Raw genomic sequence first — 223706 nt, forward strand, 5'->3', positions numbered from 1 at the left:
TACGGAAAGCCCACTCGGGAGAGATTCCTCTCCTGAGTGGGCTGTGATAGGTATGAATGGTGGCGGCGAACCGGATTTCCCAGAGGCTCGCGCACTCCAGTACTCCCCGGAACGCTGGTGGGCTTATCTTCCGTGTTCGGGATGGGTACGGGAGGCAACCCCACCGCTGTGGCCGCCTAACGTCGAGTCGTGGAATCGAACCACGAGGATACCAGTCTCGATCGGTCTCCACCGTGTGATTACGTGCGATCCAGTTTGCGCCTGGACTCGTTCAGCGACGAGTTAAATCGTCGGTGAATGAGTCACAGTGCGTATGAATGATGGCTTTGGTCTGTTAGTGCTCGTGGGCTTAACGTCTCGTTACCTCAACGCGCACACCCCGAGTCTATCGACCGCGTCTTGTACGCGGGACCTCAGCGGTGTCTCTTTTCCAAGTGGGTTTCGAGCTTAGATGCGTTCAGCTCTTACCCCGTGTGGCGTGGCTACCCGGCACGTGCTCTCTCGAACAACCGGTACACCAGTGGCCACCAACCGTAGTTCCTCTCGTACTATACGGTCGTTCTTGTCAGACACCATAACACACCCAGTAGATAGCAGCCGACCTGTCTCACGACGGTCTAAACCCAGCTCACGACCTCCTTTAATAGGCGAACAACCTCACCCTTGCCCGCTTCTGCACGGGCAGGATGGAGGGAACCGACATCGAGGTAGCAAGCCACTCGGTCGATATGTGCTCTTGCGAGTGACGACTCTGTTATCCCTAGGGTAGCTTTTCTGTCATCAATTGCCCGCATCAAGCAGGCTAATTGGTTCGCTAGACCACGCTTTCGCGTCAGCGTTCCTCGTTGGGAAGAACACTGTCAAGCTATCTTTTGCTCTTGCACTCTTCGCCGGGTCTCTGTCCCGGCTGAGATAGCCATAGGGCGCGCTCGATATCTTTTCGAGCGCGTACCGCCCCAGTCAAACTGCCCGGCTATCGGTGTCCTCCTCCCGGAGTGAGAGTCGCAGTCACCGACGGGTAGTATTTCACTGATGTCTGGGTGGCCCGCTAGCGCGGGTACCTCTGTAACGACTCCTACCTATGCTGCACATCGGCGACCACGTCTCAGCGACAGCCTGCAGTAAAGCTCCATAGGGTCTTCGCTTCCCCCTGGGTGTCTCCAGACTCCGCACTGGAATGTACAGTTCACCGGGCCCAACGTTGGGACAGTGAAGCTCTGGTTAATCCATTCATGCAAGCCGCTACTGATGCGGCAAGGTACTACGCTACCTTAAGAGGGTCATAGTTACCCCCGCCGTTGACAGGTCCTTCGTCCTCTTGTACGAGGTGTTCAGATACCTGCACTGGGCAGGATTCAGTGACTGTACGAGTCCTTGCGGATTTGCAGTCACCTATGTTGTTACTAGACAGTCCGAGCTTCCGAGTCACTGCGACCTGCTCCGTTCCGGAGCAGGCATCCCTTCTTCCGAAGGTACGGGACTAACTTGCCGAATTCCCTAACGTTGGTTGCTCCCGACAGGCCTTGGCTTTCGCCGCCATGGACACCTGTGTCGGTTCTCGGTACGGACACTATGCTCGTCTTTTCATGGGCCCCAGGTTGAATCACGTTTCCCTATACCGCCGTTCGTCCGCTTCGTGCCATTACGGCTTCCACGGAGTTGGACGGTTCGACCGGGCGAATGCCCGGCGTGATCGACCCCAGGGCGTCAACTTTCACTGCATAGTGGCACGGGAATATTAACCCGTTTCCCATTTCGTCTCAGTCGAGTTGCGGTGAGACTTAGGACCGGCTAACCCTCAGCTGATCAGCAGTGCTGAGGAACCCTTATCCATTAGGCCGTCGGGGTTCTCACCCGACTATCGCTGCTACTATGGCCAGGATTTTCGTCACTAATCGGTCCACAGGAGCTCTCGCCCCCGCTTCCATCCAATTAGAGCGCCAATCTACTCGATTACCAGTATAAGTGGTACGGACAGGTCTCGGTGGTGGATTTGAGTCCCGATCATTTTGGGCGCCTCAAACCTCGGCCGGTAAGCTGTTACGCTTTTCTTAGAGGGTAGCTGCTTCTAAGCTCACCTCCCGGCTGTCTAGGGCTCGAGACCACCTTCAGAGGATTACACTTAATCCACACTTGGGGACCTTAACCTATCTCTGGGTTGTTCCCCTCCTGGTACACAGGCTTACCCCGCGCACCGGAATCCCCGCGTCAAACAGCGTCTGTAAGTTTGGAGTTTGACAGGTGTGCCGACTCCTCTCGGAGGCGGACACACCAATCGGTCGCTCTACCTCACAGACTACCTCGGCGGAGGTCATGCTTCGACATGTTTCGATTGGAACCAGCTGTTGCCGGACTCGATGGGCCTTTCACCCCTACACATAGATCACGAGAGGGTATTGTAGGACACCAACTCTAACAGACTTCCACGTGCCTTTCGGCACGCTTCATCTTGTCCATGCGTAGATCGTCCGGATTCGGGTCGTGTCCGAATGGCTCCCCGCCCTTGAAGACGGCGGCCCTCGGGCAAAGCCCTGCGGCCATGTCGGTTTCCCTGTGCCTCCCCGGATACTCCGGTTAGACTTGCCATACAGACACACTCCCTGGCTCGTTTTTCAAAACGTACGACAGAACATCGGCTTCCCGTGAGTCTTACTAGAGACTCGCGTCTCGGTCATTCGTCATGGGACCTTGTATGCCCTGTCGCTCGATTGCCAACTGATTTCATGCTCTATTTCGCCTCCCTTCTGAGGGTACTTTGCAGCGTTCGTTCACACTACTTGTTCACTATCGGTCTCAGGTTGTGTTTAGCCTTCGCAGTCGATGCCTGCGTTATTCGCGAGGGATATCCAACCCCCGCTACTCTGGCACTACCGCACAGCGTACTGGTCTTCAGTACGGGGTTGTCACCCTGTATCACGCTCTATTCCAAGAGACTTCGTGAAGACGGTCGGCTGATGAGAGGTAGCCCTGACACCACATTGCCCGTGAGGGCTTCGGTTTGGGCTGTATCGCGTTCACTCGCGGTTACTAACGACATCACATTGCGTTTTCTGTTCCTCCCGATACTGAGATGTTTCAGTTCTCGGGGTTCCTCATTGCGCGAAGCAATTGTTAGAGAGATTCTCATTCGGAAATCTGTGGTTCTTCGCCTCCGTGCGGCTCCCCACAGCTTATCGCAGCTTGGCACGTCCTTCATCAGCGCCTGAGCCGAGCAATCCACCAGCTGGCATAGTAGCCAACGTCGTTGTGACTCGTTCAACTGAACGAGTCCAGTGGACGCCTGGATCGCACGTACACACGGTTTCATACTCGCCCCCAAGGTGGAGATGGTGGGCGAATCGACCCTTCCCAGGCGCGGTTTCACCCGGCCTGGTGCATCTGTCGTCGTATCATAGTCGAACGCCGTCCCACACTTAAGGGGACGGATTCGATTGCGATACGAAGTACGGACCCGTCGGGAGTTGCACCCGACATCCCCGAGAGGGGATATCCGCCTCGGATAGGTCTTGTGAGCCCAGCGGGCCCATGCAGTAGTCGGCGCTTGCCGACTCGCGGTGACTTGTGGTCACCAGTCAGTGTAGGTGGGTCAGGGCAGAGCCCTGATCCCGGTCAGTAGGAGGTGATCCAGCCGCAGATTCCTCTACGGCTACCTTGTTACGACTTAAGCCCCCTTGCGGAGCCCAGATTCGACCGTCGCATGACGGCCTCATCCGGACCCCACTCGGGTGCTTTGACGGGCGGTGTGTGCAAGGAGCAGGGACGTATTCACCGCGCGCTTCTGACACGCGATTACTACCGAATCCAGCTTCATGCGGGCGGGTTTCAGCCCGCAATCCGAACTACGACTACGTTTGGAGATTAGCTTCGCCTCTCGGCGTTGCATCCCACTGTCATAGCCATTGTAGCCCGCGTGTTGCCCGGTCCATTCGGGGCATACTGACCTACCGTTGCCCATTCCTTCCTCCATTTTAGCAATGGCAGTCCTCCTAGTGTACCCAACCACCGCAGGGGTGTTGCTGGCAACTAGAAGTGTGGGTCTCGCTCGTTGCCTGACTTAACAGGACGCCTCACGGTACGAGCTGACGGCGGCCATGCACCTCCTCTCAGTAGCGTCGAGTAAAGTCGTCAACCTGACTGTCATTACTACTGTCGGGACCGGTGAGATGTCCGGCGTTGAGTCCAATTAAACCGCAGGCTCCTCCGGTTGTGGTGCTCCCCCGCCAATTCCTTTAAGTTTCATCCTTGCGGACGTACTTCCCAGGCGGCTCGCTTATCGTCTTCACTACGGCACATCACGTGCTCATGGCGCGTGACATACCTAGCGAGCATTGTTTACGGCCAGGACTACCCGGGTATCTAATCCGGTTCGAGACCCTGGCTTTCGTCCCTCACTGTCGGGTCCGGTCTCTCAACGTGGTTTCCCCATTGGTGGTCCGTCCAGGATTATAGGATTTCACTCCTACCCCGGACGTACCCGTTGAGTCTCTCGGCCCCAAGCTGTGTAGTTTCCACCGGACGTCGACCAGTTGAGCTGGTCGATTTCCCAATGGACTTACACAGCAAGCTACGGACGCTTTAGGCCCAATAATATCGGCCATCACTTGGACTGCCGGTATTACCGCGGCGGCTGGCACCGGTCTTGCCCAGTCCTTATTCTTGTACCACCTTACGGTACAGAAAAGCGAGGGCTATATGCCCTCACACTCGGAGTCCCCCTATCGCACTGTCGTGCAGTGTAAAGGTTTCGCGCCTGCTGCGCCCCGTAGGGCCCGGTATCTTGTCTCAGATACCGTCTCCAGGCTCTTGCTCTCACAACCTGTACCGATTATCGGCATGGTGGGCCGTTACCCCACCATCTACCTAATCGGCCGCAGCCACATCCTACAGCGCCGGAACGTTTCTAACTCTCGGCACTCCAGCGTGAGAGTTATATCCGCTATTGGCCTCAGTTTCCCGAGGTTATTGCGGTCTGTAGGGTAGTTTGGCCACGTGTTACTGAGCTATATGCTACGAGTCTAAACTCGTGCAACTAGGCATGGCTAAATCGGACTCCGATAGCAATGGCCTCCGGCAGGATCAACCGGAATGTGCTGATATACATCAGCGGCGGAAGTGGTTGCACTCCGTCGGAAGCAAACACATTGGTTCCTACACCAATGTTGACTACTGCATGGGTCCGTGGGCTCACATCAGATTCCATCTTAACGGCGGACCGCAGGGGTGGAATCCTCATTGGGTGGATCTCGCCAGCCCCAGAAGGGGAAGACGAGATCCGTTCGTGGCTCGGACCGACCCAGGTGGCCGACCGAGCATGCCGACCCGGGCTCGCTGCCCGGTGCGACCTTCGCATTAATTCAGAAGACGGGGGAACATATAAATGAATCGTCTCAGGCTCGCCCTGTGCAGAACACACACGACGCATACGTAACGTGATGCCGTGACACGCATAACCGCAAGACTGCGACAGGATGTATATAATCCGACGTGTCCTTATATTTGAACTCTGACATAGAGGTCAGCGGCCGGAGGCCAGTAATCCATTATATATCAATCGGGAGGAGTACGAACCTGACGGTAGACAGTCGTAGTGTACCAGACGCTATGCCGAAACAAGCGTCGCGACACCCAGGAAGCTAGCAGTCAGAACAGAAACCAGCGCAGGTCGCGATAAAGAATTATCTCAAGGTCGTTGTGAACCAGGACGCGGGTACAGTGGTAAAATTAGGCGGTCAGCGAGTCAATGTGGCCTTCCGAACGGAGCTGGTCGGCGTCTTGCCCCTTGTAGCGCCATTCGATGTTGGCCTTCTCGTCTTGCCAGTCCCACGGTTCGGCGAGAACGATGTCATCCTCGTTAATCCAGGTCCGGAACTTCATCCGACCTGGAATCCGGCCAAGCCGGGTTTCGCCGTCCTCACAGCGAATGCGGACGTGGTTCCCGCCAAGGTGCTCTGTTACCACTGCAAACATCTCGTCGTTTGTAGGCATGCGGAGATTCCGCCGCCCTGAATCGTCGCTCACAACATAAATACGGTCGCCTCCCGTATAAGTTGTTTGAGAGGCGGGATAGCGTGTACCATGCGACCGACATAGTGGCCGTGTCACGGTAGGAACTGACCAATAGCTATCGGAAGTAGTGAAACGATAAGAACGACTGACGACAGTCCGTCGATTCAGTCGGCAGTCAACGCCTGCGGTTCGTCAGCTTCCTCGGCCATCGCATCTGTCAGCCCGGAAGCGAGCGCAAATACTGCTTCCTTGTGATCTGTCTTTGATTTGTGAATCGATGTCGGTTTGACACCAAGGTCAGCGTACAGATCGTGCTCAACACTTGTGTCCGCTTCGTGTTCGTAGTGGTGTTGTACCTGCGCGAGAAGACTGTGAAGGTGAATGAGTTCTTGCTTCTTCATTAGTATACAATCTTATGACGTGGAGGGTAATAGTACTACCTTGCCAACGACTCACACGTAGCTGTCGTTCGGATGCAAAGCCCATCGATCTTATGTATAGATATAAAGGCGGTTATCGGTGTGTAAGCGTCTGTACCCTGAGTTTTACCGTAGTCCATAATATTCTAATTTTTCGCACTAATATTAAACACGGTAGTGAATAGCAGTTGTGACTAGTTTTCATCATTATCGGCTAAAGAGTATTGATTGGGTTATCGACCTGTGAAAGGCTCTCAATCATAAAAGACCACGCAATATATTAGCTATCGAACACTTCATGCCTACTGAGTACGTACCTGTAGTCGTAATGAATTGGAAGCACCCACGAGACAAGACTGCGGCTATGGCGAAACAGGAAGAAGCAAACAGCGGGACGAAGTGGTCATTCATCGCGGCGCTGATGACTGCTGCATAAGGACTCTCTCATCGTTCGGGACTGGACTCCATAGCGACGGGTCTGTGCATCGCTGACAGGGACGGTTAGGAGACAGTGCGGATATCGACTGTCGTATTATGGAGGACAGCGCGGCTGATGCCTGTACACTGATACGTGTGTGGTTCCGAATGGTCCGACCAGTTTGATAGTTCCTGCTCAAATAGGCGGTGCCACGCATCTGGGTACGCAGTCTCCGAGACGTTGATCGAGACGGTTGTAGCAGATGGCGGCTTACCAGCCTGTGGCGAAACGAGCGTCTTGTTCTGGACGGTAGTCTCGATTGTGACGCGACTCGACGACGAGAAATCCGTCTGTCCGTCAAGCGAGAGGACGGAGAGGTATGCGCTGCCGCTATCGGGGGTACACCGAAAGCTAGGTTTCCGTGAGACGACCAGTCCCTCCTGCTGGACCCGGTACACTGCACCACTGGTGTAGACGATATCGGTCCCCGAATCAGTCTCCCGGATGAACGCTCCGGCTGAGATATTCGTTGACTGTCCATCAACAGTTACATTCAGCGTTGACGCCTGGATGGAGAGCCCGTGGCCCTGGAGTTTCATACTCGTGGTCCGCCGTGGGGCGCCGCCCTGAATGTGGTCGCCCGTAGTCTCCGCGAACCCGATCATCGACGTTTCGGCGACATCAGTTGTCGCCCCCTGTTGAATAGTATCGAATGCCCCGAGTCCACCGAGCGTCACCAGCGCAATGCCGGTGATGATGATACTGAACGTGAGTGTAAACGCCAGCAGATCAGACACACCACGGTCGTGACCGTCTTGTCTTGACAGTGGCGAGATCATCCACGTGTCACCTCCATGCAGTCGGCCGACGCATTGTACGAGACGGCCAGTGGCCCGCTGGAGACAACAGACGGACAGACATTAGTTTCATTCTCAAATCGGACGACAGCGTATCGATTCAGTCCTGATGCGTTTACGTACACGCGCGTTCGATATGTGTCTGCAGCAACCTCGACGTTGTACGACTGGTCAGCGATCCGCTCCGGATACGTCGCACGAAACGACACTGTCGAATTGAGAGACTCAGTGTCGAACGCATCCAAGCGAATCAGGTCGCGCGCGATACCATCGCCGACGTTCTCCAGCGCTTCCTCTGTCACGCGTTCACGCTGTGAATCGACCATCTGGCTCCCGCCGATGAGAAGGCCGGTCACCAGCAGCGACGTGATGCCGATAGTGAGCGCCTGCGTGACCGCGGGCGAGACGCCACGGCTGTCAGACAGGAGACGATCGAGGTTCATCCGTCGTCCACCTCCACGAGGACTGTTCGGTTGTAGCTCGCAGATGGTGTGTCATAGGTCGTGTCTATGGCAGGGACGACGGGATACGGCGCGGTATCTCCGGAATCATAGCTCGTGCTTGGGAAGGTCCCGATGGCCGCAAAGCGGTAAGTACCATCGGCTTTCTGACCTTTGCTTATATTAATGATGTAAGGTGGCTCGGTTACATCGCTGAATGTTTTGAACCCACTCCCTTGGTTACATGTTCCGGCAACAAGATTGACGCTCAGGTCTTTGGCACCAGGTCCGGAGTTCGGGACGGAACAGACAGGTGTATCCGACCCCGGAGTACTATCCCGAATAGTTACTGTCTTGTCTCTAATTGGTCCGGTTCCGGTAAGTGAAACTTCTAACGCCCACCAGTTACCGTTACTGCCTGTCACGGTAATGTTAAATGGAGTTCCCTTGTCATGTCCTTCAGTGAAATTAAAATTGAAGACAGCGATGCGACTGACATTCTTGGCCACAACCCACTCGTTCGGCTTTGAGCCTCCGTTCGGGTCGTCAATCTCACTGGCCGAAGTCTGACTCGTCTCATTGCCAAGCGACGCCGATTCGTTCAGCGTCGCGTTGAGATAGGTGCCGCCACTGCTTGCGACAACTCGGTTGTGTGTCTGCGTGTAGTTCTGGAGCGCGTTCTCGTATCGCTTCTCAAATCCATCAAGGTCATCGCCCCGCGTTTGGGCCGCAAGTCGTCCAAAATCCCGCTCAACAGAGGCTTCTCGGTCAGCTGACCGCTCGATAGTGTTTGCACTTCCAGTGGTCGTGATACCGTCGGTGACAGCGAGACTGTGGGCAAACAGTATCGTACTGAACACGACGATAGCGATGGCAATGCCACCGACCAACAGCAGTTGTCCGCGCTCGTTGGCTACCATACGACCAGACGCACCTCCACGACGTTGTAGACGATAGAGTCGGGCTCTGCATCGGGGGCGAAATACCCGCTGACGGTCGAGAGACGGGCCGGTGCCGCTGCAGTCGCCGATTCGGGTGGGCATATCGTCGGACAGCGTCACCGTTTCAGTTGCAACGGCTGCATCAGCCGGCCGCTCGGCGACGTTTTCGTCTGATTCCTGCGAGACGAGGGTCGTCTGGCGTGCACCTGAATCCGAGTAACTGAAGTAAAGATTGTACTGTTCTCCCTGACGGTCGAAAGTCCGGTTCAACATCAGCTCGAACTCGGTGGAGCTGCCCGTCTGGTTACCGTTGAGTGTCGGTGTTCCGACGCTGTAACACGCCGTCGCGTTGTGCAGCGCTCCGGTTTCTGCTGCCAGTGATAGCGTGTCGCTCGCGCGGGTTTCCAGTGACGCGGTCCGCTGCTGGGCGCCGGTCTGGAACGGACCGGTGTCGACTGCCGACAGGCCGTAGACGGTCGCTGTCACAACGACGATAGCCGCGAGAACACCTTCTAGCGTGTAGGCTTGGCCACGCATCGTTACCACACCCTCACGACGAGCCAGCAGACTGGATCGCACTGGCCGGTTGCGTTGGTCAGTTTCACCACGCGGGATGTCATCGCAACGTTGTCTCGACTGGCGACATCAGGCCCCCAAGCGAGTCGCTGGCCATGGTCATCGACTGCCGGGTCCCGTGTCCCTGCTTCGAGCGATGACGCATTGACGACGGTTACATTGAGTGATGCGTTTGTCCGGCGTTGTGTTGCGGTGTTGAGGCCGGCGTTCGATTTCAAGCTACTAAGCGTGCCGCCGTGGTTGGCGTTATCCTTGTTGAGGGACTCGTTGATCCCACCGCTCGTGTTGTAGCGAATGAAGTTCCGCGCCCCCTCAACCGAGTGGTTTTCGACAAGGTACGTTGCTGCCCTGTCCGCAATTGGTTGGTTACGCTGTACATCTGGGGATTCGTACACGCCGATCGCACTACCTTGTACGAAGGCCAAGACCCCGATTATCGTCACGAGCAGGACGCTCACCCCTACGGCGAAGTCCTGCGGTGTTTGTGCTCTTGTATCCATGTCCCACACACCCTGTTTGTTATCTTGTACGTCCGCCATCGAGCCGCGAAAGGGGCCGCTATCCCACGGCGATCCACACCACCAGTGCAATCGTCGACAGGACGACTGCGAACTTGACGCCTGCGACGAGCTTCACTTCCCGAATATAGCCGGCGATGAACGACGACAGCAACGCCTGCAGCGTCACTGCGTGGAAGAACAGCATCGACAGCAGTTCCGTGTCGACGCTGCCGCCGAATCCACCGCCTGGCGCGCTCGAACTACTTGACCCGGAGGCCTGCGTCGCCAGTCCCGACATCACATCGAGGAACTGTGTCTTCAGCAGCGCCATTACGCCGAGCAACGTCAGGTACGTCATCAGGATGATGACCGTCTGCATCCGCGTCCGGGACTTTCGCTCCCGTTCGATGTCGTCTTGATTCTCCGAGGCCTGGGCAGCCGTCGAGAGCACGTCCTGAATCTGGCTGGAGGCTTCCTGTGCCTCTGCGATGAGCTTGACTGTCCGTGCCAGTCGTGGGACGTTGTACTTGTGAGCCTGTCATAGAATCCATCTCATAGCTTGAGCTTCTCGCGGCCAGGGTTATCGCCCCGCTCAAAGCTGGTGATTGCAACGACGAGCCGGAGACACAGCGCAACGAATACTTCTGTTCGTGCGTGGACGCGGCCTCGGGCGCGGACGTGCCCGAGGCCGCAATCCTTGACTGCGTCGTTAGTTCGTTCGACTCCTGTCCGGCTGTTATACGTCTCGTCCAAGATAGATTGTTTCAGCTGAACGTCCTCGCTGTGTTCCTCGATTCGGTCTTCGACCCTGTACTCGATGTCCTTCGGGTCGTCAGTGTTTCGCGGATTGTATGGAGCGATTGGCACGACCCCTGCGGCCAGCAGGTGGTCGTGCCAATCGAGGATGTCGTAGGCGCTGTCTCCGAGCATCCAGACCGGTGTATCGACGGCGAGCGCGTCACGCGTGACGCGCATCGCCGTCTCTTGATCTGCTTGTTTAGCCTGTGTGAATTCCGCCGCAATTGGGATCTTCGCGCCGGTTGAGGCGATTGTACAGCCGAAGCCGTAGTAGTACTCTTCGGCTGTTGGATCGTAGTTCCACGATGCGGCGTCGTTGTGTTGGATCGCTTCGACGTGAGTCGAATCGATGGAGTACGTGGAGTCGAGCAGGCCGCGGGCGGCGGCCTGCTCGACGAGTCTGTTGAAGACATCGTCAACGACGTGTTCGAGATCAGTGAGAAACCGGTCAATGGTGTCTCTGGATGGCGGTTTGTCGAGACCGCAGTAGTACCAGACAAGGCTGTGTTGGAGTTCTCGTGTGACTGGACGAGTGCCGTAGACATCCTCGTAGTAGCAGTGTAGAAAGCCGCGAAAGAGGTCTGGTGGTTTGTGAACTCGTGTTCGCCCCCGCTTCGAGGGGGCGAACACGTCGTAATCCAGCAGAAACTCGAACTCAAGATGCTCGAACAGCGGTACCGTCTCGGTAGCCGCTGCATTCAAGAACTCGTTGACCGAAGCTACGTTTTGCAGGGCTTTGGAGCTGGTGGACACAGTTTCCAAACCCTGCTGCTTCGCACGTGACGCTTTCTATGACAGGCTCCTTGTTGTTAAATTCCCGGAGCGCGTCTTTCAGGCTCGTTCCGTAGTTGACCTTTGCGTGGATGGTCTCGAACTCCTCGGAGAGCTTTCCGGAGGACGTCTCGGAGACCACCTTGACCGACTCTAGCAACGTCATCCCGGTGTCGTTGGCTGATGCGAGCTTCCGGAGGTTTTCGGAAAGTTTCCCGATGATTGCCTTCCGAGAGCGCTGGTTCCACTCGTAGAAAATCATCAGCGGGATGAAGTTGAGGTACATCGGGACATACACCCAGAAGAACGTCGAGCGAACTGGGACAGCGATCATTCCGTCCAGCGATAACGGGGCCCAGCCGATGACGATAGCTGCGACGACGGCAAGGATTGACAGCGGCACCGTCAGCCACAGCACCAACAGCGGATGGTCACGGAAGAACAGGTCAGGCCGTGTGAGGATGGCGAGGAGTTCGTGGGTCCCCTCCCGGCTCTTGATCCGGTCGAAGACGCTGTAGGTTCCCGTGTAGCTCTCGATGAGCCCGAGGTTGAACACGCCGACACCTTCGTCGACAACGAGTTCCTTCTCGCCGGGGCTTGAACGCAGATAGCCGTCCCCGATTGAGTCTTGCGTGACAGTCGAAACGAGGACGAGAAAGCCCAGGCCGGTCAGTGGAATCAGCCCGTACACCGTACCGTAGATAAGCGACTGCTGTGCGTTCCCCATCATCGACATGATGACCAGAATGATGATGAGAAGCAGTGGGAACAGCGAGAGCGTCATGTACATCTCGCCGAACAGTTCCAGCGTCTCCAGCATCTTCTCCTGTTCCTGCCGGGCGGTTCGCATGTGTTTTTCCTTCTGGTCTTCGAGGAAGGAGGTCATGTCCCCGCCGGAGTTAATGATAGAGAGCATATCCGTCAGGAACTGGGACAGTTCGTCCGAGGGTGTCTGGAGCGCCTGGTTCCGGACAGCGGTCCGGTAGTCAGTATCAAAATACTCCGTCTCCAGCACAATAGACTGGAACTCTTTTGCAACCTCACCGTACGTGTCTTCGGCCTTCCCCATCGACTGCAGAATTTCAAGTTGGTTGAGCCCACCCACGGACAGCGCATACATGAACGAAATCGAGTCGGACAGTAGGACGTTGATTTCGCGCTCGCGCGCGCTCGCGCGGAAGTACGGAATCGAGACCAGCGACCCAAACCCAATACCGAATCCAATGGCGCCGAAGACGAAGCCGGTCACGATAACGAGAAATGGGAGTTTCAGCATGGCGAGAATCTCTGAGACGCCCTCGGACACCGGAATCCCGATGAGCGTCGGCGCTTCCCCACCGGCAAACAGCAACTGGACCAGCAGATACCCGAGGAACGTGCCGACGAGCCACAGCGCCAAGCCGGCGATGACACCGACCGCAAGTGCGCGTGCGAGGAACATCTCAACGTTGTCGGCCATCCGGGCCTCCGCGAGTTTGTTCTCGACGCTGTTTACGAAGTCGCCCTCGTCGTCGAACACCATCTGGTACGCCGGGTAGAACGTGTCACCGAGCGCACCGCCGCTGCCGACCTGTTGCTGACTCGGTGTATCGAGGCTCATTCGCTATCTGCCTCCGCACCAGCCTTCGGAACGAACTGGCCGAAGTCGATGCTGTCCTCGTCAGCGCTCTCATCGGAATCGTCCATCAACGCTGAGACAATATCCGGGGTTTCGCGGCTCTTGTAGGTGTTGAACAGTGGTTGGGCGTTGTCAAGCACCTGCTTTGTCTCCTCGACCATTTCCGGCGGCGCGTCCGGCCGGGGCACCATCTCCTCTTTTTCCGGGTCGATATCGATCTTGACAGATTCCATCTCCCGGAGGTCCTCAAGTGACAGTTCGAGCTGGTCGTTGGCGATGAGCGTGAGAATGGTGTCGGGGTCGTTGATGAACGCCTGGATGGTCGCCGCGACCTGCGTGTAGGTGTTCAGCCCCTTCTCGATGAGGTACGCGAGTACGACCTTGCGCTTGAACAGCTCCTCATCGAGTTTCTCCTGGGTCCACCCGCGGTCGAACTTGATCTCTTCAAGTGTGTTCGAGTTCCCCATCTGGATGTACTCATCCGTCTCGGCTCGCCACTCGTACACGTCCCGGACGTTGATCTCGTCGTTCTCGGCGGAGTATTCGTTGATTTCAGTCAGGGACTTGTTTCGGCGAACCTTGTTGCCGTCGACCCGGGTCTGGGTCTGAATCGACACCAGATCCAGCGCCGTAAACAGCGTCTTCGAGACGTTGATCGGTTCGGTGGTGAACCGCTTGATGACCTCGCCGACTGAGTCGGCGTGGAAGGTAGTGTAGGTGGTGTGCCCAGTCGACATGACCTGGAACAGCGTCCGGCCTTCCTCACCACGGATCTCACCCATGACGATGTAATCCGGACGCTGACGGAGCGCGGCCTCCAGCAGGTCGAACTCGTCGACATCACCCTTGTCGTCCTCACCGAAAGAGGGACGTGTGACGCTTGCCACCCAGTTCCGCTGTGGCAGTTCGACCTCACGTGTGTCCTCGATGGAGACAATCTTGGAGTTTGATGGGATGAACAGCGAGACAGCGTTCAGGCTGGTCGTCTTCCCCGAGGCGGTACCGCCAGCGAAGATGAGGCTCTTGTTGTTCTCAATACAGAGCCAGAGGAACGCCATCTCGTCCAGCGAAAACGTGTTCCAGTTGATGAGATCGATCGGCGTAAAGGGGACATCCTTGAACTGCCGGATAGTGTAGTTTGTCCCGTGGTCGGACACCTCCCGACCCAGTGTCAACTGGGCACGTGACCCGTCCGGGAGCGTCGCATCGACCTGTGGCTGACGCTTCGAGATACCCTTCCCGGACCGCTGTGCGAGCTTCACGACGAAGTCGTCGAGTTCCCCTTTGCCGTGTTCGACGTTCGAGATAATCTGCTCGTAGTCGGTGTGATAGACGAATACCCGAGAGTTATACCCGTCACAGGAGATATCCTCTACGTTGATGTCGTGTTTGACGCCATCAATGCGGGCGTAGCCAACGAAGTCCCGCTTGAGCATATACAGCAGCTTCTCGACCTGATACTCGTTTAGCTTCGGGTCGTCGTCTTGGAGGATAGCCGGTTCGGGACGTGTCGAAATGCCGGAGAGTTGTCCCGCGGTTTCACTTTGTGTTTCCTCGTCCAGTCCGAACAGCTCCTTGACCTGTCCGAGAACGCTCTCTTCGCCGCTACTGGATACTGAGCCGTTGTAGAGGTCGTACCGTGAGAGGAGTTGTTCGGCCTCCCGCTGGATAACCTGTGCCCGGTCAGCGTCAGTCCCCTGAACGATCACGTCGTCCTCAGAATACTTGATTGCGGTCTTGAGTTTGCCCGAGAGAAACTCCCGAAGGTCGATCTCGATATCTGTGAGATACGGCTCAATGACGTAGTATTTCTTCTCGTTCTCTTTCCGTGAATGGAAGATGATAACGCAGGCGTATGGCTTGTTGACCCAGTACCGCTCCAGTTCGTTGAAATGAGATTTCTTCGACTGGGGAACGGCTTTTTCCAGATCGTAGCGGTTGACGACGGTTGTGTGGCCATCCCGTGTCGAGAAGAACTCGTCTTCGTCCAGCTCCGGGTTCACGTCGACGGTGTTTTGATCGACGTACTCGTGCAGTTCACTGGCGATATCTTCGGCGGCAGACAGCTTGTTTTCCGTGTGTTCGGGGTCGAAGTTCAGGTACTCGCTTGCATCAAACGGGATGACTTCACCGTCACTGTCACGGGGGAGACTACCGTCCTTATAATAGTACTCCTGTTTGAAATGCTCCCACGTGTAGATGTCTTTCGCGACTGGTGTCGTGGTTGGGTCGAGATACGCTTCGAACGGCGCTTGCAGTGTTTTACCCGCACTCGCCGCGTCTTCGAGTCGCTGACTGAGTTCTCTCGGCTCGAATCCGAGGTACACACTTCGGTCGAACCGCCCCCCATCGTGTACCTCTCGCCGGAGATCGTCCCATGTGTATTCGCCGACCCGTACAGGCTCGTCAGTCAGGGCCCCCCCACTGTTGACCTGCTCTGACTCACCTCCCCCAGTATCATCGATAGCCATTGTTATTCATCTCCCGTTAGGCAGGAAAAAAGTTTATCCCCGCTAACTGTCGCTGAAAAAGAGTTTCCGGCTGTTCGTATCACGGTCTCCTTACGGTAGTAAGTGGACCATACTGAATGTTTCGCCGACCATAATTGTCAATCAAGGAACGACTCAATCCGGGCCATCGCCTCTTTGAGATCGTCGAGACCCGTGGCGTAGGACACTCGCAGGTGGCCTGACCCACCCTCACCGAATGCGGTTCCGGGGACTACCGCGACCCGTTTTTCCTGAAGCAAACTCTCGGCGAACTCACCGGCATCGTCCCAGGGGCATTCCGGGAACGCGTAGAACGCTCCGGCCGCTGGGAAGCAGTCAAGTCCCATCTCTTCGAAGCGCGTGAGGACGTACTTCCGTCGGCGGTCGTACTGCGCGGCCATCTCCGTGACCTCGTCGCGGCAGTTGTCGAGCGCCTCGATAGCGGCGTGCTGGGCTGTCGTCGGGGCCGAGAGCATCGAATACTGATGGATTCGGTTCATCGCCTCGATGGCCTTCGGCGGGGCCATCGCGTACCCCAGTCTGAACCCTGTCATCGCGAACGCCTTCGAGAAGCCATTGAACACGACGGTCCGCTCACGCATCCCAGGGAGGGTAGCGATAGACGTGTGATCGTGTTCGTACGTGAGGTCGGCGTAGATCTCGTCGGCGAACACGAGGAGATCGTTTTCGCGGCAAAAGGCCGCAACATCCGCCATCTCCTCGGCTGTCATCGTTGCTCCGGTCGGGTTGTTCGGGAAACAGTACACGAGCGCGTCAGCCTCCGCCGCACCGGACGATTCCAGCACTTCTCGGGTGAGCTTGAACTCGTCCTCTGCGCGTGTCGGAACGTCGATAACGTCGATGCCGGCGAACGTCGCACCAGGGACGTACGAGACGTAGCAGGGCTGGGCGATAGCGATTGAGTCGCCGGGATTTAACAGCGCCCGAAACGCGAGATCCAAACCCTCGCTCGCACCCGCCGTGACGAGGATTTCCTCATCAGGGTCGTACTGCAGGTTGTGCGTCGCCGCTTCGTAGTCCTCGATGCGTTCTCGGAGCTCCCGTTTCCCGCGGTTGGCGGTGTAGGAGGTCTGGCCGCGTTCGAGCGACGCGATAGCGGCTTCACGAGCCGACCATGGGGCCGAGAAATCCGGTTCGCCGACCCCGAGAGAGATGATGTCGTCCATCTCCTCGGCCAGTTCAAAGAACCGTCGGATGCCCGAGGGCGGCACGCTATCGACTCTGTCTGCTGGCTCGAACGTCATGGTGAGACAGACAGCCGGTCATCGTCGTCGTGATCGTCGAACTCCATCCCCTGCTCCTTGTACGACTCCATGATATAGTGGGTTACCGTCTGCGTAATCTCGGGGATCGGCGCGATTTTGTCGCTGATGAAATGCGACACTTCGCGCATCGAATCGCCCTCAACCTCTAGGTCGAAGTCGTAGTCACCGCTGACGAGGCGCAGCGAAGTCACTTCCGGGAACTTCGCGATCCGGTCAGAGATATCGTCGTAGCTGGTTTCACGATCCAGCGTGACGTTAAGTTCGACAGTTGCACGGACGCGTTCCTCGTCGCTCTCGACCGCGTTCCAGTCGACGACTGCTTGATAGCCGCGAATGATACCTGCCTCCTCGAATTCGTCGATGATCTCGGCTACCTCGCTCTCGGAGTAATCGGTCAACCGAGCGATGTCCTCGGTCGTGTAGCGAGCGTTCTCTCGTAGCAGGTCGAGTATCTCGCGGCGACTGCTCATACAGTGCCAGCGGAGTGACGCGGACAAAAGCCTTGCTCAATAGTGAGAGGAAGTCACATCATTCGGGTGGAAATGCACCAGACAGTTTTAGTATCTCTGCCGGTTAGGTGTCGATTAATGTTCGAAGAGGGTGGTCAACGGGCTGATTCTGACACAGGATGGGCGCATGTCGCGAACCACGACAAGGCGGCAACAGTTATCGACACGATACTCCGCCTCGATGTGGACGAGACGTATACGAAAACGGCCCTGAGCGAGGCTGCCGGCGTGCCGCTGAAGACGCTATATCTTGATGGGACGCTTGAAGAGCTGGTGACAGTGGGGCTGCTAGAAAAACACGAAGCAGAGGGAGAAGAGACGCTATTCTCCGTCGATGACGGGAGTACAGCGTTCGAGGCAGCGAAGGCCTTCGATACCGCGGCAGCGACATCCAGCGACGTGGACAGTTGAGCGAAAAGCGACGATCACAGAAGTCAGCATATAGTAACGATTGACACGATGTACGCACCAATCGCACTGCAATCGTGCGATCGGGTGTTCATTACCTCTCAATGGCTACTATAGTGTCCGTGGACTTTTAGCGGCGACAGTCGTAGCGGAAGGCGATGGTTTCACTCGATTCGGAGTCCGACGTGCTCGGACGTGGGGACGAAGCACCGACGTTCGAACTGCCAGGAGCGGATGGGGCAACATACTCACTGTCGGATTTCGTGGACAAGGACGCACTACTGGTCGTGTTTACGTGCAACCACTGTCCATACGCGAAAGCGAAGATTGGTGAGCTAAACCGCCTCGCGACGGAATACGACGACCTTGCTGTCGTCGGGATCAATGCTAACGACCCCGAGGAGTACCCCGACGACTCCTTCGAGCGGATGCAGGAACTCGTCGAACGCGGGGAAATACAGTATGACGCGTATCTATTCGATGAGTCTCAGGGCGTCGCAGCCGCGTACGGCGCCCGGTGTACCCCTGATCCGTTCCTGTTCCGGAACGACGGTGGGACGTTCAAACTGGCGTACCACGGTCGCCTCGACGACGCGCCAAATCCGGACGACGAACCAAGCGAGCGGGAGATGGCCACCCACGTCGAAACGTTGCTCGATGGCGACCAGATTACGGCGGCTGAGAAACCGTCCAGAGGGTGCTCGATAAAGTGGAAGTCCGGTAACGAACCGGCCTACTGGGATGTCTGATTGGGACGGCCCGGCGTGAGCAAGGGCACGAGACGAGTGCGTTGTCCAGAGTGAACGTGGCCATACGCAGACGTGTTCCGAATGGGGATGATCTATTTGCGAGTGCTTTCATAATAGTCAAACACTCGTCACCAGAGCCTGTAGAGAAGTCTAAAATGTAGTTGTTCTAGCGACGTATCGTAAAAACGGTTCCCGGCGAGCGGTCTACTGAAACCACGCTCTGACTATCCGGGCTGCTACACCCGATGTTAGATTTCGTCCAGCGATTCGAACCCGCTCCAGCATTCACAGTCGAGGTCGTCGATAGACGTGACTTCGTCCGGGAGCGAACTTATCGGCATTCCGTCGTCAAACTCATCACACTCCTCTATGTGAATAGAAAAGTCGCTACTCGACATGATTGGCATAGTCGATATTACGGCGTAGCATCGCAAAAATCCTCGGACTTGGGACGGTCTGGAATGTGCACTAGAGGCTATGTACGGAGAGAGCCGAGACAGGCACTGTCTCATGTTCAAGCAGTACTCATCAAAGGTTACCGTATGTCAAGGGAACGCTTATTTGTTGATGGCTTTATGGTTCCAGATACGATACAGTACGCAATGAACTCCGGGAGTGGGACAGTGGACCAGCCTCTGGAAGAGGCTACGTCCGTATTAGTGCTGGCACGCGATTCAAGCGACGCCGAACGAGAGGGGTGTGCCGGGTTCCTGGCTGAGCAGGAGGTCAGTAACTCGAAGGCAATCTGTGTCACGGTGTCTGAATCCCCAGATTCGCGCCTCTCGCTGTGGCAACAGCACCTCGACGACGAGATGCCCGAAGAGGCGATCATCGTCGACGCCGGCAGCGAGTTACCGGCGACCTCACAGGCAGCAGCGTCTGGCGCATTTCCCTCATTGACGCTTGATACCCTTCCTGCGACAGTGGCGCCGATAGACATCAGCACGACCGTCTCCCGCCATCTCGGTCGGCTAGAACAGGCAGATACGCCGCTGCTTCTGTGCTTGCATTCTCTTACTGGGCTGCTTGAGTCTTGGGAGCGTGACCGCGTCATCGCGCTGGTGACAGCGTTGAACCGGCAATGTGCCGAGATAGACGTCTCGAGCCACCACCATATGGACCCGGAGGCCCATACCGAAGAGACAGTCGAGATGTTTCGGCCGCTGTATGATGTCGTGTACGAGTATCTCCCGGACCACGGCTGGACCGTCACGGCGTCGCAAGACGCAGAGGAGACGCCGACGTTTCGGGATACCGTCACCCCACCCGGCGGCGTGAAGAAGGGCGACCCGGAGGAGCCAGAAACGATTCCGATACCGTACTCGTTTGATCAGGTCCTGGAACTGCTCTCCGCTCCGCGGCGACGAAGTCTCCTGTATCACCTGAAAGACCGGTCAGACGCCGAGGTCCCGCTGGACGACCTCGTCGACCGCGTCTACGAGCGTGAGAAGGCTATCCCAGCCAGAACGACGCCAAAGTCACGCGACGAGGTGGGCGTGTCGCTGGCACACAATCACCTTCCGCGTCTGGACGATCTGGGGATTCTCTCGTACGAGACAGCAGACAATAGTGTTGAGTACTACGCCAATCCTGCGCTGGAATCCGTAATTCAGTACGTCGAACGCCTCGAACTCGGCTAGTTCCCGGTCCGGACCCACTCGTTTATGTCGCCGCTACCGGCATAGCCTGATATGGACGAAACCCCGCTCCCGAGAGTGACAGAGCAGTTCGCCCGTACACTGGCGCCAGCCAGCGATGCAATCATCGATGAGATGGACGCCAAAGCCGACCGAGAAGGATTTCCGACAGTCGGTCCCGCAGTCGGCGGGTGGCTCCGCCTTGTCACCCGGATGGTCGACGCCGACCGCGTCTTCGAGTTCGGCTCCGGCTTCGGCTACTCTGCGTACTGGATGGCCCCTGCCGTCTCCGACGATGGACAGATTGTCCTGACCGAGATCGACGCCGACGAACTCGAAGAAGCCCGCGAGTTCCTCGACCGCGGCGGGTTCGCCGCACGGGCCACATTCGAGCACGGTGACGCAATCAAAACCGTCGAGAACTACGACGGCCCGTTCGACGTGGTGCTCATCGACAACGAGAAACACCGTTACGTGGAGGCCTTCGAGGCAGTCCGGGCGAAAGTACCGGTTGGTGGGGCCGTGGTCGCTGACAACATGATCGAGGCCGGGCCGCTGGAGTTCGAGGCAGTACAGGCGTTGCTGGCTGGCGAGGACATCGACGCCAACGAAACAAGTCGCGGTATCGCTGCGTATCTCGAACGCGTCGGCGACGACCCGGCGTTCGAGACAGGACTGTTACCGCTCGGTGAGGGCGTTGCTGTGAGCGTCCGTGTGGAGTGAGCAAGCGGTATCGACACGCTCCGATTCTCGCTGACGAAAATGCGGGTGCATAGCTTATGTATGAGGGCACACAACTCAGCGGCAACGCTGGTCCTAACGAATGAGTCTGATGATAGATATTCGGAAGCTCGGGTTGTTCAATCAGATGGCTAAAGAAGGCGGTAACACCGTTGCGAACCACCTTAGCCAGATGACTGGGATGGAGACAGAGATGGAGATCACGAAGATCAACTTCATCGATATCCCGGATATCAAAACACACGTCGGCGACGAGAAACAGATCGGTATCAGTATCGAAATGGTCGAAAAGCCCCACGGGCACATCCTGTTCCTGTTCAACGCCGCCAGTGCGAAGGACCTCGCCACCGGGATGATCGGCGACATGGGCGAGACAGACCCCAACGCGAGCGGCTTCACCGACATGGAACGCTCGGCGATTCAGGAGATCGGCAACATCATGACCAGCGGCTTCATCGACGGTTGGGCAAACGTCCTCGATACCACCATCGACATCTCAACGCCGAACTTCACGTTCGGCCCGGGGAGTGGGATGGTGGACCAGCTCGTCGGCGACCGAGAGAACGAGATGGCGCTGATGTTCGACTCCCGTGTCCACGCACTGGAATCCGACATCAACGTGAAGGTGTACACATTTCCGGAACTCGAAGAGCTGGTCGACCTGATGCAGGAAATCGAAGTGTAAACGGTCCGAAGTTATTCTAGCGGCGGGAACTGCGGATGAACTGCTTGTCCTTCATAAAAGATTTAGCAGTGTTTCTTGTACCGTGGGCCCTTCCATCATGATATGCCAGGAGGCAGCCCGCAAACTCTACGACCGTTCCTGTGGCGTGCAGAAACACTGTATCCGGACACAGAGGTCGTCTCTCGTACCCACGAGGGTATCGTCCGCCGCGACTACGCCGAATCTGTCGAACGGACGGCACAGTTAGCGAACGCGATCGAGGAAGCCGGCTATGGCGACGGCGAACGACTCGGGACGTTCTGTTGGAACCACAGCCGTCACTTCGAGACGTACTTCGGGGTACCCGGAACCGGTGCGCAGCTACACACTATCAATCCGCTCCTGCCCGACGAACACATTCAGTATATCGTCAGCGACGCACAGGATGAACTCATTTTCGTCGACGAGTCGCTCCTCCCGAAACTCGAGGGTGCCGCCACCGATGATCCCGAGTCCTTCGAGACGGTCGAGCAGTTCGTCGTCATGAGCGAGTCTGTTCCGGACACGGAGCTTGATGCCGTTGCCTACGAGTCGTTCATCGCCGACCAGCCGACGGAGTACGACTGGCCCGAACTGGAGGAGGACCGCCCCGCCGGTCTCTGTTACACGTCCGGCACGACTGGGCGGCCGAAAGGCGTCGAGTACACCCAGCAGATGCTGTGGAGCCACACAATGGCGATTCAATCACCACAGGGGATCCCACTCGACGACGACGACGTGATGATGCCTGTCGTCCCGATGTTCCACGTCAACGCGTGGGGACTCCCATTCTCAGCAACTGCCGGCGGGGCCAAGCACGTCTACCCCGGCCCACAGCCGGAGCCGGCGGACCTTGCGAAGCTCATCGAAGAGGAGGACGTCACCGTCACTGCCGGCGTCCCGACCGTCTGGCTGGGACTGATGGAGTACATCAAAGAGAACGATGTTGACCTCTCCTCGCTTGAGCGTCTCATCGTCGGCGGAAGCGCCGCACCGGAGGCGATGATCCGGTTCTTCGACGACCGCGACGTGGAACTTGTCCACGCCTGGGGGATGACCGAGACGGCCCCGGTGGGTGCGGTGGCGTCCCTGCGGAGCGACCTAGAGGACGCCGACTATCAGACGCAACTGGACAAGCGCTCGAAACAGGGACTCATCACGCCCGGGCTGGAGTTCCGTGTCATCGACGACAACGGCAACGAGGTCCCGCACAACGGCGAGGACTTCGGCGAACTCCACATCCGCGGGCCATGGGTAACGACAGAGTACTTCAAGCGACCGGAAGCAAACGAACAGGAGTTCGAGGACGGCTATCTGAAGACTGGCGACGTGGTGTCCGTCGACGAGGACGGCTACATTAAGATCGTCGACCGGGCAAAAGACGTTATCAAGAGCGGCGGGGAGTGGATCTCTTCGCTCGAACTGGAAAACGAACTGATAGCCCACGACGACGTGAACGAAGCGGCAGTCATCGGTGTCCCCCACGAGCGCTGGCAGGAGCGCCCGCTCGCCATGATCGTTCCGACGGCCGACGCCGACGAGGAGACGCTTGGCGATGAACTCCGGGAGTACATTCTCGACTCCTACCCCAAGTGGTGGGTCCCGGATAACTTCGTCACTATCGACGAGGTCCCGAAGACGGCAACTGGAAAGTTTGACAAAAAGTCGCTCCGCGACGAGTACGCCGACGAATCGCTCGTCGAGGGCCGCGTCCCTGACGACGCCGCGCCGGAATAGGGGGAGTGCGAGCGTCTCCAGCGAGCAGTATCGGTGACCGGACGCCAATAACGGTTACTGGACGCCAGTGACAAGATTCCGAACTTCGGTCCGGTAGGCATCGGGCTGGAGTCCGAGATCGACATCGACGGTGACCGTGATTCCATCACTCAGGTCGTTTTCAACGACCTGCTCGAAGTTCTGTGCCGGGTACGCGCCCCCAGATATGATGACGAAATCGCCGTGATGCCAGACGGCGAACATCGCCGAGATGTCGATATCGCTGGCTGGTATCTCGACGGCCTCGTCCTCGGTCACGTCGAAGGAAATCCCTTCGAATGGGTACACAGCGGACAGTTCCACCGTCTCAGCTGTCTCACCGGTGTCAACATTGATTCTCCCTTCACCGGATTTCTCGATGTCGGTCAGCCCCTGTGCTTCCATCTGCTGTTCGAAGCTGTCGCGGGCATTTGTTCTGACTTCCGCCAGCAGTTCCTCGCGGCCCACACCAGCTGGGAGATTATCGAGATTCGGACTGAAGTCCACTCGCGTGGCAAAAAACACGGAGAGCGCGGTCTGGACTTGGTCAAGGGTTCGGTTGGCGACACGCTCCTGTAGTTGTTCGTCGACATACTGGACCGTACTGGAGACAGCCTCAACCGAAACCGGGCCATAGCTTCGGTCGAACACTGTCTCCGAGGACTGGTCCGTTTGCGTCCAGCCACCATCGTTCAGTTGCGCTGTCGGAACATCCGGTGGCGGTGCCTCGGCTGCGGCCAGAAACGAACATCCCGCAAGCCCGGCGGTTCCAAGGGTTGCTCCGGCAAGCAGGTAGTCTCGACGATTCATGCCCGAGGAAGGCCATAGCCATGCAAAAGCGTGCTGGCCGATTATCAGCGGTTTTCGGGAAACAACTATGACGGTGTTTGGCAGAGTTCCACGGAGTATATGAGTACACAAACCATGATAATTCCCATGGATCTGCTATCCGAGAAACTCGTTCCGGAACACGCACACGAGGTCAAGGAAGAGGCTCGGGAGTTCGCCGCGGAGCACATCGAGCCAGTCGCGGGTGAGTACTACGCGTCCGGGGAGTACCCCTGGGATGTACTCGAAGCGGCAACGGAGGCTGGACTCGTCGCACAGGATATCGGCGAAGAGTGGGGCGGGAGCGGCTACGACCTCCAGCAGATGCTTGCGATGGCAGAGGAGTTGTACAAAGCCGACGCAGGGATCGCGCTGACAATCCAACTCGCCAGCTTCGGGGCGGAGATCGTCGAGGACCACGGCGCAGACTGGCAGAAAGAGGAGTTCCTTGAGCCCGTCGCCGCCGGCGATCAGCTTACCGGTCTCGCCGTCTCCGAACCGGAGACGGGGAGCGACCTCGCCGGGATGACGACGGCCGCCGAGAAAGACGGTGACGAGTGGGTGATTAACGGCGAAAAATACTGGATCGGCAACGGCGTCGAGGCGGACTGGGTGACGCTGTACGCCAAGACCGGTGACGACCCGAACGACCGCTACGGGAACTACTCGATGTTTATCGTTCCGACGGACGCCGACGGCTACCACGCCGAGCACATCCCTGAAAAGATGGGCTTCCGGGCGTCCAAGCAGGCCCACATTGTGCTCGATGACTGCCGGATTCCGGAAGAGAATCTGGTCGGCGTGGAAGGGGCCGGCTTCTATATGCTCGCTGAGTTCTTCAACCACGGCCGCGTCGTCGTCGGCGGACACGGCCTCGGTCTGGCCGCGGCAGCCATCGAGGAAGCATGGGAGTTCGTCCACGACCGCGAAGCCTTCGGCAAGACCGTCGACGAATTCCAGGCGGTCCAACACAAGCTGGCCGATATGCAACTCAGCCTCCAGTCCGCCCGGACCCTCACCTGGCACGCGGCTGAGCGCGTCGCCAATCAGGAGAACTCCGGCTACTGGGCCGCATTGGCAAAGACCAACGCGACCGAAGCCGCGATGGACTGTGCGGAGAAGGGGATGCAACTCCACGGTGGGCGATCCGTGCTGACAGAGAACCGCATTTCCCGCGTGTACCGCGACGTGCGGATTCCGGTCATCTACGAAGGAGCCAACGACATCCAGCGGAATCTCATCTACAACCAGGCACCGATGTAACGGCGAGAGGTCAGTCACTCACTGCCGATTGATTGCGTCGCAAACGACGTGTTTTTCTGGGGTACACCACCCTTCGAGTGTTCTTTGTGGAATTTGGCTGGCTAGCTATCACTACGACAGCAGTACACTACTGGACAGTCTGTACAGCCCGGAGAGACCAGACAGACAGGTCATTATGCTCCTGTACGAAGTCCATGCGAGTGATACCGAGTCGGTACACCACCCTACAAGTGTTCTGACATCACCGGACAGTCGACCTGACACCCTCATACAAGTGTTCTACCACCACCCTGCAAGTGTTTCCAGTTCGACTACAACTGGACCAGAACGGTGAACACGTGTTCACACACCACCCTGCAAGTGTTCGGACGGAAGGTGTGTGAGCATCTGAAATGTCCGAAAACACCATGCTGCAAGTGTTGTTGTGGCGTTGTTTGGAGTTCTGATGCGACCTTGCACACCACCGTGCAAGTGTTTCACGCACTGATTGAGGTAGGTGAGAATACGCCGAAACACCACCCTGCAAGTGTTCCAAAACGGCCGTTTTGGGCGGTTTTTCCGTCAGATCAGGGTTCACACCACCCTGCAAGTGTTTTCGAAACGGAATACCGTCGAGCTGTGGTAGGAACGGGTGAACACACCAGTCTGCAAGTGTTCTACACACTGCAGCGGGGGACAGATACCAGATAACCACCTGTATGTACTCCTCTTTCACTGTCTATTGTGGGGACACACACCACCCTGCAACTGTTCTGGACGCCACAATAGAGAGACCGCCGCTGGACACACACACACCACCGTGCAAGTGTTCTGGCGTGTGAGCCGACGGGGGTGGCTACGTGAACTGCCAGAGGTTCTGTTGCTCGTCGTCAGTAGTGTCCGGTGCCTCGAACTCAGTCGCCTCGTCTTCCAGGTAGTGTTCGAGAATCCCGTTGACGTTGCTCGGTACGGCATCGCTGTAGGAGGACTGGAGTGCAGCGTTGATGATGTCGGTCGGGTCATCGGTGACCTCGTAAATGTACTTGCGGCCGCCCTTACGACCGAGATTGCGTTCCGCAGAGCGGACCAGCCCCTGCATCGAAAGCTGGTCAAGGAACTCGTAGATCTTCCGCTCGGATTTCACGCGGCGACCGCTCGACTCCGCAATCGAAGAATAGAGATTGTAGATCCGCTTCGTTGACGCCTCGTGTTTCGGCTCGATAAGTGCGAGCGTCGTCGCGAGATAGGTCAGCGCCTGCTGTGAACTCAGATCGTGTTCGAAGTAGTCAAGCAGTTCGTCGGTTTCGATGGTGTCTGTTGCCCGTCGTGTATGCGCTTCCGTCACACCATCTGCACCCTCCATCCGCGCGTACTCCCCAGCCTTTTCGAGGATTCGGAGTCCCTGCCGAACGTCACCGCGTTCTTGTGCAGAGAAGGCCGCTGCTAGCGGGACGACGTCTTCGCCGAGCACGTCCTCCCGGAACGCAATGTCAGCGTAGTAGCCCAGAATGTCGCGAAGTTCGGTCGCGTCGTACGGGCCGAACTTGATCTCTCGCTCCCCCAGCGTTGATTTCACCTTGGGTTCCAACACGTCAACGAACTTGAGGTCGTTCGAGATACCGATGAGCCCAACCTTTGCATCGGTGATCGGCGTATTCTCGTTCGCTTCAGCTCGCGGCAGTTCGTAGAGAAAGTCGTTCCGTGCGTCCGCTGGAATGTTGTCAATCTCATCCAGAATTATCAGAACGTTCCCGCCCACAGCCTCTATCTCTTCGTAGAGGAACTCGAAGACGCTGTCAGTGCTGTAGCCACTCTCCGGGAGCTGGTTCTCAGGATCCCGGAACTCGTTGACGAGCGTATTTACCAGTGCATACGCCGACCGATAGTTCCGGCAGTTAATCGGACCGACAACGGTGAGCGGGATATCCTCAGCCTCGGCTTTCTCTTCGAGTTTGTCCCGTACCCACTTCGTGACGGCAGTCTTGCCGACCCCTGTTGGACCGTAGACGAAAACGTTGTTGGGGTCGTGGCCGACGATGACGTCCTGAAGCGCGTTGATGTAGAACTCGATCTCTTCGTCGCGGTGGAAGATCGTATCCGGCGTGAACGTATCTTTTTTCAGCGGTTGCTTTCGTTCGAAGATCGCATCAGTCCCATCGAACGGGTTCTCGTTCACGTCGACCATCGTATCCCATCTTTTGAGTGACTGTATATAAAACCAGTGACCACCGTTCAAGTGTTTCAAGTGTTTTCACGTCGGGAAGTCACACACCACCCTGCAAGTGTTTCTCCGATTCCACTCGAAAACAGCCACGAGCAGTCTGCTACACCGATATCTGACCTAGCGTACTTGACTCCTGCGATTCTTCATTCTCTGGCCATAGAACAGATCTAGAACTAGAATATAATCTTATATCTTATGGTATATGAAATTTTGTCTGGCTAATGTTGGACAGCAGATTCTATAGAACCTAGACTAAGGGCGCTCTATAGCGTCTAAATCTGTATATAACTGTCTTGACTCGATCACATAGTCTCGACGGGACAGAACAATCTTCCGTTTATTTAAGTATGGCCAAGTGGCTCCACCCCTCCCCACCCCCCACCCCTGCAAACTCCGAGAACACTTGCAGGGTGGTGTGTGTGGGTCCTGCTCTGCCACGAACATTTTAGTATAAAAGCACCTCGATGTCTATACGGCATGAAACCCCATTCCACAGCGTAACGCGGGTGATGCATCAGGCCAGCCCACTGCACATGGCACCGTCTTTACTTTGTGACAGTCCGTAGACATCGTATGGACGACCTCGCAGTGACATCCGTTGACCGGGGCCGCGTACAGGCTGACCGAAACTTCGTCGTCGACGGATACAGCGTCGCAACGGCCTCGCACCGCAACCCGGAGCACGAGTACGAAACGTACGTTGTGTGGAACCTCGTTATCGAAACACCGGAGCTAACGGTCCTCTGGGACACCGGCTCTCACCCGGAGGCCGGCGACGGGTACTGGCCGACCCCGCTGTACGAGGCGTTCGCACACGTCAATGCCGCCGAGCATCCTTTGCCAGCAGATCTCGAAGACGCAGGCTACAGGATCGACGAGATCGATGCAGTCGTGATGAGCCACCTGCATCTCGACCACGCCGGCGGCCTGCGCAACTTCGCGGGAACGGACGTGCCGATCTACGTCCACCGCAAGGAACTCCCATACGCGTACTACAGCGCCAACACGGACGACGGCTCTATCGCCTACCTCGCCAGTGATTTCGATCGCGACCTGAACTGGGAGATCGTCTACGGCGACAGCTATCACCTCACTGACGGTATCGAACTGCTTCACCTCCCCGGCCACACGCCCGGGCTCATGGGTGCATTCGTCGACCGTCCGGACCGGCCGCTCCTCGTCGTCGGCGACGAAGCCTACGTTGAGGCGAACTACGCAGGACAACCCATGGCGACGAGTCTCCTGTGGAACAACGGCGCATGGAAGGAGAGCCTCGAACGGTGTCGCGACCGCCAGCGTGCCACAGGGGCTGAAGTGCTGCTCGGACACGACCTTGCGGTGTTTGAGAATGTATCCGGCACGACGGACTGAGACGCGGCCCGCATCAGGTCAGTCCGAGACAGCGACGAGCGTCCGGCGCTCCCCGTCATCGGTCGCCACGATCCATTGGTCGTCGTGACGCTCGATAACGGCCCAGACGCCCAAAAGGAGGTGTAAATCCAGTTCGAGACCGTTGACGCGCTCCCCAGTCTCTTGGATACAGAATTCTTGGGACTCAGCAATGTTCGTCATGTCACAGGCGAGACGGGAGCCAACGGCGAGCCGTGATAATGGTCGTGTTGCCCGGTTCGAACGCAGCGTTCACTGTTCGAGATAGCCGTACGTCTCCTCCAGATAGTCGATGATCCAGTCGACCGTGGACTCGTCGTAGGTCCAGAAGCCGTAGAACTCGCGCGGTTCGCGCTCCTCGGCCAGCAGGGCGCACTTCTGGGTTGGGTCACCGCCGCCGTCGAACACGACGAACCACGAGTCGGCAATCTCGTCCGATCGTTCCAGATGCAGCGAGAACGTACTGTACTCGGGCGGCTCGATGTCGGGGACAGCATAGGCGTGAACGTCCACATCGGTCTCGCCAAGCCGTTCGTAAAGGTCGAGTTCGCCCTGAAGCGTAGACAGCGTCTGAAAGCCGGCATGTAACGTTCCCTGCCCCACTCGCCACGCGCGGTCCTCGATTTCGCGGGACGCGGCGGTCATCCGCTGGATTGACCATGAAGTGAACATGGTCTCGTCGAGGTGGTCGAGAATCGACACGTACGGGCTGTTATCGCGCGTGATGTACTGTCGACCTTCGTTGAGCGAGTCTGTGAACGAGTTGAGGCTCGCGGCCGCGATGACTTCTGTATCCTCGCTGAGGGTGATAAACTCGCCCGGTCGCCCGCTCTCAGTCTGCTCGGTCTGAACGTGGACATTACGGTCCGCGAAGCGCTCGCGAAGGTCTTCGGCCGCTGTCGGCCCAGCGTTAAAGATAGTCAGCGTCTTCTGATGGTCCTCGACGCCGGTGATGAGTTCCGTTAACGACATCCTCGACTGTACATCGGTATTCACCGTGTTAGTCGTTGCGGGAGGGAGTTACGCTACTTACTAGTAGTGGCTGACACGTGCGGCTCAGGCGGAGATATTGACCCTGTGAATATGTCCCAACAGTGACGAACCCCCATTTCGAAAACGGCAATCTGAGGTGCCTGAGACGAAAGATAACGATTAATGAGTGGTTACATAGTGGAAAATCTTTAGTCATGGCCCCCCAACGGAATGGTACGGCACCAGAGCTGGGGCCGAGGATTTCACAATGACAGACAACGAACTAATCTGGCGAATCGCCGGTGGTTCCGGTGACGGAATCGACTCGACAAGCCAGAACTTCGCGAAGGCCTTGATGTGGTCGGGGCTGAACGTGTTCACACATCGTCATTACCCGTCGCGTATCCGCGGCGGCCACACGTACGTAGAGGTACGTGCGAAGGACGAACCGGTACAGTCTCGCGGGGACGGCTACAACTTCCTGCTCGCACTGGGTGACTCGTTCGCCCGGAACCCGCAGGAAGAGGCCTACTACGGCAAAGAAGAGCTGAAACCGCTGTACGAGAACTTCGACGACCTCCGAGAGGGTGGCGTTCTCCTCTACGACGAGGGACTGCTCGACGACGAGGACGTCGACGAGATCGGTCTCGAAGAGGCCGCCGAGGAGAACAACTGGCACGTCGTCCCGATGGACCTCCGCGGCATCGCCAAGGAGCACGGCCGCGAGATCATGCGGAATACGGCCGGTATCGGCGCGACCGCAGCCATTCTCGACATCAGCACCGACGAGTTCGAGAAGCTCATCAAACAGAACATGAGCGGCGACATGCAGGAGGCGAATCTTAACGTCCTGCACGACGCCTACGACGCCGCCAGCGAACTCGATGTCGACCACGACATCGAGGTTCCTGAGGACTCCCACGACGAGGAGCAGGTCATTCTCTCGGGCTCGAACGCCATCTCCTATGGCGCAATCGACGAGGGCTGTCGCTTCATCTCGGGCTACCCCATGACTCCGTGGACCGACGTGTTCACGATCATGTCACAGCACCTGCCCGCGTTCGGCGGGATCTCCGAACAGGTCGAAGACGAGATCGCGGCCGCCGCACTGGCGCTCGGTGCGTCCCACGCTGGCGTGAAAGCCATGTCCGGGTCCTCCGGTGGTGGCTTCGCGCTGATGTCCGAACCGCTCGGACTGGCAGAGATGACCGAGACGCCGATCGTGCTGGTCGAAGCGATGCGAGCCGGCCCCTCGACGGGAATGCCGACCAAGCCCGAGCAGGCTGACCTTGAGCACGTCCTGTACACGTCACAGGGCGACTCCGCCCGCGTCGTGTTCGCACCGGCGAACATCCGCGAGTGTTACACGCAGACACGCTCGGCGTTCCGCATCGCCTACGAGTACCAGATCCCGGCTATCGTCATCTACGACCAGAAGATCCAAGGCGAACTCCGGAACCTCCCGGCCAGCCACTTCGACGAGGAACCGAACGCCGACCCCGGATCGGTCCTCACCGAAGAAGAGATTCAGGACGCAGCACACCACTCCTCCGGGAAGTTCCAGCGGTTCCTTCACGAACCCGAGGACGGCTCGAACGTCAGCCCGCGCTCCGTGCCGGGCCAGAAGGACGGCCGTTTCCTCGCGACGGGCAACGAGCACAACCCATCGGGCCACATCAGCGAGGACCCCGAGAACCGCATCGCCCAGATGAACCGTCGACTCAACAAGCTCGACGACATTCGTGCTGATCTGGACGAGAACACGTCTCACCAGACCTATCACGGACCCGAGGACGCCGACTACGGCATCCTCGTGTGGGGCAGCCAGCAGGGGACCGTCTTCGAGGCCGTCGACCGACTCAACGAGAACGGCCATTCCGTGAAGGCGCTTGGCGTCTCCGACATGGCCCCGTACCCGAAGGAGGAAGTCTCCGAGTGGCTCGAATCAGTCGACGAGGCGCTTGTCGTCGAGATGAACGCGACGGCCCAGTTCCGCGGTCTGACCCAGAAGGAACTCGGCAAGTACGGCGACAAGATGTCGAGCCTCCTGAAGTACAACGGCAATCCCTTCGAGCCCGCCGAGATCGTCGACGGGTTCGAATCCAGCATCGACGGCGAGGAACTCGCCGCGAGCAACATGAAGTACGTACCCGCGGCAGGTGACTAACCTATGAGTGCATTCTCAGCAATCAACGAAGAACGCGAAATCGAGCGCGACGAGTTTACACCCGGCATCGAACCCCAGGCGACCTGGTGTCCGGGCTGTGGCGACTTCGGCGTCCTCAAGGCGCTGAAGCAGGCCATGCCGGAAGTCGGCAAGAACCCCGACGAGGTCGCGCTGTTCACCGGTATCGGGTGTTCGGGGAAGCTCAACAGCTACTTCAACAGCTACGGCTTCCACACCATCCACGGCCGCTCGCTGCCCGTCGCCCGGGCCGCGAAGCTCGCCAACCCTAACCTCGAAGTCATCGCAGCCGGTGGGGATGGCGACGGCTACGGTATCGGTGGGAACCACACCATCCACACGGCTCGTGAGAACCACGATATGACGTATATCGTGTTCAACAACGAGATCTTCGGGCTGACAAAGGGCCAGACATCCCCGACATCGCCGAAGGGCCACAAGTCAAAGACACAGCCCCACGGCTCGGCGAAGTCGCCGATCCGCCCCCTGTCCCAGCAGCTCAACGCCGGCGCGACCTACATCGCCCGGACCGCGGCTGTCAACCCGAACCAGGCAAAGGAAATCATCGCGGAAGCCATCGAGCACGACGGCTTCGCACACATCGACTTCCTGACCCAGTGTCCGACCTGGAACAAGGACGCGAAACACTACGTCCCGTACACGGACGTCCAGCAGTCCGACGAGTTCGACTTCGACGTCTCGGACCGCGCGGAAGCCGCCGAGATGATGCGAAAGACCGAGGAGCGACTGTACGAGGGCGAAGTGCTCACCGGTCGGATGTATATCGAAGACGAGCGCCCGTCCTACGGCCAGGAGAAGCGCCAGATCGGTGAGATGCCAGAGGAACCGCTCGCAGAGCGGTACTTCGACGAGGACGCCGAGTGGGAGCGGACCTACGACAACCTCCTCGAACACCACAAATAACGCTCGCTGCCGGACTACGGATACCCCCCGAACGTGGGTTTCTGGTTCGGAAGATATTTTTTCATGCACCGAAAAGATTAGTCCATGAGTGCCGAGTCTACGGAGCGTCGAATCCTGTCGGTCCTTGAAGAGGACGCACAGGCCTCGTACGCAGAAATCGCGGAGCGAGCGGAGGTATCGAAGCCGACAGTCCGGAAATACATTCAGAAACTCGAAGAGGAGGGCGTCATCGTCGGCTACTCCGCCGATGTCGACCCGAAGAAGCTGGCGGGCCAGTCGATTGCACTGGTTGGGATCGACATCGCGAGCGACTGCTACGTTGAGGCCACGCGGAACCTCAAAGAGATTCCGGAGATGGAGGAGCTGTACACGTCTAGCGGCGACCATATGCTGATGGCAGAAGTTCGGGCGATGGATGGGGACTCGCTGGCGGACGTGATCGAAGACAAAATCCTCGCCCTTGACGGCGTTACCGCCGCGCATCCGTCGTTTCTGCAGGAACGGCTGAAGTAACGGGTTTTTAGACGCTCCAGTGCTGACTGCACGGTATGCTTTCTCGGCTGGTGCTCGGACTCGGGCCGACGGCCGCGGACCTTCTCGACGCGATTAGCGACGCCCGCGGCGAGCTGGCAGTCGTGACCCGGGATGAGCACCGTGCTGAAACGCTCCGGGCGGACGGTATCAACGTGCTCGAAGCCGACCCGGCCGACCCGTCTGTTCTCGCCAACCTCGACCTTCACCCCGAGAGCGTCATCGTCGCTAGCGAGGATCCCGAACAGAACGCCGACACGACAACGGCTGCCCGCGACTGCTTTCCCGACGCGTTCCTCCTCGCATACGCCGGCCGCGGCGCGACAGCCGACCAGCGCGACCGACTTGACAGCGTGGCGGACCGACTGGTCACACCGGAGGCCGTCGTCACCGGCTACGTTACCCAGTCGGTCGGTGACGAGGGAACGCGGGCCAGACAGCTCCATCAGGTTCTCCGGGACATTGACGACCATCTCGCTGTCGTCACGCACGACAATCCCGACCCTGACGCGATTGCCAGCGCTGTCGCCCTCGGCGCGCTCGCTGAACGAGCTGACTGCGAGGTGACGCTCTGTTACTACGGGGAGATTTCCCATCAGGAGAACCGGGCGTTTGTCAACCTCCTCGAATTCGACCTCCGGAACCTCGATGCCGATTCACCGGACGAACTGGAAGCGTTCGACGCGTTCGCACTAGTCGATCACTCCAGAGCCGGTGTCAACGACCAGCTCCCGCCGGAGACTCCCATCGATATCGTTATCGACCATCATCCGCCACGCGTTCCGATCGAAGCCCGCTTTGTCGATCTTCGGAGCGGCGTCGGGGCGACGAGCACACTGCTAGTCGACTACCTCCAGCGGTTCAACGTCGACATTCCAACACACATCGCAACGGGCCTGCTGTTTGGTATCCAAGTCGACACGAAAGACTTCCGGCGGGAAGTCGCTGCCGCGGACTTCGAGGCCGCCGCGCATCTTGTGACAAACGCCGACATGGCGACGCTCCAGCGCATCGAAGACCCGAGCGTGAGCCCGGAGACGCTGTCGGTCATCGGCCGCGCGATTGCGAACCGTGACCAGGAAGGGTCAGTGCTTCTGACCGGCGTCGGCGAGATCAGTGACCGGGACGCGCTCGCGCAGGCGGCTGACAGGTTACTCGACCTCGAAGGCGTCCAGGCGACGATGGTGTACGGCGTCGTCGATGGGACGATATACGCATCTGCTCGGGCACGTGGGGCGGATATCGACCTTGGCGAGGCGCTGCGGGATGCCTTCGGACAGATCGGGTCCGCCGGCGGTCACGCCGATATGGCGGGTGCACAGATTGATCTAGGGATGATCACCGTCGACGACCGCGAGGAATCGCTGGAAGAGATTGTCCGCTCTATCGTCTCAAATCGGTTTCTCGACGCGATCCAGTCGCGGTCCCACCGGCTGCTCGGACGTGTCTATGCCCGCGCTGACTACGACGTGGCCGCGTTCACGGAGTCGACGGCGCTTAGTCAGGACAGCGAAGACACCCCAGCGACGGCCGAAGGTGCATCTGGGGAGTCTGGCGACGACAGCACAGCGGACTGGAACAGCGATGTGATGTTCCTAGAGAACGGTGACGAGGGCAGTGGCGGCGAGTCAAAACAAGCGGATGACGCGGCTGATCCGACGGACGACGAGACAGAACAAGGAGAGGACAGCCCGGAAACACTCGTCGAACCCGACGACAGCGAACCGCTGTAGGCGAGCCTTTTTTGCTGTCGGTTGAGAACTCCGTGCCGATGGAGGACTCGAATCGGCCGACGGTCGGAGACTATATGACACGCGAGGTTGCCACCGTCGAACTCGATGACACCGTCGGGGAGGTCGCCCGACGAATCGCCGATAATGACCACTTCAGCGGGTTTCCGGTGACTGACGGTCGCCGTGTTGAGGGGTTCGTCAGCGCGCGCGACCTGCTGCTCGCAGAGGACCATGAGCCGATGTTCCGCGTGATGACCGACGACATCCTTGTCGCGCACCCGGACATGGCCGTGCAGGACGCAGCGCGCGTTATCCTGCGGTCGGGTATCCAGAAACTCCCGGTTGTCGACGACGCTGGCCACCTCGTCGGGATCATCTCAAACGCCGACGTGATCCGCTCGCAGATCGAGCGGGCGACACCGGGCAAAGTAGACAAGCTCGGCCGGACGCTCGAGAATATCCACGGGATCACGACACACGAAGGCCGCCGTGAGGTGGACCTCGATGACCTGACGCCAACACAGACAACTGTGTACGCCGACGAACTCGAAGGCCGGGTGTACGAACTGGAACGGGGACTGGCGGAACCACTCGTCGTCATCGACAACGGCGGAGACCTCCTGCTGGCGGATGGCCATCACCGCGTGAAAGCCGCTGCTAGACTCGACATCGACGAGATGGACGCCTACGTCATCGTCCTCGACGAGACGGTCGAACTGGGGATGGCCGAGACGGCCGCAGACTCCGACCTAGAGTCAATCGACGATATCGAGGTCGTCGACTACGCGCACCACCCGCTCGTCCAGACGACAGAACGACTCCAAGACTAGTCCCCAGCGGTGTGACTGACGGTAGCATCCCTCGTTGCCCGAACCTTCTTACTAAATCATGACATACACCGCAGTATGTTCGACGAGTCAGACCTCCAACGCATCCGCGAGCAGAAAGACGAGTGGGAAGCCGAGACGCTGGACCCCGTGCTGGACGCCTACGGCGAACGCAAAGAACAGTTCGCAACGGTATCAAACCTCGATGTAGACCGGCTGTACACGCCACGTGACGTGGATGACCTCGATTATGAGGAAGACATCGGCTTCCCCGGCGAGGAGCCGTTCACACGCGGTGTCTATCCGACAATGTACCGCGGCCGGCAGTGGACGATGCGACAGTTCGCGGGCTTCGGGACCGCTGACGAGACCAATGAGCGGTTCCACTACCTCATCGACGAAGGCCAGACCGGGCTCTCGACGGCCTTCGATATGCCGACGCTGATGGGGATTGACTCTGACGACGTGATGGCCGACGGCGAGGTGGGCAAGGAGGGTGTTGCCGTCGACACGCTTGCCGACATGGAGCGACTGTTCGACGGCATCGATCTCGGGGAGGTCTCGACATCGTTTACCATCAACCCCAGCGCTCCCGTCATCTATGCGATGTACATCGCGCTGGCCGACCAGCAGGGCGTCCCACGCGAGGAAATCCGTGGGACGCTCCAGAACGATATGTTCAAGGAGTTCATCGCACAGAAGGAGTGGGTAATTCCGCCGGAGCCGTCGCTGAAGCTCGTCACCGACACCATCGAGTTCGCCAGTCAGGAGACGCCGAAGTTCAAGCCCATCTCGGTGTCGGGGTATCACATCAGGGAGGCCGGCTCGACAGCCGTACAGGAACTCGCGTTCACCCTCGCGGACGGCTTCGCCTACGTCGAGGACTGCTTGAATCGCGGGCTTGAGGTCGACGAGTTCGCCCCACAGCTCTCCTTTTTCTTCAATTCGCACAACTCCATGTTCGAGGAGATCGCGAAGTTCCGCGCAGCCCGGCGTATCTACGCCCGCGTGATGGACGACTGGTACGACGCGGAGGCCGACGCGAGCAAGCAACTGAAGTTCCACACCCAGACCGCCGGACAGTCACTGACCGCCCAGCAACCGCTGAACAACATCGTCCGCGTGACGATTCAGGCCCTCGCTGGTGTGCTGGGCGGGACCCAGAGCCTGCACACCAACAGCTTCGACGAGGCGCTGGCGCTCCCGTCCGAGCAGGCCGTTCGCGTCGCGCTCCGGACACAGCAGATCATCGCGGAAGAGTCGGGGGCCGCCGACATTGTCGACCCGATGGGCGGCAGTTTCGCCATCGAGTCACTGACCGACGAGGTCGAAGAAAAGGCAATGGCCTACATCAATCATATCAGAGACGAACTCGGCGACGGGTCGGTCCGCGACGGCGTCATTCAGGGAATACAGGACGGCTATTTCCAGCGTGAAATTCAGGACGCCGCCTACGAGTACCAGCAGCGCGTCGAGAGCGAGGAAGAAGTCATGGTCGGCGTCAACAAGTACACCGTGGAAGAGGACACCGAACCCGAGATTCTCACCGTCGACGAGGACGTACAGGAACGCCAGCGAGACAAGCTCGCGACGGTCAAGGCAGAGCGAGACGACGCGGCCGTGGAAGCGGCCCTCGACGAACTGCAGCAAGTGATTACCGACGGCGGGAACGTCATGCCCGTCATCATCGACGCGGTGAAAGCCTATGCGACGATGGGCGAGATCATGGCTGTCTTCGAGGCAGAATACGGGAGCTATCAGGAGACGGCAAGCGTCGCGTGACTGTCAGATCACACGCTCCACTGTCGCTTTAACCACTGTTTCAAAGGATGAAGTGACCCTTCCATCATTCCCTTTCACGCACACTGATACGACCCGAGCTGTTCCCGGTCAACGGATTCGGGTCCGCTCAGGTTCGTCGACTCGGTCAGGAAGATCAACTCCACGCGTTCCATCGTGTCGTCGTGGCTTTGATTCCACCGGGAACACAGATACGTTGCGAGCGACCGTCGAAGACTGGGTTCGTGACGGGCTGTCCCGAGGAACTTCTTCCAGCGCTGGTTCGGGAACCGGTCGGACACCTCCGGCGGCCGAGAGAGATTGACTGTTTCCCCGGTAAGCGCATCGACCCGGTTCCCGGACTCCAGAGGTGCCGGGGCCGCGTACCACCACGTTTCCTGTGGTGGATCTGGCGCGAACATATTCCAGCTCCGGTCCTCGATTCTGTCCGGCGTCCCCGTCGGTGCGGCAACGAAGCCGACCGCGACAGCGTTGAGAAGGACAATCGCGACGATACCGAGCACCGCTAGCGACTGTGTCGTCGTAGGGAACCAGGCCTGCGGGGGACCTGTCGCGGACTCCGGCCACCGCGGGCGCAATGCTTCGATAGCGGTGGGCCAGCGATCCGCGAGCGCGTCCCAGAACGACGGCGGAAAAAACAGGACCAGTCCGAGAATCGAGACGAGCGGGAACACGCCAAGAAGGAACGAGAGTGCGATACAGATATGGGCGGTAACGAACGCCACGACCAAGCCTGTCCGATATCGCCCGGTCCAGATGAGCAACAGCGGGGACCCAACGAGCAAGCCGAGCCAGAGCCAGTTCCCCAGTACCAGCGCCGGGTCCCAGCCCGCGACCACGTCACCGGCGCGGACAGTGAGATGATCCAGTTGGAACACGTACCGTACCGCAGTGCCACGGTGCCAGTACGTACCGCGAAACTTTATCAGGCTGTTCGTCACGTACACGGCCAGCACTTGCAGGAGGATGCCTGCAGTGCCGGCGGTGGCGACCCGTGTCGCAGACTCTGGCAGCTCATCGTCCCAGCCACATCCGAGCGGAAGCAGGAGACTCCAGAACAGCAGCCGGCGAAACAGTGTATCGCCGGCATTAAGGACGACGGGGTTCCGAAGCTGTATTGAGACGAGCAAGATGAACGCGATGCCCGCGCTCAGGCGAGGGCGGTAGCCGACAACCAGCGCCACTCCTGCAAGCGCCGTCAGTCCGAGGGCCACCAGTGGGAGCCAAGCAGCCCCCGAGACAGCAAGCGGTGACATGTCTCCCAACACCGGATACAGTTCAGTCAGTGTTGAGCGTGGGAGCACGCCGCTATCGGTGTAAAACGCGCCGAGATCCGACCACCGCAGAGCGATGTCGGCGAGGAGACACAGCCCAAGCGCCACTCTGAACGCTGCGAGCGCACGTCGGTCGATAGCGATTCGGCGGGCTAGCCACTGGTGGAGGGCAAATTCGGGACGCATCTGTGGGGAGGGCGACGAGACACCGACTTGATGTCTCGTAGCTGACTAGGAGCCGATTATCAGTCGTATTAAATTAAAGTAACGGAACATAGGAATCAGGCAGCAGAAGGCCGGAAAAGGGTACTATCAGTCGCTTATACAGCAGCGTATGATGTCACACCGCCCCTCAGGAACTGGCTGCGTCGTCAATTCGCTCGGAGACGTACACGACGAGGCCAAGCAACACGCCAAGGACGATGCCGATAGTGACAAATCCGTAGATAGCGACGCCAAACGGCGTCGGTGGCAGTGCGATCACACCGAACAGTTCCGGTTCGAGGTCTTCCGGTCGGATACTACCGAGTACGAATCCCATCACACCGGCAAGAACAACAATCGCAACGTACAGGCGAAGGACAATTTGCTGCCCGGATCTGGCCTTGACTTGGTCGCTCATGTGAGAACAACGGTTCGGAGACGATTAGCCTTTTTCACTTCCACGCCGTAGCTATCCTATGTCACAGAAGGAGCTACTGTTTCTCGTCTTGACCGGAATCGCGCTCATGATGTTCGTGACGGCTATGGTGCTTGTTTCCGGGGCAAGCTAATAGGTACTGTCAGTTCGGTTGTGGCTACGAACGAAAAGAAGCAGGCGAAAACAGAATTTGGGACGCTTACGAGTCGTCTTGTTCTTCCTGGCCGCCGTCAGCAAGCAGCGACGGGTCCTTCTCCGGCTCCTCAGCTTTGAGCTGCTCGTCGAACCACTGGAACTCGCGGTCCAGCATGCCGTCGCGTTCGAGGTTCCACGGGTCGCCGTCCTCGACCTTCGGGCCCTCAAGCCAGGACTGGACGATGTTCCAGACAAAGAACAGCTGACCGATGAACAGGATGAGCGCACCGACGGTCGCCAGCTGATGGAACGTCGAAACCTGCGTCAGCGGTGCGATAGCACCGTCAAACTGGTAGGTGGCGTACCGCCGTGGCATTCCCAGGTAGCCCAGTGCGAGCATTGCGAAGAACGTGATGTTGGTTCCGACCATCGAGAACCAGAAGTGGGCCTTCCCGAGGGTACGCTGGTACATCCGACCAGTGAACACCGGGAACCAGTAGTAGATGCCAGCGAAGGCCGCGAATCCGATGGCACCCATCACGATGTAGTGGAAGTGACCCACGACGTAGTAGGTGTCGTGCAGGATCAGGTCGACAGGGATGGAGGCGAGGAAGACACCCGTCACACCGCCGAGGATGAAGTTCGAGACGAAGCCGATACAGAACAGCATCGGCGTCGTCAGGCGCAGGCGGCCGTTCCACATCGTTGTGATCCAGTTGAACGTCTTGACTGCACTCGGTATTGCGATAGCCAGCGAGACAGCCATGAACGACGCCCGGAGCCGCGGGTCCATGCCCGTCGAGAACATGTGGTGAGCCCAGACGCCGAAGGACAGCACGCCGATTGCGAGCGTCGAGTAGACGACGAACTTGAAGCCGAACAGCTTCCGGCCCGAGAACTTCGGCAGGATGAGGCTAACCAGTCCCATCGGCGGCAGGACGAGGATGTACACCTCTGGGTGGCCGAAGAACCAGAACAGGTGCTGCCACAGTAGCGGGCCGCCACCTTCGACGGCGAAGAACGTCGTCGCGAGGTTCCGGTCCAGTAGCAGCATCACGATTGCGCTCCCCAGTAGTGGGAAGGCGAACAGGATCAGGGCGGACTGGGTGAGAATCGTCCACGAGAAGATGTCGAGATTCGCCCAGTTGACCTCCTCGTCGCGCTCCGTGAAGATGGTCGCGATGAAGTTGATCGCCCCCATCGTCGCTGCAACACCCGAAAGGTGTAGCCCCAGAAGCATCAGGTCGACACCAGGGTTCGCCTGCTCAACGGACAGCGGCGCGTACATCGTCCAGGCCGTCCGGGCCGGTTCGATCATGTTGTCGGTTACCGGCGCGAGGAAGAACCCTGCCCAGATTAGGAGTGCGGCCGGCGGGAGAAGCCAGAACGCAATGGCGTTGATACGCGGGAACGCCATATCGTCAGCCCCGATGAGCAGCGGGATGAAGTAGTTCGCGAACGCCGCGATGATGGGCGTCCCGAACAGGAACAGCATCGTGATACCGTGACTCGTCAGGATGGAGTTGTAGGCATTGTTGCTGAGGATGGCCCCTCCGGGCGTAACGAGCTGGAGGCGGATGAGCATCGCCATGATGCCGCCCACGGCGAATGCGATGACCGCGTACACTCCGTACAACAGACCGATATCCTTGTGGTCGACAGTTGTTAGCCAGCGAATGATACCTGCGGGTTTCTCACGGTTGATGACTGCCGCCTCGTCACCCGTGACGGCCCCGCCACCCGCGAGCGGCGTATACGAACGCCAGTTCTCGACACGGGTGAGAAGCGCGGCGACGCCGACGAGGAGGACGGCCATCAGCCCCGTCAGCACAATATCTCCTGCTACCATAGTCGTTCTTCAGGACTGGGACATTATCAAAGGGTCGATTCCTGCAGCAACGACCATAAAATACGGCTCCCATCCAGCATTACAGCTTCAGAAATAAGGGACCACTCACACTGCCGTCTGGTGTCAATAGCGGTCGGTCTTCGAAACGGTCCGTCTGAACCTATCTGCTCAGTCTTCGTGACCCAGTTCGCCGCTCTCTTTCTCGGCGTTCTCGACCGCCTTCCCCGCGTAGTAGGTCAGGACAGCGAGCAGCAGGAACATCGAGATAATCAGTGCGAACTGCAGCCCGGAGAAGACGGGATCGGTTCCGAACGCCGGGAACGCGGCGAACGCGACGATGAAGAAGAAGAGGATCCCGAGCGGGATGACGTTCACGGTGAGGTCGAGCAGGGTATCTTTTTCGAACCCGAACAGTGCCATGCCTGCTCGTTAGAACAGGCCAGTAAATAGAGTGTTGGTTTCCGAATCGGGCTAGTGCCCGTCTCAGGCCGCGGTCTGTTCCATAACTGAGGCGACGCCGCCCATTGCGATCATCACAGCACCCGCCGCGGCGACAGCCACTAGCCGAGTGAAGAGTGGCCCGGTCCCAACGTTCGACAGCGCGATATCACCGACCGGAACCTGCCAGAGTGTAAACGCAACAGCGAGGACAATGAGAACGACGCCTACACCCAGCAGGGTTGGCCACGGCCGCCCCACATACCCAGACTCTGTGAGGATACCGGCGATACTACCGCCAAACAGTATCAGCCCGAAGACGGCCACTGGAAAGAGTCCGACGAACACGCCGATCTCTGACAGTGCTAATCCCAGTGCAACGAACAGCGGCCACGGACTTGCAGTCGGATACTGGTCGCTTAGTCCCGGCTCCTCTGCCATACCTATACTTCGGTTCGAATCATCATATGTCCATCGGACCGCGCCCGTGGGCACAAACTATTTGTCCACCATCCGGCTTGGTGGGAGTAATGAGTACACGCACGGTCGAACGGGTCGATGGCTGGGAGTCGGTTCCGTTCGACGGCGGGTTCGCGGGCCTACGGGACCTCGCCGGGCAGGAGTTCTCCGGCGCGGTCATCGCGGGTCCGACGCGCCTGTTCATGTTGAACGGGACCGTCGTCGGCGTCCTCGACGGCACCATCGATGATTTCGAGGACGCGTCGGGAACAGCCAAGCGGTCACCGCACGAGGCGTTGCCACTGCTTGCAGTGATGCAGGAACGCGCCGACGAGGTGAAAGCACAGTACTACACCGAAGACACGGCGCTTGCAGAAGTCGACCAGACGCTGTCGAGCGGTAACTTTACCGGCTTTATCGAACTCTCCGAGAACGTCCTCTCGGGCGACTACTACACCGTCTACCACCAAGGCCGCTCGATGAGCGTCGCGTGGGTCGGCAACTCCGACAACCTCATCACCGACGACGAGGCGTTCGACACGGCCAACGACGAGGTCGGCATCTACGAAGTCATGCCGGTCGACATTGAGCCGATCGAGATTCCGGAACCGCCGGAAGACGACACGGAGGAGCAGTCAGCGGACCCGGCGGCCACCGGCGTCGATCCGCTCGACGCTGGCGACGAGACGGCTGTCGCCGACGTACCAGCCGACGAAGGTGCGATAGACAGCACGCCGACAGATACGGCGGCACCAGACGAACCGACACCACAGGACGATGCCAGCGACGAACTGGCGGACCCCGTCGGAGATACCGAAACCGATGGAACCCACGCTGCTGGACAGACACAGGCCGCAGCAGAGTCGACACCGGACCGCGACCCTGCAAGCAGCGGACCGCCGGGATCGAAAGCCGCCGGTGCGAATCCGGGCCGGTCCCGCCGCAGTTCCGAACCGGACGAGCAGCCGAGTGTGGATGACCAGCCGAGTACGGACAGCCGGCCAGACAGCGGAGTGACCGACCAGGCGACGGTAGACACCGACACCGCGACACAGACGGAACCCGACCACGACGCCACTGAACGGGAAACCAGAGTGCGTGAGACTACCGGGGAGACCGAGCCGAAACCATCGGCGACTGAGCCATCACGGAAACAGGAATCCCAGCACGCCAGCGCTCGAAGCACCCCGGCACAGAGCGATCAGGCGCCTTCGGCAGACCGTCGCGCCGAACCGGAAGACCAGAAATCGACACAGAACCCCGAGCCACAGCCGTCCCAGACACAGTCCGGGACTGGAGTGGCAACGCCGACGCCAGAGACCGGTTCTGGCGGGTCAAGTGCGGATCTGGAGACGCGCTCGGTGCCGTCGCTGGACCCGAACAAGTCCGGCGGTGCGCAGGAAAGCACAGCCACCAGCGTGTCTCCCACGCAGACGCCGCCAACAGGTGGGAAACAGGCATCGACACCGCGACGTGACCAGCCGACTCAAGACGACTCGGCACCGTCGACGGAATCCAGCGTGCAGGGACCAGCACCGGCTCAGGAGAGCCATAGCGCACCTGCGAAAGACCCACAGCCGGGCGAGACGCCGCAGTCCCAGCCGTCGACAGGGGATCAGCGACAGCCGCCTACCGGCGAAGAACCGACACCGCGCGAGCGGGAGCGTGTGGCAGAGCTCGAATCCGAGCTCGAACAGCGAGCTGAGACGGTGTCGGAACTCGAATCCGAACTCACGGATCTGGAGGCAACGAACCAGGAGCTTCGGGACGAGCGCGACCGTCTGGAGTCGGAGCTAGCCGACGCACGGGCCGAAATCGACCGGCTGGAGGAGCAACTCGACGAGCAAAACGACGCCGCCGCAGGTAGCGCCCGGCTCAGCGCCGGCGAGGCGATAAACGGGACGAACCTCTTCGTCAGGTACGACTCGAAGGGCAAAGCGACGCTGGAGGAAGCCAAGGACGGCGAGGCGAGCCGCGAAGAGGTCGAGGCGAATCTCAGGCTGGAGTACCACACGCAGTTTGAGGCCGAGGGAGCCACGGTCAACGGGACGCCCTTCGAGGAGTTCCTCGAAGACAGCATCCAGTACCGCTTCGTCAACTGGCTCATCCGGAACCTCCTCTATGAGATTCGTGACACCGGACACGCGGGGGCGATGAAAGACCTCTATGAGGGCCTTCCAGCTATCGACCGCGCCGAACTGAACGGCAACGTCACGGTGACCTACACGGAGGACGGCCAGGAGAATCGCTCGCAGGAACGGTTCGACGTGGTCGTCCGCGACCGGATGGGGAACCCGCTGGTCGTCGCCAACATCAACGATTCGCGCGAACCGGCCTCCGAGGGACAGATGTCTGACCTCATCCGGAACGCAGAGCGGGTCGGCAACGCCTCTGGGTCGCTTGCGTCGGCGTTTCTCGTCACGAGCAGTTTCTTTGAGCCGGGCGCACTCGAAACCGCCGAAGAAGCCACCTCTAGCGGGCTGTTCAACCGCGATAAGCGGAAGAGCTTCGTGAACCTCTCGCGCAAAGAGGGCTTTCACCTCTGTCTGCTAGAAGCGAGAAACCAGGAGTTCCACCTGGCGGTCCCGGAACTCTGAGAGAGAAGCTTAACCTTCGATTTCGGCCGCGTCTTCGATCTTCATACCTTCGAGCTTATCGATGATTTCGTCGACCTTCTCGTCGAGGTCGTCAACGAACTCACCGGTCTGTTCGGTCGTGATTGCGCCCTGGCTGGAGGGCTCGATGAGGTTCTCCTCTTCGAGAACGCGCAGGGAGTACCGCACCTTGTGGTGCGGGTAGCCGGTTTCGTTGGACATCTTCACGATACCGATAGGCTCGTTCTCAATAACCATGCGAAGCACCTGCAAGTGGCGCTCCAGCATGTCAACTTCCTTTTCAAGCCTGTCTATCATGGCAATTGTTAACTTGTGTTTGCGGTATTTAAAGGTTCTCCCTCGGGTAATCGCTACAACGTTGATACGTTTGAACAGGGGTGTCTTAAAACCGTCGTAACGGTTCACATGGGTACTGCTCACGAGCGTAAATTCCGGACCGTAATCTGTTTATCACGGTGGCTGGAAGGTGCGTGCGATGACCGTAACCATCGTCGGCTCACAGCTCGGCGACGAAGGGAAGGGCGGCATCGTCGACCTGTACGGCGACGACGTAGATGTCGTCGCGCGCTATCAGGGCGGCGACAACGCCGGCCACACCGTCGTCCACGAGGGCGAGGAGTACAAGCTCTCGCTAGTTCCGAGCGGAGCCATCCGCGGCAAGGTCGGCGTCCTCGGCAACGGGTGCGTCGTCAATCCGCGAACGCTGTTCGACGAGATAGACACGCTCCAGGAACGCGGCCTCGACCCGGACGTTCGCATCGCCGAACGAGCACACGTCATTCTCCCGTTCCATCGCGTGCTCGACGGTATCGAGGAAGAACTAAAAAGCGAAACAGATGACGAAGTCGGGACGACGGGCCGGGGTATCGGCCCGACCTACGAGGACAAGGCCGGCCGCCGCGGCGTCCGCGTCGGCGACCTGCTCGACCCGGACGTACTCCGAGAGCGCCTCGAATACGTCGTCCCGCAGAAGCGGGCCGTCGTCGAGGACGTGTACGACCTCGACGTCGACGAGCTTGACGACCCGGCTGCCTTCGACGTGGACGCCATCTTCGAGGAGTTCCGCGAGTTCGGCCGTCGCTTCGAGGCCGAGGACATGACCGTCAACGCCGGGGCCTTCCTCAGCGCGACCATCGACGAGGGCCAGAACGTCATGCTGGAGGGTGCACAGGGGACCATCATCGACATCGACCACGGGAACTACCCCTACGTTACCTCCTCGAACCCGACGGCCGGCGGCGCGGCGACCGGGACCGGACTCAGTCCCGGCGTCGTTGGCGACGGCGAAGTTATCGGGATCGTGAAGGCGTACCTCACTCGCGTCGGCAGTGGCCCACTGCCGACCGAACTCGGCGGCGTCGTCGGCGACACGCCCGGCTACGACGAGCAGGGCGAGGGCGAAAACGAGGAGCTGGCGAACTACATCCGGGAAGAAGGCGGCGAGTACGGTACCGTTACCGGGCGGCCACGACGCGTCGGCTGGCTCGACCTGCCGATGCTGCGCCACTCTACGCGCGTCTCCGGCTTTACCGGCATCGCCATCAACCACCTCGACGTACTCGCCGGCCTCGATGAAGTGAAGGTCGGCCACACGTACACGCTCGATGGCGAGGAGCTGGCGTCGATGCCTGCGACCACCGAGCAGTGGGCCAAGTGCGAGGCGAACTTCCGGTCCTTCGACGGCTGGCCGGAGGTCGACTGGGCAGACGCCGCCGAAGAGGGGTACGACGCACTCCCCGAGAACGCGAAGGCCTACGTCGAATACATCGAATCCGAACTCGACACACCGGCCTACGCCATCGGTGTCGGTCCCGGCCGCGGCGAAACTATCGTCCGCGAACAGCCGTTCTGAGCGGCTCTTCTCTCGGATTCGGCGTTTAAATACTCACGTATCCCTATCCAGCGATGGGGCCATATTACTGGGAGAGCGGCAGACTTTTGCGACCGCCGGTCTTGGTCGAATGTATGAAAGAGGACCTGATGGAAATTATTTGCTGCCCTCTGGACAAGCACGACCTCGACCTCGAAGTGACGGAGCGCGACGACGGCGAGATTCTGTCGGGCGAACTCACCTGTACCGAGTGTAGCGAGACGTTCCCCATCGAAGACGGCATTCCGAACCTGCTTCCGCCGGACATGCGCGACGAGGCACCGGCCTGAACCTTTTTTTCCTCGCCCCGCGGAGTCACGTCCGTGCCTGACTCCCTGCCCGTGCACCTCAATCGGACGGACATCCACAGCCTGGAGGTTCCACACGAGTTCGACGCGACAGGGAGTTTCGACGTACAGCTAGTCAACCACGGCGAGGCGCTGCACGTCCATCTCCACCTCGACGACTCGCTCTCTTCGGTCGCGTCGCTCGATGCCACGAACCATCACGTGCGGGCCGAAACCGACCGATTGGCCAGAGTGACCGTCGACGGTGACGGACCAGTCCGTGGCAAGCTGAAGGTCGTGACTGGATACGGTGCCGAGACCCGATACATCGATATTTTCATTCCGGAAGGCGGGACGGAGAACGACCCGGTCATCGTCGACGAGGAACTGTCGAAGCCACAGCCGAAACCGGCCACGGAATCAGAACCCGGTCTCGAAGATCTGTCTTCGGGACCGATACTGGCGGCTGGCGGTTTCACGGCTCTGATTGCGGGACTCATCACGATAATACTCACTGAAAGCATGCTGCTGACCGTCGGTGCCGTACTCGCGGTCACAATCGTGCTTGGACTCCTGTTAGTCGCCCTTCGCTCGTCCTGAAGCCCCGTTACTACTCCGTCTCGACGCCGCCGAGGTTCCCCTCGTCGTCGAACAGCTTCGCCCGCAGGAACCGTGCACGGTACCGATTGGCTCCCTCGTAGATGTCTGCTTCACGGATATCGTCTGCCTCGCCGTCGGCGACGGCATCGATAATGGCTTCCAACTGTTCTTTCTCGCTAGGTGTGAGTTCGAACTCGTAGGTCTGGCTCGTCTCGCCCTCGAGTTTCGTCCACTGGCGTGCGCCGGCGATGACGAGCGAGCAGGGTTCACGGCAGGGGAATTTCCCCGAACCGCCGTCAACATCGAGTTCCGTCTCGTCGTCGTACTGCCACTCCCGGCGCTTGAGACACTGAGAGTCGTCACAGCAGGCTTCGGCGACCCAGTTGACGTGTTCATAGCCGTCGCCGCGGTCCCAGGTCTTGACGACGCCGTAAATCCCGGTCTGTCGGTCAACGGTGTCGCGCCAGTGGCTCACGTCCAACTCGCCCTCGCGCTCACGGTGCCAGTTCGAAATCGTGGCCGGATAGAAGAAGTCCACCGTCTGGACTAGTTCCGTCGGCTCGAGTTCGGGAAACACCCAGCCAGACTGGAGAGTGGGGGCTGTTTTCAGCGGGCGGTAGCGGTCACGGTCGTCGTGTTTGGCGAGGGTACGAGCGTCCAGTGGGTCGTCGTACGCGTCCAGCGAATCGGCGTCTGTCCCTGCGTCGTCGACGTGGCGGAGGTCGTATACCCGCTCGTCGTCCTCGTCCAGTGTCACGGTAATCGAGAGCTCACCCCACGTCGTCGTCAGCCCCGCTCGTAACTGGTCGTATCGGTCCGGAATCGGCGTCGACTCGGCATTTTCGAGCCACCGGAGATACGCCCAGCGAGGCTCCGCCTGTGGCGCTTTTGCGTGCCAGAAGTACCAGTTCGAGATGTACTCGGGGTACGACGCGGCCAGGCCATCGAGGTCCGCGATACTCGTAGCCTCTGACTCCGCTGTCGTCTCGACGGCGTAGCGTCCACCCTCGATCGCTGCCTCGATACCGTCGAACGCGATACCGTCCGACGCTGCCTCGGCGAACGCCTCGACATGGGTGTCGTCCATACCGCCGCCGTAGGTGTCGCACCGGGAAAAGTCGCCTGTTCCGGCAATCGGAGTGAAGATAGTTCCAGATTCGATAGGATTATATTTTACAAGAATAGTAAGTGATTTATGATGTCTTGGTGGGGGCAGCCTGTGCCCGGAGGTGGACGCTATGGACTGGCCAACTGACCGAGGGTTACAGGTCCGAATGGCGACTGCTGTCGTCCTTGTGGCTCTCCTCCCGGTGGGGTTCGTCTACGCGGGCCTTGCAGTCGTGAACACCGCTGGAATATGGCTGGCGAAGCTGGCCACCGACTGGGTGCTGGCCGGCAAGTTCTACATCAAGCCGTGGCTGGTCGCTGGTGCCGTCGTGCTTGGATTCGCCACGCAGTTGGCCGTTGGCGACACCATCGCCCTACAGGCGCTGGATGCTCGCCCTGTGGGTCCCGACGACGAACCCGGTCTGGTTGAAAACGTGGCACGGCTGGCGCAATCAGTGGACCTTCCGGCACCGGCAGTCGCCATCGCGGACAGCGACGCGCCGAACGCATTCACCGTCGGCCGGAGTCCCGACAGCGCCACGCTGGTGCTCACGACTGGACTGCTTGACGCACTCGACGCCGACGAGCGCGACGCCGTCATCGCCCACGAACTCGCTCACATCAAGAACCGCGACGCGACTGTGATGTCGCTTTCCTACGTGCTCCCGACGCTAACCTACAGCCTCGCAGCCAGCACCCTCGGCCTCCTTCAGGCCATCCCCGGTGCCTTCACTGGCTTCCGACATACCGACAGCGACAGCGCCCGTGGCCTCTTACTCGGTATCTTTATTTTGACAGTCAGTGCCTTATTGACGCTCGCTGTCTCAGCCGTGTTCTGGCTCGCCAGTTTCACGCTGTTTCGCGTGCTCTCGCGGTACCGCGAGTACGCCGCAGACCGCGGGGCCGTCGCTATCACCGGCGACCCCGCGGCGCTCGCCAGCGCGCTGGCGACCATCGATGACGAGATGGCGGCGGCCCCGGACCACGACCTCCGGGCGCAAGACGGTGGTCTCGACGCGCTCTACATCGCGCCAATCGACGAGACACAGTTCGCAGACGCGCCTAATTTCGTTGCCAACGACGTGCTCCCCGAGACCCATCCACCGACCGAGGCGCGCATCGAACGACTGGAGGCGATGGCCACGGGGGACCGACGTGACGGAGTACAGCCGCCGAACGGTTCTTACGGGCCTGACCGGCGTTGTCGGGTCGCTCGCCGGGTGTGGCTATCGCCCCGGCCCGGGCGACAAGAAGTGGGAGACGGCTGATGACGGCGGCCGGCTGGTCACGCTGGTGGATGAGACGCTGTTCGAAGTGACGTTCGATGCGACGCGCTTCCTTGACGACTACCCGGTAGGCGCTGTTGCTCGATACACACTCGCTGATGGGGCCAGATTGGGTCGCTTCGAGTTCAAGGGCGTAGCTACGGACTGGGCCAGCGACGGAGCCCACCTATACGTGGGAACGGAAGCCAGCCGCGTCGTCGCGGTGGCCGGCGACGGACGAGCCTGGACCGAAACCGTCGACCACCCAGTAGCCAGTGTCGCCGCCGCTGACGGCCACGTATACGTCGGGACCGACGGCGGCGACCTCATCGCCTTCGACGGCGAGAGCGGCGCCGAGCGGTGGTCGAAGTCGCTTCCTGTCCCCGCCGACCCATCCAAGAGCGACCTGCCGACAGTCGGTGCGGGACACGGCGGACTCGCCGTCGACTGGGGGACCAGCGAGGAGTACCGACTCAACGTGTACGCCCCAGACGGTTCGGTTCTGTGGGACCAGACTCTCCAGCGGAGCCTCAACGGCCGGCCGCACGTGCGCGGCGACACGGTTTACGCCCGCTCGGAATACCTCCAGGCGTTCAACCGCGACTCGGGGACGCGCCGCTGGGTCACCGAAGACATTACCACCCCGGATGGACCGTTGTGGTTCAGCCGTGACGGCGAAATCGTCTACATTCCCGATCGCAACGCCCTGATAGCGATTGCCACCGCCGACGGCGAAGAACTGTGGCGGTTCAATGATGAGCGGTTGGCGGCCATGGAGCGAGGGCGAAGCGAATTCGACATAGATCTTGGGGCAACGGGCGCGGTCCCGGCCCCGGACGGCGGGTCAGTGTTTCTCAACACGAAGCACCACGGGCTGTTTCAGTTTGGGACCGACGGCACTCTCCGCTGGCACGAACCTCGTCTCGACTTCAGTTTTCTCTATGCAGTTACCGAGGACACCATAGTCCACTCGGGGACCGAAGCACTCGTCGCTCGCTACCGCTAGTCCCCAGCGGCAGTAGTGCCCCCGCCGGTCTCCTCACGCACCTGCTCGATGGCGCTGCTCACATCTGCGCCCGCGTCGGCGGCCCGTTCGAGCACCACATCAGCCATTAGCGGCTCCGTCCCGACCGCGCCGGCGTACCAGATATCGTGGCCTTCGACGGTGGTCGGCACGTCGTAGCCCGTCCGGTAGTCGTCGGTCAGGCCCATGTCCTCGGGGATGTCCTCCTGCGTGTGGAAGCCGTCGGCGATGAACAGCGGGACGACGACGATGTCGTCGCTCTCGAAGTAGTCCGCGACGTCGTCGACCTCGGGGTCCTCGTCCATGAACAGCGACTGCACCTCGTCAAAGCGGTCCCGGTCGCGGATGCGGTCAGCGTGGTACTGGATCGCCTTCGCGGAGTTCTCGTTTCGCTCGGTGCCATGGCCGACGACCGCGAGGCCGAATCCCTCGCCGACACCGGGGTCACCGGTGACGGACTCGGCCCGCTGGACGATGACATCGCTCATCGAATCGTGCGTTCCGACCGGGCCGCAGTAGTGGACCGTCTGGTCCGTGTCCTCGGCGGCCAGCGTCGCGTTGGTCGCGCTCGTCCCGTCGGAGTTCCACAGCTCGGGGTCCCAGTCTTCCAGTCGGAACTCCCGGGGGATGACCTGCTCGGTGAAATAGCCCTCCGAGATGAACAGCGGGATCAGATACACCTCGTCGGCGTCAACGGTCCGCAGCGCCTCCCGGAACGACGGTTCCTCCTTCCAGAAGGACTCACGGACCTCAGCGAACGCGTCGGTCGCCCGAATCGTGTCCGCGTGGTCGTAGGTGGGCGTACTCGACTCGGCGTTCAGATGGGAGCCGTGAGCCGCGATAACGAGTGCTTCGTCCATACTTACCGGTTGGTGCGAGCCGTCCTTAGGGCCTTCGTTGGTCTGTCCGGCTAGCCGGCAGGCTGTGTAATGGGAAGCCGCGAAAGTATGTCGTTGCCGACCGATTCCACCTAGTCACAGCCCGAACAGGAGGACGTAGAACAACAGTCCGGCGGCTGCCAGCAGTGCGGCGTGTCCCAGCGCGCCGGCGACCACGACGAGGCCACCAATAACTCGTTCCGCCGTTTCTAGGGGCTGTCCGAACACTTGCCGTTCACGTTGTGCAATAGCCATTGTCCTTCCCTCACGTAGAGAGTGAGCGTCCAGAGGGACAATCCCCCTGACTGTTCTCACTTGCTGGGAGCAGTCCACAATTCTGCGGGTTCAGCACGTCCGTAGAGTGGGTATCACGGGGCGATGTGAGGCTTGCAGCTAACTGTCCAGTGGCACCGCGTTCCCTCGTGCCTGATAGAACCGCTTTTGCCCGCGCCGGTCGTGCCTGCCGCCAATGTCACTCGCAGCCGCGACCAGAGACGCCGTCCGCGAGCGCCCGTTCCTCTACGACGCACTTCGGGCCGGCGTCGTCAACTACACGGCCGCCGCACGCACGCTCGACATCGAGGGTGAGGAAGAAGCGATCGCGACTGCGCTCCGTCGGTTCGCCGAGGAATTGCCTGCCGGCTCGCCACACGACAGCGACGCCAGAGTCTCGATGCAGAGCGGGCTTGGGCGGGTCGAATCATCCGACGCGGAGTCAGCTATTGTCCTCGAAGTCGCGGACACCGCCTTCGCCGAGGACGCTGGCTCGCTGACAGCCGTCATCGCCACGGGTGACCTTGCTCCGGCGGCACTCAGCGAGGTGCTGGGACGGCTACGAGCAGCGGATGTCTCCGTCGACGCTGCCGGTGTCACCGACGACGCACTCGTCGTGGTGGTGAGCCGCCGTGCGGGGCCTGACGCGCTCCGAACAGTCGAAGCTGCAGTTCAAAAGTGAGCCGGCTTCCGACGGCTTAAAGCGGGCGGACACAGTTCTCCCGGGTAATGACGCTTCGTGTGACGAACACGTTGACCGGTGAGAAAGAGCCCTTCGAGCCGCGCGACCCAGACTCCGTGTTGCTGTACTACTGTGGGCTGACGACCTCCGACCCGCCCCACCTCGGCCACGCGCGCGGCTGGATCCACGTCGATGTGATGGCCCGCTGGCTCGACTATCTGGGCTATGATGTCCACCACGTCGAGAACCTCACCGACGTCAACGAGAAGATCGTCGCTCGGGTCGGCGAGGACGGCGACAGCGAGGCCGACGTGGCCCGCCACTACGTCCAGCAGGCCATCGACGATATGCGCTCGCTCAACCTCGGCCGCGCGGAGGTGTACCCCCGCGTCTCGGAGCACGTCCCGGAAATTATCGACCTTGTCGAGCGACTCGTTGAGCAGGGCCACGCCTACGAGCAGAACGGCTCCGTCTACTTCGACGTGACAAGCTTCGAGGACTACGGGAAGCTCTCGAATCAGTCCGTCGACGATATCGAATCACAGGGCGCAGACACCGAAGGAGAGAAGCGACACCCTGCAGACTTCGCGCTCTGGAAGGCCGGCGGCGTCGACCCGGCAGACATCGCCGAACATCAACATCCCGAGGCCGCACCCGCCGAAGAAGCCTGCCAGACCGCTCAGACATGGGACTCGCCGTGGGGCGAGGGGCGACCCGGCTGGCACATCGAGTGTTCGGCCATGTCGATGGCTCACCTCGACGAATCCATCGACATCCACGTCGGCGGGCAAGACCTTGTTTTTCCCCACCACGAAAACGAGGTGGCCCAGAGCGAGGCCGCGACCGGCCAGCAGTTCGCGAAGTACTGGCTCCACGTCCGCCTGCTGGAAACCGAGGAGGAGAAGATGTCCTCCTCGCTTGGAAACTACTTCACCGTCGCCGATACCGTTGAGGAGTTTGGCTCCGACGTACTCCGAACCTTCCTGCTGTCGACGGCCTACACCTCGCGGGCGACCTACAGCGACGAGACCATCGCGGAGGCCGAAGAGCGCTGGGACCGCCTTTCCCGTGGCTATGAGCGCGCGGTCGAGGCCTGCGATGACGTGGATGCCTACGCGAAGGTGGCCGACGAGACGCTCCGCGACGCTGTTGAGGACGCCCGCTCGGCGTTCGAAGCGGCAATGAACGACGACTTCAATACACGGGAAGCGATGACCGCACTGCTAGACCTGACGGCCGCAGTGAACTCCCACCTGGATGCCCACGAGCAACGGGACTACCAGGGGCTCCGCCACACCGTCGAAGTGTTCGAGGAACTCGGCGGCGGCATCCTCGGACTGGCGTTTGGCGACGACAGCAGCGGTGACGTATCGCTGGCGGGTGATGTTGTCGACCTGGTCCTAGCCATCCGAGAGCAGGAACGGGACGCTGGAAACTACGAGCGCGCTGACGAACTCCGGGACGAACTCGAAGCGCTCGGTGTCGAGGTGCAGGACACCGACGATGGGCCAACTTATCGGCTCTGAAGCGGAAATAGATCGCTTCTGAACGCGTACCGACTGCCTTCTGTAGTTCGGCTAACACCTTGAACGGCCATGTATTTTATATATTGGACACAGTGTAGGGACAACAATGCGAAAGGGGATACTCATGTTTCTTGTCGGGATACTCGTCGTCTCGTCGGGCTGTACCGGCCTGATAACCGGAGAGACGGTAGAGTTCGACTCCGCACCGGCAACAGTCAGCGACAGTGCGCTCGATGAAACCGGCTACGAGCAGTCAATGGCAGACGAACAGACAATTGAGCGGACGGTCACCGTCGCTGGTCAGGAGCGGACTATCCGCGTCACGAACCACATCCGACAGTACCGGCGCGGCCTTGACCTCGGGCCGGTCGGTGAGGTCAACGCTGGCCGGTTCATCGTCTTCTCGACGCCCAGCGCCAGTGTGGCCGGACAGACACTGAACCCCGCCGCAAGTTGGTCCAACGAACGCCTCGTCGAGGAAGTCGCCAGCCGAAACGACCAGATCAATGACGTTCAGTCCGAGCGTAACCGCACGGTGGAAGCGCTGGGCGAGTCCCGTGAGGTGGCTGTGTTTTCCGGCACGACGGCTATCGAAGGCCAGAATGTCGATGTCCTGATCCACCTCACGAGCTTCGAACACGAGGGCGACGTGGTCGTCGCCGTTGCCGTCTACCCTGAGCGACTTGACGACAGCGAAGGGCCGCGCGTCGATACGCTGCTCGGCGGCCTCTCGCACTCGGGCAACTGACTGCGGGGACACTGTTTTCTTTCGGGCCAGTGATGACGGAGGCATGAATCGGCTGTTTGTCGCCGGAGTGGTGCTCACGCTTGCCGGCATCGTCGGCTACGCCGTCGGGACGAGCGTCGCCTATCCCGGCCGGTCTGTGTCAGTGACGGCGGTGATGGTTGGGTTGACTGTGGTTGCCGTCGGCCACGCCGCGCCGACGGAGGGCACGACGTGATTTCCGCAGTGGTGTACGCCGACGGCCAGGCGATAGAGCACGAGGACCTAGCAGCCGCCCGAACGGCTGACGGAACGACGTGGGTTCACGCCACCGACGTGACCGCCGATGAGGTCGAGGCCGTCAGTTCCGCCTTCGACCTCCACTCACTGGCTATCGAGGACATCAAGAACGATGTCCGGGCGAACGTCCAGGAGTTCAACGCTTACACGTTCGTACTCGTCAAATCTGCGTCGCTTACGCCCGGCGATACGACGTTCGATAAGGAAGTGAAAACAACGTCGCTTGGCCTGTTTGTCGGCTCCGACTGGGTCGTAACGCTGTCGACAGGCGCCGTCCCGTCCGTCCAGCGCGTGATGGACGCTGTCGGCCGCGGGGATGAACGACTCCTCCATCGTGGCCCGGATTTTACTGCCTACCGGGTCATCGATGTCATCGTTGACGCGTATTTCGATCTGCTGGACGAGATCGAGACTGATATCGAACAGATCGAGGAAGAAGTGACCACTTCCACCGATATCGAGACACTCGAACGGATCAACGACGTCCGGCGCGACCTGCTGTCATTTCGCAAGCAGGTCTGGCCGGCACGGGAGGCGATTGGCGTGCTCGCCCGTGGCGACCCCACACAGATTCAGCCACAGACGGAGAAATACTTCCGGGACGTGTACGACCATCTGGTCCAGATTGTCGACCTGACCGAGACCTACCGCGACTTGGTGGCGGGGGCGCGGGACATATACTTGAACACAGTGTCCCAGTCGACAAACGAGGTGATGAAAGTGCTGACCGTCGTCGCGACGATTTTTATCCCGCTGACCTTCGTCGTCGGCGTCTACGGGATGAACTTCGCCGACAGCCCGTACAATATGCCGGAACTGGGCTGGGCGTTCGGCTATCCCGCGGTGATGATCGGGATGGCGATTGTCGTCGGTATCTTGCTCGCTCATTTCCGCCAGCGAGACTACCTATAACGCCAGCGGGACGAGTAACACCCCCATCAGGGTCGCCCGGCGGGACCCGAACCGCGGCGGGAGATGTCCGACCAGTGTGGCGGCTCCGAACGCTCCGATACCAACGAGGCCGGCGAAGAGTGCGGAGAGACAGACGAGGACTGCAATCACCGACAACGAGAGGTATGTCGGGTCCAGTCGGCCGACAATTCGGAGGTACCGGTCGCCCAGTGTCGGGACGAGTATCGCGCCAGCGACGGCAGCGATGGCGACCGCGGCGAGCAGCGCTGGAAGGATCAGCGGGACTTCGGCCCGGTCGAGCGCGACAAGGACACCGGTTCGGGGCGTCCCGAGCGAGATGAGCGCGAACAGTGCAAAGACTGCCGTCGCCGTATTGACGCCACTCGTCGTCACGATGAACGCCCGTGGCCCACGCTCGGCGACAAGCCCCAGTGCCAGTGTGGCCGCGATGGCGCTGGAGACGCCCGGAATGTAGCCGACAGCGCCGCCACAGAGGGTCCCGACACCCGCGAGAACGCCGACTGTTCGCCGCGGCGTCGTCACAGTCGCGTCGGCTTGTGGCGGGACGCCCTCTCCCCCGATAGCCGCCAGAAGCACCGGTGCGCCGAACAGCCCCGAAAACAGTGGGACCAGTACGTCCGACACAGGCAACGCGCCGGTTACCGGCGCATTTAGCAGACCGATGCCGAGCAGCCCGCTGGCGGTGAGTGAACACGCAGCGCCGACCTGCTGGCGGCGGCCACGTTCCGTGATCACGAGCAGGATGGCGACCCCAGCGAGTAGCACCGACAGCCACGGCCGGAGTAGCGGGTACACACGCTTCATTACGAGCGTGAGCGGAACCGCGAGCGGGGCGGCAAACGCCACGGCCAGCCCACTCCCCAGCGCCGATAGGCGAAGCGCCTCCCGACCGCGGCCCTCGATGACCAGCTGGTGGCTCGGCAGCGCACTGGCGGCCATCGCCGGGTCGGGCACACCCAGTGCCAGCGCCGGAATCACGTCGAGAAAGGTGTGTGTCACGCCGGCCGCCAGCATTGCGACGCCGACGTAGAGCCGCGGCCCGGGCAAACTGCTCGCCACCGCGGCGAGCAAGAGCGCAAATGTGTTGGCGTGTAACCCCGGAACGAGCCCGCTGAGCGTTCCCAGTCCGACCCCTGCCCCGATCGCTGTGAGGAGGGCGAGCGTCGCTGTCGGGTCAGCGGCAGGAAGTCCCGGAAGCACACTGAGGCGTGGTCCCGTTCCCGTACTTGAACTTCCGCGACGCGCGGCCCGGCTAATCTTCTACAGCGTGGTGTGGCCCTACTGGGCCGTGTTCGGGGCAGGTCCCAGCGATAGGAGTGGCGTTGAGACAGCAGTGCCGGCTGTCGGTCGCAACCAGTCCTGTCGAGAGTTCGCTCCCGCAGAGGCGACAGCGCAGGTCCGACTCAGCCATACGTTCGCTTCCGACCGAAGCCCCCTGAATCTGGCGAGCTTTTTGGTGTGCCGGCCATTCGTACACATATGAGCAACGAGTCCCGGAAGTCGGCCGGGTTCAAGGACCGAACCCCGGTAACGACGGCCAGGGAGACGCTGCTGGACGCAGTGTCCCCACACGGACGGACGGAGCGTGTCCCGCTGCGCGATGCCGACGAGCGCGTCGTCGCGGGTGAAATCACTGCCGAGCGAGCGGTGCCCCACTACCGGCGGGCGGCGATGGATGGCTTCGCTGTCAGAGCCGAAGACACGTTCAGCGCGAGCCAGCGGTCCCCGGCATCACTTCGGGTCGATGAGGCGGTGACAACGGGCACAGCGGCCCGCGTGCACACGGGCAGCGAACTCCCGGCGGGTGCCGATGCTGTCGTGATTGTTGAGGAGACCGAGGTGACCGGCGACAGTGTCACGGTGTTCGATGCGGTCGCTGGCGGGGAGAACGTCGCCCCTGTCGGCGAGGATGTGGAGCAAGGGCAGACGCTGTACGAGGACGGCCACAGGCTCCGTCCGTCGGACCTCGGATTGCTGAAATCTGTCGGGAACGACACTGTCGAGGTGTACGAGCGACCGACTGTCAGCGTGATTCCGACCGGGGAAGAGCTGGTGCAGGACAACCCTGACCCGGGGGAGGTCATCGAGACGAACGGCCAAACCGTCACGCAGTACGTCGAGCGCTGGGGTGGCGACGCGACGTACCGCGACATCGTCACTGATGACATCGATGCGCTTCGGGCCGCCATCACGGACGATCTGGACCATGACCTCGTCGTGACGACCGGCGGGTCCTCCGTCGGCGAGCGCGATCTGCTGCCGGAGGTCGTCGACGGAATCGGCGAGGTGCTGGTCCACGGCGTCGCGCTGAAGCCGGGCCACCCGGTGGCGCTCGGCGTAGCCGAGGGGACGCCGATTCTGATGCTTCCGGGCTATCCGGTCGCCTGCATCGTCAACGCAGTCCAGTTCCTCCGACTGGCGCTCCGGCGGGCCGGCCACCTCCCGCCGACCGACCCACCCACGACCGAAGCCGAACTGACGCGGAAAATCGCCAGCGAGCCGGGGACCCGAACATACGCGCGGGTGGAACTACACGACGAGGGCGAGCAGACGACCGCGACGCCGACGCGGGCCAGCGGGTCGGGCGTCCTCTCAAGCGTCGCGCTCGCCGACGGCTGGGTCGTCGTGCCGGAATCTGTGGAGGGGTACGACGCCGGTAACACCGTGGCCGTCGAGGACTGGGAGTGGTCACAGTGAGTGACCGCCGCGAGTTCCGCGATCTGGCCTCGCCCGAGGAGGCACACGAGGTCGTTGCGGGCCTCGACGTCGACCCCGAACCTGAGAGCGTTCCCCTTGCGGACGCCCGCGACCGCGTGCTCGCGGAGCGGATCGACGCCGGCATCGACGTGCCGGGGTTCGACCGCGCGAGCATGGACGGCTATGCCGTCCACGCCAGAGACACCTTCGGGGCTGACGAGGCTGACCCGGTAACGCTGTCAGTCGCCGGGGAGGTCCACGCGGGCGAGGAGCCCGACGTAACCGTTGAGCCGGGTTCACTCGCCGAAATCTCGACCGGCGCGGTGATGCCCCCCGGCGCGGACGCCGTCGTGATGGTCGAGCGAACGACCGAGACTGACGACGGGGTCGAGATACGCACGTCCGTCGCACCCGGAGACAACGTGATGCTCGCCGGCGCGGACATCGCGGCTGGGGCGCGCGCGCTCGGTCCCGGAACGCGCATCACACCGCGCGAAATTGGACTCCTGTCGGCGCTGGGCGTCGACGAGGTCCCGGTGCGTGGCCGGCCACAGGTCGGCATCCTCTCGACCGGTGATGAACTCGTCCGTCCCGGAGACCCGCTCGACAGCGCCGCCGGCCAGATTTACGACGTGAACAGCTACACGCTGGCGGGCGCGGTCGCGGAGGCCGGCGGTGACCCGGTGATGTATCCACACGCTGGCGACGACTACGAGGAGATGGAGCGGCTGCTCCACGAAGCAGCCGACGAGTGCGACCTCGTCCTCTCGTCAGGGTCGACCAGCGCCAGCGCGGTCGACGTCATATATCGCGTCATCGAGGAGCGGGGCGAACTCAGGCTCCATGGCGTCGCTGTCAAACCCGGCAAGCCGATGCTCGTGGGCACTATCGGTGACTCGGCGTACGTTGGTCTGCCGGGGTATCCAGTGTCGGCACTGACCATCTTCCAGACCTTCGTCGCCCCGGCAGTTCGGGACGCCGCTGGTCGGGACCCGCCACAGACAGCAACGGTATCTGGCACGATGGCAGTTCAGGAACGCTACGGCGAGGGGCGCAGGCGCCTCATGCCGGCCGGGCTGGTCGAGGACGAGACGGGGTCGCTGCTGGTCTACCCCGTCGACAAGGGCAGCGGCGCGACGACGAGCCTCGTCGACGCCGACGGCTTTGTCGACGTACCGCCGGGGACGGACTACCTTGCCGAAGGGGAGACGGTCGACGTGACGCTGTTCTCTCCGGCAGTCAGGCCGCCGACGCTCTTGGGAATGGGTGAGGACGACCCGCTCCTCTCGCGCCTGCTCGACACGATCGGCCGTCCGCGGTATCTCCCGCTCGGGTCTACCGAGGGACTCCGCCGTCTCGGCAACGGCGTGCCCGATGTCGCCGTCGTCGCAGGGCCGGCCGCAAATGACCACGACGCGGCCGACATCGGCGGCTGGCGGCGCGAGTGGGGGCTGGTCGTCGATGCCGATGCTGACGTAGCCGGCCTGAGCGACCTCATCGACGGTGACTACCGCTTCGTCAACCGCGACACCGCCTCCGGACTGCGCCGGAGCTTCGACGACGCGCTTGATGCCCTCGGCGAGGACCGGGGCGTCAGCCGCACCGAAGTTATCGATGCTATCGATGGGTACGAACTCACGACAAAAGCCCACGAGAGCCCCGCTCGGAAGGTCCTAGCAGCTGATGCGGACGTGGGTCTCGGCCTTCGCGCCACGGCAGCGAAACTCGACCTCGGGTTCGTCCCGCTCGGGACCCAGCCGGTTCGGGTGCTCGCGAACCCGGATCGACAGGAGAAAGACAGCGTCGGTGCGCTCGCCGAGGCGCTCAAGGACCTCGACCCACTACTTAGCGGGATGGCTGGGATGGAACCGCAGTGACGGAATCGGCTTGAACGCGCAGACTTCCGTCAAGAATACGCTACCGTCCTGCAATGGACTGCCACGTGCCCGCGCTTGCAGGTGACACCGAAAGCGCAAGTCGTGGCGATTGGCGGCTCTGGCAACCTGAAGGGCTAAAGACGAGCAAGGCTGAATAGGTCACAGCGATGGCTGACACACCGGTTGCCAACGACCCTGAGGCCCCGTTTCGGTTCGAGTACGACCCCGCGACGCTCCGATACGCCCCTGACGCCGTGCGGTCGCTGGGTGCGGAATTGGACGAGCAGGGCTACGACCGCGCGCTGGTCGTCTGTGGCACTACCGTCGGTGAGACGCCGGCCGTGATGGACCCTGTTCGGGACGGACTCGGTGACCGACTTGCCGGTATCTTCGCCGAAACAACGCCAGCCAAGCGGCTCGGCACTGCTTACGACGGGCTCGAACGTTTCCGCGAGGCTGACGCCGATTGCCTCGTGGCCGTTGGCGGCGGGAGCAGCCTCGACGTGGCAAAGATCATCAGCGTCCTCGCGGCGACTGACCGCGACTCGGCCGCTGTCGGCCAGGCGTTTGTCGACTCCGGAACGATAGCTGTCCCCGAAGCAGAGCTGCCGCCAATTATCGCCGTCCCAACAACGCTGGCCGGCGCTGACCTCTCTATTGTCGCCGGGGTCACGGCCGCACCTGACACCTGCACTGTGAACGAGCCTGTCAGTGGTGGTGTTGGCGATCCGAAGCTGATGCCTGCTGCCGCCTGTTACGACCCCGAACTGATTGCGACGACGCCGCGGTCGGTCCTCGCAGCGTCGGCGATGAACGGCTTCGACAAAGGCACCGAGACGCTGTACGCGGCCAACGCAACCCCGATAACTGACGCCACAGCGTCGCGCGGCCTCGGTCTTCTCACAGAAGGCCTGCTCGCGTTCGGTAACGATGACGACGACCCGTGGGTGTATCAGTCGATCACGCAGGGAATCATGCTCGTCCAGTACGGCATCTCACGGGCCGACGGGACGACACTCTCGCTGATCCACGCCCTTGGCCACGGACTAACCCGGACATACGAGGTCCAGCAGGGCGCGGCCCACGGAGTCATTGCTCCGCACGCGCTCTCGTACCTCTTCGAGCAGGTCGACGGTCGGCGGTCGCTCCTGGCTGACGCACTCGGCGTCGGTGATACTGACGACCCCGGTGCTGCAGTCGTTGACCGAGTCAGTGAGGTGGTGACGACGCTCGGACTGCCGACACAACTCCGGGACGTAGCCGGCCCCGACCGGGAGGAATTTCCCGAAGTCGCCGACGCCGTCCTTGAAGACGACTTCATGGCGAACGTCCCGCCGGGGCTGGAGCCAACCAGAGGGGATATTGTCGGTGTGTTAGAGTCTGCTTGGTAGCGACCTGCAGAGGGCAGCATATGCCAGTGGCTATGGAGAGAGCGGCAGACACAGCATACCGCGCGAGCAGAGCGAGCGCGGTTTCACTTCTCGCGACCAGCGGGAGCGAGAAGGTCGTTCTTAGCGTAGATTTTTGCGAGCCGAGCGGGACCCATGGTCCCGCTGGCCGTGCGAACGGGCCATCCGGCCCGTGAGAAGAGAGCCCTCCCGCAGCGCCGGCGGCGCGAGGAAGGGCGACGAGGTAAAAAGGTCCTTTCTACATGTCAGGCCAGGCCTTGGCGGCCCGACCGACGCCAGTAACATCGTTGATCCAGCGGGCGGCGATAGCCTTTTTCAGCAGTTTCGCGGGCATCCCGCCGAAGGTTTCGATCGGCATGTTCACCACGTCGTGGGCGACGGCCTTCTCGCCAACCGAAACGACCGTACCCTTGTCCTTGTGGGTCCACGTCTTCAGCGGCTGGCCGCGCACGGCGCGAGCGAGGTTCTCGCCCGCGACTTCGGCGGCTTGCCAGGCGGCCTGAGCGGTCGGCGGAGCGGGCTGGTCGCCCGGCTGGTCGATCAGTGCCGAGTCGCCGATCGCGAAGACGTGTTCGTCCTCGGTCTGGAAGTTCCCTTCCGCGTGGACGCGGTGGTTGCGCTCGTCCTTGTCCAGATCGACCTCTTGCATGCAATCGCGCCCGGTGATGCCGCCCGTCCAGACCAGCACGTCGTAGTCCAGTTCGTCCTCGTCGCCGATATAGACTGTCTCCTCGTCGACTTCGCCGATGAACTCCCCGCATTTGATGTTCACGTCGGCGGCTTCCAGACGCTTGCGAAGGGCGCCCTGGAGTTCCGGGTCGCTGTTTGGCAGGACCTGGTCGAGACCTTCGACAAGGTGAATATCGATTGGCGCGTTGTGTTCGTCACGGAATTCGGCAACCTCGCCGGCGGTCTGGATGCCGGAGAGACCGGCGCCACCGATGACGATCTGCGCCGGGTCGTTTGTGGAGGCTTCACGAGCGGCTTGCTGGATCTTGTCGTGGATTTTGAGGGCGTCGTCGAGGCTCTTGAGCGTCAGCGCGTGCTCTTCGAGGCCGTTGATGCCGAAGAAGGCCGTCTGGGAGCCCAGCCCAACGAGCAGGTAGTCGTACTCGACAGCATCGGAGTCGGCGAGGTCCACTTCCTGGGTGTCGGTGTCGATACCAACGACCTCGTCCTGAATGAATGCGGTCGAGGGCTGTTTGATTTCGTGGACGGGGATGGCGATATTCTCCTGCACGCTCGGGTCCCGGATGCAACGGTGGGACTCGTGTAGGACCAGATGATAGTCCGTCTCAGAAATCCACGTAACATCAACGTCCATCTGACCGTCTAGCTCGTCCTCGAAACTCTTTATTGCCCCCGCGCCGGCATACCCCGAACCGAGCACGACCACGTTCTCTGTCATAGGGCACTCTCCGAAGTCATTAGATACAAACCCTTTGGAATCGGTCTACGGCTCCGCTGTTGTCCTCGCATACTGACTCACGGTCGTGACTCAGGCTCCTAAGTTTGCAGTCGCCTTCGCTCACCCTGACAGGCGAAAACAGTTCCTACTGTTCCTGAAAACCCCTCCTAATCGTCTATGCACTGATTCAGGCCGTCGCTTCCAGTAGGTCAATTGAACAGGGGACAGGGCAGCCGGGGCCAATATGCACTACGACGGTTGTACTGCTCGTCAGGGCTGTCCGGCGCAGGGGCGGCCGGGCTCATTTGGTGCGGCCCACGTAACGGCGTTGTGCAAGAGCTTCTGGACGACTGGCTGGTGGTACACTGGGAACGTCTCGTGGCCGGGTTGGAAGTAGAATATCCGTCCTGCATCACGGTAGTAACAACACCCGCTGGGAAACACTGTGCCGTCGTCACACCAACTTACAGTCACCAGGGTGTCCGGTATCGGCAGATCGAACCCCTTTCCGTAGATCTCGGCACGTTCGAGTTCGAACTCCTCGGGCAGTCCGTCGGTAATGGGATGGCTCGTTTCGACGAACCAGACGGACTCGCGCTCGCCCTCTTCGCGCCAGCGCAGGGTGCCAGTCCCCCATGAGCACCTCGAACGGCTTCGACTCGTGACTTGAGTGGAGCGGGATAAATCCCATCCCGTCACGGACGGCCTGCTCGATGCGGTTTGCAGTCGCATCGCTGACAAGGTCATGCGCGACATCGCCCCACCACAGTAACACATCCGTTTCGGCGAGTACCTCTTCGGTTAGTCCGTGGGCTGGCTCATCGAGAGTCGCTGTCTGAGCGGTGTGGCCGTACGAAGCAAGCGCCTCAGCCAGCGTCGTGTGGATCCCGTTGGGGTACATTGCCTTGGCCGGGCCTGTCGCCCGTTCGTGATGGTTTTCGTTCCACACGGTGACTGCAACCATACAAGAATGCACTGAATAACCGGAGAAAAATATGCCTACTCGCTCCTAGCGTAACCGCGCCACAGGAAATAGTGGTGAGGGACACACCTTGGCGCGGAGACCGATAGTTCTGGGCAGGTGTCAGTGTGCGATATCGGACTGAGTTTCTCGTTGTGGGTTCCAAAAGATGGATTCCGGCTACCCGCACAGGGGTAGTTATTAGCCGACAGCGACCGAAATCCCGACAAGATATGAGCGATTCACCGGAGAAGCTCTCCGTCTGGTGTGCCGGCGAGGACTGGTGTCCTATAACCACGACGGCGTCGCTTATCGGGAAGAAGTGGCACCCCGTTATCATCCACCGATTGCTTGATAACGGCCCCTCAGGGTTTAATGAACTCAAAGAGAACGTCGATGGAATTTCGTCCAAAGTGCTCTCTGACAGCCTCGAAGACCTGCAGGAGAAGGGGCTCGTCGACCGCGAAGTAATCAACGAACAGCCGTTTCGCGTCAGTTACTCGCTCACCGAACACGGGGAGTCACTGGAGTCCGTGATCACCGAAATGGCAGCGTGGGGCGAGACCTACCTGCAGGAACCGACAGAGGCCGACGAGCCCGCAGAGTAGGTAGCAGGCAATCCCTTTTGTTGCTGCCCGACAAACCTTCGTGTATGCCTGTTACTTCGGACGCCGAACTCCGAGAGATCCTCGAACGTGACCGTGTCGCCGTCGTTGGGTGCTCAACCAGCCCCGGCAAGGATGCACACGAGATTCCGAAGTACCTCAGCAAGCAGGGGTACGAAGTGATTCCGGTCAACCCCTTCGCGGACGAGATATTCGGGCAGAAGGCCTACGACTCACTGGCAGAGATCCCCGGCGAAATAGACATCGTTGACGTGTTCAGGCCGAGCGACGAGGTCAGCGACATCGTCGACGCGGCTCTGGAACGCGACGACGACGCCGTTATCTGGCTTCAGCTTGGAATCCACGACGACGAAGCCGTCGAACGCGCCGAGGCGGCCGGCCGTCAGGTCGTTCAGGATCGCTGTATGAAACCGACCCACCAGCAACTGATGGGGTGAGTCGACGGAGGGCTGTCGCGGACTACGCTGCTCGATGTGAGAACGGTGTCCGCCGGTCCGCTATATGTGGCGTCAGTCCGGATTATTTCTGCGCGCTGGTGGCGTCTTCGACATGACCTTCCCCCACTTCGAACGGTTATCCGCGACCTGTCGATAGGCCCGCTCACGGAACCGTTCGTAGTCCTCGAACTGCCGGAGGAACGAGACCAGCGGCCGCGCAGGCTTCCCAAGCTCGGTGTATGTAAGTGCGGTTTCGATGGACTCTCCGCAGGAATACACGTCTTCCTCGGTCACCAGATGCGAACAGGACTCGTAGTCGTCTGGGAGTCGCTCCAGCAGGTCGTCGCCGAGCTCAGAGAAGCCGACGATTTCGAGATCGGACCGTTCGTCGATGAAGTCCGCCCACCACGTACAGAAGCCGCAGTCGTCGTCGTAGACGAGCGTTGCGTCGCTCATATTCGATCTACGCACCCGAGGCACAAACACCTGTGGTTCAGCCGGCAGAGATTGACAGCCGGTGGCCGCGACGCCAACTGTTTTGCCCGCCGCTCTCTTCAGAGCGCGTATGGACGAAGATGCGGTCGCCGAACTAATCGAGGAAACGCTTCCGGAAGCACAGGCGATGGTCACCACACCACGGGACCCCGACGACGACAAACACTACGCCGTACGCGTGGTTTCGCCAGCGTTCGAAGGAGAATCGCTGGTTGACCAGCACCAGCTCGTCCACGACGCGCTGGGGGACCATCTCACCCGCGACATTCACGCTATCGAGCTGACAACGCTGACGCCCGAGGAAGCCGAGTAGTCAAGTCCCGGCGGCGTGGCTCACCCCGTCGGTACGTCTTTATTCCCGACCCCATTAGTGATGGTATGGCATTCGAGCCCGAAGAACTCTCACCAGAAGAGGTCACGGACCAGGTAGACAGCGTCATCGAGGACAACGAGGTCGTGCTGTTCATGAAAGGTAACGAGCTGATGCCACAGTGTGGCTACTCGAAGAAGGCCCTCGCACTGCTGCAACAGCACCGCGACGACATCGAGACAGTGGACGTGCTCAAGGCCACCGATGCCTATCGAGAGGCGCTAGAGAGCCACAGTGACCGTGAGACGATTCCACAGACGTTCGTCGACGGGGAGTTCATCGGTGGCAGTGACATCCTCGAACAGCTCGACGAGCGCGGCGAACTTGCACAAAAAGTCGGCCAGTAAGCTCGGCCGGAAGTGGCGGCGTGGTTACTCCTCGTCTTCGTCTTTCATGTCGCCGAGTTTGTCGACGAGGTCGCTCGTGGTCGCCTCTGTCTCGAAGGAAACCGACCCGTCGTGGTCGTTCTCGTGGACCGCAACACCCTCGCTGTCGTCCGCGTCTACGTCGTTGTCCTTCTGTTCGGATTCATCGTAGCTACCAAAGCCCATACAAATACAACTCGCAGTCGCACACTAAAATTCGCCGGTTCTCGCCGAGACACGACTCTACAGTGACATAGCGAGACAAGCAAAGGTTCTTTACCATGCTTGCACTCCCGCTAGATAACGGCAGTCGAGAGCCGTGGTTTTACCGACGGCTATCGGGCCTCCATCTCCAAACTTATGAGTTCCGCAGACGAGACACTTGATAGAATCAAAGCACAGGTCGAAGAAGAGACACCGGACGACATCGAAATCGAATCCGTCGCGTTCGAGGGACCGGAATTGGTTATTTACACGCCGGACGCGCAGACGGTCGCCAACCGCGACGGCATCGTCAGAAACCTCGCACAGACGCTGCGTAAACGAATCAACGTTCGCCCCACGCAGGAAGCCCTCGTCCCGCCAAACGAAGCCCGGTCTCGAATCACGCAGACGATTCCAGAGGACGCCGGTGTCCAGAATCTGGATTTCGATCGGCAGACCGGTGAGGTGTTTATCGAGGCGGAAAAGCCCGGTCGCGTCATTGGCCGTCACGGGGCGACGCTGGACGAGATCTCCGCCTCTGTCGGGTGGACGCCCGAAGTCGTCCGGACGCCACCGATGGAGTCTTCGACTGTCTCGAACGTCCGGAACTACCTCAAGCAGGAACGCGAAGAACGGCGGGACATCCTCCAGCGCGTCGGTCGCCAAATCAACCGTCCCACCACGAGCGACGAAGACTGGGTTCGGCTTACCACGCTCGGCTGCTGTCGCGAGGTCGGGCGCGCCGCGTTCATCCTCTCGACGCCGGAGTCCCGCATTCTCATCGACTGTGGCGACAAGCCGGGCGCCGAGGGCGAGGTCCCGTACCTCCAAGCGCCCGAGGCGCTCGCCGCGGGGCCGAATTCCCTCGATGCCGTTGTCCTAACACACGCACACCTCGACCACTCCGCGCTCATTCCTATCCTGTTCAAGTACGGCTACGACGGGCCGATTTACACGACCGCGCCGACGCGAGACCTGATGGGCCTGCTCCAACTGGACTACCTCGACGTGGCCTCTAAGGAGGGCCGCACCCCGCCCTACGAGAGCCAGCAGGTCCGAGACGCGCTGAAACACACGATTCCGCTGGAGTTCGGCAATGTCACCGACATCGCGCCGGACATCAAGCTCACGATGCACAACGCCGGCCACATTCTGGGCTCGGCGGTGTGTCACTTCCATATCGGTGAGGGGCGGTACAACGTCGCCTTCTCCGGAGATATCCACTACAAGGACACCCGTCTGCTCGATGGCGCTGTCAACGACTTCCCGCGGGTCGAGACGCTCGTGCTGGAGTCGACCTACGGCGGCAAAAACGACTACCAGACTGACCAGTCTGACTCCGAGCGGGTTCTCAGGGACGTCATCAACGAGACCTACGAGAACGACGGCAAGGTGCTGATTCCGGCGTTCGCCGTGGGGCGGTCCCAGGAACTCATGCTCGTCCTCGAAGAAGCGATGCGAAAGGGCGACATTCCGACGATGCCGGTGTACCTCGATGGGATGATTCGGGAGGCGACAGCCATCCACACCGCGTATCCGGAGTACCTCCGGGACGACCTCCGCCAGCGCATTCTCTACGAGGACGAGAACCCATTCCTCGCCGAGCAGTTCGAACAGGTCGACGGCGGCGACGAGATGCGACAGGACATCGCCGACGACGAACCGGCAATCGTCCTGACCACCTCCGGGATGGTCACCGGCGGCCCCGTGATGTCCTGGCTCCGGCTGCTGGGTAGCGAGCCGGACAACACGATGGCCTTCGTCGGCTACCAGGCAGAAGGAACTCTTGGCCGCCAGATCCAGCGTGGCCAGGACGAGATTACCCTCGGCGACACGAGCGGGCCACGCGCCGAGCGGGTGAGCCTCAGGCTCAACGTTGAGACGGTCGATGGCTTCTCCGGCCACGCCGACCGACAGGGGCTTGAGTCGTTCGTCGAGACGATGCACCCGCGACCGGAGAAGATCCTCTGTGTCCACGGCGACGCGTCCACGACGAACCAGCTCTCCTCTGCGCTGTACCAGAAGTTCAACATGCGGACCCACAACCCGAAGAACCTCGAAACGTTCCGGCTGTCCTGAACGACGGACGGCGGTTCAGTCCTCTTCTGAGAGATTCAATCCGGCAAACAGCCGCGCCGAAATCACTTGCTCGACGATATCGACAAGCACGGTGTCGTCGCTCGTGTAATCGGCAAAGATGCCAAGCGGTACTTCGCCGCCGGCCATCTCGCGGTGTCCCCCTGCGCTCCCCACATCGCCCAAGGACTTATCGAGAACGTCACCGATGTTGACCCGGGAGTCCGTCGAGCGGGCGCTGAGCTGGATCGTGTCCTCGACGATGCCGAAGACAATGGCCGTCTCGACGCCTTCGAGCGTCGCCAGATAGTCAGCCGACTGCGGCAGGGCGTCCCGCTCGGGCGTCCGACCGACGTGTGAGATCAGCACCGACCCGCGGACCGTCCGGTTTCCGATTGCGTCCGCGATAGCGTCGACGGTCGCGCCGCTGATAGACGGCGATGAGAGCTGTCGCAACAGGTCAGAATCGGCAGTGTCCGTCAGAAAGCCGGCCGCCCCGTACTCGTCCGGCGTCACGCCGCGCAGGAATCCGAGCGTCTCCCGCCGGATGGCAAACAGTAACGCCGTCGCCAGGCGGTCATCAAGTTCGATGTCGAGGTCCCGGAGGTACTCGGTCAGTATCGTCGCCGTCGCGCCGATCTCAACACGGTGGTCAACGAACCTGGCCGCGATGTCCTCGGCGGGGTGATGGTCGACAACGATATCAACCGAGACATCGTCTGGGACCCGGTTGTTCGCTCCTGGAATCGAGTGGTCGACGAAGGCGAGTAGTTCCGAAGGGTCCCGGTCCATCACGTCGGCTGTATCGAACTCCTGAATGTCCATCTCCAGCAGATTGACGAACGATCGGTTCTGCTGGTGTGATATCTCGCCGCTATAGAGGATGCGTCGTTCGTCGATGCCGACGGCAGCCGCGATGCGACCGAGCGCGAGCGCGCTGGCCAGACAGTCGGGGTCGGGGTTGTTGTGACAGACAATCGTGAGTGACTCTGCCTCTCCGAGCAGGTTCTCTAGTTCCGTTGCGGGACGCATTTATCGGTCGACACTTCGGGCTCCTGCTACAAGCGTGTGGGGGCCCAGCCACTGAGTCACAGTCGGGCACGCAATTGCTGGACGAGCACGCCGAGAACGAGCGCGAGACCGAGGTTGATGAGCACGCCGACGACACCGATTGCCGTAACGACTGCCAAGTCATCCGTTCTGGAAACTCCGGTCCAGCCCAGCTGGAGCGCGATCAGTACCAGAATGACCCCAAGTAGCGCCGTTGGATAGGCCGATATGACGCCAACGGCGAGGAACGCAGTCAGCACGTAGCCCGCACCGAGTATCAGATTCGCGCCGGGCGTTCTGGCCCCGAAGGCGTACTTCCCGGCAACGCCGCCGCTCCCGTGACACATCGGGAACGCACCGAAAGGGACCGCGACCAGATTCATCAACCCCATACTGTTCGAAAGCTGGTCCGCGGAGACGTCCCGGTCGAAATAATCGGCGAGCAGAACCGACGTGGCGAGGGCGGCGTTGCCGACCGTGACCGCTATCTGTGCGAGGACGGCTTCGCCCGTCTGTGCCGACAGTGTCATGCTTGGGAGCATGAACATGGCGTCAACCGCTGGAACGGCCGGCGTCGGAATCCCGGTCTCCGCGAGGGCGATGGCGGCTCCGAGGACAAAGACGACGAAGGCGCTCTGCCCGCTGTGGCCCAGGAGCGCGAGAACGGCAACAATGCCAACGGCGACAGCCACGAGTATCGGGTCGTTGAGTCCGAGACCGATGCCGGTTTCCAGCAGGACCAGCGCGACCCCGAGTTGCACCCCCCGAACGACCGTATCGTCAACGTATTCATTGACCGTTTTGAGCGACCGCGTCGTTCCGAGCGCGAGCAGAACGACAGCAATCAAAAGCCCTGCGACAACAAGTTCGCCAGTGGAGATGGTCCCGGCGATGACCAGCGCGGCGAAGGCTTTCATCGGCTCTACCGATATCGGAACGCCGTAGTACAGCCCCCAGACGACCTGAAAAACGCCGAACCAGACGAGCATGACCGGGAGCGAGAGCTCCGTCAGCACGGCGACGGCGACAACAACTGGGAGTACCGTCGCCGAGTCCCCGATTGCGCCGGTCAGTTCATTCCACGAGAGCGTTATTGTCGTTTGCTCGCGGAACGTGAAACTCATCCTGCGCGGTTTTCACGACGGAATAGTAAGAGCGTTTGCCCGCGGCGGCCGCTACTCCGAGTACTCGTAGGGCGCACGGTCCCCGTCGGTGTCGATGTACTCCTCGTTTATCTCCCACTCGCCGTCCTCGGTTTCGACCATGTACTCGCCGTAGTAGGGGACGCGGGTGTCGACCGTCTCGCGGAACGCGGCGCGCATCGACTCCTTGGTCGTGCCGATGTCACGCAGGTCATCGTTGCGGTTCAGACAGCCCTTGAGGTAGCCGTCGTGGGTGAGCCGCACGCGATGACAGTTCGCACAGAAGTTCTCGTTGCCGACGGGGTCGACGATTTCGACCATCCCGCTGTTGCGGTTGTTGACCGGTTCCGTCCGTATCCCACCGTCAGACGCGGCCAGCGATGTGGTGGGGCCACTGCCTTCGACCGCCGCGTCGCTGCTGTGTATCCAGTAGCGCCTGCGGTCGTGCATCTCGCGATGTTCGACCTTGTCGGCGCGGTCCTCGAGCCAGTCGTGGACGCGGTCGATGTCGATGGCCCACTCCGGGTGGCCGGCAAGTTCCGGCATGTACTCGATGAGTTGGAGCTGGAGCCCGGGGTTCTCGGCAACGTGATCGACCATCTTCGGGACGTACCCCGCGGTCGGCTCGAAGACGACCATGTTGAGCTTCACGGGTTCGAGACCGGCGTCCAGCGCCGCTTCGACGCCTTCGAGGACGCGGTCGTAGGCCCCGCTCTGGGTCAGTTCGGCGAAGGCCTCACTATCGAGGGCGTCCTGCGAGACGTTGACCCGCTCGAGACCTGCGTCGACGAGGTCCGGGGCGCGGCCGGGGAGGAAGGTGCCGTTGGTCGTCATCGACACCTCCATCTCGTCGGGGGCGCGCCGGACGATTTCCTCTAGGTCCTCCCGGAGCATTGGCTCACCACCGGTGAACTTCACCGAGTCGACGCCGAACTCGGCAGCGACTTCGAGGAAGGCCACGATGGTATCGGCCGTGAGTTCGTCGTCCTGTGCCTCCATCGGGCCCCGCGTGTCACCCAGCCCCTCGTTGTGGCAGTAGACGCAGTCGAAGTTACACCGGTCGGTGAGGGAGACGCGGACACCGGAGACCTCGCGACCGAAGTCGTCTTCGAGCATATCCTTGCTAACTGTTCACAGCACAGCCTCTTAAATGACGTGACTGATCCGGTTCTGTCATCGGGCACACTGGGGTAACGGTTAATCAGACGACCGCCGTGCACTGCGTATGGACATCGTCGATGCGCTGGACGCGCGACACGGGACCATCTGCTTTGTTGGCGCTGGGGGCAAGAAAACGACGATGGCAACGCTCGCAGCGCGACTAGAACACGCCGTCGTCACCGCAACGGTCCGGATTCCCATTTTCGACGGCTGGGTCGAGGAGGTCGTCGTGACGGAAGCCCCACGGACAGCCATCGACGCGGCGTCTGCGTGGCCGCTGGGCGTCGTGCCGGCCCAGGAGCGCCCGGACCGCTACCGCGGCTACGACCCGGCGACCGTCGCCGACTTGGTTGACACCGAGCACCCGATTCTGGTGAAAGCCGACGGTGCGCGGATGCGGGAATTCAAAGCGCCAAGCGACCGCGAGCCACAGCTACCTTCGACGGCATCGACAGTCGTACCGATCGCCAGCGCGCACGTCGTCGGCGAACCTTTGACCGACGACATCGTCCACCGGGTCGACGAAGTTACCGCGATTACCGGGCTCGCTCGTGGTGACGAGATTCGACCGCAGGACGTCGCCGCGGTCCTCGCCCACGAGCAGGGTGGGCTGAAAGACGTGCCAGCAAACGCGACCGCGGTTCCGCTGCTCAACATGGTCGATGACGCGGGACTCGAAACGAGCGCGCGGGCCATTGCCGAGGCCATTCACAACCGAACCGACGTGCCTCGTGTCGTCCTCGCTGAGATGCGGAGCGACGACCCGCTGGTAGCAGTCGTCTGAGACCGAGCCGACACCGGCCCCGCTCGTTCAAAACCGTTCGGCCGCGGCATCGAACTCCTCGCGGGTGTTGAGGTTGTTGAACGTCTCCAGTGAGGTGCGTTCGAGCACATCTTCGCGTTCGATGACGACGTAATCGAGGTCGAACAACGGTTCGACGATTTTGTGCTCACCGCGCTCCAGTGCTCGCTGACAGGCGTCGTACATCGCGTCGGCGTGGTACACCGCCTGTGTCGTCTGAAACCATTCGTCCGGACGCGGAACTGCGGCCTCGTGGGACGCCGCCTGCTCGAACAGGTAGTCGACGAACGTCGGGTCGACAAAGGGCATATCGCAGGCCACCACGGCGGCATACTCGCTGTCGACGGCTCCCAATCCGGTCGCGATGCCAGCCATCGGTCCCTGGTCGGGGTCCTCATCGATCGCGAACATCGGGTCGAGCGTGTAGTCCGACAGCGCCGTGTCGATGGCCTCGACCTGGTCCTCGCGGCAGTTCACAACGAGTTCGTCGACGGCTCCGCCGAGGCGGTCGGCGACGCGTCGGACCATCGGCGTCCCAGCGAGGTCGGCGACGGCCTTGTCGCTGTCGCCGAACCGCGTCGACCGGCCGCCAGCGACGATGACACCTGCGCGCATACCCCGACTTCTCGGGTCTGGCAGAAAGGTGCTTGGTGCTGTGGGTAATCCTTTAGTCGACAGACCGAAGAGTGAGGTATGATGACAGTAGCCAACCGGGACCGAATGCTCCACGTCGACCTGTCGTCGGCGTCGGTCGAGAGCTGTCCGGTTCCGGCGGCCTGGCGTCGCCAGTTTATCGGCGGCAAGGGGCTCGGCGCTCGGTACCTGTACGATGAACTCGACGCCGGTACCGACCCGCTAGGCCCCGAGAACGTCCTGTTGTTCATGCTCGGGCCGGTCTCCGGGCTGCTCCCCGGCGAGACGCGCTACGCGGCGGTCACAAAGTCGCCCCTGACAGGTGGCTTCCTCGACTCATACGCGGGCGGGACGTTCCCGGATACACTGGCCGGCGCGCTGCAGGACCACACTGGGATTCTTGTCACCGGGCGTGCCTCGGAGCCGGTCAAACTCGTTGTTTCGGACGACGACGCGACGGTCGAACCTGCCGAGACGTGGGGGCAGGATACGGCCGAAACCGACGCAGCGTTCCCCGAGGCTGCAGTGGCGTGTATTGGCCCGGCGGGCGAGCAGGGTGTCGCGTTCGCGACGATCGCTTCCGACGCCGGCGAACACCACGCGGGGCGGGGTGGTGCTGGAACGGTGATGGGTGCAAAACGGCTGAAGGCCGTCGTCGTCCGGGGTGAGCCGCCGACGGACCTCGCGGAGCTACGAGAGCAGTACGCAAAGCGGTACCGCGAGGGCGACACCGGCCAGTGGCTGCACGCCAGCGGGACCGTCGAAACGGTCGATTTCGCCAATGCGATCGGTGCGCTCTCGACCCGCGGCTGGGAAGACGGCCAGTTCGAGGGGGCCGACAGCGTCGGGATAGAGGCCGTACAGGAACTTGCTGCGGGCCGGGAGTACGACGATGCGGACAGTCCCGGCGGCTTCCGCGTCCAGACGGAAGATGGCGAGACCGTGCCCCGTGGGGCAACAGCGATGAGCCTCGGTGCCGGGCTCGGCATCGACGACTTCGACGCCGTGGCAGCGCTGGGCGAGACGTGCAACCGACTGGGGCTCGACCTCATCAGCGCCGGGAGCGCCGTCGCGTGGGCGATCAAAGCCGGCGACGCCGGCCTGCTTGCGGAATCGCTCGATTACGGGAGTCCCGACGACGCGCGGGCGCTCCTCGAAGAGATCGTTGCTCGGGAAACGACACTCGGCAACGCCCTGGCCGACGGCGTCGACGCAGCTTCGGCCCGCCTGGGCGGGGACGACCTCCTGCCGACGGTCAAGGCCATGGAACTGCCCGCGTACGACCCCCGCGGCGCACGGAGTATGGCGCTGGCGTACGCGACCAGTGACCGCGGAGCCTGTCACCGGCGGGCGCTCCCCATCGAGCAGGAAGGGTTCGACGGTGATTGGAGCCCCCAGCGGGCGGCCACGGCCGTCATCCGCGAACAGGACCAGCGCTCGGTGCTATGGTGTCTGGTCGTGGACGACTTCGTCGGCGACGCCTTCGACGACCTCGGCGCGGAATGGCTCGACGCCGTCGGACTGGACACGGATGGCGACCTCGCGACAGTTGGCGAGCGGGTCTGGACGCTGACGCGGCTGTTCAACGTCCGCGAGGGCGTTTCCCGAGCCGACGACGAACTGCCGGCGAAACTGCAGGAACCGCTCGATTCGGGCCCGAACGCGGGCGCGGCAATCGACACCGAATCCTTCGATGCGATGCTCGACGAGTACTACAGTCAACGGGGCTGGGACGCCGACGGCAGGCCAACCCCTGAGACAATCGAGCGACTCGGTCTCGTGGACGCCGTCGACCAGTCAACAATATCAGCGGACACGACACTCGGAGAATGACAGACGAAATCGACCTCGACGAACTCGACGTACAGGACGAGGAAGAGACGCCGAATCGGGGCGACTGGTTCTGGAGCGACGAGGGCGACCCCAAGGATGAACCGGACCCCGGGACTATGTCGGTGCGGCCCGACAGCGACGCCGAGACTGGGAGTCTCGACGCGGCTGCACGTACGAGTCCCGACGCGGACACTGATATCGAGGGGAACGACGGCGATGCCGCCAGCGCGGACCCTGGGGCCAGGCGGTTCCCCACGTCCCGCGGGAGAACAAGGACAAGCCGGTCGGTATTCCGACAGACAGCGGCGGCGCGGGTGGCGCAGCCGCGACCGACACTGACCCGGCCTCGAACGTCGCCGAGGACCCCGCCGCTGGTGAGGAGTCTGTTGAGGCGAGCGGCCCGCACGGCGGCGGCATCGACGACATGACGATGGCCGTGACCTACGACGCGGCCCGGCAGTTCGCCGACCCGAAACTGGTGTTCCGTGAGGCGAGGGGATGGGCTGACTGGGTCGGTATCATCGGCGACGTGGATGCATTCGTTATCAACAAGTTCCAGCGCGACCACGGCATCGACGCCGATTTCTTCAGCGGCGCTGGCCAAGAACCGGCCGAACGGCTCGCCGATATCGACGAACACTCGATGTTCTATGCCGAGCGGATGGTCCTCGTCGGCCGCCCGGACGACGAACCGATCGCCAACCGGACAGGGTGGGAGTTCATTCCGCTCACCGACGCCGCCGAGAAGGCGGAGTGGGACCTCGCGACGGAGTGAGTGCTACAGAGCGTTAGGTGCCCCTATCGTCAATAATTATGTGCCCTGTCAGAGCAACAGCTGTCATGAACGAATCCGCCCGAGCGCGACTGATCGGCGGTGCGATGGTTCTCGTCGGTCTCGCTCAGGCGTTCATCGGGACCAGACAGGGCGATACGATCTTTGCTGGTCTCGGCGGAGCATACGCCCTCATCGGAGTCGCATACCTCTATGCCCACGGTCGCGGGCCTTCACGATGACCGATGACCAACGCCGTATGTTTATAGTGCTTGCTGGTCATTGTCATACACGATCAACAATGACACTTCGAACCGCGATCCAACAGTCGAAGATACTCACATTCGTGGTACTGGGTGCCTTCGTCTGGCTGTTACTGACACTGTTCGAAGTCGCGTCGACCATCGACTTCGCGACCGGCACAGCGACGTTTGTCGGCCAGAACGCGCTGGGCGGCATCGCTGGGGTGTTGGTGTTGACCACCGTGCTCGGAGCGCTCGTGGTCCTGTACTCCGAGATGACCGAGTCGGACCCGGCCCCACAGTCGTGGCCGCCATCCGAAGAATGACCTACTACAGTTGCGAGGAATGCGGCCAGATGATAGATCTCTCGGCGTTCGAGGGGAAGCCGCGCCGACAGGAGTGTCCAGTGTGTGAGGAAACGACGCTGTGGACGCCAGAGTTCGAGGGCGAGGGGGTGTCGTTTTGACGCTTACCTTCGAGGTGAGTGACCGGCTGTATGAGGCCGCCCAAGAGTGGGCCGACCGGCGATTAGAGGATATTGACGAGGCGATGGAGACCAAAGTCGAGCAGGCGTTGCTGGAGATCGAGCACCTCGTCTCACAGTCCCACGACGTGGAATTCAATGTCGACGGTCGCGAGATACGGTACGAACCAACCGAGGAACTGGCTACGTTACTCCGTCAACAGGCCGAAGAGAGCGGAGTCGACGAGAGCGCGGTCCTGAAAATGCACGTCGACCTCTACGCCAACGCGTTCCTTGACGAAGTGACGGACGAGCAGAAACCACCGGGAACGCCGTCTGAGTGACGGCATCAAAACTTAAGCCCGGCCACTGCGACAGATGATATATAATGTCACACGAGAAAAGCGAGTGGAAACCTAAGGGTGCGACAGAGACGTTCAACAACTTCGAGGTCTGGGACCACGGCGTCTGGCCAGGTGACGTGAACCAGAACGACACGACAACGGACGACGACGAGGAGTGAACGCTATCGGCGTCAGGTCTTGTACTATTTTCGTGGCCCCACTCTCACGTGAGCAACAGCTATGGGGCCGGGAAGGCCCGTTTGTCACGCGGCGGGACGTAGAAGTTCGAGCGTGACGCAACCTCGATAAATTCCAGCAGGCCGTTGTTCTGCCGGTCCCGGAGTTCCTCGTGTTCTTCGCGGAGCCACCAGCCGTTCATCGCGTCCCGGACTTCCTCAAAGTCACGCGGGCGTTCCTGTAATGAGAGGAAGTGAATCCCGGCCTGGCCGCCGTCAATCGTATTGAAGTCGCGCCGGAGGAGAACCGGCTCCCCGTCCTTACGGGCGCGGGCCACCTTCTCGAAGTGGCCGACCGCTCCCTCGCTGCTCGCGTGTTCACGGACCATGTCGGAGAAGGGGAGGTCACCTCTGTCGATGTCCTCCGGGAAAAACTCCGCCGAGAACAGCCGCTTGACGCGGTCAGACTGGGCGAGTTCCCACCAGTTGTCGAAGGCCTCGTTGATTCGTGAGAGGTGTATCGTCGTCCCGCCGGCGTAGGGGTCGTCGTCGATGGTGATGCGGTCCTCGCTGGCCTGCGTGCCGGACCGACCGGCGAAAAAGCCCGAGAACATATACGATTCCGCGGGAATATCGGCGGGGACGCCTTCCGCGTCGGCGTGGGCGGCCGGGAGTCCCCCGCCGATGAAACCGCCGCGGCGGTCTGCCACGGAGAACACGTCGCCAAGTCGGCCCTGAATTTCCGCGTCCGCAAGCGTCGGCCGCGTGTCGAACATCGCCGACTCAGCGGCGGCGAGATTCGACGGAACGTCGCTCGCCAGAACGAGCATTGCGTCGAAAGCCTGTAGATCGGGATCGTCTGTCCGGGAAAGAACCCGCGGGCTGCGTATCGGGGACGAATCAAGCGACCCGTAGGTGTCGAAGTAGCTCGTCCCCCATCCGAGCATATGCAGGAGCCCTGCGCTGTTGAACTCATAGGCGTCTTCCAGTGTTCGCATCGCCAGTTCGACGGTCTCCGCGGCCGCGTCAGATGGTTCGTCGTCGAGGTCGAGCATGAACAGTCGGAAATGACGTGGCAACAGGTCGTTGCCAGCGGCATCGCTTCGAAGGCGCTCGTTCCAGGCGTGTTGCCGTATCGGGAGTTCGTTGGCCCGCGGGTTCGGGTCGAGGTCACCCGTCGGCGACTCCGCTTGCCTGGCTAGCAGGGATGAACAGCCGCTGAGACCGGCCGCTCCGGTGAGTGTGGAGAGCCGGAGCAGTAGCCCGCGGCGCGAAGGCATGGTATGTTATTACAAGGGTAGGGGTACGCAGAGAAAAACTTTGTCGCAGAAGAACAGGTCATAACGGTTTTTTACTTGTCAGTCCGTACCACGACCCATGTTAAATATACTCATGCATGCGGAATCGGGGCTGGACCTCCCGTTTCCACCCGACATGGGCGCGGCGGTCCTCGGTGTCGGGCTGGTTGTTCTCGCCGTCATCACGTACGATGTCTATCAGCAGCACTGGACCGGAAAGGGTACCTGATGGCCACCGAGCAATCGAACTCCCGGCTGACCGCCGTGTCACTTCTCGGTTATCTCCGAATTCTGGTTTACACCCTCGCTACGCTGCTGGCACTCTCACTGCTGGTCGTCGGTACAATCGGCCTCATCGCCGAACTCAAGGGGAGCTGGCACTGGCAGATTCACCTCAAATCGACTATCAGCTACATCGGGCTGTTCGTCAGCCGTCTGCTAGTCGTCCTCGTTCCGCTGTTCGTGGTCCTCGTCGTCGGTCGACGGGTGGTCCCCGATGCGTGAGCGACTGCATGTGAACCCATTCGGTGTCATCGCGGCGGCCTCGGCCACGCTCCTCTGCGTGCTGGTCGCGGGCGCGGGCGCCGTCGCGGTCATCGCACGGTCGGTCAACTCCTGGCGGTCGCTCTTTCTCATGGAACAGGCGATGGCATTCCTGCTGCCTGCTGTAAAGGTTCTGATCATTGTCGGGCTCATCGCAAGCGTCGGGCTCGTGCTCCGAATCCGGTAGCCGCCCCGCTACCCGATCTGGGCGACGATTTCGTCCTCGAAGCGGACGAGCCCTTCACAGATGAGCGCCGCTGCGAGGAACAGTCCGTCATCGGCCTCGTCGCGCATCTCGTCAGCGAATTCGACAACCCACTCGCTGAGGTGTTGCTCAATGAACACTCGTTCGTAGCCGACCGTCTCCTCGTCGCCCTCGCGCTGGCGTTCAATGAGATACCGCAGGAATGCCAGCTCGACGGCGACGAAGTCGTCCTCTTCGGGGTAGTCCTCGGGCGGTGCCCACCCCGCCGCAGCGTAGCTGGCATCAACCTCGGCGAGTCCTTCGCCGATGAACTCCGTGTCCTCGCGGTAGTTCGTCTCGTGGGGCAACACCGGCGGCCGCGGGCCGACGAGCAGGTCCGTGTACTCCCGTTCGAGGTCGTCCTGCACCGCCGAAACCGACCGGTCGGCGTTCTCGTCGATCCACGTCGCAAGCATCTCGAAGCCCTCGTCGAGCTGGTCGTTGATCGAATCTTCCGGCAGTTGCACCTCGCCGCTCACTAGCCGCTCGACGAACGCTTCCTCGGGCACGTCCCAGAACACGTCGATGACGAAATCCACCAGTTCGAGGCGGGCCTCGTAGACGGCTGCGTCGTTCATCGCTTCTCCCCATGATCGAACAGCAGACGACTCCGGCAGTCGCTACAGTACTCGAAGACGGAGTGGTCGGCGTCGGGAGCCAGCCCCTCGACCTGGTCGCCGACCTCCTCCTCGATTTTGTCGGCGGAGGCGACACTGGTGAACGGTTTCCCACAGCGGACACATTCCAGCATATCGCCCTCGTGGACGGTTATCCAGGCCTCGCCGCCCCTGTTCTCGGGGAGCAGGGAGAGGTCCAGCCCGTCGTGCATCGTAATCGCCGTCTCTGGACAGCCCTCCTCACAGAGACCGCAGTTGACGCAATCTGCGTGGTTGAACGCCAGCTCGCCCTCGCCGGTCCGCTGGATGGCATCGGTCGGACAGAGGTTCGTACAGGTTGGTGTCAGCGTACACGCGTCGTTGACGTCCATGACCCCGAAGTCTTTCAGCCCGCGAATCACCTCGCGTTCGGGTTCGACGTGTTCGAGGATGGTCCGAACGCTCTCTAGGGTCCAGCCATGGCTGTCGAAATCGGGGTTGGGGCGAGGGTCCTCACGGTCCGTGTCGCTTCGGCCGGTCGCCTCGTAGCCGCCGGCCGGCATCGGCGTCTCGTCAAGCCCGAACTCGACAAACCCGGACAGCGACTCGACGAAGGCCTCGGGGTTGCCGGCCTCGGGCGCAAAGAAGCCGACCCGGTCACCGAGCCCAAGGTCGGTCGTCGCCTGATTGAGCCGGTCGACCAGCTCTTGCTTGGGGTCCGGGCCGGAGTGCAGACACGAGCCGCCACAGCCGACGATGGCGACGCCGTCCGCGCCGGCCGCGAGCGCGTGCATGACGTGTGCTTCGCCAACCGTGTCCGTGCAATTGACGGAAACGGGGAGGATGGGCGGGTAGTCGAGGTCGCCCGAGCGCACCGCCTTGCGACCGTGCGCTCGAAGGCGTTCCATCGCGTACTCCGAACAGACGAACGCGATGACCTGAGTGTCGATACCTGCGCTGTCGCCCCGCGAGAGCAAGCTCTCGTCGGAATCGTCTTGCAGTAGTGCCTCGACTTCGCGCGCGAGCCGTCGGTTCGAGGGCTCACGGAGCTGTGTTGCACCCGTTGGGCAGGCACTCGTACAAGCTCCGCAGTTCTCGCAGGCGGTCTCGTCGAACTCGACTGAATCGATAGTCGGCCGGTCGACCGCGCCGTGTGGGCAGGCGTCGACGCAGGCCGTACACCCTTCTTGGCTGGACGCACCTGCCGCGCAGACATCCATATCGAGGTCGAGGAACTGCGGTTTCTCGATGCCGCCCAGCTGTGATTCGACTGCGGCGATGGTGCCGGCGTCGACCGGCCCGGTGTAAAAGCCCAATCGACCGCCGCGGGCGTCGTCGCGGCCGCCGGGGTAGATGACCTGGTCGACTTCAACGGTGCGGGTAACGCCGTTCAGGTCGATAGCGTCGGTCGGACAGATGTTCGTCCACTCGCCGTCGGGCGCGTCCGGATGGATGTCGACAGGGAACTCCGTCACCATCCCGTCTGGCCCCTCGCGCACACAGTCCATGCAGTCGATGCAGTCATCGGTGACGCGGGCTTCCAGTGTGAGTTCGTACTCGCCGTAGGAGCCATCGATGTCAACGACGCGCCCGCGCTCCATCGTCACGTCGCCGAGCCCTTCCACGTCGGCGAAGTCCCGCCCGTCCGCGATGAACGTCACGTCGGCGTCGTCAGTCAGCGACCGCGCCGCGCCGGGGTCGCCCACGACAGCGACGCGGTTCCCGGCGTCTTTCGACACCGTTCGTGACGGTGCTTCCTCGCGGAGGCCGGCCTGTTTTGCGTTGATTAGGCGGGCCGTCTTGTCAGTGGCCGATGCCTCGTCATGGACCCAGGCGCTGGTTTCCCGATGGTCGACAAACACCGACGCCTCGGGATGGAGGTCGTGCTCGTCGGCAAGCCCGCGGATGCGGTCCTGACATGACGGTTCTGGCGTTGTCGCGATGACCTGATCGAGATCGTACTCCTCGATGACCTGTGACATCCCGGCTAAGCCGTCCTGGCAGAGTAGTTCGGAACTGGCCACGACATCGACGTCATCGACACCGTCCCGTGCCGCTTCGAGGTCGATGTCACACGATCCCCCACAGGAACACACGAAGGCGCCTGTATTCATTAATCATGCAAAATCCTGTCGCAGTAATAGACCTTGCGGAGTGTTCACACATCTGTTCATGAATTCAACCCCAAATATTTGGACGGCCGGAAAATTACAGGGATTATGACACCTAACTATGTCACATTTTATCATGGATGACATCGAATTTGTGCCACGTCTAGACAGACAATGACAAACCAGATTACGTGGCAAACACGGACAGCACCGGTAATGGGTGGGCACCATTCACGATGAGTACACAACAGGAACCGGTCTCACTGGATCTCGACCGGCGCTCGTTCATGAAGGCGAGCGCCCTCGCGGGCGGGGTCGCCCTCGGCGTCAGCGGCGCTGGTCGGGCACTTCAGGAGGACGGCGAGGAAACGGACGGGACAGACACGGACACGGAACTGACCAAGACGATCTGCAACTACTGCTCGGTGGGCTGTGGCTTCCGTGGTGAGCGGGAGGGGAATTCCTTCGTCGGCATGGAACCATGGCATGAACACCCGATAAACGCCGGATCACTCTGCTCGAAAGGGGCCGGCATCTACGAGACCGAACACTCCGAGAAGCGTCTCAAACACCCGATGATACAGGAGGACGGGGAGTGGCGCAAGCTCGGTTGGAACGAAGCGTACGACCGGCTGGCGACAGACATCCGGGCGCTGTGGCCCGACGACGACACTTCGCCGGACGAGGCTGTCGACGTCGACGCGGAGCACAGCCGCGAGAGTGTGATGTTGCTCGGCAGCGCCCATCACTCCAACGAGGAGGCCTACGCCAGCAGGAAGCTGGCGGCGTTCATGGGCACGAACAACATCGACCACCAGGCGCGGATCTGTCACTCCACGACAGTCACGGGGCTGGCAAACACCTGGGGCTATGGCGCGATGACCAACACCGTTCAGGACTACCGGAACTTCGACCTGAACATCATCATCGGCCAGAACCCGGCTGAGGCACACCCCATCGCGATGCAGCACATCCTCGAAGGGCAGAAACGCGGCGGGACCATCCTCAATCTGGACCCACGATTCACGAAGACGTCGGCTCACGCCGACGAGTTCATGCGGTTCCGTCCGGGCACCGATGTGGCCCTGATGATGGGGATCATCAAAGAACTCCGTGACAAGCACGGGCTCGCGATGGACCCCGACGCGGACGAAAGCGGCCAAAATATGCTCACTGACCGCGTGCAGGGCTGGGAAGACGTCGACGCGGAACTCGACCAGTACGACAAGGGAACCGTCGAGGAAATCACGTGGGTGTCCGCCGAGGACATCGAGCGCATCGCTGACATGATTGACGAGGCCCGACCACACGTCCAGATCGAGTGGGCGATGGGCGGGACCCAGCACAACAACGGGACCCAGAACATCCGCTCGTACGCGATGGCGAGTCTCGCCTCCGGAAGTGCGGCCAGGAGCGGCGGCGGCCTGCAGGTCATGCGTGGACACGCGAACGTCCAAGGGGCGACCGACCTCGCGGTCGCCAGCCATATCCTGCCGGGATATTACGGTCTGTCGGCGGGGGGCTGGTCGTGGTGGGCTGAAATCTGGGACCGAACCCCCGAGACCAGCGGCGACACGTCGTTTGCGGACATGTACAACCGGTTCGAGCTGATGCCGCCGGACAAGTACGTCCGACAGAGTCCGACGTATGAAGGGAGTGAGGACGCGGACTCGCTGCCGCCGAACGCCGACCACGGGCCGAACAACCCGGCAGAGAACTCGATGATGTTCCAGAACGGGCTGACTGTGGCCCGCTGGTTCGAGTCTGCCCTCGACAAGGAAGACCGGTATCAGGAAACGCCGATCTACCAGCCCGACCAGACGAAGATCGCGGTCTTCTGGGGGCACTCAGCGAACTCCATCAGCGAGATGGAGCAGATGAAAGAGGGCATGGAGAACCTCGATCTGCTGGTCGTCGTTGACGTGTTCCCTTCGGTTGCGAGCGTGCTGCCGGATTACGAGGACGGCCCGCCGGTGCTGCTGTTACCGGCGTCCAGCCAGTACGAGCATTACCGCTCGCTGACCAACACGAACCGGTCGGTCCAGTGGTCCGAACCGGTCCGCTCGCCGGCGCACAACTCCAAGCCCGACCTCCAGATCATGCAGGAACTGGCTGGCTATCTGGGCTTTGGCGAGCACTTCGACTGGGGCGCGGGCTCGGAGCTCTACAACGGCAAATCCACATACGAGGGCGTCATCCGCGAGTTCAACCTCGGAACCAACACCATCGGCTACCGACAGACGCCCGAACGGCTCCAGCAACACCTAGAGTACGACTACGCGTTCTCCAACGAGGACCTCAAGGGAGCCGAAGGAACGCCTGTCGCCGGCGAGTACTGGATGCTCCCCTGGCCCTGTTGGGGCGAGGACCATCCGGGCACCCCGATCATCTGGAACGACGACCTGGACCCCAACAACGGGGGCCAGGACTTCCGGACTCGCTGGGGCGTCTCGGCACCGACCCCGGAAGACTGGGACGCGATGCCGACAGACGACGATTACCCGATGCAGCAGACGCTCAATGCAGTCGGCGACCGATACGAGAGTCAGGAGGACGCGCTTGATCTGACTCGTGCGCCGTACAACCCCCAATGGGCCGACGACGCCGACACGGCTGCGGACGGCATGATCCACGGCATTCCGGAGTACCCGGGCTGGAAGGTGACGCCACCACAGAGCCTCGTCGACCCGACTCAGGAGGTACAGCCGGACGAACTCACCATCCCACAGCAGTACGCGCTCGACAATCAGGAGTCGGTGTACACCGCCGCGCAGGCGTTGAACAACCCTGACACCGGAAGCCCGGTGTTCGACGAGTACCTCGAAACAATGATCGGGGAAGGCGTTGAGCCCGAGTTCTACGAGCAGTATGACTTCAAACAGCCCGACGCGCCAACCGGACGCGGCCGGGCACGGGCCGTCGTCTGGAGCTTCCTCGACAAGGTGCCGGTGCACCGCGAACCCATCGAGGGGCCGGACACGGAACTGCTGAACGAGTGGCCGGCGAACGGCCAGCAGCGGAACTTCTACCGGCTTGACCAGAACAACCTCGAAGAGCAGGAACGGGCCACGGACATCATCCACAATCAGGACGATGGGCCAGATCTGGACACGATCATGACCAGCGGGCGGCAGGTCGAACATCAGGGCGGCGGTGCGGAGACGCGGAACAACATCCACACCGCCGACCTTCAGCCGCACATGTACGCCGAGGTCCATCCGGACATGGCGGAGGACCTGGGCATTGACGGCGGCGACCTGATCGTCATCGCCTCGACGGACCGCGGGTCCGTCTTGGTGAAGGCGCGGGTGACGAACCGACCGAACCCACAGGAAGTGTTCCTGCCGTACCACTGGGGTGGCGTGTTCAAAGGCCAGAGCTTAGAGGACAAGTACCCCGACGGGCACGTGCCCTACGCGATCGGAGATTCCGCGAACGCGATCACGTCACGTGGATACGATGTCGAGACACAGATGCAGGAGACGAAGGTGTCGATGGTCGGCGTCTACCCGGCGACTGAGCAAGTAATCAACGAATTCAACATGGATGTCGACCTCGACCTCACGTTCCCGCAAGACGAGAACGACGTCGGGACGCAGAAGGACTTCGACGTCCGTGACAACTCGACGGTGCAATGAGGTGAGCTGAGTATGTCAACAGGCAACGAAGTGATGCACGACGGCGTGATGAGTACCGGCGAGGATGCGCGTATCTTCCCGGACGTCGAAGCGTGCATCGACTGTGGCGGCTGTGTCGTCTCCTGTAAGCGTACGTGGGACGTCCCACGAGACGAACAGCGAATCAGTATCGCGACGATGCTCGAAGGCCAAGAGGCCGCATCAGGGCTCAACGCCAGCAGCGGCCAGGCGATGGGCCAAGGTGAGTCACCAGGCGAAACCGCGGTGCCGATGCAGTGCTATCACTGTTCGAACGCGCCGTGCGTCTCGGTATGTCCGACCGACTCGCTCATCTCGAAGGAAAACGGCTTCGTACGGGTCCGTGACGACCTCTGTATCGGCTGCCAGTACTGCCTCTCGGCGTGTCCCTTTGGCGCGCCGCAGTTCCCTAGCGAGGACGAGGGGGTCGCCAATCTCGTCGGCAGCGGTGGCAACATGGACAAGTGTACCATGTGTGAGGAGCGCCAGGACGTCGGCAAGGGGCCGGCCTGTGCCGAGGAGTGTGCCACCGACGCCATCTTGGTCGGGACGCCGGCCCAGATCTCGGACGAACTGGACAACAGGGACAGCGGCACGTTCTTCAACGACGTGGCTATGGACATCATCTTTGGCGAGGACGCCAGTGAGTTCCAATGACGAACACAGAAGACCTTCCGGAGGTGAACGGCTACAGCCGCGTCTCAGTGCTCGTCAGCGCGGCCGTCGGCCTCGCTGTCGCGGGGCTGGCGCTGTTCTGGGCACAGGGTTTCAGACTCGGCTACGAATCGCTGTACCGGGTCAACCCGAGCGTCGAGGGCGGCGGTATCGGCGCGGACTGGGTGTTCGGCAACACCATCCCCGCGCTCGATTTCCTCATCGCGCTCATCCACGCGGCCGACGTCATCCTCGGTGCGTTCATTCTCGTGATGGTGTTCATCCACTGGGCGGCGTTCCAGCGGCTGGCAGGTGAGATGCGCGAACCGGGTGAGGACACAAACGAGGCCGTCGCGGCCGACGGCGGGTCGCCGACCGGTGGCGACAGACAGGGGGGTGACGGCGCATGAGCAATCTCGACCACGGAAAGTTCACGCGTGTGACGACCCTGTTCCACTCGCTGCTGGGGCTGGACGTGTTCTTGCTGTTTTTCACCGGCTACGCCATCATGTTCAACGACGAACTGTGGTGGATGCTGACGCTGATGGGCGGGGCCTCAGGCGTGACGGCAATCCACCGCATCACCGGCATCGGGCTGGTTGCACTCGTCATCTTCTGGATTACGCTCCAGATTATCTCTTCAACCGGCCGGAGCAACTTCTCGAAAATCCTCCCGGCGAAAGACGACGTCGATGCGTTCATCCAGGACATCCAGTTCGTCTTGGGCCGGGCCGACGAACGCCACCCGAGCGCGCGACAGTTCGCCGGCTACAAGGCCGATGAGGTCCCGTTGCTGTCCTACATTGGCAAAGGTGTCGTGGCGATCTTCTCCATCGAGCTGACCCTGCTTGCGATTTCGGGGCTGCTCATCTGGAGTAAGACCGGCCTCGCCGCAATGTTCCAGACCAAAGCGGCCGCAATGGCCTTCGTCACGTTCCACGGCCTGCTGGGCGTCATCATGCTGATGGGGGTCATGTTCCACATCTTCGAGCACGGGATGCACCCTGCCTTCTACCCCGTCGAGACGAAGGCGTTCATTCCCCGAAGCATGGTGCCTGAGCACCACGGCGACGACGATGAGGAGCCGGACACCACGGGGATCGAACGCCTCTCGCTGTCCCCGTCCTGGCGAACTGTCTCGACGATTTTCGGTGCGATGACCGTCATCGGGATCGTCTCCGTGCTCATCGGAAGCATCTTCGACGAGGGCTATCCGGTGCCCCGCGAACTCGCCATCGGCGGCGGCCCGTCGAGCATTCTGTTGACTATCGGTATCAACCTCGGCATGGTCGTCCTCGGTGTCGGGCTCGTGCTGTCGATGTACGGGAACGTCTTGCGCATCCGCTGGGAACAGCAGCTCGAAGCAGAGCGAGAACCGCCGGCCGCGGCCGACGGGGGCGAGCCCAAGACCGACGGCGGCCAGCCTGAATCAGACGACAGCGAGAACTGAACCGACTGCGAGCCGTTTTTCGTGCAGCTACGCGATGAGTGCCTGTCCTTCCGGCGATAGCTCGACGTCGACGTCCTGCCGGGTCTGTTCCTGAATCTGGTTCAGGTTCCGGGTCAGGACCTGGAGGATGTCCTTTGGCTCCGGGTAGACAAGCATATTGCCGTCGCCGTCCTCCATGACCAGTTGGGTATCTGAGAGCGCGACCTGATCGCCCTCAATGCTGGCGACGATGACATCCAGTGCTTCCGCGCCGCCGGGGTCACCTTCCGTCACCTTCGTAATATAGAGTGCATCGAGCCCAATGAGGTCCTTGTACTCGCGGACCTGTTCCGCACAGGCGACCATGTCCTGTGTCACCGCCGTCTTTTGATCGTTCCCATGGTCACCCTTGTAGCAGTGTTTACAGATTCGCAGTTCGAGACGCATGCCCCTGTCTATGTGATTGAGTCTCATTACCGTTGTGGGGACGGCCATTTGACCACCAATGTTTACTGTACTGCTGTGGAATGGTATCACATGGCATCAACGCTCAACGCAGTGTATCTGGCACTGGTCGTCGTCGTCGGCATCGTCGGAACGCTGTTCGTTGCAAGCATCAGGTCCGCCGACGTGCGGTCCCGGTGGCTCGAACTGTCATCGATCGGGGTCGTGGTACTGTTCCTGCTGGCTCTGGGTGTCCAGTTCCTCGCGTAACTGTGCAACCCAACTTGTCGAGAGATACTGCTGGAACAATAGCTGCTGCTGTGTGTCTACCTGAGCAAGATCTATCGTCGAATAGTTCATTCGCTGGCTTAGCATTGACCAAATATAATCTCCTCTGCCCAAAATTATAGATGTATTTTGCAATATCGGTTCTTCAGCACCTGTGATAGCGCCATATTAGGCAGTATTGTACACAAAACCGATATTTGGACATATTACGTATACAGCCGGTTGGTTTCGCTACTACTTAGAACACAACCAGTGATAGGGAGCGCATAATCGATATGTCCCGTCTGGAGTAACAGTAGTACATCCATTATTGAGATTGGGACCGAGTCAGGGCCGTAGTCATATCTCGTACCGAATGGTGTAAGATGGCGATGAAAAGCCGTTCACTCATCATGAATACTACGTATGGACACCGTCCAGCGGCCAAAGCTATGAACTGGCATTTATCGAGTGCAAGCAGGGACTCATGCGTGTTGTGGAGCTAATACGTGCTGCAAACGATTTCGATACGCACTTTGAGTACCCCCTGCCTTGTCTGTCTGTTCCGCAATCACCGCCCGCGTACGGCGCTATTGTCGAAGATCAACTGTTCAATTATCGCCTCCAGAAGACTGTGATACCGTTCGCCGCTTCTGAACACTGGTGTCACGAATAGGTAACGTTCAGTTCGATAACGTTGGCGACTTCCAGTACTTTCTGTGGGAATTCTTCGCGGAACCGGTCGCCACGGAATCGATTTGTCGGCCCCGAAACGCTGATCGCACCGATAATTTCGTTATCGTGGTTGAGCACCGGAGCAGCGACACAGCGGAGCCCTTCGAGACGCTCCTCGTCGTCAAAGGCGACGCCGCGCTCCCGAACGTCGGCTAGCGCTTGCTCCAGCTCCGCTCTGCTACTGATCGACTTGCTGGCCTCCCCGCCGAGTCCGTGGCGGTCGACAATCGCATCAACCCGTTCGGTCGGCATGTGTGCGAGAATCGCTTTTCCCAGCGCTGTCGTATGAAGCGGAACGCGTGTTCCGACGTGGGCCTTGACCTGCACGGCTTTGTCTCCCCGAGCACGGTACAGGTACGACCCGCGGCCGTGTTCTTCGACGAGAATATTCGCGAGCTCGCCGGTTTCTTCCGCCAGCCGGTCAACCTCTGGCTTCGCAATCTCGAACAGCTTTTGCCGGTGGCGGGCGTACGCCCCCAGTTCTAGGAATCGGAGCCCTACCTCGTACACACCGTTTCTATTGACAACGTACTCTTCTTGCTCCAGCGTGCTCAGATAGTTGTGAACGGTACTCTTTGGGATGTCGAGGTACTGGGCCAGTTCGGTGACGCCGGCTCCGTCGAGATCTTTCAGTGCGTCAAGCACCTCGAACGTTGTCTCGGCGGATTTAACTGGGTTTTGAGCGGTCTTTGCCATACCCGGTCATGCACGCCCTCATACTAAACAGTTGTTCAAACATCTGGGACAGAGCCGCGGCCTCTACGGCACACTGGTTTTTCTCACGGCATATCGATAACAAACCACCGCACACTGAGGCACGTACGGTCCGGCCAATTGTCGTAGGTAGATATATCCGTGGAGCGTGCAGTCAAACGGAGGGATGGCATAACTTCGTCGGCGCAAATCCCCCACAGCAGACCGACACACAGGCACGCAATCGAAACTAGGTGAGAGCCGAGCACGGTATCACGCTGTGAAGCCCTATGTGAAGCGGCTCCCAGAGGGACCGCAGTCCCACCCCCGGGCCGATAGCCGCTCAGACGACCGTAACTGAATTTTTCAGTGTTCCGATGGACTCGATATCGATGGTGACCTCGTCCCCCTCCTGCAGCGTAAAATCGTCGTCGGGAACGAGCGAGGTCCCGGTAAGTAGCACTGATAGTTCGGGGACCGCATTGTGCGCGGTGTAGTACGAGACGAGTTCCTCGCAGGTGCGTTTCATCTCGCTGGTGTTGGTCTCCCCGTGGTAGACACGGTCTCCGTCGCGGTGGATCGACATCGAGAGCGCCAGTGAGTGCGGGTCTTCGATGTCCGTGACGACGGCCGGGCCGACCGAACAACAGCGGTCGTACACCTTCGCCTGAGGGAGGTACAGCGGGTTCGCCCCCTCGATAGACCGACTGCTCATGTCGTTGCCGACGGTGTAGCCGACGATTTCTCCCTCGTAGAGAACGATCGCGAGCTCTGGCTCGGGCACGTCCCAGTCAGAGTCGGCTCGGATGCCGACCGCTTCGCCGGGGCCGACAGTCCGATTCGGCGTCGATTTGAAGAAGATCTCCGGTCGCTCCGCGTCGTACACGTCAAGGTACATCTCCGGCGTATCGCTTTCCTCTGTCCGTGCTTCTTCGCTGATCTGGTACGTGACGCCAGCGGCCCAGACTTCGTCGGCGGTGACGGGATCGGTAGCAGTAGCTTCGAGTCGCTGTTCGGACACCACCGTAGCGGCATCAAGGTGGCGGGCGCTGAGTTCATCCGGTGCGGTATCCGCAATCGAGGCCGACTTGAGGAGGTCACGGAACGTTCGAAGCTGCGGTTTGACGCTGGTCAAATCGTACACACCATCCCCAGTCTCGACCGCTAACCGCTGTGAGTTCCCGTCACGTAGCTGGTAGTACCTCATACAGAGTTGCAAACTGCAACACTACATGAATCTTGTGCTGCCAACAGTCTGCTTCCTGCCGTCGGCCGGCAATCTGTTTCCCCTCAGGCGAATTGCCGTTCAGTAATACGGAACATTACGGATGACAGACGTACATACGTTATTCTGCTATCCCAGTGGGCATATCGTGAGACACATACTCACCGCTCCCAAGCCCAATTCTGTAACGGAGGGTGCTGGTTGTAGTACGGTTCCGTGTAAGACCGCCGTTCAGTAGTTCAGCTCATATCCGATACACGATTATTGAACTGAGATCAATGCGACTCCCGCTCTGTTACCATCCGTTTAATATGCATTTCTAAGAGCCACAAACCACATCTGGATTGGCACATGATTTTGCACGCACCATCTGTGTTTTACAACCACACTCGACCTTTTGGCATCCAATCTCGTATAAGTGGGTATATTTTTCAGCTTCTGTCCCCGAGAACCCTCTATACAATCCTGTCTCTTCCAACTTCTATTCAGACGCCTGAAATATGCGAACAGTGTCTCGCTTTCCATCTGTCGAATCTACTTCGGTAAGGCCACAGTCTGTGAACACCGCGTTCCAGTCCCGGTAATAAAGCGGGACGTTGTCGTCGACGTAGTTTACTTCACCCGGGTCGCCGCCTTCGTTCTCGACGGTGATCAACAGGTCATCTACGATCCGTGCCAGTTCCTCGAACGCCCAGTCGACGTCTGGATGGAGGTGCTGCAGTGTTTCGACAGAGAAAACGACATCATACGTGTCGTCCGCGACATCTGTAACGAACTCCTCGATAGCCATCGCGTGGAACGAGCCGGTGGCTGCGAGGTCGGGGTACGTCTCAGCAAGGACGTCTAACGCATCGGCGTTGATATCGACGCCGGTCAAATCCGAGTAGCCAGCGTCAGCCAGCGCAGCGAGATGCCGCCCGGAACTGCAGCCAACCTCCAGCACAGCCGCGTCCTGCTCGACATGCTCTGCGAGTATTGACTGCACCAACTCACTCGTCTCGTCCGCTCCATAGTAGGCATAATACGCGGGAGAGTATTCGCCGGACCGCTCGGCCCATTCCTCCCGAATGTCGGTAGAGTCCACGGTGAAGTCGGGAGGGGAAGACGGAAAGTTCTGCCGGATCGGGTGTGGCGACGGTGGTTCGACCGAAAGACGCAACAGCCACCCAGGCGACCGGTATGCCATGGTCTGGACAGTGATGCCGGACTTCGAGGGGTACGACGAGGCCCGCGAGCAGTTCACCTGGGACCTTCCGTCGTCGTACAATCCGGCAGTCGATTTTCTGCACAAACACGATGACTCCGACAGGGTGGCACTCGAACAGGCGTATCCCGACGGACGGCGCGAGCAGTACACCTTCCGCGAACTGGACGAACTATCGGACAGACTTGCGGCGGGATTGGCCGGGCTCGGCGTCGAGGTCGGTGACCGGGTCGGCGTCGTCGTGCCACAGAAGCCACAGAACCCGATCACACACCTAGCGAACTGGAAGCTGGGAGCCGTGTCGGTTCCGCTGACGGTCCTATTCGGGACAGACGCGCTCCGGTATCGGCTGGACGATGCTGGGGTGACCGTCGCCGTTATCGATCCAGCCGTGCGCGACGATATCGATGCGGTCCGGGACAACTGTCCGGCGCTGGAACACGTCATCGAGATCGAAACCGACGCGCCGGCTGGTGATGTCAATGCCTTCGAGGACGTGCTCGCCGCGTCGGAAAACACCGATATCGAACCCTACGACTCCACGCCAGACACCGACACGGCGATACTGTACACGAGCGGCTCGACGGGACCCCCGAAAGGCGTCCGGCACTCACACGCGCTGTGGCTCGGACGAGCCGCGGCGGCGTACAACTTTTTCGACCAGGGGCTGGGACCGGACGCGACGGTCTGGACGCCCGCGGACTGGGCCTGGGGCGCGGCGCTCGGGGGAACGCTCTTCGCGACGTGGCATCACGGCGGGACCATTGTCGGCTACCCCGCCTCGGGGTTCGAAGCCGAGGCGGCGTTTAGCCTCCTTTCCGAGTTCGATATCACCCGGTCGTTCATGCCGGCCACTGCCCTCCGAATGCTGATCGACGTCGAGAACCCAACGGCGACGTACGACCTCGCCATCGAGACGTTTGCCGTCGGCGGCGAGTCGTTGACGCCGGAAATCGTCGACTGGGTGGCGGAGACGTTCGACTCGGTCACCATCAACGAGTTCTACGGCCAGACGGAACTGAACCTCGTCGTCGCCAATAACTCGAACTGGTTCGACACCGAACCCGGCAGCATGGGCAAGCCATTGCCAGGATACGACCTGGCGATTCTGGACCCTGACGCCGCCGACCGCGGTGTTGCTGAGCCTCTTTCGACCGGCGAACTCGGCGAGATAGCGCTGCGCCCTCACGACCGTTCGGTGTTCTTCGACGAGTACTGGAAGCTGCCAGAAAAAACCGCAGCCAAGGAAGTCGAGGGCTGGTTCGTCACCGGCGACCTGGCCCGGCAGGACGACGACGGCTACGTCTGGTTCAAATCGCGCACAGATGACGTAATCATCACCAGTGGCTACCGCGTCGGGCCGATGGAGGTCGAAAGCGCGATTCTCAAACACCCCAACGTGGTCCAGGCCGGCGTCATCGGTGTTCCGGACGACACGCGGGGCGAAATCATCAAGGCGTACGTCGAGACGTCCGGAGACGGGCCGGACCACGAGACGCTCCGGACAGAAATCCAGTCTGTCGTCCGAGAGACCCTTGCCGAGTACGAGTACCCTCGCGAGATCGAGTTCGCCGAGACGTTACCACAGACGACGAGCGGGAAGATCCGGCGAACGGAACTGCAGGAGTGGGACGCCGACGACAGTGCCGGCGAGTCGTAGCCTCCGGTGCCGTCATCGGTAGCTGTATACTGGCCGAGGTCAGTGAGTTATTCTGGTCTTCACTCACTTCAATGAGAAACCGACCTCAATATGCGAGACTGTGGGGTATATTAGGCCGGTATCGAATTTTGGACCATATTTGAGTTATATTTGACCCTTTTACAGTTATGAATATCGAGAACATAGAAGCAGATAGCGAAAGGTAATTAGAAATCACCTTTTCGGATCGCTGCTGGACTCTATCTCGCTTCGAATATCTCTAATACCGTAGTACCTCAACAGGCGATAGGAACGTCAGATCCCTTCAGCGACCAGGATCAAGCCTGCGCGGCTGGAGGCGATCGCTTTCGGCGAAAACACATATAATACGACTGTTTGCGGGTCGTAACTGCAGGTATGAATGGAACGGACAGCCAGGATGGCCCGGCGTTCGGACGCGGGTAATCCCGTTTGCCTCCTCCACCCCGCGACCCCACGAGCGACGGGTGTTCGATGGTCCGCTGCTCACTTCCGTGCCTGGCGGAGTGCCATCGTTTAACCACGTGGGCGCACCCCTGCAGGTGCGACCACGCCGACCGCCGTCCCCGTGGGACGAGGCTTCCACGTTAGCTCACGGGGTCCACGTCCGTCAGACCGGACGCCCCCGGTGTTCGGTCCCCGCTCAAGACCACAGTGCGGGCAAGGAGGGGGCCTAGCCCCCGACCTAGTCCATCTGAAAGTCCGCCGCCGCCCCATAAGGGCCTTTCGGATGCGCCCACAGACCGCTGGACGACGCGCCGGTGGACAGACCGGCCTACAGCAGGTCCAGCGCCCGCGCGAACCACGTGCCCCCAACCGGTATGAGCATGCCCGCGAGGACGACACCCCAGCGATGGTACTCCATCAGCGTTGACTCGGTCAGCCCCAGCACGAGGCTCTCGGGGACGGTGACTGCCCAGAGAACACTGAGGGCGACGATGAACACGCCCATACCGATGCTTGCGCCCGCCGCGACGCTTGGGTCCGACCGACCCTCGCGGCCAGCCGCCAACACGATGATGCAGACCAGCGCGAATACGCCTGGCAGCAGCGGGGAGAGCGCCCCCGAACTGTAGTACGCCCCGACGGCACTCGCTGTTTCGACGAGGCCGTACGGGACTGCGAGCACAAGGAGATACAGAACACACCCGACGATGCCGATAGTCGGAGCGAGCCGCAAGTCGTCCATATCGTCGCTCGGTCCGGCGGCGTCTTAACAGCGACGTTCGAGCGAAACGAGGAAATGTCGCCTCGCCGTAGCCGTGGCCATGGGACTGGGTTCCACCGCGAAAAAGATACAGAAGGTCGCCGACATCGCTGAGGATCTTTACAAGAAGGTCAACGAGCTGAAGACACAGCTCGAGGACTTGCGGAGCACTGTCGACGAGACGAATACTCGCGTCGACGGAATGGAGCAGGAACTGGCCGAACAGCGCGCGCTCATTGAGGCACTCGCCGAAGAACGGGGCGTCGACACCGAGACGGTCGTGGCTGAGGTCGCCGTTGACACCGATAGCGACACAGCTGAAGCGGTTTCAGAGTAATCCCCTGACTGCGGCACCATCGCGCGGCGGAACCGGTTGGTTTAAACCATAACGTCATCATACCATTGTACGTAGGGCGCTTAGCTCAGCTTGGACAGAGTGCTTGGCTTCGGACCAAACCGTCGGGGGTTCAAATCCCTCAGCGCCCGTGACTTTTGCACAAACGACAGTGAGTGCTGAGGAGCGTCGGCTGAGTGATTTGAACCCTGGGAGTCGAGCGAAGCGAGTCTTCCTCCGGTTCAAACCTTCAGTGGCCGTTTCTCTTGCTGCGAGCGGTTCGTCAGCAGCAAAGGTACCATCTGAAGAAGTCATTTCTACGCGAACAACAGTGAGGTGTCCGTCCTGCTTTGCGGGAAACGAATACGGAAAGAACCGGAACGGAGATTCCGAACCACGTGTAGCGTCGCACAGACCACAAAATGTCGGTGTGTTGCGAGCTTTCGCGATGGGATTGCGCCAGGTGGATCAGTCGTCGGCCGGTTCCACGACGCCTTCGAGTCCGGCCATCTCCAAACCGCCGCCGATGGTCCGGTTCGGGTACGGGATGTTGATGTCTTCCGCGTCGAACCGTTCCTTGACCGTCTTGACGTATTCGGCGCGGGTCTTGACGAAGTCCGCCCGGTTCGGGTCCTCGATCCAGATGCGTGACTGGAGGCCGACGGAGGAGTCACCAAGTTCGACCAGCCGAACGGACGGTTCGGGGTCGTCCATAATCTCGGGGTGGTCTCGGGCCTCCTCAAGAATTATCTCCGTCGCCTTGTCGATGTCGTCGTCGTACCCGATGCCGAACAGGAACTTCAGTCGAAGCTGCTCCTTGGCGACAGGGTTCTTGATGACGCCATCAGTTAGATTCGAGTTCGGAACGGTCAGCAGTTCGTTATCGAAGGTCCGGACGCGGGTAACACGGAGGCTAATGTCCTCGACGACGCCGGAGTTGCCATCCCACTCAATCCAGTCGCCGATCCGGAACGGCTTGTCGGTGTAGATGAACACGCCGGCGACGAAGTTCTGGAGGACGTCCTGCATCGCGAAGCCGATAGCCAGCGTCGCCGCTGCGGCGATGGTTGCCAGCGACTGCAGGAAGTTCCCGTATTCGGCCATCCCGAAGGCGACAGAGATGGCGACGAACACGATACCGATGCTGACGACCTTTTTCAGTGGTCGCCGAGCGTGGGTATCGAGGTCGCGTGACTTGAGCGAGCGGTCGACTATAGGCAGGACAATCGCCTTCCCCAGAGTGTAGACGAGGACGAAGACGACGACGAAAACCACCGCTGAAGCGATGGAGCCGGCGGCTGGGACGCCGAATCCGTTGAGCAGGTCCGCGAGGGGCTGGACTTGCATCATTTCTCAAATACCGCGGTGTGACCACGGACCTGAATCACGGTAGCGTTGACCATCTCAGCTAGGTCGTCAGCGAGTTCCTCTGCTGTTGTGCCGCCCCGGGACGACCGGAGGAACTTCACCTTCACGAGGTCCGTGTTTTCCAGTTGATCGTCGAGTTCGTCCGCGACGGATTCGATGCCGTGTTTGCCGACGCGGAGCGTCGCGTCAAGGTCGTGTATTCGCGACTGTCGAGAAGAGTCACTCATGTACACGGTTTAGCAAGGACAGCCCCTTAAAACCAGTAGTCGTAAAGAATCCTCAGTCGTACGGGTAGCGGGACTGTGACCCACAGTCACACGTAATGACGACGTGGCCGGACTGGGTTCGAGACCGGGCGTTGTGTCCGTGCAAGAGGTACGTGTCGCAGGCGTCACACGTCGACCGCTCGAACGACCGCGGCAGGCGCAGGCGGTGGCGTTCGGCGACACGCCGAGCGCGCCGGACGTACGACCGGGCGCGTTCCTCGTTACCGGCTTGGACGGCCTCGCGAGCGAGCGACTGAAGACGCTCAATCCGCTCGCGGGCGATGGTCGCCTCGTCCGTCATTGGCGGTACTGGGTCGGCGGCGGGAAAATGCCTTCCGAACGAGCTAGCAACTTCGATATCACGCTCTGGGTACTTTCTGGCTGTTCTGAACTTTTCTTTGGGACGCAAATACTGCCAATCATGTCCCCTCACAGGGAAAGTCGATAGGATTTTCGGCCCCGACGGAGTTGCCCGAGACGTGCGCGTCCTGAATTATCTCGAACTGGCCGACCGCCTCAATCGGTCGGGCATCGGCACCGCCGTGAACCACCAGCGCGCGGCGCTGTCCGAAACCGACATTGAGGTCGAGACGACGCCATGGCAGGAGGGACATCCGGCGTGGGCACTTGGTGGCAATCTCGCGTTCAATGACCCGATGTTCCGCGAGTTCGATATCGCCCACTGCAACATGATCGGACCGGGCTCCGTCGCTGTGGCCCGGTACGCGGCACAGGCGGATATCCCGCTTGTCCTGCACGCCCACGTCACCCGAGAGGATTTCCGGGATAGCTTCCGCGGGTCGAACCTGATCGCGCCGGCGCTGGGCCGCTACCTCCGGTGGTTTTACTCGCAAGCCGACCTCGTACTCTGTCCCTCCGAGTACACGAAAGGTATCCTCGGATCGTACCCAGTCGACGCGCCGATACGGCCGATGACAAACGGCGTCGACATCGACGCGCTGGCGGGCCATGAGGACATGCGCGGGGACTACCGGCGGCGCTACGATCTGGACGGGATGGTCGTCTTCGCCGTCGGCAACGTCTTCGAGCGCAAGGGGCTGACGGCGTTCTGTGAACTCGCACAGGAGACGGAACACGACTTCGCGTGGTTCGGCCCCTACGACGCCGGGCCGCAGGCCTCCAAGACTGTTTCCCGGTGGGTGAACGACCCGCCCGAGAACGTGACCTTTACCGGATGGATAGAGGATATCCGCGGTGCGTTCGGGGCCGGCGACGTGTACCTGTTCCCGACGAAGGCCGAGAACCAGGGGATCGCCGTGCTGGAGGCGATGGCCTGCGGGAAGGCGGTCGTCCTCTCGGACATTCCGGTGTTCCGGGAGTACTACGAGGACGGCCACGACTGTCTCATCTGCGCCGACGAGTCCGAGTTCCGCGAGGCGCTGGAGCGACTCGCCGAGAACCCCGACCTTCGTGAGCGGCTTGGCGAGAATGCCAAGGAGACGGCTAGGGAGCACAGCTTAGACCGGGTCGGCCGGCGGCTGGTCGAGACGTACGAAGAACTGGCCTGAGTGGCGTTCGAAGCCGGCAGTCGTTACGCTGAGATCGGTTCCGTTTCCACAGATGCTGACGGCGAGCGACGCCAGACGACCGCGACCAGCGACGCGCCAACCAGCACCAGCGCGCCGGCGACGGCGAACGCGAGCAGGAAGTCGTAGCCGCCGAGCCAGCCGCCGAGTATCGACCCGACACCGCTCGCGAGCCCGGAGATAGCGGTGTACAGCCCGAGCGCCTCGCCGCGAATCGCCGCCGGGGCAAGCTGAGTGACGACGCTGGCCGCGGTAACGGCGATGACGGCCCAGGCGACGCCGATGAGGGCGAACACGACACCGTTGACAACTGTCCCGACGAGCGTCGCCGACAGCAGAAGTCCCACGACGGCGACGGCCGGATGGAGCGCCGCGCGGGCGAGCAGACTCCCGACTTGGAGCCCGCTCGGGTCGTACCGCTCGGAAAGCGCACCGGCGCGGCCGTACCACAGCGCCGACCCGACACTTGAAATGAGATACAGCGCGAAGACGAGTCCCGATTCGTAGCCGAGCGTCCGCGAGAGATACAGCGGTAGCGGTCCCCAGAACACGCCGAAACCGGTACAGAAAGCGATGACGGCGACGAAATAGATAGTCAGCGACGGGGAGAACCGAGCCGCGACTTCTCGGGGGTGTATCGACCGCGTGAGCCAGTACAGCCGGCCCGGACCGACCGGGAACGTCGCGCTCCGGACCGGCAGCCGGCGCGACCGGGCGATGGCTCGCGCCACCCGACTGGCCCGCGGCCGGTTGAGTTCGTCGGGGTCAGCCGGCAGCCACTTCGCCGCGAGAAACGCTGACAGACCGACTGCGGCCGCACACAACCACAGTAGCGACTGCTGGGCGGCAATCTCGCCGAGTGGTCTAGAGAGCAATGCCGTCCACACAAGTCCGAGGACCAACCCACCAGCCCAGCCCCAACCCTGGTAGCGGTTCAGGATGGCGAACCGCGCCGGCCAGTCCCGCTCGACGGTTCCGGCGGTGACAAGCAGTGTCAGCACCGGTGCGGCAGCGCCAGCCGCGAACCACAGGAGACCGTTACCGACGATGACAAGCCACGGCTCCTCCGTGAGCGAAACGAGCACCAGCGCGAGGGTCGCCAACCCCAGTGTGAGGAGGACGAGCGACCGACGCCTCCCCGTTTTGTCGGCGATGCGGCCGAAAATGAGTGCCCCCGGCGCACCCGCAGCGGCGGCCACCCCGGCGAGGACGCCTAGCATGAACGTCTCACCGCCGATAGCGACGAAATACAGCGGCACGAGCAACGAGCCCGCGCCCAGCGCGACCGATGTGAGGGCCCAGGCGTATAGCCAGCCGTCCCGATCCATTATCCACAGTCCATCACGGTCCCTGAAAAGAACTCTGGCACCTGCCGGCGGGTGACAGCTGTCTGACTGGTGGCTTGCCAATGGCAACGGTTTAACGCCTGGTCCTGCTACGCCGCGGCGATGACACTGCCGCACGTCGCGACGTTCACCGACACGTACTTGCCGACCGTCAATGGGGTGACCTATACGGTCCAGACGTGGCGGGACCGCTGGCGCGACCGCGGCGGTCGTATGGGCGTGGTCTATCCGAAAAGCGACCACGACCCGTCCGAGAACGAGTACCCCGTCCGGAGCCTTCCGTTCCCGTTCTACGAGGGGTTTCGGCTCGGGATGCCACAGATACCGAAGGGCGTCCGCGATGCCGAACTGGTCCACGCCCACACGCCGTTTAGCCTCGGGATGGCGGGCCAGCGACTCGCAGGAAAGCTCGATATCCCGTTCGTCGCGTCGTATCACACGCCCACGAGCGAGTACGCCGAGTATGTCTCCTTCAACGGCGCTGTCGAGTCAGCGGTCCGCTCCAGCGCCGAGAGCTACGAACGCTGGTTCCTGGGCCGCGCTGACACCGTTATTGCGCCAAGCGAGCGCGCAGCGACCCACCTCCGGGAGTCTATTGGTCTTGATACAACGGTGACGGTCGTTCCGAACGGCGTTGACACGACCGTGTTCGAACCGGTCGACACGACCGCGTTCCGGGACCGCTACGCCCTCCCCGACGGCCCTATCGTCGGCTACACCGGCCGCCACGGCTACGAAAAGTGCCTCGAAGACATCATCACCGCCTGCGAGGGACTGGACGTGACCGTCGTACTCGGCGGCGACGGTCCGGCCCGTGAATCCCTCGAAGCGACAGCCGAGCACAGCGACGCCGACGTGCGCTTTCTCGGCTTTCTGGACCGTGCGGAGCTCCCCGAACTGTATTCGACGCTCGACGTGTTCGCGTTCCCCAGCCCCGTCGAGACGCAGGGGCTGGTCGCGCTGGAGGCCAACTGCTGTGGGACGCCCGTCGCCGGTGTCGACGCCGGCGCACTCAGCGACACCATCGAGGACGGCGAAACCGGCTACTCCTACGACGAAGGCGACATCGATGGCTTCCGCCGGGCTATCGAGCGCGTCCTCAACGAGCGGGAGCACCTTCGAGAGCGCTGCCTTGCCCGGCGGGACGTTATCAGTGTCGAGCACGCCATCGACAAACTGGCCGACGTGTACAACGGGGTGCTGTAGCTGTCGCCGGCACAGCGCCTGAGTCGCCCATCTCAGGCCCGCGAGTGCGACCAGCCGATACCGAAGGCGAGCCCGTTGAGCGTTCCAAGCAGTATCCCGAGATAGAAATCCCCCAGTGACACGGCCAGTATCAGGCCGGCCCCGATGCCCAGCGCCAGCCCCTTCAGGACCGTCGGCCAGTGGAGCCAGCTCAATCGGCCGTCAGCAGCGTCGCTCATACGCCTTCTCAGGCCGCCGTCGAGTAAACTGTACCCCTTCGTCACGCCTGTTCGTGCTGGTCGAGGGTGGACTGCCGCTCCGCCAGCGCATCGATTCGGTCGTCGACAGCTGGATGCGACCGGGGTAACACACATTCGGTGACTGTTCGCCAGCGGTGAGCAAGGCGTTCGGCCCGTCCCTCCGGCGGGGTCCGCTCGTCGGCCGCAATGGCGTTCGGGACCACACAAAGCTCTCGGACACCGGTCTCGGCGGTTCGGATGTCTGTGTCCGGGCGCTGGTCGTCTGTCAGCGATTCCAGCGCGCTGGCGAGTGCCGCCGGGGAGCCACAGATGGCGACGCCGCCCGTGTCCGCGGCGTACTCCCGGATCCGTGAAAGGAGTCGATAGCAGGCCGTGCTGGCGAGATACAGCGTTGCCGTGACGGGTATCGCGATGACAGCAAAGAGCAGCATCACGATTTGAATGTTCCCGCCAGCGAACCACGTCCCGTCCCGGTCGTCACCGCCGAGGAACCAGTGACAAAGCCCCGAGTACTGCACTGTCTTCCCGAGCGTGCGAGTAAACAGCGCGCTGACGGTTGGAAGAAACGCGGCCGCAGTCATGACGAACGCGTCGCCGTTCTTGAGATGGGCCAGTTCGTGGGCGATAACGGCGTCGAGTTCCCGGTCGTCGAGTCGGTCCACGAGCGCCGTGGTCACGAACAGCGTCTGCTCGCCGGGCCGACTGGCGACATAGCTGTTGGGCGTCTCCGAGTCGATAACTGTCACGTCCGGTGTCGCCATGTTCGCGGTCTGTGCCAGCCGGGCCACCCGTTCTTCGATGCGGTCGGCGGTTTCGCTGCGCCGTATCTTCGCCCGCATCTCATGGACGGACTCGGGATCGGATGCTCTGGATTCGGTTGCGCTCGTCCCAGCATCCCGGAGCGTCATCCGGTAGCCGTAGATGGACTGAACGGCAAGGACGAGCGGCGTCCCGACGAGGACAACGGGCCACAGCGGCACGATATCGAACCCCATTGTCCAGAACAGCGTCCCGGTGTCGTACCCGACCAGCGGCAGGAGGCCGACCGCAACATGGCCGAGCACGTATGCGACACCGACAGCCACGGCGTCGAAGGCAACGAGCACCACTATGAGCGCGATGAGACGTGCACGGAGGGACCACGTCGTGGACTGGAGGGGAGGCATAATTGTCTGTTCGTCATGACGAACAAAAAGTGTACGGAGGGTTCGGGCCCGACCTCAGGCCACCGGCCCGGGTGATTGCTCACTCGCGTGCTTATGCCAGTGCGCTGCCGGCCCGGATGATCTCACGTTCGCCGAACGCCGGCCCCACCAACTGGAGCCCGACTGGCAGTCCGTCGTCGGTTTCGCCGGCCGGAACGGAGATCGCCGGAAGGTTTGCGAGGTTCACCGGCGTCGTGTTGGCGTCGGCCAGATACATCGTGAGCGGGTCGTCGAGGCTTTCGCCGCGTTGCATCGGCGGGACGGGCATCGTCGGCGAGGCGAGCACGTCGGCGTCATCAAGCGCCTCGTCGAAGTCCTGCTTGACCCACGCGCGAGCGTCTTGGGCCTTCTTGTAGTACTTATCGTGGTAGCCCGCCGAGAGGGCGTACGTGCCGAGGAGAACCCGGCGCTTGACCTCCTCGCCGAAGCCCTCCTCACGGGCGTTCGCGAAAGACTCGTTCCAGTTGCCGTCGTAGCCGCCGGACTGTCCGTACCGGACGCCGTCGAACCGCGCGAGGTTCGAGGACGCCTCGGACATGGCGATGACGTAGTACGCCTCGACAGCGTGTTCGACCGAGGGAAGGTCGACCTCGTGGTAGCTCGCACCCTGGGCTTCGAGGTCGTCCATGGCATCCCAAAACGTCTCGACGACCTCCTCGTCGGCCCCGTCGAGCAGTTCCGTCGGAACGCCGATAGAGAGCCCATCGACGTCGCCGTCGGCGGCCGCCGCGTAGGGGCCGTCGCTCTCGGGCGCTTCCTGCGTTGTCGCGTCGTGCTCGTCCGCCCCTGCGATGACATCTAGCAGTTCCGCAGCGCCTTCGACGGACGGCGCGATAGGGCCGATCTGTTCGAGGCTGTTAGCGTAGGCGATGAGGCCGTACCGGGAGACCAGCCCGTAGGTCGGCTTGATGCCGACGACGCCACAGAAGGCGGCCGGACAGCGAATGGAACCGCCGGTGTCGCTTCCGAGCGCGAGGTCGGCATCGCCGGCGGCGACGACGGCTGCCGACCCACCGGAGGAACCGCCCGGAACACGACCCTCAGCGGCGGGGTTCTCGACGGCCCCGAACGCCGACGTTTCGGTGGTCGTCCCCATCCCGAACTCGTCCATATTCGTCTTGCCGGGGATGGTTGCGCCGGCATCTTTCAGTCGCTCGACGACCGTCGCGTCGTACGGCGGCACGTAGTCGGAAAGCATCGCCGAGCCACAGGTCGTCCGGACGCCTTCGGTTGAGATGTTGTCCTTGACTGCGACGGTCTTACCCGCCAGCGGACCGTCGTCTGCGCCCTCGATGGTCTCGTCGGTGACGTAGCCGTTGTACGCCGTCATTTACGACACCTTCGGCCCTTTGAACTGCCCTTCTTCGGTATCGCTGGCGTTCTGGAGCGCCTCTTCCTGTGAGAGGCTCTCCCGTGTTTCGTCGGGGCGCATCACGTTCGAGAGTTCGGCCTCCCGCTCCGTCTCTGGGACATCGTCGAGCGCTTCGAACGCGTCGAGAATGTCGGCAAATTGCTCAGTGAACCGTTCGATCTCGTCGTCTGCGAGGTCGACACGGGCGAGGTCGGCGACGTGCTTGACCTCCTCGGGATCGACGGCGGGGTCGCTCATGTCGGGCCCGAGTGCTGGATGCGCGGTAAGCGTTTCGAAACACCGGGCATACTTATAGACCTATTAACAATTAGTGAAGGGAATACACAAGATTTGCCAACTCTTGTTTTCCGTTCCGAAAATTGGACTTCTGAAACAGACAAAAGTTTTAAGTCGCCGTAGATACAACAATTGGTTACAACACGTTTTTCGGGTACGATACCCGGTTGTCCCACCCCCCAACAAATGACCGATACCAGCATCCGCCGATACTCGAACGAGCGCGAAACGGAGACAGAGCAGACGGAGGAAGAAGAGTCGGAGACACTCGTCTGTCCGGAGTGTAGCGGGGCGTTACTCTCCGACAGCGAGCGCGGTGAAACGGTGTGTGAAGACTGTGGGCTGGTGGTCGAGGAGGACGAGATCGACCCCGGTCCCGAGTGGCGCGCGTTCGATTCGAAGGAGAAAGACGAGAAATCACGCGTCGGCGCACCGACGACGAACATGATGCACGACAAGGGCCTGTCGACCAACATCGGCTGGCAGGACAAGGATGCCTACGGCAACTCCCTGTCCTCGCGCCAGCGTGAGAAGATGCAGCGTCTGCGGACCTGGAATGAGCGGTTCCGCACCCGCGACTCCAAGGAACGCAACCTCAAGCAGGCCCTTGGTGAGATTGACCGGATGGCTTCGGCGCTCGGGCTGCCCGAGAACGTTCGTGAGACGGCCAGCGTCATCTACCGTCGCGCACTTGACGAGGACCTCTTGCCCGGCCGCTCCATCGAAGGCGTCTCGACAGCGTCGCTGTACGCCGCCGCGCGACAGGCCGGCACACCCCGTTCGCTCGACGAGATTGCGGGCGTCTCCCGTGTCGAGAAAGACGAAATCGCTCGTACATACCGCTACGTCGTCCGCGAACTCAGCCTCGAAATACAGCCGGCTGACCCCGAGAGCTACGTCCCGCGGTTCGCGTCGGATCTCGACCTCTCGGAGGAGGTCGAACGGCGCGCCCGCCAGCTCCTCCAGAACGCCAAGCAAGAGGGTGTCCACTCCGGGAAGTCACCAGTCGGCCTCGCCGCCGCCGCCGTCTACGCTGCCTCGCTGCTCACCAACGAGAAGGTGACCCAGAGTCAGGTCAGCGAAGTCGCCAACATCTCCGAGGTCACCATCCGCAACCGCTACCACGAACTGCTGGAAGCAGAGGACAACATCCACCCCTAACTGGTATCGTAACCTAAACCACCGACTGTACCGTTCAGTCGGTATGGAGACCACTCGGCATTTTGTCGCGACAGTCTACGCCGTCAGCGACGGTCGCGTCGCGTTGCACGAACACGATAAACTGGATATGTGGCTGCCCGCCGGCGGCCACATCGACCGCGACGAACTGCCCCACGAGGCCGCGCTCCGCGAGACACGCGAGGAACTGGGCCTCGACGTTGACCTGATCGCTCCACAGCAGGACATCGAGAGCGAGACGGTCCGTTCCATCCCACAGCCACAGCACTTCCTGCTCGAAGACATCAACGTCAACGCCGAGGGCGAGGTCGGCCACCAGCACATCGATTTCATTTTCTACGGCCGGGCAGAGAGCCGCAACATCACACCGGGGACGGGCGAACAACCGGCCGACGACTGGGAATGGTTCTCTGTTGACGACTTACAGAAGAGCGAGGAACTCCCTGCAGATGTCGTCGAGGTCGGCCAGCAAGCAATCAATGCTGTCGAAGAGTGACTTACGCCTCAGCGACGCCCCAGTCGATGTTGGCCCAGAGCCGTTCCCACACGTAGTACAGGGCCGTCTTAGCGATGGCCGCCGAAAGCCCGATTTTCGCAGACGAACCGATTTCACCGGTAAACAGGAAGGCGATACCGAACACGACGCTGGTCGCGAACAGTCGGTAGCTCACGGCTTTGGCGACTGACCGCCGGTGTTGCGTCATTATCGTTCACCCCACTGTACTGGCGGAGATTCGATAGGGTGGCGTCCAACCCGCATACTTGTCATTCAAAATTAACTATCTGGGCCAGCCACTAAAGTATAATTACATATCATTACTTCTCGGTAACGACTTCGGTGACGGCGTCTGGGTCAGTCCGCGAGCGATTCGACGTACTGCGTGACGTGATCGTCCATCCGGCGCTTGTAGCCGGCCTGTCGGGCTAGACGGTCGAGTTCCCGAGCGGCCAGCGAGCCGTACTGGGCGGCCTTCTTGTCCCGGTCCGCAATCTCGTCCGGGAGCGAGTCCCGGGCCGCCGCCCGGAGCGCGACCTTGCGCGTCTCGCCGTCGACGAGCAGGTCGCCGTCCAGTCGAAGCGCGGCGTCGACGACGCGGTCGTGCAACAGCGGCGTCACAGGCTCGACGCCGGCGGCCCGCAGTGCAAGCACGTCCCGCTCTAACTGGTCGGGGAGCGAAGCGACGACCTCTCGCTGGGCTCCGCGGACGGTGTCGGCCTCCACACGGGGGTCTTCGGGAGCCTTGGCGACTTTCGCGTAGCCGCCGAACAGCTCGTCGGCCCCCTGTCCGAGCGCGAGCCGGTCAAAGCCATCCGCCGCGACCCGTTCGGCGGCGAGGTACAGCGGGAGCGCTATCTGCACGTCCATCGCGTTCACCCGGTTCGTCGCGCGGGCGATCTCGGGGACCGCCCGCTCGATGGCGTCGTGGGTGAGTTCGACCACGCGGACCTCGGTTCCCAGCAGGTCGGCGGCCGACTGCGCCGCCTCGACGTCGTGGCTGTCCGGGAAGCCGGCGACGTACAGCGGCGCGTCGAGTCGTGCCGCGAGCAGCGCCGAGTCCACACCGCCGGAGAACGCGATTGCGAGGTTCTCGGTGTCGACGGCGTCGATGCTCGTCTCGACAGCAGCACGGACCCGCTCGACTGCCGTTTCGTGGGTATCGAACGGGTCCGGCGACGGGAGCGAAAAGCGGCGTCCGTGGCCCCCCTCGTCGCGGACGTACCCAGCGGGAAACGACTGCGGGTCGGCCAGTGCCGTCGGGTCGTGGCTCCACTGCTCGGGGTCGAGCCGCTCCCCGTCAGAAACAGCACGCTCCACGAACAGTGGGTACCGCCCGAGAACGTCACGGACGAGCGTCCCGTCCAGTTCGCCCGCGAACCCGCCAGTACCTGGGAGCGCGTCGCCGCTCGCGAGGGCGTCGGCGACGGTGTCCGGATCGGCTCCCTGCATCACTGTAGGAGCTCCGCGATGCCGTTCTTGACGCGCCGCTTCGCCCCGCCGGCGGCCTGCCGGAAGCTGATGCGCCACGGCGTCCGCTTACCCTCGACGGTCGTCTTGCCTTCACGGATGGCGTCGAGGATTGCCTCGACCGTTTGCTCGTCCGTACCAACGTTGGTGACCGCCTGCCCGACCATCTCCGCGATGTGGGCGTCGCTGCCGGCGGTCATCGGCAGCCCCTTTCGGCGAGCGAACCGCTCGGCCTGCCGGTTCGACCGCCCGGTCAGCAGCCGTGAGTTGTACACTTCGATAGCATCGGCGGTCGCGAGTTCGGCCTTCGAGATGTGTTCTAACACGCCGTGGCGGGACTCCTGAAACGGATGGGGAACGACCGCGAGCCCGCCCTGGTCGCGAATGCGGTCAAGCGTCTCGTCGAACGGGAGGTGTGGCGGAATCGCCTCCTGAATCCCCAGCGCGAGGACGTGTCCGGCGGCACACGTGACCTCCATCCCGGGAATTCCGACGAGGCCGTACTCCGGGGCGAGTTCGGCTGCCCGGAGACTGGCGTCTATTTCGTCGTGGTCAGTCACGGCCAGCGCGTCCAGCCCGACGCCGCTGGCCTGCTCTAAGAGGAGCTCGACCGGGTCCCGGCCGTCGTACGACAGCGACGAATGCGCATGTAGCTCAACCGACTGCACAGGTAGCGATAACGGGGGCAGGGCAAAAACGCCCCGGTCCGCCCCAGTGCTCACAGAGAACAAACCGGCCGCCGTGTCCATGGCGGCCGAATGCCCGAAGGAACGCCCATCTGTCCCACGAGACTGAGCGTGTGTTTCCCGACGATACGACCGTCAATCGACGGTCGCATGTAGCAATTACCGGTACGCAGGAATCAGTGGTCCCCCCAGCTTGGCGGGGATTAAAGTAGGGCTGACCGCCCCGGCTCAGTCAGCTGAACTCCCGCTCGCCACCGAGTTCTCACCGGTGTCAAATGGCGGCGGCCCGTGGACCTCAGTGTCTTCTAGGTAACACTGCGGGTCCGGGGCGAACAGGTCGTCTTCGATGGTGAGCGCCCGGAGCCGGGACGCCCCACGGCAGACCCCGGCATAGCGGCAGTCTGCACATTTGCCTGTGAGATGCTCTTCGCGGTTCCGGAGCGCCGAAAGCAGCGGGTTCGACTCGTCCTCCCAGATGTCGCCGAACGAGCGGTCGCGGACGTTCCCCAGCGAGTACCCCTGCCAGAACTGCGTGAGGTGGACGTTGCCCTGGTAGTCCACGTCGGCGACACGTTCGCCGGTCGGGTCTCCGCCGTTGACCCGCAGGTACTCGTATACCCGCTGGGCCTGCGCATCACTCATGTGCTCGCGGGCGTACTCCACGAGGTAGGCCGCGTCGGCGTAGTTCCCGACCAGTAGCGTCTCGATTTCCTCTCCACGGTCGTGGTACTTGCGGGTCATGTCACAGACTCGCTTCACCGCCTGTCGGCGGTCCTCGGGTGTGAGGTCGGCGTCGACAATCTCAGTCCCGCGACCGCCGTAGTCCAGATGGTAGAAACAGAAGCGGTCGACGCCCACGTCGGTCAGCAGGTCCACGACCCCCTCCAGATCCGCGGCGTTGCGCTCGGTGATGGTGTACCGGAGGCCGGTCTTCAGTCCCGCGTCGAGACAGTTTTCGATTCCCTGGACTGCGCCCTCGAACGCGCCGTCAACCCCACGGAAGTCGTCGTTTCGCTCTGGCAGGCCGTCGACGGAGACGCCGGCGTATTTCAGCCCAGCGTCTTTCAGCGACTGGGCGCGTTCTTCGGTAATGAGTGTCCCGTTGGTCGAAAGCACCGGTCGGACACCGACCTCGTTCGCGTAGGTGACCAGTTCTTCGAGGTCGTTGCGGACGAGCGGCTCGCCGCCGGAGAACAGTACCACCGGCGCGCCGTCAGTCCGCGAGGTCCTCAAGCAGCGCTTTCCCTTCCGCGGTCGAGAGTTCCCCGTCGGCGATTTCCGTGTCCGCGGCGGCGTAACAGTGGTCACAGTAGAGATTGCACTGCTTGGTGACGTTCCAGACGACGACGGGCCGGCGTTGCTTTTCGTCCCTGATCTGGCGTTTGGTCGACTCGTTTGCCGCGTCGTACCGGAGACCATCCCCTTCGGCGTCGAGGTCACAGAGCAGTTTCGAGACCGAGATCATCGGTTTTCACCCCGGAGCGTCTCCGACTCCATTTCGTCGACGCTCATGGTTTCATCGGCCCCCGTTTTCCCCGCTCCGAGCGTCGCAGCATCCGTCTGGTAGCGGTGCGTCTCGTCGGCGGGACACAACCACAGTGTGACGGCCGTGCGCGCGAACAGCGACGCTGCTTGCTCTCTGGCGATGTCGGCGGACGGCGCACTGACACTGCCGACGTGGGTGAGTGGGTCCGCCGTATCCTCACGGACGAACACCTCCCACTCGCGACTCGTTGCGCCGCGTGGGGCGTCTACCTCGTGGTCGAACTCTTCCATATCCCCCTGTTAGACTCCCCAAGAAAAACGGGACTAGCGTGTTCTCAGCTACTGGGAACTACGACAGTCCTCGCGGTTGTGAAGCGGCGATAGCCCCATTCGAGAGGATCAGAGAGCAAAACAGCACAGCCCGGTGTCCGAGCCAGGCGGCCCTCACTCGGCTTTTTCGGCGTTACAGAGCGTCTGGGTGTCCACGCCCCCGAGACGGTGGGTGGATGGACAGACCAGCAATTCGATATAGCAGTATCTGATTTATCGCGGGGTCGAACCGGTGCCCTGCGAAAGGAGCACAGACTTTCGACTCCGGCCGAAACGTGCTGGGAAAAGACCGGTCAACTCACTCAGCTATCGAAACGCCGTCTTATGCTTCGTAGCCGGCGTAGTCCATCAGCTGTTTGAAGATATCGGTGTCCATCGCCTCTTTGTAGACGACACCAGTGATCATCCCACCGGGGTAAGAGGTCCCGTTCATCGCGTGGCTCACCTTGTGACAGTGCGCGAGGTAGATACCGGGGTCGGCGTCGGCTTCGAACTCGATCGTGTGCCGACCGGCGGGCGGGATGCTGGTGACGTCTTGTTCGTGGCGGGCGGCTTCCGGAATCTTCCCGCCGTCCTTGTGGGTCACCTGGAAGCGGTGGTTGTGGATGTGCATCGGGTGATCCATGTACCCGTTATTACACATGTGGATGCGCACCGTATCGCCCTGCTCAACGATGATCGGCGAGCCATCCTCCGGGTGAAGCGTCCGGGGTGCCGACTTGCCGTTGACGGTGAACGTGTCGGGGCGACGGTTACGAACGTCGTAGTTGGCGTCCATGCCGGCCATCTGCCGGTTCAGCCGGGAGTCCCACTCCTTCAGCGTCATGAAGTACTCCTTGTCGGCCGGTTCGTACCCCTTCGGGTCAACGCGGAAGATGCCGTACATCCCCATGTCGATGTGACGATGGGTCTGGTAGTGGCAGTGATAGAGATGCGTGCCCGTCACGTTCGCGGGGATGGTGTAGGTGTGTTTCTCGCCGGGGTCGATTCGGATACCCGTCGTCGTCGGGACTCCGTCGTCTTCCCACTGCTTCTGGACGGCGTGGAAGTGGACCGTGTGCGGGCGCATGCCGTCTGTGTTGTCGAAGGTGACCTCCATGTCCTCACCCTCCGTCGTCCGGAGAATCGGCCCGGGGACGCTCGGTTCGCCGTCGTCGGCCTTGAACGCCCACACCTTGGGCAGTTCGACGGGGCCGCCCATCGACCCGCCGGGATGGGCTTCGTGTTTAGCTGGGACAGAGGAAAGCGTCACTTCACCACCCTGCTCGTCGACGTTGACGATCTCTGGCGGCGACGTGGTCGGGAGGTCGCTGTCGGATTGTGCTGGGGTTGTACTGGTGTCGACTGACTCTTCGGTTGGAACCTCACCTGGAGCGGTACAGCCCGCAAGCGCGACCGTGCCACCGAGGCCGGAGGCTTTCACGAAGTCACGACGGGAGATGCCCGATCCGGGTGCGCCGATCTGATCTTCCATAAGCAATTGGGGGTAAGACACCACAGTATAAACCCCCAAAGGCAGTTCTCAGACCGGCAGAAGCGTTCTCAGTTACTGGGAACCAGGCCACGGTTACAGATAAGTCCCCCATATATTGCGTGCTGTGTGGCGGAAACATCGGCTGTGTCGGGCGGTAAGCGCTCCGAAGTCGGTTACATTAAACGTCTTGGGCGGGCAGTGTCGGGCAAGGATGGTCCGGGACCCCTTCGCTGACGAGGAGACGCCGGAGTTACAGGCGGTCCTCGACGCACTCGACGATGAGGACTGTCGCGCCATTGTCAGCGTACTGGAGGAACCGTTGACGGCGAGCGAGATATCCGACCGGAGCGGCGTACCGCTATCGACGACCTACCGAAAGCTCGAACTACTGACGGAGTCCTCGTTGCTGTACGAGGGTGTCGAGGTCCGGTCGGACGGCCAACACGCCAGCCGATACGCGATTGATTTCGAGGAGGTCGTCATCAGTCTCGACGAGGAACTGTCGCTCACCGTCGACATCTCACACCGCGCTCGGACGCCGGACCAACGGCTCGAAAACCTCTGGTCTGAGGTGCGAAAGGAGACATAACCATGGTACACATCCCAAGTTCACAGATTGGCATCGTCGTCTCGAAGACACTGATTCTCATTCTTGGTGGACTGATTACGTACTACTCGTATCAGGCGTACAGCCGGACGAAAAGCCCCCAGCACAAGTGGCTCACATACGGGTTCGGGGTGGTGACCCTCGGTGCGTTTGCCGGCGGTGTCCTCGACATCGCCGTCGGCAGGTATCTCGGTCAAGACCTGCTTCCGGTGGGCGTCTTCACGTCGAGTTCGCTGACGGCCATCGGCCTGGGTATCATCCTGTACTCGCTGTACGTTCGATAGCGACTACGTAGCGTATCTGCGCGGCGATCTCTTCGTCTCTTGTGTCTCGATTTTGTCGGAGGAGGCAGCTTCCGTGTAGCGTCGTGTCAGTGGTATTCTCACCGACTGGAAACGCTACGGACGGTATATCTATCGCGACGTGTCAATCAGAGCCATGCTTGGCGCGAACGCAGTGTTGTTAATCGGGATAAAGACAGTCACGCTGTTCTGTGGTGTGATACTGACGACGTTGACCTACCGCGCATACCGCCGCACGCAGGCACCGGCGATGCGGGCGCTCTGCTTCGGAATGGGGTTCGTCACACTCGGCGCAATACTTGGTGGCAGTCTCCATCAGCTCGTTGGGATGCCGGTGACACAGAGCGTCACCGTCGAGGAACTGTTTACCGCTGCTGGGTTCTCTATTCTGACTTACTCGGTGTACACTGACCAGCCGACGAAATCCTGAGTCACGAGTCCTCGGTGAGCGTGCGTTCACGACCGGTCAGCAGTGTTGACAGTGATTGTGGGCTATGCGCAACGAGGACAGCGACGAGGTTGCCCGCGAACAGTATGGTCCCGAAGAACGCGAGCATCCCAGCGACCAGCGCCGTGCCGTCCGGCGTCGCAAGCCACTGATTGCTCACGAGGAGGCCGTACGCAATTGTCAGTGTCATACCATCTATTGCCACGATTCGGTGGTCGTACAGGTCATCGACCATCGGCACGTCCTCGAAGCCGAGACGGTCGCTGTACCGGTGGACCCAGACGATGAACGGGACGACGTGATACAGCGTCCCGAAGACAACAAAGCCGACACCGCCGACGAGTAGCACTGTCGACGGCTGACCGAGCAGCCCAGTGTAGGCGAGCGGGTCGTTCCACCACGCAACCATCGTCAGCCCTGCCCAGAGAAACAGCGACGATGCCGCGACGCTGTAGCGGGTCAGCATCGGTGACCACTCGACACGCGCACCGACGAGCTGTCGCGCCAGAAGCACTGCCACCACGCCGAGACCAGCAGCGACGAGAACTGCGCCGAGTCGGGCCAGAATGGGTGATCCGACCAGACGACCGCTGGCCAGCGTGAGAACGCCGAGCGGATAGACGGCCGTTTCAGCCCGCTGCATCGCCGCGGCGATTCTACCGGTGTCCGCCTGCGTAAACATCGGGGCGAGCTGTGCCAGTGCGCCCACGACAGTCGTCAAGACCGCGCCGAACACGGCGAGCGTCCCATGTGCCAATAAGAGTCGGTGTCGGCCGATTCCTAGCAGCGGGAGGATGCCGGCAGCGTGGTCCAGAGCCAGCACCATTCCGGCGGCCGTCACGAGGGCAAAAAACACCAATGCCCAGCCGAAATGGATTGCCGTGACATCGAGCGCTGCAGCGAGTAGCGTCCGACCGATATTGTAACAAAGGGTCCAGACACCGATCAGCGCGACCGCTCCAGCGACTGGTAACAGAGCAGGAGTCGCTGTCAGGAACGCAGCCGCCAGACCCGCGAACCCGACCGCGGCGAGTGGTAACTGCGCAGCAGCGAGGCGGTGGGAGTGGAGTTCGATTCCACACCAGACCGGAACGAACTGTGTCAGTGCGCCCATGATGGTGAGACAGACCCACCCTGCAAGCAAGAGGTGGACCTGCGCGAGGTGGCCGGCCCGCCCCTCAACGACGCCAACAGTGACACCGGCGACTAGAAACGCCAGCGCGACAACGAAATGACGGAGCGGAATCGTCATCGGCGGCGCGGCGTCTGCGTCCACGTCGGCAGGTATTCCACTCATTGTCGTCTAGTATGACCCTGTCCCTGCTGGCAATGTGGCCGAATATGTTCGGGAAAACAGTCGGCCTGCTCACACCCGAACAGGAATATATGACGTCGAACCACCAGCCAACAGCGCAAACCGCGGCCCTGGTTTCGGAAACGGATGCACCCGATGACACACCGACGGAGCGGCTTGATGTTCGGTCGCTCGGGCCGCCGAAGCCGCTCAAGCAGACGCTGGAGTTGCTCGCGGACTTGGACGACGACACTGTCCTTGTCCAGTTCAACGACCGTGCTCCGCAGCACCTCTATCCGAAGCTCGAAGACAGAGGCTACGATTTCGAAAGTGTTGAGACCGAGGACGCGACAGTAACAGTCATCTGGCGCAGATGAGTCGGAACACAGAGCCACCTGTCGACGTGGAAGAAGCGATCGCTCGGATCGACAGTCGTGGAGCGAAGATTCAGCGGGAGCAACTCGAACGAACGCTGTCACAGCTACAGCAGGACGGCGAACTGACGGCTGACCAGCGGCTGGCGGTTGAAGAGCTGAGCGAACGGCTCGTCGACCGATTGCTCGCTGTCCCCCAAGCAAGTCTACAGGACGCGGCGAAGAGTGCGGACGACGAGCGGATCGAAACGGCGATCTCCCTGTTCGAGTGAGCCTATTCTGACGACGACGCCAGAACGAGCAGTGCATCGCTGTCCGCCGTTGCGGCGGGGGAGATGTCTTGGTCACCCTCAAACCGAACGATGTCTCCCGGCGAGAGCGACATCGTCTCGTCGCCGAGCGTCAGATCCACGGCGCCCGACCGGAGGAGGAACACGATATCCCGACCGGGATGCTTGTGAGCCGGAATCGACTCTCCCGCATCGAGTGTCAACTGGATGGTCTTTGGCTCCCCGTCGAACACCCTCATCCGGCCGTCCTCGTCGCCGTCGAGCGTTGCTCGTTCCGTTTCTGCGGCTGTCGATTCGCTCATTGTTTCGGAAGGTCGGCGACGTACTTCTGTGGGCCGTCCTGCTCGCACTGGTAGTTCGCCGCGTCGAATGTCTCAACCTCGGCTTGCATCTCGTAGAACAGCGGCTTTGGCTCGTGGTCGTTGATAATCCGAAGCGTCTCCCCAGCGGACAGCGCCTCAAAGGAGTCATGTATCTTCGAGTGTCGCTCCGGCGGCGGCGTCTCGCGTAGGTCGAGTGTGGTTGCTGGCATCACCTGAACGTTTGCCGGGAGTCGGGGAGGGGGTTCCCCCGAACACGTTCGGGAGTAAGTCCTGATGTACGCCGCCCGTTTTGTTCAATATGAGCTTTCTCTCCGGCCTCCGTGGCGGCTCAGATGTCGGGTTCGATAGCTACGGGACGTTCGTTCCCGAACACAACCCGGATCCCGGCCCGTTCCTGTCTGAAACAGCGGTACTGACCGGCGACGATCACGCCGCGTTCCACCGTCTCACGATGGACCTGTTCGACGAGCGCGGCGTGTACGACATGACGTTCGGGTACAACCTCGCACGGCTAAATCTCGACCACCGGCACCCTGACGCTGGCTTCCGCTACGGCCGTGAAACGGACGATAATCGTGTTCTCAGGGCGGAGTTCACGCCGACGACAGAGTTCTGCCCCCAGAGCGACACGCTGACTGTGGGCGCGTTCCGCGCCTGGAACGGGCTGGCGGACCGCCACGAGTACGACCTTGTCCGTGTCCGCGTGAGCCCGGATCACCACCAGAGCACCAGTATTAACGACAAACTCCAGCAACTCGAAACGCGGTACCGGCAAACCGGGCAACTCCGGCCTGACGATGAAGACGAATCGTCCGACGATAGCGCCCTGTTCTGACAGTGGACCGTCTCGGAGTAGTGCTCTCTGTGCACTCACGCCGATACAATCACTGAATAGGTGTGCCGACCCGGGCAATCACACTGCCACAATACTGCGGGCATAAACAGCCCATTTTGACGGTTGAGGACATGAAAACCATTATACGGTTTGCTGGGCGACATATCGTATACTGAGCCGACTGGGTGGGATATCGGTGGCTTGGTGAGATAGTGGAGAGCCCTCCACAACAAAAAGCAATAACGTGTCAAAAGAAGATGATATCGGGTTACTTCCGGCGCGGCGTCGCAACTGCTTGGAGGCGGAGCTGAGATGAGCAGCGGCATCTTTCGGGATGCGGACGGCACCTACAACAAGCGGTTTCTGGGACTGGTTCTTCTCGTTTTACTCGCCGTCATCGGTGCTGGCGTTGGGACGCTTGGTCTTACCGACAACAACGACTCGGCACCCGACCAGCCCGCCACCGAGATGACGCCAAGTCCGACAGAGTCGACACCAACAGAGACACCGGACGGAGCTGACGCAACGCCGACTGAAAGCGGCGGCAGTGGCTCGCCACCCCCGAGTGCGCTCCTGTCCGAAACCCCAACAGAGATGCCGGCTAACAATCAATCGGACGAGACCACCGCCAGCAACACGACGGTTGAATAATCCGGCAGCAAAACAGTGGGTCCTCAGGAAAACAGTAGATTGAGGTTGAATCCAGTCACGACGAGTCCCAGCACTGTCAGGAGCGCCGGCGGGCCGTAGTAGAGCAGCGGGTCCTCCTCCAGCACGCCGCCCCAGATGCTCAGGCCGAGACAGCAGTAGATAACAAGGAGTTTGAGGCCGAGGAAGCCGCCCCCGCCGAACGACTGGATCGCCCACCGGATCGCGGGATTCGCCTCGGTGAACGTCGGGACGAAATAGACGATGGCGATCGTGGTAACCACGTCACCGACGCCGTAGGTCGCCAGCGCCACCGCCCACACGCTGGAAAAGGACCGGCCGGAGAAGGAACTCCCTTCCAGTGTCAGCCAGTCACCATCGGCAGCACCCATACTGCATTGGGGTATGGTCAGCGGTCATATATACTCCGAGCACCAGTTATCGTATTTGAAATCTACATCTCGATGTGATCCCTCCGAAGATATCGAGTCGGAGCCTTCGTATAGGCACTCAAAGGCATATCGTAGCCTAATGAAGCCCATGGGCGATAATCAGTAGCCACTCGTATTCATCTGTGAATCTCAGGTACTATGAGTAGGTGTCGAGTCGTTGGACAGGCACGCCTCAACGGTCGCCATTCGCTGAGTTGCCGACGCGAGGGTACGTGTGCTGCCGACGCGGGTGCATGGAAAGGGACTTATCTTGTGGGCGGCCACGACGAGGTAATGAGCCTGTCCGACGCGGACCACGAACTCGTGGTCGAGGAGATCGGTCGGGAGCCGACACGGGCGGAGGCCGCTCTCTTCGAGAACCTCTGGAGCGAACACTGCGCGTATCGCTCCTCTCGCCCCCTGCTGTCGGCGTTCGACTCCGAAGGCGATCAGGTCGTCATCGGCCCCGGCGACGATGCAGCCGTCGTCTCCCTGCCGTCCCACGGCGACGGCGATGAGATGTACATCACGATGGGCGTCGAGTCCCACAACCACCCGTCCTACGTCGACCCGTTTGACGGGGCGGCGACGGGTGTGGGCGGTATCGTCCGCGACACGCTGTCGATGGGGGCCTACCCCATCGCACTGGCCGACTGTCTGTACTTCGGTGACTTCGACCGGGAGCACTCCCGCTATCTCTTCGAGGGCGTCGTCGAGGGTATCTCCCACTACGGGAACTGCATCGGCGTCCCGACTGTCACCGGGAGCGTCGCCTTCCACGACGACTACGAGGGCAACCCACTGGTGAACGTCTCCTGTATCGGCCTGCTGGAGCCCGAGCGGACCATCACCGCCGAGGCCCAGGAGCCGGGCAACAAGCTCGTCCTCGTCGGCAACGCGACGGGGCGGGACGGGCTCGGCGGCGCGTCCTTCGCCAGCGAGGACCTCGCGGAGGACGCCGAAACGGAGGACCGGCCGGCCGTTCAGGTTGGCGACCCGTACTCGGAGAAGCTGCTCGTCGAGTGCAACGAGGCGCTACTGGACGAGGAACTCGTCGAGTCGGCCCGCGACCTCGGGGCCGCTGGCCTCGGCGGCGCATCGTCCGAACTGGTCGCCAAGGGTGGCCTCGGCGCACGTATCGAACTCGACCACGTCCACGAGCGTGAGCCCAACATGAACGCCATGGAGTACCTGCTCGCCGAGAGCCAGGAACGGATGGTGTACGAGGTCACGCCCGAGGACGTCGACCGCGTGGCCGAACTCGCTGAGCGGTTCGACCTCGGCTGTTCGGTTATCGGTGAACTCACCGAGCCGGGCACGAACTACGTCTGCACGTTCGAGGGCGAGACGGTCGTCGATGTGGACGCGGAGTTCCTCGGTGACGGTGCGCCGATGAACGACCTGCCCAGCGATGCGCCGCCGAAACCAGAACGGGACCTGCCGGCGGTCGAGTTGGAGGAAGCCTTTGAGGAGGTCGTCGGTAGCCCGAACTGCGCCTCGAAGCGGTGGGTGTACCGCCAGTACGACCACGAGGTGCAGGTCCGAACGAGCGTTCTGCCCGGCGACGACGCCGCACTGCTCGCCATCCGCGAGGCCGGGACCGGACTGGCGTTCTCTGCCGGCGCGGACCCCAACTGGACCGACGCCGCGCCGTACGAAGGCGCACGCGCCGTCGCGCTGGAAAACGCCACGAACGTCGCCGCGAAGGGCGCGACACCCCACGCGGCCGTGGACTGTCTGAACGGCGGCAACCCCGAGAAGCCCGACGTCTACGGCGGCTTCAAAGGCATTGTCGACGGCCTGGCGGACATGTGCAGCGACCTCAACGTGCCGGTCGTCGGCGGCAACGTCTCACTGTACAACGACTCACAGGACGGACCGATTCCGCCGACGCCTACGCTCGCGCTGGTCGGGGTCAAGGAAGGCTACGACGCCCCGCCGCTGTCGCTGTCCGGCGAGGGCACGCTCGTCGTCGTTGGCGACACCGCACTGGAAGGTGAGACTGATCCGCGACTCGGCGGGTCCGAGTACACCGCGCAGTTCGGGGTACTGACCGCTTCCCCGCTCTCCAAGCTGACTCGACAGAGGTCATCGAAACCATCGCCGAGGTCGCCGACGCCGACCACGTGCTTGCGAGCCACGACGTGAGCCATGGTGGCCTCGCGGTAACGCTGGCTGAGATGGTCCACGAGGACGCCGGCGCGTCGGTCGAAATTGAAACGGCAGAACGTGGCACTCCGAACCGGCTCCTGTTCAACGAACGACCTGGCCGCGTGGTGTTCGAGACCACCGACCCGGCGGCGATCCGGGAGGCCTTCGACGACGTGGCTCCGGTGACAGAACTGGGCGAAGCAGACGGTTCGAGCGGACTCGATATTACGGTCAACGACGAGACGCTGGCGTACAACGCTGCGGACATCGCCGACCTGCGCTCGGTCATCGAAGACGAACTGGCCTGATTACCAGCGGACATCGAACCGCGCACCGCCCATTTCGCTCTCAGAGACTGTGACCGACCAGCCGTGCGCTTCAGCGATGCTCTGAACGATTGACAGGCCGAACCCTGTCCCGTCCGAGTTCGTTGAGTAGCCGTGTTCGAACACCAGCGCACGGTCGTCCGGTGGAATGCCAGGGCCGTCGTCCGCGATGGAGAACCCGTTTTGCTCGTGGGACTCGGGCGCGGAAACGACAACGGTGCATTCCGCGCCGGCGTGCTCGATGGCGTTCCGGTAAAGATTCTCGAATAGCTGCTGGAGGCGCTCTGAGTCCGCCTCGATGACCGATTCGGTTTCGACCGTGAGCGTTGCCTCCTCAGTTTCCACCTGTTGCCATGCGTCGGCTGCGACGATTTCGAGGGAGACGCTCGCGGTCTCTCCAACGACCCGTCCCTGCCGAGCGAGCGTCAGTGTGTCATCAAGAATCCGTGCCATCCGCTCGTGTGCCGCAGCGACCTCCTGTAGCCCCTCCTGCACAGCCGTATCCTCGATGTCATCGAGCAGGAGATGGGTGCGGCCGGATGCGACGTTCAACGGATTCCGAAGGTCGTGGCTGACGATACTGACAAACTCATCAAGGCGCTCGTTCTGGTGTTTCAGCTGTTGTTCGCGGCGCTTTCGTTCAGTGATATCGGTATATATGCCGTACCCTTCCAGCTGGTTGCTGTCATGAGTGACAATGGTGCTCCGGAACAGGTAGGTCCGGACTTCCCCTGATGCAGTCATCCGTCTGACCTCTTGCTCTGACTGGCCGGTCTGTTCCCACCAGTCTGCCCTGATAACTTCGGCGTCGGCTCCAGGCGGCGCGAGGAGTGCCCGAAGCGCTGTTCCGACTGCATCTGTCCGGTTATAGCCGAACGAGTCCGCGAACGCTTCGTTGATCGACTTGACGTATGGTTCTCGCTGCTCAAACTCGACGACGACAGCCGGATTAGGGATGTTCCCCAGGAGCGCATCAAACCGTTCTTGTGCCGCCAGCTGTACGCGGAGTTCACTCGCGACGAGCGCGATATATCCCTCGTTGTCGTGTTGAATTATATCACAGATGTCCTGTGCATCCGTGCCGTCTATCTCCATTTCGCCACCAATACCGAGGTCAGCCATCGCGTCGTCGACAATAGCCGATGCCTTTTCGATACCAACCGTTTCAGCGAACTTTGAAACGAGCCCTGTTCGATTCATCTGTTACTCCGGCAGTGCAAAGAGCACCGTTGTCGTGTTGTGGAAGCCGCTGAGCTGTCCAGCCTGCATACACAGTTCCCCGTACGTCTCGAACCCAGCAACTGGGGCCGAGAGGGTCGATGTAATCCCATCGACAGCCGATGAAAACGCGTCGTCGAAGAGAATTTGGCGGCACGCACAGTCGTAGACGAACGCGCCAGCGATATGACCGTCACACAGCGAAACAGCGTCTGCAGCAGCCTGCTTGGCGGACGCGATCTGGTCCGCTCTGTTGCCATGCATTATACGGAGGACAGTCCCCTCCGGAATATCGACGGCGAACTGCAGTGCGCCAGTCTCTTCAATCGCAGTCCGGGGCCAGCGGATCTTGTAGCTCTCGCCTTGGTCGATGCCGAACAGATATGCGACCATGAGCTTCCTGAGTTCCGCTGAACCGACTGGGACATCATCGACCGTTATTCCTGTTGTCTCCGCAACGTGGTCTCGAACAGCGTCTTTCCACACGTCAAACGCTGGTTCACCGTTGAGTTCGTGCACCACGTTTCCGGAAACGTCGGTTACCTCCCACGGCTCTGAGATAGGGGTGTGACCGTGGTTGACGGTAATTACCGGTCGCTTTTCGCCGGAGATGAGCACGAGAACGACTGCGTCCTCGACAACCGACTCATCGCAAAACACTGGTGTCGACTCCATTCGGAGACCGTCAGACGCCGCCCCACCTGCGAATTCGACATAGGGGCCAAGCCGCCGCTGGACCGACAGCGACAACTGTTCACCGACGCCTGCGAGCCCGTCGTGGAGCACGAGCGCTGACTGATATGGTTGATCAATGTTTTCGGGAAGCGATCGGACAGCGTCTCTGACAGCCCCGCGGGTGTTCTCGCTGAGACCAGTGGCGAGGGCCGTATCGAACCGGAACGAGTCACTGGTAACGAGTGTGACTGCCACGCCGGCGTCCATCGCTCGCTCTTCGGTGAACGTGCCGCCAGCCGTACAGCCGACAACGGCTGTCTCGTCGTCAACGAGCGCATTCACGCCCGCCAGAACGGCTTCAGCATCGAATCCTGAGCCAGCAAACACTTGACAGAAATCCACCCGCTCGGCGTCCAGTCGGTCGCGAGCAGTGCTGGTCGCCTCCTGGCCAGCGCGCCGACCAGCGGTCGCCACTGACGTTCCTGTTGCGACCACCGTACTCACCTCCGACTGGGACGGCATAGTACAACAGTTGTTAGCGTGGAAACCTATATACTCTCCCCAGAAGTATCAGATATGATATTCATGCTGGCCGCCGTGGTCATGTCAACCTGATCAGGCAAGCGCCAGCGCGATGCCGAAGGTAAGCACCAGTCCGACCAGCAGTACGCCGAGCCCTGTCCCGACTTGAGACATCGTGAACGGGCTCTGTGGGGCCGTCGACCGAAGCGGCGGTTCTCGCGCGGGCAGTTCGACGTGTTCAGGGTCGTAATCCGGCCGGTCCTCCTCGTGGTGGTCGTCTGCCATAGCCGGTCTTTCCGGGGCGTCCTACGTGTAGCTGTCGGATTACCACTGCGTACTCGACCAGACACTTGCACCAGTCGAAACGGTCAAACGGCGTTGCGTCGAACCCACAGGTATCGAATGACGCTCACGAAACGGATCATCCCCTGTATCGACGTGGACGTGGACGAGAACGGGGACGCGGCGGTGTACACGGGAGTCAACTTCGAGGATCTGGAGTACACCGGCGACCCGGTGGAGATGGCCAAGGCCTACAACGAATCCGGCGCTGACGAGTTCGTCTTTCTGGATATCACCGCCTCCGCTGAGGGGCGTGAGACGATGCTCGATACTGTTTCGGCCGTGGCCGACGAGGTGTTCATCCCGCTGACCGTCGGCGGCGGTATCCGTACCCGTGCCGATATCAAAGAAACGCTCCGGGCCGGTGCGGACAAGGTATCCATCAACTCCGGCGCTATCGCCGAACCTGACCTCATCAACGAGGGCGCGGCAGCCTTCGGGAGCCAGTGTATCGTCATCTCCGTCGATGCCCGCCGTCGCTTCGATTCGGAGGGCGAGCACTACACCGAGGTCGACGGCGAATCCTGCTGGTTCGAATGCACTGTCAAGGGCGGCCGAGAAGGAACCGGACTGGATGTCATCGAATGGGCCACCGAGGCCGAAGAGCGCGGTGCGGGCGAACTGTTCGTCAATTCCATCGACGCCGACGGGACGAAAGACGGCTACGACATCCCGCTGATGCAGGCCGTCTGTGACACCGTCTCGACACCGGTCATCGCTTCCTCGGGCTGTGGTAGCCCGGCGGACATGGAGGAAGTGTTCGTTGACGCCGGCGCAGACGCCGGTCTCGCCGCCTCCATCTTCCACTTCGGCGAGTACTCCATCGCCGAGACCAAAGAGTATCTCGACAGCAAGGGGATTCCGGTCCGACTGTAACGCCGTCTCCGACTTAGGGTCGAAATAGTAAATACCCGTACCTGTCTATTTCTTTGTATGACGCAGTTTTCTCGGCGTCCCGGATGGCCTCGGTTTTCTCCGCGTCTCGGCGTTCGATATCCGTTCTCGGTGGCGCGCACATCTCTTTCAGTCACTGGCAGCACCTGTCAACGGGATAGACAGTCCCCGACGAGTCAACTGACCGAGCGACCGTGGAGGGACACCGCTGGAGAACCGCAGCACTGTGGGCTAGCATCGGACAGGTTTTATCTGCACAACACGGAGCATCAACAATGAAATGGCGGTGTGAATGGTGTGGCAAACCCCACGAGGAGAACGACCCGCCATGTGACAATTGCGGCCACGGTTCCTTCGAGGAGGCAGTGACGCAGGTCAACGAAGAGGTCGTCGAGGGCGGGCCCAGATGGGTCTGTCTGGACTGCGGTCGCCAGCACCAGAAGAACTCCCCGCCCTGCAAACGCTGTGGTGGGAGTAACTTCGAGCGGCGGATGGGACCACCGGAAGACGATCCGCTCGATGACATACAGACCGGCTGGCTGGACGTGCTTGAGACGAAGTACATAGTCGGCTACGCCGCCGTGGCGGTGTTGCTCGGGCTTATCGTGCTCGCTGCTGTGGGCGGTATCACGCTGCCCGGCTTCGCCGCCGAAACCCCTGCCGGCCCACCGCCCATCGCGTCCCCTGCCGGAAGCGGTGACACCGTCAACTCGCTCTCGATTGCCGATGTTGAGGATACCTACATCGACGTGTACAACGTCCGGCGGTCGGGCGTCGGCGGCGGGACGGTCTCACGGAACGCGACCATCGACGACGCTGCAGCCTACTATAATAAGGGCCGTGTCGATGCGAGGTACGACAATGCGGAGCGGCCCACGCGGGAGGGCGTTTCTCGGTTTTCTCTCCCCTGTGAGCGCCCAGTCGTAGTCAGCTACGAGGTGGCCTACGACCGAACGCCCCAGTCACTCGACCAGTTCCAGAACGAGACGGCGCTGGCGACTGCACTCGTCGACAGCTACCTCGAGCGGGGCAACAGGATTCAGCGAGCGGACGCCGGACTGATTGGCCTCGATATCCACGTCGGTCCGGACGAACGTGTGTTCGTCACGTATGTGCTCTGTTAGAAGTTACGCGGCGGCTTCGAACGCGTCAGTGAAACTGTCAGTCTTCTCGATAACGGCGTTGGTCCCGTCTTCGAGAGCCTCGAGCGCGTCAACGCCCTCCTCGGTCTTGATGGTCAGGACCGGGTCCGTCTGGCCACCGGACTGTTCCGGGTTCACGTCGTAGGTCGCCGCCGTGACGCCCTCCGTCTCCAGTAGCGCTCCCTTGATGACGTTCATGAACGTGTGGTCCTCACCGGCGATTTCGATAGAGAGTTCCGTGTCGGATTTGTCGATAACGCGAAGGTCCATATCCACTGTTTGGTCACCTGCGACCCATCAACGCTTCGCTTCCCGTCCGTTGTGTCGGTGACACCGTGAGACCGGGCGCTACACGAGCGCGTACACCATCAGGAAGCCAAAGTAGATGAGCACGAGTGCTCCCAGTGCCTGGAGTCGGAACGTCGAAAGCGACTCTTCCTCCTCGTCGTGGGCCGCCCGGAAGGCTTCGACCTCCTCGTCGTCGAGTTCGTTGGGGTGGGCCAGGCCGCGGTGGAGCGCGAGCCATGAGTCGCGGGCGAACGGCCGGCCGCAGTACGAACAGCTGTAGGCCGTGGCGTCGGCCGGGACATCGTAGGCTGCGTCGTCGTCGGTACGTGTCGCTGCCGTATCAGCCGCTGGTTGGGTTGCTGTGTCAGTCATAGATGTGGGAGTGCCACCTCCGGTTGGGAGACGACCCAGAGGCTCGTCATCGTGTAGAACACCATAACCGCGATGAAGGGGTACTGCGACCGAATCGCCTGCAGTCGCGCGGGAAACAGGTCGTACGCGGCGGCGTGGGCCACCCAGATTGCGACTAGATGGCCAATGATGACCGACGCGAGCGCGACCGCACCGAACCACGCCGGCAGGTCAATGGTCGGCACTACTGCCGGGTCCGCAAAGGGCGACGCGAGCGCGACGGCCAGCGACGGTGCGAGTACGAGGAAGTACCCGAGGTAGTGCGCGAAGTGGTAGCCGACGGCGATAGCGACGAGCGGCGGCGCGAACCGCTGTGCGAGAACCGCCGGGGCCAGATACGTCTCCGACATATCGCGGGAGAGCCGGACCGCGAGTCGATACACGCCGAGGAAGCCGGCGAAACCGACGGCGAGCGCGACCGGATACAGGAGGTGCGGCGGGACACTGGCGTCGACGATCGGCGTCGTCAGGTCGCGCCAGGCCGGCGTCGTGACCAGCCCGTCGTAGGTCGTAACCCACAGCAATGCGACCACAAACGCCACCTCGTCAGGACCGTCGACCAGCCGCGGCGTCGAGAGGTCCATGCCGGGGAGCCGAAGTCGGAGCCCGTTCTCGTCGCGGCCGATGGGCGCAAAGCGGCCGTAGTATCGGAACACCCGTTCAACCGGGTCAGCGTGAGCAAACCAGTCATCGGGACCGAACACGAGCGCGCCCGCAAGCGTCAGCACGGTGTATCCGGCGACGACCGACGCGAGCAGGCGCGGCTGGTCGGCGAGCGGGCTGACGACTTCCAGCCACACCAGCACGAGCAGGCCGCCGACGGCGGGCCACGACCCGACGCGGTCTGGGTACGGACGGTCAAGCGTCGGTAAGAGTTGGGCGAGGGTCTTGAACGGATTGAGCGTTGCCCAGCTGTTACCCACGAGGTATGTCGTCATCGCCAGCCCGGCCCACCAGCCGACCCAGACGAGCAGTATCGCGAGGTTCGTTCGGGCGTTCGTCGGTCCGAGGAAGCCGACGACGAACACCGCGGCGAGTCCGGCGAGCCCGATGAGTTGCCCAGCGCGCCGCAGGATGCCTTCGAAACCGCCCGACAGCGGACGGCCCCAGTCGTGGATACGCTCCACGAACGTCCGGTCGGTGACGAACGACGCCAGCAGGAACGACGCGCCGACGGCCGCACCACCGGTACTCAGGAAGAGCCACGTCGGTATCGTCAGCGATTCGCGGCCGCCACCGGCGAGACTGCCGCCGTGTGCGCTCGCCGTCCCCGACGCGGCCAGCCAGCCCAGCCCACACACCACCAGCGCGACCGTACGACGCCTCCCAGATGTCATCGTCGGCAGTTGGGTCTTCGCCCCCGTGTAGCTTCCGGGATGTCGGCGAGTCACCCGTCGGACCGGGCTGGCGGCGGCACACTCCGCAGGGAATTGGATGGGCTTTTAGTATTCCGTTCGCAAGGGCCCTGGTCTGAGTGTCTCCGATGAACACGCGGACGACGGGCACGGGGAACACCACCTCCCGGCGACGGAGGACTGGCCCCACGGGTTCGGCGAGGCCAGCTGGTGGCCCTTTGTGACGGCGATCGGTGGTTCGGGCATCTACGTCAGCGCGGCCCTGCTCGTGCTCTCGATGGGCGAGAACGCACTTGTCAGCCAGACTGTCGGGGCGGGAGCAATGGCCGGGAGCGTCGGCCTCTTCCTCGTCGGCATCTACGGCTGGCTGTACCACGCCTTCGTCTCGGACTTCTGGGAGCGCGGGACGGACTACCACTCGGACAAGACGCTGAAGTTCGCGATGCTCCTGTTCCTCGGGAGCGAAATCGCTACCTTCGGCGCTGGCTTCGTCTACTACTTCATCGTGCGTGGCGGCGAGGTCTGGACACAGGCGGCCGTTCCTGAGGTGTTCGGCTCACTCGTAATCATCAACACGCTGATTCTGGTTGCCAGTTCGGTGACGCTGCACTACAGCCACATCGCACTCCGCAACGGGAACCGGAGCCGGTTCGTGAAGCTCCTTGGCGCGACGCTACTGCTGGGAATCGTCTTTATCGGCGGGCAGGTGTACGAGTACTACGAGTTCATCGTCCATGAGGGCTTCACGGTCGGTGGCGGCATCTACGGCTCCGCGTTCTACGGCCTGACGGGGCTTCACGGCCTCCACGTCACGATGGGTGCCGTGCTTCTGGGTATTGTCTTCACCCGCGCGTACTACGGTCAGTACTCGGCTGAACGGCACACCTCCGTCTCGACGGCATCGATGTACTGGCACTTCGTCGACATCGTCTGGATTTTCCTCGTCGTCGTGCTCTACATGGGCGCGAATCTGGTGTAGGCCGCCGACGAGTTTTACACAGCCGCCGCTCGTTTCACACGCATGGACCAGCTAGACGTCAGCGGGAGCTTCGACGTACACGAGTACCGACACGGGCTCAAGCTGCTGAAAGACGACCGCGGGACGATGACGCTGTCGAACCGGAAGGGGTTCGCCTGTCCGGCCTGTGGCAACGAATTCGAGACGCTCTTTATCAGCGACAAACGGACAAACACCTTTGGAGACCCCGGATCGCCATTCTGTCTGGTTCGGACAGACGACCAACTACTGGTCCTGACACATTGAGTCGTATCGACCCCGGTAACAAGGCTTATGCCACCCCATCCGATTCGGTGAGGTATGCATCGGATTGTCCCTGCCATCGGTCTTGCTGCTCTGGTTGTTCTCTCCGGCTGTGTGACAGCAACGGTTGACTCAACAGTGACCGCCGACGGCGCTGTTTCGGAGTACGACCTGACCCTTGAAATGTCCCCATCGGTGTACGACGGCCTGCAGAATCAGGCCCAGCAGGAGGGCTATGACTCGGTCGAAGGATATCTCCTGGCTGACGTGAACACCAGTCGAATGTCGAACTACACGTACGAGCAAGAGCTGGAAGGCGAGAACGTTACACTCTCGATGACGTTCGCGGACTGGAACCCCGGCCCAGAAAGCGACGTATCGGTCAACGCGAGCGAGGGCAACGTCACGTACGAAGACCGGACGTTCGTCACTGCGAACGAGGACACTGACGTGGCCTTCGGCAACGGCGTCGCGGTCGAGTACCAGGTGACGATGCCTGCCGATATCTCGTCTTCGAACGCTGATATCGTTCAGAACGAGACCGCCGTCTGGGAGTACGCTGCTGACGAACCGGTCGACGAACCGATCCGCGCGACCAGCCCTGCACCGTCGTCGGCCTTCGGTCCCGGAATGGGGATTCCCGTCGCCGTCGTGGCACTGCTTGGGGCCGCACTGCTGGCCAGTCGGGACTAAGTAGCTGCAAGCGTCACCACACACTGTTTTTTGTACCCGAATTCAGCGTCCACAGACGCTGGCTGGGTAGCTATTACTCTTCCAGACAGTGACACGAGCGATGTCGCTAATATATCTACTATTTTATAATGTGTGTTTATTGCCGTTTCGTCCGGACACAGGACGATGCGCGCAGCCAGACTCCACGAGTACACGCACGATATGTCGAACGGGCTCTCAATAGACGAGGTAGATGCGCCGCAGGTCGCATCCGGGGACGATGTTATCGTTGAGGTCGAAGGGGCCGGCTGGTGCCAGACTGACAATCATATCATCGAGGGAATGTGGGAACAGTACGTCCCGCAGGACCTCCCGATGACACTGGGCCACGAGAACGCCGGTACAGTTGTTGAGACGGGCAACGATGTCGACATAGTCTCGGAAGGCGACCAGGTCATCTGTCATCCAGTCCAGACCTGTGGCACCTGCCGACCGTGCCGTCAGGGTGAGACGATGTACTGCGAGAACGACGCGTTCAACGGGCTGACAACTGACGGCGGCTTCGCGGACCAGTTACGGACCAGCGACCGGTCGGTCATTCCATTACCCGAGGGCGTCGACCCGGCCGACATCGCGCCACACGCCGACGCCGGCATCACGGCCTACCACGCGGCGAAGAAGGCTGTCGACGGGCTCAACCCGGGCGACACCGCTGTGGTCATCGGCATCGGCGGCCTCGGTCACATCGGCCTCCAGTGTCTCGACGCCATGTGTGCCGCCGACCTCGTCGCCGTCGACATCAAGCAGTCCGCCCGCGACCTCGCCGACGACCTCGGCGCACACTCCACCATTGACCCCGAAAGCGAGGATGTCGCCAGTGAGGTCGAAGCCATCAGCGACGGTGTCGGTGCCGCGCAAGTGCTTGACTTCGTCGGAGCCGACGAAACGACGGCGCTCGCGCCCGACATCTGTGCTGCGGGTGGCGACCACCACATCATCGGCTACGGCGGCCACATCCACGAACCTGCTCAGGCGCTCGTCAACGGTGAATTCGCCTATCAGGGCAACATCGTCGGTCAGTACACTGAACTACAGGAACTGGTCGCGCTCGTCGACCGTGGCGCGGTCGACCTCCACACGACCCAGTACGACCTCGGCGAGGTGAACACCGTCGCACAGATGCTGGAAGACCGGGAGATCGACGGGCGAGCAGTCATCACGCCCTGAACGTCCTGTGTTGCGGTGTCGTATCGCCGGATAGAACACTCCTCTTCCGGCTCACCGCCCGTCGGCGCGAGTCTGTTCCGCTTCGTCAGCTAGATCGTGATAGCGTCTAAGAAACACGTCTCGGCTCACAGTCCCGGCACCGGCCGCTTCGAGTCGGTCTTCCAGCCCGGTCCGGCCGAAGTGACAGTACTCCCGATAGCAGGGCTTGCACAGATACTCGAAGGACTTGTCGTCGCGGTCCCAGCGGTTGCCATACTTGTCGTATTCTCGGGCATCCGACCGGGCAACCGTTTCACCGCAAGCGATGCAACAGACCTCTTCGTCGGTGGTGCGGTGCCAGGCGTTTCTGAAATCCATCAGAACCACGCTCCGTCTGACTGCCCGTACGTGTGTCCGTTGGACCGCTCTCCCGGGCACACAGCAGTACACGCCGGCAGTCTATACTGTGTGATCATCGTTTACAGACGGAAATCCTACCCAGAAGCCCGTCGCCGTATCGCCTCACTGACGAGGGTCGTTTTTACCCGGCTCGCGGGACACCGCCAGACCAGCGACGCAGGACTATGGCTGCTGACAGACCGTCTTCGGCATGAGACATACTCGTCAGAACGGCACTGGAGAGCGGAAGCCGGTGGAGGATTGTGAACCACGGTCGGAGCAAAGCTCTTCCCTAGTTCAAATCCCTCAGAAGCTTTCGCTCGTCACGTTTGTTCCTCGCAGAAAGCCGGTGGAGGGATTTGAACCCTCGGCCTAATCCTTACGAAGGATTCGCTCTGCCAGTCTGAGCTACACCGGCGCGTCGCTCGCGTACATCAGTTGTTGGACGCATAACCGCAATAAGGATTGCGAATCGGGGCCACCGAGAGGAACGTTCTCACTCCTCTCGGGACCCGACGACGGTGACCGGGTCGTCCGCCTCAAGCAGGACCTGCTGGGACACGCTCCCGAACACGGCCTTGCCGGTCGGCGACCGCTTTCGCGACCCCATGACGATCTGGTCGGCATCGAACTCGTCGGCCAGCTCGATGATGCCGTCCGCTGGCGGCTGCTGCCCCTCGGCTGAGTTGGACATCGACGTCGTGGTCTTCGAGGTAGTCGCGAACGAGTCTGACTGTCGAGATCCGCTCGACGTTGCGTATCTCCTCGGGCGCTTCCGCCTCTTCTTTGGTCAATGCGTGCGTGATCACAGCCTCGATCTCGGTTTCAGCAGCCGGTAGCTCCGAGACGAAAGCGGCCTGGCCGCGGGCGCGGTCCTCATCGGCGTCGACGGGGACAAGTATCGTGTACATATTTTACCCTCCTAGATACAAGCGTCCGACTTCCTCGTCGTTAAGCAGTTCGGTCCCCGTGCCGGTGAACTTGATTTCGCCACTTGCAAGCACGAAGCCGCGGTCGGCGATAGAGAGCCCTTTCTCGGCGTTCTGTTCGACGAGCAGGATGGTGGTTCCGAGGTCGTTGAGTTGTTCGATGCGCTCGAACACGTCGTCAATAAACCGCGGTTCGAGGCCGATGGACGGCTCGTCGAGCATCATCACGTCCGGTTCGACCATCAGCGCGCGGGCCAGTTCCAGCAGACGGCGCTGGCCACCCGAGAGGGTGCCGGCCGACTGGCTCCGGAGGTCGGCGAGTACCGGGAACTCCTCGTACAGTTCATCGGCGCGGGCGGCGGCGCGGTCGTCGTCGTTGAACACGTAGCCGCCCATCAGCATATTCTCGTGAACGCTCATCCCAGGGAAGACGCTGGCGTCCTGCAGGACGTAGCTCATTCCATTGGCGAGGTTCTGCTGGGGCGACCGGCCGGTGATGTCCTCACCGCGGAACGACACCGCCCCGGTCTGGACGTCCGCAAAGCCGTAGATGCTCTTCATCAGCGTGGACTTCCCGGAGCCGTTCGGGCCGATGAGACAGGCGACCTGTCCGTCCTCGACGGCGATGCTCACGTCATGTAACACCGTGGTGTTGCCGTAGCCGGCCGTGACGTTCTCCATCCGGAGCACCGGGTCCTCGGTCGGTTCGTTCGTGGCGTCTGGTGTGGATGCCATACTCACTCCCTCCCGAGGTACGCGTCGAGCACGCGCTGGTCGTTCTGTATCTCTTCTGGCGTTCCCTCGGCGATGCGTTCGCCGTGGGCCAGAACGTAGATGCGGTCGGCGATATCCATGACGAAGTCCATGTTGTGTTCAATGAGGAAGATGGTCGACTCCTGCTCCTCGTTGGCGTTGCGGATGTAGTCGATGAGATTCCCCAGCATGGAGGGGTTGATGCCGCCGGCTGGCTCGTCCATCAGCAGGATTTCGGGTTCCGACATCAGTTCCATCGCGAACTCAAGCAGCTTCTGCTGGCCGAAACTCATCCGGCCAGCGCGGGTCTCCGCGAGTCCACCGAGGTCGACGTAGTCCAGCAGTTCGTCCGTGCGGGCGAGCAGGGAACTGTCCGGGCGACGCATGAGGCTGGAGACGTCAGCGCCACCCTCCTGGGCCGCAAGCAGCAAGTTTTTCCGGACGGTCATGTCTCCGAAGATACGGGTCTCTTGGAACATCCGGCCCAGGCCGGCCCGCGCGATCTTGTGTTCGGGCCAGTCCGTCACGTCCTCGCCTTGGAGATAGACCCGCCCCTCGTCGGGCGTTAGTGTCCCGGTGATACAGTTGAACAGCGTGGACTTGCCGGCCCCGTTCGGCCCGATGAGGCCGACGATTTCGCCACTGTGGATCGCGATGTCCACGTCGTCGACGGCGGTCAGGCCGCCGAAGCGCTTCGTGACGCCGTCCGTCCGCAGCACCGCACGACCGCTGTCCGTGTCGGGTGCCGGGCCGCTCGTTGCCTTACTCATCGGCACTCACCTCCGAGCCGTCGTCAGTGTCTGTGGCGGCCATGCCGCCGTGTTTGTAGTAGTCCATCTGGCTCGCGTATTCGCTGAGCGTTCCGACGACACCATTGGGGAAGCCAATGACCGTGATGATGACAGCCCCACCGAGCAGAACGAGCTGCAACCCGACCGCGTACGTCTCCACGAGTTCGATGATGGTGTGGAGGCCGAACGCGCCGATGACGGGGCCGGCGACAGTGCCGGACCCCCCAGCAGCGCCATCGCGATCAGTTCTACGTTCCACGCGCCGTTGTAGGCCGTCTGGGGGTCGATGAACGTGTTGAACAGGCTGTACGCGGCGCCGGCAAAGCCTGTGAACAGGCCGGCCAGCATCCACGCGGCCGTCTTGTAGTAGGTGGTGTTGAACCCCATCGCCGTGGCCTTCTCCTCGTCATCGCGGATGGCGTTCAGGACGAAGCCAAAGCGCGTCCCCGAGAGGTAGTACACGAGCGCCATCTCGACGACGAGAACCCCCAGGAAGAGGTAGTAGAAGGTCTCACCCGACGGCGTCTGGAGCAGAATTTTTCCGCTGGCCCCGCCGGTGATATCGAGGTTCCGGGAGATCTGCTGCGCGGCCAGCAAGACGCCGAGCGTAGCGATAGCGAAGTAGTGCCCGCGGAGCCTGAGGACGATGACGCCGATGACGGCCGCGAAGGTCACCGCCAGCAGGCCGGCTAGAAGGAACGCGACCGGGAACGAGAGCGCGAAGTCTTTTGTTAGAATCGCTGTCGCGTACGCCCCAATACCGAAAAACGCCATGTTCCCAAAGCTCGGATAGCCGGTCTGTCCGCCGACGAGGTCCCAGGACAGCGCCAAGATGGCAAACAGGAACATCTCGGTGAAGACGGTCATCCGATAGCCAGCCTCCAGCCCCAGTAGCGGCAACGCGGCCGCGGCGAGCGTGCTGACGGCCAGCAGTTGCCAGCCGTAGGCGTCACATGTACTGAGGAACCGGTCGACCTGTTCGGGCGGAAGGACCGACCGGAGGACGCCCCGAGACTCCTCGTCGCTCGTGCTCATTGTTCAGCCCCCTGTCCGAACAGACCATTGGGTTTGACGACGAGCAACACGATGAGCGCAGTGAACGTCACGGCGAGTGTCCACTGCGAGGAGATGAACCCTGCGACCAGTTCCTCAACGGAACCCAGCAAGAGCCCGCCGATGAGCGCGCCGGGGATACTTCCAACACCGCCGAAGACGACGATGACGAAGCTCTTGAGCGTGTAGATGAGTCCCATCTGTGGCTGGATGTTCAAGATGACGGCGATGAACGCGCCGATACCGCCGGCGATAGCCGAGGAGACGCCGAAAGTCACCGCTCGGGTGTGTTCGACGTCGATGCCGACTAGCGCCGCGGCCTCGGGGTTCTGTGAGACGGCCCGTATCGCTCGTCCAGTCCGTGTCTTCTGGAGGAACACGTACAGGAGTGCAGTGAGGACGAGTGCGCCGGCGAAGGCAACGAGTTTCATCTTTGGGACGACAATGCCAGCGAGGTTCATCGACGGGTCCGCAAAGCTCACCTGAATCGATCGCGGGTTCGCCGACCACGCCTGTATCGCCAGCTGCTGGATGGCGATGCTCGCGCCGAAGGTCACCAGCAACGTGAGGAAGATGTCAGTCCCGATGACTCGTGAAACCAGTATCCGCTGGAGCGCGTACCCGATTCCGAACAGCACGGCGATGGCAACCGGGATGGTCGCCAGGAACAGGAGCGGCGACCCCTCCGCATTCCCGGTGACCAGCGTCAGCACCCAGTAAGAGGTGTAGCCACCGAGCATCACCATTTCGCCATGGGCGAGGTTGATGATGTCGACGACCCCCCAGATGAGCGCGAATCCGACCGCCACGCCTGCGAACAGCGCACCGACCAGCAGGCCGTTGACGACGAATTGGGTGGCAGCCATCGCTCTCAGCGCTCGCTCCAGCCAGGCATCGGGTACACCGGATCAGACTGCGCCACGTTGTCCGGGTACACTATCTGAAGGTCGGACTCAGGCTGCCACTGGTAGACCAGCATGTTCTTGTCGATGACGCCGCTGTCATCGAAGGCGACGGTGCCGTACACTGTCGAGAACTCGGTCTGGCGGATGTGGTCCCGGACCGCCGTCGGGTTGAGTTCGTCGACGTTCTGGAAGGCGTTCATGAAGGTGAGGATGACCGCCTCGCCAGCCGCACTGTGGTAGTCCGGCGTGTAGTCGTAGTTCTCCTCGATGCCGGAGACGAAGTCGCCGGTTTTGCCGAACACCGGGTCGTCGAAGTCCGCGTTGACTGCCCACGAGGATGGCCCGTACATATAGTCGCCGTTCGCGCCGGCCTCATCCTTGAACGAGTCGTTGAGGCTCCCGACGGTTCCCATCGCCGCATCGACGTTGACGTCCTGACTCTCCATCTGGTTGGCCAGGATGATGTTGTGCTTCTGGTGGGCACACAACAGGAGGATATCTGCGCCACTGTCCCGAACCCTGCCAAGGTTCGTCGAGAGGTCAGACGTATCCGACGGGAACGTCTGGTCGACGACCAGTTCTAGATCTGTGTTGCTGATCTTGTTACGTGCGCCCTCCGCGGTCGACTGGCTGAACGTGCCGTCCTCGGCAAGAATCGCGATAGACTCAGGTGCCGAGTCCTGCGCGAGGCACATATCGATGTAGCTCTTGGCGTACTTGTTCGCCGTCGGCAGGAGGCCGAAAATCCACTCGTTACCCTGTGCGAAAATCTCCGGGCTCGCACCACCGCCCTCGACCATCGGCTTCTGGTTCTGTGCGGCCACGGCGCTCGCGGGCAGGGTGACCGTACTGGAGTACGGCCCGAGCAGGTAGTCGATCCCCTCGCGGTCGATGAGTTCCTGATAGATCGACTTCGACTGGGAAGCGTCGGTCCCGTCGTCACGGAGCACCATATCCAGTTCGTACGTGTTGCCGTCGCCAGCCTCGATGCCACCGGACTCGTTGATGCGCTGGATGGTCAGTTCGTAGGCGTCCTTGTACAACTGCCCGAGGTCGGCGTTGTCTCCCGTGAGACTCATCGACCCGCCAAGGGTGATGACGTTCGTTCCACTACCGCTTTCCCCGGTAGAGCCACCGTCACCGCCACCACTTCCATCGCCCCCGTCACTACTACCGTCGCCACCGTTACCGGAACAGCCAGCGAGCCCCGTCAGTCCGAGAACACCTGTGCTTCCTGCCACCTTCAGAAACGCGCGTCGGTCTTGTTTTCCAGTCATAGGTCGTTTTACGCCCGTGTATCAATGATACACGGCCTGTACGTCCCGTTGTGACATACCCTATTAAATGTTAAGGATACTGTGGCGGACGGAGGCGTGTACGTACAAGTACTCTTTCAGAACGAGCTACACCGAAAAGCGGCCTACCAGAGTATGTGCGGCCAGAAGACTGCGAAGGAAACGAGAACGAGCCCTGTCAATACGAGCGTCATCAGGATGTTCAGCACGACACCGGCCCGTATCATATCTCGTTGCTCTAGGTGGCCGCTCCCGAAGACGATGGCGTTCGGCGGAGTCGCGACTGGGAGTGCGAACGCGAAACTCGCCGCGATAGCCCCGGTAACCGTCAGCGTGATAGCGGCCTGTATCGGTTCGACGCCGAGCGTTCCAGCAAGCACACTACCGAGGCCGATGAGGATCGGTGCGAGTATCGTCGTCGTCGCCGTGTTCGAGGACAGTTCCGTCACCAGCACGGTGAAGATGACGACAGCGAGCACGACGAGGGCCAGCGGTGCGCCCACCAGTGTGTCGAAGACAGTCCGTGCCAGCCACGTCGTCGCCTCAGTCTCAGCCAGCGCGTCCGCCAGCGAGATGCCGCCACCGAACAGGATGATAGTCCCCCAGTCGATGTCGACCAGATTCTCCCAGTCGTCAGCCCCCGACAGGACGAGTGCTGGGATTGCGAGCAGCCCGACCACCACGAGGTACAGGACGCCACGATGGCCTGTCAGACCGAATATAGTCTCGCCCGCACCGCCAAACAGCGTCACAAACACTGGTTTGGGGAGAATTCCTTCGAACAGGAATCCGAGCCCACCGAGAATCCACAGGCCCGCTGTGGCTGCGAAGATGTACGCCGCTCGTCGACCACTCGCCGACAGTGGTCCCTCTTCCTCAAGATATGCTTTCGCCTGTGCCTTCGCACCGCTCACGTCATCGACTTCCGGGGGGTACAGCCAGAACGTCAGGACATACCACGTCAGCGGGAGGGTCAACACGACGATTGGAAGTCCGATGGCCAGCCACTGCACGAACGATATCTCGACGCCGATGAGTCTGTCGAGAAACGCCACGGCGACCACGTTTGGCGGCGTCCCGATAAGGGTCCCAACTCCGCCGACGCTCGCCGCGTAGGCCGTTCCGAGCAAGGTCGCGATTCGCATATTCGATGCCTCGCCATCGGGCACATCTCGGCCGACGACCTCGGCAAGAACGCCCAGCGCGACAGGCGTCATCATCGCCGTTGTTGCCGTATTCGATACCCACATCGAGAGAAAGGCTGTCGCGACCATGATTGCCAGAATGAGCAATCGTGGTGAGCGCCCCATCCAGCTAATGAGGCGCAGGGCGATGCGGCGGTCGATATTGTGTGTCTGGAGCGCCTTCGCAAGCATGAATCCTGCCACAAACAGGTAGATGAGTGGGTCGGCAAAGCCCGAGAGCGCGGCCTCCATCTCGGTGTAGATACCGAACACTGTCAGTAACACCGGTATCAGCAACGCCGTCACCGGGAGCGGCAGAGCGTCCGTCACCCACAGAGTTGCCGCGAAGGCCATCGTCGCCAGCGCGTATTGTGCGGCGATATCAAGGCCAGTTGGTGTTGGGGCTGCGGCTATCGCGGCTGTCGAGACGAGGGCGACGGCAATCGCCGCTGCCGTCCGTCGCGGGTGCGTTCGACCCGACCAGGTCATGGCCGGCCCCGCTGGTCAGCTGCCGCGTCTCGGCGTCCATCGACTGTCGGTTTGGTCATGGTTAGAAGTTCGAAACCAGCACACGCACCTGCTCGGTGGTCAGCTCCGAGCGGTACAGTTCGAACAACACTTCGAGTCGTTGCTCCGAAAGACTCCGGTTGTTGTTCTCTAGCATTGAGATGTGAGCCTGCATGATGTCGTCGATTTCCACCTCAACCTCTCGCTGGCCAAACCCCGCCGCGACACGGAGGAGACGCCACGCTGTCGGCGAGATGTCGTGGATGCCGATGTCGTCATCCTCGCTCACCTCCATCTGCTACTATTCCTCACCATCAGACGAGTGGACATAATTGTTCGTTTCAGCGCGTCAGTCGAACGTCGAGAACGACGTTGTGTTCCTTCGGGGCATACGACCGGACAGTGTGTCGCGTTTTGACCGTCACGTCGTAGGCTGACTCCGCAGCCGCCCGTATCGCTCGCTCGCCGGGTCCGAACAGGTCGTCCTCGTGCTGGATATCGTAGTAATGAAGAACGCACTCATCGGCTGCCAAGTGGACAGCGGTCTCCAGAAATTCATCGGCGCTATGAGGAAGGTTCATGACGATGCGGTCAGCCCAGCCCTCATACTCGCTGGCAACCTCACGGACGTCACCACAGATACTGGTCACGCGGTCAGCGACGCCGTTCCGCTCCGCATTTGCTCGGAGGTACTCGATCGCTGTCTCGTTGATGTCGGTCCCAACGCAGGTTGCCCCGCGCTTGGCGAATGGAATCGCGAACGGGCCAACACCAGCGAACATATCGAAGGTCTGCTCGCCCTCGCTGACCTGCTCGGTAACGCGATGGCGTTCCGTCGCCAGACGCGGCGAGAAGTACACTTCTGCGAGGTCAAGGTCGAACGTGCAACCGTACTCCCGGTGGGTGACTTCTGTTCCGCCACCAGCGAGTACGTCCCAGTCGCGAACCCGCTGTTCGCCTTTGATCTTCGATGCGCGATTCAACACCGCTCGCACGGGCAGGTCCGAATCCATGATCGCATCGGCGATCATCCGGGCCCGCTCGTCGTCGTCTTCGTCGACAATCGCGACGTCGCCGATGCGCTCATAGCTTGGGTCGAAGTCGAGTCCGTCCGCCGGCATCGTCTGGCCCTCGCGGACCGGCGGGTCTGCCTCCACGACGGTGAGGTCCGACGGCACCGCCGTGGGGTCGGTGACAGGAACGTACAGCTGCCCGTCGGCGACTGTGATATCGTAACCGTCGTCGACAAGGTTTGCCTCGGCGAGGCGCTGGCGCGTCTCTTCGCCGGCCTCGCGGGGAACGCGAACGCAGGGAACGCCCATACTCCCCCTCCCCGACCACGGGCGGTAAGCCTGACGCTTCGCGCCCTTTATCCCCGACGGCGACCCACTCCGGATATGCTCACATTCGTCGGGCTGGGCCTCTATGATGAGCGCTCGGTCACGGTCGCGGGGCGCGACGCCATTCGAGACGCCGACCAGGTGTTCGCCGAGTTCTACACAAGCCGGCTGATCGGTACCGATATCGAAACGCTGGAGGATACGTTGGAGACGAGTATCGAACTCAGAGACCGGGCCGGCATTGAGCGAGACCCCGAGCCGATTCTCGAAGCCGCCGAGAGCGAGGACGTCGTCTTCTGTACCGCCGGGGATACGATGGTTTCGACGACACACACCGACCTCCGGCTTCGGGCTGCGGACCGTGGTATCGAAACCCGAATCGTTCACGGGACGACTGCCCAGACTGCCGCCGGTTCGCTGACCGGCCTGCAGAACTACCGCTTCGGGAAGGCCACGACGCTCCCCTTTGAGGACGCTCACGGCGGTGATGGTGTCCCGGACAGCGTCGTCGCTACTATCGAGGGCAATCGGGGCCGGGACCTGCATACGCTGGTCTACCTCGACATCAAGGTCGACGACCCACACTGGGACGAGAGTGACGACACGTACATGACCGCCAGCCAGGCCGCCGCCATGCTGTCGGAGCCATTCCCGGACACACTTGGCGTTGTCGTGGCCAGGGCTGGCAGTCCAGACCCGTTGGTGGTTGTTGACACGCTCGACGAACTCGCTACGCAGACGTTCGGCGACCCGCTACATCTGCTTGTCATTCCCGGCTCGCTCCACCCACTTGAGGCGGATGCACTGGAGTCGGTTGCTGGAGCCGACCTGGAATAGCGGCTGTCGTTTCCACGACGCAGTTCAGTCGTCGCCAGCGGTCGCGGGACTTGACTCCGGCTGGTCTTTTTCGAACGTCGTTCCGAGGTCGTACTCGGTTCCGGTCACCAGAAACAGGAGGTCCTCAATAATAACGGTGAGCTCCGGTAGCTCCCGCATCAGCACCCACGTCAGCCCAACGAGGACAATAACGGAGCCGAACTGCGCCAGCATCCGGTCGACAATGTAGTAGGACACGAGCTGTGCGTCGCTGAGGCCGAAAAGCGCCATGATCGCTCCCGGGAAGAACTGCGCCTTCTGGAGGCCAAAGGCCAGTGCGATCCCAAGATTCCGAATGAGATTCAGTACGTAGATGATACCGACGGCCCCGACCAGCACACGGAGTTTCCGTCGCCACGGTGCCTTGACTGCCAGTATTCCGCCAGCGAAGATAGAGATACTGCCGATACCTGTACAGGCCAGAATGATAGTGTACGTTATCGGTCGCTCGTTCCCGTCGAACCAGAACGTGTTCTCATAGGGGTACTGCTTCGATGCGATATCGATGCCGTTGTGTGAGAGCCCGCCAACCACCGTCGGATCGTACCCGATGAGCGTCATCAGGAAGGCGACCTGATCGGTGACGACCTCGATGATTGTCTGGCGGAGCGGCCCGATAGTGAGGAAGGGCACGTAGATGACGCCCATGATACCGATGGCACGGGTCAACACCAGTAGCGACTCTCGGCCGTTCCAGAGTAAATAGCCAGTGTACAGCGACAGCGGGACGGCAATAACGCTTCCCAGTCCCTCGACGACGCTCTTCTGTATTAGAATGAAGTGCGGAGCCAGAACGAGCCAGTACGCTGCGAACAAACCCCAGCCGACCGTTCCGACTGGCCGGGCCAGTCGCTTATCGTACTGGGCGACGGCTACGGTTCCCAGAAACGCCGCAAGAACGAGCCACATCAGCGGTTCCGAGGCCGTGACCGGGTCGAACGACAGTCCAGCAATGTTGACGCCCGCCTGCAGGACTGTCTCACTCATTGCTCGTACGTTAGCCAAACCGGCCTATATGTTTTGTCGTTGCGCTACTGTGCGGTGTCGTCTCAGAGTGAGTCGACGGAAGCGCCGCCGCTACCCACGTAGCGCGCGAAAGAAAGAACGGTGTTCAGGGACTGGAGCGAGTCCAGTTAGTTGTCGCGTCGGACGGCGAGGAGCGCAGCGGCGACGAGCGCGATGAGCGCGATGGCTGCCGTGAAGCCGGGACCTTCCTCTGCGGTGGTCTCGGATTCCTCGGTTGCCGGCTCATCGGTTGCCGGTGCGTCAGTTTCCTCGTCGGTTGCCGGCGCGTCAGTTTCCTCTTCGGTTTCGGTTTCCGTTGCCGTCGGCTCTTCCTCGGTGCCAACAGTCACGTTCGCACTGTCCGTAACGGCGGAGCCGTTGGCGGTGTACGGACCGTCAGCGTCCGGGAAGTCGTACGCTTCGTTGCCGTTGGTGTCGAGGTGCGGCATCGCGACCGCGGTGAAGTCCTCGTCCATCGGCTCGTCGAGCGTGATCGGAATGTCCTCGTGGCTGCCTGCCTCGAGGTACTCGGAGTTCCCGACGACATCGCCGGATGCGTTACCGGCGTGGATTGCGATGAAGCCACCGGCGGACAGCTGTGCGCTGTCGACGACGACTTCGCTACCGTCGGATTCCTGGTCACTGATACTCACAGTGGACGTGTCAGCATCGGTGATCTGTCCGTCTTCCTCGTCACCGAGGTTGTCACCGTCGACATCGAGCGTCTGAGCGGTGAAGTTCGTTCCTGCCGAGTAGTCACTGAAGTCAACCGTGGCACTGAACGTACCGTCAGTGGCGACAGTCGCTTCAGGTCGGTCGAGGAACGGGTTGGAGTCACTCTCGGATTCAACTTCGACCTCAAGCTCGGAGCCAGGCGCGACCGAGGTGGTTCCGGTGACCTGCTGGTCAGCGGCAGCCTGAACCTGCACAAGACCGTTGGCCGTGTTGAGAGTTGCGTCACGGTCAACGATGCTGTAACCGTCTTCGATGCCGTCGTTGTCCTCGCTTAGGCCAGTGTCCTGCGACACGGTGAAGTTGGCCGTGATCTTGTCATCGTCGTCCTTGTTACGGATCTGCTTGCCGCTGGAGTAGTTCGCTTGCTGCGTCTTCACAGCGACGAAGTACGTGTTGTTGTCAGGGTCGTCGACAACAACAACGTTGGTGCTGTTGAGGTCAAGCGGGTCCTCATCTGCGTTTGCACCGACGTTAGTACGATTGACGCTGAGGTTGAACACGTCGTTGTTACCGGCGCCACCAGTAGTCGACTGGAGGAACGCCTGGGTCGTGCTGGAGGCACTGTTGACTTCCTCTTCGTAGGCAAGCGGGCCTTCGACACCGGACGCAACGATCTGGTGGACAACGATGTCACCATCAGCGATGTTGTTCGATTGGGTCAGGTTCTGGCCGATACGATCACGAATGTCGATATCGTCATCGTCGAGCTCAGCGTCCTGTGGGGCCACCCAGCTACGCATACTCTCAGTGGAGCGCTCGCTCAGTCGGAGCGTTCCGACAGCGTCAGCGCTCTTGCTCTGGGACGTCCCTGCAGTGACGTTCAGGTTGTAGCTGGAGGCTTCGATCGTCTCGTCGTCAAGGTTGCTTCGGTTGAAGGAACCGTACTCGTCGACACCAGTGATCTCGTCGTCACCATCAACGTAGAGGATCTCGCTGGCGGAGATACCACTGATACCGCTCGTGCCGGCGAGGTAGCTGTTGAACGAGACAGTGACTTCGCCGTCACCGTCGTCGTCCTCGATGGTTCCGGAAACCGCGTAGTTGTCGTCGTCGTCGTCGCCGACGAAGATAACGGCTTCATCGGTGTTGTCGAGCTGGTAGGTGATGTTGACCACGTCACCACGCTCGTCGTTGACAACACTGCTCTCGAAGCTGGCGTCACCGTCTTCAGCTTCGGAGACGTTGATCTGGTCGGTACTGGCTGTGACGCCAGTCTGGTTGTCCGTCACGTTGATCGTGTACGGACCATCATCAGCGTCGAAGCCGTCGTAGCTGCTGATGTTGTCGAAGATGAAGTCCGTCTCCTCGTTGCCGGAGAGACGGTTCTTGACAATCGTGTCGACCTTGTCGCCGTCATCGGAGAACAGGGTCGCGTTGGCTGGCTGGCCACCGCGAGTGATCGTGACGTTAGCAATGACATCGTCCTCGTCGGTGATGTCATTGTCGTCAGCCTCAACATTCAGGTTGAGGTTGCTGAGCTTGAAGCCAGCTTCACCAGCAGAGTCGTTCTGTGGCGAGACCGAGACGTTGTAGCGCTGACCAGTATCGAGGTTTTCCGTGTCGACAGTGTAGACCTTACTGTTGTCAGCGTACGTGTCGTCAGAGACAATGCTACCCTGGTCTTCTTCGACGAAGACATTGCCACCGTTGGTGTCGTTCACCACGGCAACCGTTTCGCCACGGTAGACGTTGACGTTGTACGATCGATTCTCGTCACTCTTGAAGGACTTGATCGTCGTTGACGTGACGTCGATGTCTTCGGCAACGACCGAGTCACCGCCAACATTACTGACTTTGACTGTCAGGTTGCGGTTCGGCGTAACGTCGTTGCTCAGATCGATCTCAAGGCGTCCGTTCGACCCGTCATCTGAGCCGACCGTAGCGCCCGTGTCCTCTTTTCCGTCAATGAGGACCGTGACGTCATCGTTAACAACAGTTCCGGCGGAGCCATCAAATGCCAATTCAACTGTACCGTCGTTATATTCGACTGCCTGATCGACGGAGACGTTCGCGGCGGCGGCTGCGCCACCGGAGAACGCGACGGTCCCGGCGAATACCGAGAAGACCATCAGCGCCGTCAGAAACAGGCTGCGGATTTTTTCGCTTGTATCTGTCATGTGTTGTGTTTGCTATCGGGCGACCCCAGCAGTTTTCCACGTGGTCGGAACGCGGCCACCGAGGCCACGCATAGACCGAACCGGCGTACTCACTTCTGGCGTCATGGGTAGGGGTATCGATACATTGCCCGAAGTGTGGTAAATGCTTTGTGGAATAAAGTTGGTAAGTATATTACAAGTAATAGTCACTCAGTAATGTTTTTGAACATACATTTGGGTTTGATATGGACGTTTATTTGACTTGTTCAATAATTTGACCGGCGACACTTCGGTTGAAACACGTCTTCATCTCCTGATTTGAGCGAAGTGCGTTCCACCGCTTGACGACGAATGAGGGACCCGATATTGCTGTGATCTGCGAGCGATTCCCCGGCATTACGAACGTGAACTAGAATCGGCTATCAGTGATTGGCAAGTGAGTAATATACAGTTGAGATTAGAACAGATAGACAAGAGGCTGATGTAGCTGTATGAGCGGCGCAAGGAGCGTCACAGATCGGCGTGTCTCACTTGGAGGTGAAGATCAATGAGTGAGCCAGCGAACAGGCGATTCGGGCACAGGGATGCCGAGGTTAGCGCAGACAAACAACCAGGGAAGTTCACCGCATGCTGGATCTCGGAGAGAAGGTCGGACAGCGATAGAGACAGTCACGGACCTGAATGCCGAACGCTTGGATAGGTGGGGTTTGATGTTCGAAACACCCTCCAAACAAACCTTTCAGGAGAGCTATACGCGCTGATTCTCGACGCTGCAAGCGACTGGGACATCACGAACGTCCCGACCGAAGTCGTGGAACTGCTCATAGACCTGATGCAGTGATTATCAACCGCAACGGAACGAAACGCAGGTCAACCGATATGCACGATGAGCGAAACGGGTACCGTAGGGAACGCCGTCCCGAGAAATCTACGAATAGCAAGGGCAGGCGATTGCCGAAACCGCTCTCACAGTGACGGAAATCAGGGGGATCTCTGGCAGGTGTTACATCACTACTGCATCCCCCAGCGTTCGACTGTGGCCAAGTTGTGACTGCGGACCAGTAATTGGCCGTCTAGAAGCGAACTGAATAGCACTCTACAGCGGGCCTCGGGTCGTTTTGTAGTCTGTCGGCACTGTTTGCGTACGCGCGAAAGAAAGAACGGTGTTCAGAGACTGGAGCGATTCCAGTTAGTTGTCGCGTCGGACGGCGAGGAGTGCAGCAGCGACGAGCGCGATGAGCGCGATAGCTGCCGTGAAGCCGGGACCGGACGCTTCCGTGGTCTCGGTTTCAGTGTCTTCCATCGTGTCCGCAGGCGTGTCCTCAGGCGTGTCCTCAGGCGTGTCCTCAGGCGTGTCCTCGGGCGTGTCCTCGGGCGTGTCCTCGGGCGTGTCCTCGGCAGCGATGGTCACGTTCGCACTGTCCGTAACGGCGGAGCCGTTGGCGGTGTACGGACCGTCAGCGTCCGGGAAGTCGTACGCTTCGTTGCCGTTGGTGTCGAGGTGCGGCATCGCGACCGCGGTGAAGTCCTCGTCCATCGGCTCGTCGAGCGTGATCGTGATGTCCTCGTGGCTGCCTGCATCGCGGTACTCGGAGTTCCCGACGACGTCGCCGGATGCGTTACCGGCGTGGATTGCGATGAAGCCACCGGCGGACAGCTGCGCGCTGTCGACGACGACTTCGCTACCGTCGGATTCCTGGTCACTGATGCTCACAGTGGCCGTGTCAGCATCGGTGATCTGTCCATCTTCCTCGTCACCGAGTTCGTCACCGTCGACATCGAGCGTCTGAGCGGTGAAGTTCGTTCCTGCCGAGTAGTCACTGAAGTCAGCCGTGGCACTGAACGTACCGTCAGTGGTGACAGTCGCTTCAGGTCGGTCGAGGAACGGGTTGGAGTCACTCTCGGATTCAACTTCGACCTCAAACTCGGAACCGGGTGCGACTGTGGTCGTTCCGGTGAGTTGCTGGTCAGCAGCAGCCTGAACCAGCACGAGACCGTTGGTCGTGTCGATAGTTGCGTCGCGGTCAACGATGCTGTAATCCACCTCAGCGGCGTCGTTGTCGTCGCTCAGGCCAGTGTCCTCCGACACGGTGAAGTTGGCCGTGAGCTCGTCATCTTCGTCATCGTCGCGGATCGCTGTGCCGCTCTCGAAGTTCGCGTTCTGCGTCTCCACAGCGACGAAGTACGTGTTGTTGTCAGGGTCGTCGACAACAACAACGTTGGAGCTGTTGAGGATGAGCGGATCTTCATCTGCGTTTGCACCGACATCGCTACGGTTGACGGTGAGGTTGAACACGTCGTTGTTATTATCGCCGCCAACAGTCGACCGGAGGAACGCTTGGGTCGTGCTGGAGGAGCTGTTGACTTCCTCTTCGTAGGCAAGCGGGCCTTCGACACCGGACGAAACGATCTGGTGGACAACGATGTCACCCTCAGCGATGTCGTTCGATTGGGTCAGGTTCTGGCCGATACGATCACGAATGTCGATATCGTCATCGTCGAGCTCAGCGTCCTGTGGGGCCACCCAGCTACGGAAGTTCTCAGTGGAGCGCTCGTTCAGTCGGAGCGTTCCGACGGAGTCAGCGCTGTCTTCCTGAGACGTGCCTGCAGTGACATTCAGGTTGTAGCTGGAGGCTTCGATCGTCTCGTCGTCAAGGTTGCTTCGGCTGAAGGAGCCGGCCTCTTCGACACCAGTGATCTCGTCGTCACCATCAACGTAGAGGATATCGCTGGCGGAGATGCCACTGATATTGCTCGTGCCAGCGAGGTAGCTGTTGAACGAGACAGTGACTTCGCCGTCACCGTCGTCGTCCTCAATGGTGCCGGAGATTGCGTAGTTGTCGTCGTCGTCGTCGCCGACGAAGACAACGGCTTCATCCTCATTATCGAGCTGGTAGGTGATGTTGACTACGTCACCACGCTCGTCGTTGACCACGCTGCTCTCGAAGCTGGCATCACCGTCGCCAGCCTCGGAGACGTTGATCTGGTCGGTGCTGGCTGTGACGCCAGTCTGGTTGTCCGTCACGTTGATCGTGTACGGACCATCATCAGCATCGAAGCCGTCGTAGCTGCTGATGTTGTCGAAGATAAAGTCCGTCTCGTCATTGCCGGAGAGACGGTCCTTGACAATCGTGTCGACCTTGTCGCCGTTATCATCGAACAGGGTCGCGTTGGCCGGCTGGCCACCACGGGTGATCGTGACGTTGGCGATGACATCGTCCTCGTCGGTGATGTCATTGTCGTCAGCCTCGACATTCAGGTCGAGATCGCTGAGCTTGAAGCCAGCTTCACCAGCAGAGTCGTTCTGTGGCGAGACCGAGACGTTGTAGCGCTGACCGCTGTCGAGGTCTTCCGTGTCGACGGTGTAGACCTGACTGTTGTCAGCGTACGTGTCGTCAGAGACAATGCTACCCTGGTCTTCTTCGACGAAGACATTGCCACCGTTGGTGTCGTTCACCACAGCGACCGTTTCGCCGCGGTAGACATTGATGTTGTACGATCGAGCCGAGTCACTCGTGAAGGACGTGATCGACGTTGACGTGACGTCGATGTCCTCGGCAACGACCGTGCCGTCGCCACCAGTAAGATTGCTGACCTTGATGGTCAGGTTGCGGTTCGGCTGAACGTCGCCGTCAAGGTTGATTTGAAGGCGTCCGTTCGACCCGTCGTCCGTACTATCAACACTAGGGTTGGAGCCGGAGACGAAGTTGCTGGGGTTTTCGTTGCCGTCAACGAAGACTGTGACATCGTTGTCATCAATACTCCCCGCGCCGCCATCAAATGCCAATTCGACTGTTCCGCTGTTATATTCGACTGCCTGATCGACGGAGACGTTCGCGGCGGCGGCTGCGCCACCGGAGAACGCGACGGTCCCGGCGAATACCGAGAAAACCATCAGCGCCGTCAGAAACAGGCTGCGAATCTTATCTGAATTTCCTGTCATAGTTTGTGTTTGCTATCGGGCGACCCCAGCAGTTTTCCACGTGGTCGGAACGCAATCACCGCGATCGCGTGTAGACCGAACCGGTGTACTCACTTCTGGCGCCATGGGTAGGGGTACAGTCTATACGATAGGTGTCTGTTGTAAATGTTTTGTGGTAAGAACATCTGCCTGTCATGAATATTCAGGTTAGAGAAGCACTGTCTGTGTTGATTAGATGTGACATAAGAAGCTTGTAGGTCTAAAACAGGATCGTCAGTCGGGTGTCCGACGCCCCAGATTCACATCTCGGAGATGGTTTCGATGGCCTGAGAATACAGGGCTTCACAGACTCTAACTGCTGGCTCAGGAACGACTCCGCAGGAGGCTTGTCCCCCTGACTGTGTGAGAATAGATTCGGACAGACGGTTACTACCGACCAGTACCGTCAGTTCGTCACGATTTCGATTTCGCGGCTGTCGGGGTCTTTGGTGAACGCATAGCGGTCGTCACAGCTCTTGGGGTCGCGGTAGTCCTCGGCGTGGCGTCCCATCAACGTCTCCCACGCGCCGTGGAGGTCATCGGTTTGGACTGCGAGATGCCCCCACGCATCGCCGAGTTCGTAGGACCGGCCGTCGTAGTTGTAGGTGAGTTCGACCGACATCGCTTCGTCGGGGGCATCCTCTGGTTTGAGGAAGTACAGCGCGAAGTCATCGAACTCCTCGCGGCGAAACAGTTCGTAGTCGAGCTTCCGGACGTACCAGCCGATAGCCTGCTCGGCGTCTTCGACACGGATCATTGTATGGTCGAGCGACCACTTCGCGCCGTGGTCTCGCTCGACAATCTCGATTTCGTGGCCGTCGGGGTCTGTGACGAAGGCATAGGAGCCGCCACAGGAGTCCGGATCGCGGTAGTCCTCAACGCCAGCGTCCATCAGCTCGTCGTAGGCATCGTACACGTCGTCACAGCGGACAGCGATGTGTCCCCACGCGTCGCCCATCGTATACGAGCGCCCGTCATGGTTATACGTGAGTTCGAGTAGTGCACCCTCGTCGTGGACATCCTCCGGACCGAGGAAGACATTCGTGAAGGTGTCGGCCTCCCAGCGGCTCTTCTCCTCGTAATCGAAATGCGTCTGGTACCAGTCAAGTGAGGCGTCTAGATCCTCGACGCGTATCATCGTATGATCGAGTGACCACATACGCGCTATGTGGTTCGAGCGAGCGAAAAGGCTACCGCCAGAGGCGGTTCCGTCCGGATTCGATACCACGGGTCACCGTGTCGCCGTGTCCGCCCGGATGGCCGGGAGATAGTACCACCAAACCAGGATAAGTAGGACGAGGGAACCGACCGGGACAGCCACGTAGTTGAGCCGCCTGTTGAATCCCAGAAACACGGGAAACTGTGTCAGGCCCGCACCTACGAGTGCGAGAGCAGTCACTCGAACGTCCTCACGCCAGACGACACCGGCAACGGCGCTGGCCAAGGCGAATGCATACAACAGGACGCCCGAACCCCACGATTCGATAAACTGTGGCAGTGCGCTGGTAAAGCGGATGAAGTAGCTGTAGACCGAGAGCAGTTCCGGTGGGTTCGTATTGAACAGGCCAAAGGAGAAGACGAGCGTCAGTTCCTCTCCAATCAGCACCACTGTCCAAGGGATGAGGCCAGCAACAACGACAGCGAGAAGACGGCGTCGGGGACCGCGGTCCATAGTTGGTAGCAGGGTTCCAGGTCAATGAACGCATCTACTCAGTTATGTGGTAGCGGTGCTCCACGGAATAGTGATCCTTGATGGAATATCATCCTTCCTTGATGGAATATCATCCTTAGTTGTTCGCGTGCACGCGAGAATCGCGCGCGACAATCTAGCGATTAGCGATGATTCGTAGGATATCCTCGTCCGCGAGTTCGTGGTCGCGCCCGACCTGCTGTTCGTCGTGCTTGGCACTCGGGCCGGTCACGCGAGCAAAGCGGAAGCGCTCATCGAAGCTACCGCCGAGTTTCTCGCAGGCGTCGTCAACGGTGTCGCCCTCGCGGAGTATCAGCGGTTCCTCGCGGTCGACACCGCGGCCCGGCTTGTCCATGTAGATCCGGATCAGGCCGAGTTCCTCCCAGATGCGTTCGGTGAGGCTATCCAGCCCTTTCTCTTCCTCAGCGCTGATGAAGATTGCCTCCTCGGGGTCAATGTCCCGCTCTTGGAGTTCGTCTTCGACCTTCGGAAGGTAATCGGGTTCGATGAGGTCCGCCTTGTTGATGGCGACGAGGGACGGCAAGTAGACCCGGTTGTCCATCACCCCGTCGATGAGCTGGTCGATATCGAGCTGCTCGCCGATGGTCACGTCGGCGTTGACGTAGCCGTGTTCGCGCAGGACGGCTTTGACCGTCTCGTCGTCGAGTTCGACGCCGGTGGCCGTGTTAACCGAAATCCCGTCTTTGCCCTTTTTGCGGACGTTAACCCACGGTGGATCCTGATCGAGGCGAATCTTGTTCTTATACAGTTCTTCGCTGAGTCGGTCGTATTGGTCAATCTCAAAGACGGAGATGAGGAAGACGATGAGGTCCGCGGTCCGGACGACGGACAACACTTCTTTCCCACCACCGCGGCCGCCAGCAGCCCCTTCGATAAGTCCGGGAACGTCGAGAATCTGGATGTTCGCGCCCTTGTGCTTGAGCATTCCCGGATAGACATCAAGTGTGGTAAATTCGTAGGCACCGGTTTCGGACTCGGCGTTAGTGAGGGCGTTCAGCAGCGTCGACTTCCCGACGCTGGGGAACCCGACGAGCGCGACGGTCGCATCGCCGTGTTTCTCAACACCGTAGCCACCGCCGCCGCCCGAAGAGGCCTGTTGTTCGAGCTTCTCCTTTTTCTCCGCGAGCTTGGACTTCAGCCGACCGATATGGGCCTCTGTAGACTTGTTGTAGGGAGTGCTGGCGATTTCGTCTTCGAGTTCCTGAATCTCCTCTTCGAGCCCCATTAGATGTATGTCGGCCCCTCGCACCGAATAAGGCTTTCCTCCCTCGCCGACGCTACCATAGTGGCACGTGCCATGGGCCTCCTTACCGTTCAGAATAGTCAAACTCCACTCATGTAATTCGACACACCTATAGGCTGCCCTCCGTCATATGTCGACAATGGGAGCAGCGAGTCGGTTCCGCGACAGCACACAGATACTGCTGCCAGTCGGTGCACTCGACGGCATTCGTGAAGAGTTGGAACAGCGGTTCACTGTGAGCGTTCATCAGGACGGCGAGCAGATTCGGATAATCGGCTCGCCGGTCGAAATCAAAGACGCGAGCGATTTCCTTGCTCGGAATGGCGTGACGTTCGCCTGAACTGACGAGGGTTCTATTCTTTGTCGTGCTGACCGTCCGATGATGAGTCAACGGTGAGTGTTCGTGCGTGTGGGAGCCTCACGCAGGTATCCGTGAAACGCAATCCTTTAAACTGCCGCGAGGATTCCACTATGTATGGCTGGAACTATCGAAGTCCTCGTTCCCGGTGGGGAGGCCAACCCTGGCCCGCCACTCGGTCCGGAACTCGGCCCGACACCGGTGGACGTGCAGGCAGTCGTACAGGAGATCAACGACCAGACCGCAGCGTTCGACGGTACCGAAGTCCCCGTCACCGTCGAGTACGACGACGACGGCTCCTTCGAGATCGAAGTCGGTGTCCCACCGACAGCTGAACTCATCAAGGACGAGGCCGGCTTCGAGACCGGCAGCGGCGAGCCCCAGAGGACTTCGTCGCTGACCTCTCCGTTGATCAGGTCAAACAGATCGCCGAACAGAAGCACCCTGACCTGCTGTCCTACGACCTCACGAACGCCGCAAAGGAAGTCGTTGGGACGTGCACCTCCCTCGGTGTCACTATCGAAGGCGAGAACCCACGCGAATTCAAGGAGCGCATCGACGCAGGCGAGTACGACGACGCGTTCGCGGCCGAAGCACAAGCGTAAGTCGGACTGGCTTTGCTGTGCGACTGCGTGTGTTTTCCCTTGTTTTTGACGCTTCTGAGCCACTGCACAGTCGATGGGACCCCTGTTATTGACTGGTCCCTGAGAACCGGAAACACGCCCGTCAGCGGTCCTTGGGCTGGTTCGACGGGTTTAAGTGTCGCATTGGCGTCTACCCGCACGAGACAGGCATCCGCCTGTTTCACTGACCCGTAGAAGCCGATTGGCGTACTACGGAGGTGAACAATGGCAGATCAGGAAATAGAGAACGCAGTCTCGCGCGCACTCGAGGACGCACCTGAGCGGAATTTCCGCGAAACGGTCGACCTCGCTGTGAACCTGCGCGACTTAGATCTTAACGACCCGTCGAACCGCGTCGACGAGTCCGTCGTGCTTCCTGCTGGCACCGGCCAGGAGACCACTATTGTGGTCTTCGCCGAGGGCGAAACCGCCCTTCGTGCCGAGGAAGTTGCAGACGACGTACTCGACGAGGACGAACTCGAGGAACTCGGTGGCGACGACGACGCCGCCAAGGACCTTGCCGATGACACTGACTTCTTCATTGCGGAGAAGGGACTGATGCAGGACATCGGTCGCTACCTCGGGACCGTCCTCGGTCCGCGTGGGAAGATGCCGGAACCGCTCGACCCCGACGACGACGTCGTCGAGGTCATCGAACGCATGAAAAACACCGTGCAGCTCCGCAGCGGGGAACGGCGAACGTTCCACACGCGGGTCGGCGCGGAGGACATGTCCGCCGAGGATATCTCGGACAACATCGACGTTATCCTCCGCCGTCTGCACGCGGACCTCGAGAAGGGCCCGCTCAACATCGACACTGTCTACGTGAAGACGACGATGGGGCCTGCGATGGAGGTTGCCTGATATGAGCGCCGAATCCGAACGCAAGACCGAAACCATTCCCGAGTGGAAGCAGGAAGAGGTCGACGCCATCGTAGAGATGATCGAGTCCTACGAAAGCGTCGGCGTCGTCAACATCGCCGGGATTCCGTCCCGGCAACTGCAGGATATGCGACGTGACCTGCATGGGGCCGCCGAACTTCGTGTCTCCCGGAACACGCTGCTTGAGCGTGCGCTCGACGAAGTCGATGACGGACTCGAAGACCTCAACAGTTACATCACCGGGCAGGTCGGGATTATCGGGACCGACGACAATCCATTCTCGCTGTTTCAGGAACTCGAGGCCTCCAAGACACCCGCACCCATCGGTGCTGGCGAGGTGGCTCCGAACGATATCGTGATTCCGGAAGGCGACACGGGCGTCGACCCCGGGCCGTTCGTCGGCGAACTCCAGAGCGTGGGTGCCGACGCACGCATTCAGGAAGGCTCCATTCAGGTCCTTTCTGACTCGACGGTGCTTGACACCGGCGAGGAAGTCTCTCAGGAACTCGCGAACGTTCTGAACGAACTCGGCATCGAACCGAAGGAGGTCGGTCTCGACCTTCGCGCCGTCTTCGCCGACGGTGTGCTGTTCGAACCCGAGGAACTGGAACTCGACATCGACGAGTACCGGAGCGACATCCAGGCGGCTGCCGGCCGAGCGTTCAATCTCTCGGTCAACGCCGACTACCCGACCGCGACGACGGCCCCAACGATGCTCCAGTCCGCTCGTGGCAACGCCAAGAGCCTCGCGCTCCAGGCAGCCATCGAAGACCCCGAGGTCGTGCCTGACCTCGTGAGCAAGGCTGACGCACAGGTCCGTGCGCTCGCCTCGCAGATTGATGACGAAGAGGCACTCCCGGAAGAGCTCCAGGGTGTTGAGGCCGACGTGGCGACAGAGGAACCGACTGACGACCAAGACGAGGACACCGCATCCGAGGACAACGCGGACGCCGACAACGCGGCCGAAGAGGCCGACGAAGACGACGACGATGATGGCGACGCCGGCGACGCACTCGGAGAGATGTTCTAACAACACACACTACAACAATGGAATACGTATACGCTGCACTCATCCTGAACGAATCGGGCGAAGAAATCAACGAAGACAACCTCACCGACGTGCTCGACGCCGCGGGCGTCGATGTCGAGGAGTCCCGTGTCAAGGCCCTCGTCGCCGCCCTCGAAGACGTCGATATCGAGGAGGCCGTCGACCAGGCCGCTGCGGCACCGGTGCCGGCAAGCGGTGGCGCGGCCGCACCCGCAGAGGGTGACGCTGACGAGGCCGACGAGGCCGACGAGGAAGCTGAAGAAGAGGCTGCCGACGACGGCGGCGACGACGATGACGATGAAGACGACGAGGCAAGCGGTGAGGGCCTCGGCGAACTCTTCGGCTAACTCGGTTCAACACAGCTCAACTTTTCTTTGCGTACGCCTGACCGGTGAGAGACATCGCTGACGTTCGAATCGCAGAAGCCAGCCTGTTGCCCTGCCCGTAAAATATTGTCCAATGAAAAGGCGACTGCAGAGGAGTGTCGCCGCGACCGCTTAGCTACCGAGTGTCACCGTGTCTGAGTCGACCGTAACCGGTGAATCGTTACCGGTCGCGCCGGTTGCGTCGACGTTCTTGAGATATATTTCGCCTGTTTCACTATCGGCTTTCTTCTCGCCTTTGGTCTCGTTGTACACTGTCACGTTGTACGTGTAGTAGCCGGGGTCGAGATCGACATCGTAGCCCGCCCAAGCTGGGTACGGCTCGGTATTAGTCAGGTCACCGCTCCCGACAGTGACCATCTTGGAGCCGGCGAAAACGGTGGATCCATCGCTTTTGTTCTTGATTGTGAGATTCACTTCCCGCTCGTCGCCGACGGTGCCGTCATTGCGCACCTCTACAGTCATCCGCTGTGCGCCGCCGCGACGCTCGATTAGCTCTGAGGTGTTGTAGGTCTCCGCGCCGATGTTCACTGACTGCGTCTCGTTGACGACAACGTTCGACTCCCCCACGAAGAACGACTGCTTCGGGGATGTGGAGTTCGATGTTTCAACGTAGTAGGTGTAGTTGCCGCGACTGGTCGGCATATCGAGCATAAACTGCCGCGTTTCACCAGGGTCAAGATTCGGTGACATGGTCTTCGAGTCGATCGTGGTGAACGACGGGCTCGCGTCGTCTTTGTTTTTCGCACGTAGGACAACAGTATCTACGCCAGCTTGGCCACCGACGTTGGTGATGTTGACAGTCGCAGTCGTGGTGTCGTCGTTGTCGATGGCACTCTGTACCCGGACTGAATCGACTTGCATGAACTGCTCTGGCGTACTGCCAACACGTACGTTCCCGCCTGCCTTCTGCTGTGTGCCGGCAACAGAGACCATGTACGGATAGGTTTCTTCAGACGCCTTTGAACTAGTCGGAAGCGTGAACGTGACGGTCTCGGTCTCACCGGGTCCAATTGTCGTCGAGTTCGTTCCGATACTGTTGCCATCGAAACTGGTCTCGAGGGTAACTTCACCGCTCTTTCCGCCGCTGTTCCTCACTTCAGCGGTCAGCGTCGCATCGTTTGTCTCGTCAACCCTCGGCGGTGCGGTAACGTCTGTGAGGTTGAATTTCGGGCCCGTCTGCACGTTCTTTTCGATTGCGTTGACTGTGAACAGGACGACAGCGTCGTTATAGTCCGGGTCACCGTCATTCGATGCGTTAGCCGGGTTTGCGCCCTCTTCCGAGAGTTCATACAGGAAGGCGCGTTCCCCGTCGCCCAGTTGAAGATACCCGGTATCGTTCACGCGGCTACCGAGCGTGTCTTGGATGTCTCGCTGGTACCACTGTGCCTGTTCGAACGATGGGAGTTCGTCACCGTTGTTCAGGATTACAAGATTCTGCTGGTTCTGCGTCTGACTGACAGTAGTCGTATCATATCTATCCCAATCGCTACAGTACGCTGTAGCATAATTCTCATCTGCGAGTCTGATTAAGGGGTCGGTGAGAGCATACCCGTCACAGCCATAGGCTGTTGCGAAGACTGAAACCTCCGTCCCGGGTTCGAACGAAGCGGAGTAGTAGTACGGGTTCTCGTGCTCGTCAGAGACGAGGCGTTGCTCCGCGTGTGGGCCGTTGATGTTGCCGTTCTCGTACCCTCGCCAGAGTCCAACCGACTGCTGGCTGGACCCGTTATCGACGTATACCGACATCTGTACCGGTGCGTGGAATATGTACGAGTAGCGCTGATTGAACCCTTCTAGATCTGCACCCTTCAGCGCAACCGAAGCATTGACCGACTGCTGGATCGTGACTGTCGAGCCGTTCCCTTCAAGCAGCGAGTCCGGCTGTACGTATAGCGTCGCCTGTCGCGACCGGTTCGCCGTCGAGAACGTTAGCAAGTACTTACCAGGCTTTCCAGGCGCTGTGACAGTCCGATTGAGCGTGACGCTTTTTCCGGGGGCGAGCCGTTCGTCCTCCGCAATGTGAGTCGTTCCGTTATACTCGACACCCAGTGTCTGCTTCCCTTCTGTCCCACCAGTGTTCGTGACAGTAAGCTCAACGCTCGTCTGGTTGCCCGGCGTGACCGGGCTCTGGACATCCGCAGCAGTGATCTCGAACAACGGTGGGGGTGAGGAACCGACGACGAAGGACCCTTGCTGGGTGTCGTCCGGTGTATCGACAACATAGGTGTAATGCTGTGGTGATCCGACTGTTAGCTGGCCACTGGTCACTGAAGCAGTCCCCGACTCAGCCCCCCGACGTGAACCGTCGAGAGTGAGCGTTGGGTCCTTTGACGCAACAACGTTGCCAGATGTTGCGTTCTCGATACGAATTTTGACCTCGGCGGATTTCCGAATGTCACCGGTGTTTTCGACCGTCGCTTCAACGGTCGCCGTATCCCCGCTTTTCAGTCCACCCGGCGGCGAGACGGACGTTATCTTGAACACACCTGTGTCGCCGACGGTGAAGTCGTATGAGTATGTATCATCCGCTGTTTTGACCTCTATATCGTACGTGCCGTTCTCGGAAGTCGGCATCGACGGACCGAAATCGAGGGTCCGACTCTCTCCCGGGTCGACCAGCACGCTTCGCGTCGCGTTCACGGAACCATTTACCAGAAACACGACCTCCTGATCTGCGGTCATTTCCCCATTGTTCGTAACCGTGACTGTCGCCGATGGGACCTGATTCAGCCGCGCCGTTGCCGGCATCGAACTGCCTGTGATATCCAATGACGGTGTGCCGGACACAGTCGTATATACGATTCTCTCATAGGCAGTATCGTGGTCTGACTCGACAGTGAAGTTATGTGGCTTCGCAACTGCGATGTCGACCGTACCACTCACAGTGGTAGACTTCCCGCCGCCAAGCGTGACTGTCTGTGTCGCCTCGTTCGGCGCCCCCGAGCGATTGTGTTTCAATGTGACGGTTTGAGTGTCTTTCAGCCCGCCGGCGTTGGTGACCGTTGCGGAGACGGTCGCCTGGCTGGGATTCGAAGGGTCTGACTGCACGGTAATGTTATCTACTGCGAACTTCGAATCGGACACGTCACCGAGCGCAAAGCGTATATGAATTGTTTCACCCGGCTCAACCGAGGCTGGTTTCACAGTGACATGCTGGTCATCGTAGGTGCTTCGTGCCCAATCCGCCCACGCGCGGGCATAACTACTGTTTTTGATAGTCAGTGTCGCGTTAGCAACCTGAGACGGGGTACACTCATAACTGGGTGACGAAAATGAGCCGGTTCGTGCGTCCTCGTAGGATACGTCAGTGAACAGGGCCATTTGTAGTGCTGCTTCGTGTGACCGCTGAGCCGTCGCATTCGACCGAATCGCAACCGAACTTCCTCCGATCCGCTGTCCGGAGATATTCGCGAACGATACCGACAGTGCCCCCTCGTCGTAGCTCACTGCTGGGGGCGACGACATCGTTGCGCCCGATTCGGTCATCCGCCACACACCCCCACCCTGGTAGCCGACCTGTTGGCCGTTCTTCTGGTACTGAATCGTCTGCAACGAACGGTTCCCCGTTGAACAGGCCGAGCGACCGTTCAGCGTCAGGTTGTACGCCGCATCGTCAGAAACGGCGACATCAGACCGAACCCGGTCTGGGACCTCAACTGATTCGTTCGTATCTGACCGCTGGAAGCTCTGGTCAACGGACAGTAGTACCTCTTCAGCGAGCTCAACGTTTGCGTCGTCATTGGCATCTCCGATAGTCTGTTGCCCCACCTGAACGATCAGTACAGCACCAATGATGACTGCACTCGCCAACAACACCACGCCCAGAACGTGCGATACACCCCGGTCTCCAGCCCCCCGGCTGCCCCACTCGAACATACTCAATTACATACCAACTATTGCACATAAGTGTACTGTTTCAATCTATATCAATAATGGTTCTATCAGGGCCCGCCGATGTTGAACAGATATACGCCTTCTCAAACCAGTACGGGTCTCAGTATACCTGATTGGCTTGCTGCGGTGTGTCTGCATCATGTACAGCAGCAACTCGGTAATCAGTCAGAAATATATGCTATTGTATATCTCTCCTCGTCCGATGGGATAGTTATCGTCGTTCCCGATCATATATAATCACCTGCTGGATTTTGTCTCCTTACTATTTGTATCTGGAGGATTAGAATATATCTACGAAGCGCGGACTGGAACCAGTTCAAGTTTTAATTGAACCAAGATATAGACGCACGATTATTGGACTACTACCCTCTATAACTGCACATATCATTGTATTTTCCTCTAATTCTAAACTATACTTAATTATTTCTTTTATTATAAACTCTGCTGGGCTACATGGTTGATCCGTCTAACAGCGGTAGTGTTTAGTTTGTAGCATTATGCCAGCAAGCGAAACTCTGCAACCAGTTTTCGGCCGTTTCCGGGTCGACGTGACTGAAGCAGTTCGAAAACGACGAGGTTCGACGCTTCAGTTCTCGAAAAATCCGTTCGACAGCGTTCCGATTTCCGTGGCGACACATCTGAAATCGGAGTCCAGTTCGTTGCAGTGCAGTTTGGAGGTGTTGAGCGCCATCGACGAGAAAGACAGCAGTTTCGACATCGTGTTTTTGCCGAAGTTCGCGTAGGAAAATTTCCGTGAGTGTGGTCGTAGTCGTCGCAAACAGCCGGACGTGAAGCAGTTCGTTCGATTGCGGATCGGCGGCGGCGTACAGCCAGAATTGCTGATCGTTGATCCGAATCACTGTTTCGTCGAGCGCAATCTGATTCGGAGATTTCCCAGAGTCGGGCTGTAGGTCGGCTTTTTGAACCCAATCGTGGACGGCTTTGCGACTGCGTTGGACACCCAGACAATCGAGTAATTCAACGGTATTCGATAGCGAGAGTCCCGCAACATGCGATTGAATACCCAACGCCATCGCTGGCTCGGGTGTCCGCTCGCGCTCCACAAAATCCAAATCAATCCAGTCTCTATGTCCGCTGAGGCGGCTGATTTCTGGCATAGGCACCAAGAAATCTGTCCGCCTCGCTTTTCACGCTTAACTAAACACGACCCTAACAGCGATGGTAACTCCTTTACCATAGCAGTAAAATTCGGATGGACTCGCCGGGATTTGAACCCGGGGCCTCTCCCATGCCAAGGGAGTGATCTACCCCTGATCTACGAGCCCTTGTGTGCATTGTCTGCTTTCCGATGGGATTGCTTAAACCCATCGAAGCACCGGGACATAGAGAACCGGCCCCACGATTTCGGTTAGACCAGTATTGCATCGACCCCGCAGGGTACGCAGCGATCTGGTAATTGGAGTTACAGTACGGCCATAATGGCTATAACGCCTGAGACCATCGCTACAGTAATCTCAGCGTAGTGACTCAGGCTAATGAACCGTAGGAGAAACAGGACGCAGTCGACCAACCGGCGTGTCGGCCGGTCACTCTGGATCGAAGAGCACCAGCGCGGGCAGACGACGCTGGACTTCGCAATCGGGATGAGCCTGTTTCTGAGCGTTCTGATATTCATATTCCTGTTCATTCCGGGACTTTTGTCGCCGTTTTCTGCGGCGGTACAGGAGGAAACGGTCACGACTGACAGAGTCGCCGATGGACTCACAATGGGGATGCTCGGGTCGCCACAGCAACCGTACGTTCTGGACGAACACTGCACGCGAGAGTTTTTCGCTGGGAACACGCCACCGTCAGGCTGTGGCTACAACTCCGGCGGGAGTACGGAGGAGCGGGTCGGTCTCGACCCAGCTCTGGAGAACGTGAACGTCACAGTCAGAGGAAACGCGACGGCGACAGCAGCTGCTGATGAAACGCTCTGCTGGGATGGAGCAAACAGAGAACTCGTTGCGGCCAGTGGTGGCTGTGGGACGATACTCACGACCGGTGGGAATCCACCGACAAACAACGATGCATCGGTCACTGCGCTGCGAGTGGTTTCGCTGAATGGGCAGGATGTCACAGTTCGTGTGGTGATGTGGTAGTATGCGCGCGCAGGCCCACACGCTCGAAGCTATCGTCAGCGGAATGCTGTTACTGGCAAGTCTGGTGTTCGCGCTACAGATGACAGCCGTGACGCCGCTGTCTGCGAGCACGTCGAGTCAACACATCGAGAACCAGCAGCAGGCAGTCGGTGACGGAGTACTCGCCTCCGCGGCGGCAGAGAGCGCACTGAAACCGGCTGTGCTCTACTGGAACAACAGCACGGCACAGTTCCATAACACGGCCGGCGGTCGAGAGTACTACACGAACGGGCCGCCGGACAATCGGTTCGGGAAGTTGCTAGAGCGCGCGTTCGACCAGCGGGGAATCGCATACAACGTCTATCTCAGGTTCCAGAACACGCAGGGAAGAACTGTCACGACACGCTACGTCTACAGCGGCGAACCGAGCGATAACGCGGTACGTGCGAGCCACACAATCACGCTCATGGACGACGACCATCTGCGAGACGCGGACGGGACGCGTAACAACACGCGACTTGGTGAGCCGACGACCGACTATACGGTCTCGGACACCGGGAAGAACGTCTACAACACGGTCAGCGTGGAGGTGGTTGCGTGGCGCATCTGAACAACGACGAACGCGGACAAATAATCCTTATCGCTGCGTTAGCTTTGGCGGTGACATTCATCGGTCTTGCGCTGGTCGTCAACTCTGCAATTTACACGCAGAACCTCGCGAGCCGGGGTGAGGTCGCCGGGAGCAACGACGCGCTGGAGATGCGGGCAATGGTAGAGACGAACGTCGGGCAGGGCATCACCGCGGCCAACAGGTACAATTATTCGACCCAAACAACACTCGAAACCGGTGTCCGTGAGAGCATCCGAACCGTCAGTACACAGACGGAGCGCCAGCGGGTCACGAGTGGGACACTGGTGAACGTCACACTCGCCGGCTCGCCAACCTACGGCACGCGAATCGTCCAGAACGATACGTCGGTGTTCAACTCCAGTGAAGCGACACCGAGCGCCAATTGGATGGTCAGAGAGCGGGTCACGCGCCCGGGTGACGGAACGAACGCAACCAGGCGGTTCGTCATCAACGCGACACAGCTCCCCAGTTCGGGAAGCGAGTTCGTCGTCATAGCGAACGGCACCGGTGGCAACCCGAAATGGACGATGCGCATCTGGGGCGCCGTCGGCCCCAGCGGGACGGTCAACGTGGAAGTCGATACACCGAGTGGCACACAGACCTGTGCTGTCCCTATCGAGGAGCCGTACGCCCATATCGACGTGACTGGCGGCACGGTGCAGGGCGAGCCGTGTCTCGCGCTCCAGGGCGGGAGCTTCGACGGGCGATTCGCCCACGGCGTCGGCGACGAGTACAATATCACCTACGAGTCAGGCGATCAGATCAGGGGGAACTACTCGATGGTCGTCCGCGATAGCACGCCGGCCAACACGCTCGATACAGCGCCCACGTCGCCGTTCAGCACGACCGCGATCTACAACACGACCGTCCGCTACCGCTATGACACGTCGAACTTACGATACGAGGCAAAGATACGGGTGGCCCCGGGTGAGCCAGATGCCTCGTAACCGGGCCGTCTCAACGACGCTGAGCTACACGTTGAGTCTGGCTATCGCCTCGATTCTGGTGTCTGGCCTCCTCATTGCTGGGGGCAACTTCGTCGAAAGTCGGCAGGAACAGGTCATCAGGGATGAACTCGAAGTCATCGGACAGCAGGTGGCCTCTGACATCGCGCGTATTGACCGGCTGGTGGTCGCTGCCGACAGCGACCCGACTGCGCGGCTGAATCACACGTTCCCGGCACGGGTGAGTGGAACCGGCTATCGGGTCTCAGTTGACTCCACCGCCGGTGAACTCACGCTTGAATCGACTTCCCCGGAGGTGTCGGTGACTGTTTCGCTCACAACCCGGACAGACCTAGGCGACTCCACCGCCGGCGGCGGTGTGATAACCGTATTCTACGACGAGTCGAGCGAGCAACTGGAGGTCCGAGATGGCTGATCGCGCGGTAAGTGAGGTGCTGAGCTTTGCGCTGGTGTTCAGCCTTATCGTGGCGTCGATCATACTCGTCTCTGTAAGCGGCCTGGGGGCGTTACAGAACGCTCGGGACGCAGAGCAGATGGAAAACGCTGAACGGGCATTCGATGTGCTCTCGGACAACATCGCGGACCTCCACAGACAGGGCGCACCAAGCCGGGCGACCGAGGTCAGTCTCGGTGAGGCCTCGCTCAGGACGGGCGAAAACACGACAATATCGGTGCAAGTCCACGACGGGACTGCGCCCAAAGACGTCGGGACTTGGGAGATACGACCGATCATCTACGCCGGCAACCAGGAGCGAGCACTCGTCTACGAGGCAGGGGCAGTGTATCGGACGAACCGGGACGGCGGGGTGCAAAAACGAACGCCGCCGATAGTCGTCTCAGATGACCGCGTACTCATCACTGTGGTCGGCACGACCGCCAGTGACCAGCAGAGCCTGGGCGGGTCGACGGTGCTCGTCCGGACAAACCACCGACGCAGCAACGTCTCATTCGCCGATACCGGTGGCAACATCGAACACGTCAACGTCAGCGTCGACTCGGACCCACAGCGCGAGGAACTCTGGCAGTCGTACTTCGAGAGTGAAGGGTTCACGTGCGCGGCCAACGGCTGGTGTAACTTCACGTCGTCCTCCGGCGACATCCAGCGGACGTACGTGGTTTATCACGACATTGCAGTCGAGATTGACCAGTAACCAGTTGTCTACCCGCTGGTCACGTTGATCCGGTTTTTCGAGACGTGGAGGTACGTCAGCCGGATAATGTTCGTGTCCTTCGGCACGGCTCGCTCGTTTCTGAGCGCCCGGTCGTAGTGGACTAGCCCGCCGTTATCCACCGTGACTGACCCAGCAACGAGTCCACCGTACAGTTCAGCCTTCTTGAGGGAGACACTGCTGGTCCCGACGCCGCTGGCGGGTGCGTAAATCACGCCCTCGAACTGCGGGGTATCAGTGTCTCCCTCGATGACGGCGTCGAAGTCAGACTGGCCGTACACCCAGAACTGCTTGGCGTTGTTGGCGTTGTCGATATCGACATCCCCGGTGCGATAGATGTGGAAGTGGTGGCCGCTGGCGGACGTGGCTTTGCCTTTGACGTAGAGGCGGACCTTCCCGTCACCGTTGACTTTGATCCGTCCGTTGTTCTTGATGTAGACGTAGTCCCGGACCGCGATGGTCACGTTGTCACCACCTGTGTTAATCGTCAGCGTCTCGCCGTCCAGCGTCAGGTCTTCGAGGTAGTATGTGCCCGCGTCCAGCGTCTGGTCACCGGCGACGAGCTGATCGCCCGAAATGCTGCCGATCGCGCCGTTGTCATTGGTGTCGCTTGCGTTGGCGACTCGCCGGTTCACCAGGCCATCGATGGCGCCGGCTCCTTCGACACCAGAAATCTGTCTGACATCCCCGTTGACAGTACCTTTGATGTGCTTCGTCGTCGAGTATTCCACGTCACGGGTGACGACACCGCTCCCTTTCACCTCGACCCGGTCACCGGACCGAACAGCGCCGTCCACCTCGCTGTTCCCTTTGACGTACACGTCACCGGCTGTAGTGATTGTGCCGAACGACCCCTGTGAGGTCGCGTAATCGCCGACAGATGAGTTGTAGCTGTCCGTTCGGGCAGGGTCGGTGCCACTACCGGAGAGCGTAATCTGTCCGCCAGCAGACGTGGCCGCGACGGCGCTTGTCACTTCTCGTGGCCCCGTCGGCACGACCAGCGTCGTGGTCACGCTGTCGTTTTCGTGGTCGTAGTACGCGTCGCCGTCGGTCCGCTCTTCGAAGTAGCGCCCCCAGGACCGGTAGTAGTCGCTCTTGACGGTGATGTTGACCGTCCCCGTATCCAGCGGATTGATGTTTCCGGCCGCCTGGTCGGGATACACCTGCGTCGTGCTGTCCTTCGAAACACTCGCCCGTGAGCCAAGTGAGTGGTCACCGCGGACGGTGATGAGCGGGAGCGTCAGCGTCGCATCGCGGTAGTAGAACTCCGGCGGTGAAACCATGACACTGCCACTATCGGAGCGTCGCCACACGCCACCGCCCTGATAGGCCACCTTCTGGTTCCCGTTTTCGTAGACGACTGCGCCGAGTTGCTCATCCATCAGCGTGACTGTCGTTGAGGGCGAAGCCGAGTGGTTGGTGATGTTGACGGTCATCCGACCCGCAGTGCCGTCGATTCGGTACGTCGATTTGTCCGTTCCAACGAGCGACACCTGCTGGCTGTCTGCGTTCCCAAGCGCCACCAGCGCCGCCTGAGAGTCCAACTGGGTCATCCCCGTCTCTGCCCGGGAGACATCAAGCCCAGCCTCAGTATCGACCAGCGCCGTCGCTCCTAGGCTGACAACGACACCGGAACCAACGATGACAAGACTGAGGACCAGTATCAGCCCAAGCGGGGCTGATTGGGCGCGTTGCTGACCCCAGGGGTAGTTCATTATCCGACAGTAGTTATCATGGCTGATAAGGTTGCTGGCCGGCCGCTGATAGTTGCTACCAGCGGCGGTTTATCGCGGACACAGCGAAAACAGACTGACGGCAAGCGCTACTACTTTTGATAGTGCTGGAGTGAGTGTGTTGGCTGTCAGTTGGACGTGATATTGACGTCGTTCGTCGAGATGTGGAGGTAGGTGATCGCAACCACGCTCGTGTCTTTGGGAAGTGTTCGCTCTTGTTTGAGTGCCTGGTCAAAGTGGACTCTGCCACCTTTTTCCAGTTCGACTTGGCTGGTGACTGCACCGCCGTAGAGTTCGCTCTTCCAGATCTCGAACGTGCTTGTTCCGGTCTTTCCCCCTGGCGCGTAGATGACACCAGTGACTCTGGACTTATCTGATCCTTTCTTTTCCATCCGGGCTTGAAGGGTGTCTTTGCCGTAGATCCACACCTGTGTTGACCGCTCACTGACCGCACCGGTTGTCCTGATCTCGCTCGCCCGTGTGAAGAAGTGATAGCCGTTGGCGCTCCCGCCAGACGCGGGCGATTCGCCTTTTATGTATATCTTGACCTGATTCGGGCCGGACACCGTGATATCGTTCCCGGTGTTGAGGCTCACGTAATTCTCGACGCCAATGATTACGTCTCCGCCAGTCGTGTCGAACTCGACATCGTTGCTCAAGTCGATTCTGTCGATGTGATAGCTGCCCGCAGACAGCGTCGTCGTCCCCTCTGTCCCGTCGATAACGCCGTCGTCGGCTATCGTTCCCCCGTTATCGTTCGACGACGATAGGTCGTCGACCTGTGTGTCGACGTGAGAGTTGATGTTGGTAGTCTCGCCGAACGAACTGATCTGTTCGTCGGAACAGGACCCTGTACACGCGCCGTGTTTGTCGTCGAACGCGTCTGCCCATTCTACTCGGTCGCCGTTGAACGTCATCGAGTTACTACTGAATTCGACGCGCCCGCCCGAGGTGATGTTGCCGTTCAGTTCCGCACTCCCGGTGACGGTGACATCACCTGCCGTTGTGAGATTGCCGCCATCACCGGCCTCAGAGGCGTCGTACCCGTCCCCATCCGTCGAAGTATAGCTGTCGGTAAATGCGTCGTTCCCGCTCAGTTTGATCGAGCCGGAGTCGCTCGTTGCGGCGACGGCGTTCCGGACCGTTCGTGGCCCTGCAGGGACCTTGAGAATGATCGAGACACGATTGCTATCGGGATGATACGTCACGTCACCGTCCGTTCGCTCCTCGAAGTACTCTCCCCACGCACGGTAGTACTCGCTCTGGACGGTAACGTTGACCTTCCCGTTTTCAAGCGGGTTCGTGAAGTTCGCGTTGCGCGTGCTGTTGGGAAAGTGCGACGTTGTTCGGTTGTGGGAGATCGACGCGCTGTCTCTGATTGCTCCGGACCCACTCACCGTTACGAGCGGCAGCGTTAGCGTCGCGTCTCGGTAGTGGAACTCGGGTGGAGACACCATCACCGATGTTCCGTCGCCGCTGGTCCGCCAGACGCCGCCCCCCTGATACGCGAGTCGCGTCTCATCACTGCCGTGATACGCCACCCCACCCATCGATTCGTTGAAGACGGTCGTCCGACTCCCGGACGTTGTATTCTGATAGGAGACGTTCATCCACCCGGCATCCTCATCGATTCGATAGGTGCTCGAACTGCTTGTGGGAAGGGAAACCTGTTGTACATCCGTCTGTCCCAGTGCCACGAGCGCGGTTTTGGAGTTGAGTTCCGTCAACGACTTCTCGGTTCGTTCCATGTCGAGTTGCGTCTGCGTGCTCGTGATTGCGTCAGCACCCAGTGCAACAACCGCCGTCGTCGATATAATCATCACCGCAAAAACCAGCGCTAGCCCGAGCGGAGCACTTTGCCCACGGTTTCCGAGGCTCCAGCCAGCGCTACCCATACTAGGCATATGTACCCCAGCAACTGATTTAAACAAGACGGGCAAGTTATCAATTGTGATACCGTGAAGGAGTCTCCTTGCGGTACGAATTCGTGGACGGTATCACTGGTCAGAGACCGGGCGTGAAGCGGAACGGTTTAGTCGCGCCCTCTCAGACAGTGAGATGGGAACAGCACGACCGCAAATCTGACTCGCTGTGGACTTTCACAGCTCGGGATTGCGGCCGTGTTCGGCACTGTACAGTGCCAATACGCCTCGTAACGAGAGCGGTTCGTGCGGTTCCAACCAGATTACAATGGCACGAATGCATACACGCCGTCGCGGTTCGTCCGACTCGGACAAACCGGCGGCAGACGAACCCCCGGAGTGGAGTGACGTCGACGAGGACGCCATCGAAGCGCGCGTCGTCGAACTGGCCGAACAGGGCCACTCGCCCAGCGAGATCGGCCTGAAGCTGCGCGACGAGGGCGTCCAGGGCACGCCGATCCCTGACGTCTCGCTCGCGACCGGCAAGAAAGTCACCGAGATTCTCGAGGAGAACGAAGCCGAACCGGAGTTCCCGGAAGACCTTCGGAACCTGCTCGAGCGGGCCGTCCGCCTTCGCGATCACATGGACGAGAACCCCGGTGACTACCAGAACAAGCGTGCGCTCCAGAACACGCAATCGAAGATCCGACGCCTCATCGACTACTACCGCGGTGACGAAGTCGACGAGGACTTCACCTACAGCTACGACAACGCCGTCGAAGCGCTGGGTCTCGAATAGATGTCGGCGACCGGTCGGGAACCGACGCCAGCCACGTCGCCCGGTGACCTCGCCGGGTCGCTGCGGGAGGCCGCCTTCGTGCGCCTCGTCAGCGACGCGACCGGCGAGGCGCTGGCCGCGACCGGCCTACTGGCGCGGGCACTAAACGACACGCCGTTTCAGGCGAGCGTCGTCCGCCCGTTCGAGGACCCCGACCGGACCACGGAGACCGACATCACCGTCGCAATCGGTCGTACGCAGCCGACCGCTGACATAACGTTGACCGACCGTGCCGCCGCGACTGCCTTCGAGACCGCCCGCAAACTCGGTACGGCCGACCCCGCGCTCGCCCTAGCTGGCACGGTTGCCGCCGGGGACGTTGACGGGACCGTCGCCGAAGCCGCCGAGCAGGCGGGGCTTGACCAGCGGCCCGGCGTCGCAGTGCCGGGTACAGACCTCGCGGACGGGCTGGCCCACTCGACGCTGTTCGTCGCGCCCTTCTCGGGCGACGCCGACGCAGCGCGGGCCACACTGGCGGAGCTCGACATCTCGCTCGACGGACCTCCGTCGGCCGACGACCACCGACGCCTCGCGTCGCTGGTCGCGCTGACTGTCACTACGGACGCGCCGCCGCGGGCCGCCGACGCGGTCCAACGCGCGCTCCGTCCGACGGCGGGCGGCCCCTTCGAGACGGTCGGTGGCTACGCCGACGTGCTCGACGCCGTCGCCCGCGAACAGCCGGGCACCGCCGTCGCGCTCGCGCTCGGCCACGAGGCCGTCCGCGATGACGCCCTGGCCGCCTGGCAAACGCACGCCACGCGCGCCCACGAAGCAGTGTCCGAGGCGACCACCGGCCGGTACGACGGCCTGTTCGTCGCCCGCGGCGACGCAATGCCGACCGGCACCGTCGCCAGACTGTTCGCAGACTTCCGCGCACCGGAACCGGTGACGCTCGTTGTCACCGACGACCGGGCCGCGGCCCGCGCCACGGACGGGCGGGACGTAGCCGAGACGATGCATGCAGCTGTCGAAACGGTCGGCGGCGACACCGTCGGGACGGGCGACCGAGCGCACGCCCGGTTTGACGTTTCGACGGCCGACTTCATCGAAGCGTTCCGGGAGGCAGTATGAGGCGGGCCGAGATTCGGACGACACACGACTCGCCCGAACGCATCGCACGCGCGGTGCGGCCGGATAACACCGACGAGATGACCACGCGCGTCGAGGGCGATGCCGTGGTCACGACCGTCGAACGCGACTCGACCGGCGGCCTGCAGGCGACTGTCGACGACTATGTCGTCAACATCCGGGTTGCAGCACAGCTCGCAGACCAACACACACAATCCAACCATGAGTGAACGAAGCGTTTCCAAGCGCACAGAACAGAAACGGTGGTACACCGTGCAGGCTCCCGAGCAGTTCGACCGGGAGGTTCTCGGTAAGACACCGGCAGAGGAACCGGACAAGGTGCTCGGACGCACCATCGAAACAACGCTCGGCGAACTGACCAACGACGCCAGCGAGAACAACACGAAGCTGACCTTCAAGATCAACGAGGTCGCCTCGGACTCAGCGTACACGGAGTTCATCCGCCATGAACTCACGCGGGACTATCTCCGCTCGCTCGTCCGACGGGGCTCCTCGAAGGTCGAGGCCTACATTACCGTGCTGACCACGGACGACTACCGTGTCCAGATTCAGCCGGTCGCCGTGACGACGAAGAAGGCCGATGCCTCCCAGGAGAAGGCTATCCGCCGAACGATGATCGACCTCGTTCGCGAGACGGCTAAAGATCGCTCCTTCGAACAGCTCATCGACAGCGTCGTCGAAGGGCGTCTCTCCTCGGCCATCTACGGCGAGGCCAAGGACATCTACCCGCTCCGACGCGTCGAGATCAAGAAGACAACGCTCGAAGCGCGGCCCGAAGAAGTCGCCGCCGAAGAGGAGACGGCTGTCGACGTGGACGAAGAAGACGTCGACGTCGAAGCCTAACACGTTCCAACACCGACGTTCGATTTTTCCGCCCCACTAGAGATCGACATCTGACAGCGACGCGGCAGACATGCGTCTCTTCTGTGACGTTGTTGCCGACGGTCGGAGTTAGCGACTGAGAATGCAAAATAGCGCGCAGACGCTCCACTCAGCGCGGACGAGAAAAAACTCGGCAAAATCGACAGTGCCGCTACTCGCCGCTTGTCGCCGTTTCGGGGTTTTCGGTTACGACGACAGTCCCGACCATCCCGGCTCGTTCATGCGGGATACAGAAGTAGGCATACTCGCCGAGTGTCTCGAAGGTGTGCGTGAAATCGTCACCCTCGAACATCGTCCCGCCGGAGGAACTCCCCCAGTTGTCGCGGGCCGCCTGTTCGGTGTCAAAGCCGCCGGAGGCGAAGTAGTCGGCCTCGTCGGGGATCTCGTCCTCGTAGGCCGTGACCGAGTGGCCCTGTTTGCTCGTATTGAGCCACCGCACGGTCGTCCCCGGTTCGACGGCGATCCGAATCGGACGGTACGCCTTCGCGGACATCCCAACGTCGTAGTCGGTGTCAGCGCTCCCACCGCCGAGGCAGCCGGCGAGCCCTGCGACTGCCGCCGGACCGGCCGCACGGAGAAAATCCCGTCGCTCCATACTGCGACTCAGGACCGCATAGTCAAAGACCGCTCGGTTCCGGATCGCGACCGGTCCGTGGCTCCCGCCTCAAGAGTCAGCCAGCGGCGATCACTCGAAGGTCAGTCCGTCACGGAGTTCGCGGGCGTCGGCGAGCAGGCCGTCCGGGTCGTCGGCCGTCACTGTCACGTGTCCCATCTTCCGGAGGGCGTACACTTCGCGCTTGCCGTACCAGTGCAGGTGTGCCCGCGGCGTCTCGAGCACGCCGTCTTCGCCCCGTAGCTCCGCCGGCTGGCGCTCGGTCACGTCCCCGAGAATGTTGGTCGACACAGTGGGGAACCGTTGATCGGTCGACCCCAGCGGCTGGCCGGTGACAGCGCGGAGGTGTTGCTCGAACTGCGAGGTATGGCACCCTTCAATAGTCCAGTGTCCGGAGTTATGCGGGCGCGGCGCAATCTCGTTGAGCAGGATCTCCCCGTCGGTCGTCTCGAAGAGTTCGATACCGAACACGCCGCGGCCGTCCATCACGTCAAGCACGTCGTGAGCGACATCTCGGGCGCGTTCGCGGACGGCTCGTGACGCTCTGGCCGGCGCGACGGATTCCCGCAGAATCTCCTCGCGGTGAATCGTCTCGGTGACCGGGAACGTGTCCCGCTCGTCCGCGCCGCAACAACCCATAACGGCCAGTTCCCGCTCGAAGTCGACCATTTCCTCAACCATCGCTGGGCCGGCAATCTCGTCGACAGCGTCCTCGACATCATCCGGCCCCTCGACGCGGATGTTCCCGCGGCCATCGTAGCCGCCGGTCCGGGCCTTGAGCATCGCGGGGTAGCCCAGTTCCTCGCAGGCCTCGCGGAGGTCGTCGGGGGTGTCAACGGCACAGAACTCGGGGACTGGAACGCCGGCATCCGACAGCCGGCGCTTCTGGACGAGCTTATCCTGAATCGTCCGGAGCGTCTCGGGAGCGGGATGCACAGGCGTCCCCGTCTCCTCGGCGACCCGTTCGAGAACGTCCGGATCGGCCAGTTCGATCTCGAAGGTGAGGTAGTCGGCGCGCTCTGCGAGCTCCCGCAGGGTCGCCGCTTCGTCGAAGTCCCCGACGATCTGGTCGCGGACGACTGGCGTGGCCGGGCAGTCCGGCGTCGGATCGGTCACAAGCAGTTCGAGGCCAAGCGGCGCCGCCGCCTCGCCCAGCATCCGGCCGAGTTGGCCACCGCCGACCACGCCGACGGTCGGCCCTGGTGACGTGAGCGTCATACCGCGCGCTTTCACAGCAGCAGGGTTAACGGTTCGGTTCTCGGCCGTAGGATTCGTGGACCCACACCGTCATGTCGTTCGAGCTGTACTTTGTCCGCATCCGGTGTGTTTTGGGTACGTACCCGGCGGCTTCGAGCTGTTCGGTAGGGACTGTGTTGTCGATCTGCTGGGTGATGACTATCGGCGGCTGGTCCGCCTGCGCCTGCTCGGCGAGCGTGTCGGGCCGGGTCTCACAGGAGACGTTCACGTCGTCGGCCGCGTAGTACCACGGCAGCGGCAACGTGTTGTGCCACTGCAAGCAGGTCGGTCTGGTGTTCCACCACGAGTCGTTCCACTGACCGCGGTCTTCCTTGACGTACGCGTCATCGCCGTCGTAGGCGTCGCCGCGCTCGCCGTGGTACATGACGACATCGGTGCCGTTTCCGTTGGCCGTCGCGATACGGTCCATCTCCGCCAAGTCCGCACGGAGCGACTCCTGTGGCTGGGCGTACTGGACCAGCGGATTCCCCTCCAGATGCTCGTTGGTGTACACCCGCGTTGCGGCAGTGTTGACGACGAGTGCAGTAACGAGCAGGACGATGGCGGCGGCGATGGCAGCGCCGGTCACATCGTCGATCGACAGCGATTCGTTCCCCCACCGGATCACAGCAGCGAGTCCGACGGCAGCCGGAATCGACAGCGGGACGACGACGTGGACGGCGAGCCACGGCGCGCCGATGTCGGTCCCGATGGGGTAGCCCAGAATCGAGACGTAGCCGCCGTAGGCAGCGAACGGGATGAGGTGGCGCGGCTCGACGGTTCCGAGTCGGTCGAGCGCGTACCCGAACACCGAGAACAGAAGCAGCGGTGCCGCGGTGTAGCCAAGCGCTTTCAGCAGTACCTCGTAGTGGCCGTCGACGCTCTCGTAGAACGTCTCGATGGATCCGACGAGGCCGGTTTCCGTCGTCGTGGCCTTCTCCGAGGCTGGCGAGAACCACTCGCTGTACTGGTCGGCGACGCGTTCCCAGGTGGTCTGGACAAGTTCCGGGAACAGCGACGGGTTCGTCACGCCGGACCAGAAGTTCATGTCGCCACTCGCAACCGGCGCTGGCGGGTGTTCGATGCCCGCGACACCGGCCCCACGAGGAGCATAGAAGAACAGTGAGACGAGGCCGAACACTAGCGCGGCGAGGACGATGTGGCTCGCGTACGCTGCGAGGATAGAGGCGGCGCTGTCGTGGCGGTCGCGGAACGAGCGAACGGTGTTGACGACGAGCCTTACGCCCGCCCGGACGCGACCAGCGACTCGGCCCCAGATTGCACCGATGCTCGGGACGCTACGGAGGAAGCCAAACGCGTCGCGGTAGCCGTTCGGAAGGACGAGCACCTTTGCCAGCAGAAGGCCGGTCGCTCCGAGCCACGTCAGTACGTAGACGATGGCGTTCTCCTTTGAGGCGAACCCGAGCGCCATGAACGCGGCGACGCCGTAGAGATAGCGTGCCTTCCGGGTGTCGACAAACCGGACGAGCAGGCCGAAGGCGGTGAACATGAACGCTGCGACCAATACGTCGCTGCGCATAAACCGCGAGAAGTACAGCAGGACCGGATTGAGTGCGAGAAAGGCGGCCATGAGGACTGTCTCGTCGGACCGGAGGTGTTCGCGAAAGAGCAACGCCGTTAGCGGGAGCAGGCCGCCGACAATCGCGACCGGGAGCCGCATCGTGAAATCGGTCGGCGCGGCGACGGTGAACAGCCAGGCGTCGATGTGCTGGATGAACGGGCCGTGAATGATGTAGCGGTACGCGAACGACCCAGAATCGCGGAGGTGCAGCGCCCAGTAGGCCACGCGGCCCTCGTCGAAGTGGGCGACGCGGCTTCCAAGCGCTACGACTCTGAGGATGAGTCCGAGAAGCGTCACGGCAACGACGAGCTTCACGGTGGCGCGGGGGTCGTCCGCGAACCAGGACCGGCTCCGGTCCCGAAGATCGTGGAGGGTAGACAGCAGGGACGACTCAGCCATACCTGGCTCAAGCACATGGGGCATTAGAATCCTTCTGGTTTCCAACAGATGTTGCCGGACTGACAGACTGTGGAGGACGCTGCGGAGAGCGAGACGGAACGGTAGTTCTTTAGTCGCCCCTGCCCGGGTGTCAGGTATGGTGCAGCTTGGGCTGGTTGTCGCCCAGTATGACAAACACGGGGCCGTTATCGAGGAGATGGAGCACGGGGCTTACGAGGCCGCTGCCGACAATGACGTTGAGATTGCTGCGTCAGTCGATGTCCCGGGAGCCTACGACACGCCGCTGGCCGCCGACCGGCTGGCGCGCCGGTCGGATATCGACGCCGTGGCCGTCCTCGGTGCGATCATCAGCGGCGACACCGACCATGATCAGATCATCGGCAACGCCGCTGCGCAGGGGCTGACCGACGTGTCCCTCGACCGCGATACCCCCGTCACACTGGGCATTATCGGCCCGGGCATGAGCCAAGACGAGGCCGAGGTCCGAACCGACAAGGGGGCCTCAGCCGTCCGGAGCGCAATCGAACTCGCCACTGAACTCGAACAATGACTATGGACTTCGCATCCCGCGTCGAACGTGTAGAACCGAGCGCGACCCTCGCGATCAGCAACAAGGCCGCAGAACTCGAAGCCGAGGGGAAGGACGTTGTCGACCTCAGCGTCGGCGAACCAGACTTCGACACGCCGGAAAACATCAAAGACGCCGCCAAGGACGCACTCGACGCCGGCCACACTGGCTACACGTCCTCCAACGGCATTCCCGAACTGAAGGAAGCCATCGCCGACAGTCTCCACGACGACGGCCTCACTCAGTACGGCCCGGACAACCTCATCGTCACGCCGGGCGGCAAGCAGGCGCTGTACGAAATCTTCCAGACCATCATCGATGACGGCGACGAAGTCGCCCTGCTCGACCCGGCCTGGGTGTCCTACGAGGCGATGGCGAAACTCGCCGGCGGGACGCTGACCCGTGTCGACACTGCCGCCCACGACTTCCAGCTCGAAGGCGCGCTCGACGACCTCGCCGACGCCGTCTCCGACGAGACGGAACTGCTCGTCGTCAACTCACCGGGTAACCCCCACGGCGCGGTGTACTCCCGCGAGGCGCTGGAGGGCGTTCGCGACCTCGCCGTCGAGCACGATATCACGGTCATCTCGGACGAGATCTACAAGGAGATTACCTACGATGGCGTCGAAGCCGTCTCGCTTGGCACGCTCGAAGGCATGGAAGACCGGACCATCACCCTCAACGGCTTCTCGAAGGCCTACTCGATGACCGGCTGGCGGCTGGGGTACTTCGCGGCCCCGGAAGAACTCGTCTCACAGGCCGGCAAGGTCCACTCCCACTCCGTCTCTTGTGCCGTTAATTTCGTCCAGCACGCCGGCGTCGAGGCCATCACGAACACCGACGACGCCGTCGAGGAGATGCGCCAGGCCTTCGCTGAGCGCCGCGAGTTCCTCATGGGCCTGTTCGAGGACCACGGCGTCCACGTCCCTGAGCCACAGGGCGCGTTCTACATGATGCCTGAAATCGCGCCGGATGGCGACGATACCGAGTGGTGTGATCAGGCAATCTCCGAGGCGCAGGTCGCGACCGTCCCCGGAACCGCGTTCGGGACGCCCGGCTACGCCCGCATCTCCTACGCCAACAGCAAGGAGCGACTGCAGGAAGCCGTCGACCGGCTGGCCGAGGCCGACCTCATCTAAGCGGCCCGTCACGACTTGCCCTCGTCGACGTTCGGTACCGGAACCGTCCAAGCCAAAAAAGTGGGACGGACTGTAGGGTTGGTAGTTTTGCTACGTTACGACGAACACTGTCACCAGCGTGAGGATGACGAGCGTCTCGGGCAGTACTGTGAGGATGAGCCCTCGTCCGAACATGTCGGGGTCCTCAGCGATGGCACCCACCGCCGCCGCACCGATACCGCGCTCGGCGAACCCGGAACCCAGCGCCGCTAACCCGACAGCAAGGGCCGCGAGTCCCCCGGCGAGGTAGCTGGCGGCCTCGGCGGATATCGCGGGCCCGCCAGTCTGTAACACGACTGCGCCTGTAGTGGCTGACATGGCTTTGCCGTTCGGCGGCGGCGGAAATCACGAACCCGATGGATTCCATCCCCCGGTATTCATGGTCGTCTTTTACAGTGACTGCCGGAGAATAAACACAGATACACAGTTTTTACGCGGACCGTCTCTGAACACTTGAACCGGACGCGCTTCCGGATCGACCCCGTGCGAACCGTTTTCACTCGGCCGCTGGAACAGCCGGTATGCGAACCCGGAGAGCGGTGCTTGTCCTCTCAGCCGGAACGATCTGTCTAGCCGGCTGTGGAACTCCTGGCGGCGGGTCGGATGGGGGTCTCACTATCGAAGCGGGAGACGCGACTGCCGCGCCCGGCAAGACGGCGAACATCGAGGTACAGGCTTCGTCGGTCGGCGTCCTGACCTGGCAACTGGCCGAGATTCCCGAGAGCTGGCAGGTGACACACGAGGACTTCGAGCCGGAGCCGACTGCCGTGCGGGAATCCTATCCGCCGGAACTCGTCTGGGACCCTATCGCTGACTCGGTGACCGGCAGCTTGGCCGTCGCCGTCCCGGACGGTGCGACACCCGGTGAGTACATGCTGGCGGTCGAGGCCGGGACGGATACCTCGGACGAGCGCGTCGTCTCGGAGGCGACGGTCACCGTTGAAGCGTAATCACTCGCTACGTTCGTCGAGAATCCGGTCGATAATCCGGCCAGTCGACAGGAGCCGGTCAGCCGCCTCGGCTTCCAGCGGGCTGGCCCGGCGGATCTCACAGTCGATTCCACGGGCGGACAGCGCCGCTTCCAGTTGCTCGTCGTCGTGGTGCTGGTCGTATCCCAGTGCGATGATGTCCGGTTCGATTCGCTCGATGGGGACGAAGATGTCCTCTGGATGCCCCAAGTGTGCCTCGTCGACCGGTTTGAGTGCGCTGACCATCTCTCGGCGTTGCTCGTCCGGGACGACCGGCGGCTCCTTGTGCGTGACGTTGACCGAGCGGGCCACGATGACGTGCAGTTCATCGCCCATGTCGGCGGCGTCCTGCAGGTAGTGGACATGGCCCGGGTGCAGAATATCGAACGTTCCCTGCGCGACAACGCGGGTCACTGATCGAACTCCTCCTCGCGTAGCTCGGCGTCGATATCAGCCTGGTCGAAATCGAAAAAGGACTCCTCCGGCGGCTCCACATCGAGTACCGGAAGGTCGACCGCTGTCCCGTCGCTGTCGAACGCCTTCCAGTCATCGCGGCCGTACGGGTAGCCGACAATGATGTGGACGTCGCCGCGACCGAACGTCGCAAGGTCCGCGTCGCTGGGCTTGAGGACACCGTTCGGGTGCGAGTGAATCGACCCCGCCGCTCGCATATCGTTTGGAACCATGCTCGTCTTGACGGTCGCACTGACCGGGTTCGACTCTGTCCCCGGAATGACCAGAACATCGGTCAGAACGGTGCCGTCGTCGTCGAGCCCGAGCTTGCTGGCGTCATCGCCCCGGAGAAAGCCCATATACTCGTTGGGATGGGCCTCCTCGGAGGCTGCGAGCGCGAACTCGAGTGCAGACTCCGCGATCCCGAGTATCCCGCTCGTTCGGAACAACCCCATACCACGCTGTCGGGTCGGACGCTTTTTACGCGTTGTGTTCGTCCCTCCGCGGATTCCGAAGAGTACAAACGGGGGAGCACCGAAGGATTGACAAATGTCTTCGCCAACTGGCACCGGTGACGGTGCGACGGTCCCCGACGGCGGGACCATCGTCTACGATCTTGCGGACCAATGTACGTCCGATGATCTCGAAGAAGGCGCACTGTACCACGCAACTGTCAACGGCACCGTCGAATACGGCGTGTTTGTCGATCTCTCCGATGCTGTCTCCGGGCTCGTTCACGACTCTAATCTCCTGGGCCAGTACGACGTGGGCGACGACCTCATCGTCGAACTCGGCGAGATCCGCCCCGATGGCGATCTGAGCTTCGAAGAAGTACGGGTCGCAGACTACGAGGAACAGCGTGTTGCCCACGGCAACGCGACCACCGTCGCCGACCTTGACGATGCGACTGGTGAGACGGTCATCATCGAGGGCCAGGTCGTCCAGATCAAACAGACCGGCGGCCCCACCGTGTTCCAAGTCCGTGACGAAACCGGCATCGTCCCGTGTGCCGCCTTCGAAGAGGCAGGCGTCAGGGCACACCCTGACGTCGAAATCGACGATATTGTCCGCATCTCCGGGCGCGCAGAGGAGCGTGACGACGGCTTGCAGATCGAAGCCGAATCGCTGACAGTCCTCGACGGCGAGGAAGCTGCCGCCGTCGAGAGCGACCTCGACGCCGCACTGGCCGAAGCCGCCGAACCAGCTGACGTCGAGCCGCTGGTCGAGTGGCCCGCCTTCGAGAAGCTGTGGGATGACCTCCGGGAAGTTGCGACGGAACTCCGAAAGACGGTGCTCTCGGGTCGACCGATCCGCATGCGTCACCACGCCGATGGTGACGGGCTCTGTGCGAGTGTCCCGCTGCAGGTCGCACTGGAGTCGTTTATCGCCTCCCAATACGAAGATGCCAGCGCGCCCCAGCACCTCCTCAAGCGCCTCCCGAGCAAGGCCCCCTACTACGAGATGGAGGACGTGACCCGGGACCTCAACTTCGCATTGGAGGACCGCACCCGACACGGGCAGAAGCTCCCGATGCTGCTGATGCTCGACAACGGCTCCACTGAGGAAGACACGCCGGCCTACCGTAACCTTCGGCACTACGACATCCCGGTTGTCGTCGTCGACCACCACCATCCGGACCCCGAGGCTGTCGAGCCACTCATTGAGCAACACGTCAACCCGTACCTCCACGACGAGGACTACCGTATCACGACGGGAATGCTGTGTGTCGAACTCGCCCGGATGATCGACCCCGACCTCACCGAGGACCTCACGCACGTCCCCGCCGTCGCCGGCCTCTCGGACCGTTCGGAAGCCGAGGCGATGCGGGACTACATCGACCTCGCCGGCGAGAAGAGCTACGACGAGAGCGACCTTCGCGACATCGGCGAGGCGCTTGACTACGCGACTCACTGGCTACGCTACAACTCCGGCGAACAGCTCATCACCGACGTGCTGAACGTCGACTGTGACGACCGCGACCGCCACGCGGAAGTCGTCGACTTCCTGGCCGAGCGGGCCGAGCGCGACGTCGAAGACCAGCTCGACGCCGCCATGAGCCACGTGGACCACGAGCGCCTCGACAACGGCGCGCACCTCTACACAATTGACGTGGAGAACCACGCCCACCGCTTTACCTACCCCGCGCCGGGCAAGACGACGGGCGAAATCCACGACCGGAAGGTAGCGGAAACTGGCGACCCCGTGATCACCATCGGCTACGGTCCGGACTTCGCCGTTCTGCGCTCCGACGGCGTCCGTCTGGACATCCCGCGGATGGTCACCGAGCTCAGCGAGGAGATCGACGGCGGCGGTGTCTCCGGCGGCGGTCACCTCGTTGTCGGCTCCATCAAGTTCGTCAAGGGCCGCCGCGAGTCAGTCATCGACGCTCTCGTCGAGAAGATGGCCGAGGCCGAGATCGACGAAGAACTCGGAAGCTCGACGGCGCTGCCCGAAGAAGTGTAAGCTGCTCGCCACACAATATCCGTTTTCTACGCTTCGAACGAAACCCGACGAGCGGCGAACCCGGCGACTACGAGAAGACCGAGTAGGGCCACGAGTGCCCCGACCGGCATGTCAAAGTCGCCGGCGTCCCAGTCGGCAGCAAAGACAGCGCCGAAATAGTCGGCTGCGTCGCCCCCGTGAAGCACCAATACGACCTCGCGGTTGGCTGTCGCTGCCTGTTCGTTCCAGTTGAGACTGCCGACGATGACCTGTTCGTCATCGACGACAGCGCCCTTGGCGTGAATCTTCTCGTAGCGACCGTCGGGGTCCGCCACTTTCGCCGTCAGCGGCGCCTCGTTACGGTCGGCCCACTCTCGAAACCGCTGTGCTGTCTGCGTGTTCTCCTCGCGGACGTACCACGCGTCACTCAGCAGTAGGCGGACCTCGACGCCACGCGACGCGGCTCGACGGAGCGCCCGGAGGAGTGGGCTGTTCCAGTCTCCGACCGTTGGCTGGATGACGTCAATGGAGTCGTCCGCGCCGTCTATCGTCGTGACGAGTTCACCCTGGGCGTTGTCCGGGGTAATCAAGAGGTCCGTCCGCTGAACGGGCACCGATTCAGCCCGGAATTCAGTCGGATACGTCCCGGTCGCTGTCTCGGCCCGCTCGAACTGTCGGCCCTGACGGTACTCTCCCCACGGCTTGCTGTCCTGCCAGCCGGTATCCGACTGGAACGTCTGATTCAGCCCGTCGACGACTCGTGGCTGTGCCGTGACCACCCCCCAGCCGCGGCTGCTGTTGCCGCCCGTGCCGGCGGGCTTCCAGTTCTCCGTCAGCACGACGGCCCGCCCGTCGGCGACGGCGTACTTCGCGTGGTGGTAGCGATATCTGGTACGTGGACCTGTCATCACCCGGACGGAGACGCCGGCCCCGGCCAGTCGGTCAAGGGTGCTGGCCTCTGCGGCGGTGCGGCTGCCGACCGGTTCGCCCTCAAGCAGGACGCGAACCGTCGCACCGCGGCGCTGGGCGGCGATAAGTGCGTCGGCGACCCTTGTCGAGGAGAGGGTGTACCCGGCCAAGTATACCCGCTCGTCCGCGTTTCGTATCGGCCGAATCGGAGCAGCAGGTGTATCCGGCAGCGCGAACGCGCGGACCTCACCACCGGCGGCCCTTACGACCGGGCGGTCCGTCGCACCCAGCGGCCGCCAGCGGATAACCGATCCGTTCACTATGCCGAGTTCCCCCTCGACGGCCTCGGTGTACCGGACGGCGTCGACAGTCTGATTAGCACGCTGAAGGTGAACCCGCTCACCGCCGTTTGCCAGTGCAAGATGTCCGTCGAGGCCGACGACCGGCCAGTTGGTGAGCTTTCGCGTCCGGTTCGGTGCCGTCGAGAGGACGACGCGCCCGCGGGCAGTGGTGTTCGGAACACCTGCAGTACCGGCGCCGTCGGTAATGGTGTACTGCCTGATATCGGTCCCGACGGGGATGTCAAGGACGACGAACTCCCCCTCATCGCCGCCGGCGACGGGGTCCGGATACACTGCATGGATCGACGGTTCTGTGGGACCTCTGGTTGGTGTTACGGCTGAAGTCGCCTGACCAGTGGCGATACATGGGCTTATCGCGGCGAAGACAAACACGCAACAGACAAGTGGGGCGAGCGACCGCATCGGGCCGTCTGGCCGCCCGCTCGTATAAAAAGGTACCCTGCTTCAGGCGCTGGCTGCCTTTTCCGCTTCGGCTTGGACAATGTAGGCACGGTCGTCCGTGTAGCGGGCAGCTTCATCGAGCGCCGTTTCGGTTCCGATCTGTCGGAGCGCCCACGCGGCGGAGGCGCGAACGGAATCGCTGTCGTCGGATTTGAGTATGTCGCCGAGCGGCTCGATAGCGCGGGTATCACCGAGCAGGCCGAGGGCGCGGGCCGCGACCGATCGGACCTCCTCGCTGTCGGCGTCGAGACGATTGGCGACCGGCTGGACCGACTCCGCACTGCCGATAGCGCCCAGTGCGCGCAGCGTGACTTTCTGGAGCGCGGGGTCGCCGTCACCGTCGATGTAGTCGTGCAGCGTCTCGGTTGCGCGCTCGTCGCCGATTTTCCCCAGCACCTCGATCGGCCCCTTGTCGCGTTTCTGTGCGCGCTGGTGCATCGCGTCGAAGGCCGGTTCGGCGTCGCTCCCGAGGTTGTACAGGAGGTCAACGATGTACCCGTCGAAGAACTCTGACCCGAGTTTGTCGTAGGCGAACAGGACCTGCTCGAAATCGCCCTCCTCAGCGTGGAGCTTCGCGGCGTTCCACTCCGGCGGGAAGTCCTTCCGGTTCTCGTTGGTCAGGATGTCGTAGAAACCGCGGGCGTCGAGTTGCTCTTGTACCGTGAGGTCGTCCCAGACTTCGGCTTCGTCCAGCCCTGTTTCCAGCGCTTCCGCCGCTTCGAGGAGTCCTTCGATAGTTTCCGTATCCTCGTCAGGGTCGAGGTTTGCCGCTTCGATGGCGTCGGCGACTGTATTCAGCGCATCCCCGGCAGCGACGAAATCGCCGCTCGTGTCGGCGTTGTGGTCGACGAACTCGGCGCTTTCGTCGAGGAACGTTTCGACGGCTTCCTGTGCTTCACCCTCGCCGTCGTCGGTCCACTCGCTGTCGGTGACGGTATCCGCTGCGTCAGAAACGATAGCGACCACGTCATCGGCATAGGGGCCGCGCTGTTCGTCAAGGTCGTCGCGCAGGTCCGACAACTGGGACTCCAGTTCCTCGCGGGGGTCTTCGGCTTCGTCGTCGTCCTCGTCGGGTTCGGGCAGGTCGGCGGCTTTGAGGTCGCTCTCGATGTCGTCGAGGGACGACTCGACGTCGTCGAGGTCGGCCTCGGTCTCTGCGGCCTCTAGCGCGTCGCCGGCCTCCGTGAGACGCGATTCCAGTTCTTCGGCGGTCACGTCGATCTCATCTGCTGCCTCGGCGTCGTCCGACGCGTCAGCCTCGTCGTCCCCGTTGCTCATGTCCAAGACTGTGTCGGAGCGGGCCAAGAGCGTTTTCCTTTCGAGGCGAGCGGCTGCGTCCCGTCGGCGCCGGCCCAACGAGCAAAGAATATGTATCGGGAGTTGCAGTGCCATGGGTAGCGAGCATGACTGACGCGACACCGCCCGATGACGGCCAGAGCGCGACCACACCGGAGGAACCGGAAACCGCCGGCTTCGTCGAGTACGGCATTGACGACAAGCCGCCGCGAAAGCAAGCGATACTGCTCGGCGTCCAGCATTACCTGACGATGATCGGCGCGTCCGTCGCGATCCCGCTCGGACTCGCGGGTGCGATGGGGATGTTTGAGGCTGCGCCGGACCAGGTCGGCCGTCTCATCGGGACGTTTTTCGTCGTCTCGGGTATCGCGACGCTCGCCCAGACGACGCTCGGGAACAGATATCCGATCGTTCAGGGCGGGACGTTCTCGATGCTTGCGCCCGGGCTGGCCATCATTGGCGTGCTAGCCCAGCAGGGCGCGAACTGGCAGACCATGCTCGTCGAACTACAGGGGGCTGTCATCGTCGCCGGCATCGTTGAAGTGGTGATCGGTTACAGCGGCCTCATGGGAAAGCTGAAGCGATATGTCGGCCCGATCGTTATCGCACCGGTCATCGCGCTTATTGGACTAGCGCTGTTTAACGTTCCACAGATTGCGAACCCGAACTTCGGCGACCCCGGGACCGGGCAGAACTGGTGGCTGCTTGGGCTGACGATGCTCTCGATTATTGCGTGTTCGCAGTACCTCGACCGACGCCACCGCGCGTTCAAGCTCTTTCCCGTGCTTCTGGGTATTCTGTTTGCGTGGACCGTCGCGGCTATCCTCTCGGTCACTGGCGTCTTCACCCCGGGCTCGGTCAGCTACGTCTCGCTCGGTTCTGTCACGAGCGCCCCGCTGGTCCAGCCGATCTACCCGTTCCAGTGGGGGCTCCCGCAGTTCACGCCGGGCTTCATCGTCGGGATGTTTGCCGGGATGCTCGCCTCTGTTGTCGAGAGCTTCGGTGACTACCACTCCGTTGCCCGCATCGCCGGCCGCGGTGCGCCGAACAGCAGCCGAATCAACGACGGTATCGGGATGGAGGGGGTCGGCAATGTGTTTGCCGGCATTATGGGCACCGGTAACGGCTGTACGTCGTACACTGAGAACGTTGGCGCAATCGCTATCACCGGCGTCGCCTCCCGATACGTCGTGCAAATCGGTGCGGCGGTGATGATTCTGGTCGGATACTTCGGACCGGCGGGCCAGCTGTTCGCGACCATCCCGTCGCCGATTATCGGTGGCCTCTATATCGTCATGTTCGGGCAGATCGCCGCAGTCGGGCTCTCACAGCTCAAATACGTTGACCTCGATGCTAACCGAAACGTCTTCATTGTCGGTTTCGCACTCTTCGTCGGCCTCGCAGTGCCCGAGTATATGAGTCAGGTCGGGCAGGGGATGGATGTCGGCGGCTCGACAGCCCTCCAGCAGGGTCTGGCAGCTGTCCCGGTCCTTGGAGGCGTACTCGGGACCGATGTGGTTGCGACCACGCTGTTTGTCATGGGCGGGACCGGGATGGTCGTCGGTGGCATCGTTGCCTTCGTCCTCGACAACACCGTGCCAGGGACCCGCGAGGAGCGCGGACTCGCAGCCTGGGTCGCGCTCACCGAAGATGACAATGAATACGTCTCAGCGCTAGACCGTATCCGCGGCCGCGACAGCGACCGCCCGGCCGCAGTGAGCGACGACTGACCGTGGACAACGACAGCGACGGCACGACCGGGGACACCACACCGCTTGTTAGCGACGAGCGGTACGCCGGCACGCTCCGAACCGGCGGGACTGTCATCATCGGTGTTGACCGTCTTGTAGTTGACCGTGGTGACGAGCCGATGGTCGTTGATCTCGACGACGTAGTCGAGGTGAGTCTGCAAGACATCGACTGGTTTCTTGCGGTGATGAGCGTCGCGCTAGTCGGCTTCGGGTTGCTGTCACTCGACCGGTCCATCCTCCTCGGCGGGGCCTTCGCTGTCGCTGGTGCTGTCAGCCTCGCACTCACCTACCGCAAGCGGTACGCACTCAGGATACAGGTCACCGGTCGTACCGACCCGCTCAAGTGTTTCCCTGCGGACCCACAGGCACTACTTGCCGAACTGGAAGCGGCGCTGGCCGACTGACCGGAAATCGCCTACACTTACCCCGGTCCCCGTTCCAGTCGGTTGTATGTCCGCAGACAACGTGCAGTCGCTTATTGACCAGTTGCACGAAGAGGCCGAGATGGACCGACCGAACGACCTAACGCCCGATGTCGGCATCATCATGGGATCGGATTCAGATCTACCGACGATGGCAGGCGGGCAGGGTAAGCGACCGGGGGCCTACGCGGCGCTCGCCGACGAACTCGGCTTTGAGGAACAGACGGACTACACCGACGCGCCTGAGAGCCGCTTCACCTTCGAGACGTTCGTTTGCTCGGCCCATCGGACGCCCGACCTGATGTACGCCTACGCAGCGACGGCCGCCGAGCGCGGCATCGACGTGATTATCGCCGGCGCTGGTGGCAAGTCCGCAGACCTGCCGAACATGACCGCCAGCATCGCCTACCCGCTGCCGGTCATTGGGGTCCCAGTGCAGGAGAAATCCGTCGACTCGGTTATCGGGATGCCACAGGGCGCGCCGATCACGGCAGTCGACGCCGGCAAGTCGTTCAACGCTGCGCTCTCAGCGGTACAGATTCTCGCGCGGCAGCACGACGAACTCTGTGACCGGCTTGTCTCGTACCACGAGGGGCTCCAGACCGATGTCGGCGAGGCGTCACGTGACCTCCACGAACTCGGGACGCCCGGATTCAAACGCGAATACTGGGACGAGTGATACCCGAGGGGCGCCACACCCAGGGAGGTGGATGCAGATAACTTTCCATCCGAAAGCGCGTCGGCTCTTAAAGACCTGCAGGACGGAAAAACCGAACAATGAACCCTTATATGCGAGTACTCCTAACCGGCAGACGATAGGAGATACCGGAATGAGTAATCCATGGATCGCCATCGGCGCGCTCGCGGTCGTGGCGCTAGCCATCCCAGTGACGATGATGGCAGTTTCGAGCCTCTTGCGGCCCAGCGTGCCGGAACAAGGCAAACGCACCACCTACGAGTCCGGTGAAGTGCCGACTGGCAGCAGTCGACAGATCAAGTTTAATATCCAGTACTACATGGTCGCGCTGCTGTTCGTCGTCTTCGACATCGAGACCGTCTTCATCTTCCCGTGGACGGTCATCTACAGCGACGCAGCCGCTGAGTTCGGGATGACCACGGCACTGCTACCGATGGTCGTATTCATCGCGATTCTCGCCATCGGACTCGGTTGGGCCTGGCGTAACGGCGCAGTTCAGTGGGTGCGCAGTCCGCGCGCCACGAAGGGGGCAGACACATATGAGTAGTGACCAAACACCACCGGCCGTCGAAGACGTATCGACACAAGAGGCCCGCATGGGTGACGGGGCCGACGACCGCTTCAACTCGACGCTACGCGAGGCGTTCGGGTCGACGCCGTTCATCCTGACCAAGTTCGACAAGTTCATGAACTGGGTCCGGGGCTCCTCGATGTTCATGCTACAGTTCGGGATCGCCTGCTGTAGCATCGAAATGATCCACACCTACGCGATCAAGCACGACCTCGACCGCTTCGGTTCAGGGGTGCCGCGTGCGTCCCCGCGTCAGGCAGATGTCATTATCATTCCGGGGACCATCGTCTCGAAGTTCGCGCCGCGGATGAAGCGCGTCTACGACCAGATGCCCGAGCCGAAGTTCGTTGTCTCGATGGGTTCCTGTACCATTTCCGGCGGCCCGTTCCAGGAAGGATACAACGTCATCAAGGGCGCGGAAGAGGTCATCCCGGTCGACATCCACGTGCCGGGTTGTCCGCCACGCCCCGAGGCACTCATCTACGGCGTCGCCAAGCTGCAAGAGCGCATCGCTGAGGGCGAGTCCTCGCCAGTGACGGTCAAACCCTATGAACTGGAGCAGTTCGGCGATCTCGAACAGGACGAGCTTGTGGACAAGCTCGCTAGCGAAATCGACGAGGAAGACCTCGTTATGCGGTACAACTGGAACGACTCCCCCTAACTTGCCATGAGTTTAGAAAAACCATCACGCGATACGGCGCTTGACGTCGGAGTCACCGAGGACGGCCTCGATTACGACGCGCTTGCGGACCTGCTCGGGGGCCACGTCCTCGACCGTGAGGAGCACGTCAACGCCGAGGGGTTCGTTATCCGTCCCGACGAGGTTCAGGACGTCCTCTCAACGCTGAAAGAGGAAGCTGGGTTCGACCACTGCGCCTGTGTCACAGCACAGGAGTACGACGACCGGTACGAATCCATCTACCACCTGCGGAAGTACAACGACCCGACACAGGAGCTGTCGATTGTCGTCCCCTCACCGAAAGACGATCCGCACAACGAGTCGGCCGCTCGCGTTTATGACACCGCAGACTGGCATGAACGAGAGGCCTACGATTTGGTCGGCATCGACTACGACGACCACCCGGACCTCCGGCGCATCCTGCTGCCCGAGACCTGGCAGGGCCACCCCCTGAGCCAAGACTACAATCAGGACCAGCCACAGATCGTCTCGCTGCGAGAGCACGCGAATCCGCTGGAAGACGACAAGCGCAGCGAGGACGACCCGGACACGATGTTCGTCAATATCGGTCCGCACCACCCGGCAACCCACGGCGTGCTCCACGTCGAGACGGTGCTTGACGGCGAGCAGATCGCCGACCTCGAACCCGATATCGGCTACCTGCACCGCTGTGAGGAGCAGATGTGCCAGCAGGGAACCTACCGCCATCAGATCATGCCGTACCCCGACCGATGGGACTACATTTCCGCTGGCATTCTCAATGAGTGGGCGTACGCGCGCGCTGCCGAGGACCTCGCGGATATCGAGGTTCCCGAATACGCACAGGTCATCCGGACGATGGCGGCAGAGATGTGCCGGATCGCCTCGCACGAACTCGCACTGGCGACGTTCGCGCTGGACGTGTTCGGTGACTTCACCGCAGTCTTCCAGTACGGGATCCGCGACCGCGAAATCGTCCAGAACCTGCTCGAAGATCTGACCGGCCAGCGGCTGATGTTCAACTACCTCCGACTGGGCGGGGTTGCCTGGGATCTGCCAGAGCCTCGCGAGGAGTACTTCGAGAAGATCCGCGACTTCCTCGACGATCTCCCGCACAAGCTCGAAGAGATCCACGACCTCGTCACCGGTAACGAGATTTTCCAGATGCGGTGTGTCGACACCGGCGTCCTCTCCCCGGAGCAGGTCAAGCAGTACGGCGCAACCGGTCCCGTGGCACGCGGCTCTGGCGTCGACTACGACATCCGGCGGGACGACCCATACGGCTACTACGACGAACTCGACTGGAACGTCGTCACCGAGCAGGGCGGCGACAACTTCAGTCGTGTTCTCGTCCGCCTTCGTGAGGTCGAGGAGTCGGCCCGCATCATCGAGCAGTGTGTCGACCTGCTGGAGCAGTGGCCGGAAGACGACCGCGAGATTCAGGCTAACGTCCCGCGGACGCTCCGCCCGGACCCCGACAAGGAGATCTACCGCTCTGTCGAGGGCGCGAAGGGTGAACTCGGCATCTACATCCGCTCAGATGGGACAGACAAGCCGGCGCGGTTCAAGATCCGCAGTCCGTGCTTCTCGAACCTGCAGACGCTGCCGGAGATGTCTCAGGGCGAATACATCCCTGACATGATCGCCTCGCTCGGGAGCCTCGACATCGTACTCGGGGAGGTGGACCGGTAATGCAGTCGGCGCCGTTACCGGAAACGCTCGCGAACCTGCTTGGGCTTGACCCCAACAGCACGGCCGTGATGATCGTGATGAGCCTCATCGGCGCGGGGCTCATTGGGACGCTCATGATGACGAACACGGCGCTTGCTGGTCCGTGGGCGAAGCGAAAAATTACGGCCGCGTTCACCGACCGCATCGCTGTCGACCGTATCGGCCCCTACGGGCTGTTCATCATCGTGGCCGACGCCGTCCGCCTGCTCTCGAAGGAACTCATCGTTCCCGAAGGCGTCGACCGGCCGGCGTGGGACCTCGCGCCGCTCATCATTGCTAGCACCGCGCTGCTCGGGTTCGCTGTTATCCCGATGGGGAACGGCATCCAGCTCGCCGACCCCGAGGTCGGCCTAGCGTACGTGTTTGCGACGGCCTCGATGGCCTCCATCGGTCTGGTAATGGCCGGCTACGCATCGAACAACAAGTACTCATTCCTCGGCGGGCTGCGTGCTGTCGCGCAAAACCTCGCCTACGAAATCCCGCTCATCCTGACGGGCGCGTCGGTCGTCATCTTCGCCGGCTCGCTCCAGATGAGCGAGATCGTCGCGGCCCAGCAGCAGTCGCTGATCGGTCCGCTGCCGTCGTGGTACGCGTTCGTGAACCCCTTCGCGTTCGTGCTGTTCATGATTGCGAACCTCGCAGAGGTCGGCCGCAATCCGTTCGACATCCCGGAAGCACCGACCGAGATTGTCGCCGGCTACCAGACCGAGTACTCCTCGGTGTACTTCGTGCTCGTCTACCTCGGGGAGTTCATCCACATCTTCCTCGGTGGGGCGATCATCGCCACGATCTTCCTCGGCGGCCCGGCCGGTCCGGTTCTGCCGGGCATCGTCTGGTTCCTCATCAAGATCTGGGGCGTCTTCCTGTTCACGCAGTGGGCCCGCTCGGCGGTCCCGCGCGTCCGGATCGACCAGCTTATCGAAATCGGTTGGAAGGGAATGTTGGTGCTCTCGCTGGCGAACCTGCTGCTGACCGCGGTTATCGTCGGGGTGACCGTCCAATGACGGCCACGCGAACCGACCCACGAGCGACTGGAGGAGACCTGTCATGATTGGAATCCTGAAATCAATGGCGACGACGATGAAACACGCCCTCGACGGGGAGACGTTCACGGTGGAGTACCCGGACGTCGCCCCCGAGGTGAGCCCCCGCTTCCGCGGCGTCCACAAGTGGAGCCAAGAGCGGTGTATCTGGTGTCGGCAGTGTGAGAACGTCTGCCCGAACAACACCATCCAGATCGTGATGGACGAGCAGCGCAACGGTGAGCAGTACAACCTCCACATCGGCCAGTGTATCTACTGCCGGCTGTGCGAGGAAGTCTGCCCGACCGACGCGATCCTGCTGACCCAGAACTTCGAGTTCACTGCGGACACGAAAGACGAGTTCGCCTACGACAAGGAACAACTCAAGAACGTGCCGTGGTACAAGGATATCGACCCACTGGAGTCACGCGAACCCGACCGGGGCGCGTGGATCGGCGAGGGCGACGGCGAAGTCGACTACCAGTAATCCTTCGACGGATTTTCAGCGGGTTTGTATCAATGCACTCGAAGCGACTGCTCTGTTCTTACTAGCGCGGACTTCCACAGAACAGCCGCATCCGCTCAAGGAGATTGGCTTTCCAGTGTCGATTCGAGAGTGGTGTGACAGTACGCGGCACCGAAAATGATTGTTTTCTTATATATGTTCGCACGTAAGACGGGAGTGCCCCGAAATATAGAGTCCATACCGGCAAACAGTGGCTCTACTGGCGAGACGAAAGAGGAATCTTCAAAGGGACGCCGCAAAGAGTCTCCAAGTAAGATGGCACTGGCAGAGTCAATTGCGTTCGCGCTGTTCGCTATCGTAACAGTGGGCAGCGCTGCGGGCGTCGTGTTAGTCCGGGACGTCTGGCACTCGGCGCTGTTACTGGGCGTGTCCCTTATCAGCGTCGCAGTGTTTTACGTCATGAACCAGGCGGCGTTCGTCGCAACGATGCAGATCCTGGTGTATGTCGGCGGCGTCCTCATTCTCATCACCTTCGCGGTGATGCTGACCCGCGAGGACGAGTCGGTGATCGAGGTGACACCATGACCACAAAGCCCGAACTACAGACGGAGGGGAGTTTCGTCGCGGGACTGGCCGCAATCGCCCTGTTCGTCGTCCTCGGTGCAGTGTTCATGGGCGTCTCGTTTCCCGCGCCAGCGGGCTTCGGTGAGGGAGCGGCAATAACCAAGAGCCTCGGCGCGGCGATGTTCGATATCGCCCCGGGCGTGATTATGGGCAAGGGTGAGACGGCCGTTCCCGGTGAAGGGTTCCTTGTCGCGTTCGAGGTTATCGACATCGTGCTGGTGGCCGCACTTGTCGGCTCCGTCATGCTCGCCCGACGCGAAGTCGCTGGCGAATCAGTAACACTCGGTGTCGAAACCACGGACGACGACGACATGGCCGTTGCCGCTGACGGTGGTCCGGGAGGTGACGACTCGTGATTCCGGCTGAAACGTATCTCCTCCTGTCGGCGGCCATATTCTGTATCGGCCTGTTCGGCATCCTCACCCGACGGAACGCGCTCATCTTCCTGATGTCCGTCGAGCTGATGTTGAACGCTGCGAACATCAACCTCGTCGCGTTCTCACTGCAACACGGGAACCTCACCGGCCAGGTGTTCAGCCTGTTCACGATGGCACTCGCCGCCGCGGAGGTCGCCATCGGGATCGGTATCGTCCTGGTCCTGTACCGCAACTTCTCAGACGTGGACGTGACGAAGGCGACGACGATGAGGTGGTAACAGATGGCTGCATTCACATACGCTCCGGCGATTGTCCTGCTGCCGTTTGTATCGTTCCTCGTCGCGCTGTTTGCCGGCGACCGCATGCCGAAAGGCGGCGCGCTCGCAGGCATCACCGCGACGGGTGGATCGCTCCTGCTGTCGATCTGGGTCGCGCTGACAGTGGCCGGCGGTGAAGTCCACAACGAGATGCTGTACACGTGGACCGCAAGCGTCGAGTCACTCCGGCTGAACTTCGGCCTGCTACTTGACCCGCTGTCGGCGCTCATGCTGCTTATCGTCTGTCTCATCTCGTTCCTCGTCCACATATTCTCACTTGGCTACATGAACGACGAGGGCGAGACTGGCCTCCCGCGCTATTACGCCGGACTCGGCCTGTTCACAGCAAGTATGCTCGGGTTTGTTGTCGCCAACAACCTCCTGATGGCGTTCATGTTCTTCGAGCTGGTGGGCCTGTGTTCGTACCTGCTCATCGGCTTCTGGTTCCGTCAGGATGGCCCGCCGAGCGCCGCGAAGAAAGCGTTCCTGGTCACCCGCTTCGGTGACTACTTCTTCCTCATCGGCGTCGTCGGCATCTTCGCTACGTTCGGGACTGGCCTGTTCGCCCCGATTACGCAGGGCGGCGAAGTGGTCGCCGAGAGCTTCCCGATGCTGGCCGAACACGCCATCGTTGAGGGCGAGGTTGAGGGCATCGCGATGCTGGAGACGGTCGGCATGGGCCCACAGGCCTGGTTCACCGTGCTCGGCCTCCTCGTGCTTGGCGGCGTTGTCGGCAAGTCCGCGCAGTTCCCGCTGCACACGTGGCTACCCGACGCGATGGAAGGTCCGACGCCGGTCTCAGCGCTGATTCACGCGGCGACGATGGTCGCAGCCGGTGTGTACCTCGTCGCGCGTATGTACGGCTTCTACGCGCTCTCGCCGACGGCACTGGCCGTCATCGCTCTTATCGGCGGCTTCACCGCACTGTTTGCGGCAACGATGGGCCTGGTCAAACAGGAAATCAAGCAAGTGCTCGCGTACTCCACTATCTCGCAGTACGGATACATGATGCTCGCGCTGGGATCGGGTGGCTACGTGGCCGCGGTCTTCCACCTGACGACCCACGCCGTGTTCAAGGCGCTGCTGTTCCTCGGTGCAGGGTCGGTCATCATCGCCATGCACCACAACGAGAACATGTGGGACATGGGCGGTCTGAAAGATCGGATGCCGGTGACCTACTGGACGTTCCTCGCCGGCTCGCTCGCACTGGCCGGTATTGTTCCGTTCGCCGGCTTCTGGTCCAAGGACGAGGTGCTGTACGAGGCACTCATCCACGGCTTCGGCACTGAGGGTGGCCTCGGCACGGTCTACCTCGCCGCGTACGCGATGGGGCTGCTGGCCGTGTTCTTCACCGGCTTCTACACCTTCCGGATGGTGTACCTGACCTTCCACGGCGACGCGCGCTCGGACACCGCACGTGACCCCGAGCCAGTCCGCTGGAACGTCAAGGGCCCGCTGACGGTGCTTGGCATCCTCGCCACGACGATCGGGTTCATCAACATGAAGCCCGTCGCGGAACTGACCGGTGCGCACATCGACTTCCTGCACGTGTGGCTCAACGGCCCTGAAGAGGGTGGCTGGCCCGCGGCGCTCAACACTGGACTGCACCACTACGAGACGCTCCTGCACGACGTGGCTCACGTTGCAGCGGGCTACCCGCTCGGTGAGACAACGACGCTGCTCGCCTCTGCGGGGGTTTCGCTGGCTCTCGCACTTGCTGGCGTGCTCGTCGCGCGGAGCCTCTATGCCGGTGCCGACCCAGTCGAGCATACCGACAAGCTTGGCGGTCTGAAGACGCTACTCATGCACAACTACTATCAGGACGAATATCAGGTGTGGCTCGCGACGGGTGTCACCTACCCGCTCGCCCGTGTGATGAACAAGTTCGACCAGGGTGTCGTTGACGGTGTCGTCAACGGCATCTCCAGCGTGAGCCTGTTCGGCGGCAGCCGCATCCGACGCATCCAGTCCGGCGTCGTCAGCAACTACGCGACGCTGCTGACGCTTGGACTCGTGCTCTTGCTTGCTGCCTTTGGCGTCATGGGAGGGTGGTTCTAGATGTGGGTCGCCGCGCTCCTGCTTGTGACCCTGCTGGGAACCGGGCTCGTGTTCCTCTCGCCTGACCGGTACGCCGGAAAGCTCGCCGCAGCCGTCAGTGCGGTGCCGGCGCTCGGTAGCATCTACATGTACTGGGTGTACCTCACGCAGTACGGCGGCACGGGGAATGCCCTCCTGTCACCCGCTGACATCGCGTTCGGCCAGCAGATCCCATGGATCACGCTGGGTGAACTGGAAGTGTCGTACTACGTCGGCCTCGACGGCATTAGCATGCCGCTGCTTGCGCTGACGACGGTCCTGACGACGCTCGCCATCGTGTCCGCGTGGACGCCTATCGACGAGCGCCAGTCCCAGTTCTACGGACTGATGCTGTTCATGGAAGTGAGCCTCATCGGCGTGTTCTCCGCGCTCGATTTCTTCCTCTGGTTCGTCTTCTGGGAGGGCGTCCTCATCCCAATGTATCTGCTCATCGGTATCTGGGGCGGCCCGCGCCGGAAGTACGCCGCGATCAAGTTCTTCGTCTACACGAACGTGGCGTCGCTGGTCATGTTCGCGGGCCTGTTCGCGCTCGTGTTCAGCACTGACCTCACGTCGCTGTCCCTGCCCGCGATGGCCGAGGCGTTCCGTACCGCAAGCGGACTCCCGACCATCGCCGGCGTGAACCTGATGACCATCTCCTTCATCCTGATGTTCTTCGGGTTCGCAGTGAAGGTGCCCGTCTTCCCGCTGCACACGTGGCTCCCTGACGCTCACGTCGAAGCCCCGACGCCGGTGTCGGTCATGCTGGCCGGCGTCCTCCTGAAGATGGGGACCTACGCACTGTTGCGGTTCAACTTCACGATGCTCGCTGACACGGCACGTCAGCTCGCGGTTCCGCTGGCGATTATCGGCGTTGTCAGCGTTATCTACGGCGCAATGCTCGCGCTGGCACAGCGCGACCTCAAACGCATCGTCGCCTACTCCTCGATTTCGTCGATGGGTTATGTCATCCTAGGTCTCGTCGCGTTCACGCCCTACGGCATGGGCGGGGCGACCTTCCAGATGATCGCCCACGGCCTCATTTCGGGGCTGATGTTCATGGCTGTCGGTGTCATCTACAACACGACGCACACGCGCATGGTCGGCGATATGTCCGGCCTCGCGGACCGGATGCCTTGGACGGTCGGCATCTTCGTCGCCGCCGCCTTCGGCTACATGGGCCTGCCGCTGATGGCCGGCTTCGCCGGGGAGTACTTCATCTTCCAGGGTTCGTTCAACGCGCCGACGCTCGGTGGGGCTGCACCGGTACTGACCTCGCTGGCGATGTTCGGCATCGTCATTGTCGCCGGCTATCTGCTGTGGGCCATGCAGCGCACGCTGTTCGGTGGCTTCAATCTGGAGACGGACTACGAGGTCAGCCCGGCCGCGTTCCACGATGTCGCGCCGCTGGCCGTGTTGCTCCTGCTAGTCATCGCACTCGGTGTCGCACCGGACCTCTCCTTTGCCATGATACAGGACTCGATATCACCAGTTCTCGAAATCGGAGGTGGTGCATAGATGGTCGCACTCCCTGACTGGATGGCGCTCGCCCCGGCGCTCTCGCTGGGCCTCGCCTCCTTAGTGCTGCTGCTAGCGGACTCGATTAATCCGGACTCGACGAACACGGGGCTGCTGGCCGGTATCTCGGTACTCGGCTCCCTGCTTTCCTTCGGGTTCGCCGGGTGGTTCATCACCGCCGGAACCGGGATTGCCGATAGCACTGGCGTCGCTTTGTTCAACAGCCAGCTCGTCGTCGACCAGATGGCCCTGTTCTTCATGGCCATCGTCGGTAGCGTCACGACGCTGGTCGTGCTCGCGAGCTACGACTACATCGCTGAACACAGCTACCAGGCCGAGTTCTTCGCACTGGTCCTGCTGTCCGCGACTGGGATGAGTCTCCTTAGTGCGACCAACAGCTTGGCAACGGCCTTTGTCGCACTCGAACTAGTGTCACTGCCGTCCTACGCGCTCGTTGCCTTCCTCAAGGAGAACAAGGGCAGCGTCGAGGCGGGGCTGAAGTACTTCCTCATCGGCGCAGTGTCCTCGGCGGTGCTGGCTTACGGTATCTCGCTGGTGTACGCTGCGACGGGTGTGCTTCGATTCGACGGCGTCGCGACGGCTATTTCCAGTGGCACGGTCCAGACCATCGTCGACGGGTCGATACAGGCCCAGTCTGGTGACCCTGCTGTCCCGATGGCAATCCTCGGCGTCGGTATCCTGATGATTATCGGCGGCGTTGCGTTCAAGACTGCCTCCGTGCCGTTCCACTTCTGGGCCCCCGAAGCGTACGAAGGCGCGCCAGCGCCGATCTCGGCGTTCCTCTCCTCGGCGTCGAAGGCTGCCGGTTTCGTGCTGGCGTTCCGCGCCTTTGCCGTCGCGTTCCCCATCGGTGACCTGCTCGCCGCTGGCGGGGCGATCAACTGGGTGATGGCGTTCCAGATCCTCGCCATCGCGACGATGTTCATCGGGAACTTCGCCGCTGCGACTCAGGAGACGGTCAAGCGAATGCTGGCTTACTCCAGTATTGGCCACGCTGGCTACGTCCTCATCGGACTCGCCGCCGTGTCCAGCTCCGGCGAAGGGCTGAGTTTCAGCATGAGTGCGGGGATGTCCCACTTGCTCGTCTACGGCTTCATGAACACGGGCGCATTCCTGTTCATTGCGCTGGCCGAGTACTGGGGCGTCGGTCGCCGCTTCGAGGACTACAACGGCCTCGGCAGGGAAGCGCCGGTCGCCTGCGCGGCGATGACGGTGTTCCTGTTCAGCCTCGCTGGCCTGCCGATCGGCGGCGGGTTCTTCTCGAAGTTCTACCTGTTCCAGGCAACGCTCAACGTCAGCGCGTGGTCACTGGCCGCCGCGCTCATCATCAACAGCGCGCTTAGCCTGTACTACTACTCCCGCGTCGTCAAGGCGATGTGGATCGAGGAACCGACCGGCAGCCGGACCATCGAGTCGTACCCGATGGGGCTGTACACCGCTGTGGTGGGTGCCGCCATCGTGACGGTGCTACTCGTCCCCGGTTTCAACCGCGTCTCCGAAATCGCGTTCCAAGCCGCACAGTTGCTGTAACAGACGGCTGCCTTCCGTTTCTCTCGTTCGTCCAATACGACAGCGGCTTACGCTGACTCGTAAACGAACACGCCGCCGCTCTCGCGTTTTTTAACACGATCAGTGACTTCGAGTACGTCCAAGTGGCCGACAGCCTCGCTCATCCCGGCGAAATACTCCGTTGCAGGCAAGTCGCCGAACAGCGCAGTCATCACGTCGCTCGGCGTCGTCGCCCCGCCGGAAACGATGTCGGCGACCTCCGCGGTGCGCTGGTCGTGTTCCGCGAGGATATCGTCAATGCGTTCCTGCGGTGATTCAACGGGCTCGCGGTGACCGGTGAGAAAACGGTCGTGGCCCTGCTCGCGGAGCCATCGCAGCGAGTCATTAAATGCCGGTAACACCTTCGGGCGCGCTCCGCTTTCGTCGGGCACCTGAAGGAATGGATTGGGCGTGATATCAGCTAGCACGTTGTCGCCGACGACCGCTTCACGGCGGCCCTGAAAGTCATACGAGAAGATGATTTCGCCCGCAGAGTGGCCTTGCACGGTGTCGACCGTGAGTTCTGTATCGTCGACGGTGACGGTATCACCAGCTACGAGCGCGTGGTCGGTGTCGACGCTCTGGGCGTAGGGCAGGAAGGCTTCCGGTAGCTGTGTGACCGTTTCGGCAGTCTCGCGTGAGACACCACACCGCTCGAAGAAATCCGCGAAGTAGGACTGTTCGGTGTGTAGTTGTGCCGCAAAATCGCGCATGATTTCTGCTCCCGGTTCGCTGGCGACGATACGAGCCCCCCGCTCGGCGAACCGGTTCGCCATGCCGAAATGGTCCGGATGCGGGTGTGTGACTAGCACCTGCTCAATGTCATCCGGAGACAGCTCCCGCGCTTCAAGCGCTTCGACCAGACGCGACCACGCTTCCTCGCTGTCGGGGCCCGGATCGACGATAGTTCGTCGCGCAATGTATGCATTGACCGGCCCGACCTGAAACGGCGTCGGAATTGACACCCGTGTGAACATATCTCCTCGTTGCAGGTGGTGGCGCAAAACAGTTCGTACCCGCACGACACGTTTACTACCGTGCCTGCTCGTTGTCCCTCGGTTAGCCGTAGTTCCCCATTGTTTTCTGGGCACAAAAGATATATTCGTCCTTCGCGTAGGGACAGATATGAACAAACACTTCGAAGACGCACGATATTACCTGAAGCGCGCCGGCAAAACCGCCACCAAGGGCGTCAAAGAGGAACTCGAACCGGTCGAGGAACGGTTCCGAGAACTCACCGGGAAGGAAGTAGAGCCAGAACCCAGCCGACTGGAGGCCGTCAAGGCCGACCTGAAGGAACTGCAGGGAAAAGCAGAGGGCGAAGCCGAGGAAGCGCTCGCTGACGCACGCAGAAAGATCGGCGAATACCGCGGCAAGGAAGAGCCGGAAGCGTAGTCGGAAAGCAATTCTTAAGGGATGCGCTCGAATAGAATTGAGTGCGTCGGGTTGGTGATCTAGTTCGGTTATGATACCTCCTTCACACGGAGGAAGTCGGCGGTTCGAATCCGCCCCAACCCATCCGTTCGCTTCCCACGTTTCTCAAGGAACGAATCCTGAAATCGTACAAAGTTTTGTCCTTTTGCCGGACTGCTTTCCGCGTCCCCTCACCGGGCGTGTGCGAGCGCATAGTAGGTAATTCCGCACGCGAAAAATTTCTGGCTTTCAGCCAGACTCTTCGTCACACAATTCACTACGAAACGTCTCACTTAGGCTTTCGAAGCCCACGCCGGGGGATGGACGGTCGTCTGTCCCCGTTCAGTGAATTTGAGACTGACGGTCACGGTCACTGGCCGCCCATCACGACTCGTCGCGTAGGAGACGTGGTACTCGTGGACGAACCCCTCAGGGCTAATGAGCGCCGAAAACTCATAGTTCGAGGCGTTCGCATATGCTGAGGAGGTGTCCGGCTCACCGACTGACTCCACCCGGTAGAGCGTCGTACCGTTGCGTTCAATCGTCTCCGTAACCGTTGTATTACTTGCAACCAATTTTGAGTAGACGTCCCCGTATCGTTCCTTCCCGGGTGTCGCTGCCTTCTCCGCGCCAACGTGTGCGACCGTTCCATTCTCGTAAACCGTTCGTTGGACGAGCATTGAGTCGTTCCGGAACACGGTTATCGCACGAATCGAGTTCCGTTCGGAACCCCCAATGTGCAACTCATAGAGGTACTGCCCACCGTGGCCGCGTTTCATCGTCGTCGAGTGGTTTTGGAGAAGGGTTCCATCAGCGCGAATCGACCGATAGGAGCGCTTCGTGTACGTGGTGTTCGTAAAGTGGTCGCGGTGGGCCTTCGTCAGCGCCCATGCGTCAGTTACGCCTGATTCGGTAAGCCCGGGTGCGAGTGCTGATGTGTTCTCGCCGCTCGTCGGTGACGGTGTTACGGTCGGCGACCATGGTGCCCCACTACACCCCGCAAGAACGATGAAAACGGCGACGAATACTGTCGGTCGAATACGCCTGGGCAAATCCACTCTTAATTGACATTATTGCATTCATCACCGATATGATTTAGGGACATAGAGACGACCTTGGAGTTCTCACATTCGTGATAGGAAAGCGTACGACCGTTTGGACCATTCTGGTAATGAGGAATTGCCACACAGTAGGCAGTGAATCTACCCAAATCAGCCTCGGGGAACGCATCGCGAAGCTGTTACCGTCCTCCTAGCGCTGCAGAGGTACAGATAGCGGTCGGTTGCGCGCAGCCCGACAGTTTTTACCGCTCGGTAAACAAGGGAGCGTATGACCGAAAGTGAGTCGCAGGCGTCGGCTGACGGGCCGCTATCCGGAGAGATGGTCCGGCATGGGACGGGCGTGAATTCGAACCGTGCGTTTCCAATGGAGAGCTATCCGTCCAATCTGGACCCGTTTGTCCTGTTCGAGCAGTTCTACATCGACCCCGACAAGGGGTTCCCGATGCACCCGCACCGCGGGTTCGAGATCGTCTCGTACATGATCGAGGGTGGAATGGAACACGAAGACTCTCTGGGCGTTGCAAACACCGCATACGAGAACGACGCGATGCGTATCACGGCCGGCAGTGGGATACGTCACTCCGAATTCCCCGCCGACGGGCAGGCTTGTACCGGACTCCAGCTCTGGGTGAATCTGCCGCAGGCGGAGAAGGACGCTGACCCGGACTACGTCGACGCGACATCCGACACGCTGCCGACGGCGGAACAGGATGGCGCGACGGTCACGACAGTCATCGGCGAGGGCTCACCGATCAGCCTCCATACGCCGATGGAGTATCTTGATGTCGCTGTGGCCGACGCGTGGACGTGGTCGGTTCCGGAGGGGTGGTCTGGGTTCCTCTACGGTGTCGCGGGTAGCGGGACGGTTGAGGGGTATTCGTTCACTGACGGTGATGTCCTGCCGATCACTGACGCGCGGTCAGTGGCACTCCGAAGTGATGACTCACTCCGTGTCGTCGCCGTCTCGGGTCGCCCGCACGGCGAGCCGATTCGACAGCGCGGCCCGTACGTTCTATAGGTTGGCGGTGCGGGGTGGTTCAGGGCCAGACGTGAGGATTCGACTATATTTTACCAGATGGTAAAACTCTTCTGTGGTCGGTCCATGACTCCTAATATGGCAGATGTAGCAGTCGTCGGCGGCGGCCCCGCCGGCCTGAGTGCGGCACAGTACGCTGCGAAGAACGACCTCGAAACGATCACCTTCGATACGGACGAGTCGTGGATGCACAAGGCGCACCTGTTCAACTACCCCGCAGTGCGCTCCATTAGCGGCGAGGAGTTCCTCACAATCGCTCGCGGGCAGGCCGAGGACCGTGGCGCGACGCTGTACGAGACAGCAGTCACGGCCATCGAACAGACTGATGACGGATTTGTCCTCACGACGGACGACGACGAGTACACCGCGGAGTACGTCGTCCTCGCGACTGGTGGCGACCGGAGCCTCGCCGAGGACCTCGGCTGTGCGTTCACCGATGAGGATGTCGTCGACGTGACCGTCGATATGGAAACGTCGGTCGAGAACGTGTACGCGACCGGTGCGATGGGTCGAGCAGAGAAGTGGCAGGCGGTTATCGCGGCCGGTGACGGTGCTGCCGCTGTCCTCGACATTCTCTCGAAAGAGAAAGGCGAGTACTACCACGACTTCGATATGCCGTCAGACGTGCCGGAACTCTAACGATGCAGCCAGAATCTACTACCACAATGAATCCCGCTACTATCTCGAATCGGACCGTTGGAAACGCTCGTGCGGTCTCGGTGGTGAGTTTGTGATGGCGCCCGAACTCAACGTCGTGTTGCTCGTCGTCGGCCGCGTCCTCTTTGGCGGCGTGCTCGCATTCACCGGGCTGAGCCACTTCACACAGACAGAACAGATGGCCGGCTACGCCGAGTATAAGGGCCTCCCGGCGCCGAAATTCTCCGTCCTCGCGTCCGGCGGGCTTCTCATCCTCGGCGGGCTCGGTGTGACAGTGGGCGTCTTCCCGGTCGTCGCAGCGGTCGCCCTCGCCGCGTTCCTCGTCGTCTCGGCCATCGCGATGCACGACTTCTGGGCCGTGCCGGACGAGGACCGGCAGGACGAACTGAATAGTTTCCTGAAGAACGTCACGCTCGCTGGCGGTGCACTCGTTGTCGCGGCATCGGCAACCGGGACGTGGGCGCTCAGCGTCGGCATCAGCCCCCTCTGACGCTGTCTTTTCAGGCCGATCTACTGCGGTGGGTACAGCGAGTCGAGAATGAAGTCGTTGACGGCGCGCTTGGCTTCGTCGGGTGCGTCTTCGTGGCCGAGCGCGATCCGCCGGCCGCGGGCCGCGTGAATTACGTCCGTGATGAGCTGGCCCATCAGTTCAGCGTCGACATCGCGAAACGTACCCTGTTCGATCCCGTCCTCAATGACGGTGGAGATGCTTTCACGAAGGCGGTCGTAGTGCTCGTTGAACAGCGCCCGGTGCTCCTCGTCGTTTTGCGCGTAGGCGTACAGTTCGTGGTACACTTTCATGCGGTCCCAGTGCGAGAAGTCGTCGAACTCCGGGCCGAACAGGCATCGGTCGATGCGGACCTCAAGCTCTGTTCGAGGGTCGGTTTCGTCGTCAACCTCGACGCTTCCCTCGTACTGGTCGATAATGTACTCCAGAAACGACGAGATCAGGTCGTACTTGCCGTCGAAATGATAGTGGATCACCTGCCGAGACATATCCATTTCCTCGCCGATGTCCCGGACCCGCAAGTCCTTGTAGCCGTGCTTGCTCAGCGCCCGAAAGGTGGCCTCCATAATGACTTCCCGGGTGTCCTGTGGCGTGCTCTGCCCGTCCGATTCGCTCATGGCCTGTTTTATCGTGGTAGGCACATATCGGTTTCTCCATCCGCACCGGGACCGGTAAGCCGCCGTTGGCCAAGGCGTGTTCGCTTCCGCTACTGCTGACGCTCACTTCACTCAGGCGCGTTCAACGAACCGAGCGTCAGCGGAGGTGTGGCCCCGGTTGAACGATAGCACCTTCGCTCGGATCACGTCACCAGCTGATACTGACGATGGCACGTCTTCGGTGAACAGGACGAAGCCCTCGACTTTCCCAACGGCGACGCGGTCGCCGGAGTGGTGGTCGCTAAACTCAGTGATGCCGAACTCATAGGTCTCCCCGAGCTCGACCGGCGGTTCTCGCTTCTTTGCGGTCTCGTGAGCGCGTTTCGACGCACTGCTGGATGAGCGGCGGGTAATTGCAAACGCCAGTGCGAGGCCCACGGCGAGGGCGGCCCCGCCGGCAGCGAGCCAGATCGGTTCCATGCCAGAGATTGCAGGACGAGCGGATTAATACCTTTCAGAGTTCGGCGACAGCGCTTACAGTCCGAGGCGGTCCAGAATTCCGCCGCCGGAGTCCGGGTCCCCGCCCGCGGAGTCCCACTCTGTCGGTAGTTCGGCCGCAAGCGACGTGACCTCGTCGTCACTGTAGCGGGGGTCCTCCGTCGCGTCGTCAAGCCAGTCCGCCCACTCTTCGGCCGTCATCTGTCCGTGGGAATCGACCTCCCACTGGTCGACGAGCGCCTCCCGGTCGTGGAACGGGATGTCCATGCCGCTGTCACCCCAGTACAGTGGGGAGAGCGCGAACTCGTGGGTGTCGTCCTCCAGCCAGACGAGCCGGTAGGGGTAGTCGTTGTAGCAGAACACGTCATCGGGCGAAACGACATCGCCGTTGGGGAGCTCCAGGGTCTGAGACATTGTATTACAGTTGGGGCTACCCACGCTTCAGGGTTATGTGTCGGTAGAACTACTGGAGCAGCTAGATGCCCGCCGCTACGCGAGCGGGTCGCACAGCGCCCACTCGTCCGTCTTGGGGTCGAGGTTCGAAGGTTCTGCGCCGCGGTCGGTTACGATGCCGGCGTGGTAGTAGATCGCCTTCAATTGGAACACAGTGGGGGCGTGATAGACGCTGCCGTCGGTGAGTTCCGAACGGCGGAGTTCACCGTCGCCAGTCAGAACGCGCTGGCGGACCGCCTCGTCACCACGGAGGAACAGTTCGACGGTGAACTCGGGGTGCAGCGCGTGGAGGTACTCGACAAACTCGACGAGCGACGGGGACTCGTAGCTGTCCCGGTGGCAGGCGTAGAGCCCGTCAACGAGGAGTTCCGTGGCTGGGTAGTCGGAGACGACGCGACGGACGAGCTGGCCCCACTGTGGTGCGATGTCGATGAACCGCCTTCGGGAGCGCTGCCAGTCCTCGAACCTGCAGAGTGCGGCGTCGATGTCGCCGACCGTCCGGAGCGCGAACCGGACAACCTCCCGACCCAGCGGCGTCAGCGTGAGCGTTCCCTGTCCGGTGTCGATCAGGTTCAGAAACGCCGCACCGGCAAGAGCGCCGTCAACGGCCCCAACGACGTGGGAAGAAAGCAGATCCCGTGCGTCGCAGTCGTGGTGGACGGCCAGCGGCACCGCGATGTAGTTTTTCGGATGATTGAGTCCGAAGTTCTGGCCGGCGACGCCCTGGGCGCTGGCCTGGAACCGGATGGCTGATGCGGCGTCCATCGACCCGTGGCCGACCACGCGGGGCCGTTCCAGAACTGCCACTGAGCCGTCTGATTCGACGCCCAGCACGCCGACGTTCAGCTCACGGGCCATCGTCCGCGCGGCGGTGGAGATACCGCTCCGGGGCGCGGTCAGGAAGGCCACGTTGGCCTCGTTAAGCCGGTCGTGGGCCTGCACGACTCCACGTTCGGCGTCGACGCCGCCGTTGCCCGTGTAGCCCTTTGCCTCGACGGCGATCAGCGGCGGCCGGTCACCGAGTCGGTCGACGGACAGCAGGTCCGTCGAGAGCGCCTGTACGCCGACGAGGTCGGGATAGCCTGTTCCGACACGGACGTGGTTGAACGGCGCGAGCGTCGCCTGTACGGACGCCTCGATGGGCGTGTCGTCCAGCCAGCGCTGCTGTGCGAACTGCGTGTCCGCGACGACGTAGGCGTCCTCGCAGTCCGTGAACAGCCGGTCTTTCGTCCGGGCGAGTACCTGTGGCTCGGAGAGCCCCGACGCCGTTGTGGCCATAACCGGCGTTCACACAGGGCGGACATGAGTGTTCTGTCCCCGGACGAGCGACAGCAGGCATCTGGTGCAGTGCTACACCACCCGACGGCGGTATCTACCATAGCACAGTAACAGGACGAGATGACAGCGATGCGGTCGAACAACCGACAGGGCGGATGCGAAAAATGGGAATGTCTCTGCTGGTCGTCAGTACTGGTGGAGCGGCTGTTGGCGGATTTTGGCCCGTAACTCCCCGATTGAAGGGTCGCCGTCACCGCCGAACTGCTGTGTTACGGAGTGGACCTCCTCGCGGGAGATTTTGACGTTGCCCTGCTCGATGACATCGGCGGGTCGTTCGCGGAGTTCACGGATCGTGCCGACCGCAAGCAGGAACGGAATGGCCCACGCTGAGAGGGTGTTGCCGCGGGTTTCGGGCATGGCTTCGAGCCACGCCTGCGCGTCGTCGAGATAGCCCTCTGCTCGCTCGGTCACCTGCTCGATGACGGGGACCAGCGAGTCGACATTGTCTGTGTCGCTCACGTCGCTGTGGTCAAGGCCCTGCTCGTGGAGCAGTTCAAGCGGGAGGTAGACGTTGTTTTCTTCTTCCATGTCCGTCGCGGCGTCCTTGGCGACGTTGACGAGCTGGAGCAGCAGGGCAAAGGAGCGGGCGTTTTCCTCCATCTGGGCGATCTGCTCGTCGGTGGCTTCGTGGGAGACCAGCCCGGTCACCAGCGTCCCGACGGTACCAGCGGCGTACCAGCAGTACTCTTCGAGTTCGTCGAGCGTCTTGATTCGAAGCCCACCGGCATCGGCGTAGCGGTCGACGAACATCGCCATCCCATCGACGAGTTCCCGGACCGGCCCGCGGATGGTCTGCGTGGAGTGGTCGTCAAGCGTCTGAAACACGTCGACGATACGGCCTGCGTTCTCGACGACTTCCCAGTCCGCGTTCGTCGTCGTGGGTATCCACTCCCCGACGGCGTCGTGGAACGACGACACCGTCGTCCCGCTCGACGGTTCGAGCGAGCGGCTGTACGTCTGTAGGAGTTCGGTCTGTACCGCTGGAGGGAGGTGACCGGCGTCCTCAATCGTGTCAGCCACACGGCAAAGTAGATAGCCCAGACAGATGTCCCGGGCCATCGGTTCGTTGAGTTCCGAAATTGTGAGACTAAACGTCCGCGACACACGATGGACAGCATCGTAGCACCACTCGATGTCTTCCGAAGACGACCGGTCTGTGTGGTTCTGAGACATTCCCGACATCCGGGGTAGGGCATACGATGATAAAAATGGGACGGCTACGGTGTCGGTTCCGTCCCGGTCACGGTTCGGTGTTCCGACAGACTCAGGAGTGTCCGAGCCTAGTTTACCGTATGAATGGCATAGTGACCGGGAGGGCACAACCGTGAACAATCAGGACGCAGTAGTGTTGGCGCTGACGGTCGTTGCTGCGATCATCCTCCCGGGCCTCGCAAACTGGGGATTCAGCATGCTCGGCTACCCCTGGGTCGGAAGCGCTGTCTGGGCGCTGGGGTACGGTCTCGGCGTCGTTTTCATCTGGTACGAGTGGGTCCGGCCGCTCGATATCACTGGGCCAGAAGGAACCGGTCGAAGTGAGGACTCGGGCGAGTAACCCGCTGCTTGACTTCGCTTGACTACCAGCTATCAGTTTTTCCTGCCAGTTCCGTCCGAAGAATACAGTTGTTGAAAAAACTTCATACAACACCCGTGGTACCCTCTCGACAAGCTTTATAGCCGTGGTCGGCCCAACGTGAGATATGACAAACGAGGCGCTCGGCGAGAGTCGTCCCGGAACGAAGGGGCGCGCCGGCTGGACACGCGAGCAGGCGAGTCGGATCAAGCGGACCGACGACACCGTTGCTCCCATCGTCTACCCACCCGAAGCCGAGCAGATCCCCGAGGTCCATATCTGGGACACCTGGTTTCTCCGTAACCGCGACGGCACGCTGGCGACGGTCGACGGCTACCGGGTCTGTTTCTCGCTGACCGCCCCATCGGACCTGTTGCCCGGCAAGCGCCACGACGTGGCGACCATCCGCTGTTTCTACTCCGACGACGGTCGCAACTGGCACAACGCCGGCCCGGTGTTCGAGGACGCGCTGGGCCAGCGCCAGTGGGCCGGGTCCGCACTGCATGACGACGACGGCAGCGTCTATCTGTTCTACACTGCGGCCGGCGAGGACGGAGCCGAGGACCTGACCTACACCCAGCGTATTGTCGGTGCAGGCGGCGGCAGCATCAACACGACCGACGGGTTCAAGCTCTCGGGTCCGTGGACTCGCCACGAACTGCTCCAGCCAGACGGCGACCGCTACGAGCGCGAAGACCAGTCCCGCGGGATGATCTACACCTTCCGGGACCCGTGGTTCTTCGAAGACCCCGAAACGGGCGAGACGTGGCTCCTGTTTGAGGCGAACACACCGGTTCCGGAGGGCAGCGACGTCTGCGGTGGCGACGCCGCACTACAGGAGTTCAACGGGAGCGTGGGCATCGCTCGCTCGCCGACGGGCGACCCGCTGGCGTGGGAGCTTGAAGACCCGCTGCTCGACGCTGTAGGCGTCAATCAGGAACTCGAACGGCCGCATATCGTGTACCGTGACGGCCTGTACTACCTCTTTATCTCCAGCCACCGCCACACGTTCGCGCCGGGGCTTGCAGGGTTCGACGCGCTGTACGGGTTCGTCGCCGAGGACCTCCGCGGCGATTACGTCCCGCTAAACGAGTCCGGCCTCGTCGCCACCAACCCCGAGAACGCGCCGTTCCAGTCCTACTCGTGGATGGCGTTCTCTCACGACGACGAGGTGCTGGTCCAGAGCTTCTTCAACTACTACGATTTCGACGGTGACACGCTGGACGAGATCGCTCATCTGTCCGAGTCCGAGCAGATGCGCCGCTTCGGCGGCTCGCTCGGCCCGACGCTCCGACTCGACGTGGAGGGGAACCGGACGCGCATTATCGGGTCGCTCGGGCACTGGCACATCCCGCTGGAGGGCGAGACGCTCCCGCTGACTGACCGAGAGCTGATTCGGCGCGGGAAAGGCAACGATACCGGTGCCGGTGGCTACGGCGCCCGAACCGAGGCTGAGCGGAAGTAGGGCGCCTCGAAGCGGGCTTTTTGCAGGAATCCGGCCGAGGCTGTCTACCAGACGGCATCCAGTTCCCAGACGTCCAGCGACGCGATAGTCGCGCGACCGCCGTCGGCCGATAGCGAGATGCCGGTGGCGTCCTCGCGAGTCGGATACACGCGGCTGGTCAGGCAGTGCCGTTCGTTGGCGAACACCTCGACGACACTCCCGTCGACGAAGACACGCAGCGACAGCGGCGCGTCATACGGTCGGACCCGCATCGTCTGGGTGTCGCCGGTCGCCTGCGGATCGGTGCTTGAGGCCGACCGGTCGACGGCGATTTCGCTCTCATAGGAGTACCGAATCGGTGTCCGCTCCTCGCTGTCCGGCGATTCGAGAACAGCCAACTCGACAGCCTCCGCGTCCTCTAGCCGGACGGTTGCGCGGAATTCGAACGACCGGCTCTCGACCGGCAACTGCTCGGTATCGCCCGCATCGAGGCGCACCACGTCGTAGCTGGTGTTGTCGCCACGTAGCTCTGTGAGTTCAGGAGCTGGCCGCTGACACAGGCCACCGTCATCGGCCAGTGACAGCTCCCGAGGCAGCGACATCGTACCAGACCAGCCGGCGTCCCACTGTCCGCTCACGTCGCGGGCCTCAGGGAGCCATCCCCATGTCAGGATGCGGCCATCGTCGGTCCACATCGACTGCGGAGCGTAGAAGTCGCCGTGGTCGAGCTTATCGCGGCGGTCGACGTCGAACTCGCCGTCTTCGTAGGTGCCGAGGAAGTACACCACGTCCTCGTAGTTCGAGATATGGAGGAGCTGTCGGTCCCCGAAATCGAGCAGTTCCGGGCACTCCCAGACGGTTCCAGCGGTGTCGCGGTCGCCAGCGAGTATCGGGCCCTGATACTCCCAGTTCCGCAGGTCTGAGGACTCGTACAGCAGCGCAGCGCCGCCGCCGCCCTCGATCCCGGCCCCGATGAGCTGGTACCAGATCCCGTCCTCGCGCCAGACGCAGTGGTCCCGGAACTCCCCTTCCCAGTCCTCGGTGCGGAGCACTTCCGGCTCGGCTGGCAACTCCTCGATGATGGGATTGGCCGGGTCCTTGTCCCAGCCCGTGAGGTCGTCATCCGCGGCGGTGGCGATACAGGGGAGCTGGCGCTTGTCGCGGCCACCCGTGTACAGCACGGTCGGGACGCCATCGTTGTCGACCGCACAGCCGGACCAGCAGCCGTCCCGGTCCGGGCCGTCGGGCGACGGTGTGAGTGCGACGGGGCGGTCCTCCCAGTGGACGAGGTCGTCGCTGACAGCGTGGCCCCAGTGGATCGTGTTGTGGAACGGCCCGGCCGGGTTGTACTGGTAGAACAGATGATAGCGACCGTTCCAGTGGATGAGCCCGTTCGGGTCGTTGAGCCAGTTCGCCGGCGGCGTCACGTGGTAAGACGGGCGACTCGGGTCGTCGCCGAGCCGGTCGCGCAGTTGCCCGAACGTGTCGACGTCCTTCGGACGGCCGGTCAGCGGGTGCCGTTCGTCCGACGCCAGAAATTCCAGCGTGTTCTCGATGAGCGTCTCACGGTTGCCCCGACACACATCGTGGGTCGGCTGGGCGAACGCAACGGACGACCCGATGCCCAGTACCTGCCCGTTGCCGGGCTCCCAAGAGAGTATTGCCATCTGTTTGACTACGTCGGTGTCGCCCCGGATTGTGCTCGCGAGCACGTCCCCTGACTGGGGCGCGATGGACTCATATCTCGCGTAGGGAATCGTGACACCGGCACCGCGGGTGTGAACGCGAAGCGTGTCGTAGTCCGCATGGATCGGGTGGTCGTCGTACAGGGCCTGCCAGAGGTGGCCGGTCGGCTCCGGGACCTCTTCCCAACCGGTGGCGTCTGGCGCGACCTCCTCAAACCCGAGCGGTTCGACAGCGGAGAGCGCGCTCAGCGTCAGCAGGAGCGCCCCGCCGTCGCGGACGTACGAGGCCAGCGTCGGTGTGTCAGTTAGCGCGCGCTCGTCGAACAGTTCGTCCCGATGCCACCAGAGGACGTCGTACTCGGTCGGCTCAACCGAGGAGAGTGCGCATCGCTCGGCATCGTCGACTGTCTCCTGACACCAGTCGTACGCTGCCGCCTGCTCGTCCGTACAGGCGTCGACGTAGAGACAGCCGATACGTGGCGAATCTGCCATTGCCCCGTTATCCCCTCGTGAAATATAAAAACATTCGGCAATCGTTTCTGAACGAATATGCACACTCTTGTGGATACCGTCGTTGATGTGGGCAGCAAAGCGCTCGACAATCCATTGGCGGCTTATACGGGAGCGTCAGCGCGGGCCGCTGTCGAAGTCGGGAGTGGCTCCGTAAAGAGATACAATAGCCAGAGCAGTGGCTGACGGCGGACTATCGATGAAAAAGCGGGCGGAACCGGTCAGTGAACGCGGGCGTTGCGGGCCTCGGCCTTCCAGTCGATGACGGTTTCGTGACAACTGGGACAGACGAACTCGGTGAGTTTTGTCGTCTGATCGTTGTATGACATCCGCGTGCCACAGTTGGTGCAATCCATTATAATTGTATATATTCTACTGAAGGATATAAATTTTCTCCTGACCATAGTCGGGCCGGGCGGGAGACAGGCTGTAACACCCGTTTAGTGGCAGTACGTCACATGAGGGATGGTAAACAGCCACAATTAATAACGAGGGTAGGGGTTCTCCGCAAGTGCCGTCGAGAGCAGAGAGTGGGAAGACACAGTCGGAGAGCCCGTTTCGTGTCCGTCGGCCGGCAGACGGCTGTCTGACTTAGCTTTAGATATCAGGCCCACGTAGCCGAGCATATGCCACGTACCCGACTCGGCGGGGAGTCGTCGCAGGAGCGACGGGGTGGTGGTCTCTCAACCGACGCAACCAGCCTCGGAATCGACACTGACGTATTCGAACTGCTCTCGACCGACCACGGTCACGAGATGGGACAGTCCGAGCCCAGAATCGAACGGTGGCTGGACTGCTGGCTGAATCCCTAGTTGGTTTCGACGAGACGCGCCGCGATCCGTTGCGCGCCAATGGTCGGCGCGATGTCCGGTTCGTCAGCAGCGATGACGTCAATATCGCGGTTCAGCTCCGCACTGAGTCGTTCTTCGAACTCGTCAACAATGCCGGGGATGCAGGCCATACCACCGGTGATGGCGATCGGGCGGTCCAGCGCGAGCTGGTACACTTTCATGTAATCGTTCGCCAGCTCCGGCAGGAACGTGTTCGCCAGTTCGTCGACGGCGTCATCGAGGTACTCGTTGACTGCGTCCATCACAGAGCGCTCGATGGTGAATTCGTGTGAGCCACCGCCGGGCTGCTGGATGATGTCCGTGAACGGCTCGAAATCGACGAAGTCGGCGTGCTCTTCTTTGTATTCACGGGCAGTCTGATTGTCGATGTTGACACGGCCTTGCGTTTCTTCCTCGACGTAGTTGGCGATCATCCGGTCGACTTCGTTCCCGGTCACCGCGCCCGTCGTGAAGGGGGAGAGCTGCTCGCCGCGACGGTACGCGGAGGCTTCGAGGTTCGTCGACCCCATGTTGACAGCGACGAATATCTCGTCGATGGCTTCGAGGTCGTCACCAAATGCCGGGATGGAGCCACACAGCGATTCCGGATAGCTCTCGACGAGGTCCAGCCCGATAGAGGAGTTCTCGATGACGTTCTGGAGGTTCTCCAGCCCAGTCGGATTGTCGATGGTCGGGATGGCGTACACGACGCCGCTGTGTTCCGGGATGTCATGTTCGTCGATAATAGCCTCGAAGAACGTCTTGGTCATCTCGGCCCGGTCGGCGTCTTCGGGGAGCCCCGACCGAAGCATGTACTCAACGCGGTCCGGATACTCGCGGGCCGCTTCTTCGCCGTAGAGGATCTTCTCCTCGCCGGTCAGGGCGTCCTCGTACGTCGCCATGCACGTCAGTGTCTTGATGATCCGGTTCTCCGTGCCGTGTTCGCCCGGCAGGGCAATGACGGTCCGGGTGCTCCCGAGCTTGACCCCGACCGGAACAGCGGCAGCGCCGTCCGACGACACACCGGCGTCCGATTCGGACCCGGTGTCGTCGTCCGCATCCTCGTCACTCATATACGGTCGTCCTTGTCGACCGCCCGATATATATCCTCTCCCTAGTATTCAGGACTGATAGCTGTCACCTCGGGGATCTGATACTGAATTCTCCTCAATAGCAGGGATTCAAAGGAAAGAATTGGTGCTGAAAACGAACCTTATGTCATCGCAGTGAGCTTCGCAACGTAGACGAGACTTAGCATATGGTCGTCGACGCTCAGTTCGTTGTCGTCGTTGGTCGCGGACTCGTCGATACCAAGCAGATAATCCGAGAGGTCGTCCTGCACGTCCTCTGTTATCCAGTCGATCGAACGATAGTAATCGAGCGCTTCGTCCGCCCCCTTATACCCGGAGTGCATCAGCAGGAACTCAAGCCACTCGAAGACCACGAACTCCGCAGCGTAGGTCTCGGGCAGTGCTTCGAGATAGGGCTTCTCGTGGGCGTCACCACCGAGGAACGGCAGCAGTTCACGGTACAGCCCGGAGCGGAACGAACTCCCCGCAAGCACCTCTTCATCGGCGTCGTCAAGCCCCATGTCAAGGTCCGTCGGGTCCGGGACGTCCTCGTCGCCCATCCCGTTGCCCCGCTGACGAGCCATCTTCCGTAACTCGTCGAGGTCGTAATCGCGCGGGTTGATGGTCATGATACTCACCCTTCAATCTACACAATGATAAATCTTGCACACCGTCAGACGGCCGTCATGCACACGCTCGCGGGCGTTTCCGTCTCGTCCGCGTTCCGTCCCCCAGTTGCGACGTTGATAATCGGGACCACATTTTTATAGTGACTCGGAGTCGACCTGTGGATACTTGGATGATGAACCGGCAATCAGAAACCGGTCCAGCCCGCTTCTGTGTGACCAACGCGAAAGGCGGGACCGGAAAGACGACAGTTGCTATCAACGTAGCCGGTGCACTGAACGACCGCGGCCGGGACGTCCTCTTTATCGACCTCGACCCCCAGGGCAACGCCACAGAAGGCGTCGGCCTCGTCGAGGCGTACGACGCCGACCCGCCGACGCTGTTCGACGCACTGACCGGCAACCCATCGGCGCTGGGTGAGCTTATCTGTGAGGGTGAGGAGATGGACGTGATCCCCTCCAGCATCGATATGCTTCAGGCCGAGCACGAACTGACCATCGCCGACCTCATCGCCCGGGCCAACACCAAGGGCGGGGATATCGACCAGGCCGCGCTGGCTTCGTTCGCTATCAACATCACGCCGGAGATGGTCACGGGGTCGCACGCGCTCGACACGCTCGACCGGGCGCTGTCGACGCTCGATGCCGACTACGACTACGTCATCATCGACTGCCCGCCGTTCTACGGGAAGCTGACCGACACCGGCATGTACGCCGCACAGAACGTGCTCATTCCCGCACTGACCGAAGCGACCTCCGAGCGAGCCATCGAACTGTTGATGGACCAGATGGCCGCGATGGAGCGCCAGACCGACGCGTCGATCAACACGCTCGGCGTCGTCGCCAACCGGGTCGAAACGACATCCGAAGACGAGACGATGCTCGAATGGTTTAACATGGCGTTCCCGGACAGCCCCGTCTGGGAGGTCCGCAAACGGGTAGCGCTGCAGCGCGCGTTCAGCGCTGGCCAGTCTATCTTCGCGACCGAGGAATCGTGTGATATGGCGGCTGTCTTCGAGGACATCGCCGCAGAACTCGACGAGCAGTTCGGCTTTACCGACACAGAGGTACCAGCATGAGTGACGACGAACGCATGGACAGGGCGGAGCGCATCCGACAGATGCGCGAGGGGAACAAGGCAGAAACTACCGACGACACCGAGGAGACGAACGAAGCCTCCGTGGATGGGTCCGGTGAGCAGCCCGACAACGAGGGCGAAAACGAGGTGACGGCAGACGAAGCCGCCGACGCGGAATCAGCAGCCGCCCAGGGCGATGACACACTTGACGAAGCGACTGCGACCGATGAACAGGTTGCCGACACTGATGCCGACGGCGCAGCCACTGACCACGGCGACACTGACGCGATGGCTGCCGCACAGCGGGCGGCCGAGGCCTCCGCACAGGTAACTCCCGAGAACGTCGACGCCGATGGTGCCGACCAGCCGACGGATGATCTTTCGGCGTCAGCCAGCCCGATGCAGGGACCGACCGGCGTCGAATTGCCGGACCAAGAACTCATCAAGGAGGCGATGGCGTCGGACAACACCGCCACGGCCGAGGGTGGTGCTCGCGCCGCGGCTATCGACGACGACGCGACCCAGACAGAAGAACTGGTCCGGGTGCTCGAATTCGCGCTCGGCGACGAGTACTACTGTCTCGACATCGACTACGTTGAGGAGATTGTCAAACGCGAGTCGGTCACCCGCGTTCCCAACACCGACGACTACGTCGAGGGCGTCGTTGACCTCCGGGGGCAGATTACGACGATCCTCAACCCCAAGGAGATGATGGATATCGAAAGCGACGGGTCGGAGAACCTCATCGTCGTCTTTGATGCAGGTGTGTTCGAGGAACAGGGCGCGATGGGCTGGATCGTCGATGAGGTCCGGCAGGTCGTGCCTGTCGCCGAATCCGAAGTGAACACCGCCCCAGTCGACGGCGATTACATCAACGGTGTCGTCGACCGCGACGGCGAAGACGAATTTGTCATCTGGATCGAACCCGACGACGTGCTTGGGAACGCAACCGCGGACGGCGAGGACTGACGCGCCGCTGTACTGTTTTTCCGGCTCAGTTGAAATCCTTAGTAACTGATACAAATGCCGTGCTGCATACAGGCAGAATATTCGGCAACGGATGGTGTCGTTTCACTTTCCGCTGTGATTTACCAGAACGAATGGGTAAATCTATTGATGTTCGTTTTCAGAGATTGTCTCATCCATCCTGCTGAATAGAGTGTAAAATAGTTGCTACCAGCACTGTGTTAATTGTCACAGTCTGATCGAACGACCACAGTCGGTGAGGCCCCCAAACCCACGCCAACCATCACGCAGTGCTTTATTACGTTATAGCGAAATTACATATCTATGCAAACATTTGATTCTCTGGTAACCCTCCTTATGTTGATTTTGCAGCTTCTTTTGTTTTTCATGCTACAGCTTGGGGTGATGGTGGCGATAACTGGCGGCATCGGACTGGCCGGGGGCGTACTGTCCGTTCCGGTGTTGTCCGTGCTCCCGGATGTCCGCCGCTTTCTCGTCCAGGCTTCCGGTGGCCGCCCGGACGACGGGACCCCGTCTTGGCGAGTGGTCCTTAGACCCCGATACCTACTCCTGTCGTTCGTGTTCGGTATTTTGTACGGATTAACATTTGTCGCGCTTCTTGGCCCGCTCATAAGGCTGGGGCTGTTCCCGGGCCGTGGCGAGCCGACTCTGTCACTCGCGCTCCTGCCGGCGGTGTTCGTCTTGGCGAGCACGCTGTTCGCCTACGGAGTCCATCGATACTCGTCGGCGTGGACCGGAACAGCCTCAAGGCGGTCTGTGCTGGCCCAGTGGATGGTCTTTCTCAGCGTCGTCGTTACTGTCGGGACCGGTAGTGCATACGTAGCCGCCCTCGCAGAGCTGTAGCGTGATTCTGTTCGTACCACGATTATTCTAGTCCATCCGTAATCGACTCACGCCCGCTATACAGCGCGGCCGCGAAAACCGATCATCGGTTGCGGGTTTCACCAAGTTCGTGTTTCCGGTATTTCTACTCGCTTTCCGTCTCGTCCGTGTCGAGGTCCAGTTCCTCGCTAACGAGATCGACCGCGTTCTGGACGGCACCCACCGTTCCAAGATAGCCCGCACCGACAGTCGTCTTGAGCGCCAGCGCGGCCTTGCCAGTGAGGACAGAGGGGCCGACCTTCGCCACGGCGTTGTCGCCGACAGAAACGAGCCAACCTGGCACGTTGAACTGATACTGCGTCAGTCGGGGCTGGAACTCGCCGTGGCTACCCTGTGACTGCTCGATGAGTGTCCCGATGTTGTCAGCGGCGACGCGGGCCTCGCGGATGGCCGCCGCTGCGCTTGCTGGCACAGCCTCGCCGTCGCTGTCGACGACCCGAGCGGCATCGCCGACAGCGAACGTCGACTCGCCGAGTCGGAGGTCCGCCCGCACTACGGGCCGTTCGGCGTCGAGCGCCGGCGACCCCTCGATACCGCCGGTCCAGACGAACTGGTCCATCGCCAGGTCCGAGCCGTCCTCAAGCGTAATGGCGTCGGCATCGGCTTCGGCCACCCCGGTTCCGGTCCTGACTGTCACGCCGGCGTCGACCAGCGCGTCGTGGACCGCCAACTGGAACGACGCCGGGAACGCCGGCGCGATAGTGTCTTCCTGTTCGAGCAGGAGGACCTCGATATCACTGTCCTCGCGCATCTCGGCCAGTTCACCGGCCACCTGCACACCGGACAGGCCAGCACCGCCGACAACCACACGGTCGCCGTCACTGAGTTCGTGGAACCGCTCGCGGATCTCGTGAGCGTCGTCGAGGCGCTTCAATGGCGTTGCATGCTCGCGCACCCCCGAGAGATCGTAGAACGCCGTCTGCGCGCCAAGACACACCGCGCCCACGTCGTAGGACAGGGTTTCCGACCCGTCCAGGGTCGCCACGCCGGCATCCGGGTCGACATCCGTGACCCTCGCCTGTCGGACCTCACAATCGAGAACGGCGTCGAGGTCGACGGTGATCTCGTCGGCCAGTGACGGCCGCCGGACGACCCGGTGGAGTTCGTGCTGGACGAGGTGCTCTGTCTGTTCGTCGACGACGATCAGCGAGACGCTGTCGGGGAGGGTCTGTTCGAGTTTCCTGGCGAGCGTGAGTCCGGCATATCCGGCTCCGAGAACGGCGACGCGCATTGTGTCTGACCCTTGGTGCGAGACTGGGTTAACTCTGTGTTCGCGAGCCGCAGTCAGATGCGACCAAGTGCCGCTTCAGGGACCGGGAACACGAGCCCGTACACGATGCGATAGCCGATGAGACCGACACATGCTCCGACGGCTACGTCATTGATCCACTGAATACTCGAATCGTACAACAGACTCAGCCCGACAACACCCAGCAAAACAGTACCAAAAAGCACCAACAGTGTTAGTTCCTTCTGTGGTAGCGCGTTCCACGCACTGTACACCGACTCTGGGAATTCCTGGCGTTCGGAGAGATACCCGAATCCCGCAATTGCCAGCCCTGCAACAGCGATGACCGCCCAGTCCAGTGGAGACGCCGTCCCAAGCGTCACTGCTGTATCAAGAACGAAGAGAAGATTGCCGAACCCGATAGCGAAGTGGAAGGCGATGAGCCGATGTGCAGACGTCACAGCTGACCGTTGTTTGTGACAGCACAAAATAACGTCCACCCAGAGCGGAGGTGACTGCCCGAATGTGTCCGGAGTGTTTCGACAGTGGGTTCAGAACAGCGCCTTGTCCTCATCGAGGATCTGTGCGGGGCCACCGACATCCCAGACGCGGGTGTCGACGCCGCAGTCGGCGACCGTCTCTTCGACGCGGCCGACGTACTCCTCGGTCGTATTGATGTAGACACTCGCGCCGGTATCAACTGAGAAGTACACCGGCACGTCCTCGGCGTTCCGGAGCTCTCGGACCGCGTTGAATATCTCGATGGTTCGCGGTTGCCAGTACACCCAGCCGGCGGGGCCGGTCATCGTCGCGGCGGCCAGCGACAGGGAGTCCTTTTCCGCGAGGTCGAAGACGGCGTCGAAATCGCCGTCGTACAGCGCGTCGCGCATGTCCGAAATCTGGCCGTGGATGTGGGCCATCCGCGACTCGAACATGTGGCTCTCCGCGGCCTCCTTGTGCGCTTCCTCAGTTTCCTTATATGATGGGACCATCCCGGCGACGATGCGCAGGTCGTCTTCGAGGTCCGTCTCAATGCGCTCGCTCCGGCAGTCCCTGTCGTTCATCCCGGTCCGGAGGTGGGAGAACGCACCCGTCACCGCGCGCGCGGCCGAGGAGGAGCCGCGGCGTGCGACGGTCGAGATTTCGGGTCGCGTCATGTCGAGACCTGCCGCCTCAACGAGGGCCATCGCCGCGGCGGCAAAGCCCGATGATGAGGAGCCAAACCCGATGTTCGTCGGGAAGTTGTTCGCCGACTCGAGGCGGACGCCATGGTCGATACCAGCGAGGTCGCGGACATGGTCCACGACGGCATCGATACGTTCGGCCCCGCGGCCAGTGACCGTTTCGCCGTCGATGACGTACACGTCTTCCTCGCGGTCCGGGTCGAAGGCGGCCGTCGTCTTCGAGTGGCTCGGTGCGGTACAGACGGAGATACTGTCGTGGTATGGCAGTCGCAGTTCCTCGTCGCGCATCCCGTGGTACTTGACCAGCCCCTGAATCGGATATGCCTTCGCGGTCGCTTTCATACCTCACCCTTCCGGGCCGGTCACTTTGCTATTGCGAACCGCCGTCGCTAGCGTGGCGTCGAGGTTCGGATGATTCACTGCGGAAAAAAGCCCCGAAGCGTCAGTAATCGGGGTTCTCCTCGCGGACGCCCTCGCGCTTGTTGACGAGGCGGGCGAGCGTAAACAGGGCGTCCGAGAGCCGGTTCAGGTAGATGATGGCCGTCTCGTTGACACCGGCCTCCTCGGCGGCGAAGGAGACACAGCGGCGTTCGGCGCGGCGACAAACGGCGCGAGCGTGGTGCAGTTTCGCCCCCGGCTCCGACCCTGATGGGAGGATGAACGATTCGAGCGGGTCCAGTTCCGAATCGGCCTCGTCGATGAGGTCTTCGAGCGTCTCGACGTGGGACTCCTGTATCCGCGGATCGCCCTCCTCTGGGCTGGGATTGGCGAAGTCAGCCTGAACGATGTGGAGGTGGTTCTGGATGACGCGGAGCTTCTCGTCGATATCGTCGTGACCGGTCGGCCTGACGACGCCGACCAGCGCGTTCACTTCGTCGACGGTCCCGTAGGCCTCGATACGGCGGCTGTCCTTCGAGACCCGCTCCATATTCCGGAGGTCTGTCTGGCCCTGGTCACCGCGGCCGGTATAGATAGTCATAGCTCAATCTGGCACTGCCAGCGTCTTATAGCCGTGGGCGAATCCTTTGGGAGCGCGGGCGGCCGAGCCCCGTGGCGACCGTGGACCGCTGGCACCGCGTTCAGATTCGGCGGTGGACTTCCGAGAGCGCGGCCGGTGAGATATCCAGTTCGGCAAACAGCGCCTCGCGGTCGTCGTCCTCGCCGTGGCCGGCGACGAAGCCGTTGAGCCGGGCGGCAACCATCGAATCGACGAACGCGTCGCCGTAGGTGTCTTCGAGTTCGTCGGCAACCACCGGCGTCGAGCGGAGTTCATACTTCTGGTGGTAGTCTTCCGCCAGATAGAACTGGTCGAGAGATTCGATGGCCGTCTCGACGGTCTTCCCTGTCTGGGATTCAAGATCGTCTCGTGCCCGCCGGGCGGTCTCGCGTTGCTGGTCGTCGTGTGCCAACACCACGCCGCGGTACTGGCGCTTCAGGGGCGCGGAGAACGGTGCATGGTTTGCCCAGAACACGTCCAGCAGCGCTTCGTAGCTTACCACGTCGGGGTCGTACTCGACCTGCACGACCTCGGTGTGGTCGCCCAGTGAGTAGTAGCTCGGGTCCGGTTCAGTTCCGCCGGCGTAGCCGACTCGCGTCCTGACCACGCCCGGTGTCGCGCCGAACTGCGCGTCCGGGCCCCAGAAACAGCCCATACCGAACGTCGCCGTTGCTGTCGCCGACGGCGGCGGGGCCTCGGCATCGACAGCCAGTGCTGTGGGATGGGTCGGTTCGTACGCACTCGGAGTCATACTGGACGACAGGGGTTCGAGCGGTTTGCCTGCTTCGACGCCCCGCGTGGAACCGGGAAATTCAACTGTACCCCTGTGGAAACTACTCGGTATGAGCCTCGAACTCGAACACTACTGTCCTGAATGCGAAGAGTACCGCGACTTCTGGAAGGTCGCAAGCACGACGATGCATCTGGGGACCAAGGTCAAGTGGCACTGCCCGGAGTGTGACTACGGGTTCGTCCGAATCAACGGCGAAGTCGACACCGGGCAGGCGGCATAGCTCTCCGGAGCGGTATAGAGACCTCTTAGCAGCCGTTTTACACTATCCCCGAGAGATATCTACTACCGATGAGCCTCAACCCGGACGGTGCAGGGAGCGCGACCACCGAACAGGCGCAGGCCCCGCACGAGCTGTCGATGACCGTGGTTGAGTACACCGGTGAACCAGACCGCTGTACCGTGTCACCGCGGGGGCTCTCCGGCGTTGCCAAGCTATCGACGTGGATTACCGTCGACAAGCGGGTCGTGGTCGATTTAGATGCGATGCGGTGACCGAGAGTTTTTACCGGGGAACCACGGATATAGAGCCGATGAGTATCGAGGTCCTACTGGTAGACGAGGACGTAGACGTTCTGGAAATCGTCGGGACGTTTCTGGGACAGGAAGACGAGTTCGAGATAACGACCGAGGCTGACCCAGAAGCGGCACTGGACCTGGCAACTGACGGCGATTTCGACGCCGTCGTCAGTGACTACAAGATGCCCCGGCTTGACGGGATGGAGCTGTGTGCCGCGCTCCGGGAGAACAACGTTGACATCCCGTTCCTGCTGTTTACAGCCCGCGAGCACGATGATGTCGCAGATGCCGCCACAGAGCACGGCGTCACTGCTGTGGTCCAGAAAGGGACGGGCACGGAGCAGTACAGCGTGCTCGCCGACCGGATTCGCGACACTATCTAGACGTCTATCCGGGGCAGTTCCAGCGTGACGACCGCCCCGCCGTCCGGACCGCTACCAAAGTCCACCGTGCCGCCGTAGGTTTCAGCTACCCAGACGACCAGCCACAGGCCAAGTCCGGTCCCGTGGCGCAGTTGCGTAATCGGCTCATCACCAGTCACAACGTCAAGTTCGTGCTGTGGAATCCCAGGGCCGTCGTCGGCGACAGTGATCGTGACAGTCCGCTGGTCCGCCCCCACATCGATGCGGACCGACGGGTCATCGCCAGTGTGTTCGAGACTGTTTTCCAGAAGCTCGCCGAGAATCCGGTGCAATCGCCCGTCGCCCGCTGTAACTGACGTATCCGGAAGGTCTGTTTCGATTTCACCGGCGTACTCGTCGCGATACGAGGACACGATATCCGTAACGGTCGCAGGCACGTCGACTGGGTCCGTGCCGAACTGTTCGCGACGAACGGAACGCTCCATGTCACGTGCGCGCTCGCTCAGCGACGCCATCTCCTCTGCCTTTCGCTGGAGCCGATGGAGAATGGAGCGGCGGTCTGGGTCGTCGATTCGCTCATCCAGCGCGTCAGCCATGCCGAGGACGACAGTCAGGTCGTTCCGGAGGTTGTGCCGGAGGACGCGGTTAAGCAGTTTCAGCCGTCGCTCGCGCTCGCGCTGTTCAGTGATGTCGGTGTAGATACCGAACCCGCGGACGCTATCACCGTCTTGACTATACGGCACGCCCCGGAAGAGGAAGTCACGGAACCCCGTCTCGGTCATCAGTCGGAGTTCAGTCTGGAAGGGATCGCCGTCTGCCTGCCCGTCGTCGAACTGGGGTAGCTCCTCGTGCGCAGTGTCCGGTGGGCGGAGGAGGTCGGACAGAGGACTGTCGACAGCGGTGTTCTGTCCGTATCCGAACACGTCGGAAAAGGCGGGGTTGACTGACCTGACGACCGACTCGCCCGCAACTGTCTCGGTCTCGATAACGGCGTCCGGGAGCGTGTTAAACAGATACGAGAACCGGTCACGCTCATCCTCCAGCTCTGCTCGCGCCTGCTTGAGTTCAGTCAGGTCTCGGACGACGCCGACGGTGCCGCGGAACTGGTCTGCGTCGATCAGCGACACCTCGATTTCTGCCGGACGCTTCTCGCCGTGTGCCGTTTCCAGCGCTGTTTCGAGCTGGACCGCTCCGGTTCCGCCCTGTTGACAGAGGTCGCCGATACGACAGGTAAACTCGTCAATCGCGTCCTGGTCGAGAACAATGCGCGGGTGCTGGCCCAGAAGCGTCGCCCGCTCGTAGCCGAGCCACTCTGCGAGCGGTTCGGTGACTAGCTGGAACCGGCCGTCGTCGTCGAGGACGTACATCATATCACGGACATTCTCGACCACTGATTCGTACCGGAGCAGGCTCCGTTCACGCTCGACACGGTCGAACGCGGCGGCTGCATTGGACGCGAGAATCTTCCCAACGGAGACGTCCGATTCGGTGAACTCGTGTCCCTGTTGCGCAGCGATGCTCACGACCCCATGGTCACCCATCGGGAGATACATCGCCGCTGTGAGAACGTCGGAGTCGTAGTTGCCGACCCGCTCGAACTCGTTGACGACCAGCGGATCGCCGCGCTGGAACGCGTCGCCGGGAAACCCGTCGTCGGCGTCGTACACCGGACGTTCCGGGACTTTGTCGCTGGCGGCGGCGGGTCGGAGCGTGTCCGTCTCCTCGTCGTACAACCGCACGAGCGCGTGGTCGAACCCGAGGTCCGACCGGGTCGCCTCGATGACCGTTTCGGCGACCTCCTGGGGCGTCTGTGCCTGCATGAGCGACCGGGTTGTGTCCAGCAGTCCGGACAGCGCCTCGTCGCGCCGTTTCTGCTCCGTGACATCCCGGATGACGCCTGCGGTCCCGGCGAATCGCTGGTCGTCGTCGTACAGCAGCGTCATGTGGTCCTGTGCGGGGAACGAACCTCCCGACGCCTGCTGGATCTCCAGTTCGAACGTCTCCTTGTCGTCGCGGTCCTCGAATATCATCTCCTGAACGATGGATTCGGCGCGCTCGACGACATCGTCGGCCTTGATAAAGCCGGTGTACGATCCCAGCAGCTCAGCCTCAGAGTGGCCCGTCAGGTCGGTCATCGCCTGATTGACGAACTGGAAGTTCCCTTCGGAATCGAGGGCGTACACGCCGTCGTCGACCGCCTCGATGATGTTCTCGTACCGTTCGAGCTCGTCCTCGCGGTGGCGACGTTCAAGTTCGTGGTTGACCCACTCCACGAGCAGTTTCATGAACGCCTCCTCGCTCTCAGAAAATGACTCCGACCGGGCCTGTTCGTCGCCGAAACAGAGTGTTCCGTAGGGCTCGCCGTCGACCGTGATGAGGCCACCGGCGTAGCACGCGACGCCGCTTTTCCGGTACACGTCCGCCGCATGTCCGCCCTCGGCGGTGGCATCGGTAATCGCATAGAGATCCCCGGAGTCGAGCACCCGTTGGCAGTAGGTGTCCTCAAGCGGCGTCTGCGTCCCGGATTCAAGCGGGCTGTTACCGGTGACCGTCTGGATTTCGTGGACTCCGTCTTCGATACGGCTCAGGTAGCCAAACGCCATATCGAGTCGGTCCAGCCCGATTTCGATGACCCGACCGACGGTTTCGGCCTCGCTGAGTCCGTTCCCGGTGGCGAGCTGTGTCAGCTCCTGGAGCGAGTCGTTGTTGGCACGCAGCGTCCGTTCGCGCTCCTTGCGCTCCGTGATATCCGTGGCGATGGCGACGAGGCGCGGGGACTGTGCGTCGCGTTCCTCGATGACCCCGCTCGTCCTGAGCCACCGCGTCTCCCCGTTGACATCGGTACGGAACTCGGCGTCGACCCGTTCATCGCTCTCCGACACGCGCTCGAACGCCGCTTCGATCGACTGGCGATCGTCGGGGTGGACGTACTCGTAGAACGCCGAGACGGTGCCTTCGAAGGCCGTCGGCGTCGTCCCGAAGAGTTCCGCGGTCGCTTCGCCCCAGACCATCTCATTGGTTTCCAGATTCCACTCATAGACGCCGGTATCCGTTCCGTCCAGCGCCAGGTCGAGTCGCCGGTTCGTCTCTTCGAGGGCCCGCTCGCGCTCTTTCCGATCGGAGATGTCCCTGAGAACGCCCGTACAGAACCACTGCCCGTTTCGCTCGAAATCGCCGAACGACACCGCGACGGTCAGTTGGTCCCCGGAAGCGGTCACGAGCGGGAGTTCGAGGTAGTCCCAGTCGACGTTCCGGTCGCTGGTCCGGAGGTAGCGATCCAACCCCTCGAAGTGGGAGCTTCGCAGGTGTTCGGGGATCACTTTCGCAAAGTCGTCACCAACCAGTGTCCCGCGGTCGTAGCCTGTCAGCTCGGCGGCCTCGTCGTTGGCGTACACGACTTCGCTGTCGGCGTCGATTGTGACGACAGCGTCAGAGATACTGCCGGCGATGGCGTCAAAAGAGTCGGCGAGTTCCGGCGGGAGCCGCGTCGGCCGGTCATCGGTAGCAGCCGGTCGGCCGCTCTCGTCGCCGCGGCCTGTCGGTTCGTGCCCCTGCGCCACGATGTCGTACACTCGATCCGCCAGCGACACGTCGCTACGAGGGACGTACTCGGTTACGTCAAGTCGTGTCGCGCGAGCGGCAACCGTCCCGTCTGGCTCGGCTGTGCAGAGCACGACCGGGAGCGCGTCGTACTGCTCACGTATCGCCGCTAACACCTCTAGACCGGTTTCTGTTCCCGGCAGGTGCTGTTCACAGATGACGGCATCGTAGGTGTGCTCGGCCAGTTCCGATAGCGCGGCCGCCACGGTGGTGACTGCCGTGACTGAGACCGGTGCGTCAGATATAGCTGTGTCCGCGTCTTCGTCGGCGGGGCCTACGTACAACAAATGCGGCATCTCGGACATAGCGTTCCGTTGTAACTGCTATACGACGGGGTG

222 protein-coding genes, 4 tRNA genes, 3 rRNA genes, 1 other RNA gene and 7 pseudogenes are annotated in these 223706 nt (G+C 61.3%); 117 read left to right on the top strand and 120 right to left on the bottom strand.

Features of this window, described 5'->3' with window-relative positions; all coding sequences use genetic code 11:
* Positions 1-57 precede the first annotated feature (57 nt).
* The 15 genes and pseudogenes from rrf to ACODNH_RS03625 all read right to left on the bottom strand — a co-directional run bounded on the left by rrf (position 58) and on the right by ACODNH_RS03625 (position 17589).
* Positions 58-180 (bottom strand): 5S ribosomal RNA (gene rrf, locus ACODNH_RS03555).
* 134 nt (positions 181-314) lie between these two features.
* Positions 315-3245, bottom strand: a 23S ribosomal RNA gene (locus ACODNH_RS03560).
* A 369-nt stretch (positions 3246-3614) separates the two neighbouring features.
* Positions 3615-5087: ribosomal RNA gene (locus ACODNH_RS03565) — 16S ribosomal RNA — on the bottom strand.
* Together the 16S, 23S and 5S rRNA genes form the textbook arrangement of a ribosomal RNA operon.
* Before the next feature lie 634 nt (positions 5088-5721).
* Positions 5722-6018 (bottom strand): translation initiation factor eIF-1A, encoded by a 297-nt coding sequence (locus ACODNH_RS03570; RefSeq protein ID WP_049909223.1) that lies wholly within the window; start codon positions 6016-6018, stop codon positions 5722-5724.
* Between the two features lie 152 nt (positions 6019-6170).
* Positions 6171-6407, bottom strand: a complete 237-nt coding sequence (locus ACODNH_RS03575) for a UPF0058 family protein (protein ID WP_004516302.1) — start codon at positions 6405-6407, stop codon at positions 6171-6173.
* A 519-nt stretch (positions 6408-6926) separates the two neighbouring features.
* Positions 6927-7682 carry a DUF7289 family protein gene (locus tag ACODNH_RS03580; protein ID WP_306707536.1) on the bottom strand — a complete coding sequence of 252 codons (756 nt, stop codon included), beginning with the start codon at positions 7680-7682 and terminating at the stop codon, positions 6927-6929.
* Positions 7679-8143 (bottom strand): DUF7266 family protein, encoded by a 465-nt coding sequence (locus tag ACODNH_RS03585; protein ID WP_306707538.1) that lies wholly within the window; start codon positions 8141-8143, stop codon positions 7679-7681. Before ACODNH_RS03585 ends, ACODNH_RS03580 begins: the two co-directional genes overlap by 4 nt.
* The gene (locus ACODNH_RS03590) at positions 8140-9618 is read right to left on the bottom strand and encodes a DUF7288 family protein (RefSeq protein ID WP_434530925.1); all 1479 of its coding nucleotides are present in this window, start codon (positions 9616-9618) and stop codon (positions 8140-8142) included. The genes ACODNH_RS03585 and ACODNH_RS03590 overlap by 4 nt, the downstream gene beginning before the upstream one ends.
* A gap of 2 nt (positions 9619-9620) precedes the next feature.
* Positions 9621-10157 carry a DUF7287 family protein gene (locus tag ACODNH_RS03595; RefSeq protein WP_434530926.1) on the bottom strand — a complete coding sequence of 179 codons (537 nt, stop codon included), beginning with the start codon at positions 10155-10157 and terminating at the stop codon, positions 9621-9623.
* Positions 10158-10215: 58 nt separating this feature from the next.
* Positions 10216-10689, bottom strand: a pseudogene (locus ACODNH_RS03600) (type II secretion system F family protein); the annotation flags it as partial.
* A 20-nt stretch (positions 10690-10709) separates the two neighbouring features.
* Positions 10710-11708: a transposase gene (locus ACODNH_RS03605; RefSeq protein ID WP_434530815.1), complete on the bottom strand. Its 999-nt coding sequence runs from the start codon at positions 11706-11708 to the stop codon at positions 10710-10712.
* A gap of 49 nt (positions 11709-11757) precedes the next feature.
* Positions 11758-13326, bottom strand: a pseudogene (locus ACODNH_RS03610) (type II secretion system F family protein); the annotation flags it as partial.
* Positions 13323-15815, bottom strand: coding sequence for a type II/IV secretion system ATPase subunit (locus tag ACODNH_RS03615; RefSeq protein ID WP_434530927.1), 2493 nt, complete (start codon positions 15813-15815; stop codon positions 13323-13325). The pseudogene ACODNH_RS03610 and the gene ACODNH_RS03615, both read right to left, overlap by 4 nt.
* A 137-nt stretch (positions 15816-15952) precedes the next feature.
* On the bottom strand, positions 15953-17098 hold the full coding sequence (locus tag ACODNH_RS03620) for a pyridoxal phosphate-dependent aminotransferase (protein ID WP_434530928.1): 1146 nt from the start codon (positions 17096-17098) through the stop codon (positions 15953-15955).
* Positions 17095-17589: an Lrp/AsnC family transcriptional regulator gene (locus ACODNH_RS03625; RefSeq protein WP_434530929.1), complete on the bottom strand. Its 495-nt coding sequence runs from the start codon at positions 17587-17589 to the stop codon at positions 17095-17097. Before ACODNH_RS03625 ends, ACODNH_RS03620 begins: the two co-directional genes overlap by 4 nt.
* A 117-nt stretch (positions 17590-17706) precedes the next feature.
* Here ACODNH_RS03625 and ACODNH_RS03630 point away from each other — a divergent pair, with 117 nt between their 5' ends.
* Both ACODNH_RS03630 and ACODNH_RS03635 read left to right on the top strand, forming a co-directional pair.
* Positions 17707-18039 (top strand): hypothetical protein, encoded by a 333-nt coding sequence (locus tag ACODNH_RS03630; protein WP_434530930.1) that lies wholly within the window; start codon positions 17707-17709, stop codon positions 18037-18039.
* A 155-nt stretch (positions 18040-18194) separates the two neighbouring features.
* Positions 18195-18785 carry a thioredoxin family protein gene (locus ACODNH_RS03635; RefSeq protein WP_434530931.1) on the top strand — a complete coding sequence of 197 codons (591 nt, stop codon included), beginning with the start codon at positions 18195-18197 and terminating at the stop codon, positions 18783-18785.
* 248 nt (positions 18786-19033) lie between these two features.
* Here ACODNH_RS03635 and ACODNH_RS03640 read toward each other — a convergent pair whose 3' ends face one another.
* Positions 19034-19192 carry a hypothetical protein gene (locus tag ACODNH_RS03640; protein WP_014040640.1) on the bottom strand — a complete coding sequence of 53 codons (159 nt, stop codon included), beginning with the start codon at positions 19190-19192 and terminating at the stop codon, positions 19034-19036.
* A gap of 195 nt (positions 19193-19387) precedes the next feature.
* Between ACODNH_RS03640 and ACODNH_RS03645 the strand changes: the two genes are divergently transcribed.
* The 4 genes from ACODNH_RS03645 to ACODNH_RS03660 all read left to right on the top strand — a co-directional run bounded on the left by ACODNH_RS03645 (position 19388) and on the right by ACODNH_RS03660 (position 23603).
* Positions 19388-20425 (top strand): DUF7504 family protein, encoded by a 1038-nt coding sequence (locus ACODNH_RS03645; protein ID WP_434530932.1) that lies wholly within the window; start codon positions 19388-19390, stop codon positions 20423-20425.
* Between the two features lie 51 nt (positions 20426-20476).
* Positions 20477-21145 (top strand): O-methyltransferase, encoded by a 669-nt coding sequence (locus ACODNH_RS03650; protein WP_434530933.1) that lies wholly within the window; start codon positions 20477-20479, stop codon positions 21143-21145.
* Between the two features lie 100 nt (positions 21146-21245).
* Positions 21246-21848: a chemotaxis protein CheC gene (locus ACODNH_RS03655; protein ID WP_306707562.1), complete on the top strand. Its 603-nt coding sequence runs from the start codon at positions 21246-21248 to the stop codon at positions 21846-21848.
* 102 nt (positions 21849-21950) lie between these two features.
* Positions 21951-23603: a long-chain fatty acid--CoA ligase gene (locus ACODNH_RS03660; protein ID WP_306707564.1), complete on the top strand. Its 1653-nt coding sequence runs from the start codon at positions 21951-21953 to the stop codon at positions 23601-23603.
* 54 nt (positions 23604-23657) lie between these two features.
* Here ACODNH_RS03660 and ACODNH_RS03665 read toward each other — a convergent pair whose 3' ends face one another.
* Positions 23658-24431, bottom strand: a complete 774-nt coding sequence (locus tag ACODNH_RS03665) for a hypothetical protein (RefSeq protein WP_306707566.1) — start codon at positions 24429-24431, stop codon at positions 23658-23660.
* A gap of 126 nt (positions 24432-24557) precedes the next feature.
* Here ACODNH_RS03665 and ACODNH_RS03670 point away from each other — a divergent pair, with 126 nt between their 5' ends.
* Entirely contained in the window at positions 24558-25712 is a 1155-nt protein-coding gene (locus ACODNH_RS03670) for an acyl-CoA dehydrogenase family protein (RefSeq protein WP_306710402.1), read from the top strand.
* Between the two features lie 835 nt (positions 25713-26547).
* On the opposite strand, the gene ACODNH_RS03675 is transcribed toward ACODNH_RS03670, so the two are convergent.
* Complete coding sequence (locus ACODNH_RS03675; protein WP_004516282.1) at positions 26548-27876, bottom strand: Cdc6/Cdc18 family protein; 1329 nt, start codon at positions 27874-27876, stop codon at positions 26548-26550.
* A 612-nt stretch (positions 27877-28488) separates the two neighbouring features.
* On the opposite strand from ACODNH_RS03675, the gene ACODNH_RS03680 reads away from it, so the two are divergent.
* Complete coding sequence (locus ACODNH_RS03680; RefSeq protein WP_306707571.1) at positions 28489-29286, top strand: N-acyl homoserine lactonase family protein; 798 nt, start codon at positions 28489-28491, stop codon at positions 29284-29286.
* Between the two features lie 18 nt (positions 29287-29304).
* Here the strand turns inward: ACODNH_RS03680 and ACODNH_RS03685 are convergent, their stop codons facing one another.
* Both ACODNH_RS03685 and ACODNH_RS03690 read right to left on the bottom strand, forming a co-directional pair.
* Positions 29305-29487, bottom strand: a complete 183-nt coding sequence (locus ACODNH_RS03685) for a hypothetical protein (protein WP_306707574.1) — start codon at positions 29485-29487, stop codon at positions 29305-29307.
* 69 nt (positions 29488-29556) lie between these two features.
* A complete protein-coding gene (locus tag ACODNH_RS03690) occupies positions 29557-30276 on the bottom strand; it encodes a DICT sensory domain-containing protein (RefSeq protein ID WP_306707576.1) in 720 nt (239 codons plus the stop codon).
* Positions 30277-30544: 268 nt separating this feature from the next.
* On the opposite strand from ACODNH_RS03690, the gene ACODNH_RS03695 reads away from it, so the two are divergent.
* The 6 genes from ACODNH_RS03695 to ACODNH_RS03720 all read left to right on the top strand — a co-directional run bounded on the left by ACODNH_RS03695 (position 30545) and on the right by ACODNH_RS03720 (position 38258).
* Positions 30545-32443, top strand: coding sequence for a 2-oxoacid:acceptor oxidoreductase subunit alpha (locus ACODNH_RS03695; protein ID WP_306707578.1), 1899 nt, complete (start codon positions 30545-30547; stop codon positions 32441-32443).
* 3 nt (positions 32444-32446) lie between these two features.
* On the top strand, positions 32447-33385 hold the full coding sequence (locus tag ACODNH_RS03700; protein WP_306707580.1) for a thiamine pyrophosphate-dependent enzyme: 939 nt from the start codon (positions 32447-32449) through the stop codon (positions 33383-33385).
* 84 nt (positions 33386-33469) lie between these two features.
* Positions 33470-33898 carry an HTH-type transcriptional regulator LrpA1 gene (gene lrpA1 / locus ACODNH_RS03705; RefSeq protein WP_004956678.1) on the top strand — a complete coding sequence of 143 codons (429 nt, stop codon included), beginning with the start codon at positions 33470-33472 and terminating at the stop codon, positions 33896-33898.
* Positions 33899-33933: 35 nt separating this feature from the next.
* A complete protein-coding gene (locus ACODNH_RS03710) occupies positions 33934-35649 on the top strand; it encodes a DHH family phosphoesterase (protein ID WP_306707582.1) in 1716 nt (571 codons plus the stop codon).
* Positions 35650-35687: 38 nt separating this feature from the next.
* Positions 35688-36479 (top strand): CBS pair associated ParBc domain-containing protein, encoded by a 792-nt coding sequence (locus ACODNH_RS03715; protein WP_004956686.1) that lies wholly within the window; start codon positions 35688-35690, stop codon positions 36477-36479.
* 75 nt (positions 36480-36554) lie between these two features.
* On the top strand, positions 36555-38258 hold the full coding sequence (locus ACODNH_RS03720; RefSeq protein WP_306707585.1) for a methylmalonyl-CoA mutase family protein: 1704 nt from the start codon (positions 36555-36557) through the stop codon (positions 38256-38258).
* 74 nt (positions 38259-38332) lie between these two features.
* Here the strand turns inward: ACODNH_RS03720 and ACODNH_RS03725 are convergent, their stop codons facing one another.
* The 5 genes from ACODNH_RS03725 to ACODNH_RS03745 form a co-directional block, all read right to left on the bottom strand.
* Positions 38333-39736, bottom strand: a complete 1404-nt coding sequence (locus tag ACODNH_RS03725; RefSeq protein ID WP_434530934.1) for an HTTM domain-containing protein — start codon at positions 39734-39736, stop codon at positions 38333-38335.
* A 166-nt stretch (positions 39737-39902) separates the two neighbouring features.
* A complete protein-coding gene (locus ACODNH_RS03730) occupies positions 39903-40172 on the bottom strand; it encodes a DUF7520 family protein (RefSeq protein ID WP_434530935.1) in 270 nt (89 codons plus the stop codon).
* Between the two features lie 217 nt (positions 40173-40389).
* A complete protein-coding gene (ctaD, locus tag ACODNH_RS03735) occupies positions 40390-42174 on the bottom strand; it encodes a cytochrome c oxidase subunit I (protein WP_306707591.1) in 1785 nt (594 codons plus the stop codon).
* 168 nt (positions 42175-42342) lie between these two features.
* On the bottom strand, positions 42343-42594 hold the full coding sequence (locus ACODNH_RS03740) for a DUF6684 family protein (protein ID WP_004591910.1): 252 nt from the start codon (positions 42592-42594) through the stop codon (positions 42343-42345).
* A 63-nt stretch (positions 42595-42657) separates the two neighbouring features.
* Positions 42658-43053, bottom strand: a complete 396-nt coding sequence (locus ACODNH_RS03745; RefSeq protein ID WP_306707595.1) for a DUF7541 family protein — start codon at positions 43051-43053, stop codon at positions 42658-42660.
* Positions 43054-43142: 89 nt separating this feature from the next.
* On the opposite strand from ACODNH_RS03745, the gene ACODNH_RS03750 reads away from it, so the two are divergent.
* Positions 43143-45668 (top strand): DUF7527 domain-containing protein, encoded by a 2526-nt coding sequence (locus tag ACODNH_RS03750; RefSeq protein WP_434530936.1) that lies wholly within the window; start codon positions 43143-43145, stop codon positions 45666-45668.
* Between the two features lie 9 nt (positions 45669-45677).
* Here ACODNH_RS03750 and ACODNH_RS03755 read toward each other — a convergent pair whose 3' ends face one another.
* Positions 45678-45983, bottom strand: coding sequence for a hypothetical protein (locus tag ACODNH_RS03755; RefSeq protein WP_004516266.1), 306 nt, complete (start codon positions 45981-45983; stop codon positions 45678-45680).
* A gap of 178 nt (positions 45984-46161) precedes the next feature.
* Here ACODNH_RS03755 and ACODNH_RS03760 point away from each other — a divergent pair, with 178 nt between their 5' ends.
* The 3 genes from ACODNH_RS03760 (at position 46162) to ACODNH_RS03770 (ending at position 48443) form a co-directional block, all read left to right on the top strand.
* Positions 46162-47538: an adenylosuccinate synthase gene (locus ACODNH_RS03760; protein WP_434530937.1), complete on the top strand. Its 1377-nt coding sequence runs from the start codon at positions 46162-46164 to the stop codon at positions 47536-47538.
* A 113-nt stretch (positions 47539-47651) separates the two neighbouring features.
* Positions 47652-47846: a methytransferase partner Trm112 gene (locus ACODNH_RS03765; RefSeq protein WP_004956717.1), complete on the top strand. Its 195-nt coding sequence runs from the start codon at positions 47652-47654 to the stop codon at positions 47844-47846.
* Positions 47847-47879: 33 nt separating this feature from the next.
* A complete protein-coding gene (locus tag ACODNH_RS03770) occupies positions 47880-48443 on the top strand; it encodes a DUF7524 family protein (RefSeq protein ID WP_434530938.1) in 564 nt (187 codons plus the stop codon).
* Positions 48444-48453: 10 nt separating this feature from the next.
* Here the strand turns inward: ACODNH_RS03770 and ACODNH_RS03775 are convergent, their stop codons facing one another.
* Positions 48454-49530, bottom strand: a complete 1077-nt coding sequence (locus ACODNH_RS03775) for a DR2241 family protein (protein WP_434530939.1) — start codon at positions 49528-49530, stop codon at positions 48454-48456.
* A gap of 187 nt (positions 49531-49717) precedes the next feature.
* Here ACODNH_RS03775 and ACODNH_RS03780 point away from each other — a divergent pair, with 187 nt between their 5' ends.
* A complete protein-coding gene (locus tag ACODNH_RS03780) occupies positions 49718-50818 on the top strand; it encodes a M48 family metalloprotease (protein ID WP_434531423.1) in 1101 nt (366 codons plus the stop codon).
* The gene (locus ACODNH_RS03785) at positions 50706-51821 is read left to right on the top strand and encodes a PQQ-binding-like beta-propeller repeat protein (protein WP_306707611.1); all 1116 of its coding nucleotides are present in this window, start codon (positions 50706-50708) and stop codon (positions 51819-51821) included. The genes ACODNH_RS03780 and ACODNH_RS03785 overlap by 113 nt, the downstream gene beginning before the upstream one ends.
* Here ACODNH_RS03785 and ACODNH_RS03790 read toward each other — a convergent pair.
* Together ACODNH_RS03790 and ACODNH_RS03795 are read right to left on the bottom strand one after the other, a co-directional pair.
* Positions 51818-52699, bottom strand: a complete 882-nt coding sequence (locus tag ACODNH_RS03790; RefSeq protein WP_306707613.1) for a CbiX/SirB N-terminal domain-containing protein — start codon at positions 52697-52699, stop codon at positions 51818-51820. The genes ACODNH_RS03785 and ACODNH_RS03790 overlap by 4 nt on opposite strands.
* Positions 52700-52813: 114 nt before the next feature.
* Positions 52814-52972: a hypothetical protein gene (locus ACODNH_RS03795; protein ID WP_306707615.1), complete on the bottom strand. Its 159-nt coding sequence runs from the start codon at positions 52970-52972 to the stop codon at positions 52814-52816.
* A gap of 214 nt (positions 52973-53186) precedes the next feature.
* Between ACODNH_RS03795 and ACODNH_RS03800 the strand changes: the two genes are divergently transcribed.
* From ACODNH_RS03800 to corA, 5 genes are all read left to right on the top strand, one after another.
* A complete protein-coding gene (locus tag ACODNH_RS03800) occupies positions 53187-53672 on the top strand; it encodes a DUF7523 family protein (protein WP_306707617.1) in 486 nt (161 codons plus the stop codon).
* Positions 53673-53719: 47 nt separating this feature from the next.
* On the top strand, positions 53720-55198 hold the full coding sequence (cysS, locus tag ACODNH_RS03805; protein WP_434530940.1) for a cysteine--tRNA ligase: 1479 nt from the start codon (positions 53720-53722) through the stop codon (positions 55196-55198).
* Positions 55199-55304: 106 nt separating this feature from the next.
* The gene (locus ACODNH_RS03810) at positions 55305-55946 is read left to right on the top strand and encodes a DUF6517 family protein (protein WP_306707621.1); all 642 of its coding nucleotides are present in this window, start codon (positions 55305-55307) and stop codon (positions 55944-55946) included.
* 43 nt (positions 55947-55989) lie between these two features.
* On the top strand, positions 55990-56160 hold the full coding sequence (locus ACODNH_RS03815) for a hypothetical protein (protein WP_306707623.1): 171 nt from the start codon (positions 55990-55992) through the stop codon (positions 56158-56160).
* Positions 56157-57134, top strand: a complete 978-nt coding sequence (corA, locus tag ACODNH_RS03820) for a magnesium/cobalt transporter CorA (protein WP_434530941.1) — start codon at positions 56157-56159, stop codon at positions 57132-57134. Before ACODNH_RS03815 ends, corA begins: the two co-directional genes overlap by 4 nt.
* Here corA and ACODNH_RS03825 read toward each other — a convergent pair.
* Both ACODNH_RS03825 and ACODNH_RS03830 read right to left on the bottom strand, forming a co-directional pair.
* A complete protein-coding gene (locus tag ACODNH_RS03825; protein WP_434530942.1) occupies positions 57129-58355 on the bottom strand; it encodes a tripartite tricarboxylate transporter permease in 1227 nt (408 codons plus the stop codon). The genes corA and ACODNH_RS03825 overlap by 6 nt on opposite strands.
* Before the next feature lie 52 nt (positions 58356-58407).
* Positions 58408-58566, bottom strand: a complete 159-nt coding sequence (locus tag ACODNH_RS03830; protein WP_306707629.1) for a hypothetical protein — start codon at positions 58564-58566, stop codon at positions 58408-58410.
* Between the two features lie 68 nt (positions 58567-58634).
* Here ACODNH_RS03830 and ACODNH_RS03835 point away from each other — a divergent pair, with 68 nt between their 5' ends.
* The 3 genes from ACODNH_RS03835 (at position 58635) to ACODNH_RS03845 (ending at position 63120) form a co-directional block, all read left to right on the top strand.
* Positions 58635-59852, top strand: a complete 1218-nt coding sequence (locus tag ACODNH_RS03835; RefSeq protein ID WP_306707631.1) for a molybdopterin molybdotransferase MoeA — start codon at positions 58635-58637, stop codon at positions 59850-59852.
* A complete protein-coding gene (locus ACODNH_RS03840) occupies positions 59849-61729 on the top strand; it encodes a molybdopterin biosynthesis protein (RefSeq protein WP_434530943.1) in 1881 nt (626 codons plus the stop codon). The genes ACODNH_RS03835 and ACODNH_RS03840 overlap by 4 nt, the downstream gene beginning before the upstream one ends.
* A 167-nt stretch (positions 61730-61896) precedes the next feature.
* A complete protein-coding gene (locus ACODNH_RS03845) occupies positions 61897-63120 on the top strand; it encodes an iron-containing alcohol dehydrogenase family protein (RefSeq protein ID WP_306707635.1) in 1224 nt (407 codons plus the stop codon).
* 256 nt (positions 63121-63376) lie between these two features.
* Here the strand turns inward: ACODNH_RS03845 and ACODNH_RS03850 are convergent, their stop codons facing one another.
* From ACODNH_RS03850 to ACODNH_RS03860, 3 genes are all read right to left on the bottom strand, one after another.
* Positions 63377-64546: an NAD(P)/FAD-dependent oxidoreductase gene (locus ACODNH_RS03850; protein ID WP_306707637.1), complete on the bottom strand. Its 1170-nt coding sequence runs from the start codon at positions 64544-64546 to the stop codon at positions 63377-63379.
* 270 nt (positions 64547-64816) lie between these two features.
* Complete coding sequence (locus tag ACODNH_RS03855) at positions 64817-65107, bottom strand: ThuA domain-containing protein (RefSeq protein WP_434531424.1); 291 nt, start codon at positions 65105-65107, stop codon at positions 64817-64819.
* Positions 65001-65510 carry a ThuA domain-containing protein gene (locus tag ACODNH_RS03860; protein WP_434530944.1) on the bottom strand — a complete coding sequence of 170 codons (510 nt, stop codon included), beginning with the start codon at positions 65508-65510 and terminating at the stop codon, positions 65001-65003. Before ACODNH_RS03860 ends, ACODNH_RS03855 begins: the two co-directional genes overlap by 107 nt.
* 230 nt (positions 65511-65740) lie before the next feature.
* On the opposite strand from ACODNH_RS03860, the gene ACODNH_RS03865 reads away from it, so the two are divergent.
* Entirely contained in the window at positions 65741-66115 is a 375-nt protein-coding gene (locus ACODNH_RS03865; protein ID WP_434530945.1) for a winged helix-turn-helix transcriptional regulator, read from the top strand.
* A 44-nt stretch (positions 66116-66159) separates the two neighbouring features.
* Positions 66160-66570, top strand: coding sequence for a CoA-binding protein (locus ACODNH_RS03870; RefSeq protein WP_306707641.1), 411 nt, complete (start codon positions 66160-66162; stop codon positions 66568-66570).
* Between the two features lie 72 nt (positions 66571-66642).
* Here the strand turns inward: ACODNH_RS03870 and ACODNH_RS03875 are convergent, their stop codons facing one another.
* Positions 66643-67026 carry a thiol-disulfide oxidoreductase DCC family protein gene (locus ACODNH_RS03875; protein ID WP_306707643.1) on the bottom strand — a complete coding sequence of 128 codons (384 nt, stop codon included), beginning with the start codon at positions 67024-67026 and terminating at the stop codon, positions 66643-66645.
* 109 nt (positions 67027-67135) lie between these two features.
* On the opposite strand from ACODNH_RS03875, the gene ACODNH_RS03880 reads away from it, so the two are divergent.
* On the top strand, positions 67136-67378 hold the full coding sequence (locus tag ACODNH_RS03880) for a BolA family protein (protein WP_306707645.1): 243 nt from the start codon (positions 67136-67138) through the stop codon (positions 67376-67378).
* 65 nt (positions 67379-67443) lie between these two features.
* Positions 67444-67782, top strand: coding sequence for a glutaredoxin family protein (locus ACODNH_RS03885; protein ID WP_306707647.1), 339 nt, complete (start codon positions 67444-67446; stop codon positions 67780-67782).
* Between the two features lie 24 nt (positions 67783-67806).
* On the opposite strand, the gene ACODNH_RS03890 is transcribed toward ACODNH_RS03885, so the two are convergent.
* On the bottom strand, positions 67807-67986 hold the full coding sequence (locus ACODNH_RS03890; RefSeq protein WP_004516241.1) for a DUF5786 family protein: 180 nt from the start codon (positions 67984-67986) through the stop codon (positions 67807-67809).
* A gap of 174 nt (positions 67987-68160) precedes the next feature.
* Between ACODNH_RS03890 and ACODNH_RS03895 the strand changes: the two genes are divergently transcribed.
* Entirely contained in the window at positions 68161-70083 is a 1923-nt protein-coding gene (locus ACODNH_RS03895) for a beta-CASP ribonuclease aCPSF1 (protein ID WP_306707650.1), read from the top strand.
* A gap of 15 nt (positions 70084-70098) precedes the next feature.
* On the opposite strand, the gene ACODNH_RS03900 is transcribed toward ACODNH_RS03895, so the two are convergent.
* Genes ACODNH_RS03900 through moaA form a run of 3 tightly spaced genes read right to left on the bottom strand, consistent with a single transcriptional unit; the run spans position 70099 to position 73388 of the window.
* Positions 70099-71112 (bottom strand): DHH family phosphoesterase, encoded by a 1014-nt coding sequence (locus ACODNH_RS03900; RefSeq protein WP_434530946.1) that lies wholly within the window; start codon positions 71110-71112, stop codon positions 70099-70101.
* 56 nt (positions 71113-71168) lie between these two features.
* Entirely contained in the window at positions 71169-72254 is a 1086-nt protein-coding gene (locus ACODNH_RS03905; protein WP_434530947.1) for a putative sulfate/molybdate transporter, read from the bottom strand.
* Positions 72255-72305: 51 nt separating this feature from the next.
* On the bottom strand, positions 72306-73388 hold the full coding sequence (gene moaA / locus ACODNH_RS03910; protein ID WP_434530948.1) for a GTP 3',8-cyclase MoaA: 1083 nt from the start codon (positions 73386-73388) through the stop codon (positions 72306-72308).
* 109 nt (positions 73389-73497) lie between these two features.
* Between moaA and yqeC the strand changes: the two genes are divergently transcribed.
* Positions 73498-74217, top strand: coding sequence for a selenium cofactor biosynthesis protein YqeC (yqeC, locus tag ACODNH_RS03915; protein WP_434530949.1), 720 nt, complete (start codon positions 73498-73500; stop codon positions 74215-74217).
* A gap of 27 nt (positions 74218-74244) precedes the next feature.
* On the opposite strand, the gene ACODNH_RS03920 is transcribed toward yqeC, so the two are convergent.
* Positions 74245-74850, bottom strand: a complete 606-nt coding sequence (locus ACODNH_RS03920; RefSeq protein ID WP_434530950.1) for a molybdenum cofactor guanylyltransferase — start codon at positions 74848-74850, stop codon at positions 74245-74247.
* 78 nt (positions 74851-74928) lie between these two features.
* On the opposite strand from ACODNH_RS03920, the gene ACODNH_RS03925 reads away from it, so the two are divergent.
* The 6 genes and pseudogenes from ACODNH_RS03925 to ACODNH_RS03950 all read left to right on the top strand — a co-directional run bounded on the left by ACODNH_RS03925 (position 74929) and on the right by ACODNH_RS03950 (position 78701).
* Positions 74929-76701, top strand: coding sequence for an aldehyde ferredoxin oxidoreductase family protein (locus tag ACODNH_RS03925; RefSeq protein WP_434530951.1), 1773 nt, complete (start codon positions 74929-74931; stop codon positions 76699-76701).
* Positions 76698-77476 (top strand): annotated as a pseudogene (locus tag ACODNH_RS03930) (DUF7124 domain-containing protein). Before ACODNH_RS03925 ends, ACODNH_RS03930 begins: the two are co-directional and overlap by 4 nt.
* A gap of 65 nt (positions 77477-77541) precedes the next feature.
* Positions 77542-77715, top strand: a complete 174-nt coding sequence (locus ACODNH_RS03935; RefSeq protein WP_434530952.1) for a hypothetical protein — start codon at positions 77542-77544, stop codon at positions 77713-77715.
* A gap of 59 nt (positions 77716-77774) precedes the next feature.
* On the top strand, positions 77775-78041 hold the full coding sequence (locus tag ACODNH_RS03940; protein ID WP_306707670.1) for a hypothetical protein: 267 nt from the start codon (positions 77775-77777) through the stop codon (positions 78039-78041).
* A gap of 136 nt (positions 78042-78177) precedes the next feature.
* A complete protein-coding gene (locus ACODNH_RS03945) occupies positions 78178-78522 on the top strand; it encodes a hypothetical protein (protein WP_306707672.1) in 345 nt (114 codons plus the stop codon).
* Between the two features lie 44 nt (positions 78523-78566).
* Positions 78567-78701, top strand: a complete 135-nt coding sequence (locus ACODNH_RS03950) for a hypothetical protein (protein WP_434530953.1) — start codon at positions 78567-78569, stop codon at positions 78699-78701.
* Positions 78702-78760: 59 nt separating this feature from the next.
* Here the strand turns inward: ACODNH_RS03950 and ACODNH_RS03955 are convergent, their stop codons facing one another.
* Positions 78761-79978, bottom strand: coding sequence for a DUF7405 family protein (locus ACODNH_RS03955; protein WP_434530954.1), 1218 nt, complete (start codon positions 79976-79978; stop codon positions 78761-78763).
* A gap of 97 nt (positions 79979-80075) precedes the next feature.
* Between ACODNH_RS03955 and ACODNH_RS03960 the strand changes: the two genes are divergently transcribed.
* Genes ACODNH_RS03960 through ACODNH_RS03970 form a run of 3 tightly spaced genes read left to right on the top strand, consistent with a single transcriptional unit; the run spans position 80076 to position 80726 of the window.
* On the top strand, positions 80076-80225 hold the full coding sequence (locus ACODNH_RS03960; RefSeq protein ID WP_306707678.1) for a hypothetical protein: 150 nt from the start codon (positions 80076-80078) through the stop codon (positions 80223-80225).
* Positions 80225-80500 carry a hypothetical protein gene (locus ACODNH_RS03965; RefSeq protein WP_306707679.1) on the top strand — a complete coding sequence of 92 codons (276 nt, stop codon included), beginning with the start codon at positions 80225-80227 and terminating at the stop codon, positions 80498-80500. The genes ACODNH_RS03960 and ACODNH_RS03965 overlap by 1 nt, the downstream gene beginning before the upstream one ends.
* A 10-nt stretch (positions 80501-80510) precedes the next feature.
* A complete protein-coding gene (locus ACODNH_RS03970; protein ID WP_434530955.1) occupies positions 80511-80726 on the top strand; it encodes a hypothetical protein in 216 nt (71 codons plus the stop codon).
* Positions 80727-80734: 8 nt separating this feature from the next.
* Here ACODNH_RS03970 and ACODNH_RS03975 read toward each other — a convergent pair whose 3' ends face one another.
* Both ACODNH_RS03975 and ACODNH_RS03980 read right to left on the bottom strand, forming a co-directional pair.
* A complete protein-coding gene (locus ACODNH_RS03975) occupies positions 80735-81361 on the bottom strand; it encodes a TorD/DmsD family molecular chaperone (protein WP_306707683.1) in 627 nt (208 codons plus the stop codon).
* Positions 81358-83493: a 4Fe-4S dicluster domain-containing protein gene (locus ACODNH_RS03980; RefSeq protein WP_434530956.1), complete on the bottom strand. Its 2136-nt coding sequence runs from the start codon at positions 83491-83493 to the stop codon at positions 81358-81360. The genes ACODNH_RS03975 and ACODNH_RS03980 overlap by 4 nt, the downstream gene beginning before the upstream one ends.
* Before the next feature lie 233 nt (positions 83494-83726).
* Here ACODNH_RS03980 and ACODNH_RS03985 point away from each other — a divergent pair, with 233 nt between their 5' ends.
* From ACODNH_RS03985 to ACODNH_RS04000, 4 genes are read left to right on the top strand one after another with little or no spacing between them, the layout of a single operon-like run.
* Entirely contained in the window at positions 83727-87128 is a 3402-nt protein-coding gene (locus ACODNH_RS03985; protein WP_306707687.1) for a formate dehydrogenase subunit alpha, read from the top strand.
* 12 nt (positions 87129-87140) lie between these two features.
* Entirely contained in the window at positions 87141-87803 is a 663-nt protein-coding gene (locus tag ACODNH_RS03990; RefSeq protein ID WP_058995203.1) for a 4Fe-4S dicluster domain-containing protein, read from the top strand.
* Positions 87800-88210 carry a hypothetical protein gene (locus tag ACODNH_RS03995; RefSeq protein ID WP_306707689.1) on the top strand — a complete coding sequence of 137 codons (411 nt, stop codon included), beginning with the start codon at positions 87800-87802 and terminating at the stop codon, positions 88208-88210. The genes ACODNH_RS03990 and ACODNH_RS03995 overlap by 4 nt, the downstream gene beginning before the upstream one ends.
* The gene (locus ACODNH_RS04000; protein WP_306707691.1) at positions 88207-89250 is read left to right on the top strand and encodes a cytochrome b/b6 domain-containing protein; all 1044 of its coding nucleotides are present in this window, start codon (positions 88207-88209) and stop codon (positions 89248-89250) included. The genes ACODNH_RS03995 and ACODNH_RS04000 overlap by 4 nt, the downstream gene beginning before the upstream one ends.
* 27 nt (positions 89251-89277) lie before the next feature.
* On the opposite strand, the gene ACODNH_RS04005 is transcribed toward ACODNH_RS04000, so the two are convergent.
* Entirely contained in the window at positions 89278-89676 is a 399-nt protein-coding gene (locus ACODNH_RS04005; RefSeq protein WP_306707694.1) for a hypothetical protein, read from the bottom strand.
* 90 nt (positions 89677-89766) lie between these two features.
* Between ACODNH_RS04005 and ACODNH_RS04010 the strand changes: the two genes are divergently transcribed.
* Complete coding sequence (locus ACODNH_RS04010; RefSeq protein WP_306707696.1) at positions 89767-89943, top strand: hypothetical protein; 177 nt, start codon at positions 89767-89769, stop codon at positions 89941-89943.
* 663 nt (positions 89944-90606) lie between these two features.
* Here ACODNH_RS04010 and ACODNH_RS04015 read toward each other — a convergent pair.
* The 3 genes from ACODNH_RS04015 to ACODNH_RS04025 all read right to left on the bottom strand — a co-directional run bounded on the left by ACODNH_RS04015 (position 90607) and on the right by ACODNH_RS04025 (position 93677).
* Positions 90607-91371, bottom strand: coding sequence for an IclR family transcriptional regulator (locus ACODNH_RS04015; RefSeq protein WP_306707698.1), 765 nt, complete (start codon positions 91369-91371; stop codon positions 90607-90609).
* Between the two features lie 340 nt (positions 91372-91711).
* Entirely contained in the window at positions 91712-92575 is an 864-nt protein-coding gene (locus ACODNH_RS04020; RefSeq protein WP_306707699.1) for a fumarylacetoacetate hydrolase family protein, read from the bottom strand.
* Between the two features lie 499 nt (positions 92576-93074).
* Positions 93075-93677 (bottom strand): class I SAM-dependent methyltransferase, encoded by a 603-nt coding sequence (locus ACODNH_RS04025; protein ID WP_306707701.1) that lies wholly within the window; start codon positions 93675-93677, stop codon positions 93075-93077.
* 100 nt (positions 93678-93777) lie between these two features.
* Between ACODNH_RS04025 and ACODNH_RS04030 the strand changes: the two genes are divergently transcribed.
* Positions 93778-95457 carry an acyl-CoA synthetase gene (locus ACODNH_RS04030; RefSeq protein WP_306707703.1) on the top strand — a complete coding sequence of 560 codons (1680 nt, stop codon included), beginning with the start codon at positions 93778-93780 and terminating at the stop codon, positions 95455-95457.
* Positions 95458-95860: 403 nt separating this feature from the next.
* Here the strand turns inward: ACODNH_RS04030 and ffs are convergent.
* Positions 95861-96171: signal recognition particle sRNA (gene ffs / locus ACODNH_RS04035), an RNA gene on the bottom strand.
* Positions 96172-96250: 79 nt separating this feature from the next.
* A complete protein-coding gene (locus ACODNH_RS04040) occupies positions 96251-96664 on the bottom strand; it encodes a DUF7548 family protein (RefSeq protein ID WP_306707705.1) in 414 nt (137 codons plus the stop codon).
* Positions 96665-96743: 79 nt separating this feature from the next.
* Between ACODNH_RS04040 and ACODNH_RS04045 the strand changes: the two genes are divergently transcribed.
* The gene (locus ACODNH_RS04045; RefSeq protein ID WP_306707707.1) at positions 96744-97019 is read left to right on the top strand and encodes a DUF5798 family protein; all 276 of its coding nucleotides are present in this window, start codon (positions 96744-96746) and stop codon (positions 97017-97019) included.
* A 74-nt stretch (positions 97020-97093) separates the two neighbouring features.
* Positions 97094-97168, top strand: a tRNA-Arg gene (locus ACODNH_RS04050).
* A 316-nt stretch (positions 97169-97484) separates the two neighbouring features.
* Here the strand turns inward: ACODNH_RS04050 and ACODNH_RS04055 are convergent.
* From ACODNH_RS04055 to ACODNH_RS04065, 3 genes are read right to left on the bottom strand one after another with little or no spacing between them, the layout of a single operon-like run.
* Positions 97485-98363 carry a mechanosensitive ion channel family protein gene (locus ACODNH_RS04055; RefSeq protein ID WP_306707709.1) on the bottom strand — a complete coding sequence of 293 codons (879 nt, stop codon included), beginning with the start codon at positions 98361-98363 and terminating at the stop codon, positions 97485-97487.
* Positions 98363-98611 (bottom strand): YhbY family RNA-binding protein, encoded by a 249-nt coding sequence (locus ACODNH_RS04060; RefSeq protein WP_306707711.1) that lies wholly within the window; start codon positions 98609-98611, stop codon positions 98363-98365. Before ACODNH_RS04060 ends, ACODNH_RS04055 begins: the two co-directional genes overlap by 1 nt.
* A gap of 52 nt (positions 98612-98663) precedes the next feature.
* Positions 98664-98951, bottom strand: coding sequence for a ribonuclease P protein component 4 (locus ACODNH_RS04065; protein ID WP_005538431.1), 288 nt, complete (start codon positions 98949-98951; stop codon positions 98664-98666).
* A gap of 178 nt (positions 98952-99129) precedes the next feature.
* Here ACODNH_RS04065 and ACODNH_RS04070 point away from each other — a divergent pair, with 178 nt between their 5' ends.
* Entirely contained in the window at positions 99130-100179 is a 1050-nt protein-coding gene (locus ACODNH_RS04070) for a glycosyltransferase family 4 protein (protein WP_306707714.1), read from the top strand.
* A 23-nt stretch (positions 100180-100202) separates the two neighbouring features.
* Here ACODNH_RS04070 and ACODNH_RS04075 read toward each other — a convergent pair.
* Positions 100203-101810: pseudogene (locus tag ACODNH_RS04075) on the bottom strand (MFS transporter); the annotation flags it as partial.
* On the opposite strand from ACODNH_RS04075, the gene ACODNH_RS04080 reads away from it, so the two are divergent.
* Positions 101703-102749: a glycosyltransferase gene (locus ACODNH_RS04080; protein ID WP_373567954.1), complete on the top strand. Its 1047-nt coding sequence runs from the start codon at positions 101703-101705 to the stop codon at positions 102747-102749. The pseudogene ACODNH_RS04075 and the gene ACODNH_RS04080 overlap by 108 nt on opposite strands.
* Positions 102750-102781: 32 nt before the next feature.
* Here the strand turns inward: ACODNH_RS04080 and ACODNH_RS04085 are convergent, their stop codons facing one another.
* The 4 genes from ACODNH_RS04085 to gatC all read right to left on the bottom strand — a co-directional run bounded on the left by ACODNH_RS04085 (position 102782) and on the right by gatC (position 105802).
* Entirely contained in the window at positions 102782-102967 is a 186-nt protein-coding gene (locus ACODNH_RS04085; RefSeq protein WP_306707718.1) for a hypothetical protein, read from the bottom strand.
* A 41-nt stretch (positions 102968-103008) separates the two neighbouring features.
* On the bottom strand, positions 103009-104154 hold the full coding sequence (locus tag ACODNH_RS04090; RefSeq protein ID WP_434530957.1) for a M48 family metallopeptidase: 1146 nt from the start codon (positions 104152-104154) through the stop codon (positions 103009-103011).
* A 91-nt stretch (positions 104155-104245) separates the two neighbouring features.
* Positions 104246-105523 (bottom strand): Asp-tRNA(Asn)/Glu-tRNA(Gln) amidotransferase subunit GatA, encoded by a 1278-nt coding sequence (gene gatA / locus ACODNH_RS04095; RefSeq protein ID WP_306707721.1) that lies wholly within the window; start codon positions 105521-105523, stop codon positions 104246-104248.
* Complete coding sequence (gene gatC, locus ACODNH_RS04100) at positions 105524-105802, bottom strand: Asp-tRNA(Asn)/Glu-tRNA(Gln) amidotransferase subunit GatC (RefSeq protein ID WP_004956920.1); 279 nt, start codon at positions 105800-105802, stop codon at positions 105524-105526.
* A gap of 225 nt (positions 105803-106027) precedes the next feature.
* Here gatC and ACODNH_RS04105 point away from each other — a divergent pair, with 225 nt between their 5' ends.
* Positions 106028-107002, top strand: a complete 975-nt coding sequence (locus tag ACODNH_RS04105; protein WP_306707724.1) for a transcription initiation factor IIB — start codon at positions 106028-106030, stop codon at positions 107000-107002.
* Positions 107003-107045: 43 nt separating this feature from the next.
* Entirely contained in the window at positions 107046-107516 is a 471-nt protein-coding gene (locus tag ACODNH_RS04110; RefSeq protein WP_306707726.1) for an NUDIX hydrolase, read from the top strand.
* 1 nt (position 107517) lies between these two features.
* On the opposite strand, the gene ACODNH_RS04115 is transcribed toward ACODNH_RS04110, so the two are convergent.
* The 6 genes and pseudogenes from ACODNH_RS04115 to ACODNH_RS04140 form a co-directional block, all read right to left on the bottom strand.
* Complete coding sequence (locus ACODNH_RS04115) at positions 107518-107724, bottom strand: DUF2061 domain-containing protein (RefSeq protein ID WP_306707728.1); 207 nt, start codon at positions 107722-107724, stop codon at positions 107518-107520.
* Between the two features lie 149 nt (positions 107725-107873).
* Positions 107874-108968 (bottom strand): asparagine synthase C-terminal domain-containing protein, encoded by a 1095-nt coding sequence (locus ACODNH_RS04120; RefSeq protein ID WP_306707730.1) that lies wholly within the window; start codon positions 108966-108968, stop codon positions 107874-107876.
* Entirely contained in the window at positions 108968-109654 is a 687-nt protein-coding gene (locus ACODNH_RS04125) for a PHP domain-containing protein (RefSeq protein ID WP_306707732.1), read from the bottom strand. Before ACODNH_RS04125 ends, ACODNH_RS04120 begins: the two co-directional genes overlap by 1 nt.
* A 246-nt stretch (positions 109655-109900) precedes the next feature.
* Positions 109901-111137, bottom strand: a pseudogene (locus ACODNH_RS04130) (TIGR04347 family pseudo-SAM/SPASM protein).
* Positions 111134-111448, bottom strand: coding sequence for an Htur_1727 family rSAM-partnered candidate RiPP (locus ACODNH_RS04135; RefSeq protein ID WP_306707736.1), 315 nt, complete (start codon positions 111446-111448; stop codon positions 111134-111136). Before ACODNH_RS04135 ends, ACODNH_RS04130 begins: the two are co-directional and overlap by 4 nt.
* Before the next feature lie 361 nt (positions 111449-111809).
* Positions 111810-112961 carry a multicopper oxidase domain-containing protein gene (locus ACODNH_RS04140; protein WP_306707738.1) on the bottom strand — a complete coding sequence of 384 codons (1152 nt, stop codon included), beginning with the start codon at positions 112959-112961 and terminating at the stop codon, positions 111810-111812.
* A 211-nt stretch (positions 112962-113172) separates the two neighbouring features.
* On the opposite strand from ACODNH_RS04140, the gene ACODNH_RS04145 reads away from it, so the two are divergent.
* The 3 genes from ACODNH_RS04145 (at position 113173) to ACODNH_RS04155 (ending at position 114300) form a co-directional block, all read left to right on the top strand.
* Positions 113173-113550 (top strand): helix-turn-helix domain-containing protein, encoded by a 378-nt coding sequence (locus ACODNH_RS04145; protein ID WP_004516178.1) that lies wholly within the window; start codon positions 113173-113175, stop codon positions 113548-113550.
* Positions 113551-113552: 2 nt separating this feature from the next.
* Positions 113553-113852 carry a DUF7521 family protein gene (locus ACODNH_RS04150; protein ID WP_306707742.1) on the top strand — a complete coding sequence of 100 codons (300 nt, stop codon included), beginning with the start codon at positions 113553-113555 and terminating at the stop codon, positions 113850-113852.
* A 154-nt stretch (positions 113853-114006) separates the two neighbouring features.
* Positions 114007-114300 (top strand): DUF7521 family protein, encoded by a 294-nt coding sequence (locus tag ACODNH_RS04155; protein WP_434530958.1) that lies wholly within the window; start codon positions 114007-114009, stop codon positions 114298-114300.
* A gap of 1 nt (position 114301) precedes the next feature.
* Here ACODNH_RS04155 and ACODNH_RS04160 read toward each other — a convergent pair whose 3' ends face one another.
* Entirely contained in the window at positions 114302-115615 is a 1314-nt protein-coding gene (locus ACODNH_RS04160; RefSeq protein ID WP_306707746.1) for a hypothetical protein, read from the bottom strand.
* An 11-nt stretch (positions 115616-115626) separates the two neighbouring features.
* Here ACODNH_RS04160 and ACODNH_RS04165 point away from each other — a divergent pair, with 11 nt between their 5' ends.
* Positions 115627-115989: a DUF2249 domain-containing protein gene (locus ACODNH_RS04165; RefSeq protein WP_306707748.1), complete on the top strand. Its 363-nt coding sequence runs from the start codon at positions 115627-115629 to the stop codon at positions 115987-115989.
* Positions 115986-116258 (top strand): glutamyl-tRNA reductase, encoded by a 273-nt coding sequence (locus ACODNH_RS04170; protein WP_306707750.1) that lies wholly within the window; start codon positions 115986-115988, stop codon positions 116256-116258. The genes ACODNH_RS04165 and ACODNH_RS04170 overlap by 4 nt, the downstream gene beginning before the upstream one ends.
* 2 nt (positions 116259-116260) lie before the next feature.
* Here ACODNH_RS04170 and ACODNH_RS04175 read toward each other — a convergent pair whose 3' ends face one another.
* Together ACODNH_RS04175 and ACODNH_RS04180 are read right to left on the bottom strand one after the other, a co-directional pair.
* Entirely contained in the window at positions 116261-116578 is a 318-nt protein-coding gene (locus tag ACODNH_RS04175) for a cupin domain-containing protein (protein ID WP_306707752.1), read from the bottom strand.
* Positions 116575-116808, bottom strand: a complete 234-nt coding sequence (locus ACODNH_RS04180; protein WP_306707754.1) for a DUF2249 domain-containing protein — start codon at positions 116806-116808, stop codon at positions 116575-116577. Before ACODNH_RS04180 ends, ACODNH_RS04175 begins: the two co-directional genes overlap by 4 nt.
* An 89-nt stretch (positions 116809-116897) precedes the next feature.
* On the opposite strand from ACODNH_RS04180, the gene ACODNH_RS04185 reads away from it, so the two are divergent.
* On the top strand, positions 116898-117434 hold the full coding sequence (locus ACODNH_RS04185; protein ID WP_306707756.1) for a hypothetical protein: 537 nt from the start codon (positions 116898-116900) through the stop codon (positions 117432-117434).
* Positions 117435-117746: 312 nt separating this feature from the next.
* Positions 117747-118085: a hypothetical protein gene (locus ACODNH_RS04190; protein ID WP_306707758.1), complete on the top strand. Its 339-nt coding sequence runs from the start codon at positions 117747-117749 to the stop codon at positions 118083-118085.
* Positions 118086-118108: 23 nt separating this feature from the next.
* Here ACODNH_RS04190 and ACODNH_RS04195 read toward each other — a convergent pair whose 3' ends face one another.
* Positions 118109-118474 (bottom strand): hypothetical protein, encoded by a 366-nt coding sequence (locus tag ACODNH_RS04195; RefSeq protein WP_306707760.1) that lies wholly within the window; start codon positions 118472-118474, stop codon positions 118109-118111.
* A gap of 333 nt (positions 118475-118807) precedes the next feature.
* On the opposite strand from ACODNH_RS04195, the pseudogene purL reads away from it, so the two are divergent.
* Positions 118808-120972: pseudogene (gene purL / locus ACODNH_RS04200) on the top strand (phosphoribosylformylglycinamidine synthase subunit PurL).
* Here purL and ACODNH_RS04205 read toward each other — a convergent pair.
* From ACODNH_RS04205 to ACODNH_RS04215, 3 genes are all read right to left on the bottom strand, one after another.
* Positions 120973-122190 (bottom strand): sensor histidine kinase, encoded by a 1218-nt coding sequence (locus tag ACODNH_RS04205; RefSeq protein ID WP_434530959.1) that lies wholly within the window; start codon positions 122188-122190, stop codon positions 120973-120975.
* A gap of 3 nt (positions 122191-122193) precedes the next feature.
* Positions 122194-123405 (bottom strand): FIST signal transduction protein, encoded by a 1212-nt coding sequence (locus ACODNH_RS04210; RefSeq protein ID WP_306707766.1) that lies wholly within the window; start codon positions 123403-123405, stop codon positions 122194-122196.
* Positions 123406-123498: 93 nt separating this feature from the next.
* On the bottom strand, positions 123499-123690 hold the full coding sequence (locus tag ACODNH_RS04215) for a DUF7550 family protein (protein ID WP_004591771.1): 192 nt from the start codon (positions 123688-123690) through the stop codon (positions 123499-123501).
* 117 nt (positions 123691-123807) lie between these two features.
* On the opposite strand from ACODNH_RS04215, the gene hisF reads away from it, so the two are divergent.
* Positions 123808-124623 carry an imidazole glycerol phosphate synthase subunit HisF gene (hisF, locus tag ACODNH_RS04220; protein ID WP_306707769.1) on the top strand — a complete coding sequence of 272 codons (816 nt, stop codon included), beginning with the start codon at positions 123808-123810 and terminating at the stop codon, positions 124621-124623.
* A gap of 293 nt (positions 124624-124916) precedes the next feature.
* Entirely contained in the window at positions 124917-125765 is an 849-nt protein-coding gene (locus ACODNH_RS04225; RefSeq protein WP_434530960.1) for a hypothetical protein, read from the top strand.
* A gap of 3 nt (positions 125766-125768) precedes the next feature.
* On the opposite strand, the gene ACODNH_RS04230 is transcribed toward ACODNH_RS04225, so the two are convergent.
* From ACODNH_RS04230 to ACODNH_RS04240, 3 genes are all read right to left on the bottom strand, one after another.
* The gene (locus ACODNH_RS04230; RefSeq protein ID WP_306707773.1) at positions 125769-126053 is read right to left on the bottom strand and encodes a DNA-directed RNA polymerase subunit L; all 285 of its coding nucleotides are present in this window, start codon (positions 126051-126053) and stop codon (positions 125769-125771) included.
* 78 nt (positions 126054-126131) lie between these two features.
* The gene (locus ACODNH_RS04235) at positions 126132-126443 is read right to left on the bottom strand and encodes a DUF7410 domain-containing protein (protein ID WP_434530961.1); all 312 of its coding nucleotides are present in this window, start codon (positions 126441-126443) and stop codon (positions 126132-126134) included.
* Positions 126440-127786, bottom strand: a complete 1347-nt coding sequence (locus tag ACODNH_RS04240; protein WP_434531425.1) for a hypothetical protein — start codon at positions 127784-127786, stop codon at positions 126440-126442. The genes ACODNH_RS04235 and ACODNH_RS04240 overlap by 4 nt, the downstream gene beginning before the upstream one ends.
* 166 nt (positions 127787-127952) lie before the next feature.
* Between ACODNH_RS04240 and ACODNH_RS04245 the strand changes: the two genes are divergently transcribed.
* From ACODNH_RS04245 to ACODNH_RS04260, 4 genes are all read left to right on the top strand, one after another.
* Positions 127953-128816 (top strand): cytochrome c oxidase subunit 3, encoded by an 864-nt coding sequence (locus ACODNH_RS04245; RefSeq protein WP_306707777.1) that lies wholly within the window; start codon positions 127953-127955, stop codon positions 128814-128816.
* Positions 128817-128858: 42 nt separating this feature from the next.
* The gene (locus ACODNH_RS04250) at positions 128859-129101 is read left to right on the top strand and encodes a DUF7385 family protein (protein ID WP_306707779.1); all 243 of its coding nucleotides are present in this window, start codon (positions 128859-128861) and stop codon (positions 129099-129101) included.
* Between the two features lie 54 nt (positions 129102-129155).
* On the top strand, positions 129156-129791 hold the full coding sequence (locus tag ACODNH_RS04255) for a PGF-CTERM sorting domain-containing protein (RefSeq protein ID WP_306707780.1): 636 nt from the start codon (positions 129156-129158) through the stop codon (positions 129789-129791).
* Between the two features lie 165 nt (positions 129792-129956).
* Complete coding sequence (locus ACODNH_RS04260) at positions 129957-130997, top strand: NAD(P)-dependent alcohol dehydrogenase (RefSeq protein ID WP_306707782.1); 1041 nt, start codon at positions 129957-129959, stop codon at positions 130995-130997.
* A 51-nt stretch (positions 130998-131048) separates the two neighbouring features.
* On the opposite strand, the gene ACODNH_RS04265 is transcribed toward ACODNH_RS04260, so the two are convergent.
* From ACODNH_RS04265 to ACODNH_RS04315, 11 genes are all read right to left on the bottom strand, one after another.
* Complete coding sequence (locus ACODNH_RS04265; protein WP_306707784.1) at positions 131049-131354, bottom strand: DUF7562 family protein; 306 nt, start codon at positions 131352-131354, stop codon at positions 131049-131051.
* A 365-nt stretch (positions 131355-131719) separates the two neighbouring features.
* Positions 131720-131793, bottom strand: a tRNA-Thr gene (locus ACODNH_RS04270).
* A 78-nt stretch (positions 131794-131871) separates the two neighbouring features.
* Positions 131872-132069: a universal stress protein gene (locus ACODNH_RS04275; protein ID WP_434530962.1), complete on the bottom strand. Its 198-nt coding sequence runs from the start codon at positions 132067-132069 to the stop codon at positions 131872-131874.
* A gap of 220 nt (positions 132070-132289) precedes the next feature.
* Positions 132290-133039 carry an ABC transporter ATP-binding protein gene (locus tag ACODNH_RS04280; protein WP_306707787.1) on the bottom strand — a complete coding sequence of 250 codons (750 nt, stop codon included), beginning with the start codon at positions 133037-133039 and terminating at the stop codon, positions 132290-132292.
* Positions 133040-133041: 2 nt separating this feature from the next.
* The gene (locus ACODNH_RS04285; protein ID WP_306707789.1) at positions 133042-133827 is read right to left on the bottom strand and encodes an ABC transporter ATP-binding protein; all 786 of its coding nucleotides are present in this window, start codon (positions 133825-133827) and stop codon (positions 133042-133044) included.
* Positions 133828-133833: 6 nt separating this feature from the next.
* On the bottom strand, positions 133834-134883 hold the full coding sequence (locus ACODNH_RS04290; RefSeq protein WP_434530963.1) for a branched-chain amino acid ABC transporter permease: 1050 nt from the start codon (positions 134881-134883) through the stop codon (positions 133834-133836).
* The gene (locus tag ACODNH_RS04295; RefSeq protein ID WP_306707792.1) at positions 134880-135767 is read right to left on the bottom strand and encodes a branched-chain amino acid ABC transporter permease; all 888 of its coding nucleotides are present in this window, start codon (positions 135765-135767) and stop codon (positions 134880-134882) included. The genes ACODNH_RS04290 and ACODNH_RS04295 overlap by 4 nt, the downstream gene beginning before the upstream one ends.
* A gap of 5 nt (positions 135768-135772) precedes the next feature.
* Positions 135773-137083: an amino acid ABC transporter substrate-binding protein gene (locus ACODNH_RS04300; RefSeq protein ID WP_005538348.1), complete on the bottom strand. Its 1311-nt coding sequence runs from the start codon at positions 137081-137083 to the stop codon at positions 135773-135775.
* A 143-nt stretch (positions 137084-137226) separates the two neighbouring features.
* Positions 137227-138774: an SLC13 family permease gene (locus tag ACODNH_RS04305; RefSeq protein ID WP_306707794.1), complete on the bottom strand. Its 1548-nt coding sequence runs from the start codon at positions 138772-138774 to the stop codon at positions 137227-137229.
* Positions 138775-138835: 61 nt separating this feature from the next.
* On the bottom strand, positions 138836-139087 hold the full coding sequence (locus tag ACODNH_RS04310) for a hypothetical protein (RefSeq protein WP_005538345.1): 252 nt from the start codon (positions 139085-139087) through the stop codon (positions 138836-138838).
* Between the two features lie 46 nt (positions 139088-139133).
* Entirely contained in the window at positions 139134-140114 is a 981-nt protein-coding gene (locus ACODNH_RS04315) for a class I SAM-dependent methyltransferase (RefSeq protein ID WP_306707796.1), read from the bottom strand.
* 75 nt (positions 140115-140189) lie between these two features.
* Between ACODNH_RS04315 and dph5 the strand changes: the two genes are divergently transcribed.
* Entirely contained in the window at positions 140190-140969 is a 780-nt protein-coding gene (gene dph5 / locus ACODNH_RS04320) for a diphthine synthase (protein WP_306707798.1), read from the top strand.
* Positions 140970-140993: 24 nt separating this feature from the next.
* On the opposite strand, the gene artA is transcribed toward dph5, so the two are convergent.
* Positions 140994-141995: an archaeosortase A gene (gene artA / locus ACODNH_RS04325; RefSeq protein WP_306707800.1), complete on the bottom strand. Its 1002-nt coding sequence runs from the start codon at positions 141993-141995 to the stop codon at positions 140994-140996.
* Positions 141996-142141: 146 nt separating this feature from the next.
* Positions 142142-144865 carry a DUF7282 domain-containing protein gene (locus ACODNH_RS04330; RefSeq protein ID WP_306707802.1) on the bottom strand — a complete coding sequence of 908 codons (2724 nt, stop codon included), beginning with the start codon at positions 144863-144865 and terminating at the stop codon, positions 142142-142144.
* 679 nt (positions 144866-145544) lie between these two features.
* Between ACODNH_RS04330 and ACODNH_RS04335 the strand changes: the two genes are divergently transcribed.
* Entirely contained in the window at positions 145545-145685 is a 141-nt protein-coding gene (locus ACODNH_RS04335; RefSeq protein ID WP_306707804.1) for a hypothetical protein, read from the top strand.
* A 348-nt stretch (positions 145686-146033) separates the two neighbouring features.
* On the opposite strand, the gene ACODNH_RS04340 is transcribed toward ACODNH_RS04335, so the two are convergent.
* The 4 genes from ACODNH_RS04340 to ACODNH_RS04355 form a co-directional block, all read right to left on the bottom strand.
* Positions 146034-148787, bottom strand: a complete 2754-nt coding sequence (locus ACODNH_RS04340) for a DUF7282 domain-containing protein (protein WP_434530964.1) — start codon at positions 148785-148787, stop codon at positions 146034-146036.
* 424 nt (positions 148788-149211) lie between these two features.
* Positions 149212-149964, bottom strand: a complete 753-nt coding sequence (locus ACODNH_RS04345; protein WP_306707808.1) for a VOC family protein — start codon at positions 149962-149964, stop codon at positions 149212-149214.
* Positions 149965-150036: 72 nt separating this feature from the next.
* Positions 150037-150477 carry a TIGR04206 family protein gene (locus ACODNH_RS04350; RefSeq protein WP_306707810.1) on the bottom strand — a complete coding sequence of 147 codons (441 nt, stop codon included), beginning with the start codon at positions 150475-150477 and terminating at the stop codon, positions 150037-150039.
* 154 nt (positions 150478-150631) lie between these two features.
* Entirely contained in the window at positions 150632-151741 is a 1110-nt protein-coding gene (locus ACODNH_RS04355; RefSeq protein ID WP_306707812.1) for an OBG GTPase family GTP-binding protein, read from the bottom strand.
* Between the two features lie 157 nt (positions 151742-151898).
* On the opposite strand from ACODNH_RS04355, the gene ACODNH_RS04360 reads away from it, so the two are divergent.
* The 5 genes and pseudogenes from ACODNH_RS04360 to rpl12p all read left to right on the top strand — a co-directional run bounded on the left by ACODNH_RS04360 (position 151899) and on the right by rpl12p (position 155017).
* Complete coding sequence (locus tag ACODNH_RS04360) at positions 151899-152099, top strand: VNG_1110C family protein (RefSeq protein WP_306707814.1); 201 nt, start codon at positions 151899-151901, stop codon at positions 152097-152099.
* Positions 152100-152234: 135 nt separating this feature from the next.
* Positions 152235-152722: pseudogene (locus ACODNH_RS04365) on the top strand (50S ribosomal protein L11).
* A gap of 243 nt (positions 152723-152965) precedes the next feature.
* Positions 152966-153604: a 50S ribosomal protein L1 gene (locus ACODNH_RS04370; protein ID WP_058995078.1), complete on the top strand. Its 639-nt coding sequence runs from the start codon at positions 152966-152968 to the stop codon at positions 153602-153604.
* 1 nt (position 153605) lies between these two features.
* Complete coding sequence (locus ACODNH_RS04375; protein ID WP_434530965.1) at positions 153606-154652, top strand: 50S ribosomal protein L10; 1047 nt, start codon at positions 153606-153608, stop codon at positions 154650-154652.
* 17 nt (positions 154653-154669) lie between these two features.
* A complete protein-coding gene (gene rpl12p / locus ACODNH_RS04380) occupies positions 154670-155017 on the top strand; it encodes a 50S ribosomal protein P1 (RefSeq protein WP_004591725.1) in 348 nt (115 codons plus the stop codon).
* Between the two features lie 150 nt (positions 155018-155167).
* Here the strand turns inward: rpl12p and ACODNH_RS04385 are convergent, their stop codons facing one another.
* The 3 genes from ACODNH_RS04385 to ACODNH_RS04395 all read right to left on the bottom strand — a co-directional run bounded on the left by ACODNH_RS04385 (position 155168) and on the right by ACODNH_RS04395 (position 160236).
* A complete protein-coding gene (locus tag ACODNH_RS04385; RefSeq protein WP_434530966.1) occupies positions 155168-158932 on the bottom strand; it encodes a DUF7289 family protein in 3765 nt (1254 codons plus the stop codon).
* A 500-nt stretch (positions 158933-159432) separates the two neighbouring features.
* The gene (locus ACODNH_RS04390) at positions 159433-160068 is read right to left on the bottom strand and encodes an IS6 family transposase (protein WP_434530967.1); all 636 of its coding nucleotides are present in this window, start codon (positions 160066-160068) and stop codon (positions 159433-159435) included.
* Between the two features lie 96 nt (positions 160069-160164).
* Positions 160165-160236: transfer RNA gene (locus ACODNH_RS04395), tRNA-Ala, on the bottom strand.
* A 210-nt stretch (positions 160237-160446) separates the two neighbouring features.
* On the opposite strand from ACODNH_RS04395, the gene ACODNH_RS04400 reads away from it, so the two are divergent.
* Genes ACODNH_RS04400 through ACODNH_RS04420 form a run of 5 tightly spaced genes read left to right on the top strand, consistent with a single transcriptional unit; the run spans position 160447 to position 163778 of the window.
* A complete protein-coding gene (locus tag ACODNH_RS04400; RefSeq protein WP_434530968.1) occupies positions 160447-161052 on the top strand; it encodes a DUF7287 family protein in 606 nt (201 codons plus the stop codon).
* 1 nt (position 161053) lies between these two features.
* Positions 161054-161641 (top strand): DUF7288 family protein, encoded by a 588-nt coding sequence (locus tag ACODNH_RS04405; RefSeq protein WP_434530969.1) that lies wholly within the window; start codon positions 161054-161056, stop codon positions 161639-161641.
* Positions 161629-162609 (top strand): DUF7261 family protein, encoded by a 981-nt coding sequence (locus ACODNH_RS04410; protein WP_434530970.1) that lies wholly within the window; start codon positions 161629-161631, stop codon positions 162607-162609. Before ACODNH_RS04405 ends, ACODNH_RS04410 begins: the two co-directional genes overlap by 13 nt.
* Positions 162599-163042: a DUF7266 family protein gene (locus ACODNH_RS04415; protein WP_434530971.1), complete on the top strand. Its 444-nt coding sequence runs from the start codon at positions 162599-162601 to the stop codon at positions 163040-163042. Before ACODNH_RS04410 ends, ACODNH_RS04415 begins: the two co-directional genes overlap by 11 nt.
* Positions 163035-163778, top strand: coding sequence for a DUF7289 family protein (locus ACODNH_RS04420; RefSeq protein WP_434530972.1), 744 nt, complete (start codon positions 163035-163037; stop codon positions 163776-163778). Before ACODNH_RS04415 ends, ACODNH_RS04420 begins: the two co-directional genes overlap by 8 nt.
* 8 nt (positions 163779-163786) lie before the next feature.
* Here the strand turns inward: ACODNH_RS04420 and ACODNH_RS04425 are convergent, their stop codons facing one another.
* Both ACODNH_RS04425 and ACODNH_RS04430 read right to left on the bottom strand, forming a co-directional pair.
* Positions 163787-165511, bottom strand: a complete 1725-nt coding sequence (locus tag ACODNH_RS04425; RefSeq protein WP_306707873.1) for a polymer-forming cytoskeletal protein — start codon at positions 165509-165511, stop codon at positions 163787-163789.
* A 146-nt stretch (positions 165512-165657) separates the two neighbouring features.
* Complete coding sequence (locus tag ACODNH_RS04430; RefSeq protein WP_434530973.1) at positions 165658-167424, bottom strand: DUF7289 family protein; 1767 nt, start codon at positions 167422-167424, stop codon at positions 165658-165660.
* A gap of 295 nt (positions 167425-167719) precedes the next feature.
* Between ACODNH_RS04430 and ACODNH_RS04435 the strand changes: the two genes are divergently transcribed.
* Genes ACODNH_RS04435 through ACODNH_RS04450 form a run of 4 tightly spaced genes read left to right on the top strand, consistent with a single transcriptional unit; the run spans position 167720 to position 170161 of the window.
* Entirely contained in the window at positions 167720-168190 is a 471-nt protein-coding gene (locus tag ACODNH_RS04435; RefSeq protein ID WP_306707875.1) for a 30S ribosomal protein S15, read from the top strand.
* Positions 168191-169300, top strand: a complete 1110-nt coding sequence (locus ACODNH_RS04440; protein WP_434530974.1) for a hypothetical protein — start codon at positions 168191-168193, stop codon at positions 169298-169300.
* Positions 169297-169527, top strand: a complete 231-nt coding sequence (locus ACODNH_RS04445) for a KEOPS complex subunit Pcc1 (protein WP_050036758.1) — start codon at positions 169297-169299, stop codon at positions 169525-169527. The genes ACODNH_RS04440 and ACODNH_RS04445 overlap by 4 nt, the downstream gene beginning before the upstream one ends.
* Positions 169520-170161 carry a 30S ribosomal protein S3ae gene (locus ACODNH_RS04450; protein WP_306707882.1) on the top strand — a complete coding sequence of 214 codons (642 nt, stop codon included), beginning with the start codon at positions 169520-169522 and terminating at the stop codon, positions 170159-170161. Before ACODNH_RS04445 ends, ACODNH_RS04450 begins: the two co-directional genes overlap by 8 nt.
* A 190-nt stretch (positions 170162-170351) precedes the next feature.
* On the opposite strand, the gene ACODNH_RS04455 is transcribed toward ACODNH_RS04450, so the two are convergent.
* From ACODNH_RS04455 to ACODNH_RS04465, 3 genes are all read right to left on the bottom strand, one after another.
* Positions 170352-170795 carry a plastocyanin/azurin family copper-binding protein gene (locus ACODNH_RS04455; RefSeq protein WP_434530975.1) on the bottom strand — a complete coding sequence of 148 codons (444 nt, stop codon included), beginning with the start codon at positions 170793-170795 and terminating at the stop codon, positions 170352-170354.
* A 90-nt stretch (positions 170796-170885) separates the two neighbouring features.
* Positions 170886-172031 carry a 5-(carboxyamino)imidazole ribonucleotide synthase gene (locus ACODNH_RS04460; RefSeq protein ID WP_434530976.1) on the bottom strand — a complete coding sequence of 382 codons (1146 nt, stop codon included), beginning with the start codon at positions 172029-172031 and terminating at the stop codon, positions 170886-170888.
* Between the two features lie 25 nt (positions 172032-172056).
* Entirely contained in the window at positions 172057-174030 is a 1974-nt protein-coding gene (locus ACODNH_RS04465; RefSeq protein ID WP_434530977.1) for a flippase activity-associated protein Agl23, read from the bottom strand.
* Between the two features lie 136 nt (positions 174031-174166).
* Between ACODNH_RS04465 and ribH the strand changes: the two genes are divergently transcribed.
* A complete protein-coding gene (ribH, locus tag ACODNH_RS04470; RefSeq protein ID WP_434530978.1) occupies positions 174167-174580 on the top strand; it encodes a 6,7-dimethyl-8-ribityllumazine synthase in 414 nt (137 codons plus the stop codon).
* Positions 174577-175737, top strand: a complete 1161-nt coding sequence (locus ACODNH_RS04475) for a pyridoxal phosphate-dependent aminotransferase (protein WP_306707892.1) — start codon at positions 174577-174579, stop codon at positions 175735-175737. Before ribH ends, ACODNH_RS04475 begins: the two co-directional genes overlap by 4 nt.
* A gap of 90 nt (positions 175738-175827) precedes the next feature.
* Here the strand turns inward: ACODNH_RS04475 and ACODNH_RS04480 are convergent, their stop codons facing one another.
* Positions 175828-176094: an ATP synthase subunit C gene (locus tag ACODNH_RS04480; protein ID WP_434530979.1), complete on the bottom strand. Its 267-nt coding sequence runs from the start codon at positions 176092-176094 to the stop codon at positions 175828-175830.
* A 203-nt stretch (positions 176095-176297) separates the two neighbouring features.
* Between ACODNH_RS04480 and ACODNH_RS04485 the strand changes: the two genes are divergently transcribed.
* On the top strand, positions 176298-176726 hold the full coding sequence (locus tag ACODNH_RS04485; RefSeq protein ID WP_306707896.1) for a hypothetical protein: 429 nt from the start codon (positions 176298-176300) through the stop codon (positions 176724-176726).
* Here ACODNH_RS04485 and ACODNH_RS04490 read toward each other — a convergent pair whose 3' ends face one another.
* Both ACODNH_RS04490 and ACODNH_RS04495 read right to left on the bottom strand, forming a co-directional pair.
* Positions 176727-177158: an adenylyltransferase/cytidyltransferase family protein gene (locus tag ACODNH_RS04490; protein ID WP_306707897.1), complete on the bottom strand. Its 432-nt coding sequence runs from the start codon at positions 177156-177158 to the stop codon at positions 176727-176729.
* Positions 177155-177652 carry a Mov34/MPN/PAD-1 family protein gene (locus tag ACODNH_RS04495; RefSeq protein ID WP_306707898.1) on the bottom strand — a complete coding sequence of 166 codons (498 nt, stop codon included), beginning with the start codon at positions 177650-177652 and terminating at the stop codon, positions 177155-177157. Before ACODNH_RS04495 ends, ACODNH_RS04490 begins: the two co-directional genes overlap by 4 nt.
* 94 nt (positions 177653-177746) lie before the next feature.
* Here ACODNH_RS04495 and ACODNH_RS04500 point away from each other — a divergent pair, with 94 nt between their 5' ends.
* Positions 177747-179660: a DHH family phosphoesterase gene (locus ACODNH_RS04500; protein ID WP_306707900.1), complete on the top strand. Its 1914-nt coding sequence runs from the start codon at positions 177747-177749 to the stop codon at positions 179658-179660.
* Between the two features lie 26 nt (positions 179661-179686).
* Here ACODNH_RS04500 and ACODNH_RS04505 read toward each other — a convergent pair whose 3' ends face one another.
* The gene (locus ACODNH_RS04505) at positions 179687-181312 is read right to left on the bottom strand and encodes a phospholipase D-like domain-containing protein (protein WP_434530980.1); all 1626 of its coding nucleotides are present in this window, start codon (positions 181310-181312) and stop codon (positions 179687-179689) included.
* A gap of 42 nt (positions 181313-181354) precedes the next feature.
* Positions 181355-182629: a HEAT repeat domain-containing protein gene (locus ACODNH_RS04510; RefSeq protein ID WP_306707904.1), complete on the bottom strand. Its 1275-nt coding sequence runs from the start codon at positions 182627-182629 to the stop codon at positions 181355-181357.
* 125 nt (positions 182630-182754) lie between these two features.
* Between ACODNH_RS04510 and ACODNH_RS04515 the strand changes: the two genes are divergently transcribed.
* The 14 genes from ACODNH_RS04515 to ACODNH_RS04580 all read left to right on the top strand — a co-directional run bounded on the left by ACODNH_RS04515 (position 182755) and on the right by ACODNH_RS04580 (position 196428).
* Positions 182755-184377 carry a uracil-xanthine permease family protein gene (locus tag ACODNH_RS04515; RefSeq protein ID WP_306707906.1) on the top strand — a complete coding sequence of 541 codons (1623 nt, stop codon included), beginning with the start codon at positions 182755-182757 and terminating at the stop codon, positions 184375-184377.
* Between the two features lie 2 nt (positions 184378-184379).
* On the top strand, positions 184380-184802 hold the full coding sequence (locus tag ACODNH_RS04520) for a hypothetical protein (protein WP_306707907.1): 423 nt from the start codon (positions 184380-184382) through the stop codon (positions 184800-184802).
* Positions 184803-184848: 46 nt separating this feature from the next.
* Complete coding sequence (locus tag ACODNH_RS04525; protein WP_306707909.1) at positions 184849-185499, top strand: AIR carboxylase family protein; 651 nt, start codon at positions 184849-184851, stop codon at positions 185497-185499.
* Between the two features lie 151 nt (positions 185500-185650).
* Positions 185651-186064, top strand: coding sequence for an NADH-quinone oxidoreductase subunit A (locus ACODNH_RS04530; RefSeq protein ID WP_306707911.1), 414 nt, complete (start codon positions 185651-185653; stop codon positions 186062-186064).
* Complete coding sequence (locus ACODNH_RS04535; protein WP_306707913.1) at positions 186057-186749, top strand: NADH-quinone oxidoreductase subunit B; 693 nt, start codon at positions 186057-186059, stop codon at positions 186747-186749. Before ACODNH_RS04530 ends, ACODNH_RS04535 begins: the two co-directional genes overlap by 8 nt.
* 6 nt (positions 186750-186755) lie before the next feature.
* On the top strand, positions 186756-188438 hold the full coding sequence (locus ACODNH_RS04540; protein ID WP_306707915.1) for an NADH-quinone oxidoreductase subunit D: 1683 nt from the start codon (positions 186756-186758) through the stop codon (positions 188436-188438).
* The gene (locus ACODNH_RS04545) at positions 188438-189481 is read left to right on the top strand and encodes a complex I subunit 1/NuoH family protein (RefSeq protein WP_306707918.1); all 1044 of its coding nucleotides are present in this window, start codon (positions 188438-188440) and stop codon (positions 189479-189481) included. Before ACODNH_RS04540 ends, ACODNH_RS04545 begins: the two co-directional genes overlap by 1 nt.
* Positions 189482-189524: 43 nt before the next feature.
* A complete protein-coding gene (locus ACODNH_RS04550) occupies positions 189525-189986 on the top strand; it encodes a NuoI/complex I 23 kDa subunit family protein (protein ID WP_004518194.1) in 462 nt (153 codons plus the stop codon).
* 294 nt (positions 189987-190280) lie between these two features.
* Positions 190281-190550 (top strand): NADH-quinone oxidoreductase subunit J, encoded by a 270-nt coding sequence (locus ACODNH_RS04555; RefSeq protein WP_004518193.1) that lies wholly within the window; start codon positions 190281-190283, stop codon positions 190548-190550.
* Positions 190547-190945 carry a proton-conducting membrane transporter gene (locus ACODNH_RS04560; RefSeq protein WP_306707926.1) on the top strand — a complete coding sequence of 133 codons (399 nt, stop codon included), beginning with the start codon at positions 190547-190549 and terminating at the stop codon, positions 190943-190945. Before ACODNH_RS04555 ends, ACODNH_RS04560 begins: the two co-directional genes overlap by 4 nt.
* Positions 190942-191244: an NADH-quinone oxidoreductase subunit NuoK gene (gene nuoK / locus ACODNH_RS04565; protein ID WP_014040788.1), complete on the top strand. Its 303-nt coding sequence runs from the start codon at positions 190942-190944 to the stop codon at positions 191242-191244. Before ACODNH_RS04560 ends, nuoK begins: the two co-directional genes overlap by 4 nt.
* 3 nt (positions 191245-191247) lie before the next feature.
* Positions 191248-193341, top strand: coding sequence for an NADH-quinone oxidoreductase subunit L (gene nuoL, locus ACODNH_RS04570; RefSeq protein ID WP_306707929.1), 2094 nt, complete (start codon positions 191248-191250; stop codon positions 193339-193341).
* A complete protein-coding gene (locus tag ACODNH_RS04575) occupies positions 193342-194877 on the top strand; it encodes a complex I subunit 4 family protein (RefSeq protein WP_306707931.1) in 1536 nt (511 codons plus the stop codon).
* A complete protein-coding gene (locus tag ACODNH_RS04580; RefSeq protein ID WP_434530981.1) occupies positions 194878-196428 on the top strand; it encodes an NADH-quinone oxidoreductase subunit N in 1551 nt (516 codons plus the stop codon). It abuts the gene before it with no gap.
* 47 nt (positions 196429-196475) lie between these two features.
* On the opposite strand, the gene ACODNH_RS04585 is transcribed toward ACODNH_RS04580, so the two are convergent.
* Entirely contained in the window at positions 196476-197423 is a 948-nt protein-coding gene (locus tag ACODNH_RS04585; RefSeq protein WP_434530982.1) for an MBL fold metallo-hydrolase, read from the bottom strand.
* 148 nt (positions 197424-197571) lie between these two features.
* Here ACODNH_RS04585 and ACODNH_RS04590 point away from each other — a divergent pair, with 148 nt between their 5' ends.
* Complete coding sequence (locus ACODNH_RS04590) at positions 197572-197841, top strand: DUF7553 family protein (protein ID WP_434530983.1); 270 nt, start codon at positions 197572-197574, stop codon at positions 197839-197841.
* A 48-nt stretch (positions 197842-197889) separates the two neighbouring features.
* Positions 197890-197964, top strand: a tRNA-Val gene (locus tag ACODNH_RS04595).
* Positions 197965-198152: 188 nt separating this feature from the next.
* Here ACODNH_RS04595 and ACODNH_RS04600 read toward each other — a convergent pair.
* On the bottom strand, positions 198153-198911 hold the full coding sequence (locus ACODNH_RS04600) for a hypothetical protein (protein ID WP_434530984.1): 759 nt from the start codon (positions 198909-198911) through the stop codon (positions 198153-198155).
* 277 nt (positions 198912-199188) lie between these two features.
* Between ACODNH_RS04600 and ACODNH_RS04605 the strand changes: the two genes are divergently transcribed.
* The 3 genes from ACODNH_RS04605 (at position 199189) to ACODNH_RS04615 (ending at position 201103) form a co-directional block, all read left to right on the top strand.
* Complete coding sequence (locus ACODNH_RS04605) at positions 199189-199938, top strand: pirin family protein (RefSeq protein ID WP_306707940.1); 750 nt, start codon at positions 199189-199191, stop codon at positions 199936-199938.
* A gap of 96 nt (positions 199939-200034) precedes the next feature.
* Complete coding sequence (locus tag ACODNH_RS04610) at positions 200035-200595, top strand: NAD(P)/FAD-dependent oxidoreductase (RefSeq protein ID WP_306707941.1); 561 nt, start codon at positions 200035-200037, stop codon at positions 200593-200595.
* Positions 200596-200689: 94 nt separating this feature from the next.
* On the top strand, positions 200690-201103 hold the full coding sequence (locus ACODNH_RS04615) for a DoxX family membrane protein (protein WP_306707944.1): 414 nt from the start codon (positions 200690-200692) through the stop codon (positions 201101-201103).
* Positions 201104-201123: 20 nt separating this feature from the next.
* Here ACODNH_RS04615 and ACODNH_RS04620 read toward each other — a convergent pair whose 3' ends face one another.
* The 5 genes from ACODNH_RS04620 to ACODNH_RS04640 form a co-directional block, all read right to left on the bottom strand.
* On the bottom strand, positions 201124-201738 hold the full coding sequence (locus ACODNH_RS04620) for a TetR/AcrR family transcriptional regulator (protein WP_306707946.1): 615 nt from the start codon (positions 201736-201738) through the stop codon (positions 201124-201126).
* Between the two features lie 111 nt (positions 201739-201849).
* Positions 201850-202197, bottom strand: a complete 348-nt coding sequence (locus tag ACODNH_RS04625; protein ID WP_434530985.1) for a TRAM domain-containing protein — start codon at positions 202195-202197, stop codon at positions 201850-201852.
* 54 nt (positions 202198-202251) lie between these two features.
* Entirely contained in the window at positions 202252-202629 is a 378-nt protein-coding gene (locus ACODNH_RS04630; RefSeq protein ID WP_306707950.1) for a hypothetical protein, read from the bottom strand.
* 75 nt (positions 202630-202704) lie between these two features.
* Entirely contained in the window at positions 202705-203946 is a 1242-nt protein-coding gene (locus ACODNH_RS04635; RefSeq protein ID WP_306707952.1) for a hypothetical protein, read from the bottom strand.
* A gap of 186 nt (positions 203947-204132) precedes the next feature.
* Positions 204133-205179, bottom strand: coding sequence for a phytoene/squalene synthase family protein (locus tag ACODNH_RS04640; RefSeq protein WP_306707954.1), 1047 nt, complete (start codon positions 205177-205179; stop codon positions 204133-204135).
* A gap of 151 nt (positions 205180-205330) precedes the next feature.
* Here ACODNH_RS04640 and ACODNH_RS04645 point away from each other — a divergent pair, with 151 nt between their 5' ends.
* Positions 205331-205558: a hypothetical protein gene (locus tag ACODNH_RS04645; protein ID WP_306707956.1), complete on the top strand. Its 228-nt coding sequence runs from the start codon at positions 205331-205333 to the stop codon at positions 205556-205558.
* A 145-nt stretch (positions 205559-205703) separates the two neighbouring features.
* Entirely contained in the window at positions 205704-207041 is a 1338-nt protein-coding gene (locus ACODNH_RS04650) for a glycoside hydrolase family 68 protein (protein WP_434530986.1), read from the top strand.
* A gap of 44 nt (positions 207042-207085) precedes the next feature.
* On the opposite strand, the gene ACODNH_RS04655 is transcribed toward ACODNH_RS04650, so the two are convergent.
* A complete protein-coding gene (locus tag ACODNH_RS04655; protein WP_306707960.1) occupies positions 207086-209197 on the bottom strand; it encodes a GH32 C-terminal domain-containing protein in 2112 nt (703 codons plus the stop codon).
* 239 nt (positions 209198-209436) lie between these two features.
* Entirely contained in the window at positions 209437-209571 is a 135-nt protein-coding gene (locus ACODNH_RS04660) for a hypothetical protein (RefSeq protein ID WP_023843340.1), read from the bottom strand.
* 270 nt (positions 209572-209841) lie between these two features.
* Between ACODNH_RS04660 and ACODNH_RS04665 the strand changes: the two genes are divergently transcribed.
* Positions 209842-210027, top strand: a complete 186-nt coding sequence (locus ACODNH_RS04665) for a hypothetical protein (RefSeq protein WP_306707963.1) — start codon at positions 209842-209844, stop codon at positions 210025-210027.
* Here ACODNH_RS04665 and ACODNH_RS04670 read toward each other — a convergent pair.
* Positions 210024-211118: a hypothetical protein gene (locus ACODNH_RS04670; protein ID WP_306707965.1), complete on the bottom strand. Its 1095-nt coding sequence runs from the start codon at positions 211116-211118 to the stop codon at positions 210024-210026. The genes ACODNH_RS04665 and ACODNH_RS04670 overlap by 4 nt on opposite strands.
* 140 nt (positions 211119-211258) lie before the next feature.
* Positions 211259-211744 (bottom strand): FlaD/FlaE family flagellar protein, encoded by a 486-nt coding sequence (locus tag ACODNH_RS04675; protein ID WP_058994980.1) that lies wholly within the window; start codon positions 211742-211744, stop codon positions 211259-211261.
* 170 nt (positions 211745-211914) lie between these two features.
* Here ACODNH_RS04675 and ACODNH_RS04680 point away from each other — a divergent pair, with 170 nt between their 5' ends.
* The 3 genes from ACODNH_RS04680 to ACODNH_RS04690 all read left to right on the top strand — a co-directional run bounded on the left by ACODNH_RS04680 (position 211915) and on the right by ACODNH_RS04690 (position 214649).
* Entirely contained in the window at positions 211915-212820 is a 906-nt protein-coding gene (locus tag ACODNH_RS04680) for a ParA family protein (RefSeq protein ID WP_306710410.1), read from the top strand.
* On the top strand, positions 212817-213788 hold the full coding sequence (locus tag ACODNH_RS04685) for a chemotaxis protein CheW (protein ID WP_434530987.1): 972 nt from the start codon (positions 212817-212819) through the stop codon (positions 213786-213788). The genes ACODNH_RS04680 and ACODNH_RS04685 overlap by 4 nt, the downstream gene beginning before the upstream one ends.
* A gap of 384 nt (positions 213789-214172) precedes the next feature.
* The gene (locus ACODNH_RS04690) at positions 214173-214649 is read left to right on the top strand and encodes a hypothetical protein (RefSeq protein WP_306707969.1); all 477 of its coding nucleotides are present in this window, start codon (positions 214173-214175) and stop codon (positions 214647-214649) included.
* A gap of 124 nt (positions 214650-214773) precedes the next feature.
* Here ACODNH_RS04690 and ACODNH_RS04695 read toward each other — a convergent pair whose 3' ends face one another.
* The 5 genes from ACODNH_RS04695 to msrA all read right to left on the bottom strand — a co-directional run bounded on the left by ACODNH_RS04695 (position 214774) and on the right by msrA (position 218848).
* Positions 214774-215919, bottom strand: a complete 1146-nt coding sequence (locus ACODNH_RS04695; RefSeq protein ID WP_306707971.1) for an NAD(P)/FAD-dependent oxidoreductase — start codon at positions 215917-215919, stop codon at positions 214774-214776.
* Positions 215920-215972: 53 nt separating this feature from the next.
* Entirely contained in the window at positions 215973-216377 is a 405-nt protein-coding gene (locus tag ACODNH_RS04700; RefSeq protein WP_306707973.1) for a hypothetical protein, read from the bottom strand.
* A gap of 90 nt (positions 216378-216467) precedes the next feature.
* The gene (gene mvaD, locus ACODNH_RS04705) at positions 216468-217442 is read right to left on the bottom strand and encodes a phosphomevalonate decarboxylase MvaD (protein ID WP_306707975.1); all 975 of its coding nucleotides are present in this window, start codon (positions 217440-217442) and stop codon (positions 216468-216470) included.
* A gap of 100 nt (positions 217443-217542) precedes the next feature.
* Positions 217543-218079 carry a cob(I)yrinic acid a,c-diamide adenosyltransferase gene (locus tag ACODNH_RS04710; protein ID WP_306707977.1) on the bottom strand — a complete coding sequence of 179 codons (537 nt, stop codon included), beginning with the start codon at positions 218077-218079 and terminating at the stop codon, positions 217543-217545.
* A 100-nt stretch (positions 218080-218179) separates the two neighbouring features.
* Positions 218180-218848: a peptide-methionine (S)-S-oxide reductase MsrA gene (msrA, locus tag ACODNH_RS04715; protein ID WP_306707979.1), complete on the bottom strand. Its 669-nt coding sequence runs from the start codon at positions 218846-218848 to the stop codon at positions 218180-218182.
* Between the two features lie 91 nt (positions 218849-218939).
* Here msrA and ACODNH_RS04720 point away from each other — a divergent pair, with 91 nt between their 5' ends.
* The 3 genes from ACODNH_RS04720 to ACODNH_RS04730 all read left to right on the top strand — a co-directional run bounded on the left by ACODNH_RS04720 (position 218940) and on the right by ACODNH_RS04730 (position 219789).
* The gene (locus ACODNH_RS04720) at positions 218940-219110 is read left to right on the top strand and encodes a hypothetical protein (protein WP_004518162.1); all 171 of its coding nucleotides are present in this window, start codon (positions 218940-218942) and stop codon (positions 219108-219110) included.
* A 68-nt stretch (positions 219111-219178) separates the two neighbouring features.
* A complete protein-coding gene (locus tag ACODNH_RS04725) occupies positions 219179-219382 on the top strand; it encodes a DUF7511 domain-containing protein (RefSeq protein WP_306707983.1) in 204 nt (67 codons plus the stop codon).
* Between the two features lie 38 nt (positions 219383-219420).
* Complete coding sequence (locus ACODNH_RS04730; protein WP_306707985.1) at positions 219421-219789, top strand: response regulator; 369 nt, start codon at positions 219421-219423, stop codon at positions 219787-219789.
* Here ACODNH_RS04730 and ACODNH_RS04735 read toward each other — a convergent pair.
* Positions 219786-223673, bottom strand: coding sequence for a PAS domain S-box protein (locus tag ACODNH_RS04735; RefSeq protein ID WP_434530988.1), 3888 nt, complete (start codon positions 223671-223673; stop codon positions 219786-219788). The two genes, ACODNH_RS04730 and ACODNH_RS04735, sit on opposite strands and share 4 nt — an antisense overlap.
* Between the last annotated feature and the right edge of the window lie 33 nt (positions 223674-223706).

Origin of the sequence: Haloarcula sp. NS06, from assembly GCF_051122755.1 — an archaeon.
Lineage (GTDB): Archaea > Halobacteriota > Halobacteria > Halobacteriales > Haloarculaceae > Haloarcula.

Coding starts and splice junctions, on each gene's coding strand:
- ACODNH_RS03575 (WP_004516302.1), bottom strand. CDS start 6,407: ATGAAGAAGCAAGAACTCATTCACCTTCACAGTCTTCTCGCGCAGGTA.
- ACODNH_RS03580 (WP_306707536.1), bottom strand. CDS start 7,682: ATGATCTCGCCACTGTCAAGACAAGACGGTCACGACCGTGGTGTGTCT.
- ACODNH_RS03585 (WP_306707538.1), bottom strand. CDS start 8,143: ATGAACCTCGATCGTCTCCTGTCTGACAGCCGTGGCGTCTCGCCCGCG.
- ACODNH_RS03590 (WP_434530925.1), bottom strand. CDS start 9,618: ATGCGTGGCCAAGCCTACACGCTAGAAGGTGTTCTCGCGGCTATCGTC.
- ACODNH_RS03595 (WP_434530926.1), bottom strand. CDS start 10,157: ATGGATACAAGAGCACAAACACCGCAGGACTTCGCCGTAGGGGTGAGC.
- ACODNH_RS03615 (WP_434530927.1), bottom strand. CDS start 15,815: ATGGCTATCGATGATACTGGGGGAGGTGAGTCAGAGCAGGTCAACAGT.
- ACODNH_RS03620 (WP_434530928.1), bottom strand. CDS start 17,098: ATGACGTTCGAGCCAGCAGACAGAGTCGATAGCGTGCCGCCCTCGGGC.
- ACODNH_RS03625 (WP_434530929.1), bottom strand. CDS start 17,589: ATGAGCAGTCGCCGCGAGATACTCGACCTGCTACGAGAGAACGCTCGC.
- ACODNH_RS03630 (WP_434530930.1), top strand. CDS start 17,707: ATGTTCGAAGAGGGTGGTCAACGGGCTGATTCTGACACAGGATGGGCG.
- ACODNH_RS03635 (WP_434530931.1), top strand. CDS start 18,195: ATGGTTTCACTCGATTCGGAGTCCGACGTGCTCGGACGTGGGGACGAA.
- ACODNH_RS03640 (WP_014040640.1), bottom strand. CDS start 19,192: ATGCCAATCATGTCGAGTAGCGACTTTTCTATTCACATAGAGGAGTGT.
- ACODNH_RS03645 (WP_434530932.1), top strand. CDS start 19,388: ATGAACTCCGGGAGTGGGACAGTGGACCAGCCTCTGGAAGAGGCTACG.
- ACODNH_RS03650 (WP_434530933.1), top strand. CDS start 20,477: ATGGACGAAACCCCGCTCCCGAGAGTGACAGAGCAGTTCGCCCGTACA.
- ACODNH_RS03655 (WP_306707562.1), top strand. CDS start 21,246: ATGAGTCTGATGATAGATATTCGGAAGCTCGGGTTGTTCAATCAGATG.
- ACODNH_RS03660 (WP_306707564.1), top strand. CDS start 21,951: ATGCCAGGAGGCAGCCCGCAAACTCTACGACCGTTCCTGTGGCGTGCA.
- ACODNH_RS03665 (WP_306707566.1), bottom strand. CDS start 24,431: ATGAATCGTCGAGACTACCTGCTTGCCGGAGCAACCCTTGGAACCGCC.
- ACODNH_RS03670 (WP_306710402.1), top strand. CDS start 24,558: ATGGATCTGCTATCCGAGAAACTCGTTCCGGAACACGCACACGAGGTC.
- ACODNH_RS03675 (WP_004516282.1), bottom strand. CDS start 27,876: ATGGTCGACGTGAACGAGAACCCGTTCGATGGGACTGATGCGATCTTC.
- ACODNH_RS03680 (WP_306707571.1), top strand. CDS start 28,489: ATGGACGACCTCGCAGTGACATCCGTTGACCGGGGCCGCGTACAGGCT.
- ACODNH_RS03685 (WP_306707574.1), bottom strand. CDS start 29,487: ATGACGAACATTGCTGAGTCCCAAGAATTCTGTATCCAAGAGACTGGG.
- ACODNH_RS03690 (WP_306707576.1), bottom strand. CDS start 30,276: ATGTCGTTAACGGAACTCATCACCGGCGTCGAGGACCATCAGAAGACG.
- ACODNH_RS03695 (WP_306707578.1), top strand. CDS start 30,545: ATGACAGACAACGAACTAATCTGGCGAATCGCCGGTGGTTCCGGTGAC.
- ACODNH_RS03700 (WP_306707580.1), top strand. CDS start 32,447: ATGAGTGCATTCTCAGCAATCAACGAAGAACGCGAAATCGAGCGCGAC.
- lrpA1 (WP_004956678.1), top strand. CDS start 33,470: ATGAGTGCCGAGTCTACGGAGCGTCGAATCCTGTCGGTCCTTGAAGAG.
- ACODNH_RS03710 (WP_306707582.1), top strand. CDS start 33,934: ATGCTTTCTCGGCTGGTGCTCGGACTCGGGCCGACGGCCGCGGACCTT.
- ACODNH_RS03715 (WP_004956686.1), top strand. CDS start 35,688: ATGGAGGACTCGAATCGGCCGACGGTCGGAGACTATATGACACGCGAG.
- ACODNH_RS03720 (WP_306707585.1), top strand. CDS start 36,555: ATGTTCGACGAGTCAGACCTCCAACGCATCCGCGAGCAGAAAGACGAG.
- ACODNH_RS03725 (WP_434530934.1), bottom strand. CDS start 39,736: ATGCGTCCCGAATTTGCCCTCCACCAGTGGCTAGCCCGCCGAATCGCT.
- ACODNH_RS03730 (WP_434530935.1), bottom strand. CDS start 40,172: ATGAGCGACCAAGTCAAGGCCAGATCCGGGCAGCAAATTGTCCTTCGC.
- ctaD (WP_306707591.1), bottom strand. CDS start 42,174: ATGGTAGCAGGAGATATTGTGCTGACGGGGCTGATGGCCGTCCTCCTC.
- ACODNH_RS03740 (WP_004591910.1), bottom strand. CDS start 42,594: ATGGCACTGTTCGGGTTCGAAAAAGATACCCTGCTCGACCTCACCGTG.
- ACODNH_RS03745 (WP_306707595.1), bottom strand. CDS start 43,053: ATGGCAGAGGAGCCGGGACTAAGCGACCAGTATCCGACTGCAAGTCCG.
- ACODNH_RS03750 (WP_434530936.1), top strand. CDS start 43,143: ATGAGTACACGCACGGTCGAACGGGTCGATGGCTGGGAGTCGGTTCCG.
- ACODNH_RS03755 (WP_004516266.1), bottom strand. CDS start 45,983: ATGATAGACAGGCTTGAAAAGGAAGTTGACATGCTGGAGCGCCACTTG.
- ACODNH_RS03760 (WP_434530937.1), top strand. CDS start 46,162: ATGACCGTAACCATCGTCGGCTCACAGCTCGGCGACGAAGGGAAGGGC.
- ACODNH_RS03765 (WP_004956717.1), top strand. CDS start 47,652: ATGAAAGAGGACCTGATGGAAATTATTTGCTGCCCTCTGGACAAGCAC.
- ACODNH_RS03775 (WP_434530939.1), bottom strand. CDS start 49,530: ATGGACGACACCCATGTCGAGGCGTTCGCCGAGGCAGCGTCGGACGGT.
- ACODNH_RS03780 (WP_434531423.1), top strand. CDS start 49,718: ATGGCGACTGCTGTCGTCCTTGTGGCTCTCCTCCCGGTGGGGTTCGTC.
- ACODNH_RS03790 (WP_306707613.1), bottom strand. CDS start 52,699: ATGGACGAAGCACTCGTTATCGCGGCTCACGGCTCCCATCTGAACGCC.
- ACODNH_RS03795 (WP_306707615.1), bottom strand. CDS start 52,972: ATGGCTATTGCACAACGTGAACGGCAAGTGTTCGGACAGCCCCTAGAA.
- ACODNH_RS03800 (WP_306707617.1), top strand. CDS start 53,187: ATGTCACTCGCAGCCGCGACCAGAGACGCCGTCCGCGAGCGCCCGTTC.
- cysS (WP_434530940.1), top strand. CDS start 53,720: ATGACGCTTCGTGTGACGAACACGTTGACCGGTGAGAAAGAGCCCTTC.
- ACODNH_RS03810 (WP_306707621.1), top strand. CDS start 55,305: ATGCGAAAGGGGATACTCATGTTTCTTGTCGGGATACTCGTCGTCTCG.
- ACODNH_RS03815 (WP_306707623.1), top strand. CDS start 55,990: ATGAATCGGCTGTTTGTCGCCGGAGTGGTGCTCACGCTTGCCGGCATC.
- ACODNH_RS03830 (WP_306707629.1), bottom strand. CDS start 58,566: ATGGCTGAGTCGGACCTGCGCTGTCGCCTCTGCGGGAGCGAACTCTCG.
- ACODNH_RS03835 (WP_306707631.1), top strand. CDS start 58,635: ATGAGCAACGAGTCCCGGAAGTCGGCCGGGTTCAAGGACCGAACCCCG.
- ACODNH_RS03845 (WP_306707635.1), top strand. CDS start 61,897: ATGGCTGACACACCGGTTGCCAACGACCCTGAGGCCCCGTTTCGGTTC.
- ACODNH_RS03850 (WP_306707637.1), bottom strand. CDS start 64,546: ATGACAGAGAACGTGGTCGTGCTCGGTTCGGGGTATGCCGGCGCGGGG.
- ACODNH_RS03860 (WP_434530944.1), bottom strand. CDS start 65,510: ATGGTTGCAGTCACCGTGTGGAACGAAAACCATCACGAACGGGCGACA.
- ACODNH_RS03865 (WP_434530945.1), top strand. CDS start 65,741: ATGAGCGATTCACCGGAGAAGCTCTCCGTCTGGTGTGCCGGCGAGGAC.
- ACODNH_RS03870 (WP_306707641.1), top strand. CDS start 66,160: ATGCCTGTTACTTCGGACGCCGAACTCCGAGAGATCCTCGAACGTGAC.
- ACODNH_RS03875 (WP_306707643.1), bottom strand. CDS start 67,026: ATGAGCGACGCAACGCTCGTCTACGACGACGACTGCGGCTTCTGTACG.
- ACODNH_RS03880 (WP_306707645.1), top strand. CDS start 67,136: ATGGACGAAGATGCGGTCGCCGAACTAATCGAGGAAACGCTTCCGGAA.
- ACODNH_RS03885 (WP_306707647.1), top strand. CDS start 67,444: ATGGCATTCGAGCCCGAAGAACTCTCACCAGAAGAGGTCACGGACCAG.
- ACODNH_RS03890 (WP_004516241.1), bottom strand. CDS start 67,986: ATGGGCTTTGGTAGCTACGATGAATCCGAACAGAAGGACAACGACGTA.
- ACODNH_RS03895 (WP_306707650.1), top strand. CDS start 68,161: ATGAGTTCCGCAGACGAGACACTTGATAGAATCAAAGCACAGGTCGAA.
- ACODNH_RS03900 (WP_434530946.1), bottom strand. CDS start 71,112: ATGCGTCCCGCAACGGAACTAGAGAACCTGCTCGGAGAGGCAGAGTCA.
- ACODNH_RS03905 (WP_434530947.1), bottom strand. CDS start 72,254: ATGAGTTTCACGTTCCGCGAGCAAACGACAATAACGCTCTCGTGGAAT.
- moaA (WP_434530948.1), bottom strand. CDS start 73,388: ATGCTCGAAGACGACTTCGGTCGCGAGGTCTCCGGTGTCCGCGTCTCC.
- yqeC (WP_434530949.1), top strand. CDS start 73,498: ATGGACATCGTCGATGCGCTGGACGCGCGACACGGGACCATCTGCTTT.
- ACODNH_RS03920 (WP_434530950.1), bottom strand. CDS start 74,850: ATGCGCGCAGGTGTCATCGTCGCTGGCGGCCGGTCGACGCGGTTCGGC.
- ACODNH_RS03925 (WP_434530951.1), top strand. CDS start 74,929: ATGATGACAGTAGCCAACCGGGACCGAATGCTCCACGTCGACCTGTCG.
- ACODNH_RS03935 (WP_434530952.1), top strand. CDS start 77,542: ATGAACGAATCCGCCCGAGCGCGACTGATCGGCGGTGCGATGGTTCTC.
- ACODNH_RS03940 (WP_306707670.1), top strand. CDS start 77,775: ATGACACTTCGAACCGCGATCCAACAGTCGAAGATACTCACATTCGTG.
- ACODNH_RS03950 (WP_434530953.1), top strand. CDS start 78,567: ATGTCACACGAGAAAAGCGAGTGGAAACCTAAGGGTGCGACAGAGACG.
- ACODNH_RS03955 (WP_434530954.1), bottom strand. CDS start 79,978: ATGCCTTCGCGCCGCGGGCTACTGCTCCGGCTCTCCACACTCACCGGA.
- ACODNH_RS03960 (WP_306707678.1), top strand. CDS start 80,076: ATGTTAAATATACTCATGCATGCGGAATCGGGGCTGGACCTCCCGTTT.
- ACODNH_RS03965 (WP_306707679.1), top strand. CDS start 80,225: ATGGCCACCGAGCAATCGAACTCCCGGCTGACCGCCGTGTCACTTCTC.
- ACODNH_RS03975 (WP_306707683.1), bottom strand. CDS start 81,361: ATGAACGACGCAGCCGTCTACGAGGCCCGCCTCGAACTGGTGGATTTC.
- ACODNH_RS03980 (WP_434530956.1), bottom strand. CDS start 83,493: ATGAATACAGGCGCCTTCGTGTGTTCCTGTGGGGGATCGTGTGACATC.
- ACODNH_RS03985 (WP_306707687.1), top strand. CDS start 83,727: ATGAGTACACAACAGGAACCGGTCTCACTGGATCTCGACCGGCGCTCG.
- ACODNH_RS03990 (WP_058995203.1), top strand. CDS start 87,141: ATGTCAACAGGCAACGAAGTGATGCACGACGGCGTGATGAGTACCGGC.
- ACODNH_RS03995 (WP_306707689.1), top strand. CDS start 87,800: ATGACGAACACAGAAGACCTTCCGGAGGTGAACGGCTACAGCCGCGTC.
- ACODNH_RS04000 (WP_306707691.1), top strand. CDS start 88,207: ATGAGCAATCTCGACCACGGAAAGTTCACGCGTGTGACGACCCTGTTC.
- ACODNH_RS04005 (WP_306707694.1), bottom strand. CDS start 89,676: ATGCGTCTCGAACTGCGAATCTGTAAACACTGCTACAAGGGTGACCAT.
- ACODNH_RS04010 (WP_306707696.1), top strand. CDS start 89,767: ATGGCATCAACGCTCAACGCAGTGTATCTGGCACTGGTCGTCGTCGTC.
- ACODNH_RS04015 (WP_306707698.1), bottom strand. CDS start 91,371: ATGGCAAAGACCGCTCAAAACCCAGTTAAATCCGCCGAGACAACGTTC.
- ACODNH_RS04020 (WP_306707699.1), bottom strand. CDS start 92,575: ATGAGGTACTACCAGCTACGTGACGGGAACTCACAGCGGTTAGCGGTC.
- ACODNH_RS04030 (WP_306707703.1), top strand. CDS start 93,778: ATGGTCTGGACAGTGATGCCGGACTTCGAGGGGTACGACGAGGCCCGC.
- ACODNH_RS04040 (WP_306707705.1), bottom strand. CDS start 96,664: ATGGACGACTTGCGGCTCGCTCCGACTATCGGCATCGTCGGGTGTGTT.
- ACODNH_RS04045 (WP_306707707.1), top strand. CDS start 96,744: ATGGGACTGGGTTCCACCGCGAAAAAGATACAGAAGGTCGCCGACATC.
- ACODNH_RS04055 (WP_306707709.1), bottom strand. CDS start 98,363: ATGCAAGTCCAGCCCCTCGCGGACCTGCTCAACGGATTCGGCGTCCCA.
- ACODNH_RS04060 (WP_306707711.1), bottom strand. CDS start 98,611: ATGAGTGACTCTTCTCGACAGTCGCGAATACACGACCTTGACGCGACG.
- ACODNH_RS04065 (WP_005538431.1), bottom strand. CDS start 98,951: ATGACGGACGAGGCGACCATCGCCCGCGAGCGGATTGAGCGTCTTCAG.
- ACODNH_RS04085 (WP_306707718.1), bottom strand. CDS start 102,967: ATGAGCGACGCTGCTGACGGCCGATTGAGCTGGCTCCACTGGCCGACG.
- ACODNH_RS04090 (WP_434530957.1), bottom strand. CDS start 104,154: ATGCCTCCCCTCCAGTCCACGACGTGGTCCCTCCGTGCACGTCTCATC.
- gatA (WP_306707721.1), bottom strand. CDS start 105,523: ATGACGGCGTACAACGGCTACGTCACCGACGAGACCATCGAGGGCGCA.
- gatC (WP_004956920.1), bottom strand. CDS start 105,802: ATGAGCGACCCCGCCGTCGATCCCGAGGAGGTCAAGCACGTCGCCGAC.
- ACODNH_RS04105 (WP_306707724.1), top strand. CDS start 106,028: ATGACCGATACCAGCATCCGCCGATACTCGAACGAGCGCGAAACGGAG.
- ACODNH_RS04110 (WP_306707726.1), top strand. CDS start 107,046: ATGGAGACCACTCGGCATTTTGTCGCGACAGTCTACGCCGTCAGCGAC.
- ACODNH_RS04115 (WP_306707728.1), bottom strand. CDS start 107,724: ATGACGCAACACCGGCGGTCAGTCGCCAAAGCCGTGAGCTACCGACTG.
- ACODNH_RS04120 (WP_306707730.1), bottom strand. CDS start 108,968: ATGCAGGGAGCCGATCCGGACACCGTCGCCGACGCCCTCGCGAGCGGC.
- ACODNH_RS04135 (WP_306707736.1), bottom strand. CDS start 111,448: ATGGAAGAGTTCGACCACGAGGTAGACGCCCCACGCGGCGCAACGAGT.
- ACODNH_RS04140 (WP_306707738.1), bottom strand. CDS start 112,961: ATGGAAGATCAGATCGGCGCACCCGGATCGGGCATCTCCCGTCGTGAC.
- ACODNH_RS04145 (WP_004516178.1), top strand. CDS start 113,173: ATGGTCCGGGACCCCTTCGCTGACGAGGAGACGCCGGAGTTACAGGCG.
- ACODNH_RS04150 (WP_306707742.1), top strand. CDS start 113,553: ATGGTACACATCCCAAGTTCACAGATTGGCATCGTCGTCTCGAAGACA.
- ACODNH_RS04155 (WP_434530958.1), top strand. CDS start 114,007: ATGCTTGGCGCGAACGCAGTGTTGTTAATCGGGATAAAGACAGTCACG.
- ACODNH_RS04160 (WP_306707746.1), bottom strand. CDS start 115,615: ATGAGTGGAATACCTGCCGACGTGGACGCAGACGCCGCGCCGCCGATG.
- ACODNH_RS04165 (WP_306707748.1), top strand. CDS start 115,627: ATGACCCTGTCCCTGCTGGCAATGTGGCCGAATATGTTCGGGAAAACA.
- ACODNH_RS04170 (WP_306707750.1), top strand. CDS start 115,986: ATGAGTCGGAACACAGAGCCACCTGTCGACGTGGAAGAAGCGATCGCT.
- ACODNH_RS04175 (WP_306707752.1), bottom strand. CDS start 116,578: ATGAGCGAATCGACAGCCGCAGAAACGGAACGAGCAACGCTCGACGGC.
- ACODNH_RS04180 (WP_306707754.1), bottom strand. CDS start 116,808: ATGCCAGCAACCACACTCGACCTACGCGAGACGCCGCCGCCGGAGCGA.
- ACODNH_RS04185 (WP_306707756.1), top strand. CDS start 116,898: ATGAGCTTTCTCTCCGGCCTCCGTGGCGGCTCAGATGTCGGGTTCGAT.
- ACODNH_RS04190 (WP_306707758.1), top strand. CDS start 117,747: ATGAGCAGCGGCATCTTTCGGGATGCGGACGGCACCTACAACAAGCGG.
- ACODNH_RS04195 (WP_306707760.1), bottom strand. CDS start 118,474: ATGGGTGCTGCCGATGGTGACTGGCTGACACTGGAAGGGAGTTCCTTC.
- ACODNH_RS04205 (WP_434530959.1), bottom strand. CDS start 122,190: ATGAATCGAACAGGGCTCGTTTCAAAGTTCGCTGAAACGGTTGGTATC.
- ACODNH_RS04210 (WP_306707766.1), bottom strand. CDS start 123,405: ATGCCGTCCCAGTCGGAGGTGAGTACGGTGGTCGCAACAGGAACGTCA.
- ACODNH_RS04215 (WP_004591771.1), bottom strand. CDS start 123,690: ATGGCAGACGACCACCACGAGGAGGACCGGCCGGATTACGACCCTGAA.
- hisF (WP_306707769.1), top strand. CDS start 123,808: ATGACGCTCACGAAACGGATCATCCCCTGTATCGACGTGGACGTGGAC.
- ACODNH_RS04225 (WP_434530960.1), top strand. CDS start 124,917: ATGAAATGGCGGTGTGAATGGTGTGGCAAACCCCACGAGGAGAACGAC.
- ACODNH_RS04230 (WP_306707773.1), bottom strand. CDS start 126,053: ATGGACCTTCGCGTTATCGACAAATCCGACACGGAACTCTCTATCGAA.
- ACODNH_RS04235 (WP_434530961.1), bottom strand. CDS start 126,443: ATGACTGACACAGCAACCCAACCAGCGGCTGATACGGCAGCGACACGT.
- ACODNH_RS04250 (WP_306707779.1), top strand. CDS start 128,859: ATGGACCAGCTAGACGTCAGCGGGAGCTTCGACGTACACGAGTACCGA.
- ACODNH_RS04255 (WP_306707780.1), top strand. CDS start 129,156: ATGCATCGGATTGTCCCTGCCATCGGTCTTGCTGCTCTGGTTGTTCTC.
- ACODNH_RS04260 (WP_306707782.1), top strand. CDS start 129,957: ATGCGCGCAGCCAGACTCCACGAGTACACGCACGATATGTCGAACGGG.
- ACODNH_RS04265 (WP_306707784.1), bottom strand. CDS start 131,354: ATGGATTTCAGAAACGCCTGGCACCGCACCACCGACGAAGAGGTCTGT.
- ACODNH_RS04275 (WP_434530962.1), bottom strand. CDS start 132,069: ATGTCCAACTCAGCCGAGGGGCAGCAGCCGCCAGCGGACGGCATCATC.
- ACODNH_RS04280 (WP_306707787.1), bottom strand. CDS start 133,039: ATGGCATCCACACCAGACGCCACGAACGAACCGACCGAGGACCCGGTG.
- ACODNH_RS04285 (WP_306707789.1), bottom strand. CDS start 133,827: ATGAGTAAGGCAACGAGCGGCCCGGCACCCGACACGGACAGCGGTCGT.
- ACODNH_RS04290 (WP_434530963.1), bottom strand. CDS start 134,883: ATGAGCACGAGCGACGAGGAGTCTCGGGGCGTCCTCCGGTCGGTCCTT.
- ACODNH_RS04295 (WP_306707792.1), bottom strand. CDS start 135,767: ATGGCTGCCACCCAATTCGTCGTCAACGGCCTGCTGGTCGGTGCGCTG.
- ACODNH_RS04300 (WP_005538348.1), bottom strand. CDS start 137,083: ATGACTGGAAAACAAGACCGACGCGCGTTTCTGAAGGTGGCAGGAAGC.
- ACODNH_RS04305 (WP_306707794.1), bottom strand. CDS start 138,774: ATGACCTGGTCGGGTCGAACGCACCCGCGACGGACGGCAGCGGCGATT.
- ACODNH_RS04310 (WP_005538345.1), bottom strand. CDS start 139,087: ATGGAGGTGAGCGAGGATGACGACATCGGCATCCACGACATCTCGCCG.
- ACODNH_RS04315 (WP_306707796.1), bottom strand. CDS start 140,114: ATGGGCGTTCCCTGCGTTCGCGTTCCCCGCGAGGCCGGCGAAGAGACG.
- dph5 (WP_306707798.1), top strand. CDS start 140,190: ATGCTCACATTCGTCGGGCTGGGCCTCTATGATGAGCGCTCGGTCACG.
- artA (WP_306707800.1), bottom strand. CDS start 141,995: ATGAGTGAGACAGTCCTGCAGGCGGGCGTCAACATTGCTGGACTGTCG.
- ACODNH_RS04330 (WP_306707802.1), bottom strand. CDS start 144,865: ATGACAGATACAAGCGAAAAAATCCGCAGCCTGTTTCTGACGGCGCTG.
- ACODNH_RS04340 (WP_434530964.1), bottom strand. CDS start 148,787: ATGACAGGAAATTCAGATAAGATTCGCAGCCTGTTTCTGACGGCGCTG.
- ACODNH_RS04345 (WP_306707808.1), bottom strand. CDS start 149,964: ATGTGGTCACTCGATCATACGATGATACGCGTCGAGGATCTAGACGCC.
- ACODNH_RS04350 (WP_306707810.1), bottom strand. CDS start 150,477: ATGGACCGCGGTCCCCGACGCCGTCTTCTCGCTGTCGTTGTTGCTGGC.
- ACODNH_RS04355 (WP_306707812.1), bottom strand. CDS start 151,741: ATGGGGCTCGAAGAGGAGATTCAGGAACTCGAAGACGAAATCGCCAGC.
- ACODNH_RS04360 (WP_306707814.1), top strand. CDS start 151,899: ATGGGAGCAGCGAGTCGGTTCCGCGACAGCACACAGATACTGCTGCCA.
- ACODNH_RS04370 (WP_058995078.1), top strand. CDS start 152,966: ATGGCAGATCAGGAAATAGAGAACGCAGTCTCGCGCGCACTCGAGGAC.
- ACODNH_RS04375 (WP_434530965.1), top strand. CDS start 153,606: ATGAGCGCCGAATCCGAACGCAAGACCGAAACCATTCCCGAGTGGAAG.
- rpl12p (WP_004591725.1), top strand. CDS start 154,670: ATGGAATACGTATACGCTGCACTCATCCTGAACGAATCGGGCGAAGAA.
- ACODNH_RS04385 (WP_434530966.1), bottom strand. CDS start 158,932: ATGTTCGAGTGGGGCAGCCGGGGGGCTGGAGACCGGGGTGTATCGCAC.
- ACODNH_RS04390 (WP_434530967.1), bottom strand. CDS start 160,068: ATGCCAGAAATCAGCCGCCTCAGCGGACATAGAGACTGGATTGATTTG.
- ACODNH_RS04400 (WP_434530968.1), top strand. CDS start 160,447: ATGAACCGTAGGAGAAACAGGACGCAGTCGACCAACCGGCGTGTCGGC.
- ACODNH_RS04405 (WP_434530969.1), top strand. CDS start 161,054: ATGCGCGCGCAGGCCCACACGCTCGAAGCTATCGTCAGCGGAATGCTG.
- ACODNH_RS04415 (WP_434530971.1), top strand. CDS start 162,599: ATGCCTCGTAACCGGGCCGTCTCAACGACGCTGAGCTACACGTTGAGT.
- ACODNH_RS04420 (WP_434530972.1), top strand. CDS start 163,035: ATGGCTGATCGCGCGGTAAGTGAGGTGCTGAGCTTTGCGCTGGTGTTC.
- ACODNH_RS04425 (WP_306707873.1), bottom strand. CDS start 165,511: ATGAACTACCCCTGGGGTCAGCAACGCGCCCAATCAGCCCCGCTTGGG.
- ACODNH_RS04430 (WP_434530973.1), bottom strand. CDS start 167,424: ATGGGTAGCGCTGGCTGGAGCCTCGGAAACCGTGGGCAAAGTGCTCCG.
- ACODNH_RS04435 (WP_306707875.1), top strand. CDS start 167,720: ATGGCACGAATGCATACACGCCGTCGCGGTTCGTCCGACTCGGACAAA.
- ACODNH_RS04440 (WP_434530974.1), top strand. CDS start 168,191: ATGTCGGCGACCGGTCGGGAACCGACGCCAGCCACGTCGCCCGGTGAC.
- ACODNH_RS04445 (WP_050036758.1), top strand. CDS start 169,297: ATGAGGCGGGCCGAGATTCGGACGACACACGACTCGCCCGAACGCATC.
- ACODNH_RS04450 (WP_306707882.1), top strand. CDS start 169,520: ATGAGTGAACGAAGCGTTTCCAAGCGCACAGAACAGAAACGGTGGTAC.
- ACODNH_RS04455 (WP_434530975.1), bottom strand. CDS start 170,795: ATGGAGCGACGGGATTTTCTCCGTGCGGCCGGTCCGGCGGCAGTCGCA.
- ACODNH_RS04460 (WP_434530976.1), bottom strand. CDS start 172,031: ATGACGCTCACGTCACCAGGGCCGACCGTCGGCGTGGTCGGCGGTGGC.
- ACODNH_RS04465 (WP_434530977.1), bottom strand. CDS start 174,030: ATGGCTGAGTCGTCCCTGCTGTCTACCCTCCACGATCTTCGGGACCGG.
- ribH (WP_434530978.1), top strand. CDS start 174,167: ATGGTGCAGCTTGGGCTGGTTGTCGCCCAGTATGACAAACACGGGGCC.
- ACODNH_RS04475 (WP_306707892.1), top strand. CDS start 174,577: ATGACTATGGACTTCGCATCCCGCGTCGAACGTGTAGAACCGAGCGCG.
- ACODNH_RS04480 (WP_434530979.1), bottom strand. CDS start 176,094: ATGTCAGCCACTACAGGCGCAGTCGTGTTACAGACTGGCGGGCCCGCG.
- ACODNH_RS04485 (WP_306707896.1), top strand. CDS start 176,298: ATGCGAACCCGGAGAGCGGTGCTTGTCCTCTCAGCCGGAACGATCTGT.
- ACODNH_RS04495 (WP_306707898.1), bottom strand. CDS start 177,652: ATGGGGTTGTTCCGAACGAGCGGGATACTCGGGATCGCGGAGTCTGCA.
- ACODNH_RS04500 (WP_306707900.1), top strand. CDS start 177,747: ATGTCTTCGCCAACTGGCACCGGTGACGGTGCGACGGTCCCCGACGGC.
- ACODNH_RS04505 (WP_434530980.1), bottom strand. CDS start 181,312: ATGCGGTCGCTCGCCCCACTTGTCTGTTGCGTGTTTGTCTTCGCCGCG.
- ACODNH_RS04510 (WP_306707904.1), bottom strand. CDS start 182,629: ATGAGCAACGGGGACGACGAGGCTGACGCGTCGGACGACGCCGAGGCA.
- ACODNH_RS04515 (WP_306707906.1), top strand. CDS start 182,755: ATGACTGACGCGACACCGCCCGATGACGGCCAGAGCGCGACCACACCG.
- ACODNH_RS04525 (WP_306707909.1), top strand. CDS start 184,849: ATGTCCGCAGACAACGTGCAGTCGCTTATTGACCAGTTGCACGAAGAG.
- ACODNH_RS04530 (WP_306707911.1), top strand. CDS start 185,651: ATGAGTAATCCATGGATCGCCATCGGCGCGCTCGCGGTCGTGGCGCTA.
- ACODNH_RS04535 (WP_306707913.1), top strand. CDS start 186,057: ATGAGTAGTGACCAAACACCACCGGCCGTCGAAGACGTATCGACACAA.
- ACODNH_RS04540 (WP_306707915.1), top strand. CDS start 186,756: ATGAGTTTAGAAAAACCATCACGCGATACGGCGCTTGACGTCGGAGTC.
- ACODNH_RS04545 (WP_306707918.1), top strand. CDS start 188,438: ATGCAGTCGGCGCCGTTACCGGAAACGCTCGCGAACCTGCTTGGGCTT.
- ACODNH_RS04550 (WP_004518194.1), top strand. CDS start 189,525: ATGATTGGAATCCTGAAATCAATGGCGACGACGATGAAACACGCCCTC.
- ACODNH_RS04555 (WP_004518193.1), top strand. CDS start 190,281: ATGGCACTGGCAGAGTCAATTGCGTTCGCGCTGTTCGCTATCGTAACA.
- ACODNH_RS04560 (WP_306707926.1), top strand. CDS start 190,547: ATGACCACAAAGCCCGAACTACAGACGGAGGGGAGTTTCGTCGCGGGA.
- nuoL (WP_306707929.1), top strand. CDS start 191,248: ATGGCTGCATTCACATACGCTCCGGCGATTGTCCTGCTGCCGTTTGTA.
- ACODNH_RS04575 (WP_306707931.1), top strand. CDS start 193,342: ATGTGGGTCGCCGCGCTCCTGCTTGTGACCCTGCTGGGAACCGGGCTC.
- ACODNH_RS04580 (WP_434530981.1), top strand. CDS start 194,878: ATGGTCGCACTCCCTGACTGGATGGCGCTCGCCCCGGCGCTCTCGCTG.
- ACODNH_RS04585 (WP_434530982.1), bottom strand. CDS start 197,423: ATGTTCACACGGGTGTCAATTCCGACGCCGTTTCAGGTCGGGCCGGTC.
- ACODNH_RS04590 (WP_434530983.1), top strand. CDS start 197,572: ATGAACAAACACTTCGAAGACGCACGATATTACCTGAAGCGCGCCGGC.
- ACODNH_RS04605 (WP_306707940.1), top strand. CDS start 199,189: ATGACCGAAAGTGAGTCGCAGGCGTCGGCTGACGGGCCGCTATCCGGA.
- ACODNH_RS04610 (WP_306707941.1), top strand. CDS start 200,035: ATGGCAGATGTAGCAGTCGTCGGCGGCGGCCCCGCCGGCCTGAGTGCG.
- ACODNH_RS04615 (WP_306707944.1), top strand. CDS start 200,690: ATGGCGCCCGAACTCAACGTCGTGTTGCTCGTCGTCGGCCGCGTCCTC.
- ACODNH_RS04620 (WP_306707946.1), bottom strand. CDS start 201,738: ATGAGCGAATCGGACGGGCAGAGCACGCCACAGGACACCCGGGAAGTC.
- ACODNH_RS04625 (WP_434530985.1), bottom strand. CDS start 202,197: ATGGAACCGATCTGGCTCGCTGCCGGCGGGGCCGCCCTCGCCGTGGGC.
- ACODNH_RS04630 (WP_306707950.1), bottom strand. CDS start 202,629: ATGTCTCAGACCCTGGAGCTCCCCAACGGCGATGTCGTTTCGCCCGAT.
- ACODNH_RS04635 (WP_306707952.1), bottom strand. CDS start 203,946: ATGGCCACAACGGCGTCGGGGCTCTCCGAGCCACAGGTACTCGCCCGG.
- ACODNH_RS04640 (WP_306707954.1), bottom strand. CDS start 205,179: ATGTCTCAGAACCACACAGACCGGTCGTCTTCGGAAGACATCGAGTGG.
- ACODNH_RS04650 (WP_434530986.1), top strand. CDS start 205,704: ATGACAAACGAGGCGCTCGGCGAGAGTCGTCCCGGAACGAAGGGGCGC.
- ACODNH_RS04655 (WP_306707960.1), bottom strand. CDS start 209,197: ATGGCAGATTCGCCACGTATCGGCTGTCTCTACGTCGACGCCTGTACG.
- ACODNH_RS04660 (WP_023843340.1), bottom strand. CDS start 209,571: ATGGATTGCACCAACTGTGGCACGCGGATGTCATACAACGATCAGACG.
- ACODNH_RS04665 (WP_306707963.1), top strand. CDS start 209,842: ATGCCACGTACCCGACTCGGCGGGGAGTCGTCGCAGGAGCGACGGGGT.
- ACODNH_RS04670 (WP_306707965.1), bottom strand. CDS start 211,118: ATGAGTGACGAGGATGCGGACGACGACACCGGGTCCGAATCGGACGCC.
- ACODNH_RS04675 (WP_058994980.1), bottom strand. CDS start 211,744: ATGACCATCAACCCGCGCGATTACGACCTCGACGAGTTACGGAAGATG.
- ACODNH_RS04680 (WP_306710410.1), top strand. CDS start 211,915: ATGATGAACCGGCAATCAGAAACCGGTCCAGCCCGCTTCTGTGTGACC.
- ACODNH_RS04685 (WP_434530987.1), top strand. CDS start 212,817: ATGAGTGACGACGAACGCATGGACAGGGCGGAGCGCATCCGACAGATG.
- ACODNH_RS04690 (WP_306707969.1), top strand. CDS start 214,173: ATGCTACAGCTTGGGGTGATGGTGGCGATAACTGGCGGCATCGGACTG.
- ACODNH_RS04695 (WP_306707971.1), bottom strand. CDS start 215,919: ATGCGCGTCGCCGTTCTCGGAGCCGGATATGCCGGACTCACGCTCGCC.
- mvaD (WP_306707975.1), bottom strand. CDS start 217,442: ATGAAAGCGACCGCGAAGGCATATCCGATTCAGGGGCTGGTCAAGTAC.
- ACODNH_RS04710 (WP_306707977.1), bottom strand. CDS start 218,079: ATGACTATCTATACCGGCCGCGGTGACCAGGGCCAGACAGACCTCCGG.
- msrA (WP_306707979.1), bottom strand. CDS start 218,848: ATGACTCCGAGTGCGTACGAACCGACCCATCCCACAGCACTGGCTGTC.
- ACODNH_RS04720 (WP_004518162.1), top strand. CDS start 218,940: ATGAGCCTCGAACTCGAACACTACTGTCCTGAATGCGAAGAGTACCGC.
- ACODNH_RS04725 (WP_306707983.1), top strand. CDS start 219,179: ATGAGCCTCAACCCGGACGGTGCAGGGAGCGCGACCACCGAACAGGCG.
- ACODNH_RS04730 (WP_306707985.1), top strand. CDS start 219,421: ATGAGTATCGAGGTCCTACTGGTAGACGAGGACGTAGACGTTCTGGAA.
- ACODNH_RS04735 (WP_434530988.1), bottom strand. CDS start 223,673: ATGTCCGAGATGCCGCATTTGTTGTACGTAGGCCCCGCCGACGAAGAC.